This is a genomic window from Pseudomonas sp. GQ91, assembly GCF_059758795.1.
The window spans coordinates 1-228,044 of the sequence record NZ_JCAXED010000008.1 but is presented as its reverse complement, the minus strand read 5'-3'; the positions used below and the strand labels follow the sequence as shown (position 1 = coordinate 228,044).

The window sequence follows — 228,044 nt, the reverse complement described above, 5'->3', positions numbered from 1 at the left end:
TTATCGCAGGGCCGCCGGGCACGCGGAACGACACCGTACGATTGTTGACGCCCCAACTTTTGGCCAGCGGCGCGTAACTGCCAGTCTGGAACCTGCGATATGAGTTGGCATGGGGGCAAAATATCGCCAGCGAGTCAAACAAGGTCGCCATCATCCCTCCAATGGAGTGACGCAACAGCGGCGTGCCCTGTGGGTCTTCGCTCGCATACAGGTTATTGCCCTGCTCGTCGGCCAGGCTGACGTGCAGGTGCAGACCGCTACCGGCCTGATCACTGAACGGCTTGGCCATGAAGCATGCTTGCAGCCCGTGTTTGTTGGCCACTCCCTTGACCAGGCGTTTGTAACGCACGCCTTCATCAATGGCCTGGAGTGCGTCGAAACGATGTTCCAGCGTCAACTCGAGCTGGCCCGGAGCATACTCGGATATCGCCGTACGCACGGGTAATCCCTGTAGCGCGCAAGCACTGTAGAGATCATCAAGAAACGGTTGAAGCTGCTCCAGTTCGTAGACCCCATAAACCTGCGGAGCAACAGGGCGTACGCCATTGGTCTGCAACGCCGGCTGCGGTCGACCGTTGACGTCGCGCTGTTGGTCCAGCAGATAAAACTCCAACTCAACCGCCATTACCGGATGAAATCCATCAGCTTTCAGACGCTCAATGGTGTTCACCAGTACATGGCGCGGGTCGGCGGGGGCGGCGGGAATACCTTGGGTCGGGTGCATGCTGACCTGCACTTGACCGGTGGGATTAGTGCGCCAAGGTTGCAGGGTCAGGCTTCCTGGTAAGGGATAGGTCCAGCAATCAGCGTCAGCGACATCCCAGACCAAGCCTGTGTCGTCTACGTCCTCACCCTGCACGGTCAAGGCGAGAATGGAACTTGGCAGCGGCCGACCATTTTCGTAGATCGCCAGCAGCTCATTACGATGCAACAGTTTGCCCCGTGGAACGCCATTCGCATCGATAAGGAACAACTCGATGCTCAGCACTTCAGGGTGAGCGGCCAGATAATCCTCGGCCTCTTTTCTATCAGCAAATTGCATGTCAAACCTCTTAGCGCTCATTCAAGCGACTTGGCAGTATTTGAAAAAAACGGCGGCGTCACCGTCCGCTTATGAAGAGATGACCCGGGCTCCCGGCAGGGCAAGCAGCGTGGTCAGCGCGTTATCCAGCTCACCGATCAGCCTGTCGATATCCGCCTCACTTGTTTGCGGGCAGCACAGGGTCATGTTGTGAAAAGGCGTGATCAGGATGCCGCGATTAATCAGGTAGAGGTGCAGCGCCATTTGAAGGCTGTCATGAAACGCCGCCTCGGCTTCCGCACCGGTTCGGGGCGAAGTGGCGCAGAATTGAAACTCACAACGGGCGCCCAACTCGGTGACAGACCAGTTCAGTTGGTGGCGCTTGAACAACGCTCGAAATCCCTGCGCCAGTCTTGAGGCGACAGACAGCATGTGCTGGTAGGCAGAGTCGGTCATGACCTCTTCAAGACTGGCGCGCATGCAACGCATCGCCAGCGAGTTGGCGGACAGCGTTGTTCCCATTCCACTGTGTCCATGGCCGCCGCCCTCAGCGCTCTTCTGCACGTCACGCATGGCCAGGGCAACGTCTTCGGTCACGCCAAACACAGCGCAAGGCACACCCCCTGCGATGGGCTTACCCACCACAAAAAAGTCGGGTTCCAGCCCCCATTGGCGCGTGCATCCACCCAGGCCCGTGGAAATAGTGTGGGTCTCATCAATGACCAGCAGGCTGCCATATTGGCGGGTCAACTCGCGGCACTTTTGCATGAAGCCCGGATCGGGCAGGACCATGCCGATGTTCGTCATCGCCGGCTCGCACATCAGCGCACACACATCGCCCTGGGCTAACGCAGCCTCCAGTGCGGCAACATCGTTGAAGGGGATGGATCGACTGTACTGGCTCAAGTCGTAGGCCTGGCCCACAAGACCTGGACGGTGCACTGTTTTGCCGTCGAGGTAGCGCACCATCACGTCATCCACGGTGCCGTGATAACAGCCGTCGAACACCAGCAAGACATTGCGTTGGGTGATAGCGCGCGCCCAACGCAGCACATAACGATTGGCGTCAGTCGCATTGGCCGTCACCTGCCAGTAAGGCAGGTCAAATCGCTGAGCCAGCAACTCGCCGCAAACCACCGCGTCCTCGCCGGGCAGCATGGTGGTCAAGCCGTTATTCGCCTGCTCGGCTATGGCACGGGCAATAGGATCAGGTGAATGGCCGAACATCGTGCCGGTGTCGCCCAGGCAAAAGTCAATGTATTCATGATCGTCAACATCGGTGAAGCGTGCGCCTTTGGCGCGCTGCACGAAGAGCGGCGAAGGCATCGACCAGTCGCTCATCCAGTGCATGGGAACACCGTTGAACAGATTCGCCTTGGCACGCTTGGCCAGCGCCATCGACGTGGGGTTGCTTTCTATGAAACGCTCACGCTCGGAGGCGGTAAAAGCAGCAATCGCTGATTCACTAATTCCACTTTTCGACATGATCAAACACCCTGTGTTAATGACAAAAATCGGTTAAACGTCGTGGCCGCTCGGACAGGAACACGCCACCACCGTATTCACGCTGTGTGGTTTTCTGAACAGGGAATAAACCGCACCCTTTCCTGACCTCAGATTCGAGGGGCTTTGTTCTCGATCAGGCAGTTCCCGCCATCCACCACAATGACTTCACCGGTGATGTAACTGGATTCAGGCGACGCCAGAAATGCAACCGCCGCCGCCACTTCGCGAGGACTGCCTGCCCGGCCCATCGGGGTGAAGCGCCCCGCCTCGGCTTCAACGGGTGAGGTTGAACCCGTCGTGATCCAGCCAGGCGCGACGCTGTTGACGGTGACCCCTTGCCTGGCGACTTCAAGTGCAAGCCCCATGCTCATGCCCACCATCGCGGCCTTGGCGGCGCTATAAGCCGCCTCGCCCGGATTGCTGCAGCGGGTGCCGGTGGTGGAACTGATATTGACAATGCGCCCGTAATTACGCGCTCTCATACCGGGCAAGACGGCCCGAGTCAGAAGAAAAGCTGTGGTCAAGTTTCTTGCCAGTGAAAGATTCCAGTCATGCAGTTCCATCGTTGCCAATTCCGAGAACACCTCAGGGCTTCCCTGCATGGCCATACCGGCATTGTTCACCAGAATATCGACCCGTCCCCAGACGGACTCTGCCCAATGGCTCAATTCACGCACCTGACTTTCGTCAGTAAGGTCAGCTGGCCGGCCTTCCACTTCGAAGCCTTCAGCGCGCAGTTCTTTAACCCGTTCAAAAATGCGGTGACTGCTCGCCGTAATGATCAACTTCACGCCGGATGCACCCAGTCTGCGCGCGATGGCCATGCCGATCCCGGCTTCACTTCCGGCACCGCTGACCAGTGCAACGTGCCCGCCCAACTCACTATTGAACACAGTGTTCTCCCGCGTACTCGATGTGTAAAAGGCTCAAATCAGGCAGCCGTTACCAGGCCGCAATATGCGAATCCGCCCGTGGCTCAGTGCCTCCGCACAACACGCCGGTGGCCGGGTCACGCAGGATGATTTGCCCACGCCCGTAGTCGGTCAGGTCGCTGTCGGTTTGCACCTTGTGCCCGCGCCGCGCCAGCGCATTGACCAGATCGCGGGACGCACCGTGTTCGATGCCGACCTTCATGTCGCCCAGCCATTGCCAGCGTGGCGCGTCGAGGGCCGCTTGCGGATTAAGACCGAAGTCCACCAGGTTCATCACCATCTGCACATGGCCCTGGGGCTGCATGTAGCCGCCCATTACGCCGAACGGTCCAAGGGCCTCGCCGTCCTTGCTGAGGAAACCCGGAATGATGGTGTGGAAGGTTTTCTTGCCCGGTGCAAGGCAGTTGGCATGGGACTCATCAAGGCTGAATTCCTGCCCTCGGTTCTGCAGGGCGATGCCGCTGTCGGGCAGCACCACGCCGGAGCCGAAGCCGTGGTAGTTGCTCTGGATGAACGAAACCATATTGCCTTCGGCATCCGCCGTGGCCAGGTACACCGTGCCGCTGGCATGGGGGTCGCCGGGTTTGGGGAGCTGGGCCTGTTCGCCTATCTGGTCGCGGCGACGTGTGCTGTAGTCATCGCTCAGCAGGTCGGCCACCGCCACGCGCATGTGCGCCGGGTCGGTGATGTAGTGCAGGCCGTCGCTGTAGGCGAGCTTCATCGCCTCCAGTTGGCGATGCCAGGTCTGCTGGCTGTCGCGGTGATCGAAGCTGAAGCCTTCGAGGATTTTCAGCGCCATCAACGCCACCAGGCCCTGGCCGCTGGGCGGGATTTCCCAGACATCCACGCCCCGGTAGCTGATGTGGATCGGCTCGACCCATTGCGCGCGGTAATCCTTGAGGTCGCTGGCGCGCAGGTAGCCGCCACTGGCAATTGAATGCGCATCCAGGCGTTCGGCCAGGGCACCGCGATACAGGCTTTCGCAGCGGGTGGCGGCGAGTTCTTCCAGGGTGCGGGCCTGGCCCGGGTTGCGGAAAATCTCCCCGGCGCGTGGCGCGCGACCGTCAATCAGGAAGGTGTCGAACCAGGCCTGCAGCACTTCGTCGCGATGAGGGCTGAATTCGTTCAAGGATATCTGCCATTGATGGGCAACCACCGGCGACAACGGGAAACCGTCGCGCGCCAGGCTGATGGCCGGCTGCAGCAAATCGGCAAACGGCAACTTGCCGAAACGTTGCGACAACTCCGCCCAGGCCGAGGGGCAGCCGGGCACGGTGACCGGGGTCCAGCCATACAACGGCATCTGAGCATGCCCGGCCGCCTTGACCGCCTCGACACTCAAGGCGGCCGGCGCGTGGCCGTTGCCGTTCAGGCCATGCAACTGGCCCCTGCACCACACCAGGGCAAACGCGTCGCCGCCCAGGCCGCAACCGGTGGGTTCAACGACGGTGAGGGCCGCCGCCGTAGCAATCGCAGCGTCGATGGCGTTGCCACCCTTCTGCATGATTTCGATGCCCGCCTGCGCGGCCAGCGGCTGGGACGCCGCGACCATGCCGCGACGCGCAAATACGCTCTGGCGTTGCGAGGAATAGGGGTATTCGTGAGCGGAAAATTTCAACATGGCAAAGGCTCTTTAAAAAAGGTCATAACACACGACTGAGAAACGCCCGGGTACGCGGATGGCTGGGGTGGCTGAAAATCTGCTCCGGCGGGCCTTGCTCGATCAACTCGCCCTGATCGAGCACCACCACGCGGTCGGCCACTTCCCGGGCAAAGCCCATTTCATGGGTGACCACCACCATGGTCATGCCCTCCTCGGCCAGTTCCTTCATCACCTGCAGGACCTCGCCGACGGTTTCCGGGTCGAGGGCGCTGGTGGGTTCGTCGAACAGCATCGCCTGGGGCTTCATCGCCAGCGCACGGGCAATCGCCACCCGTTGCTGCTGGCCGCCGGAGAGCATCGACGGATAGTGGCCGGCCTTGTCCGCCAGGCCGACCCGCGCCAGCAAGCCGCGCGCTTGTTCCAGCGCCGCGGCACGCGGCACGCCGAGCACCTGGATCGGCGCTTCGATGATGTTCTCCAACGCGGTCATGTGCGGAAACAGATTGAAGCGCTGGAACACCATGCCGATGTCGCGGCGCTGCCGGGCGATGTTGCGCTCCGAGTCGCGCACCAGGCTGCCGTCGCTGCGTTCGCGATAACCCATGGCGCGGCCGTTGACGCGAATGCGCCCGCCCTGGATGTCTTCGAGCAGGTTGATGCAGCGGATAAAGGTGGTCTTGCCGGAGCCCGAGGCGCCGATCAGCACCACCACTTCGCCGCGCCGCACTTGCAGGGAGATACCCTTGAGGATCTGCAACTCGCCGAATGACTTCTGAACATCCAGAGCCTCAATGATCAACTCTTCACTTTGGTGCGCCATGGTTAACGTCCCCTCAGCAGTTTCAGGGTGCTGCGACCGAACATACGGCTGGCGGCCGGAGGTGGCGCGGAAGGTCGATCGGACTGGCCGAAGCGGTTTTCGAGCCAGCGTTGGAAAAAGCCCCACAGGGTGGTCAACGTCAGGAAGTAAATCGCGACGACCAAGTACAACTCGAATACGCGAAAAGTCGCCGAGGTCACCATCTGCGTGCTGAGCAACAACTCCTGCACCCCGATCACACTGACCAGCGTGGTGTTCTTGAGCATCACGTTAAACTCATTGCCCAGCGGCGGTACGATCACCCGGAACGCCTGGGGCAGCACGATACGCCGCATCAGCTTGGCAAAGCCCATGCCCAGGGAACGTCCGGCTTCGTACTGGCCCTTGTCCACCGCGCCGATGCCGGCGCGGATGATTTCGGCCATGTACGCGCCTTCATTCAGGCCCAGGGCGATGATCGCCGCCTGGATATTGCCGGGAATGATCAGCCCAAACAGCTCGATATCCTCGAAGCGAAAGATCCCGCCCGCTGCCAGTGCGGTGTACAAAAACACGATCTGCACCAGCAGCGGCGTGCCGCGCATCAGCCATACGTAAAGGCGTACCGGCAGGTGCAGCAGCGGGTTCTTCGACAGCCGCAACAGCGCCGCCGCCAGGCCCAGCGCACAGCCGAGCAGCATCGCCAGCACGCTGATCAGGCAAGTCAGCCACAGCCCGGTGAGGTAGACCCCACTGGGCTGCAGCAGGTATTGCCAGAACACATCCCAATTGAAATTCATCGTGGTAGAACCTCAGTCGAGTGTGTCGCTGCTGACATGCCATTTGTTGAGCAATTGCGCGTAGCTGCCGTCGCTGCGCATGTCGCTGATGATCTGCTGCACGGCGGCGGTCAGTTGCGGGTCATCCTTGCGCATGCCGAGGCCGGTGAGAATGCGGCTGAACGCCGGCACACCTTCCTGGAACAGATCCGGGGCCATCGCGGCGTAGTAGCCGGCGGTTTCCACGGTGGTGCCGTAGGCGTCGACCTGGCGGATGCGCAGCGCCTGGAAGGCATCGGTGTCGGTGTTGTACACCACCATTTTCATCGGCGGCTTGCCGGCTTTGGCCAACGTTTCGTTGTGGGCATCGAGCAGGGTCTTGATGGTGGAGCCGTTGAGCACCGCGACCTTGTGCGCGGACAGGTCATCCAAAGTCTTAATGCCCTTGGGGTTGCCCTTGAGTACCACCACCGCCTGGCTGGAGTACATGTAGTTGACGATGTCGATCACCTCACGGCGCTCGGGTTTGTCGAACAGTTGGTCGACGATCATGTCGCACTGCTGGGCAAGCAGCGCCGGTAGCAGGCCAGAGAACGGAATCACCCGCCACTGCACCTGCTTGTCGCCCAGGCGCTTGGCGATTTCCAGGCCCAGGTCAACGGTGAGCCCACGCGGTTTCTGGGATTCGTCGAAGGACACCAGGGGCGGTGAATCCATCCCCGAGCAGTACGTGAGTTTGTCGACGCTCTTCAGGCGCTCAGGCACCTGGACTGCGGCGCAGGCCCATTGTGTGCAGAGACCAAGAGTTACAGCCACCAGCAAGGCGCGGTGTTGTTTATGCATGACCAGACACTCCAATTCGTTGAATAACGGGGCAGAAATCAACGTCTAAACATGGGCGGGTTCGGACCCGCCTCTCTTATTTTTCCAATTGCAGAAATTGAATCAGCAGCGGTACGGTGCTTTCGATGTGTTCGCGCACCACGGCTTCGGCGCGAGCGGCGTCACCGGCGCGAATCGCGTCGAGGATCACCGCGTGTTCCTGGCGCGCGCTGAGGGGTTTTTCGCTGTGCTGCAGCCACAAGCGCATGGGCGCCTCCACCAGCGAATACAGCGCCGAAATCTGCTTCATCAAGCGTGGGCGGCCGCTGAGGCTGCACAGGTATTCGTGAAAGGCGCGGTGGCGACGGACCCACGCGGCGCTCTCGTCGCGATAGTCATCCATCTCGTCCAGCAGCCGCTCCAGAGCCGACATCTGGCGCTCACCGATGCGGCTGACCGCGACGCGCACCGCCAGGCCCTCAAGCGCGCTACGCATCTCGAACACCTCATACAGCTCATCGATATCCAGACCGCTAACGATGGCACCGCGATTGGGCCGCAGCGTCACCAGGCCCTGGGCATCCAAGCGGCGAAACGCTTCGCGCACCGGCATGCGGCTCATGCCGATCTCGCTGGCGATGTCCTCGGCGATCAGACGATCGCCTTTGCGGTAGCGGCCGCCGCAGATGGCGTCGAGCAGGAAGTTGTAGGCCTCCTCCTCTGCAGTGAGGGGCTGGCGGTCAACGTAGGCGGGGGCAAATTGCATTGGCAGCACCTATGTATTTTTGTATCCAATTATCCACGAATACAAAAAAGCATGATGCGTGCCAACAAACTCAGTGCAGGGTTAACTGTCTGATTCAGATGCAATTCTTCTTTTAGGTGCAGGAGAGATGTCGGAAGAAGGTAGAGCCACGTGCTACCAAATAGCACAACAAATCCCTATTTCCGTGCAAGAAAGTAGCGGGTGTCCGTACTTAAAAACCGTGGCTGGAGATGACTCGAGCGGAATCCAGAAACGAAAAAAGCGGCTCAAGGCCGCTATTTCCGTGGCTTCCAGGCGTTCAGTGGGCCTAAGGGAAGCAAATATGGCGCAGCGGACGGGACTCGAACCCGCGACCCCCGGCGTGACAGGCCGGTATTCTAACCGACTGAACTACCGCTGCGCGTAACACTTGAAGCGAATGGTGGGTGATGACGGGATCGAACCGCCGACCCTCTGCTTGTAAGGCAGATGCTCTCCCAGCTGAGCTAATCACCCTTCACTTTCGGTGTGGGCCGCATCATATACGAAAAAATCGCAATGTGTTGATTTAAATGCAATTTATTTTAAATAACTTTTCGAGCCTGTCCCAGCTGCTGTTGTCCGTATACAACCGACTCCGACCGTTCCCACGGCTATTCGAGATAGCCTGCGGATGAATCCAGCAGGCGCAGGCGTTGAGCATAGTGCTGCGCAGTCAGCGGAATAGGACCGGCATGGCTTTTCAGGAAGAGCAAGCGCCTCGCCTACGCCCCCCACCCCTCACGCACCGCCCGCCGAATCCCTTCCAGCAGCATTGCAAATGCCGGGTTATCGTTGTTCTCGCGCCAGATCAGATGGAGCTCGCTTTGCACCCCCTCGCCCAGGTCGATATCACGGAACACCACGTTCTTGAACACCACGCTGGTGGCGCAACGAGGGACCAGCGCCAGGCCCATGGCGACGTTGACCAAGGCGAGGATGGTCAGGGACGAGCCGAGCCACTGCACATAATCCGGGGCGACGCGGGCGGAGCGCAGCATGCCGGTCAGCAACTCATTGAACGGCGGATAGGCGGCGTGGGAGTACATCAGGAACGGCTGGCCGTCGAGGTCCTTGACCGACACTGTTGTGGCTGTCGCCAGTGGATGCGTACTCGATACAGCCAGCACAAAGGGCTCGCGCACCAGGCATTCGGTGGAGTAACCGGGTTCCTGCAACGGCGCGCGGGCAATGCCCAGGTCGATGCGGCGGGCGCGCAGGGCCTCGTGCTGCTGGTAGGTATTCATTTCCGACAGGTCGATTTGGACGTGGGGCTGGGTTAGTCGTGCCTCGGCAATGACCTTGGGCAGAAACTCGTAAACCGCGCTGCCGACGAAGCTGATGGTGACCGAGCCGATGTCGCCCTCGGCAAAACGCCGTGCGGTAACGGCGGCCTGCTGGGCGCGCTCGAGCAGGTTCTGCGCTTCGATGAAGAATGCCCGGCCGGCCGCGGTGAGGGCGACGTTGCGGGTGCTGCGGGTGAACAGCTCGACCCCCAAGTGATGCTCCAGCAACTGAATCTGCCGGCTGAGCGGCGGCTGGGTCATGTTCAGGCGTTCGGCGGCGCGGCGGAAATTCAGTTCTGTGGCGACGGTGGTGAAACAGCGCAGTTGGCTCAACTCGAACATTGATCTAATCCAGGTATCAATCGAATGCCAAGTTAGATTAGACGGGATCAATACCGGCGTCCATGATCGGGCATGTCACACGCAATCCCCAACAAAAACAACTATCGGGAGTCGCCCTTGAATACCCTGCAGAGTCCACCGGACCCGAACGTGCTTGCCCGCGCTGCCGCCAAGGTCAAGCGCCACATCCTACCGCTGTTCGTGATCATGTTCATCGTCAACTACATCGACCGGGTCAACATCGGCTTCGTACGCAGCCACATGGAAACCGACCTGGGAATCGGCGCTGCCGCCTATGGCCTGGGTGCCGGGCTGTTCTTCGTCGGTTATGCGATCTTCGAAGTCCCCTCCAATATGCTGCTGCAACGCTACGGCGCCCGCGCCTGGCTGACGCGCATCATGTTCACTTGGGGGGCCGTCGCGATGGCCATGGCCTTCGTCCAGGGAGAAACCAGCTTCTATGTGCTGCGCTTTGCCCTCGGGGCCGCTGAAGCCGGCTTCTTTCCCGGTATCATTTACTACTTCACTCAATGGCTGCCATCGACCGAACGGGGCAAGGCCATGGCGATTTTCCTCAGTGGCTCGGCCATCGCTTCGGTGATCTCCGGCCCGGTGTCCGGCGCATTGCTGCACATCGATGGCTTGAGCCTGCACGGCTGGCAGTGGATGTTCCTGATCGAGGGCTTTGCCTCCATCGCTCTCTGCGGTTTTGTCTGGTTCTGGCTGCAATCCCACCCACGGGAAGCCAAGTGGCTCAGCGAGGAAGAAAAGGCTGCGCTGATCGCTGCCATCGACCAGGAACAGCAGGCCCGGGAAGCCGCACAAACGGTCAAACCATCCATGTTCAAATTGCTTGCCGACAAACAGATCGCGCTGTTCTGCTTCATCTATTTTTCCATCGCCCTGACCATCTACGGTGTCACGTTCTGGCTGCCGAGCATGATCAAGAAAATGGGCGACCTCGGTGATTTCCAGGTCGGCCTGTTCAACTCGATCCCATGGATCATCTCCATCGTCGCCATGTACGGCTTCGCCGCCATGGCCAGTAAATGGAAATACCAGCAGGCGTGGGTCGCGGTGACGCTGGTGATCGCGTCGTTCGGTATGTTCATGTCCACCTCCGGCGGGCCGGTCTTCGCCTTCGTCGCCATCTGTTTCGCCGCAATCGGCTTCAAGGCGGCCTCGGCATTGTTCTGGCCGATCCCGCAAGGCTATCTAGATGCCCGCATCGCCGCGGCGGTGATCGCACTGATCAACTCCATCGGCAACCTCGGCGGCTTCGTGGCCCCGACCGCGTTCGGCTTCCTGGAGCAGACCACCGGGTCCATCGAGGGAGGCTTGTACGGCTTGGCCGGCACTTCGCTGGTGGCTGCCGTGGTGATCTTTTTCGCCCGAACCTCGCCGCGCGGCAACCTTCTGGACTCGTCGCCCGAAGACGCCACGACAAAGAAGCCGGTCAGTCATACAGCCTGAAATCTGATCCAACGGGAGCAGCCTCTTGAAAATCACCCGAGTCACCGTCACCCCCATCGCCTTCCGCGATCCGCCCTTGCTCAATGCCAGCGGCATTCACGAACCCTTCGCGCTGCGTTCGATCATCGAGATCGAAAGCGACAATGGCTACATCGGGCTGGGTGAAAGCTACGGCGACGCCCCGGCGCTGGCGATCCAGCAGCAGTTGCAAAGTCAACTGATCGGTCTTGATCCGTTCAATCTCAATCAACTGCGGGCCATCGTCCAGGCCACGGTGGCGGCGAACAAGCCGGTGGCCCTTGCCGGCGCGGAACTGGCCCCCGGTTCGCACGCGAGCAAAGCGCTGAGCAATGCCTATTCGGCGTTTGAAGTGGCGTTCCTCGATTTGCAGGCGCACGCCCTAAACGTACCGATGGTGGACCTGTTGGGCGGGGCAATCCGCGACGAGATTCCGTTCAGCGCCTATTTGTTCTTCAAGTACGCGCAGCACGTGGATTCACCCTACAAGCCGGACAGTTGGGGCGAGGCGCTGAACGAAGAGCAGATCGTCGCCCAAGCGCGGCGGATGATCGAGGCCTATGGCTTCAAGAGCATCAAGCTCAAGGCCGGTACGTTGCCGCCGGAGCATGAAGTGTCGTGCATCAAGGCGTTGAAAAAGGCGTTTCCCGGCTATCCGCTGCGCATTGATCCGAATGGTAACTGGTCGCTGGAAACCTCGATCCGCATGGCCGAACTGCTCGGTGATGACCTGCAGTATTACGAGGACCCGACGCCGAGCCTGGAGGGCATGGCCCAACTGCATAAGCGCACCGGCCTACCGCTGGCGACCAACATGGTGGTCACCGACTTCGAAGAGTTACGCCGCAGTGTGGCGCAGAACAGCGTGCAGATCGTCCTCGCCGACCACCACTACTGGGGCGGCCTGCGCGACACTCAGGTGCTGGCGAAAATGTGCGAGACCTTTGGCCTGGGTTTATCCATGCATTCCAATTCGCACCTGGGTATCAGCCTGATGGCCATGGCCCATGTCGCTGCCTCGGTGCCCAACCTCGATTACGCCTGCGACACCCATTACCCATGGCAGGAGCCGGACGAAGAGGTGATCAAGGGCGGCAAACTGCCGATTGTCGATGGTTGCGTGAAAATCACCCGGGCACCGGGATTGGGCCTGGAACTGGATCACGATCAACTGGGCAAGCTGCATGACCAATACCTGACGTGTGGCATTCGCCAGCGCGATGATGTGAGGCAGATGCAGCGCTACAAACCGCAGTGGAAAGCGCTCAAGCCGAGGTTTTGATGAGCCTGTAGCAACCTTTGGTCCGGGAGCGTCGTCGCGCGTGCCCGGACTTTTGAGAGGGGGATGGCAAACAGTAGCGATGCAGTCGTGGGTTTGGCACTGGCGGCAACGCCCATTTGCAGGGATCAGCAAGCGCGGCGGCAACGATTGGTGAGTGCAGTGTTCCCGCGCTCCCTGCAGACATTGGAGTCTGTACTTAAAAACCGGGGTTGGAGATGGATTCGAGCGGAATCCAGAAACGAAAAAAGCGGCTCAAGGCCGCTATTTCCGTAGCTTCCAGGCGTTCAGTGGGCCTTAGTGGAAGCAAATATGGCGCAGCGGACGGGACTCGAACCCGCGACCCCCGGCGTGACAGGCCGGTATTCTAACCGACTGAACTACCGCTGCGCGTAACACTTGAAGCGAATGGTGGGTGATGACGGGATCGAACCGCCGACCCTCTGCTTGTAAGGCAGATGCTCTCCCAGCTGAGCTAATCACCCTTCACTTTCGGTGTGGCGCGCATTCTACGGAGCGCCCCAGACTCTGGCAAGCACTTTCTTTAATATTTTTTTCCATGCCTTCCAATGGCTTACGCGGGGTTGGCCTCGGGCGCTGCGAGGAGAATAATGCCCCCCTTTGTATAGAGGAGAGACTCACCCCATGTGGTTCAAGAACCTGCTTATCTATCGCCTGACCCAAGATCTGCCTGTTGATGTCGAGGCGTTGGAAACTGCACTGGCCACCAAACTGGCGCGCCCCTGTGCAAGCCAGGAGTTGACCACTTACGGTTTCGTCGCCCCATTCGGTAAAGGCGAAGACGCTCCGCTGGTACACGTCAGCGGCGACTTCCTGCTGATCGCCGCCCGCAAGGAGGAGCGCATCCTGCCGGGTAGCGTCGTGCGTGACGCGGTAAAGGAAAAGGTCGAGGAAATCGAGGCCGAGCAAATGCGCAAGGTCTATAAAAAGGAACGCGACCAGATCAAGGATGAAATTATCCAGGCCTTCCTGCCGCGTGCGTTTATTCGTCGTTCGTCGACCTTCGCCGCCATTGCGCCAAAACAAGGCCTGATCCTGGTCAACTCGGCCAGCCCGAAGCGCGCCGAGGACTTGCTATCGACCCTGCGTGAAGTGATCGGCACGCTGCCGGTACGTCCACTGACCGTGAAAACCGCGCCGACGGCGATCATGACTGACTGGGTGACCACTCAGAAACCGGCCGACGACTTCTTTGTGCTCGACGAATGCGAACTGCGCGACACCCACGAAGACGGCGGTATTGTGCGCTGCAAGCGCCAGGACCTGACCGGCGAGGAAATCCAGCTGCACCTGACCACCGGTAAAGTCGTGACCCAGCTGTCACTGGCCTGGCAGGACAAGCTGTCGTTCATGCTCGATGACAAGATGACGGTCAAACGCCTGAAGTTCGAAGACCTGTTGCAAGACCAGGCGGAACAGGACGGCGGCGAAGAAGCCCTGGGGCAACTGGACGCCAGCTTTACCTTGATGATGCTGACGTTCGGCGACTTCTTGCCGGCATTGATCGAAGCGTTGGGCGGAGAAGAGACCCCGCAAGGCATTTAAGCCTGGTGAAGATCAAGAAGGTGGGAGCGGGCTTGCTCGCGATTGCGGACTGTCAGTGAAGCATAGGGATGCTGACCTACCGCTATCGCGAGCAAGCCCGCTCCCACATTTTTGATCCGGTTTGCAGCCCGACTACCTCTCTAATAACAAGGACCTCCCCATGCGCGCACTCGCCGCTTTAAGTCGCTTCGTCGGTAATACCTTCGCCTACTGGGTGTTGATTTTCGCGGTGGTTGCCTTCCTGCAACCCAGCTGGTTTATCGGCATGAAAGGCGCCATCGTTCCGCTGCTGGGGCTGGTGATGTTTGGCATGGGGCTGACCCTCAAGCTTGCGGATTTCGCTGAGGTTGCCCGTCATCCGTGGCGGGTGGCCCTGGGCGTGATTGCGCAATTTGTGATCATGCCCTGCGTGGCCTGGCTGTTGTGCCAGGTCTTCAACCTGCCAGCGGAAATCGCCGTCGGGGTGATTCTGGTCGGTTGCTGCCCAAGCGGTACCTCGTCCAATGTCATGACCTGGCTGGCCCGTGGCGACCTGGCGCTGGCGGTGGCGATCTCGTCCATCACCACCCTCCTCGCCCCGCTGCTGACGCCGGCATTGATCTGGTTCCTGGCCTCGGCCTGGTTGCCGGTGTCGTTCATGGAGTTGTTCTGGTCAATCCTGCAAATAGTCTTGCTGCCCATCGTGCTCGGGGTATTGGCACAACGCCTGCTGGGTGAGCGGGTGCGCCATGCGGTGGACGTGTTGCCGCTGGTCTCGGTGGTCAGCATCGTGATCATTGTCGCGGCCGTGGTCGCGGCGAGCCAGGCGAAGATTGCCGAATCGGGCCTGCTGATTATGGCGGTGGTGATGTTGCACAACAGCTTTGGCTATTTGCTCGGTTACCTGACGGCGCGCGCGTTCAGGCTACCGATGCCGCAACGCAAGTCACTGGCGCTGGAAGTGGGCATGCAGAACTCGGGGCTGGGCGCTGCCCTCGCGAGCGCGCATTTTTCGCCACTGGCGGCGGTTCCCAGTGCGCTGTTCAGCGTCTGGCACAATATTTCCGGCGCGCTGCTATCGACCTACTTCCGGCGCATGAGCGAGAAGGAAGACCGCGACCTACTGGCGCAATCACGCCCGGACTGACGACTGAAACTTGCTCGCCCGAGGGATTTTCGGCACTCTGACGCGCATCGCGGGGACGACCTCGCAGCTCGTTCGAGTGTGCTATCCGGGGACGACCCCATCTACCGATGGAGACCATCATGTCCTGGATCATTCTGTTTTTTGCCGGTCTGTTTGAAGTCGGCTGGGCTGTCGGCCTGAAATACACCGACGGCTTCAGCAAGCCCCTGCCGACGCTCCTGACGATTGCCGCGATGGCGGTCAGCCTTGGCTTGCTAGGGCTGGCGATGAAGGAGCTGCCGCTGGGCACCGCCTATGCGGTCTGGACTGGCGTCGGTGCGGTGGGCACGGTGATTGCCGGGATCATTCTGTTCGGGGAGTCCATGGCGCTGTTCCGTCTGGCCAGTGTGGCGCTGATCATCTGCGGGTTGATTGGACTGAAGATCAGCACCTAGGCTGCTTTCCCCCGCTCTGCGTGTTGTATGTGTAGGAGCGAGCTTGCTCGCGAAAAACCTGAGAGCGCCTCGGCGCTCCAGGTGTTGCGTGTCATCGTTAACGACCTTCGCGAGCAAGCTCGCTCCTACAGATCCCTCGCAGCTAGCGCAGATTGCCGCGCAACGCCCCCACCGCATCCTGCAACTGCGCAGGCGTCGCGGCCTCGAGCGCCACCGGCTCGCCCGCCACCAACGTCACTCGCGACCAGATGCGGTGAAAGAACCCCTTGTGCGGATCCCGACTGAAAAAACTCCCCCACAGCCCCTGCAACGCCATCGGAATCACCGGCACCGGCGTCTCCTCGAGGATGCGCGTCACGCCACCTCGGAACTCGTTGATCTCACCATCGGCGGTCAGTTTGCCTTCCGGGAAAATGCACACCAGTTCGCCTTCCTTCAGGTATTCGGCGATTCGGGTGAAAGCCTGTTCATAAATCTGGATATCTTCATTGCGCCCGGCAATCGGAATGGTGCCAGCGGTACGGAAGATAAAGTTGAGCACCGGTAAACGGTAGATTTTGTAGTACATCACAAAGCGAATGGGCCGACGCACCGCGCCGCCAATCAACAGTGCATCGACAAACGACACGTGGTTGCACACCAGCAACGCCGCGCCTTCGTCCGGAATGTTTTGCAGGTTGCGGTGCTGTACGCGATACATGGAATGGCTGAGCAGCCAGATCATGAAGCGCATGGTGAACTCGGGAACGATCCTGAAGATGTAGGTATTGACCGCGATATTGAGCAGCGACACCACCAGGAACAACTCGGGGATCGACAGCTTGACCATGCTCAGCAGCACAATCGTGACAATCGCCGAGACCACCATGAACAGCGCGTTGAGAATGTTATTCGCGGCAATCACCCGCGCCCGTTCGTTTTCGGCGGTGCGCGACTGGATCAAGGCATACAGCGGCACAATGTAGAAACCGCCAAACACACCCAGCCCCAGGATATCGATCAACACCCACCAGGCCTGGCCGGAACGCAAAATCGCGAGCCAGTCGTTGGCCTGAATGTTCTGCGGGAAACCGCCGGAGTGCCACCACAGCAACAGGCCGAACACGGTCAAGCCGAATGAGCCAAATGGCACCAGGCCGATTTCCACTTTACGCCCGGACAGCTTTTCGCAGAGCATCGAGCCGAGGGCGATGCCCACCGAGAACACCGTGAGGATCAAGGTGACCACGGTCTCATCGCCGTACAACCAATCCTTGGCATACGCCGGGATTTGCGTCAGGTAGATCGCACCGACAAACCAGAACCATGAGTTGCCGACAATCGAGCGCGACACCGCCGGCGTTTGCCCCAGGCCCAGGCGCAACGTGGCCCAGGATTGGCTGAAGATATTCCAGTTCAGGCGCATTTGGGGGCTGGAGGCCGCCGCGCGAGGAATGGCGCGACTGGCCAGGTACCCCAACACCGCGAGACCGATCACTGCAGTGGCCACCACCGGCGCGTAATGCGTGGAAGACATGATGATTCCGGCACCGATGGTCCCGGCCAGGATTGCCAGGAAGGTCCCCATTTCCACCAGGCCATTGCCGCCGACCAATTCATCCTCATGCAAGGCCTGCGGCATGATCGAGTACTTCACCGGGCCAAACAGCGCCGACTGGGTGCCCATGGCAAACAGCGCCAGCAGCATCAGCCCCAGATGGTTGGACATGAAACCCACGGCGCCCACGCCCATGATCACGATCTCGCCGAACTTGATCGCGCGAATCAATGCGTCCTTGTTGAACTTCTCGCCAAATTGCCCGGCCAGGGCCGAGAACAGGAAGAACGGCAGGATAAACAGCAAGGCACACAAGTTGACCCAGATCGAACGATCACCGTCGATGGTCAGCTTGTAAAGGATGGCCAGGATCAACGATTGCTTGAAGATATTGTCGTTGAACGCTCCCAGTGCCTGGGTAATGAAAAACGGCAGGAAACGCCGTTTGCGCAGCAAGGTGAATTGCGAAGGGTGGCTCATCGTCCGTGTTCCTGCGTGGCCTGAAGGTTGTTATAGATTTTCAGGCCACGACTTTACCTAATCCTGGTTACTTATTCCCTAAACCTGCAATACAGGGTGAGACAAACAGCTCACCCCTATACGCACCCTGCACCGTCCGTTTGGCAACCACCAGCCACATCAGGACCAGGGCGGCGACCAGCACGCTGCCGGCCACGCTGAAAAATGCCAGGTGCAGGGTACTTCCCAGTTTCAAGGTGGTCAGCGCATACACCCCCAACGGAAAGGTGAACCCCCACCAGCCCAGGTTGAAGGGAATGCCGGCCCGCAAGTAGCGCAGGGTGATCAGGATCGCGATCAACATCCACCACAGGCCCAGCCCCCAAAGAGTGATACCGGCGACCAGTCCCAGACCTTGGGCAATCTCACCGATGCCGACAAACCCGTTGGCGCTGAAGATCGCCGGTGCGTCATCACCCAACAGCAACATGCCAAGGGCACCCGTGCCAATCGGGCCTAAGGCCAGCCAGCTCGATGCGGCCATATTGGCGTGGGGCAGTTTATGCAGGGCCATGCGCAGCACCAGGATGGTCAGGATGCTGAACGCCACCGGCAGGGAAAACGCCCACAGCACGTAGCTGGTGACTAACATCACCAGTTGCGCAGGCGCGTCGGCCAGATGCGGCGCCAGCAATCCACCGCTGGCGGCGGCGACTTCGGCGGCCACCACCGGCAACAGCCAGACCGCGGTCATCTGGTCGATGCTGTGCTCTTGGCGGGTAAACATCAGGAACGGGATCAATACCCCGCACGCCAGCGCCATGGCCACGTCCAGCCACCACACGGCTTCGGCCAGTTGCACCACGCCATCGCCCCAGCGCGGCAGGCCGAACAGCAGCAAGCCATTGAGGATGGTCGCCAGGCCCATGGGAATAGTGCCGAAAAACATCGAAACCGTGGAGTGCCCGAAAATCTGCCGCGCCTCGTGGAAAAACATCACCCAGCGCGCGGCGTACAGCACGCTGAATAACCCAAACAGAAAGATTGTCATCCACCACAGCCCCTCGGCGATGGCGTGTACGCCCGCCAGCGTGATGGGCAGTTGCGCCAGGGCAAGTGCCAGCACGCCAGTGCCCATGGTGACGGCAAACCAATTGGGGGTGAATTGACGAATGACTTCCCTGGGGCTGACCAGGTGACTGAACGGTTTGTAGCTGCTGGTGATGCGAGTGGGGCACGTCATGGCTAACTCCTCTTCCTCGTATGGAGGTTGAGGCCATGATAGAAGCAAATAGAATATCTATATAACGGGTAATATCTCTATATATTATCTATTTTGCCAATATAAGGTTATTCACTGCCTTCCGACTCAATCACCAGAATGCGCGCGGCACCCTGCGGATGTGCAACATGCTCGGTGCCCACACTGGCATAGAAAATGTCGCCGACGTTCAGTTCAGCGATGTGCTCGACACCCTGTTCACGGTAGTGCATCTGCACTCGCCCATCGAGCACCACGAACACCTCTTGCCCGTCGTTGACGTGCCAGCGATACGGTTGGTCCGTCCAGTGCAAACGCGTGGTAATGCCGTTCATATTGGCAATATCCAGCGCTTCCCAGGCACGGCTACCGGTGAATTCCTTGCTGCGGATTATCTTCATGGGTCAATCTCGATCAGGCTCGACAAGGTGTTGGATAGTACTGATTCAGCCGCCCGGCGTCGCCCTGATCCTGGCCGCATCCTGCAAGATCAGGCCGATCAACGCAGCGAGCGCCAACACAATCAGCACCGCGCCATACCCGTCAGTGGTGGCAATCAGGCCGAAGCTACGCGTCAGGTTGCCCGCCAACAGCGTCGGCAAGCAAAACGCCAGGTAACTCAGTACATAAAACGCCGACATCAAGCCGGCGCGCTCGTGGGGCAACGCCAGCGGTACAACGCTGCGCAAGGCACCGAGAAACCCCGCGCCGAATCCGCTGCCGGCTACCAGCGTCGCGAAGAAAAACAGCAGCAAACTGCCCATATGAACGGCGCCGAGAATCAGCGCGACGCCGACGGCCAACAGGCTCGCCCCCAGGCGTAGCACCTTATCCGCCGCATGCTTGCGCAAACTGAAAATCATCAACGCGCCACTCAACGTCAGCACCGCGACCAGGCCGCCGCCAATCAGATTGGAGGTCGAACCGGTCGCCGCCCGCACCAGCGATGGCGCCAGAGACAGATAAAAGCCGCCCACGGCCCATACCGCGATATCCACCGGCAACGACAACCACAGGGCGCGGCGCGCCTGAGGCGGTACGTGCAAAGTCGGCCGTAGTGATGCCAGCGCACCGGGGACAGGACTCACACTTTCCGGCAGACGCCACACAAAAAGGCCTTGCAACGCCAGCAGCACGAGCAACGTCCAGTAGATCAACTGAGTGGGCAGCGGCGCAAACTCCACCAGCAAACTGCTGCCCATCGCGCCGCACGCCATGCCCAGCAGTGGCGTGATGCTATTGACCAGCGGCCCCTGCTGGCGGTCGATATCGAGTAGCGCGGCGCCCAGTACGGCAGTCGCCATACCCGTGGCGAAGCCTTGCAGAGTCCGGGCCGCGATCAGCCAGGCGACGCTGTCCGCGTTGATAAACAGCAGCATGGCCACCATCTCCAATACAAGTGCGACAAAGATCACCGGCTTGCGCCCCAAGTGATCCGACAACGAGCCGACCGTCAGCAACGCCGCCAGCAGGCTCAAGGCGTACACACCAAAGATCAGCGTGAGGGTGCCGGAGGAAAAGTGCAGGCCTTCTTGATAGAGGTGATACAACGGCGTCGGCGCGCTGGAGGCCGCGAGAAATGTCAGCAAGGTGATCGCCAGGAACACCAGGCCGAAACGGTGGGAGATGAGGCTGGACATGGGCATACTCCACTAAAGCTAATATTTTGCTTTTGTGGAGTGTGCTACTGATGCCAGCTTAAAGCAAATTCTTTGTGTTAAGGTCGCAACATGGCAATAAAAGAAGGCCTTCGCCCGGGGGGCCGCAGCGCCCGGGTCCAAGAATCAGTGCACACGGCGGTACGCGAGCTGCTGCAGGAGCAAGAGCGCGCCAGTATCACCGTGCCGCAAATCGCCACGCGCGCAGGGGTCACGCCGTCCACGATTTACCGGCGCTGGGGCGACCTTGCCGCCCTGCTCGCGGATGTCGCGCTGGCGCGTATGCGCCCCGACAGCGCCCCGGCCGACACCGGCAGTTTGCGAGGTGATCTGCAAGCCTGGGCCGAGCAATACCTGGACGAGATGAGTTCGGAACCAGGGCGCAACATGATGCGTGATGTGCAGTGCAGCCAGACGCCAGGCTATTGCGTGACGATCCTCGGTGGGCAGTTGCAGGCCATCCTGGATCGCTACGCCGACCGCGCCGAGCCGCTGCCCAGCGTCGATCGGCTGATCAATCTGCTGGCGGCGCCGACAGTGTTCAGGATTCTGTTTGCGAGTGCGCCGCTGCCGGTGGAAGAGTTGCACCCACTGATAGATCTGGCGCTGGCAGCTCCCGCCGCAGCCGACGAGTAGGACGCCGCTGGGGTTCGACATTGGCCACACCATTAGGAAGGCTTGTTTAAGCAAGTGAAGCACCTGATACCGCTTTTGTGGCGAGGGGGCTTGTCCCCCGCTGGGCTGCACAGCTGCCCCCAAACCTTTCACCCCAGTTTGGACTGAAGGACGGAGGAGGCTTTTTTGGGGCTGCTGCGCAGCCCAACGGGGGACAAGCCCCCTCGCCACAGACAAGCCCTCTCGCCACAGGACAAGTCCCCCTCGTCACAGGACAGGATTCAGGTACGCATCCCGCGCCCACTCACCAGTAACCGTGTGCAACCGAGGTACAACACCACAGTCGCCACAATCATAAAGGTGATCGCCACACTGATCTTGATATCCGATACCCCAAGAATCCCGTAACGGAACGCATTGACCATGTGCAATACCGGGTTGGCCAGCGAGACTGTCTGCCAGAATGGCGGCAGCAGGGAGATGGAGTAGAACACCCCGCCCAGGTAGGTCAGCGGCGTCAGCACAAAGGTCGGAATGATGGAGATGTCATCGAAGTTGCGCGCAAACACCGCGTTGATAAATCCCAGCAGCGAAAAGATCGTCGCTGTCAGTACTACCACCACAACAGTCACCCCCAGATGGTGCACCTGCAGGTGGGTGAAGAACATCGACAGGATCGTCACGATCACCCCGACCATCAGCCCGCGCAGCACACCGCCCAAGGTATAGCCGATCAGAATGGTATGGGGCGATACCGGGGACACCATCAATTCCTCGATGGAGCGCTGGAACTTGCTGCCGAAGAAACTCGACACCACGTTGCCGTAGGAGTTGGTGATCACCGACATCATGATCAACCCCGGCACGATGTATTCCATATAGGTGAAACCACCCATATCGCCGATTTGCCGGCCAATCAGGTTACCGAAAATCACGAAATACAGAACCATGGTGATCGCCGGCGGCAGCAGGGTTTGTGGCCAGATCCGGGTAAAGCGCTTCACTTCGCGGTAGACAATGGTCTGCAGCGCGACGAGGTTGGGTTGCAGTTCGGAACTCATACCGCCACCTTCGCCAGATTTTTCTCCACCAGGGACACGAACAACTCCTCCAGGCGATTGGTTTTGTTGCGCAAGCTCAGTACTTCAATGTTCTGGGTCGCCAATTGAGCGAACAGCGCGGTGATGCCGACGGCTTTATCCACCTGGACCTCCAGGGTGTGGTTATCCACCAGGCGGCTCGGGTAACCGAGCAAGTGCGGCGCCGCCGACATGTTGTGCTTGAGGTCCAGCAGGAACGTCTCGACATGCAACTGGCCGAGCAAGTTGCGCATGCTGGTATTTTCGACAATGGTGCCGTGGTCGATGATGCCGATGTTGCGGCACAACTGCTCAGCCTCTTCCAGGTAATGGGTGGTGAGGATGATGGTGATGCCTTTTTCATTCAGCTCGGTGAGGAAGGACCACATCGAGCGGCGCAGTTCGATATCCACGCCCGCGGTGGGTTCGTCGAGGATCAGCAAGCGCGGCTCATGCACCAGGGCGCGGGCAATCATCAGCCGGCGCTTCATGCCGCCGGACAGCGAGCGGGAAGGCACGTCGCGCTTGTCCCACAGGCCCAGTTGCGTGAGGTATTGCTCGGCCCGTTCCTTGGCGACTTTGGGCGGGATACCGTAATAACCCGCCTGAGTCACCACGATGTCGAAGGTCTTTTCAAACTGGTTGAAATTGAACTCCTGGGGTACCACGCCAATGCTGCGCTTGAGCGCGGCCGGGGATTTATCCAGGTCGTGGCCAAAGATATTCACGCTGCCGCTGGTCTTGTTGACCAGGGTCGAGAGAATGCCGATGGTGGTGGATTTGCCGGCACCGTTGGGGCCGAGCAAGGCGAAAAAGTCACCTTCGGCGACGTCCAGATCGATACCACTCAGGGCCTGGAAACCGTTGCCGTAGGTTTTGGTTAGCTGCCGGATGGACAGAGCGGAACTCATATCGGATTACGCACCAAGAAGAAGGGAGACAGGAAACAGATAAGGGCGCGCCGTACTAAATGCAACGGCGACGCAGGACAGGCATGGTGCTTGCCCGCGTCGCACAAGTACAGTCACCTGTATTAATAGTCAGTATTAAGTCAACGCGGTCATGACCGCTTTGCGATAGGCCGGACGTTGCTGCAAGCGCTGGTACCAAGCCTCTAGCGCGGGCATCGCAGGTCGCTCGATGGGCATCTCGAACCAGGCGTAGATAAAGCAGCCCAAGGGAATATCGCCCATGCCGATCTCGGCACCTGACAAATAGGGTTGCGTGGTCAGGGTTCGCTCAACGGTCTGCAACACGTCGATGCAAGCCTGGCGACCGGCATGGATGGTGTCCCAGTTCTGCTTCTCGGCGGGAGTACGCACCACGCCCCAGAATACGCTCTTGAAAGGTCCGGCGAAGGTCGCGGTGGTCCAATCCATCCACTTTTCAGCGTTGGCCCGCGCCTGCACATCCCTGGGATACCAGGCGGAGTCGGTAACATGCTTGGCGCAGAGGTAACGCACGATGGTATTGGATTCCCACAACACAAAGTCGCCGTCCTCAATCACCGGTACCCGGCCATTCGGGTTCAACGCACGGTAGTGTGGGGTATCGACCACACCAAAGGCTCCACCCGCATCGATCGCCTCATAGTCCAGGCCGAGTTCTTCGGCACACCACAGTGCTTTCCTGACATTTGTCGAATTTTTCCGTCCCCAGATCTTCAGCATGACCGCCTCCCAATGGATGAATGCCGAGGCAGCATACGCCGGTTCAGCCGCGGCTTAAATCGCCCTGCATGTCGCCCAGTAGTGGCGGCATCTGCTCGCCAAACAGGTGTGGGTAACATTTCTCCAGGTGGGTAAAGAAAAAATCCTCAGGCACATCGGCAAACTGCCCATGATCCACCACGTATTCCATGGCGCGCGCTCCCTGCCGGTTGAAGGGGTGAAAAACACTGTCGTTGATTCCGTCGAAATCCAGGGGCGGTACATCGAACAATTCGCACAGTTGCTGGTTGAACGCCGGGGTGGCCTTGACCCAATGCCCGTGCAAATACAGCTCGGTGTAACCGTGCATGGCGAACACGTCACTTTTGAGCAACTCGATCAAGCGCGGGGTCGACAGGTGATTTCGCACATCGGCCAGGCCGATGCGGGCCGGTATGCCGCAATGTCGCGCACAGGCCGCCAACAGGGTGGCCTTGGGCACGCAATAACTCTGACCCGCAGCCAGCGCGTAACTGCCGCTGAGGGTTTGCGGATCACGACTGAAGGTGTAAGGGTTGTAGCGCACCGCCTCACGCACGGCATAGTAGAGACTGACCGCCTGGTCACGGGGATCCAGGCTCGAACCGCGATGTTTTTCAGCGAACTCCACCACCGCAGGGTGGTCACTATCGATGAAGCGGCTGGGACTCAAGTACGCATTCATGGGAATTTTCTCCGAGGCGAACCTGAAGTCTAACCACAGGTCCGGCCCAGGGATAACGACGATTCGGCCAAATGTCGGCGCTTCACGCCTGTGTCTGAATCGTACTGCCTGGCACAACACGTAACACCCTCGACGCACGCTTTTTCGGACACCGACTAAGCTCTGAGGGTGTTTTGCCCTGGTTTCACGGAGGATTGAATATGCTGTTGTTGTGGATACTGGTGCTGGTGCTCGGAATTGCCTATCTGGCACACCGTCGCACCGCCCCCCTGCCCGCCTTGGGCGTGGTTGCCGTCTATCTGTTGGCGATGGGCGCCTTCAGTCATGCGCCAGGCTGGTTGCTGCTGATCTTCTGGGTGTTGCTCGCGGTGGTGGCCGCGCCGCTGTTGCTGCCGGACCTGCGTCGTCGCTACTTCACCGCCCCGCTGTTCAGTTGGTTTCAGAAAGTCTTGCCGCCGATGTCCGAGACCGAACGCGACGCCATTGATGCCGGTACCGTCTGGTGGGACGGCGAACTGTTCAGTGGTCGTCCCGATTGGGACAAATTGCTCGCCTATCCCAAGGCGCAACTGACAGAGGAAGAACAGGCGTTTATCGACGGCCCCACCGAAGCGCTGTGCGCCATGGTCACCGACTGGGAAATCGGCCAAGCCATGGACCTGCCGGCCGCCGCCTGGGAACACATCAAGCAACACGGTTTCTTTGCCCTGATCATTCCCAAGGAGTTCGGCGGCAAGGGCTTCTCCGCCTACGCCCACTCCCAGGTCGCGATGAAGCTGGCGACCCGCAGTGGCGACCTCGCGTCTACCGTGATGGTCCCCAACTCCCTGGGCCCGGCCGAACTGCTGCTGCATTACGGCACCGATGAACAACGTAATCACTATCTGCCGCGCCTGGCCCGTGGCGACGATATCCCGTGTTTTGCCCTGACCGGCCCGCTGGCAGGTTCCGACGCCGGCGCCATGCCCGATACCGGGGTGATCTGCAAGGGAGAATGGGAAGGCAAGGAGACTCTCGGCCTGCGCCTGAACTGGGAAAAACGCTATATCACCCTGGGGCCGGTAGCGACGTTGCTGGGCCTGGCCTTCAAGGCCTATGACCCGGATCATCTGCTGGGTGATGAAGAAGACCTGGGTATCAGCCTGGCACTGATTCCCACCGATACTCCCGGCGTGGAAATCGGCCGACGTCATCTGCCATTGGGCGCGGCGTTCATGAACGGCCCCAACTCGGGCAAGGATGTATTCATTCCGCTGGAGTTCCTGATCGGCGGCCAGGACATGCTCGGCAAGGGCTGGATGATGTTGATGAACTGCCTGTCGGTCGGCCGTTCGATTTCCCTGCCCGCGGTGGGCACCGGCGCGGCCAAGTTCACCAGCCTGGTGACTGGCCAATACGCCCAGGTACGTGAACAGTTCAACGTGCCGCTGTCGGCATTCGAAGGTATCCAGGAGGCGCTGGCGCGTATTGGCGGCAACGCCTGGCTGATGGACAGCGCACGGATACTGACCGCCAACGCAGTCGACCTGGGGGAAAAACCCTCGGTGCTGTCGGCAATTCTCAAGTACCACCTGACCGAGCGCGGCCGTGAGTGCATCAGCCACGCCATGGACGTACACGGCGGCAAGGGCATCATCATGGGCCCCAACAACTACCTGGGTCGCAGTTGGCAAGGCGCGCCGATTTTCATCACCGTGGAAGGCGCGAACATTCTGTCGCGCAACCTGATGATCTTTGGCCAGGGCGCGATTCGTTGCCATCCTTTTGTACTCAAGGAGATGGCGCTGGCGGGTCGCGAAGACCATGACCAGGCGCTCAAGGAGTTCGATGGCCTGCTGTTGCAACATATCGGTTTCGCCGTCAGCAACGCCGCCAGCACCCTGGTCTTGAACCTCGGCCTGGGCCACTTCGAAAAAGCCCCGGGCAACCGCCTGAGCCAGGGTTACTTCCGTGCCCTTAACCGTCAGGCCGCTGCATTTGCCTTGCTGGCCGACCTGAGCATGATGCTGCTGGGTGGCGAACTGAAACGTCGCGAACGCTTGTCGGCACGCCTGGGCGATGTGCTGAGCCACATGTACCTGGCCTCGGCGGCGCTCAAGCGTTACCACGATCTCGACTCCCCCGGGCATTTGGAGCCGTTGTTTGCCTGGGCCATGGAAGAAAGCCTCGGGCAGTCGGAGCGCGCACTGGACGAACTGCTCGACAACTTCCCGAATAAAATCCTCGGCTGCCTGTTGCGGGTGATCGTGTTCCCGTTCGGTCGTCGCCACAAAGGCCCTTCCGATGCGCTGGATGCCGAAGTGGCAGCGGTGATCGGCCGTGCCAAGGGCGATCCGACCCTCGAAGCGTTGTTGGCCGGTTGCTATCGTCCACAATCGGCCGAGGATCCGGTGGGCGCATTGCAGCATGCCTACGACCTGCTCGACGCCAGCCATCCGCTGCAGAAAAAACTCCACAGTGCGCTCAAAAGCGGTCAGCTCAAACCGATCGCCGGGGAAAATGCCATCGACGCCGCGTTGCAGGCAGGCGTACTGCAAGCGGCCGAGGCGCAGACGCTGCATGCTGCCGAGGCGGCGCGACGCAAGGTGATCGATGTGGATGACTTCAGCAAAGAAGAACTGGCGCAAGCGCCAGGACGGGTCCGTTAACCCGGCGGTCATATAAAAACGGGCGCGGGGGCTATATACTCCCGCGCCCGTTTTTGCTTTTGAGGACTTATCTCGTGTCCAACGTCGTTGCCGATCACCTCGTCCTGCTCGACCACCTGCGCAGCATTCTGGTTGCCGTCGGCGAAGCCGAGCAGGTTCCAGAGGAAAGCCACGCGCTGTTCCTGGAGCGCTTCGATGAGCTGCGCGCCCTGCTGCCTATCGATCCCATCGAAAGCCAGTATCTGGGCCAGGACCTGATGAGTCAGGTCATCCTGCGCTACCCGCAAATCGCTCACCTGGTGCCACGCGACCTGCTATGGTTCTTCGGCGGTGATTGCCTGCATTTTATGCCGGACGACGAACTCGACCTGTACCAGGCACTGGAAGAGCGCCGTTATGAAGCCGAGCAGAACGACGAACCGTTCGACTGGAACCAGGAAAAGCAGTTGCTGGCCATGCCCGACGACCAGTCCAAGCACTGACTTTCATGGGGGAGCTGGCTTGCCGGCTCCTGCCTGCCGGCGCAATGTCGGCTCTTTCGCCATACACGCCACCAGATAATCGATAAACACCCGCAACTTCGGCGGCAAGTACCGCGTAGGCGAATGCAGCAACCAGGCATCACCGTGGTATGACGCGATAAAGTCCCACTCCGGCAACACCTGCACCAACCTTCCCGCCTCCAGCGCATGTCGCGCCGTGAAGTACGGCAAGCTGCCAATCCCCACTCCCTGCAACACCGCCTCCAACCGAACACCGGTATGGTTGGCCGCATAGCGCCCGCGCACGCCAACCGTCACCGCCTTGGCGCCCTGACGAAATTTCCAGCGCGCATCGCCCGGTGTTTCCCCCAGGTAGATGCAGCTGTGTGCCAACAAATCATGAGGATGCGCCGGTGTACCGTGTTCATCCAGGTAGTGCGGCGTGGCGCAAAGCAGGTGTTCGATGGGCAGCAACTGACGCCCGACCAATCCCGGCGGCGGACTGTCGGTGATACGAATGCTCAGGTCGACATTGTCGTCGATCAAATCCACATGCCGATCTTCCAGGATCAGCTGTACATCCACCTTGGGATAGCGCCGCAAGAACTCCGGCATATGCGGATGCACGACAAATCGCCCGACCGCCTTCGGCACGCTGACCCGCACCAGCCCTTCGGCTTCATGGGTGTACTGGCCGCTGATTTCCATCACCGAGCGCGCCGCATCGAGCATCTCCTGACAGCGCTTGAAGACTTCTTCACCGCCTTCGCTCAGACGCAGCTTGCGGGTGGTGCGTTGCAGCAGGCGAGTGGCCAGGGTCTTTTCCAGGCGCGTGATACTGCGGCTCACGGCGGACGGCGAGACGCCCAACTGACGCGCCGCCTCGGAGAAGCTGCCGGTCTCGACCACCTTGACGAAAATCGCCATTTCGCTCAACAGCGGCAAAGGCAGATTGATGCTCATGACGCACAAGTCCATTGAATTTTCAGCGGATTATCACCTATTAACGCACTACTTATACTGCCAGACAGAACCCAGATGCGGATGTAGATGATGACCGAACGCCTGTTTTTTACCCACGACCACCTGATTGCCGACGTCGAAGTGCTGGAATGCACACCCCGAGAACAGCAGTTTGCAGTGGTTCTGCACTCAACCCCCTTCCATCCCCAGGGCGGCGGCCAGCCATTCGACACCGGTTGGCTGGGGAACAGCCGAGTGCTGAAGGTGGTACAGGAAGCGGAGCGCATTGTGCATTACGTCGACCAGCCGCTCGAACTCGGCATCACGCAAGCGCGGGTCGATGCAGAACGTCGCGTCTTGCATACACGCCTGCATTCCGCCGGGCATTTGATCGGCAACGCAGGTGAAAACCTGGGGTGGATGCCGATCAAGGCCCATCACTGGCCAGGCGAAGGCAAGGTCACGTTTATACGCGGCGAGTCGGCGCACGCCATGGATGCCGATGCATTGCAACAGCAGGTCAATCAATGGATCAACGCGGACTTGCCCCGTCATATGCTGCTGGAAGGCGACACCCGCGAAGTCGGCTTCGGTGAACTGCCGGCCTACGCCTGTGGCGGTACCCACGTGCAAACCCTGGCGCAAGTAGGCCAAGTGAAAATTCTGTCGTTGTCGGAAAAAAAGGGGGCGCTGTCGGTGCGCTACACCCTTGATTAAGCCCTCCCTCTCCTTGCCGACTGGTGATAATGTGTGGAGATATTTCTGACCTATTAATCAGAAATTTTCCACAAATCACCTGCAAAGGAATGCCAACAAGCATGGATTTTTCGCTCAAGCACCTGGCCGCCGCTACCTTGATGGTCGCCGGCCTGTCGTCGTTCGCCGCACCGGCCTTCGCCAACATTACGCCGCAACAAAGTGCGATCATTCTCAAGACCTTCGATGAAGCGTCGGACAAGGATTTCCGCACCTTTCTAGGCAGCCTGGCCAAGAGCGATGCGGCTAAGACCGCCAACCTCGGCGCGGCGATCAAGACCTTCCTCGATGACAAAACGCTTTCGGCCGAACAACAGAACGAAATCCATCGCCTGCTGGGTCTCTACGCACGCGCAAAGTATGGGGCTGCAGCCACCGAAACCTTGCGCGAACTGGTGGCAATCCCGACCTTCCAGGTTGAAGGTGTCGCCCAACACGACAATCCTGAATTCCTCAAGATCGCCGACAAGATCAAGCACCTCGCGCAGTCCTTTGACCTGAATTTTCGCAACGTCGATAACCGCGTCTATGAAATTTCCCTGGAAGGCACGGGTGATGAAGTGGTGGGCATTCACGCCCATGCCGACGTAGTTCCGGTGACGCCCGAAAACTGGGTGGTGGCGGATGGCACCAAGCTTGATCCTTTCAAAGTCACCTTGATCGGCGACCGCATGTATGGCCGCGGTACCGAGGATGACAAGAACGGCATCGTGGTGACGCTCTATGCCATGAAAGTCATCAAGGAAGAACAGCTGCCACTGGCGAGAAACTTCAAATTGCTGGTGGATACCACCGAAGAAACCACCGGCGACGCCATCCCCTATTACTTTGAACGCAACCCGACGCCAAACTACAACCTGGCGCTGGACGGCGGCTACCCAGTAGTGATCGCCGAGAAAGGCTACGGCACTGTCATGGCGACCTTCGCCAAGCGGCAGGCAGAAGGCAGCGGTGGCGAAATCATCTCGATGACCGGCGGCCTGGCGACTAACCAGATTCCGTCGGCTTCAGTGGCTACACTGCGCAGTGACAAACCGGCCGAATTGGCTGCCAGCCTGCAAAAGGCCGGCATGGCTTATGCCAAGGCGAATGGCGCCGATTTCCAGGTAGACGCCAAGGTGGTCGGCAACGCCGTCAAGCTGACAGTGACCGGTGTTTCCGCCCACTCATCCGAACCCGAGTCCGGCATCAATCCGGTGGCGAGGATGCTCGACTTCATCAATAGCCTGAATGGCAAGGTGGCGCTCAAGCACAACGAAATGACCGACGCCGCCCGCTACGCTGCCGACAACTGGGGCCTGGATTATCTCGGTGGCAAACTGGGCGTGGGCTTCTCCGATGCGTTCATGGGACCGCTGACCGCCTCTCCGACGTTTATCGGCATGAATGAAAAAGCCTTCAAGCTCGCCGTCAATCTGCGGGTACCAAAAGGTAAATCCCCGGAAGCGCTCAAGAAGGAGATTGCCGACAAGCTCACAGCCTGGAGCAACCAGACCGGTATCACGCCGACCTTCGATTACTCGATCGCTCAGCCGATGTACCGTAACCCCGAGGGTGAGTGGGTCAAGGCGCTACTGGCAGTCGCCAGCGAAAACCTCGGCATGGAACACACCTTCGGCACCTCGGCCGGCGCGACGTCGGTACATGAACTGCCCAACGGCGTGCAATTCGGCCTGGCACGGCCCGAAGCCAAATACACCGGGCACACCGACAATGAGTTCAAGACCGTCGAGCAGTTCCTGCTGGACCTGCAGATCGTGACCGAGATGATGGGCCGCATCGGGCAGTTGCCGAAGCTCTGATCAGCCATGTGGACCTGCTATGCCGGCAGGTCCATTTATCGGCGCTGTAGCGCAGACAAACAAAAACGCCGCTCATTACTGAGCGGCGTTTTTATTGAATATGGAGCGGGAAACGAGTCAAGCACTAGAGCGCTAAGCCATTGTTTCCCAAGTACCTTCTTCACTTCAGTGATTAGCGAAGGCCTGAACTATAGCCTTGTTTTCGCCCTCGGCAACAAAGTTTGTCCAAGGACGTCCATCAATGTCCAAGCACTGCCATCCAACCGCAATGGACGCAGAACACATCTCCTACCAGAGGCCGCTACCACAACACCGTTGGCGCGCACTCGTTTCCTAGCAACAGCATCGAGATCCTGTCCAGTCAAGGGGACAGCTCACATCCTGGTGCGCAGCGGCAATATGGTTCCGACGACATCGTGCCCGAGCAAGCTGGTCTGACGCATCCCGTTACACACATCTCGAAGCGTCATCCGAGCAAATCGCAGTCTCTGCACGAACACGGCCACATCGCGCAGACTCAGCCGCAGCACCTTGGCACCGGACTCGCCATCTCCTTGACGTCCCTGGAAGCCGCACTCAAGCGCACCACGTGTTCAACTGCGGCGCCTCCTTGGGCTGCTTCTTCTTGTTCAGCACATACGCCGCCTACCACTCGTCCTTCTCGAACAGTAGGTCTGCGGGCAAGTCCGGCAGTGACCTGCCCAGGCGGATCAGCCGGTTGCCCGGTGTGCAACGCACCGGGCCATTCGAGCAATTCGAGGATGCCCCGATGATGTGAGCGGCGACGCTGCACACAATTGGAGCCCATGGTTGACCTCACCACGCTCAAGGCCGAAGACCTGCAGGGTCTGAGCCCGAGCGCCGTCACCGAACTGGCCACGCGCCTGCTCGCCGAGCTCAAGGTGCGCGCCGAGCAAGGCCAGCGCGACGCGCAGGCGATCCGCTTCAAGGACGCCACGCTCGAGAAGATCACCTTCGAGCTCGCCCGACTGAAGGCCTGGAAGTTCGGCGCCCATGCCTGCGCAGTTGACCCGCCCGCTGGACAATGTTGCGCCGCGCCACTACCAGATGAATCGACAATGGCCGTGGTGGACGCCTTGGGCGGCAGCCGGAGCGATTTGCCTGGGGGCATATGGGTTCTTTGCCGTACGCCTGAACACCATAACCCAGCAAGTCATGCAATCGCTGGAAGCCATCTGGTTACGTTGACTTTCGTGCGCTGCTTCGCTGTTTTCCGTAATCCCCAAGGCGTATTAATCCGGCCAAAATCAGCCTTAGAAACAATAAAACAAAACTTCCCACAACACATACGGAAAGTGTGAAGGCGACAGCCAGATAACCCCTCTTTAAAGTTCAAGGCCTCTGAAAACCTGCCAAAGGGATTACCCGCAGGAGTTGCCATGCCTAACTTGCGCGACGTGCGCTTTACCTTCAGTTCGACTGCCGACATCAACTTCGATGTGGTCTCGTTTGAACTCACCGAAGGACTGTGCGAACTGTATCGCCTGACCGTGGACTTGGTCAGCACTTCGGCCACTGCCGACTTCGCGCAACTGCTGGACCAGCCCGCCACCTTGACCATTTGGCAAGGCGAACAACCGGTACGCCATGTGCACGGCTTAATCAGCCGCTTCGAACAGGGCAAGACCGGCTTTCGCCGCACCGCCTACCGCGCCGTGATCGAACCGCAACTGGCCCGCGCCACCCTGCAATCGGACTGGCGCATTTTCCAGCAACGCAGCGTGCCGCAGATCCTCGAACAGCTGTGCACCGAACGCCGCTGGGGCGCCTGCACCCAACACCTGACCGAAACCCACCTGCCCCGCGAATACTGCGTGCAAGCCGGCGACCTGGACTGGGATTTCTACCAGCGCATGGCCGCCGAAGAAGGCTTGCTGTCGATCTTTCAGCACAGCGAGGGCGGGCATCAGTTGATCCAGGCCGACCATATCGCCAGCTTCGGTGTGATCGAGGGCGAACCGCTGGTGTACGAGGCCAACCCCGGTGGCGATCAGGCCCAACCGGCGCTACACAGTTTCACCTACCGCGAGCAGGTGCGCAGCGCCCAACAGACCCAGCGCGACTACACCTTCACCCACCCCCGCTACAACCTGGAGCAGCACGAACAGGCGCGCCAGCTGGAACACCAAAGCCCCGACTACGAACGCTACGACTATCCTGGGCGCTACAAACATGACGACGCCGGCAAGCCCTTCACCCTGACCCGCTTGCAAGGCCTGCGCGGTGATGCACATACTGCCGAAGTTACAGGCGACGATGCGCGCCTAGTGCCGGGGCTGGCGTTCGATCTGACCGGGCATCCGCGTGACGACCTCAACATCGGCTGGCGCGCCGTCGTCATCAAACATGTCGGCCGACAACACACAGCGATGGAAGAAGAAGCCGCCGGCAGCCAAGTGGGCACCCATTACAGCTTCACCGCCACGCTGATTCCCGACAACGTCGAATGGCAGGCACCGCCGCGCCCCAAACCCTGCATCGAAGGCCCACAGATCGCCACCGTGGTCGGCCCGCCCGGCGAAGAAATCTACTGCGACGAACACGGCCGCGTGCGCCTGCAATTCCCCTGGGACCGCGAAGGCCAGGACGACGACCGCAGCTCCTGCTGGGTGCGCGTCACCCACAACTGGGCCGGTGCCGGTTGGGGCCACGTCGCCCTGCCCCGGGTTGGTCAGGAGGTACTGGTCGGCTTCGTGCAAGGCGATCCCGACCAGCCCCTGATCATTGGCCGCAGTTACCACGCCATCAACCGTTCACCGTACAAACTGCCGGACTTCAAGGCCCTCAGCCCGATCCGCAGCAAGGAGCTTCACGGCGAGCGCCACAACGAACTGCGCCTGGACGACACCACCGGGCAAATCAGCGCCGCACTGATGAGCGACCACCAAGCCAGCGCCCTAACCCTCGGCTACCTCACCCACCCACGCCCCGGCGGCGGCGTGCCCCGTGGCGAAGGCTTTGAACTGCGCACCGACGCCCACGGCGTACTGCGCGCCGGCGGAGGTTTATTGCTGACCACCCAACCACGCCCTCGCGCCGCCGAGCACCACACCGACCTGCCGGAAACCGCCGAACAACTCGACACCGCCCGCCAACACCACGCCACCTTCGCCAGCGATGCCCGCGACCACCTGGCCCAGGAAAGCGGCGACCAGGACGAAGTCGCCGACACCCTCAAGGCCCAACACAGCGCCATCCGTGGCACCGACGGCAACCCCAATGCCAACCAATACCCGGAACTGGCCGAACCGCATCTGGTGCTGCACAGCCCCGCCGGCATCGCCAGCAGCACCCCGCAATCGACCCACATCGCCAGCGGTGAACACCTCGCCCTGAGCAGCGGCGGCCACACCAGCCTGGCCATCGGCAAACGCCTGCTGGTCAGCGCCAGCCGTGGTGTGCGCACCTTTGTGCAAAGCCTGGGCTGGCGATTGGTGGCGGCCTCCGGGGATATCGATATCCGGGCGCTGAAAGACAACATCAACGTGTTGGCCAAGCTTAAGGTCACCGTGACGGCCGAGCGCATCACCTTGAGTGCCAAGGAAGAGATTGTGATTCAGGCGGCGGGGAGTAGCACTACCTACAACGCGGGTGGGATTACCCATGCCACCAGCGGGTTGTACACCGGGCATGCCGTGGATTTTATCTACGACGCAGCGAAGAGTAAGGCGGCGGCGTTCCCGGAGGAGCCCAAGGCGGGGAAAGGGAATTTGGAGTTGTTTCAGCAGTATGCAAGTCGCCATGCCTACGAAAACTCCGACTATCGCGTAGAAGACGCCATCGGCCAAGTTTTTACAGGAAAGCTCGATAGCAAAGGCTTCGCAGCAGTGGCCGGACTGGCCACAGGGCCAACCAAAGTCACGCTTGGCAAGGACCCAACCAACACGTGGTCACCCGAGAGCGAGATACAAAAACCTCAAGCACACAAGCTACAAGCGGCGGCCGCTGACCTTGCAACAAAGTCAGCCCAACAAATCGCCGAGGCCATCTTGGCGAAAACACCACCAACCAGTCCTCCTGGCGACAAGAATCTGCTCAAACGCGCTCTTCAACAGCAAGCCTCCGACTCATTCAAAGACTCGATTACGGCCGTCATGGGGAAAGTAAAATCATGAGCACACCCCCTACCCAGCGCCAACCAGAAACTGCGGTCGCGCCTTTAGATACTCTCGGCGAAGATATTGAAGCTGGAGCGAACAGCTTTGATCGATGGCTGAGGGAAATCAGTGACAATAATATTACCTTGGCACGGCTTAAGTCCGTGGCGGAATTCATCCCCATAGTGAACAACATCATGTCTGCCAGCGACGCTGCTGGCGACATCGTAACGCTCACCCAAAGCGAAACCAGATCCATACTTGACTGGGTCAGCCTCGGCGTCAATCTCATAGGCATAATCCCAGTTCCGCCAGCGATGGCGTATGCCAGAAAAAGCCTTAGACCAACACTTCACCTTGTTAAGGAGCGTGTAAAAGCTAATCCGAAAGGGGCTCTAGGGGATGCGTTGGTAACCGTTTTGGTTGGCCATCTCAACGCAACGATCCTAGGCGAATTGGAAGACTTTGTTAACGAAGCTCAATCCCAGCTATCAAAGCACCTGACAGACTGCGGCGAAACAGGAAAAGCTATCATCCTGATGATTGCGAATGCAATTGATGACATCCTTAAAGGCACCCTGAAATTTCAGCCTCCCTCACAGAACGCCTCCGACTCCTTTCTGCATAGACTTACAACCGTCGTAACAGGCCCGATCGACAAAGTTGCGCTTGAGGCGCTGAATTCGATCCACAAATTTATTCCATCACATATCAAACGACTGGCATTCAGCTATACCGCCATCCTCCGCACTCTTGCGGACGAAGTTAAAGCAAGCCTCATCGCATTGGGTGATACCAATACTGAACAGAGCATTGGCTATCTGCTGTTAATACTGTCTCAGGCTGCCAAACGTAAACGCAAACAGCTGAGCCCCTATGTACCGCCATCCGGAGTGGGACAAGCCAAGCGCGTGAGCGGACAGAATGAGTTGGGGGCGACAAATGGACAACCGCCGGCCAAGCGAGACGCGAATGCCGAAAAAAACGGAACCTGCACAGGCACCTGCAACAGCATCACCTTCGCCCGCGGAACAGAACAACTCACTCATACCGACTTTACGCTCCCGGGGCCGTTTCCCGTTACCTGGTCGCGCAACTATCGATCCAGCCTATCAGCACTGGATTGCGGACCAATCGGCGCACGCTGGATCTGCCCCTTCACCGTCCACCTTGAAGTCGTCGACGACACCGTCAATTATCACGATGCCGATGGTCGAACACATACATACCAGACACCGAAAATCGGAAAATTCCATCCCGATGCGATAGAAGAAATCATACTCGTGCGTACTGGCGAAAGAACACTGACCATAGCTCGAGGCCACAACATAGAGGAGCATTATGAGCAGGTCAGCACTACGTTTCGGCTGGTTTCAATACGCCACCGCAACGGCGCGAGCATCTCCTTGCACTATGAGCATCTGCATGAAGGTCTCCAAGTACTGTCAGACCTGTTGACTTATCAAAACGACGAGCCTCATCAGCACATCCAAACCCGTGTTGGCCCAAACGGTAAGATCGCAAGCCTGTGGCTTATGCAAGATGGAGAGCCAAGTCGTCAGCTAGCCGATTATGACTATAGCGCTGAAGGCGACCTTGTAGCGGCGAGAGACGAACACGATAGGCAATGGGACTATCAGTATCAACACCATCTGATCACCCGATACACGGATCGCACTGGCCGAGGAATGAATCTGGAGTGGCATGGCGAAGGCCCTGACGCTAAAGCTATCCACGAGTGGGCCGACGACGGCAGTTATGATGTTCGCCTGGAGTGGAACAGAAACATTCGCCTCACCTACGCCATCAATGCCCTTGGTCACGAGACCAAACACTACTATGACATCCTTGGCTACACCTATCGCATTGTCCATCCGGACGGCAACGAAGAGTGGTTCTTCCGCGATGCCGCCAAGAATATCACCCAACACATCCACACCGATGGCAGCGCCGACAACTACATCTACGATGAACGCGGCAACCTGCTCCAGCACACCCGCCCGGACGGCAGCAGCATTCATCACGCCTACGATGATCAGGATCAGCTCTTCAAGACCCGCGACGCCGAGGGCGGTCTGTGGAAGTACGACTACGATCAACGCGGCAACATCATCGAAACCATCGATCCGCTGGAAAACAAAACCCAGTACAGCTACAACAGCGACAACCTGCCCGTGGTCATCACCGATGCCAACGGTGGTGCCAAACAACTGGCCTACAACGCTGACGGCCAACTGATCCGCTACACCGACTGTTCGGGCAAGCTCAGCCAGTGGAACTACGATGCACTGGGCCAGCTCAGCTGCTTCACCGATGCCGAAGGCCACGTCACCACCTACGAGTACCACGCCGGGCAGCTGGTGCGACTTATCCACCCGGACAAAACCGAAGAACACTTCGAGCGCGACGCCGAAGGCCGTCTGCTTAGCCACACCGACGCCCTGCGCCAGCGCACCATCTGGCACTACAACGAAGCCGGGCTGATCCAACAGCGCCAGGACGCCAACGGCACAACCCTCGACTACCGCTGGGACCGCCTCGGCCAACTGATCGAACTGCGCAACGAAAACAACAGCACCGCCAGTTTCAAGTACGACCCGGCCGGGCGCCTGCTCAAGGAAACCAGCTTCGACCAACAGACCACCCACTACCTCTACGACCACGGCAGCAATCAACCGACTCGCCGCCTCAATGGCGACCGGGTCAACGAGTTTGAGTACGACCCGATGGGCCGACTTATAGCCCGTCATGCCGGGCACAAGGAAGGTCTGGAGTGGCAGACCGAAACCTTCGCCTACGACGGCAATGGCAACCTGCTGCTCGCCGAGAACGCCGCCTGCAAACTGCAATGGTTCTACGACCGTGCGGGTAACAACACCCGCGAGCATCAATACCTGCGCTACCTGCAGGAACCGCATGTGGCGGTGTGGAAGCATGAATACGATGCCCTCAACCAACGCATCGCCACCACTCGCCCGGATGGGCATCGGGTCAGCTGGTTGACCTATGGCAGCGGCCATCTGCTGGCCTTGAAGGTCGACGATACGGAACTGCTCAGCTACCAACGTGACAACCTGCACCGCGAAATCGCCCGCGACCAAGGCAACGGCCTGCAACAACGCCAGGCCTGGACACCCAACGGCCAGTTGCTGGAACAAGCATTGGGAAAACGGGGCGACTCCCAACGCCTGGTGGTGCGCAATTACCGACATGATGCCGCCGGCCAATTGACCCGCATCGACGACACCCGGCGCGGCGCCCTCAGCTACCGCTACGATCCGCTCGGTCGCCTGCTTGCCGCCCAGACCATCAATGGCGAAGAAACCTTCGCCTTTGACCCGGCCAGCAACCTGCTGGACCCGCAGGCACCGCGCCGTCCCAATCAATATGTCCCGAACAAACTGCTGGACAACCTGCTGCGTGACTACGTCGGCACGCACTACAGCTATGACGAGCGAGGCAACCTCAAGGAGCGCCTGCACAACGGCAAGAAATCTCACTTCACTTGGGATCTGCACGACCGCCTGACCGGCTACGCAGATGACAGATTGACCGCAACCTTTGCCTACGACGCTCTGGGCCGACGGCTGTTCAAGCTGTCCAAAGCCAAGTACCACGACCGCCGCGAAGCCGGGCCGATGTGGAACAAGCTAGAGCGGGCCAAGCTCGACGAACAGTATGGTTGTGGCTACACCATCTACGGTTGGGATGGTGATGTGCTGGCTTTTGAGAGCCGCAACAATGACAAGAGCGAACGCCTGACCCACTACTTTTTTGAGCCTGGCAGCTTTGTGCCGGTGGCGCAGGCGGTGGAGCAACGCAGCATCCAACTGCTGCCCGAACCGGTCTATGAGGGTGCTTACGACATCGACCGCGATCCGGTGTGGCAGCACAAACCTAAGCCGGTGAGCTTCAGCGCCGTGGCGTGGTACCAATGCGACCACCTTGGCACGCCGATGGAGCTGACCGACGAACAGGGCGATATCGCCTGGGCCGGGGTCTACAAGGCTTGGGGTCTGGCCAAGGAACAGCGTAGCGAGGCCGCCAGGCGCGCGGATGTGCGCAATCCACTGCGTTTTCAGGGGCAGTACTTTGATGTCGAAACAGGGCTGCACTACAACCGTTATCGGTACTATGATCCGCAAGTAGGGCGGTTTATCGGCAAGGATCCGATCGGGTTTGCGGGTGGACTCAATGTTTATGCCTATGCACCAAACCCGGTGACTTGGATTGACCCGATGGGGCTAGCCACACTAACGCATGCACCGGACTTTGACACCGCAAGAACACAGGCATTCAAGAACGCAGGAATGACAAATCCTGATAATGTTACATTCTCTAAATATGACCCAGTAACGGGCACTGTCGTTGAGTTCAAAGGAGAGGGGGGAGCAAAAGTTGCATATGATGCGCCTCATGCCGATATGGAACCTGCAACCGGACACGATAAATCGCATGTAGGTTGGCAAACTGCAGGAAAGCGCGGAAAGTGCGGCTGTGCTGACCGAGGCAATATTACCTATAGCGGCCCACAACATCCACATCGCCCTGACAAGAAGTAGGCTGATACATTATGAATCAAACAAACAGCTCATCTCTTAAGACCGAAATAGAAGAAGCCTTAGTATTGAATGGGCTGGTCGCCCACGAGATAGCGAATAAAGATGAAGTACTATCAGCAATAGAGTCCATCTTTGTCAAAGAGAGGCCTAGAGCTTGGTGGTCATCCTTGGCGGCAAAACCAAAAATATACACATTCACTGATAACTCAGCACACTTACATATAGAAGAAGTAGCGCCACCCACTACTGACGACGTCTGGCTAATAGCGGACGAGGACAACGAAGAAAAATTGTTATTCAGTCTCCCACTATCAAAAATCAAAAGCGTTCTGGAGGAATGCCGATTCTTCGAGTATTACATCGTGGACAAAAATCTTACCTGGCTGCTCGCAGAGAATGACCACGGCGACATTCTTGTTTCCAATAACAATTGATCGAACTCTGCCCACTATAAGAGTAAGAAGGAAAAATCATTGAAGTGTATAGTTCGCCTCGGCGACACCACCGACCACGGTGGTGTTGTCACCGAATTCATCCCCCACACCAACCTCAACGGCAAACCCATGGCCGGCAAAGGCCACATGGTGATGTGCCCCTTATGCAAAGGCCCCTTCCCGATTGCCGAAGGCAGTAGCACCTATTCCGTCAACGGCATTCCCGTGGCGTTGGATGGCATGAAGACCACCTGCGGCGCCACCCTGATCGCCAGCGGTTCCCGCGGCGCCGTTCACCGCTGACCAACCACGGATCCAGCAATGACACAGTGGCTACTCCGAACCTGCGCACGTTACCCGTGACGGACTCAAAGACCACCTAATCCCCCCTTCAACGAGAGATGGTGGGGACCAATGAAATCGTAAACGCACTTAGAGGTTATTGTTGGATTTTAGGCTGGACGGAAATCAGGTCCTGGACCTCTACGCAGGAGTAGGTATTGGAGTAGTTGTGGAAACGAGGTTGTGGTTGGATGCCAGAGGTCACGCACTGGAACGCCGACGAGCCTTTTTGCAAGATCAGAAAGTGTTCCAGACTGACGTGTCCTGGCGCCTGATAGGCCGCCTTGATCTCATAGCCGCCGCGTAGTAGCTCGATCACCCCTTTTTGTCCGCCAGGACTAATGGGCTAGTGACTACGAGACCCAGCAGGGAGGTGCTCAGGATAGTATTTTGCAATACGAGTCGTTCTTGGCATGAATCCGTCGTCCTTGTGTGAAAAATACCAAACTACCAAAACCCAACAAATCTATCACGATCCAGGCCCACTGAGTTGCAGAGCTTGGCAACCTGGTCAACGCTCCGGCAGCGCAGGTCTAGAAGAGTCCGCCCAGCCCAGGCAGCAGTCGCCTCAGAAAAGGAAGGACATAGACCGGGCGAACGCTGCAAACCATAGCCAGGCGCAACGCCGACGGCTAACCGAGACAGTTTATCGACGTGTCGGGGAGATCGTGAGGCCGACCCGCTGACCGAGATGCGCCACAAGTTGCGGAAACTGCCTGAAATGATGCGGAAACGATCAGGTTGTAGGGTACCTGCCGAAATGAACCTCAGAAACACGAAAGCCCCGCATTCGCGTAATGCTGTTCACTTAAGCGGAGCAGCATTACGGTCCACTGGAAATCGGTTTTTTGATTTTCACCGTTCTTGGCCTGGCAGGTCTGGGGCGGTGATCCAGAAACAAGCTGCCGATAAGGGTTGTGGCGAACCTTGGGTTTAGGCATCGCCACGATATCGAGGTCGGCGGCCGGGTTTACCGCCAGTCCCTTCTCAACCATGGCATAGCGGAACAACTGGTTGAGCCAGGTGCGGCATTTTTCGGGCGTGGTCATGGCCTTGCGCCGCTCAATCTTGCGCAGCACTTCCAGCACATGCTGACGCGACACCTCGACGATAGGCAGACCCCCCAACCAGGGCAGGATGTCTTTGTCGAAGTGACGATCGATCTGCGACAAGGTGCTTTGGCGTCCGACCTTCAGGCTCAAAGTCCTGAACGCGCGCCAGTCTGTGAAAACGCGACGAAAAGAGTTCTCCGTTGAGGCGCTCGCGGCCAGTCGCGCTTCTCGGCGGTTGGCGCGTGGATCGATGCCCTGGGCGACCAGCGCACGCGCTTCGTCCCGCGCCGTGCGCGCGTCTTTGAGACTGACTGCCGGATAAACACCCAGTGAAATGCGCGCTTGCTTGCCCAGCCAATAGAAGCGGAAGTGCCATTGCTTGGCACCCTTGGGGCCCACGAACAGCGCGAGCCCACCCGAGTCTTTGAGGGTGTAATTTTTACCGGAAGGTTTCGCCTGGCGAACGGCGGTATCGGTCAAGGCCATGAGTACATCTCCCGTCTCGTAGGGTCGAGGAGATATATATCGATGCCGGACCGGGGCGTTCCATCCAAAAACCGCTGCGCTCGCTGCCCGGATTCTATGTACTCAAAACTGTACTTAAAAAACGTGGCTGGAGGCGGATTTCGGTGGATCGCACTGGAACGAAAAAAGACGCCTAAGCGTCTATTTTCAATGACTTACAGACTTCCATGGAACTCTGTAGATCGATAATTGGAGCGGGAAACGAGACTCGAACTCGCGACCCCGACCTTGGCAAGGTCGTGCTCTACCAACTGAGCTATTCCCGCAAATGGCGTCCCCTAGGGGACTCGAACCCCTGTTACCGCCGTGAAAGGGCGGTGTCCTAGGCCACTAGACGAAGGGGACACGCTAACTGAAACACATGGTGTGTATTCCAGTGCCCAGACCCTAGCCCTAAGACTTGGTCCTGGTTTCACTCAGTGCCGCCCTGGAGCCACACTGCTTAAAAATTGGAGCGGGAAACGAGACTCGAACTCGCGACCCCGACCTTGGCAAGGTCGTGCTCTACCAACTGAGCTATTCCCGCAATGGCGTCCCCTAGGGGACTCGAACCCCTGTTACCGCCGTGAAAGGGCGGTGTCCTAGGCCACTAGACGAAGGGGACACACGTACAACATTCACTGCTTATCGCGTTTCGCTGTGTGCTTTACGCTGTAAGTGGCGCGCATTCTATGGATGGATTGAAAGGTCGTCAACCCCCATGGATAAATTTATTTAAATCAATGACTTCGCCCTGCTTTACCAGCACCGGCGGGGGTTTCTCGGCGTCCGCGGTTTGGCGCCTATATTCTGGCACCCCGCAAGGCGCTATAGTTCGCATCGGTAGATGATGGCAATCTGCACCCAGGTAGGCCCGCTTCCTATATAAGGAAAAGACGGATTCAACTCGTCGAACAGTTCTATCCGCCACACGCCGCAATCACTACACTTCAACGTACATCCCATAAAGAGGTCGCACCGGTGACACCAATCATGATCACCCTGCTGGTAATAGCCGGGATCGTAGTACTGATCGCCATTGGCTATATGAACCATGTGGTGGAAAACACCAAACTGGAAAAGGCCCGGGCTCAGATTGAACTCAACGACCGGTTGCGGCGCTGTGGCGAGATCACCGAAACCTTCCCGGGCCAATTGATGACTCCGGCGCTCAAGCTGCTGTTGACGCGCCTGGAACTGAACGTCAACCAGCGCCTGCTCGCCCTCAACAAATCCAGCGCTGCCCTCAAGTCACGTATCAAGGAACTTGAGGCGCTGATCGGCCAGGGTGAATCGATCCCGGTGAACAACCCGCCATCCCCGATCCAGACCGAAGCCAAGGCCAAGGACGTGCGTTTTCTGCTGGAAGCACTCCACGGCCAAGTCACCCGCGCGGCTCAGGACGGCTTTTTACCCACCAATGAAGCCAAGCATTGGATCAGGGAAATCCGCCACATCCTGGTGCTGCTGCATATCGAGTTCTTCAACCACCTCGGCCAGCACGCCTTGCAACAGGAACAGCCCGGCCAAGCGCGCCTGGCGTTCGAACGGGGTGTGCAATACCTGCGCAAACAGCCTGAACCGGCGACCTACAGCCAACAGTTACAGGCGTTGGAAAATCAGCTGGCACGCGCCAACTCCATGGTATTGACCAACAGCCAACCGGTCGCTGACGAGGTCAATGAGTTGACCGAAGGTTTGAAAGTCGTAGATGCAGACGCCGAGTGGAAGAAGAAGGCGATTTACGACTGACCCTCACCGCCAACCTCATGGGCGCAGAGGGTTTGCGCCCGTGCCATCACTCTGCATCTATCCTCCTTCGCGCAACTCGCGTACAAAAGTGGGCTTCCTTCTCTTAACGAAAGAGGCCCGCTATGCCCGTCGTCGTCGTTGATGGTCAACCGCTGCACTATCTGGATCAAGGCCACGGTCCCGTGGTTTTGCTTGGCTCAAGTTACCTGTGGGACCGCACCATGTGGGCGCCGCAGATAACCGCCCTGTCGCAAAAATACCGAGTGATCGTTCCCGAGCTATGGGGCCATGGCGAATCGGGCCCGCTACCCGCCTCCACGCAATCCGTTGACGACCTCGCACGCCAGACCCTGGCCTTGCTGGACCAGCTGGACATCGCTCAAGTCAATCTGGTGGGCTTATCGGTCGGTGGCATGTGGGGCGCACGCCTGGCGTTGCAAGCGCCCGAGCGGGTCAACAGCCTGGTGCTGATGGACACTTACTTGGGTGCGGAGCCCGAAGCGACCCGCGCGTATTACTTCTCGTTGTTCAAGATGATTGAGGACGTGGGCGCTATCCCTGAACCGCTGCTGGATGTAATCGCGCCGATCTTCTTCCGCCCCGGCATCGACCGGGAATCGGCGCTGTACCAGAATTTTCGCCAGTCACTGACGACGTACTCCAAAGACCGCCTGCTGCACAGCATCGTGCCTCTGGGCCGACTGATCTTCGGTCGCGACGATCTGCTGGAGCAACTGCCGCGCCTGAACGCCGAGACCTGCCTGGTGATGTGTGGAGAACAAGACACCCCGCGCCCACCCGCCGAGTCCAGGGAAATGGCCGAGTTGATCGGCTGCGACCTGACGTTGATCGCGGACGCCGGACATATCTCCAGCCTGGAAAACCCTGACATCGTCAACGAGGCCTTGCTCACCTTCCTCGCCAATCATGCTTGAGCACTCAGCCTTTGATCGCCGCGGCCTCACGGTGATCAAAGGCGAAAGTGCCCCACCATTCCTTTAAGCTCAGCCCCCAACTGCGCCAGCTCAATGCTCGACGCCGCGCTGCCCTGCATGCTCAACGCCGATTGATCGGCGCTGGCGCGAATGCTGGTGACGCTGCGATTGATTTCTTCGGCCACCGAACTCTGCTCCTCGGCCGCCGCCGCGATCTGCTGATTCATCTGTTGGATCAGCGATACCGCCGCGGCAATGCTGCCCAAGGCACTTTCGGTTTCCAATGCATCGCTGACCGCCAGCTTCACCAGTTCGCCACTCTGCTTGATCTCCTGCACCGACGAGTGCGCCGCGCTGCGCAAGGTACTTACCAAACGCTCGATTTCTTCGGTTGATTGCTGGGTACGTCGAGCCAGCGCCCGGACTTCATCAGCCACCACCGCGAACCCACGCCCCTGCTCGCCCGCCCGTGCCGCTTCGATAGCCGCGTTCAGCGCCAATAAATTGGTCTGTTCGGCCACACTCTTGATCACCTCCAGAACGCTCCCGATATTCTGGATTTCCGCGCTCAGGCTCTCGATGCTGGTGCTGGCGCTCGTCGCGGAACTGGCCAGCAACTCGATGCGCTGCAAGCTCTGGCGCACCACCCGCTGGCCACCGTCGACCTTGGCATCGGCAGTCTGCGCGGCCTGTGCCGCTTCTTCGGCGTTGCGAGCCACATCGTGGACCGTAGCGGTCATCTGGTTCATTGCGGTGGCGACTTGCTCGGTTTCCTCTTTCTGGCTGCTGACCTCAATATTGGTCTGCTCGGTCACACTGGATAACGCGTGGGCAGAGCTGGCCAGTTGCTCGATACCCGCCTGCAGACCGCTGACCATGCTACTCAGGCCGTTCCCCATCTGCTGCATGGCCAGCATCAATTGCCCCATCTCGTCACGTCGGGTTACCTCCATTCGACCACTGAGATCGCCGGCGGCAATTTTCTGGGCAACCCCGATCACACTGCGCAATGGCGTGACGATCAACCGGGTGATGACCCACGCGGCAATCAATCCCATCAGTAAAGCCAGGGCCGAGGAAACGATGATCAGCCAGGTACTTTCATGCAATTGCTCCTGCATCGAACGGTACTGCGCGTCGTAAGCCTGATTGACTTGCGAGACCACCTGGTCCGCGCGCTCATGCAATTGCTGGTAGACGATCTTTTCCTTAGCCAGCAAGCCGGTGTACTCATCAAGTTTCTCGCTGAACGCGGCAATGTGCCCGGCCACTTCATTCAATACGGTTTGATAGCCCGGATCCTTGACCGTGGTTTTCAGTTGTTCGGCCTGGACCAGGGCTTGTTCGGCCTGCTCGATCTTGCCTTGCCCGGCACTCTCTTCATCCTCGCCCTTGCGACTTTGATCCAGACGCACCCGCGCTTCGTTCATGGCCTGCAGCATCAGACGCGAAACCTGCCCCACCTGCCCGGCCTGCTCGATAAGCTCGGCACCTTCCCGACCCTGGCTGTCCTTGAGTTCGTAAGCACCGTCATCCGCCAGACCGGCCTGCAACACATCGAGGTTATTGGCAACGCTGGAAACCGACCAACTGGCCATTTCCAACGCCAGGTCCTTGGACTGGGTCAGCTCTACGAACTCATCGAAGGCCTGGCGATAGGCGGTCAGGGCCTGCTCCACCGCCGTCATCGCCGGCTCGTTCGCCGCAGACAGCGCTTTGAGTGCCTGCGCTTCAGCCACTAGGCCATCCACGCTTTCATTCAAGGCATCCACGGACTCGGCATCGGAGCGCAGTGCGTAGTTCTGCTCGATCAAGCGCACCTTCAACAAACCATTGTTGAGGGAAGACATACCTTTGAGGCCTTCGAATCGAGAACCGATGGTTTGCAGGGACCACACGCCAATCGCAGCCACCGCCGCGGTCAGCAGAAGAACCAGGAAGAACCCCAGCGCCAGTTTCTTCGCCATTCCAAGGTTGGAAAAACGTCGTTGCATGCCCGAAATCATTGCGCTTGAGTCCTCTTGGCAAGGCGAATACCACAGCCTCGGTATCCATGCAGGGAGATTCGCAACGACTAGCCCCGGAACACAAGATGCCAGTACGTGAATAATGGCAAAAAGCTACATTTTCGTCGTTTTCAGAATCGTGGAGGTCGATCCGGACGGGCCCATCGCCTTGAACAGTGCCTGCGCCCGCCGGTCCCCCGCATAAGCTACATTGATGCGTTGCCAATCACTGTGCTCGCCCGTCGGGCTGAACAAGGCGCCCGACGAGAGCAGGACGCCGCAGCGACGCGCCTGTGCCGGCAATTGTGATCTATCCCCCACCCCCGGCCTCGCCCAAAGAAACATGCCGCCCGCTGGCACGGCGAAAACCTCCCACTCCTCATCTTCCAGCACTTGCAGGGTCGTTGCCATTTCTGCGCTCAATCGCCGACGCAAACGCTGGACCCATTTGCGATAGGTGCCATTGGCCAAAAGCGTGGCCACTACGGCCTCGGCAAAACGCGAGGTGCCCATGCCCGTCAGCGTCTTGACCTTGACCAACTGCGCGATAATGGCTGCGCTGGCCGTGAGATAGCCGACGCGCAGCGCGCTACTCAAGGTTTTGGAAAAACTCGCGACGTAGATGACCCTTTCGTCATGGGACAAGGCCGCCAGCCGGGTACACGAGGCGTGTTGCAGGTCGCCATAGACGTCCTCTTCGATAATCAGGAAATCCCGGGTGCGCGCCAGATGCAACAGGCGCTCGGCCACCGCCAAGGAAAGACTGGTGCCGGTCGGGTTGTGGTAGAGGCTATTGATGAACAGGCACCGCGGATGATGAACCGCCAGCAACGCTTCCAGGGCCTGGAGGTCCGGGCCACTGCGCGTCCTGGGAACCTCCAGCAACTTGACGCCATGAAAGGTCAGCAGGCGATAGAGATTGCCATAGCCCGGGCTTTCAATCACGACCGTGTCGCCGGCCTTGAGCAGCGTGCGTATCAACAAGTCGTGGGCATGACTGGCGCCATGGGTCGTGAGGATACGGTCGGCGCTGGCGGCCACTTGAATCTGGGTCAGGCGCTTGAGCAACTGCTCACGCAATACCGGTAAGCCAAGGGGCGTACTGTAGTTGAATACCCCGGCGATATCGGTGCGGGTGATTTCACGAATCGCATAGCTGATGTCATCGTTCTCGCGCCATGAGTCCGGCAGCCACCCGCATCCCAGCTTCAACTCGCCCAACGGACCATCGGTAAAGGTGCCCCAGTCCTGTTCCGCCCCCTCATGCCATTGGCACTCAGTGGCCGGACTGTCGGCAGGCGGTTGTGCCGCGACGAAAAAAACCGAACCGTGCCTTGAAGCCAACAGGCCGTCGGCCACCATTCGTTCGAATGCCTCGATCACGCTGGATTGACTGAGCAGATTGTCATGAGCCAGTTGCCGGATGGAAGGCAGGCGAGTTCCAGGACTCACCCCGCTTTCCCGAATCCACTCGGCCACTGCGCTGACGATCTGCTGAACCACCGGTATCAAGGCTTGTCGATTGATCTCTAAATCCATGCGCCACCTGCTTAAACTGTTTGTCATTTAACCCAAACCAGTTAAGCACAGAAGGTCCACCACACTTCGTCCATAAGTTTATTAAAGCTTTGATTTTACTGGGTTATTTACCTATTGAAACATAATGGATCGAGGCATCTAGCCATCGCCGGAAAAGTCTCACAGCACTCCCAAGGACTTTCTGAATACACCACGGCATCAGGTCCTAAATGGCCGTCGCGCCGCCGTCCACGGCCAGTGCGTGACCTGTGGTGAATGCCGCGCCATCACTGCACAAGTAAAGGACCGCGCTGGCGATTTCCTCGACCTTGCCGATACGCCCCACCGGATGCATGGCGGCTGCAAACTCGGCTTTACGCGGGTCGGCTTCATAGGCTCGACGGAACATGTCAGTGTCAATCACCGCAGGGCACACGGCATTGACGCGGATTTTCTTTTTCGCGTACTCAATCGCCGCCGACTTGGTCAGACCAATCACTGCATGCTTGGAGGCGGCATAAATACTCATTTTTGGCGCCGCACCCAACCCAGCGACCGAGGCCGTGTTGACGATGGCGCCACCACCCTGGGCCAACAGCAACGGCAGTTGGTGTTTCATGCACAACCACACGCCCTTGACGTTGACGCCCATGATGGCGTCGAACTCGTCCAGGGTGCCCTCCGCCAGCCGGCCTTTTTCGATCTCGATGCCCGCATTGTTGAAGGCGTAGTCCAGCCGGCCATACGCAGCGATCACCTGTTGCATCAGATGCTGCACATCGGCTTCATCGGTGACATTGCAGCGCACAAAAACCGCTTCACCACCTGTTTCATGGATCAGTTCAACCGTGCCCTCGCCGCCCGCCAGATCCAGGTCGGCGACCACTACCTTCAACCCTTCGGCAGCGAATGCCAGTGCCGTAGCACGGCCAATGCCTGCGGCTGCACCCGTCACCAGGGCAACCTGACCGGAAAACGTCATGCTCATGCTTCTGTCCTTGGGTATCGATTCGTCGACCCAGCATAGCCAGTGCCCACGCCTGTACGTCAGCATTATCAGAAGGCCGGTTAAGGTTCCATGAGTTACAGTGATAAGTCCTCGGGGCGCACTATCAATCCGGCCTATCGACGAGCATTCGCAGCCATCGGGCAAGCTTGCCTCTCGTAACGGGAGGGTCTATCACTCTAGGCTCATTTATCCAGAGTCTCTGCCATGACTGCCCAGACCAATCGCCAATTTCTACTCGCCAAACGCCCGGTCGGCGCGGCCACGCGGGATACCTTCACTTATCAGGAACTCCCGTTGGGTACCCCCCAGGAGGGTCAGGTCCTGGTACGCAACGAGTACTTGTCGCTTGATCCCGCCATGCGTGGCTGGATGAACGAAGGCAAGTCCTACATTCCGCCAGTGGCTATCGGCGAAGTCATGCGGGCGCTCGGCGTCGGGCAGGTCATTGCGTCGAATAACCCAAAGTTCAGCGTGGGCGATTACGTCAACGGCGCGTTGGGTGTACAGGACTATTTCCTCGGCGAACCTCGCGGTTTCTACAAGGTCGATCCGACGCTCGCACCGCTACCGCTGTATCTGTCGGCCCTGGGCATGACCGGGATGACAGCCTATTTCGCCCTGCTCGACACCGGTGCCCCCAAAGCCGGAGAAACCGTGGTGATTTCCGGTGCGGCGGGTGCGGTGGGCAGCATCGCCGGGCAGATTGCCAAAATCAAAGGCTGTCGTGTAGTGGGCATTGCCGGTGGGGCCGAAAAATGCAAGTTCCTGGTGGATGAACTGGGTTTCGACGCGGCCATCGATTACAAGCACGAGGACGTGGCGGCAGGCCTTAAACGTGAGTGCCCGAAAGGTGTGGACGTGTATTTCGATAACGTCGGCGGCGACATTCTCGACGCCGTACTCAGCCGTCTGGCCCTGAAAGCGCGGGTGGTGATCTGCGGTGCTATCAGCCAGTACAACAACAAGGAAGCCGTGAAAGGGCCGTCCAACTATTTGTCATTGCTGGTCAACCGGGCGCGCATGGAGGGGTTCGTGGTGATGGACCACGCGGCGAACTTTGCCGCAGCCGGGCAGGAAATGGCCGGCTGGATGGCTCAGGGCAAGCTCAAGAGCAAGGAAGATATTGTCGAAGGCCTGGAGACGTTCCCGGAGACGCTGATGAAACTGTTCAACGGCGAGAACTTTGGCAAGTTGGTGTTGAAAGTCAGCTAAGCCTGTGGGGGCCGGTAAACCGGCCCCCCCAACAGATCAGGCGATCTCGGCCACGACGGCAGCCAAGGCCTTGGCTGGATCGGCCGCCTGGCTGATCGGGCGACCGATAACCAGGTAATCGGAACCCGCATCCAGCGCCTGGCGAGGCGTCAGAATTCGACGCTGATCATCCTGGGCGCTACCCGAAGGACGAATCCCCGGAGTCACCAACTGCAGCGACGGGTGGGCGGTTTTCAACGCCTGGGCTTCCAGTGCCGAACAGACCAGCCCATCCAGGCCGGCCTTCTGTGCCAAGGCTGCCAGACGCAACACTTGTTCCTGTGGTTCGATATCCAGGCCGATCCCGGCCAGGTCTTCACGTTCCATGCTGGTCAGTACGGTCACGCCGATCAGCAATGGCTTGGGGCCGCTGCGTTGTTCCAGCACTTCACGGCAGGCCGTCATCATGCGCAGGCCGCCTGAGCAATGCACATTGACCATCCACACGCCCATCTCCGCTGCGGCTTTGACCGCCATTGCCGTGGTGTTGGGGATGTCGTGGAATTTCAGGTCGAGGAACACCTCGAAGCCTTTGTCACGCAGGGTGCCGACAATTTCCGCGGCGCAACTGGTGAAGAGTTCCTTGCCGACCTTGACCCGGCAAAGCTTGGGATCCAACTGGTCAGCCAGCTTCAGCGCGGCGTCACGGGTAGGGTAATCCAGGGCGACGATGATAGGAGTCTGGCAGACGGACATTGGCATGGGCTCTCAGGCAAGTCGAAATCGGCGCGGATTGTAGCGCAAGCAGCGCCTTTGCGGGGTCCGATGATCGGTAAATCCTCCTACCCCGCCTCATCTTCCCGCCGTGCCTGCGCCTGAGCCTGGGTCTGACTGGCACTCCAATCCGTCAACAGGCTGTAAGCCACCGCCAGCAATGTCGGCCCGATAAACAGCCCGATAAAGCCAAACGCAATCAATCCGCCAAACACCCCAAGCAACACAATCACCAACGGCAAATTACCGCCACGGCTGATCAAGTACGGCTTAAGCACGTTATCCACGCCGCTGATGATGAAAGTACCCCACACCCCGAGGAACACCGCATAGGTGTAATCGCCCTTCCACGCCAACCAGGCCGTGGCCGGGATCCACACCAGCGGCGGTCCCATGGGAATCAGGCTCAGCAGGAAAGTCACAATCCCCAGCACCAGCGCCCCCGGTACGCCGGCGATCAGGAAGCCGATCAATGCCAGCAGCGCCTGGGCCGCCGCTGTACCGATCACCCCGTTGACCACCCGCTGCACGGTACCGGCGACCAGTTCGATGTAGTATCCGGCGCGGTCGCCAATCAAACGCTCCAGCAACCGGTGGACGAACATCGCCAGGCGCGGCCCGTCGCGATAGAAAAAGAACACGAACACCAGGCTCAGGGTCAGTTCCAGAATCCCGCCGCCAATCTGCGCGCTGCGGGCCAGCAACCAGTTGCCGACCTGCCCCAGATACGGCTTGAGCGTGACCATCAAGGCCGCGCCCTGCTGATCGATGCTGTCCCACATGCCCACCAGCCGCGTGCCGATAAAGGGCAAGGAACCCAGCCAGGTTGGCGCCTCCGGCAAGCCATCGACCTGGATATTCTTGATCAGCGCCACGGCGTCGCGCACATGGTCCGCGAGATTGAAACCCAGCCACACCAACGGCACCGCCACCAACAGCATCCAGCCCAACGTCAGGATTCCCGCCGCCAGGGATTCACGGCCACCCAGCGTGCGGGTCAGCAGGCGCATCAGCGGCCAACTGGCAAACGCCAGCACCGCGCCCCAGAACAGCGCCGACCAGAACGGGGCCATCACCCAGAAGCTGGCACCAAACAGCACCAGGAGCAGGATCTGCACCAGCAGGCGATCGTTGTTGAGCATGTAGTTTCTCGAAAAAAGTCGTCAGGACGTGAGTTTAGGCGAACGGCACCGTTCCGTTCGCCCTGACCGGTCAGCGGATCAATTGCAGGTGCAGGCCCTTGGTCTCGGAAGTCCCGGTTTCCAGGCGCGCCTCACGCACGCCCTTGCCCGCCAAGCCCTTTCGCCAGGCCTCGGCATTTGGCCCGCTCACACTGACTCTCAAGCTGGTGTCCAGGTTCAATCCTCGCGAAATCAAGGTCAGCCAGACAGGATCGGGCTCGCCGCTCAGTTCCGGAAAATCCAGCGTGTCGCTACTTTTTAACACACGCAGCAATGTCGCCGATGTCGGTCGCACGTCCGCCAATGGCGTGCTCGCATCCAGTTGCTCGACATGCAGATAAGCCCGGCGATTGCCGCGGGTAATCCCGTAGAGCGCCACCAGCGAGTTATCCTGCGGCGCGGCGAGGCGTGACAGGAGGAACTCCTGCTGGACATCTGCACCCACCAGCTTGGCGTTGCCCAGCACGTCATTGGCCCACAGGCTGCTTTCGCCGCAGTCACGTGCCTTGCACCAGAACAACAGTTGCGCGCCCTGCTTTTGCAGCGTTTCACGCGCGGCCTTGAAGGCGTCGCTGGAGCTGTGTTCGGCGGGCAGTTCGTAGGTAAGTCCGGTGACCGGGCCACGAGCGATGACCTGGCCGTCGTAACGCAATTTGCCGCTGATCTTGCGAATCGCCCCCATGGGGTAAATGCGTTCCTTGTTTTCGGCCGGACGATAATCGACGATTTCTGCATCGATCGGGCGCTCCACGGCCGGTAGATCCTGGCTTCCCGGCACATCGGCGGCGAACACCATGGGGCTCAGACAGCACAGCCCCAGAGTACGGATAACGTCTTTCGGCCTACTCATCGGATGGGCGCGCCTGGGCCGTTGGATGCCTTCAAGGTGTTCAGATTGCTCATGGTTGACTCCCTTTCAATCCGCCCAGCCTCGGCAGTTGACCGCGTCAAGTCAAGGCGCGGTGAAGAACCGATTGAAACAGTCTGCAACAAGAGTAGCGCCCGACTCGTCGTCAAGATGCAAATGATGGCCACCAGGAAGCCTCGTGACCGAGAAAGGTAGCTGAGAAAGCAATTCAGAATGTTTCGCCAACATCCCGTCTTCCGCGACCACCAGTTGTGCCGGGCAGGTGACCCGTCGTACGAAAGCCATGGCCTGTTCTTCTGTCAGACGTATCGGCGAAGCCAGGGTCAAGCGACTGTCGCTGCGCCAGGTATAACCGCCGGGCACCGGCATCAGGCCCCGCTGGGCCAGCAGTTCAGCGGCTTCACGACTGACCGCCACCAGCCCTTTCATCCGTGCCTCGACGGCCCTCTCAAGGGTGCCGTACACCGGTTTGCGTTTATCTTGCAGGCTCAATTGCGCCTGCAACGCCATGCCCAAGCGCTCGGCGGCGTTCTCCCCGGTGGCGGTCGGAGGGATCACGCCATCGATCAACCCCAGGTGCGTCACACGTTCAGGCAAGGCACCGGCCAACACCAGCGAGACAATCGCGCCGAGCGAATGACCAAGTAATGCAAAACGTTTCAACCCCAGCTGTTCAGCGACTTGCAGTACATCGTGGACATAATCCCACAGGGCATAACCCGCTCCAGCCGGACGATGGGCCGAGTGCCCGTGGCCGGCCATGTCCAGGGCGATAATGCGCACGCCGTGCAGTTTCGGCGCCAGCCGCGCAAAGCTGTTGGCATTGTCCAGCCAGCCATGCAGGGCGATTACCGGCAAGCCAGACTCGGGGCCGAACAGATGGGCGGCCAATTCAATGTGCGGCAGGCTGAGACGCACTTCTTCGACGGGACGGGTCATGCGCAACTACGCTCACGCGCTTCCCAGCGGCTGAACAGGCGCTTGATCAAGGTCGCGGTGTCTTGCGGACGCTCAAGGGGAAACATGTGGCCGCCGGGCATGGTCAGCATTTCGCCCATGGGCAGGCGCGCGACGCCGCTGGCGTGGTGACGCATCACCACCCGGCTCTGTCGGCCCCGCACCACCGCCAGCGGCACTTTCAATTGTCGGGCATGGCCGGGGCTGGTATGCGGTACGCCCCGATAGATGCTGATTTCGGTCGCCGGGTCAAAACGCAGGCGCAGACGGTCGCCGACCTGTTGCAAGCCGTGTTGCAGGTAGGCTTCCAGGCATTCCGGATCAAAGCCACGAAACAGCGTTTTGGCGGAAAAGTAATGGCGTGCGGCGTCCATGTCGATGAACTCTTCACGCCGCCCCAAGGTACGCCCGGCGGGCGTCAGGCGATCGATGAAGCCAAAGCGCTTGGCGGCGCGAATCACCCAGCGGTCAGCCAGCGTCAGCACCGGGGAGTCGAGCATGACGACCCCGCGATACAGCTGCGGACACCGCAAGGCCGCGTGCAAATGCAACACGCCGCCCAATGAGTGACCGACGCCCCATACCGGCGCGGGCTGCTGTTCAAGGTGGTGAATCAGTTCATCCACCAGGTTCTGCCAGTTGTCATCCACCGGAAACCGCGGATCGTGGCCATGCAGCGGCAGATGCGCCACCGCATATTCGGGGGCGAGCGCATCGAATAACTTGCCGTAGGTCGCCGAGGGAAACCCATTGGCGTGCGTGAAAAACACCTGTTGCGACATAACCTGTCCATCATCAAAGGCAGGAGTGGATTGTCCCCACGCCTGGCCGCCACAGCAATGACTGTAACTGCCAGGAATGATGACACTCACGCCACGCCTATCGTGCCGGCGGCTGTTCACCCAACGGCACCACCGCCATGGTCAGGCGCGATATGCAGCTGGCCTTGCCTTCGTCGCTGGTCAGGCGAATGTCCCAGACATGCGTCGTGCGCCCGATATGGATCGGCCTGGCCGTCGCCGCCACACGCCCCGAACGCAAGCCCCGCAAGTGGTTGGCGTTGATTTCGAGGCCCACACAATAGAATTTGCTGGCGTCGATGCACAGGTAACTGGCCATGGAACCGACGGTTTCCGCCAATACCACCGAGGCCCCACCATGTAACAAGCCGTAAGGCTGATGCGTGCGGTGGTCGATGACCATGCTGGCTGTCAGCGACTCGCCGTCAAACGCTTCAAAACGAATATCCAGCACCTCGCCAATGGTGTTTTTCTGCAGGGCATTCAATTGCTCGATATTGGGAACGGTACGCCACACGCTCATTGCAGTGTCCTTATTGATTTCATCGGGTGCTCAATCCTGCCACAGCACGGCTTCGGCGCGCTCGCTCCAGGCTTGAAAGCGGGGACCGTAGCGGGATTCGATCACATTGCGCTTGATCTTCAACGTCGGGGTCAGGAAGCCGTTTTCCACTGCCCAACTGTCCTTCACCACCACCAATTGGCGCAAGCGTTCATGTTTGTCCAACGCTTGATTGACCTCCTCCAGCAAGCGCTCCAGGCTGGCGTGCAACGCCGGACGAGCGGCACCGTCGGCTTCTCGCATCCCGACCGCGGAAAGCACACACAGAGCCATCGGGGCGCTCAAGCCGTCACCGACCACGCACACCTGCTCGATACGAGCGTGTTCCGCCAAACGGTTTTCGATGGGGGCCGGCGCGACATACTTGCCCTTGCTGGTCTTGAATATCTCCTTGAGTCGCCCGGTCAGCCGCAGACGGCCATCGGCATCCTGCTCGCCCTTGTCACCGGTACGCAGGAAGCCGTCTGCGGTAATCGTCTCAGCGGTTTTCTGCGGATCCTTGAAGTAGCCAAGCATGGTCGCACCGCTGCGCACCTGGACTTCGCCGGACGGGTCAAGGCGAACCTCGACCTGCGGACACGGCAGGCCGATCCAGCCGATGGTCTGTTGGCCAGGCCGACACACATGGGAGTAGCCGCAGTTTTCCGTCATGCCGTACACCTCCAGCACATCCAGGCCCAAGCGCAGGTACCAGCGTAATAGCGCCTCGGGTACCGGCGCCGCCCCGCAAAGGGCCACGCGCACCGCGTCCAGCCCCAACCCTGCAAGTACTTTGTGTCCGACGCGTTTGCCGATGAATGGCAGGCGCAATAAGGCGTCCAGGCGTTTTTCCGGGATTTTGCCGTAGACCCCCATCTGGAACCTAGTCCAGATCCGCGGTACGCCAAACAACGCGGTCGGCCGTGCCCGTTGCAAATCGGTGAGGAAGGTGTCGAGACTTTCGGCAAAAAACACGGTTTGCCCGGTGTAGATCGCGGCCATTTCGACAAACATTCGTTCGGCTACGTGGCACAGCGGCAAGTAGGACAGTAGCCGATCACCTTCGCCCAACCCGAACAGCTCCGTGCCACGCGTGGCGGCGAACGCCAGGGCGCCAAAGCTGTGCATCACGCCTTTGGGCAGGCCGGTGGTGCCCGAGGTGTAGATGATGGTGGCGAGGTCCGAGGCGGCAGGCGCAGGGTCGTCCTGGATCGGGGAGCAGGCTTGCACCTCGGCCCAGGTGAAGTCGAACCGCCCGTCGGGGCACAGCGGCAGGCTGACGGTCGGCAGTCCGGCTTTTACTCCAGGCGCCATGGCCGGCCAATCGTCGAGTTTGCCGACGAACACCAAAGCCGCCTCGGAATGCTCCAGCACGTGGGCCACCGACTCGGCGGTGAGATTGGGATACAGCGGCACGGAAACATGCCCGGCCATCCAGATCGCCAGGTCGGCGATGATCCAGTGGGCGCAGTTCTTCGAGATCAGGGCAATGTGCGAGCCTTGGGGCAATTCCTGCGCCCGTAACCAATGGGCAGCACAGCGGACCTGGTGACCGACGTCGCCCCAGCTCAAGGTCTGCACCAAACCGCCGGCCATCGGTTGCACCAGAAATCGCTGACGCGGGTGCCGCGCTTCACGCTCGAAGAAAACCTGCAACGGCAAACGAAAAGCGACAGACATGGGACGCGCTCCTGTGCGTGCTGAGGATGGCCAACCAAGCACTTGCTTGGGCGACTATTCCATGCACAAAGGAGCACTGCAAGCGCTGGCTGGCACTACCTTAACCAAATGTGGGGATTGCTCGCGATGACGGTGGGTCAGTCACTATTAACGTCGACTGTTACACCGTCATCGCGAGCAAGCCCGCTCCCACATTTGGCCGAGTACTCTCTTGAGGTCAGGGGTTTTTGACGCTATTGAGGCTCATCAGCCCCGCCAACGGAAAATCCCCTTCCAGCTCCGCCAGGCTGGCAGTGTGCATCGGTTGCGGCTGGCGCTGATGGCCATGCTGCAAAAAGCTGATCAAGCTACCGACCAACGGCTGGTGGCTGACCAGCAGCACATTGTCATCGGTGTCGAGCTTCTCCAGCACCCGCAACGGATTTCCGTCCGGCGTCAACCACGGCACCGTGCGAATCGCCGGCTCGAACCCCAACACCTCGCGCACCAGTTGCGCGGTCTGCTGGGCCCGTACATAAGGGCTGGCGATGATCGCACTGATAGGTTGGCCAATCAGCTCGGCGGCGCTGCGCAACACTTCAGCGCGGCCATGCTCGGTGAGATTGCGCTCGGCGTCCGTGCGGGCATGCCCCTCGGCTTCACCGTGGCGCAACACCCAGATTTTCATAGCTTCGGCTCTTCATCACGCGCCGGATGCGGCGCGGCTGGCACGCTGTGCGCAGCTTCACCTTCCGGCGCACGCGGGGTTGGCCAGTCGGCGAAAGGCCAGGGTTTCTGTTCGCTGTGGAAGCTGCCGAAGCGACCAATCTGTGCCAGGAACTGGCTGAGGCTGTCGCCAAAATTCATCAGCCCCAGATTCGGTGCCGAATAAATCAGGCGGTAAATCAGTTGCACCACCACCAATGCGCCGAGCATGAACTGCGCCACCTGCCACACCAGGGCAAACACCAGCATCCACAGGACGCGCAGGAGAATGGATTCATATTTGGGTGCTGCTTTCGGATCGTTCATCGCGCGTTCCTCAATTGAAACCACTGGTGGAGATAAAATCGACATCGGTTTTCGGCTCGGCCCGCATCAAGACCTCGATGACCTGATTCAAGGTGCGCCCTTCAAACAGAATCGCATGCAGACCGGCGACCAGCGGCATGTACACGCCCACTTCCAGGGCCTTGGCCTTGAGCACTTTCAGTGTGTTGACGCCTTCAGCCACTTCTCCCAGGCGGGTGACGGCGTCTTCCAGGCTCAGGCCCTGGCCCAGGGCAAAGCCGACCTGATAGTTGCGGCTTTTCGGCGACGAGCAGGTGACGATCAGGTCGCCCACGCCCGCCAGGCCGAGGAAGGTCATCGGGTTGGCGCCCTGGTTGACGGCGAAGCGGGTCATTTCCGCCAAGGCACGGGTGATCAACATGCTCTTGGTGTTTTCCCCCATGCCCAGCGCCACAGCCATCCCGGCGATGATCGCGTAGACGTTTTTCAGCGCACCGCCCAGCTCCACGCCAAAACGGTCGGCACTGGCGTAGACGCGAAAAGTGCGACCGTGCAGCACGGCCTGGACCTGCTCGCACAGCGCTTCGTCTTCACTGGCCACCACCGTGGCGGTCAAGGCGTGCTCGGCCACTTCCCGCGCCAGATTCGGTCCCGAGAGCACGCCGATGCGCGCCAACGGAGCGATCTCCTGGAGAATTTCGCTCATCAGTTTGAACGTCTGGGCCTCGATGCCTTTGGTCAGGCTGACCAGCAACTTGCCCGCCAGGCGCTCGGCATGGGGCGCCAGCACCGAACGCAGGGCGCTGGACGGCAAGGCGACAAAGCACAAGTCGCACGCCTCCAGGGTTGCCTGCAAATCAGTGACCGGCGAGACCGCCGCGTGAATCTTGATGCCTTTGAGGTAACGGGGGTTTTCCCGGTTGACCCGAATGGCCTCGGCCTGTTCGGGATCACGCATCCACTGACGCACCTGGTGGCCGTTTTCAGCCAGCAGATTAGCCACGGCGGTACCAAAACTTCCGCCTCCCAGGACCGCAATTGGGCGCTGTTCAGTCATATGCAATCCGTTAATCCATACCAGTGGCGATGGCGGCATTATACGGGCCGACCTGACGGCGGCCAGCCCCCGTGTGATTTCCCACGTTTTGTCGGAAAATGGCCGACCAGGCCACAGTAATTGCGCGCTTACCGACTGGCAAAAGCGCGTACCTCAGTTAACATGGGCGGCTATCCGCAATTATCAAGGCCGAACCGTGTATTGGGGCCCTCCTCCTCGCTCATCCCTGTTCCTGGCGCTGCTGGCCAGTAGCCCGTTGCTGGCCGATGATCTGTTCCTCGACAACCAGCCGCTGCCGCAAGTCCTGACGGCGACCCGGCTCAAGCAGTCGGCCGCCGCCGTGCCCGGCAGCATGACGGTGATCGACAGCGAGCTGATCAAGGCCAGCGGTGCGCGGGACATTGCCGAACTGCTGCGGCTGGTGCCGGGGATGATGGTCGGCTACACCACGGGAAACCAGGCCGCCGTCAACTATCACGGCACCAGCGCCAGCGAAGCCCGGCGCATGCAAGTGCTGATCGACGGACGCTCGGTGTACCGCGCTGGGCTGGCGACCGTGGACTGGAGCGACATTCCGGTCGCCATGGAGGATATCGAGCGCATCGAGGTGTTTCGCGGCCCCAATACCGTCAGCTACGGCGCCAATGCCCTGATGGCGGTGGTCAACATCCTCACGCGCTCGCCCGCCAACAGCCAAGGCACACGGATGAAAATCATCCGCGGCGAACGCGGAATCAACGACTGGTATGCCAGCCAGGGCCTGGGCTGGGACACCGGCAATTTGCGCCTGTCGTTTTCCGGGCAACAGGATGACGGCTTTGACAGCGATCGTTTCGGTGCCGACTACCGTGACGGCCGGCGTCTTAGCCGTTTCAGCCTGGCGGTCAGCCAGACGCTCAATCAGCAACAGAGCATCGACTGGCAACTGAGCGCCAAGGAAGGCACCAACCAGCGACCTTATACCTACAAACCGGTGTTCGACGGGATTACCGACAACGGGACTGATTCCGATGTCAGCGCCAAGGACTACGCCACCTCCCTGCGCTGGAATTTCGATTTCAATCCAGAGCACAGCCTGTATATCCAGGGCTCGGCCCAGCAATGGGATCGGCGCCAGATCTGGAAAGCCTGTGATGCCAAGGTCTCGTTCAGTCCCGAACTGACCCGACTCTGGCAGCTCAACCCTGACTATGCCGAGCGTCTGGCGCGGCATATGCAGCGCTATGAAAACGGCACCCCGCCACCGGGCTCCGCCGCCGAGCAGGCGCTGGCCCAGCAGGTCTTGCAACAATGGAACAATGGCGGCAAGGAAAGCGTCTGCGGCAACATCGACCAGAGCACCAAGGAAAGCCGCTACGACCTGGAAGTGCAGGACACCCTGAGCCTGTCCGACAGCCTGCGCCTGGTCAGCGGCATGAACTACCGCTATGACCGCGCCGATTCGGAAACCTATTTCAATGGCACCCTGGACGACACCACCTGGCGTCTGTTCGGCCATCTGGAATGGCGGGCCAGCGAACACTGGCTGTTACAGGGCGGTGCCATGTACGAACACACCCACCTGAGCGGCAACTCGCTCACGCCGAGGGTTGCGGTCAACTACCTGATCAATCCGCGTCACGGCCTGCGGGCGGTGTATTCCGAGGCCATCCGTTCGCCGGACATGTTCGAGAACAACGTCAATTGGAGCTACCGGGTTACCCAACTCAGCTCCCCGGTCTACGGGCAGACTTCCGGCCAGTATTTCGTCAAGACCCGCGGCCCGGGCAACCTCGACAGGGAGCTGATGCGCTCTCGAGAACTGGGCTATAACGGCTTTTTTGCCGATCTCGGGCTGAATCTCGACGTCAAGCTATTCTATGACGAGATCACCGGCATGATCAGCGAGCCGCTGCGCAATAACCAGTACATTGCCAGCAACAGCAACCGCTCGCGCTTCATCGGCACCGAAACCCAACTGGACTGGCACCTGAGTACGGCCGACCGGTTGCGCCTGACGTATGCCTACGTCGACGCCAGCGCCAGCAACCCGCTGGACCAGCAGCAAACGGCGCGCAACAGTGGCTCGGCGGGCTGGCTGCGGGAATGGGGCCACGGCTGGTCCAGTGCGCTGTTCTATTATGGCAACGACGCACTCAACCAATACCGTTTTGAACGGGTCGACCTGCGCATTGCCAAGCGCATCCCCGTGGGCAAGGCCAATCTGGAGTTGGCCGGCATGCTGCAGCAGCGGCTCGATCACCAGCCCACCACGTGGCCCGACAACAACTACGACCAACGCCATGTGCTCTACTTCAGTGCGGAGTTAGAGTTCTGATATGAACCCTGCTCAGTCACGGATGACCACACTCTGGTGCAGCAGGCTCTGGCGCCGCAGCCTGCTGCTCGTCTGCTTGATATTCAGCATGCCCGCCTGGAGCGCGGAAATCCTGCTGACTGCTGCCGAAGACAGCGCGGGAGTGCAAGCGTTTGCTCAAGCCCTCGCGCAACAGCGTCCCAAGGACAACGTCGTCTTCAAACCGCTCAAGGATCTGCCCGCGCCAGGCCGCTTACCGGCTGGCATTCGCCTGGTTCTACTGGATCCTCCAAGCCTCGACTGGCGTCTGCAAGACAGCCAGGGCCCAGCGACGCTGGTGCTGCGCATCAGCCGCCTGCAAGCCCATCAACGCCTGGGCGATCACTGGCCGGGCAAGATCAGCCTGTTGTGGAGCGACCCGCCACCGGATCGGCAATTGCGCCTGATCGCCAATATCCTGCCGCAGTATCGGCGCATCGGTGTGCTGTATGGCAAGGACAGCGAATTCCTGCTCCGCGAACTGCGCCAGTACGCCGCTCCCCTGGGGCTGGAAATTGTGGCGCAGTACTGGGAAGACACGAATGACAGCCGCGCGCTGCTGGCCTTGTTCAAACACAGCGATGTACTGCTCGGGGTGGACGACCCTCAACTGTACAACCCGAAAACCGTGAAAAACCTGTTATTGAGCAGCTACGCCCGCCAACTGCCACTGATCGGACCCAACGCCGGCTTCGTCCGGGCCGGGAGCCTGGCCAGTACCTACAGCGACCAGCACGACTGGCTGCAGGTCCTCGACCGTTTGCTGGATCAGCCGCCGGCCCATTGGCCACGATCACTGTACCCGGAACACTTCAAAGTCGTGGGCAACCCGCAAGTGGCGCGCTCGCTGGGAATAGAACAGGTGGATGAAAACACCGTCGCGACCCGATTGGCCGAAGGGGAGAAACGCCCATGACCTTGCGTCGCCGCTGGGACATCAATACGCGCACCCAAATCATCACCCTGGGCCCGGCACTGCTGTTGACGTTGCTGTTGATCAGTTTCTTTACCTTTGTGCGAATCCAGGACCTGCGCCAGGAACTCGATCACACCGGCCAACTGATTGCCAACCAATTGGCCCCCGCCACCGAATACGGGGTGATTTCCGGCAACAACGACGTACTCGAAAGCCTGTTGCGGGCGACCCTGGCCACACCGCATGTGCGCTTCCTGGAAATCCAGGACGCCACGGAAAATATCCTGGTGTATGTCGAGCAGCCCTCGGAAAAACAAGACCGTTCGTTATCGGTAAAGGTCTTTCAAGCGCCGATTCGCTTGCAGCATATCCAGCTGGGCAACGATTTTTTCCAGGACAGCAGCGAGCCCCCCAAGGCACCACGGCCTGATTATCTGGGTCGCGTGATCGTCGGCATGTCCAACGATGCCTTCAGCCAGCGCCAACAGGAAATCCTCTTCAAGGCCGCAGTCCTCGCGCTGTTCGCCCTGCTGTTCACCTTCATTCTGGCCCGACGCCTGGCCGCCAGTCTGTCGCAACCGATCAGCGCCATGGGCAATGCAGTCAAGGCGATCCAGCAAGGCGACTACAAGACGCAGTTGCCCATCGTGGATGATTCCGAACTGGGGGACCTGTCGCGCCACATCAATAATCTCGCTGAAGGCCTGCATCAGGCCAGTCGCGAACAACAACAGGCCATGGCCCAGTTGATCCAGACCCGTGAAGAGGCCGAGCGGGCCAACAGTGCCAAGTCCGACTTCCTGGCCATGATGAGCCACGAACTGCGTACGCCGATGAACGGCGTACTGGGCATGCTGCAACTGCTCGAAACCACGTCCATGACCGACGAGCAGACCGAGTACGCGGCACTGGCATCGGAATCCACCGAACACTTGCTCAAAGTCATCAACGACATCCTCGATTTCTCGCGTATCGAACGTTCGGCCCTGGAACTGGAGCACATCCCGTTCAACCTGCTGGAATTGATCCAGAGTTCTACCCAATCCTTCCAGCACAGCGCCATGCAGCGCGGGCTGGTGCTGGAGTCCTCGATTCCGCCGGGCATGGACGCGTTGCAGGTCCAGGGCGACCCGACGCGGATCCGCCAGATTCTGGTCAACTTGATCGGCAACGCACTGAAATTCACCGAACACGGCTCCGTCAGTGTCGAGCCCCATTGGCAAGCCCTCGACCATGAATTGCTGTGGTTCACATGCACGGTGCGTGACAGCGGGATTGGCATCTCGGCCGAGCGTCTGGAATTGATGTTCAATGCCTTCCAACAGGCCGACAGCTCGATTTCGCGGCGCTACGGTGGCACCGGCCTGGGCCTGCCCATTGCCCGCACGCTGGCGGAGCGCATGGGCGGCACCTTGCGCGCCCAGAGTGAAGAAGACCGCGGCTCGGTGTTCACCCTGGAAATCCCTCTGGCGATCCAGCAGCAACGTCTTCCGGTAATTGCCCCCGACGCCCAAGGCAAGGTTGGCGCGGGTGAGGGACGCACGGTATTGCTGGTGGAGGACAACCCGGTCAATCGCACGGTGGTCGAGGCGATGTTGCGCAGCCTGGGGTTCGAGGTGAGCATTGCGACGGATGGTGCCGAAGCCATTCGCAGTGCCGAAAGTCTGATTTTTACCGCGATCCTGATGGATTGCCGCCTGCCGTTGATTGATGGCTACGAGGCCACTCGGCAGATTCGCCGTTTGCCCGGTTGCGCCGATCTACCGATCATCGCTTTGACCGCCAACGCCCTGCAAGGTGACCGGGAAGCCTGCCTGGCCGCCGGAATGAACGATTACCTGGCCAAGCCGTTCAAACGCACTGACTTGCAGCAAATCCTGCAACGCTGGGTGCATTAGATGAGCACCACCAGCCAACTGCGACTGGCGTGAAAGACGAAAGTGCGGCAGTCTTAGGCACCCGGACGGGCCTGTAAACAGGCCAGGTTTAAATTTTCAGTGCACAAGTGTACATTCATGTCCTTGATGCTGTGACTTTCACTACAACGCAATAGTCTACGTGTAGGCTGCCGACGTGAGGCAAGCACGCTTCAGTCGGTCGGGAAGATTTGCCCTACCCTGCCGCATGGGATTATTGAGGAGCTCGCATGACCAAACAAAACGCCTTTACTCGGGAAGACCTGCTGCGCTGCAGTCGCGGTGAGCTGTTCGGCCCAGGTAACGCGCAACTGCCCGCCCCGAACATGCTGATGGTGGATCGCATCACCCATATCAGCGAAGAGGGTGGCAAGTACGGCAAAGGTGAATTGGTCGCCGAGCTGGATATCAACCCGGACCTGTGGTTCTTCGCCTGCCATTTCGAAGGTGATCCGGTCATGCCGGGCTGCCTGGGCCTTGATGCGATGTGGCAACTGGTTGGCTTCTTCCTCGGCTGGCAGGGTCTGCCGGGCCGTGGCCGTGCCCTGGGTTCGGGCGAAGTGAAGTTCTTTGGCCAGGTCTTGCCGACCGCCAAGAAAGTCACCTACAACATTCAAATCAAGCGCGTCCTCAAGGGCAAGCTGAACCTGGCCATCGCCGATGGTTCGGTGAGCGTCGACGGTCGCGAGATTTATACCGCCGAAGGCCTTCGGGTCGGCGTGTTCACTTCCACTGACAACTTTTAAGGGTTATCCGCATGCGCCGCGTCGTTATCACTGGTCTGGGCATCGTTTCGTGCCTGGGCAATGACAAAGAGACCGTCTCCGCTAACCTGCGTGCAAGTCGCCCTGGCATCCGCTTCAACCCGGAATATGCCGAAATGGGTCTGCGTAGCCAGGTTTCCGGCTCCATTGACCTGCCCCTCGAAGAAATGATCGATCGCAAGATCTATCGCTTCGTCGGCCATGCCGCGGCCTATGCCTACCTGGCCATGAAGGACGCGATCGCCGATTCCGGCCTGAGCGACGACCAGGTGTCCAACGTGCGTACCGGCCTGATCGCCGGCTCCGGCGGCGCGTCGACCTTGAACCAGATGGAAGCGCTGGACATCCTGCGTGAAAAAGGCGTCAAGCGCGTCGGTCCATACCGCGTCACGCGGACCATGGGCAGCACCGTTTCCGCGTGCCTGGCCACCCCCTTCCAGATCAAGGGCGTGAACTACTCGATCTCCTCCGCGTGCGCCACCAGTGCTCATTGCATCGGTACCGCAGTCGAGCAGATCCAGCTGGGCAAACAGGACATCGTCTTCGCCGGTGGCGGTGAAGAAGAACATTGGAGCCAGTCGTTCCTGTTCGACGCCATGGGCGCGTTGTCGACCCAATACAACGAAACCCCGGAAAAAGCCTCGCGTGCCTACGACGCCAAGCGTGACGGTTTTGTCATCGCCGGTGGTGGTGGCATGGTGGTGGTCGAGGAGCTGGAACACGCCCTCGCCCGCGGCGCGAAAATCTACGCGGAAATCGTCGGCTACGGCGCCACGTCCGACGGCTACGACATGGTTGCGCCAAGCGGCGAAGGCGCCATCCGCTGCATGCAGATGGCCATGTCCACCGTTGATACCCCGATCGACTACCTGAACACCCACGGCACCTCGACTCCGGTCGGTGACGCCAAGGAAATGGAAGGTGTGCGCGCGGTATTCGGTGACAAGCCGCCGGCCATCAGCTCCACCAAGAGCCTGTCGGGCCACTCCCTGGGCGCCGCCGGCGTTCACGAAGCGATCTACTGCCTGCTGATGATGGAAGGTAACTTCATGGCGGGTTCTGCCAACATCGACGAGCTGGATCCGGCCATTGCTGACATGCCGATCCTGACCAAGACCCGTGAAGATGCCAGCATCAATACCGTGATGAGCAACAGCTTCGGCTTCGGTGGCACCAACGCTACCCTGGTACTGAAACGCTGGCAGGGCAAGTAAGCCTCGCAGGTTGATCATGTGAAAACGCCCCGATTTCGGGGCGTTTTTTTTGCGGCCGGAAGGCTTGAGCTCTCCCGGGACGACTCAACGAACGGTAAAACTCTTCTGCGTCAGCAGTCGATCGCCCTGGAACACCATGAACCGCCACTCACCCGGCACCACTTCGTGGTGTTCCGTGAATTCATAGGCCATCACATCCTGGGGCGCACCGGGCACCAGCTTCTGGGTGACTTCAAATTTGTCGTGACGCTGGCCATCCGGGGTGCGGATCCCCGGAGTGAAATAGAGCAACGTCAGCGGTGTGTCTTCAGCGACCTTACCGAGCAATTGATAACGCAGACCGAATTTGGTGCCCAGCTTCGCAGGCACCTGCGTGGTGGGCTCGATCTGTTCATTGCTGCGACGCAGCACGCGCTCCCCCGCTTGCAGTTCGGCCTTGGGGCCTTCAAACACTCCGTATTCCACCGGGCCTTCAATACGGACTTCGGCGCTGGCCAGGCCGCTGATCATCATCAGCGCCGCCAGGGCGCTTAAACGGGTGAGGTGCATAGTGCGCTCCTTGGTTGAGATGGCGGGAGCTTATGACGCCGGTGTGACGGGACGATGACAAAACCATGCGCGCCTCGCGCGCGTTAATGGGCTTTGGGCAGAATCGCCAGGAAATTGTCCCGTGCGACCTTTTGTGCGACGTCTTCAGGCAAGGCATCAAGGAAGGGATCAAAGCTGTGCATTTTCTCTCCCAGCTTATTGAAGCGTCCGACCACATCCGAACCGATCATGAAGCGCTCAGGGAAGCGTTCTACCAGCTTTACCCACTCAGGCCGGGGTTTGCCCGCTTCATCCAGCAAATACGGCGTGAGCACGCTCCAGGACAGATCGATATATAGGTTGGGATAGGCTTCCAGCATCCGGTTCAGGGTCGGCAACAGAAACTCCAGCTGCGTCTGATGGCGATGAATCTCCATGCTCGTGCCGGCATGTGCCCAGATAAACCGGGTGTGAGGATGATTGCGCAGCGGCTCCTCGATTTCGGGCAGGTACAGCGGGTTGCGCTCGCGCTTGGAGGTGATGTTGGAATGCAGCATCACCGGCAGGTCGTTCTCGGCAGCCAAGTGATAAATCCGGGTCATGGCCTCATTGTTGGCCCGTGGGGTGTCGCCGGAGGTCAACGCGGTCAGGTCGTCGTGGCGCGTGAAGACCTCACCGATGCCCTGCCACAGGCCGGGATTGAGGTCGAGCATGCGCTTGATATGCGCGGCGGAATTCTTGTCGTTGGGGTTGAACCCCGACAGAAAGGGATGGAAGCGCTGGCGTTGCTCGGGGGCCAGTTTGTTGACCGCTGCCGCGACGATAACGTCGGTGGCGCTATACCAATAGGCGTCAGCGTCATCACCGGCGTAATAGCGCGGGCGCTTGGGTTCGTCTTCATGCCATTTTTTCGCCACCGGGACGCCGGAAATCATGACATGCACGATGCGATTGTCGGCCATGGCCTTGAGCAGCTTGTCCATGCCCGCCGTCTCCTGGAAAAAGTCGACGTAATGCAGGTGTACATCACTGTAGGCATAGTCGCGAGCCAGGGCAGCGCAACTGGTGGCGGCGAACAACAGGGCAACACTCAAACGGGTCCAGGGCACGGGAAACTCTCGATCCAAGGCGGGTAAAGGTAGACCGCGCGGCAACCCTCAGGGTTCAGCGAGGAAAAAACACGGAACACCCACGTGCCAGCATGCTCTATAACTGCATGACCTTCATCCTGTCACCTTGTGAGGTTTGCCATGCCTGTTACCGTGAATACGCTGAACGCCGAAAACTTTCGCCATAGCGTCCACGTCAATAAACACGAGTTGTTTACCGACCTGCCGAAAAGTCTCGGCGGCGACGACTCGGCGCCCTCCCCCCACGACTATTTCGATGCCGCACTTGCGTCATGCAAAGCGTTGACAGTCAGGCTCTACGCCCAGAAAAAAGACATCCCGCTCACTGGCGTAACGGTGGAAGTGACCCACGACAGCGAGGAAGAACAAAAAGGCAAGTACAGACTCAGCGTCAAACTGACGCTCAAGGGTGTGCTCACCGACGCCCAGCGCGATGAACTGCATCGGGTCGCTGACAAGTGCCCGGTCCACAAGCTGATGACCACCGCCGAAATCAGCATCGAGACCCGGCTGGCGGAAGGCGCCTTCAGCCAATAATCCCCCTGTCCCGTCGAGCGGGTTATGCTCAAGCCCTCCAGACCCGCTCAGATTGGGATGCACCATGACCACATTGACCGTGATCCACCCTCGTCCCGAAGATGTCGAGGGCCAACCGATCCTGCGTCCGCTGCCTTCAAGGGAGTGTCGCAGCGTCGGGCCCTTCGTGTTCTTCGACCACATGCTTGCAACCCGCTACGCCCCGGGCACCGGCATGAACATTCGCCAGCATCCGCATATCGGTTTGTCGACCCTGACCTACCTGTTTGAAGGCGAACTGTTGCACAAAGACAGTCTCGGCTCCGATCAACGGGTCAAGGCCGGGGATGTCAGCTGGATGACCGCCGGCAGCGCCATCGCGCACGTCGAGCGCACGCCCGAGGCCCTCAAGGCCAGCGGCTTCAGCCTGCATGGACTGCAAGTGTGGTTGGCCTCGCCCAAAACGCATGAGCAGGGACCTGGGCATTACAGCCATCATCCGGCCGCGACCTTGCCGCTGAGTGACACCTTGGGCGTCAGTATTCGTCTGATTGCCGGCACCGGTTTTTGTCTGGAATCGCCGGTGCCGGTACTGTCGCCGACGCTGTACGCCCAGGTGCGGATGCAGACGGCGACCACTCTGCTGATTCCCGATGAGCATGAGGAACGGGCGGTGTATGTGCTGGAGGGAGAGGCGCAACTGGACGACGAACCGCTGGAGGTGCATAGCCTGGTGGTATTACCCAAGGGCCAGAGCATGGCGCTATTTGCTGAAACCGACTGCCATCTGGTGATCTTCGGTGGCGCCCCTCTGGACGGACCACGGCGGATCAACTGGAATTTTGTGGCGAGCGAGCCGGCGTTGATCGAGCAGGCGCGACAACGGTGGGCGGCCGGGGATTGGCCGACGGTGCCCGGTGAAACTGAAAGAATCGAGTTGCCTGCGAGGTAACTTTCGCAAGCAAACCCGCCGACCGCATTCATCCTGTAGGAATGAGGTTGAATGTGGGAGCGGGCTTGCTCGCGAAGAGGCCAGAACAGGCACCGAAGATTTAGCCCTCGAACACTTCATCCAGCAAGTTGTGCATCGACTGGAAGGCCCGTGTAGCGGTTTTCGCGTCGTACATCATCTTGCCCGGCACATTCGCCTGCGGGTCAGTAAACGAATGCACCGCGCCGCCGTAACTCAACAGTTGCCAATCCACACCCGCCGCGTTCATCTCGTCTTCAAATGCCGGCAGCTGCTCTCTTGGCACCAACGGATCGGAGGCACCGTGCAGTACCAGGACTGAACCCTTGATACGCTTCGCGTCCGCCGGATTTGGCGTATCGAGGGTACCGTGGAACGAAATCGCGGCCTTCAACGGCGCACCGGTACGCGCCAGCTCCAGGGAGCAGCATCCACCGAAGCAAAAACCGAAGGTTGCCAGTTTCGTCTTATCGACCGCTGCCTCGGTCTGCCCTTGCAATTGCTCGAACGCCATCTGCATGCGCTTGTTCAACAATGCCCGGTCGTTCTTCAACGGCATCATCGCCGCGCCGGCTTCGTCGCCGTTAGCGGGACGAACGGCCTGCCCGTACAGGTCGGCGATCAGCACCACGTAACCTTTGGCGGCGACCGCCCTGGCAATCTCTTCGGCGCCCGCACTGACACCCATCCAGTTCGGCGCCATCAACAGGCCTGGGCGCGGCGTCGTCTGACTGGCATCAAACGCCAGGCGGCTTTCATAGGACTGGCCATCAATTTGATAGACCACGGAACGCACGGTGAGTTGGCTCATCATCTTCTCCAGTTAAGGTCACTAGAACGAAAAAACCCGCCGAAGCGGGTTTTTCTACAGCGGTGTTAAACCGACAATTCAACCAACAACTTGTTCAGTCGACGCACATAGGCGGCCGGGTCTTTCAAGCTGTCGCCGGCAGCCAGGGCTGCCTGGTCGAAGAGGATGTGCGACAGGTCGCCAAAGCGCTCTTCACTCTGCTCGCCATCGAGTTTCTCGATCAGCGGATGCGCCGGGTTGAATTCGAAGATCGGCTTGGAGTCCGGAACCTTCTGACCGCTGGCTTCGAGGATCTGGCGCATCTGCATGCCCAGGTCCTGCTCACCGATGGCCAGGATTGCCGGCGAGTCGGTCAGACGGTGGGAAACCCGCACTTCACTGACAGCATCGCCCAACGCGGTCTTGATTCGCTCAACCAGGCCTTCCTTGGACTTGGCCACTTCTTCAGCGGCTTTTTTGTCCTCTTCGGAATCCAGGTTGCCCAGGTCCAGGTCACCACGCGCCACGTCGACAAAGGTCTTGCCATCGAACTCGTTGAGGTAGCTCATCAGCCACTCGTCGATACGGTCGGTGAGCAGCAGCACTTCGATGCCTTTTTTGCGGAAGACTTCCAGGTGCGGGCTGTTTTTGACCTGCGCGTAGGTTTCGCCAGTCAGGTAGTAAATCTTGTCCTGACCTTCCTTGGCGCGAGCCAGGTATTCGGCCAGGGACACAACCTGTTCGCCTTCTTCGCCCTGGGTGGACGCGAAGCGCAGCAGGCCGGCGATTTTTTCCTTGTTGGCGAAATCTTCTGCCGGGCCTTCCTTCATGACCTGGCCAAAGTTTTTCCAGAAGCCCTTGTACTGCTCTGGTTCGTTCTTCGCCAGTTTTTCCAGCATGTCGAGGACACGCTTGGTCAGTGCCGACTTCATCGAGTCAATGATCGGATCTTTCTGCAGGATTTCACGCGACACGTTCAGCGACAGGTCGTTGGAATCCACCACGCCTTTGATAAAGCGCAGGTACAGCGGCAGGAAGGATTCTGCCTGGTCCATGACGAAGACGCGCTGCACATACAGCTTCAGGCCTTTCGGCGCTTCGCGCTGGTACAGATCGAACGGCGCACGGGCCGGTACGTACAGCAGCGAGCTGTATTCCAGCTTGCCTTCGACCTTGTTGTGACTCCAGCTCAGCGGGTTCTCGTAGTCGTGACCGATGTGCTTGTAGAACTCCTGGTATTCCTCGTCCTTGATCTCGGTACGCGGACGGGTCCACAGGGCGCTGGCGCGGTTGACCACTTCCCACTCCACGGCAGGCGCTTCTTCGCCTTCCGCCGCTGCTTGCTCTTTCGGCAGCTCGATCGGCAGAGCGATGTGGTCTGAGTACTTTTTGATGATGTTGCGCAGGCGCCAGCCATCGGCAAACTCGTCGTCAGCGGACTTCAGGTGCAGGACGATACGCGTGCCACGCTCAGCTTTCTCGACGGTGGCGACTTCAAACTCGCCCTCGCCTTTTGACGACCAATGCACGCCTTCGCTGGCGGCAAGGCCGGCGCGGCGGCTGAATACTTCAACCTGGTCGGCAACGATAAACGCGGAATAGAAGCCCACGCCGAATTGGCCAATCAAGTGCGAGTCTTTTTTCTGGTCGCCCGACAGGTTCTTCATGAAATCGGCGGTGCCGGATTTGGCGATGGTCCCCAGGTGAGTGATCACATCCTCGCGGCTCATGCCGATACCGTTGTCTTCGAGGGTGACGGTTTTCGCGTCCTTGTCGAAGCTCACGCGGATTTTCAGTTCAGCGCCACCTTCCAGCAACTCGGGCTTGGACAGTGCTTCGAAACGTAATTTATCGACAGCGTCAGAGGCGTTCGAGATCAATTCGCGAAGGAAGATTTCCTTGTTGGAATACAGCGAATGGATCATGAGGTGCAGCAATTGCTTCACCTCGGTCTGGAAGCCCAGGGTTTCCTTTTGAGTTTCCACACTCATGGTCATCAAACTCCAATATGGATGGCAATGGCCGCCCCCTTGAGGGTTGGCGACGGGTTGTCATCAAAGTTGGGGGCTAAGACCAGGATTTCAAGGGCGGCTGTACTCCGGGATTTTGAAATGAGCACGGGCGGTGGCGATAGGTTCAGCCTGGGTGCTTTGCCAGGCGGTGATCGCCACATTGGCCACCCGTCGCCCCTGACGCCACACCTGGCATTTGGCGTACGTGTCGCGCAACTGCCCGGCACGCAGGTAGTCCAGGGAAAAATCGATGATCTTCGGCAGGCTTGCCTGAGTGTCCGGCGCGCCGATGAATACCAACAGATGCAGCGCCGCCGACAGCTCCATGAAGCCTGCAATCACCCCGCCATGGATTGCCGGCAATATAGGGTTACCAATGTTGTCCTTGTTGGCTGGCATGCAGAACAACAACTCGTCGCCCTGGCGCGTGCATTCGATGCCGATCAGCCTGGCGTAGGGAATCTGATCGAGCAGTGCCTTGTAGTCACCACGTCGGTGCGCCTGCTCCATACGCGTCCTGAATTGATGAGTCATGCCCGCTCTCCCTTGACCACACTGCCCAAACCCTGTGCGCCCTTGAGCCGCTTGCCCATGCGCATAAACGTGCCCACCACATGGGCAATCGGTCGCTGTGGATCATCCTGATAGGCAACACCACGGGTAAAAATCACATCCGTGGTCACGCGATAACACTGAGCGAAACCGAACACGGCTTTGTGAGGCTCGGCCTGGTGCATGTAATCAATGCGCAAGTCCAACGTCGGACACACCTCGAACTCCGGCAGCACACACAAGGTGGCCATGCCACAGGCGGTATCCATCAACGAGGTCAGCGCTCCGCCGTGGATCACCCCGGTTTGCGGATCGCCGATAATATCCAGGCTGTATGGCAACAGCAGCGTCATGCCATCGATATTTGCGTCATGTACCTGGATACCCAGCACCTGACAATGGCGCAAGGCCGAAACGAAGCGTGCGGCACGCTCTAAAATGGGCTTGTCGGTCATTTGATAAAGACTCTTATTAGTGTTGCCTCGGTAAAAACATCATCACGAAAGAGGGTGCCATAGCGAAATGCCTTATATATCTTTAAGACCGAAGGAACTAATACGCGCACCCTATGCTCGAAAGGCCAGTAGATATCTTCAATAAGGAGAAACACCCCATGCGCAAGACTTTCGCTGTTTCCTTGATGTTGGCCGCTGCCCTTGGCCTCGCTGCCTGCGATAAAAAATCCGAGGACAAAGCTCAGGATGCCAACCAACACGCTGAACAAGCTCAAGAAAAAATGAGCGAAGCTCAGGATAAAGTGAACGACGCTGCAAAGGAAAACGCCGAAGCAGCCAAAGCCCAAGCCGAATCTGACGCAGCTGCGGCCAAAGAAGCTGCACCTGCCACACCTGCAACCGGTTCTTGAGTCTGACGACTTGAAGACCCTGGCTTGAATAGCCATTTGCAAAAAAAAGCCCGCTTATATAGCGGGCTTTTTTTGTCCGGTAGTTTTCTCAGATCAGCAAAGTACGAAAGGTCGGACTAAGCATCAGCAATAGCGAGCACAGTAACCCGACCACCCAGACCAGGCTGCGTTGCCATGCCATGTCTGCCCAATAGCACAGTAGATAAATCACTCGCGCAATAACAAAGATGATCGCCAGCCAGTCAATCAGGTACCCCTGAGTCTGGGTGGTATGGGCCATCAACACGCCCACCGCGAACAACATGAACGCTTCAAAGCTATTGTGATGGGCCGCCACAGCTCGGGCGCCAAACCCGCTCAACTTCAGTTGCTGGCTGCGCGGCTGATGATTGTCGTAACCGCCCTGCTCCTTCATGGCCTTGGCCACCGGCATACGCGCCACGAATATCAGCAGCGCGCTGATAAACACACACCAGAACGCAATAGTCACGATGTCGCCTCCTTGGTCGATTCAGGCAAGGGTGCCTCTGTAGGGGTATAGACCATCACCTCCAGAACGTCGGAATGAAATTCCCGGCGGTACAGCACCAGCACGACGCCTGCACTCATCAGCATGAACAGCCATGGGCTGATAAACCAGGCCAGCATGGTCATGCCGAAATAATAGGAACGCAGGCCAAAGTTGAACTGGTTGGCGGCCATGGAAATGACGCGCGCTGCTCGAGAGGCAAATGCCTTGCGCTCCTGCTCCGAGACAAGTCGTTCCCCGACCATCGGTGCCGAGCCCACCAGAATTGCCGCGAAGTTGTACTGACGCATGCACCAACTGAACGTGAAGAAGGCATACACGAAGACCAACGCCAGACACAGTAACTTGATCTCTGACATGCCTCGGGATGCTTGTTGCACCATTGGAATATCCGCCAGCAACGACACCGCCCGCTCAGACGCACCCAGCACGGTCAAAATACCGGCAAGAATAATCAAGGTGCTGGAGGCAAAGAACGACGCGTTGCGTTCCAGATTGCCAATCACGCTGGCATCAGCGATGCGGTTGTCGCGCAACAGCATCCGACGCATCCAGTCTTCGCGATACAGGTGCAAGACGCTGGCCAGGCATGCGGTATCCCGCGCTTTCCAGCTGGCGTAACGGGTGTACCCACCCCAGCAGATGACAAACCAGAGCGCGGCAAGCAGGTGAATCAGGTTGGCTTCGACGAACGACATGCGGTTCCCTGTAGACATGGGCGAAATGATTCTGTGCCTGTTCGACGTTAGCTCACAGAAAAAGACACTGCCCGTCGCCCATAAAAAATGCCCCGGATCGATTGATTCGGGGCATTTCAGTGTCAGCTTGTTACGGCTTAGGCAATCGCTTCACTGCGCTTGCCGAGCATCCGGTCAATCACCACCGCCACCACCAGCGTCATCACCGACGGCACCAGCCAGGCCAGGCCCTGGTCGCTCAACGGCAGCTGAGCCAGTTGCGTCGGCATCCAATGCGTCAGGCCAGCGCCTTTGAGCGCATCGATGCAGCCGAAGATAAACGACACCAGCATCACCGGGCCGACAATCCGCCCCTGCTCTTGCCAGAAGCCGCTGCAGAAGCTCAGCGCCACCAACACGATGCAAGGCGGGTAGATCGCGGTGAGTACCGGGATCGAGAACGCAATCAACTTGGTCAGGCCGAGATTCGACACCACCAGCGAGAATACTGCGAGGATCACGACCAGAGTCTTGTAGGACAGCGGTAGCACACGGCTGAAATATTCGGCGCAAGCGCAGGTCAGGCCTACCGCAGTTACCAGGCATGCCAGGGAAATCAGCACCGCCAGGAAGCCGCTGCCCAGAGAGCCGAAGGTGTGTTGAACGTAAGCGTGCAACACTGCCGCGCCGTTAGCCGCACCCGCCGCCACTTCGTGGCTGCTTGAGCCGAGGCGGAACAAGCTGATGTACACCAGCGCCAGGCCAACACCGGCAATCAGGCCGGCGATGATCGCATAGCGAGTGATCAACTGCGGCGACTCGACCCCCCGGGAACGAATGGCATTGACGATGACGATACCGAAGACCAGCGCGCCAAGGGTATCCATGGTCAGGTAACCATTGATGAACCCCTGGGAGAAAGGTGCCGCCACGTACTCGGGCGTCGCCACTCCCACGTTCCCGGCCGGCAGCGCAAAGGCCGCGATGCCGAGTACCGCCAGGGCGATGATCTTCAACGGCGCCAGGAACCGGCCCACGGTGTCCAGCAAACGCCCTGGGTACAAGGAAATGAAGAACACCAGCAGGAAGTACACCGAACTGTAGAGGAACAGCGCCAGCGGGCTTTCGCCGGTCAACGGTGCCAGGCCTACTTCAAACGAGACCGTCGCGGTACGCGGGGTGGCGAACAACGGTCCGACCGCCAGGTAGGCCGCCGCGGCCAGCAAGCCACCCGCGACCTTGCCGATCGGGCTGCTCAACGCATCCATCCCGCCACCGACCTTGGCCAGGGCGATAACGGTGACGACAGGCAAGCCGACTGCGGTGATCAGGAAGCCCAACGCCGCCATCCAGACATGAGATCCGGACTGCAAACCGACGATAGGCGGGAAGATGATATTGCCAGCACCCACGAACAGGGCAAATGTCATAAAGCCCAACGCCAGGATATCCTGGCTTTTCAACACTTTCATTTGAGGAAATACCACACTACTGAATCGGAATTTAGAGGGGGATTCCCTATGGATGAGGGAACTGCTGCCAACCCGGATGGGAGTCGGCCGTTCTAGCGCGCAGCTTCCTTTTGGGAGGCGGACGCATAAAGAGGCGGCAAGGTTACCGAATTTGCCTGACAAACGCACTGTTGCGGTGCGGACTGTCCGATAAGCGACATTTAAATGTCGTGTTTTCGTACTTAATTTGGCAACACGGACAAAAATGTGGGAGCGGGCTTGCTCGCGATAGCGCTGGATCAGTCACCTTTTCAGTGGCTGACACACCGCTATCGCGAGCAAGCCCGCTCCCACATTTTGATTCTCACCAACCTGCAGAACGCACAAAGGCCACCCGAAGGTGGCCTTTGTGTGGTGAAGCGTCAGCTAAGCGCGAAGCTTACTTGACTGCCCAACCCGTCAGCTCGGCCAGGGCCTTGCCGATGTCTGCCAGCGAACGCACGGTTTTGACACCTGCGTCTTGCAGCGCAGCGAATTTCTCGTCCGCAGTGCCCTTGCCGCCAGAGATGATTGCGCCAGCATGGCCCATGCGCTTGCCCGCAGGAGCAGTCACACCAGCGATGTAGGACACAACCGGCTTGGTCACGTGTGCCTTGATGTAGGCAGCCGCTTCTTCTTCAGCCGAACCGCCGATCTCACCGATCATCACGATCGCTTCGGTCTTCGGGTCTTCCTGGAACAGCTTCAGGATGTCGATGAAGTTGGAACCAGGAATCGGGTCACCGCCGATGCCGACGCAAGTCGACTGACCGAAACCGGCGTCAGTGGTCTGCTTCACGGCTTCGTAAGTCAGGGTGCCGGAACGCGAAACGATACCGACCTTGCCTGGCAAGTGAATGTGACCCGGCATGATGCCGATCTTGCATTCGCCTGGGGTGATCACGCCTGGGCAGTTAGGGCCGATCAGGGTAACACCCAGCTCGTCGCACTTGACCTTGGCATCCAGCATATCCAGGGTAGGAATGCCTTCAGTGATGCACACGATCAGCTTGATGCCGCCGAATGCCGCTTCCAGGATCGAGTCCTTGCAGAAAGGTGCTGGAACGTAGATCACGCTGGCGGTGGCGCCAGTTTGAGCAACAGCGTCTTTCACGGTGTTGAACACTGGCAGGCCCAGGTGCTCGGTACCGCCTTTGCCTGGCGTTACGCCTCCAACCATTTTGGTGCCGTATTCGATGGCTTGCTGGGTGTGGAAACTACCTTGCGAACCGGTAATACCCTGGCAGATAACTTTGGTGTCTTTATTGATCAGGACGCTCATTATTTGCCCTCCGCAGCTTTGACAACTTGTTGAGCAGCGTCGGTCAGGCTGGTTGCAGCGATGATGTTCAAACCGCTTTCTGCCAGTACTTTAGCGCCCAGTTCAGCGTTGTTGCCTTCAAGGCGCACAACAACCGGGATTTTCACGCCGACTTCTTTCACTGCACCGATGATGCCTTCGGCAATCATGTCGCAACGAACGATGCCGCCGAAGATGTTGACCAATACTGCGGCGACGTTGGAGTCGGACAGGATGATCTTGAACGCTTCGGTAACGCGTTCCTTGGTAGCACCGCCGCCCACGTCGAGGAAGTTGGCAGGTTTGCCGCCATGCAGGTTGACGATGTCCATGGTGCCCATGGCCAGGCCAGCACCGTTGACCATGCAGCCGATGTTACCTTCCAGAGCTACGTAGTTCAGTTCGAACTTGGCAGCGTGCGCTTCGCGCGGATCGTCCTGCGACGGATCGTGGAAAGTCTTCAGCTTAGGCTGACGGTACATGGCGTTGGCATCGATGTTGATCTTGGCGTCGAGGCAATGCAGATCGCCGTCAGCCTTGATCACCAGCGGGTTCACTTCCAGCAGGGCCAGATCGTGATCCTGGAACAGTTTGGCCAGACCGACGAAGATCTTGGCGAACTGGGCAACTTGCTTGCCTTCCAGACCCAGCTGGAAAGCCAGCTCGCGACCCTGGAATGGCTGAGCGCCAACCAGTGGATCGATAGTGGCCTTGAGAATTTTTTCCGGGGTTTCGTGAGCGATCTTCTCGATGTCCACGCCACCTTCGGTGGAAGCCATGAACACGATGCGACGGCTCGAACGGTCAACGACAGCGCCCAGGTACAACTCTTTAGCGATATCAGTGCACGATTCAACCAGGATCTTGGTGACTGGTTGGCCATTGGCATCAGTCTGGTAGGTCACCAGACGCTTGCCCAGCCACTGCTGTGCGAAGGCTTTGGCGTCTTCTTTACTGCGAACCAGCTTGACGCCGCCCGCTTTACCGCGACCACCAGCGTGGACCTGGGCTTTGACAACCCACTCGCTGCCGCCGATTTTGTCGCACGCTTCCGCTGCTGCTTCCGGGGTGTCTACTGCGTAGCCCTTGGAAACTGGCAGGCCGTATTCAGCGAACAGCTGCTTACCCTGATACTCGTGAAGATTCATGCTTTTTACCGTCTTCGTTAGGTACTGCGCATTCGGCGCTGCGCTCTTTATGAGTGCCGCGCCACCTGTGACTGCTGCTTGCCCAGCTCCACCGCCCTAAGGCCTGCAAAGCTGCGCAAGGCTGCGTCCAGCGGATATTCCGCGGTGAGTCTTGCGCGCAAGGCTCACGACGGGCAACCGCCGTGGTTTCTTATTATCTCGCTTAGCGCTTTTTCTTGTTGGCGATGTGGATGGCATGGCCATTCACTGCCAACGCGGCTTCATGCAGCGCTTCGGACAACGTCGGATGGGAGAAGACCATCATACCGATGTCCTCGGCACTGGTGCCGAATTCCATACCGATTGCGCCCTGCTGAACCAGTTCCGCCGCGCCTGGGCCAATCACATGGACGCCCAATACGCGATCCGTCTTGGCATCAGCGATGACTTTGACAAAACCACCGGTGTCGTTCGCTGCCATGGCACGGCCAGAAGCGGCAAACGGGAAGGTGCCGACGTTAACTTCAACGCCTTCAGCTTTCAACTGCTGTTCGTTCTTGCCGACCCATGCAATTTCCGGGTGGGTGTAGATAACCGAGGGGATCAGGTCGTAGTTCATCTGGGTCTTGTGACCCTTGATGCGCTCAACCACCATGATGCCTTCTTCGGACGCCTTGTGGGCCAGCATCATGCCGCGGACCACGTCACCGATGGCGTAGACGCCTGGAACGGTGGTTGCGCAGTAATCGTCAACGTGGATGAAGCCACGCTCATCGATGGTCACGCCACAGTCGGAAGCCAGCAAGTCAGTGGTCACCGGACGGCGACCAACGGCTACGATCAGCTTGTCGAAAGTGATGGTCTGTTCGCCATCCTTGTCGGTGTAGGTCACGACAACTTCTTCGCCGTTGACCTTGGAACCGGTCACACGAGCGCCCAGCTTGATATCCAGACCTTGTTTGGTCAGGGTTTTCAGCGCTTCTTTGGAGACTGCGGTGTCGGCAGCCAGCAGGAACGTGTCCAGGGCTTCCAGCACGGTCACTTCGGAACCCAGGCGGGACCAGACCGAACCCAGTTCCAGGCCGATCACGCCAGCGCCGATCACACCCAGGCGTTTTGGAACCGATTGGAATTCCAGGGCGCCGGTCGAATCAACGATCACGTTCTGATCAACTGGAGCCGGCGGGATGTCGATTGGACGGGAGCCTGGGGCGAGGATCACGTTCTCGGCTTCGATGATTTCAGTCGAACCGTCGGGCTTGGTGATTTCAACTTGCTTGCCGGCCAGCAGTTTGCCGTGACCTTGCAGGGAAGTGACGCCATTGGCCTTGAACAGGGTGGCAACGCCGGAAGTCAGGCCTTTAACGATGTTGGCCTTGCGGCCGACCATCGCTGGCACGTCCATGGTCACGCCAGCGTGGTTGATGCCGTGGATGGCAAAACCGTCCTGGGCTTCGTGGAACTTCCAGGAGCTGTCCAGCAGCGCCTTGGACGGAATGCAACCAACGTTCAGGCAAGTACCGCCGAGCGCCAGCTTGCCTTCCTTATCAGTGTATTTTTCGATGCAGGCAGTCGAGAGGCCCAGCTGTGCGGCCTTGATGGCGGCAACGTAGCCACCAGGGCCCGCACCAATCACTACAACGTCAAATTTCTGAGACATGAAAATAGATCCTCTATTTAGCGGCAAGCTTCAAGCTTCGAGCTGCAAGCCAAGCTGCTTTTCTTGCAGCTTGTAGCTTGCAACTTGAAGCTGCTTCAATCAAATATCCAGGAGCAAGCGAGCCGGGTCTTCCAGCAGATTCTTGATGGTCACCAGGAACGTCACGGCTTCTTTACCGTCGATCAGGCGGTGATCGTAGGACAGTGCCAGGTACATCATCGGACGGATCACGACTTGACCGTTGATCGCCATAGGACGCTGGATGATGTTGTGCATCCCCAGGATCGCTGCCTGTGGCGGGTTGACGATCGGCGTCGACATCATTGAACCGAAAGTACCACCGTTGGTGATGGTGAAGGTACCGCCGGTCATCTCATCGATGGTCAGCTTGCCGTCACGGGCTTTCTTGCCGAAGCCGGCGATGCCGCCTTCGATTTCAGCCAGGCTCATCAGCTCGGCGTTACGCAGAACCGGCACTACCAGGCCACGGTCGCTGGATACGGCAACGCCGATGTCCGCGTAGCCGTGGTACACGATGTCGCCACCGTCGATGGACGCGTTGACTGCCGGGAAGCGTTTCAGTGCTTCGGTGGCCGCTTTCACGAAGAACGACATGAAGCCCAGGCGCACGCCATTGTGGGACTTCTCGAACAGATCCTTGTACTTCGAACGCAGCGCCATGACTTCGGTCATGTCCACTTCGTTGAAGGTGGTCAGCATCGCCATGTTCGACTGTGCTTCAACCAGGCGCTTGGCCACGGTGGCACGCACGCGGGTCATCGGTACACGCTTCTCGGTGCGGTCGCCAGCGGCGAACACAGGAGCAGCGGCAGCCGGGGCGGCAGCCTTGGCAGGCGCGGCAGCCGGAGCGGCTTTCTTGGCCTCAACCGCGGCAACCACGTCTTCCTTGGTCACACGGCCGTCTTTGCCCGTGCCCTTGACGGACGCCAGGTTGATACCGTTCTCTTCGGCCAGCTTGCGAGCGGCCGGCGCGGCGATAGCGTCTTCGTCAGCAGCAGCCGGAGCGGCGGCTGGGGCAGAAGCAGCAGCGGGAGCGGCGGCGGCCGGAGCTGCAGCAGCGCTGCCCTCTTCGATCGAGCCCAGAACCTGGTTGGACAGAACGGTGTCGCCTTCATTGGCAACGATTGCGCCCAGCACGCCGTCGGCTTCGGCCAACACTTCGAGAACGACTTTGTCGGTCTCGATGTCGACGATCAGGTCGTCACGCTTGACGGCCTCGCCTGGTTTCTTGTGCCAGGTGGCAACGGTGCCATCGGCAACCGATTCCGGGAATGAGGGGGCTTTGATTTCGATAGCCATTATCTGTGGTCCTTAAAATTCGGTTTCAGTCAGCGCGAAGGCGTTAAACAGTGAAAGCATCTTGCAGCAGTTTTTCCTGCTGCTCGGCGTGCATCGATGCATAACCACAAGCAGGTGCGGCAGAAGCGTCACGGCCCGCGTACTCGAGTACGAGAGACTTGTTGTGACCGCCAACGATGCGACGCATGTGGTGCTGGCTGCAGTACCAGGCCCCTTGGTTCATCGGCTCTTCCTGACACCAAACGATGTGTTTGAGGTTGGAATAAGGCGCCAGGACTTCAATCAAGTCGTCCTCGGGGAATGGGTACAGCTGCTCAAGACGCACGATGGCGATGTCATCACGACCTTCGGCGCGGCGTTTTTCCAGCAGGTCGTAGTAGACCTTGCCGCTGCACAGCACCAGACGAGTGACCTTTTTCGGATCATGCGCATCGATTTCCGGAATAACGGTCTGGAACGAACCTTCGGCCAGATCTTCCAGGGTCGAGATGGCCAATTTGTGACGCAACAGCGATTTCGGCGTCAGGACCACCAATGGCTTGCGCAGGGGACGAATCACCTGACGACGCAGCAAGTGGTAGATCTGGGCCGGCGTAGTCGGCATGCACACCTGGATGTTGTGCTCGGCGCACAGCTGCAGATAACGCTCCAGACGGGCCGATGAGTGCTCCGGCCCCTGACCTTCATAACCGTGTGGCAGCAGCATGGTCAGGCCGCAGAGACGACCCCACTTGTGCTCGCCGCTGGTGATGAACTGGTCGATAACCACCTGTGCACCGTTGGCGAAGTCACCGAACTGGGCTTCCCAGATCACCAGCGCTTGAGGCGTGGTGGTGGCGTAGCCATATTCGAACGCCAGTACGGCTTCTTCGGACAGGAACGAATCGTACAGATCGAAGCGTGGCTGGCCCTTGTACAGGTTTTGCAACGGGATGTAGGTGCCCGCGTCTTTCTGGTTGTGCAATACCGCGTGACGGTGCGAGAACGTACCACGGCCAATGTCCTGGCCAGTCATGCGGATCGGGTGACCTTCGAACGCCAGGGTCGCGTATGCCATGGTTTCGGCATAACCCCAGTTGATCGGCAGGCCGCCGGCTTGCATCTTCTGTCGGTCTTCGTAGATCTTCGCGACCTGACGCTGAACCACGAAGCCTTCCGGAATTTCCAGCAGCTTGGCGGACAGTTCCTGCAAGGTCTTGAGATCGAACGTGGTGTCGTGACGCGCAGTCCAGGCGTGGCCCAGGTACGGACGCCAGTCAACGAACAGCTCTTTGTTCGGTTCCTTGACCAGGCTTTTCACCACATGCAGACCGTTATCCAGCGCGTTGCGGTATTCATCGACTTTCGCCTGAACACGCGCCTCGTCCACCACGCCGGCCTTGATCAGGCTATCGGCATACTGTTCGCGGGTGGTGCGCTGCTTGGTGATCTGCTGGTACATCAACGGCTGGGTGCCGCTAGGCTCATCCGCTTCGTTGTGACCGCGACGACGGTAGCAGACCAGGTCGATCACCACGTCACGCTTGAACTGCATGCGGTAGTCGATGGCCAACTGGGTCACGAACAGCACCGCTTCCGGATCATCACCATTCACATGGAGGATCGGCGCCTGGATCATCTTGGCGACGTCGGTGGCGTACTCGGTGGAACGCGAGTCCAACGGGTTGCTGATCGTGAAGCCCACCTGGTTGTTGATCACGATGTGGACCGTGCCGCCAGTCTTGAAGCCGCGAGTCTGCGACATCTGGAAGGTTTCCATGACCACGCCCTGACCGGCGAATGCCGCGTCACCGTGGATGGAAATCGGCAGGACCTTTTCACCGCTCGAATCATTGCGACGGTCCTGGCGAGCACGCACCGAACCCTCGACCACCGGGGAAACGATTTCCAGGTGGGATGGGTTGAATGCCATGGCCAGGTGGACTTCGCCGCCGGTGGTCATCACGTTGGACGAGAAACCCTGGTGGTATTTGACGTCACCGGAGCCCAGCTCGACCTTTTTCTTGCCTTCGAACTCGTCGAACAGCTCGCGCGGGTTCTTGCCGAAGGTGTTGACCAACACGTTCAGGCGACCACGGTGGGCCATGCCGATGACGATTTCCTTGGTGCCGTAGGAGCCGGAGCGCTGGATCAGCTCGTCGAGCATCGGAATCAGGCTTTCGCCGCCTTCCAGGCCGAAACGCTTGGTGCCCGGGTATTTGGTGCCCAGGTATTTTTCCAGGCCTTCGCCGGCAGTGACACGCTCAAGCAGATGGCTCTTGATGTCAGCCGAGTAAACCGGACGACCGCGCACGCCTTCCAGGCGCTGCTGGAACCAGTGGCGCTGCTCGGAATCAGTGATGTGCGTGAATTCAGCGCCAATGGTGCGGCAATATGTCTGCTGCAACGCTTCGTGAATTTCGCGTAGGCTCGCTTCCTCTTTGCCGATGAACAGGTCGCCGGCACGGAAGGTCGTATCAAGATCGGCATTGGTCAAGCCGTAGTGATTGATCGACAGGTCTGCAGGTGCAGGACGCTGCCACAGCCCCAGCGGGTCAAGCTGGGCTGCCTGGTGGCCACGCATACGGTAGGCCTGGATCAGTCGCAATACTTCAACTTGCTTCTTCTCGTGCTCACTGCTCACGCTGCCGGCAGATACCGGTTGGGCGCGGCGCTGGTTCTTTGCCAGCAGCACGAACTGATCGCGAATCGTAGCGTGCGATACATCGGTGGCAGCGTTGCCGTCAGTAGGCAACGTCTGAAATTTGGTGCGCCATTCTTCTGGCACAGCGTTAGGGTCGTGCAGGTAGAGCTCATAAAGCTCTTCCACATAGGCAGCGTTACCACCTGAAAGATAGCCGCTGTTCCACATGCGCTGCATCACGCTTTCTTGCATGCTTGGTCACCCTCGATTTGGGGACACCACCGGCGAAAACACCGAGTTTGCTTGCAGAAGTCCGAGTGCAGCGACCAAAACAAGCCACTTAGGATCACGCTGATAGTTCGGGTACCAACCCGAATGCCCCTGCTTGTCTCATTTCTTCAAAATAAGAGCCACGGCTTTGTAAGTCGCTGCTCAAGTTAAAACTACGGCGCCGGTTGAAGCCTGCGCCGCAGCATCTACGGGCACAACGGTCCTGCTTTTACTACAACGTCAGTTACACGCCGCTCTGCAGCAGCATGTTACGGATGTGACCAATGGCCTTAGTCGGGTTCAGGCCTTTGGGACATACGTTGACGCAGTTCATGATCCCGCGGCAGCGGAATACGCTGAACGGGTCATCGAGTGAAGCCAGACGCTCGGACGTCTTGGTGTCACGGCTGTCTGCCAGGAAGCGATAGGCTTGCAGCAGGGCAGCTGGACCCAGGAACTTGTCCGGGTTCCACCAGAAGGACGGGCACGAAGTCGAGCAGCAAGCGCACAGGATGCACTCGTACAGACCGTCGAGCTTCTCGCGCTCTTCCGGGGACTGCAGACGCTCGATGGCCGGAGCCGGCGTGTCGTTCTGCAGGAACGGCTTAACTTTCTCGTATTGCTTGTAGAAGATGCTCATATCGACGACCAGGTCACGGATAACCGGCAAACCTGGCAGAGGACGAACGATCAGCTTATTGCCTTTGACGACAGCGGACAGTGGCGTGATGCAGGCCAGGCCGTTCTTGCCGTTGATGTTCATGCCGTCGGAGCCACAGACACCCTCACGGCAGGAGCGACGATAGGAGAAACCTTCGTCCTGCTCTTTGATCAGGGCCAGCACATCCAGCACCATCAGGTCTTTACCACCGGTATCGACCGAGAATTCCTGCATGAACGGCGCAGCGTCCTGATCAGGGTTGTAGCGATAAACACTGACTTTCAACATGGCAGCCACCCTTAGTAAGTCCGAATCTTCGGTTCAAACGTCGGAACCGTCTTCGGCGAGAAGTTCACGGCACGCTTGGTTACGCGCTTGTCACCCGGGAAGTACAGGGTGTGGCACAACCAGTTTTCGTCATCGCGATCTTCAAAGTCTTCACGGGCGTGAGCACCACGGGATTCCTTACGAACCTCGGCGGCGATCGCCGTCGCTTCAGCCACTTCCAGCAGGTTTTGCAGCTCAAGGGCTTCGATACGAGCGGTGTTGAACGCCTGGCTCTTATCGTTGATCTTGACGTTGGCGATACGCTTGCGCAGGTCAGCCAGCTGGGCAATACCCTTCTGCATGTATTCGCCGGTACGGAATACACCGAAGTAGTTCTGCATGCAGCTTTGCAGCTCGCGACGCAGGGTTGCCACGTCTTCGCCATCAGTGCGCTCATTCAGGGCGTTCAGGCGTGCCAGTGCGGCTTCGATGTTGGCGTCGGTGGCGTCATCGTATTCGATGCCGTCGGTCAGCGCCTTTTCCAGGTGCAGGCCGGCAGCGCGGCCGAATACCACCAGATCGAGCAGCGAATTGCCGCCCAGGCGGTTGGCACCGTGAACCGATACGCACGCCACTTCGCCTACCGCGAACAGACCATGAATGATCTCGTCCTGGCCTTCGGCGTTCTGGGTGATCGCCTGGCCATGAATGTTGGTCGGCACGCCGCCCATCATATAGTGGCAAGTTGGAACAACCGGAACCGGAGCAACCACCGGGTCAACGTGGGCAAAGGTCTTGGACAGCTCGCAGATACCTGGCAGGCGGCTGTGCAGCACTTCTTCACCGAGGTGATCGAGTTTCAGCAGTACGTGGTCGCCATTCGGGCCACAGCCGTTGCCGGCAATGATTTCCTTGACCATCGAACGGGCCACGACGTCACGACCGGCAAGGTCTTTCGCGTTCGGAGCATAACGTTCCATGAAACGCTCGCCATGTTTGTTGATCAGGTAGCCACCTTCACCACGGCAGCCTTCGGTCACCAGTACACCAGCGCCGGCGATACCGGTCGGGTGGAACTGCCACATTTCGATGTCTTGTACCGGTACGCCAGCACGCAGTGCCATGCCGACGCCGTCGCCGGTGTTGATCAGGGCATTGGTGGTCGACGCGTAGATACGACCTGCACCGCCGGTGGCCAGAACGGTAGCCTTGGCGCGGATGTAGGTGGTTTCACCGGTTTCGATGCAGATGGCGATCACACCGACGAACTCGCCTTGCGCGTTCTTGACCAGGTCAACCGCGTAGTACTCGTTCAGGAACGTGGTGCCGGCTTTCAGGTTGCCCTGATACAGCGTGTGCAGCAGCGCATGACCGGTACGGTCGGATGCGGCGCACGTACGGGCAGCCTGGCCGCCTTTACCGTAATCCTTCGACTGGCCGCCGAATGGACGCTGGTAGATACGACCCTGTTCGGTACGGGAGAACGGCAGACCCATGTGGTCCAGCTCGAACACCGCAGCCGGGCCTTCCTGACACATGTACTCGATAGCGTCCTGGTCACCGATGTAGTCGGAGCCCTTGACGGTATCGTACATGTGCCAGCGCCAGTCATCGTTCGGATCCGCGGAAGCGATGGCACAGGTGATGCCACCCTGGGCCGATACGGTGTGGGAACGGGTCGGGAACACTTTGGTGATCACGGCCGTCTTGTGACCACCCTGGGCCAGCTGCAGCGCTGCGCGCATGCCGGCGCCGCCGCCACCAATAATGATGGCGTCAAAAGAAATCGTTGGAATGTTAGCCATGAATCAGATACCCCAGAGAATCTGCACACCCCAGACGAAGTAAGCGAACATTGCAACGCCGCATACTGCCTGGAAAAGGAAACGTATTGCAGTCGCGGACTTGCCCAGCGCCATCGGCGTCAGGTAGTCGGTCGCGATGGTCCACATGCCGACCCAGGCGTGAGCGCCCAGGGCTACAAGGGCCAGCAGACTGAAGATACGCATTCCGTTGTGGGAGAACAGACCGTGCCATTGAGCGTAATCAATGCCAGGGTTTGCAACGAGGTACCCGATCAGGAAAATGAAATAAGCCGCGAGAACGACCGCAGACACGCGTTGTGCCATCCAGTCATAGAGGCCCGAACGCGACAGATTCGTAACGCTGGTTACCATATCCAAACTCCCGCAAGAACGATTACCACCACGGAAACGGCGATAACGATTTTCGAGCCCAGCTTGCCGCCTTCCAGCGTCTCACCGATACCCATGTCCATGATCAAGTGGCGCACACCGGCCACCAAGTGATACAGCAGAGCGGACAGGAGGCCCCACGCCACGAACTTGGCCAGCGGACTGGTCATGCATGCCTTCACCTCGGCATAACCTTCCTCGGAACCCAGGGATTTGCTCAATGCGTAAAGCATGATGCCCAAGCCCAGGAAGAGGATGATGCCGGAAACACGGTGCAGGAATGACGTTACGCCGGTGATGGGGAGTTTGATGGTCCTTAGGTCTAGGTTTACAGGTCGTTGGCTATTCACGGCTTTTTTTCACACTGAAGAGCCCCTAACAATCAGGGCAAAGTTGTTGGGGAGTGCACTGGTCAGGTAACCACCACCCAGGGATGCGACCCCCATCAGAACGGGCCCAAAAGCCCCTGGCGGTCGGAGGCCGAGTATAGACAGTTAGGCTACTAATGACAACGCGCACTCCTCACCCTAATAGCTGATTGCGCTGACGACATAAAAGGCGTAAACGGCAGTCAATTTCGAGGAAAAAGTAGGGTTAAAGCCTTCTGGAGCAAGACTTTAGGCAAATTGACATCTGAATTTATCTCACTATAGTGGTGCGGGCCCTGCGTGGGGGGTCTGTCTGATGATTTGAAGCATAAATAGGAGGCCACATGGCTGACAAAAAAGCGCAGTTGATCATCGAGGGCGCAGCCCCCGTCGAGCTGCCCATTTTAACCGGCACCGTGGGTCCCGATGTTATCGACGTGCGGGGCCTGACGGCCACGGGCCGTTTTACATTTGACCCTGGCTTCATGTCGACTGCCTCTTGCGAGTCGAAGATCACCTATATTGATGGTGATAATGGCATTTTGCTGCACCGCGGCTATCCGATCGAACAGCTTGCAGAGAAATCGGATTACCTGGAAACCTGCTACCTGTTGCTAAATGGCGAATTGCCAACAACCGAGCAAAAAGCCCAGTTCGTCAGCACCGTGAAGAATCACACCATGGTGCATGAACAGTTGAAGACCTTCTTCAACGGCTTCCGTCGCGACGCCCACCCGATGGCGGTCATGTGCGGCGTAGTCGGCGCCCTGTCGGCCTTCTATCACGACTCCCTGGACATCAATAACCCGCAGCATCGCGAAATTTCCGCGATCCGCCTGGTTGCCAAGATGCCAACCCTGGCCGCAATGGTTTACAAGTACTCCATGGGTCAACCCATGATGTACCCGCGCAACGACCTGACGTACGCGGAAAACTTCCTGCACATGATGTTCAACACGCCGTGCGAGATCAAACCGATCAGCCCGGTGCTGGCCAAGGCCATGGACCGGATCTTCATCCTCCACGCCGACCACGAACAGAATGCCTCCACCTCTACCGTCCGCCTGGCAGGCTCTTCGGGTGCCAATCCGTTCGCCTGTATCGCCGCCGGTATCGCCGCACTCTGGGGCCCGGCCCACGGCGGTGCGAACGAAGCCGTCCTGACCATGCTCGATGAAATCGGCGATGTGTCCAACATCGACAAGTTCATCGCCAAGGCCAAGGACAAGAACGATCCGTTCAAGTTGATGGGCTTCGGTCACCGGGTCTACAAGAACCGCGACCCACGCGCCACCGTCATGAAGCAGACCTGCGACGAAGTGTTGAAGGAACTGGGCATCAACAACGATCCGCAACTCGAACTGGCCATGCGCCTGGAAGAGATCGCCCTGACCGACCCGTACTTCATCGAACGCTCGCTGTACCCGAACGTCGACTTCTACTCGGGGATCATCCTCAAGGCGATCGGCATTCCAACAAGCATGTTCACCGTGATCTTCGCTCTGGCGCGGACCGTAGGCTGGATTTCCCACTGGAAGGAAATGCTCTCCAGCCCGTACAAGATTGGCCGCCCGCGCCAGCTGTACACCGGCTACGAGTCGCGTGACATCACCAAGCTGGAAGACCGCAAGTAAGCATGTAACTGCTTGGCTGCACCGAATACGGCCTCCCCTGTGGAGGCCGTTTTTATTTGTGTTGTCCGCCATACCGCTTTCGCGAGCAAGCCCGCTCCCACATTTGACCGAGTACATCCTTTGGAATACGGTCGAATGTGGGAGCGGGCTTGCTCGCGAAAGCAATGGTCCGGCCACCCAAAACTCCAGGCAAAAAAATGCCCCGGCCTTTCGACCGGGGCATTTCCTGTTCAGCTACACCCTCAGTGGTTAACCGCCCCACTCGCTCCCAGGCCAGTCTGCGAACGCACAAACTGCGGGAAGTACAGCGCACGCTCTTTCTCTGCCGCCGCCGACTTGTCGGTGATGGAGAAGAACCAGATACCGACGAACGCAATGATCATCGAGAACAGCGCCGGGTACTCATACGGGAAGATGGCTGTTTCATTGTGCAGGATCGAGACCCAGATGGTCGGACCGAGGATCATCAGGCCGACGGCACTGACCAGGCCCAGCCAGCCGCCAATCATGGCGCCACGGGTGGTGAGGTTTTTCCAGTACATGGAAAGCAGCAGCACCGGGAAGTTACAGCTCGCGGCAATGGAGAACGCCAGGCCGACCATGAACGCAATGTTCTGGCTCTCGAACAGGATGCCCAAGCCAATCGCCAGCACCGCCAGGGCAATGGTGGTGATCTTCGAGACGCGAATCTCATCCTTGTCGTTGGCCTTGCCTTTCTTGATCACGCTGGCATACAGGTCATGGGACACCGCGGAAGCACCGGCCAGCGTCAGGCCGGCAACCACCGCGAGGATGGTGGCAAACGCCACAGCCGAGATGAAGCCCAGGAAGATACTGCCACCCACCGCGTCAGCCAAATGCACCGCCGCCATGTTATTGCCGCCCAACAGAGCGCCTGCCGCATCCTTGAACGCCGGGTTGGTGCTGACCAGCAGAATCGCGCCGAAGCCGATGATAAAGGTCAGGATATAGAAGTAACCAATGAAGCCAGTGGCGTACAACACGCTCTTGCGCGCTTCCTTGGCGTCACTCACGGTGAAGAAGCGCATCAGGATATGCGGCAAGCCCGCGGTGCCGAACATCAGCGCCAGCCCCAGGGAAAGCGCCGAAATCGGATCCTTCACCAGGCCACCCGGGCTCATGATCGCTTCACCCTTGGCGTGAACCTTGATCGCCTCGGAGAACAGCGTGTTGAAGTCGAAGTTGACGTGCTTCATCACCATCAGCGCCATGAAGGAAGCACCGGAGAGCAACAGCACCGCCTTGATGATCTGCACCCAAGTGGTCGCCAGCATGCCGCCGAACAGCACATACAAGCACATCAGGATACCGACCAGGATCACCGCGACATGGTAGTCAAGACCGAACAGCAGCTGGATCAGCTTGCCCGCGCCGACCATCTGCGCGATCAGGTAGAACGCCACCACCACCAGCGAACCACAGGCCGACAGGCTGCGGATCTGGGTTTGCCCGAGACGATACGAGGCCACGTCGGCAAACGTGTACTTGCCCAGGTTACGCAGGCGCTCGGCGATCAGGAACAGAATGATCGGCCAGCCCACCAGGAAGCCGATCGAGTAGATCAGGCCATCGTAGCCGGAGGTGAACACCAGCGCGGAAATCCCCAGGAAGGACGCCGCCGACATGTAGTCGCCGGCAATCGCCAGGCCGTTCTGGAAACCGGTGATCTTGCCGCCGGCCGCGTAGTAATCGGCCGCCGAGTTGTTGCGTTTGGACGCCCAGTAAGTGATGCACAAGGTGGCGCCGACGAACGCGACAAACATCACAATCGCCGAGATGTTGAGCGGTTGTTTCTGGACTTCGCCGGTCAATGCTTCCGCCGCCCAGACGGCAGGAGCAAAGAGCGAAGCGCCGATTACAGCCAATAGACGCCGGATCATTGCGCAGCCTCCTTGAGAATCGCATTGTTCAGGTCGTCGAATTCGCCATTGGCGCGTCGAACATAGATGCCGGTCAGGACAAAGGCCGAGACAATCAGCCCGATCCCGAGCGGGATGCCCCAGGTGATCGACGACTCAGGGCTGATCTTGGCCCCCAGCAAATGCGGTCCATAGGCAATCAACAAGATGAATCCGGCGTACAACCCAAGCATGATCGCCGAGAGAATCCAGGCGAACTTTTCCCTTTTTCTGACCAGCTCCTTGAAGCGCGGGCTGTTTTGAATCGAGAGGTAAATGCTGTCGTTCATTGTTTTTATCCTCGCAGCACAGCTTTTTATTATTGGAACAGTAGCCACTTTATGCGGCTTCGGCACAGGTTCCAGACGACCTTAGTCTTAGAGCGAGCTTAGCGAGGGTTCAGGAGGCGACAGAAACGATTAACGGGCGCGAGCTTTAGTGGGAGCTTTAGTGGGAGCTTTAGTGGGAGCTTTAGTGGGAGCTTTAGTGGGAGCTTTAGTGGGAGCTTTAGTGGGAGCTTTAGTGGGAGCTTTAGTGGGAGCTTTAGTGGGAGCTTTAGTGGGAGCGGGCTTGCTCGCGATGCGGGCGCCGCGGTGTATCAGAGACACCGAGGTGATGCTATCGCGAGCAAGCCCGCTCCCACACAAGCCCGTTCCCACACAAGCTCGCTCCTACAGTTACCGTGGGGTTTTATGGGGCGGTCCACTCGGCGACGCGCTCAGGGTGCTTGGCAACCCAATCCTTGGCGGCGACATCCGGCTTAGCGCCTTCCTGGATGGCCAGCATGACTTCACCGATTTCATCCTTCGAGGCCCACTGGAATTTCTTCAGGAACGCGGCCACTTCCGGCGCTTTCTTTTCCAGGCCCTTGCTGCCGATGCTGTTGACCGTCTCGGCAGCACCATAAATTCCTTTTGGATCGTCAAGGAAACGCAGTTTCCACTTGGCGAACATCCAGTGTGGCACCCAGCCGGTCACCGCAATGGAATCCTGCTTGTCTTCGGCGCGGGTCAATTCGGCGATCATCGCAGCGCCGGAACTGGCTTGCAGCTTGTAGTCCAGGCCGTACTGCTTGATGGCTTCATCGGTCTTGAGCATCACGCCCGAGCCGGCATCGATACCGACGATCTTGTTCTTGAATGTGGTGTCAGTCTTCAAGTCCTCAATGGACTTGGCCTTGACGTACTCCGGCACGATCAAACCGATCTTGGCGTCCTTGAAGTTGGGGCCGTAGTCGACCACCTTGTTCTTGTTCTTGGTCCAGTACTCACCGTGAGTCACCGGCAGCCAGGCCGAGAGCATCGCGTCGAGCTTGCCGGTGGCCACGCCTTGCCACATGATCCCGGTGGCGACCGCCTGCAGTTTCACGTCATAACCGAGCTTGGCCTTGATCACCTCGGCCGCCACATGGGTGGTGGCGACACTGTCCGACCAGCCATCCACATAGCCGATGCTCAGCGTTTTGCTGTCGGCGCTGGCCAGTGTGGAACTCATCGCAACTACCAGCGTGGCAGCTGCGCCCAAGAGTCGTCGCATCTTCATAGTGCTTCCCCGAAAGTGCTGCGCTCGACGGATGCCGAGCGACGTCAACCTGTTGTTATGTGGTGCACTTCGATAATCAACCTGCAGCCACCGGCGACCTGCTCTGACTACGACCTCAGGTAAGCAAGAAACGACATCACATAGCCAGCAACGCCATCCAGCAAAAAACGCCTGCAAAATCCGCCCGGACCTTGCATATCAACCGTACGCGATCCCCCTGAAAATACGCAAATACAGGTAAGATGCGCGGCTTCGCCCCCAGACGGCCTGACCATGCCAGCGACTGCCCGCTTCCCTGCCCTGCCTTATTTATTCGCATTGACCCTTGGCCTGTTCGCCCTCATGGGCTACTGGTACGGCCTCGGCCAGCCGGTGGCATTGCCGGATGTCGCCAGCGCCTCGCACAAGTTGCACTGCGCGTCCTACACGCCCTTCGACAAAGATCAATCGCCCTTTGACCAGCCGCTCACGTTGCGCCCCGAGCGCATGGACGCCGATCTGGCACTGCTGGCTACGCGCTTTGAGTGCATACGCACTTACTCCATGACCGGCCTTGAAGCGTTGCCCGACCTGGCGCGCAAGCACGGCCTGAAGCTGATGATGGGTGCCTGGGTCAACCGCAACCCGGTGGACACCGCCAAGGAAGTCGACTTGCTGATTGCCTCGGCCAACGCCAACGCAGATGTGGTCACCTCGGTAATCGTCGGCAACGAAACCCTGTTACGCAAGGAAGTCACCGCGACACAACTGGTGAGGCTGATTGAAAAGGTCAAGCGTCATATCCAGCAGCCCGTCACCTATGCCGACGTGTGGGAGTTCTGGTTGCAGCATCCGGAGATCGCCCCGGCCGTGGACTTCCTGACCATCCACCTGCTGCCTTATTGGGAAGATGACCCGGCGGGTATCGACCAAGCCCTGCGGCATGTCGGCGATATCCGTCAGACCTTCGGCAATCGCTTCGCGCCCAAGGATGTGATGATCGGCGAAACCGGCTGGCCCAGCGAAGGCCGCCAGCGCGAGACCGCGCTGCCGAGTCGGGTCAACGAAGCCAGGTTCATTCGTGGATTTGTTGCGATGGCCGAAGCCAATGGTTGGCAGTACAACCTTATAGAGGCCTTTGACCAGCCCTGGAAACGCGCCAGCGAAGGAGCAGTCGGCGGGTATTGGGGGCTGTTCGATGCCGATCGCCAGGACAAGGGCATCTTGGCCGGACCGGTGACCAATGTGCCGTACTGGCCTGTCTGGCTGGGCCTGGGCGGAATAATCCTGTTGGCTACGCTGGTGCTCGGCGGGCGTGTACGCAGCACCCGCGCGGCCTTGTTGTTGCCGCTGTTGGGCGCAGTAGCCGCGGGCTCGATGGGTTCCTGGGCCGAACTGACCCGCGTGACCGCGCGCTTCACCGATGAGTGGCTCTGGGCCGGCCTGCTGATGGTGCTGAACCTGCTGGTGCTGGCTCACGCCGCCCTCGCACTGAGTACCCGCCAGGGTTGGCGCGAACGCTGCTTCACCTGGCTGGAGCAGCGCGCCGGCTGGTGGGTGGCGATCGCCGGGTTTGCCGCTGCGGTGATGATGCTGGCGCTGGTGTTTGATCCGCGTTATCGCAGCTTCCCCAGCGCGGCCCTGCTGTTGCCGGCATTGGTGTACCTGCTGCGCCCGGTCAGTGGGCCACGCCGGGAGATTGCCCTGCTGACCTTCATTATCGGTGCCGGCATCGCCCCACAGTTGTACCGTGAAGGTTTGCTGAACCAACAGGCCTGGGGCTGGGCGTTGGTGAGTGTGCTGATGGTTGCGGCGTTGTGGCGCTGCCTGCGAGTGCGCAAGACCACAGGTTGACGCTCTGTCAGGCGGCCCGTTGCGCCCTGACAAGGCGCAAGCCTGCAATCACCAGCGCAAACACCGCAAAGCTGGTGTTGTACAACGCCAGCGCCGGTAATCCGAAGGCCAGCGCCAGTACCGCCAGGCCCCAACCGGCGCGCCCCGGCAACAAAAAACCCAGCACTGCGGTGATCAACGCGGCCCAGCCCATTACCTTGAAATGAATCATCAACCCCAGCTTCGCGCGTACCTGGCACTCCCAGCGGCTGGCTTCATCCGCGCAGATGCCAACCCATTGGCCGTGCTCCATAAACCCATAACGGGCGGCATAACTGGCGGCCAGCCATAAGGGCAAGGCAACGAGCAGCACAATCAACGGCAAACGGCGGGACATAGGGTGCTCCGATAGGCAAAAACGGCGCTCAGCTTAATCGTCCGGTTGCCGTTGGCAAGGTTTGTGCGCAGATAAGTGTTCAGTAACGCGCTCCAACGTGTATCGTCTAGCTACTATTACCCCGATTCCTACGTTTTTATCCGAATTTTCGTGCCGAAGGCTGGCACTTCGGCTGCAACGCGGTGGTCATAGCCTGCGAACTTCATTCAGCACGTTTCCTCTTTAGGGATTTAGTCATGCTCCGTTTCTTGCGCTGTGTTGCCCTCCTGGGCGGCCTTTTTCTGAGTGCGTCAGCACTGGCGGTCGACGTCGACCCGGCCAGCTATGGCTATCCTTTGACCAATCCGTTCGAAGCGACCATCGCCACCACGCCACCGGACCTGCGGCCGGACTTGCCGTCCGTCGACGACATCAACCAGTCCGACTACGACCTGACCATGCGTCCGGAGCGCGCATTCAGCCTGCCCGACAACTTTTGGTCAGTGAAAAAGCTGACCTACCGCATCGCCAAGCAGGACCGGGCAGCGCCGCTGATTTTCCTGATCGCCGGCACTGGCGCGCGCTTTGACAGCAGCATCAACGAATACCTGAAAAAGCTGTATTACAAGGCTGGCTACCATGTCGTTCAGCTGTCGTCGCCCACCAGCTTCGACTTCATCAGTGCCGCCTCGCGTTTCGCCACCCCCGGCATCACCCAGGAAGACGCCGAAGACATGTACCGCGTGATGCAGGCTGTGCGTGCGCAAAATCCCACGCTGCCGGTCACCGACTTCTACCTCACCGGTTATAGCCTGGGGGCGCTGGACGCGGCCTTCGTCAGCAAGCTGGACGAAACCCGACGCAGCTTCAACTTCAAGAAAGTGTTGCTGCTCAACCCGCCGGTCAATCTCTACACCTCGATCACCAACCTCGACAAGCTGGTGCAGACCGAGGTCAAGGGCATCAACAACAGCACCACGTTCTACGAGCTGGTACTGAACAAGCTGACCCGCTACTTCCAGGAAAAAGGTCACATCGACCTCAATGACGCGCTGCTCTACGACTTCCAGAACTCCAAGGAGCACCTGAGCAACGAGCAAATGGCGATGCTGATCGGCACCTCGTTCCGCTTTTCGGCAGCCGACATTGCCTTCACCTCGGACCTGATCAACCGCCGCGGCCTGATCATCCCGCCGAAATACCCGATCACCGAAGGCACCAGCCTCACGCCGTTCCTCAAGCGTGCGCTGCAATGCGACTTCGACTGCTACCTCACCGAACAAGTGATCCCGATGTGGCGCGCCCGCACCGACGGCGGCAGCCTGTTGCAACTGATCGACCAGGTCAGCCTGTACGCCCTCAAGGATTACCTCCACGACAGCCCGAAAATTGCCGTCATGCACAACGCCGACGATGTGATCCTCGGCCCCGGCGACCTGGGCTTCCTGCGTAAAACCTTCGGCGATCGCTTGACCGTCTACCCGTTTGGCGGCCACTGCGGCAACCTTAATTACCGCGTCAACGCCGACGCCATGCTGGAGTTCTTCCGTGGCTAAATTCTTCCTGCTTCTCGCTGCCTTGATGTGCGCAGGCGTGGCTAATGCCGACAACAGCAAAGCCCATACGCCGACCGTGGTCGACGAAGATGGCTTCAAGGAGCCCCTGAGCAAACTCAAGTTCAACCCTGGCCTGGATCAGCGCGAGTTCGAGCGATCGAGCCTCAACGCCCTCAACGTCTATGACCCGCTGGAGTCGTGGAACCGTCGGGTGTACCACTTCAACTACCGGTTCGACGAATGGGTGTTCTTGCCGGTGGTCGACGGTTATCGCTACGTCACGCCAAGTTTCCTGCGCACCGGGGTCAGCAACTTCTTCAACAACCTGGGTGATGTGCCCAACCTGTTGAACAGCCTGCTGCAACTCAAGGGGCATCGAGCCCTCGAAACCACCGGCCGCCTGCTGGTAAACACCACCCTTGGGGTCGCGGGCCTGTGGGACCCGGCCACGGCGATGGGCCTGCCACGCCAGAGCGAAGACTTCGGCCAGACCTTGGGCTTCTACGGTGTGCCCGGCGGGGCCTACCTGGTGCTGCCGATCCTTGGCCCATCGAACCTGCGGGATACCGGTGGCCTGCTCGTCGACTACAGCGCCGAATCGCAGATCAACTTCCTCAACGTGTCCGAGGTCAGCTCCAACCACCCGGAAGTCTGGGGCCTGCGCGCGGTGGACAAGCGTTACCAGACCAGCTTCCGCTACGGCCAGTTGAACTCGCCGTTCGAGTACGAGAAAGTGCGCTACGTGTACAGCGAATCGCGCAAACTGCAGATAGCCGAGTAATCCCGGAACACAAAAAAGGCCATTCGATTGAATGGCCTTTTTTTCATCGCGACAGACCTCAGGTCTTGAGGGTTTTCCAGGTTTTACCGAGCACACTGACCACCGCCAAGACCAACGCCCCGGCGATAATTCCGGCCACCGCATTCAACAATGTCGGCATCAGCCAGCTGATTCCACCGATGCTCTGGCTAACTGTCTCGATCCAGTGATGCACCACCGGGATACCATGGGTGAGAATTCCGCCGCCGACCATGAACATCGCCGCGGTGCCAATCACTGACAGGCTTTTCATCATGTACGGCGCGGTCCGCAGAATCCCGCCACCGATGCTGCGCGCTATCTGACCCGGCTTTTGCGTGAGCCACAGGCCCAGGTCATCCAGCTTGACGATACCCGCCACCAGGCCATACACACCCACCGTCATGACAATCGCAATACCCGACAGCACGATCACCTGTTGCATCAACGGCGCATCGGCCACCGTGCCCAGGGTGATGGCGATGATTTCTGCCGAAAGGATGAAGTCAGTACGGATGGCGCCCTTGATCTTGCCCTTCTCGAACGCCACCAAGTCCGTCGCGGGATCAGCCACCGCCTCGACCAGTTGGGCATGTTCGGCCTGTTTTTCAGCCTTGCTGTGCAGGAATTTGTGGGCGAGTTTTTCAAATCCCTCGAAACACAGATAAGCACCACCCAGCATCAGCAGTGGCGTCACTGCCCACGGCGCAAAGGCGCTGATCAACAGCGCGGCCGGCACCAGGATCAGCTTATTGATGAACGAGCCCTTGGCCACCGCCCATACCACGGGAATTTCCCGTTCGGCACGTACCCCCGAAACTTGCTGGGCGTTGAGCGCCAAATCGTCGCCGAGCACGCCGGCGGTTTTCTTGGCGGCCACTTTTGTCATCAACGCCACGTCGTCGAGCACGGCGGCGATGTCATCGATCAATAACAACAAGCTGCTTCCTGCCATGAATCAGGTGTCCTTCAGAAGAAATATGCGCGAGCATAGCGCGGCGCGGCGTGTCGCGGGCACATTCTTGAGGCTCGCGGATGGCCGGTGCTACCATGCGCAACCGCCTGTCTCGGCAAGGAACCCTCTGGTCCATGAGCACCATTCGCGAGCGCAACAAAGAACTGATCCTGCGGGCTGCCAGCGAGGAGTTTGCCGACAAGGGCTTCGCCGCGACCAAAACCAGCGACATCGCCGCCAAGGCCGGGCTGCCCAAGCCCAACGTTTATTACTACTTCAAGTCCAAGGAAAACCTCTACCGCGAGGTGCTCGAAAGCATCATCGAGCCGATCCTGGCCGCTTCCACGCCGTTCAACCCGGATGGCGACCCCAAGGAAGTGTTGAGCGGCTACATCCGCTCGAAAATCTGCATCTCCCGCGACCTGCCCTTTGCCTCGAAAGTGTTCGCCAGCGAAATCATGCACGGCGCGCCACATCTGAGCGCCGAGCAGGTCGGGCAACTTAACGCGCAGGCCAAGCACAACATAGATTGCATCCAGAGCTGGGTGGATCGCGGGCTGATTGCCGCGATTGACCCCAACCACCTGATGTTCAGCATCTGGGCCGCGACCCAGACTTATGCCGATTTCGATTGGCAGATCTCGGCGGTGACCGGCAAAGCCAAACTGGATGAGGCGGATTACGAAGCGGCGGCACAAACGATTATCCGGTTGGTGCTCAAGGGGTGTGAGCCCGACTGAGAGAGTGTGGTGCCTGGGCGCTATCGCACAGGGGTTCAGCGCCCGACACACTTCGTATGAACGCCGCACAATCAATGTGGGAGCGGGCTTGCTCGCGATAGCGCCCTCCCAGACACATCCTGCCAAAAGCCTGCCGATCAACCTCAGACACCCAGATCTAGCCTCTCAAGACATCATCTGAAGAGAGGCCATGGAATGCCTGATTTCCCTGCTTCACATCGCCTGCGCATCGGGCGGTTCAGCGAGCCGAGCCGCACCTACCTGATCACCACCAACATCCATGAACGTGTGCCGATATTCAGTGACTTTCGGTTGGGTCGCCTGGTGGTTTGGCAATTCAGACTCGCCCAGCATCAGGGGTTGGTGAACTCTTTGGCGTGGGTGGTAATGCCCGACCATTTCCACTGGTTGATCGAACTGCAAAAAGGTTCGCTGGGGGACCTGATGTGCCAGGTGAAATCCAAAAGCACCCGTAGCGTAAACGGCGCTACCGGGCGCAAGGGTCGATTGTGGCAAACCAGCTTTCATGATCGGGTACTGCGCAAGGAAGATGACCTGGTGAAAATGGCCAGGTATGTAGTGGCCAATCCCCTGCGTGCCGGGCTGGTGGAGCGAATTGGCGACTATCCGTTGTGGGATGCGGTTTGGGTATAATCGTGAACCGAGTTGGCCCTATCGCGAGCAAGCCCGCTCCCACATTTTGATCTGTGGACACAGTCAAAGTGTGGGAGCGGGCTTGCTCGCGAAGAGCCCCCGAACAGTCACTGCAAAATCAAGCAGGCACTCCTGCATCCGCCAGCAATCCCAGGCTTTCGATCGCACTGATCGCGCACTGCTCATCAATATCCGATGTATCGCCGCTGATCCCGATCGCCCCCATCACGCGTCCGGCCTGATCCCGAATCAGCACGCCACCCGGCGCCGGCACCACGCTGCCCTGCCCCAGGCTGTTCAACGCCGCAATAAATGCCGGCCGCTGCTGCGCATCCAACGCCAATAGGCGTGAGCCCTTGCCCAGGGCAATCGCACCCCACGCCTTGCCGATGGCGATTTGCGGGCGCAGCAGGCTGGCACCGTCTTCACGTTGCAAGGTAATCAAGTGTCCACCGCTGTCGAGTACCGCAATGGTCAGTGGCGCGGTCGAGAGGGTGCGACCCGCAGCGAGGGCTTGGTTGGCCAAGTTGACTGCGACGTTCAAGGTTATAGCGCTCATTGGGTGCCGTCCTTATTTTGTTATTGGAAAACCGAACACAACAAATAGAACACAATAGATTTATTTTTTGTATACAATATTTCGAAACATACGCACCACACGTCGAAATCCACGCGCTTGAAAGCCTTCCGACGAACGTAATGACCCGGGTACGAAATGGATTGACCTGTGCCGCTCGCCGTGAATACACTTTGAAGCAACACCACTTGTATACAATTACAAAACGCAAGAGGCACCAAAACCATGAGCAAAATGAGAGCAATCGAAGCCGCCGTCCTGGTGATGCGCCGTGAAGGGGTCGATACCGCCTTTGGCATTCCGGGCGCTGCGATCAACCCGTTGTACTCGGCCTTGAACAAGGTCGGCGGCATCGATCACGTCCTCGCTCGCCACGTGGAAGGCGCTTCGCATATGGCCGAGGGCTACACCCGCACCAAGGCCGGCAATATCGGCGTGTGCATCGGTACTTCGGGCCCGGCGGGTACCGACATGGTCACCGGCCTGTACAGCGCTTCGGCGGATTCGATTCCGATCCTGTGCATCACCGGGCAAGCGCCGCGGGCACGTATGCACAAGGAAGATTTCCAGGCAGTCGACATCACCAGCATCGTCAAGCCGGTGACCAAATGGGCGACCACCGTGCTGGAACCCGGCCAGGTGCCGTATGCGTTCCAGAAAGCCTTTTATGAAATGCGCTCCGGCCGTCCGGGCCCGGTGCTGATCGACTTGCCCTTCGATGTGCAAATGGCCGAGATCGAGTTCGATATCGACGCCTATCAGCCGCTGCCCCTGGCCAAGCCGCTGGCGACCCGTGTCCAGGTCGAGAAAGCCCTCGCCATGCTGGATCAAGCCGAGCGCCCGCTGCTGGTCAGCGGTGGCGGCGTGATCAATGCCGATGCCAGCGAACTGTTGGTGGAATTCGCCGAACTGACGGGTATCCCGGTGATCCCGACGCTGATGGGCTGGGGCACCATCGCCGACGATCATCCGCTGATGGTGGGCATGGTCGGTCTGCAAACCTCGCACCGCTATGGCAATGCCACGATGCTCAAGTCGGACGTGGTGCTGGGCATCGGCAACCGCTGGGCCAACCGCCACACAGGATCGGTCGAGGTTTACACCGAAGGTCGAAAATTCATCCACGTGGACATTGAACCTACGCAAATCGGCCGCGTATTCACCCCCGACCTGGGTATCGTTTCCGACGCAGGTGCGGCACTGACGATGTTTATCGAAGTCGCCCGTGAGTGGAAAGCCGCCGGCAAGCTCAAGGACCGCGGCGCCTGGCTCAACGACTGCCAGCAGCGCAAAGCCACCCTGCACCGCAAGACCCACTTCGACAACGTGCCGGTCAAGCCGCAACGGGTGTACGAAGAGATGAACCAGGTGTTCGGCAAAGACACCTGCTACGTCAGCACCATCGGCCTGTCACAGATCGCCGGCGCACAGTTCCTGCACGTCTACAAACCTCGGCACTGGATCAACTGCGGCCAGGCCGGCCCATTGGGTTGGACCATCCCGGCAGCGTTGGGCGTAGTCAAGGCTGATCCAAGCCGCAAAGTGGTGGCATTGTCCGGTGACTACGACTTCCAGTTCATGATCGAAGAACTGGCAGTGGGTGCGCAGTTCAAGCTGCCGTATATCCACGTGGTGGTGAACAACTCCTACCTGGGACTGATCCGTCAGGCGCAGCGCGGGTTTGAAATGGACTACTGTGTACAACTGTCCTTCGATAACCTCAATGCGCCTGAACTCAACGGTTATGGCGTCGACCACGTAGCGGTCGCCGAAGGCCTGGGCTGCAAGGCCTTGCGTGTATTTGAACCGGGCCAGATCCAGCCGGCATTGCGCCGCGCCCAGGAAATGCTCGAAGAGTTCAAGGTACCGGTGATCGTTGAGATTATTCTGGAACGGGTGACCAACATTTCCATGGGCACCGAAATCAACGCCGTCAACGAATTCGAAGACCTGGCGCTGGTGGGCAACGACGCCCCTACCGCGATTTCACTGCTCGATTGATGATGCTGGATTAAAGAGTGTGTGTTCCCGTGGTTGTGCACGGGAACGCTGACGTTTTTGAGGAGGCTCCCATGCCGCGTTTTGCCGCCAACCTGTCCATGCTGTTCACCGAACAGGATTTCCTTGCTCGCTTCAAAGCTGCAGCCGACGCCGGTTTCAGCGGCGTGGAATACCTGTTCCCGTATGAGTTCAGCTCTGCCGAAATCAAGGCACAACTGGACGCCCATGGCCTGACTCAAGTGCTGTTCAACCTGCCAGCCGGCGATTGGGCCAAGGGTGAACGAGGCTTGGCCTGCCACCCGGATCGTGTCGAGGAGTTCCGCGCCGGGGTCAGCCTGGCGATCGCCTATGCCCAAGTGCTGGGCAATACTCAAATCAACTGCCTGGCGGGAATCCGTCCACAGGGCGTCGATGAGGCGGTCGTGGAGAAGACTTTCGTCGACAACCTCAAATATGCCGCCGACAAACTGCAAGCGGTGGGCATCAAGCTGGTAATGGAAGCCATCAACACGCGCGACATCCCGGGCTTCTACCTCAACAACACCGCCCAGGCCCTGGCGATTCGCGAGCAAGTGGGCAGCGCCAACCTGTTCCTGCAATACGACATCTATCACATGCAAATCATGGAAGGCGATCTGGCCCGGACCATGGCCACGCACCTGCCGCAGATCAACCATATCCAATTGGCGGACAACCCAGGGCGTAACGAGCCAGGAACAGGCGAGATCAACTACCGCTTCCTGTTCGAACACCTGGACCGCATGGGTTATCAGGGGTGGGTTGGCTGTGAGTACAAGCCGCTGACCACCACTGAAGCCGGCCTTGGTTGGCTCAAGACCCACAACGCGATCTAAGCCACACCATAAAAACCTGTGGGAGCTGGCTTGCCTGCGATGCGGACACCACGATGCATCAGGCATACCCAGGTGATGCTATCGCAGGCAAGCCAGCTCCCACAGGGGGCAGCGCCAGACCTGCACAACTAATAAAAAGAGGATTTCTCCATGGCTAAAATCGGATTTATCGGCACCGGCATCATGGGTCAACCCATGGCCGCCAACCTGCAGAAAGCAGGCCACCAACTGTTTCTTTCCGAACATCACATCCAGGCCCCGGAAGCGCTGATCGCCGCCGGTGCCGTGGCGCTGGCCACCCCGCAGCAAGTGGCTCAGGAAGCCGAGTTCATCATCGTCATGGTGCCTGACACCCCGCAGGTCGAGGACGTGCTGTTCCGCGAAGACGGCGTCGCCGCCGGTCTGTCACCGAACAAAGTGGTGATCGACATGAGTTCGATCTCGCCGACCGCCACCAAGACCTTCGCGACAAAAATCAACCAGACCGGCGCACAGTACCTCGATGCCCCGGTGTCCGGTGGTGAAGTCGGCGCCAAGGCCGGGACCCTGAGCATCATGGTCGGCGGCGAGCCGGGCACCTTCGAGCGCGCCTTGCCGCTGTTCCAGAGCATGGGCAAGAACATCACCCTGGTGGGTGGCAACGGCGACGGCCAGACTGCCAAGGTGGCGAACCAGATCATTGTCGCCCTGAACATCCAGGCCGTGGCCGAAGCGCTGCTGTTCGCCTCGAAAAACGGTGCGGATCCAGCCAAGGTGCGTGAAGCGCTGATGGGCGGGTTTGCCTCGTCGAAGATTCTGGAGGTGCATGGTGAACGAATGATCAAGGGCACCTTTGATCCCGGTTTCCGCATCAACCTGCACCAGAAGGACCTGAACCTGGCCCTGGCCGGCGCCAAGGAACTGGGGATCAACCTGCCCAACACGGCCGGCACCCAGCAAGTCTTCAGTACCTGCAATGCGCTCGGTGGCGGCAACTGGGACCACTCGGCGCTGATCAAGGGGCTGGAGCATATGGCGAACTTCTCGATTCGCGATCAGTAAGTACACCTGCGATCCACCTTTGGAACGCGATCCAAATGTGCGAGCGGGCTTGCTCGCGATGGTTTTGCATTCAACATCCATGTTGACCGCTACACCGCTATCGCGAGCAAGCCCGCTCCCACCTTTGGATTCGGTTCCAAGGCTCACAATAACAAGAGTTCTCCGGGAGCCCACTTATGTCGGTCGATCCGCAACACCTGCTCCGTGAGCTGTTTGCCACAGCCATCGACGCCGCCCATCCGCGGCAAGTCCTTGAGCCCTATCTGCCCGCCGACCGTAGTGGTCGCGTGATCGTGATTGGCGCGGGCAAAGCCGCGGCGGCCATGGCGCTGGTGGTGGAAAACTGCTGGCAAGGCGAAGTCTCAGGCCTGGTCGTCACCCGGTATGGCCACGGCGCACCGTGCAAAAAAATCGAAGTGGTGGAAGCCGCGCACCCGGTACCGGATGCTGCGGGCCAGGCCGTGGCCAAGCGCGTACTGCAACTGATCAGCAACCTGAGTGAAGACGATCGCGTGATCTTCCTCTTGTCCGGCGGCGGTTCGGCCCTGCTGGCGCTGCCTGCCGCGGGCATCACCCTGGCTGACAAACAGAGTATCAACAAAGCCCTGCTCAAATCCGGCGCGACCATTGGCGAGATGAACTGCGTGCGCAAGCACCTCTCGGCCATCAAGGGCGGCCGACTGGCCAAGGCCAGTTGGCCGGCAACGGTCTACACCTATGCCATTTCCGATGTACCGGGCGACCAGGCCAGCGTGATTGCCTCCGGCCCGACCGTCGGCGATCCGAGCACCTCGCAACAGGCGCTGGCAATCCTCAAGCGTTACCAGATCGAAGTCCCGGCCACTGTGCGCGACTGGTTGCAGAGCCCGGAATCCGAGACCGTCAAACCCGGCGATGCGTGCCTGGCACGCAGCCATTTCCAGTTGATCGCACGCCCGCAGCAATCCCTCGAGGCCGTGGCGGTCAAAGTCCGCCAGGCCGGCTTCAGTCCGCTGATCCTCGGTGACCTGGAAGGCGAAGCGCGGGACGTGGCCAAGGTCCACGCCGGCATCGCCCGGCAAATCGTGCAACACGGTCAGCCACTCGCGGCGCCCTGCGTGATCCTGTCCGGCGGTGAAACCACCGTCACCGTGCGCGGCAATGGCCGTGGCGGGCGTAATGCCGAATTCCTCCTGAGCCTGACCGACAGTCTCAAAGGCCTGCCCGGCGTCTACGCCCTGGCCGGTGACACCGACGGCATCGACGGCTCCGAAGACAACGCCGGCGCAATCATGACGCCCGCCAGCTACGCCCGCGCCGAAGCCTTGGGCCTGTCGGCCAGCGATGAGTTGGACAACAACAATGGCTACGGCTACTTCGCGGCCCTCGACGGGTTGATCATCACCGAGCCGACCCGCACCAACGTCAACGACTTCCGCGCCATCCTGGTGCTCGAGAGCAATGAACATGACGCCTGACAAGAAAGTCAAAATCCTCGCCACCCTGGGGCCTGCCACCGACGACATTGATGACATCCGCGACCTGGTCGAGGCGGGGGTCAACATTTTTCGCCTGAACTTCAGCCACGGCGAGCACGCCGATCATGCCCAGCGTTATGCGTGGATTCGCCAGGTAGAACGGCAACTGAACTATCCCCTGGGCATCCTCATGGATTTGCAGGGGCCGAAGCTGCGGGTCGGACGCTTTGCCGAGGGCAAGGTGCAACTGGTGCGTGGCCAGGCCTTGCGGCTGGACCTGGATACGACGCCCGGTGATCAGCGGCGGGTCAACCTGCCCCATCCGGAAATCATCGCGGCCCTTGAACCGGGTATGGACCTGCTGCTGGACGACGGCAAGCTGCGCCTGCGAGTCACCCACAAATACAACGACGCCATCGACACCACCGTACTCAATGGTGGAGAACTGTCCGACCGTAAAGGCGTAAACGTCCCACAGGCTTTATTGGAGTTGAGCCCCTTGACCGCCAAGGATCGGCGCGACCTGAGCTTCGGTCTGGAGTTGGGTGTGGATTGGGTCGCGCTGTCCTTTGTGCAGCGTCCGGAAGACATTCGCGAAGCCCGCGATCTGATCGGCGACAAGGCCTTCCTGATGGCCAAGATCGAGAAACCCTCGGCCGTGCAACGTTTGCAGGAAATTGCCGAGTTGAGTGATGCGATCATGGTCGCCCGAGGTGACCTGGGTGTGGAGGTCCCGGCCGAAAGCGTGCCGCAGATCCAAAAAGACATCATCACCACCTGCCGCCAATTGGGTAAACCGGTAGTCGTCGCCACGCAGATGCTCGAATCCATGCGGTTCTCGCCGGCACCGACTCGCGCCGAAGTCACCGACGTGGCCAACGCCGTGGCCGAAGGCGCCGACGCGGTGATGCTCTCGGCGGAAACCGCTTCGGGTGAATACCCGCTGGAGGCCGTGCAGATGATGAGCAAAATCATCCGCCAGGTAGAGAACGGTCCGGATTACGCGACCCAACTCGATGTCAGCCGACCCAAGGCCGATGCCACGGTGTCCGACGCCATCAGCTGCGCGATCCGTCGGATCAGCAGCATTCTGCCGGTGGCAGTGCTGGTCAACTACAGCGAGTCCGGCACCTCCACGCTGCGCGCCGCGCGGGAGCGCCCGGCGGTGCCGATCCTCAACCTGACACCGAACCTCTGCACCGCCCGCCGCTTGAGCGTGGCCTGGGGCGTGCATTCGGTGGTCAATGACCGCTTGCGACAAGTCGATGAGGTGTGTTCCACGGCACTGGAAATTGCCCAGGCCCAAGGGATGGCAGAGCGCGGCGACACGCTGCTGATCACCGCGGGCGTGCCATTCGGCCAGCCAGGTTCGACCAACTCGTTGCGTATCGAAACGTTGATTTAGCGCCTGCCAGGGCCTCATCGCGAGCAAGCCCGCTCCCATATTTGACCCTGTTCGCGGATCAATAGGTGGGAGCGGGCTTGCTCGCGATGGGGGCAACTCGGTCCTACTGACTCCCCCACCATGCCCAATCCATCCTGCCCCGACTGGGCCGAAGCCCTGCTCAACGGTTTCAGCCAGATCTTCCTGCAACGTCACCCTGTGTGTGGCTTGCTTTGTCTGCTGGCGATATTGCTCTGCGCTCCGCCGTTGCTCGGCGGTGCGCTCCTGGGCGGGATCGCCGGCTTGCTCACGGCCCAGCGCCGGGACTATCCCAAGGCCGAGCGCCAAGCCGGACTCTATAGCTATAACGGCGTACTGCTCGGCTTGTTGATCAGCCAACACTGCGCCTGGTCGGCGCTGTTACCGCCGTTGATCCTGGCGTGCGGCGGGTTGAGCGCGATTCTCACGCGGCAATGGCTCAAACGTGCGAATAATCCGCATAACCTGCCCGCCTACACCGCGCCCTTTGTCGGCTTGGGTTGGCTGTTGCTCGGTGCCAGCCCGGCGTCGGCGCCAGCGGCGATAACCGTCGATGCCTGGTCATTGCTTGGCGCCCCGTTGACCGGTCTCGGCCAGATCATTCTGCTGGATCAGCCGCTGGCCGGCCTGCTGATCGCCCTGGGTCTGCTGCTGGCCAACCGTCGCGCGGCGCTCTGGGCGCTGATCGGCGCCAGCTTCGGTGTGCTGTTTGCCTTGCAGTCGGACCCCCCCGCCGCCCTGCTTGGCCTGCACAGCTATAATCCGGCGCTCGCGGCAGTGGCGCTCAGCCAATCGCGGCGGCAACCCTGGCTGCCGCTCTGCGGCATCTTCCTGGCAATCCTGCTGACGCCAGGCTTCGCCGCCTTGCACCTGGCAGCCCTCACCGCGCCGTTTATCCTCGCCTGTTGGCTGGTGCGCGCGACAGTGCGCATGATGCCCAGCGCCAACATGGACAGCCCGTTCGAATCCCCCTAGGCTTGCCCGATACTTGATTCAGGCGAACTCCATGCACAGCAACAACGACTGGCGCCAGCGGCTCTACGTAATAATTTTCCAGACCGACACGGTGGCCGGACGCCGATTCGACAGCACCCTGCTGCTGATCATCCTCTCCAGCCTGGTGGTGGTGATCCTCGACAGCATCGACGCGGTCCACCAGAACTACGCCAACGTGCTGGCCTACATCGAATGGGGCTTCACCCTCATCTTCGTCATCGAGTACGGGCTGCGGCTGTACTGCTCGCCCAAGCCACTGCGCTATGCCTTCAGTTTTTACGGGCTGGTGGACTTGCTGGCCATCGTCCCCGGCATCCTCGCGCTGTATTACAGCGACGCCCAATACCTGTTGATCGTGCGCATCATCCGCATGCTGCGGATCTTCCGTGTACTCAAGCTCAGCCCTTACCTCAAGCAGGCCAACTACCTGATGTCGGCGCTGCGGGGCAGCAAGCAGAAGATTGTGGTGTTCCTGGTCAGCGTCTGCACCCTGGTGACGGTATTCGGCACCTTGATGTACGTGATCGAAGGGCCGGAACATGGGTTCACCAGTATTCCCAAGGGTATCTACTGGGCCATTGTCACCCTGACCACCGTGGGCTTTGGCGACATCGTGCCGAAAACCGCGCTGGGCCAGGTTATCTCGTCGCTGGTGATGATTACGGGTTACTCGATCATCGCCGTGCCCACCGGGATTTTTACCGCTGAACTGGCCAACGCCATGCGCGGCGACCAACTGCTGCATGACTGCCCGGTGTGCAAAAAAACCAGCCACGAACCCAACGCCGCCTTTTGCTCACGCTGCGGGAATGGGCTGTACAAGAAAGTGGAATAAGCAAAGTTCTTTTTAATCTTTAAGCGTCTATGACGCTGCGGCTATAGTCCGAGGCTATAAGCCAGCACTGAATTGGCAACCTTTACCAACAGCAAGGAATGAGCAGTGAAAAAATTCGTTAGCGCCTCTCTCCTGGCCGCCGCCCTGACACTGTCTGGCGCTGCCCAGGCCGCATCGACCACCTTGCTCAACGTCTCCTACGACGTCATGCGCGACTTCTACAAGGACTACAACGCCGCCTTCCAGACACACTGGCAGGCCGAACACCCGGACGACAAGCTCACCTTGCAAATGTCCTTCGGCGGTTCGAGCAAACAGGCGCGCTCGGTGATCGACGGTCTGCGGGCTGACGTAATCACCATGAACATGGCCACCGACATCAATGCCCTCGCGGACAACGGCAACCTGGTGCCGGACAACTGGGTCACTCGCCTGCCGGACAACAGCGCGCCGTTCACCTCCGCCACCGTGTTTATCGTGCGCAAAGGCAACCCCAAGGCGCTGAAAGACTGGCCGGACCTGCTCAAAGAGGGCGTACAAGTCATCGTGCCCAACCCGAAGACCTCGGGTAACGGGCGCTACACCTACCTGTCGGCCTGGGGTTATGTGTTGAAAAACGGCGGGGACGAGAACAAGGCCAAGGCATTTGTCGGCAAGCTGTTCAAGCAAGCGCCCGTGCTGGATACCGGCGGCCGCGCCGCTACCACCACGTTCATGACCAACCGGATCGGCGACGTGCTGGTGACCTTTGAAAACGAAGCGGAAATGATTGCCCGTGAGTTCGGGCGGGATCAGTTCGAAGTGGTCTACCCAAGCGTTTCCGCCGAAGCCGAGCCACCGGTGTCGGTGGTCGACAAGGTGGTCGAGAGAAAAGGCACCCGCAGCGCCGCCGAAGACTACCTGAAATACTTGTGGTCGCCGCAAGGCCAGGAAATCGCCGCCAACAACTACCTGCGCCCACGTGACCCGGCGGTGCTGGCCAAGTACACCGACCGCTTCCCGAAAGTCGATTTCCTGTCGGTGGAAAAGACCTTTGGTGACTGGCGCACCGTGCAGAAAACCCACTTCAACGATGGTGGGGTGTTTGACCAGATCTACAACGGACAGTAAAACCCTTGAGCATTGACCGTTCCCGCGCGGGCGGGAACGGTTCCTCCATGACTCAGCCATCAATCCCGGACATGAGTGAAATCAGCACAAGCGGTCTATCCCCGGCCTCGCCGAGCCTTTAACCTTTCACGCCATCCTCCCGCGTTAAAGAGCGAACCATGACTGCGATTTCCAACGCCTCCCATCCCGGCACCATGACTCGAGGCATGGTGCTGCTGTTTGCATTCTGTTGCGGCGCGATCGTCGCCAACCTCTACTACGCGCAACCGATCATCGAAATGATCGCCCCGGACATCGGCCTGACACCGGCCATGGCCAGCCTGATCGTGTCCCTGACCCAGATCGGTTATGCCTTGGGCCTGTTCTTCCTGGTACCGCTGGGCGATTTGCTGGAAAACCGCAAACTGATGATCACCACCACGGTGGTGTCCATCGCCAGCCTGTTGGGCGCCGCCCTCATTGAACAACCGAACCTGTTCCTGCTGGTGTCATTGCTGATCGGCTTCAGTTCGGTGTCGGTGCAAATCCTGATTCCGCTGGCCGCGCACCTGGCTCCGGCTGAGTCCCGGGGTCGGGTGGTAGGCAGCATCATGGGTGGCCTGTTGCTGGGCATTCTGTTGGCGCGGCCGATATCGAGCGTGGTCGCCGATCACTTCGGCTGGCGGGCGATGTTCATCGCGGCGGCAGCGCTGATGGCGGTGATCAGCGTCGTACTGTTATTGACGATTCCCAGGCGCCAGCCGGACCATCGCGCCAGCTACGGACAGTTGTTGCACTCGCTGGGCACCTTGCTGCGCCAGCAACCGCTATTGCGCCAACGCGCGTTTTACCAGGGTTGCCTGTTCGCCGCCTTCAGCCTGTTCTGGAGCGCCGCGCCGCTGGAACTGGTGCGCAACCATGGCCTGAGCCAGAGCCAGATCGCAATCTTCGCCCTGGTCGGCGCGATTGGTGCCATAGCCGCGCCGATTGCCGGGCGCCTGGCCGATGCGGGTCATACCCACCGGGCTTCGTTGCTGGCCATCGTGTTTGCCGCATTGAGCTTTCTGCCGGCGTTCGTCCACCCGATCTACAGCGTGATCGGCCTGGCAGTGACTGGCGTGGTCCTGGACTTCTGTGTGCAGATGAACATGGTCCTCGGCCAACGCGCTATCTATGCCCTCGACGCCAATAGCCGCAGCCGCTTGAACGCGCTGTACATGACCAGCATCTTTATCGGCGGCGCGTTCGGCTCGGCAATTGCCAGTAGCGTGTATGAATACGGCGGCTGGCTGGCGGTGGTCCTGGTCGGCAGCGCCTTCCCGCTGGTAGCGTTGTTGCGCTTCCTGTGGGTGTCGAAGGGCACCACGGCGGTGAATGCCTGAGGCTACGCCAGCAGGGTCAGGCACATGCGGATTGCCCATCGTCGAGGCCAGCGAGCAAGCGTTCGACGGTGTGCTCCAGCGGGCCGGAATTATCCAGCAGGCGCACACCCGAGGTTGCCATCAGGCTTTCACTGAACTGCGCATTGCGCGCCAGGCGCGCCTCGATTTCGCTCGGCGACTCCCGCCCCCGCGCCAACAAGCGTTGGCGCAATACGCCAGCGTCCACCGTCAGCAACACCACCAGCAACGTCGGGTAACGCAGGCGGGCTTGCGCCAGGTGGCCTCGGGAACCGTTGAGCAACACATCCTCCCCCGCCGCCAGCCAATCGTCGATCTCCCGCGGAATGCCATAGGACAAGCCATTGGCCTGCCAACAAAGGGCAAAGGCACCTTCGGCCTGCAGCAGGGCGAACTGCCGCGGGCTCACGCCTTGAGCCGCCTCGCCCACTGCTTCCGCAGAACGCGTGATCACCCGCTGCACAATGCGACAGCCGCGCGCGGCCAGACGCGAGCGGGCGGCATCCAGCAGGCTGTCCTTGCCCGAACCCGAGGGTCCGATGAGATAGATCAACCTGCCGGCCATCAAAATACCCTTTGGTGTGTCGCCCGACCCGCGGGATTACGGATCTGTGGCAAGAAGGCCTGCCCTAATGTCGTTCAGTTAAGGCTGAAACTCGTGGCGAGGGGGCTTGCCGGAACGCCGTATCGCCCCCGTTGGGCTGCGCAGCAGCCCCAATAAAGAGGAATGCGGCGTATCTGGCTGATTTAGGGCTGCTGCGCAGCCCAACGGGGGACGAGCCCCCTCGCCACAGGATGGTGTTCGGCACGCGACTTTCGCATTAAGGCTTGCCCTAATGCCAGAGAAGCTTAACTGACGGGCATCAAGCTCGAAAGTCGCCTATCTTCACTGCGCGTACTGCTTGCTCAACCCCGGTGGCACACCCTGCACATTGGTTTCTTCCCACGGGCCATTCGGGCTGATGGAGCGGCTCCAGCCATTGCTCCAGCGGTAATAGGTACGCTGGCGATAGAAGGTATGCGGCTGCTCGTCCAGTACATACACGCCCATTTTGCCGTCCCAGTGACTCGCTGCGCCCGGCGGTGGGGCGAAGGTCGCCGAGGTCCGGGGTATCGCTCGGGGCGCGGGAATGACCGGGCTGGAAGGTTTGGTTGCCGGCTGGGTGCCAGGTTGGGTTGAAGGGCCAGACGACGGAATGGTCGGGCCGGTCTGCGCCGGTGGCCGATGAACCGCACAGGCACTCAACCCCAGAACCAGGCTAAGCAAGGTGATACGAGCGATGGCGGTCATGGGCGTTTCCTCGAAATTACTTGTCCGGACTGTCGATGATCAATTGCTGCGTCGCGGTGGTGCTGCTCGCCAGGGGTTGGCTGCGACCGATCCACTCGCCGGCAGTCGGTTGACCGGTCCGGGAGATGCGCGCAACGAGTTGGACTTCGGGAAAGTTGGACAGTTTCAACTGCGGCATCATCGCGTCAGCATCCCCCAGTTCGACACTGATCGGCAGGTCAGCCACGCTCACGCGCTTGGCGGCCAACGGCGCCGGCGGGCCGCTGACCGCACGCACGAAGATGAATACGCTGTCGGTCGGCCGAGCCTTGGCTTTTACCTCAGCCGACACCTCGACGCGGACTTTGAGCAGCGCGGCAGCCTGGGTCGGCGCGACGGCACCCCCGCCCTCTTTCAGCTTCTCGGCCGCCCGGTCAATCCCGCCCTGCAGCGCCGCGCGGGATTTATCCTGCTCCGGCAACTGGGCCAACAGGCGATTCCAGTAATCAATGGCCTGCTGGTAACGCTGGCCTTCAAAGGCGGCGATACCCAGCAAACCAAGGCTGGTGACTTCCTTGGGATCAAGCTTCAGCGCTTCATCGGTCAAGGCCTGGATTTTCGGCGACCATTGTTTGTTATCCGCGAAGTACTGCGCCTGCGCCCACTGCCCGAGCAACTCCGGCTGACGACCGGCCAGGGCCACGCTGCGCTCGAAGACTTTCGCCGCGTCCGCCGACCGATCCTGAGCCATGTAGGCCCGCCCGAGGAAATACAGGCCTTCGGCCGAATCCGGTTGCGCGGCCGCCGCACGTTCCAGGCGCTGGGTCATGTCTTCCATGGACACCGGAGGCTGGGAAAATTCGCGAGTCAGTTCGACCTTGTCGCTGGCGCCGAAGTGCAAGTACAAACCAAGGCCCAGGACCGGCACCAGGAACGCCGCGAGCAATGGCAAGGGTTTGCCCAGTCGCGACTCGCGGGGTTTTTCCACGCCTTCGGTGTCGGCCAACAACTCTCGAGCGGCCTCGGCGCGGCCAGCATCCAATTGCGCGGCGTCAAGCACACCTTCGCTTTGCTGGGTTTGCAGTTCGGCCACGCGCTCCTGATACAGCGCGACGTTCAGAGCGGTGCGATCCTCCTCACGCTGGGCACGGCGCACGCGCAATACCGGGATCAACAGGAAACTCAAGGCAACCAGGAGCAGCAGGCCTGCTGCGAGCCAGAAATCAATCATCGGTTTTTTTGTCCAGCAGTTGGTCGAGGCGTTGACGCTCGGAAGCGGATAGCGTGTCCGAACCATCGGTCGGGGCGACGCGGCGACGGCGGACGATCACCGCCATGACCACCAGCCCACCGAGCAACAGGCCGGCGGGGCCAAACCAGAGCAGCGCGGTCTTGGCAGTGAGGGCCGGTTTGTAGCGGACAAAATCACCGTAGCGATCGACCATGAAGTCGATGATCTGCTGATTGTCCTTGCCCTCCCCCAACATGCGGAAGATCTCTTTGCGCAGGTCGGCGGCGATGGGCGCGTTGGAGTCGGCGATATCCTGGTTCTGACACTTGGGACAGCGCAGTTCCTTGGTCAATTCGCGAAAACGCTCGCGCTCACCGTCATTCGCAAACTCATAGGTGTCGATCGCGGCGTGGGCCACGCCCATCAATCCCAGCGTCAGTACAGCAGCGGTCAACCAACGCTTCATGGTTTGGCCTCATCCACCAGCGCCTGGTATTTGGCGGCCAATTGCTCACGCCAGACCACTTCGTCGATCACACCGACGAACTTGTCGCGAATCACGCCCTGGGCATCGATGAAGAAGGTTTCCGGGGCGCCATAGACGCCGAGGTTCAGGCCAAGATTGCCGTCTTCATCGCGGATATCCAACTGATAAGGGTTGTGGAACTCCGCCAGCCACTTCAAGGCCGCCGCATTGTCGTCCTTGTAGTTGACCCCGTAGATCACCACGCCTTTTTCGGCCAGCTTGTTCAATACCGGATGCTCGACGCGGCAGGAAATGCACCAGGTCGCCCAGACGTTGACCAGCGCCGGCTTGCCCTGCAGGTCGGCCTGGGTCAAGGTCTTGTCGCCCTGCACGGTAGGCAGGGAAAAGGCCGGGAATGGCTTGCCGATCATCGCCGACGGTAACTCCGCCGGGTCCAGGTACAGGCCGCGATACAAGAACACCGCCACCAGCAGGAACAGCGCCAGCGGCACAACCATCAACCAACGCTTCATACCGCTGCTCCTTGCAGGCCGAGGGCTTCACGCACCCGGTTCTTGACCTTGACCCGATAACGCCGGTCCATCGCCGCCAGTAAACCGCCGAAACCTGTCAGCAGGCCGCCGAACCAGATCCAGCGCACGAACGGCTTGACGTGGACCCGTACCGCCCAGGCGCCGTCGCCCAATGGCTCGCCGAGGGCGACGTAGAGGTCACGGGTGAAGCCGGCGTCGATCCCGGCCTCGGTCATCATCGAGTTCTGCACGGTGTACAGGCGCTTTTCCGGGTGCAGCACGGCAATTTCCTTGCCCTTGCGCACCACGCGCACGGTGCCTTTGTCCGAGGTGAAGTTGGGCCCTTCGAAATGCTTCGCGCCCTCAAAGACAAACTGGTAACCGGCCAGGTCCATGGACTCGCCAGGCGCCAGGCGCAGATCGCGTTCGGCGCTGTTCTGGCTGGACAACACCACACCCAGCGCGCAAACCGCGATACCGATATGCGCAATCTGCATGCCCCAATAGCTGCGAGTCAGGCTCGGCAGGCCCTTGATCAAGCCTTTATGGCGGGTCTTGTCGAGGATGTCTCGCACCCCGGCCAGCAACACCCAGGCCGCCAGCATGAACGTGGCAAGCACCGCCCAATTGAAGTCACCGTAGGCGATTCCGGCGACCACCGCCAATGCAGCGCTGCCCAGCAGCACCGGGATCAACATGCCCACCAGCCATTTGACCGGCGTGTCTTTCCAGCGCACCAGCACGCCAATGGCCATCACCCCCATCAGCAGGCCCATCAACGGGATAAACAACGCATTGAAATAGGGCGGACCGACGGAGAGCTTGGCGCCGGTCAGCGCATCCAGCATCAACGGATACAAGGTGCCCAGCAGGATCATCGAGGCAGCCACCACCAGCACCAGATTGTTGCCCAGCAGCAAGGTTTCCCGTGACCACAGGTTGAAGCCGACGTGACTCTTGACCACCGGCGCGCGCAAGGCGAACAGCGTCAGGGAACCGCCCACGACCAGCAGCAGGAAGATCAGGATGAACACTCCACGCTCGGGGTCGGAGGCAAAAGCGTGAACCGAGGTCAGCACGCCCGAACGGACCAGGAACGTACCCAGCAGACTCAGCGAAAATGCGGCGATGGCCAGCAACACGGTCCAGCTCTTGAACACGCCGCGTTTTTCGGTAACCGCTAACGAGTGAATCAGCGCGGTGCCCACCAGCCACGGCATGAACGAGGCGTTCTCCACCGGGTCCCAGAACCACCAGCCACCCCAGCCAAGTTCGTAGTAGGCCCACCACGAACCCAAGGTGATGCCGATGCCGAGGAAGGCCCAGGCAACGATGGTCCACGGCCGCGACCAGCGCGCCCAGGCCGCATCGAGGCGCCCGCCCAACAGTGCGGCGATGGCGAAGGCAAAGGCCACCGAGAAACCGACGTAGCCCATGTACAACATCGGCGGGTGGACGATCAGGCCGATGTCCTGCAGCAACGGGTTGAGGTCGCGACCGTCGGCCGGGATTTGCGGCAGGATCCGCTCGAACGGGTTGGAGGTCATGATCAGAAACAGCAGGAAGCCAATGCTGATCATGCCCATCACTGCCAGCACCCGGGCCAGCATCACTTGCGGCAACTGCCGGGAAAACACCGAGACCGCGAACGTCCAGCCGCCGAGAATCAAGGCCCACAGCAACAGGGAGCCTTCGTGGGCACCCCACACCGCGCTGAACTTGTAGTACCAGGGCAAGGCGCTGTTGGAGTTGCTTGCGACGTAGGCGACGGAAAAATCGTCAGTCATGAAAGCGTAGGTCAGGCAGCCAAATGCGAACCCGAGAAACGCGAACTGGCCCCAGGCGGCCGGCTGGGCCAGGCTCATCCACAGGCGATCACCGCGCCAGGCGCCCAGCAGCGGAACAATCGCCTGAACGACAGCGAAGCACAGGGCGAGGATCATCGCCAACTGGCCCAGTTCGGGGATAAACAGTGCAGAGCTCATCAGTCAGCCCTCCTTGGCAGGTGTGGGAGCCGACTGACCACTTTCGTTCAGGGCTTTGGTCACTTCCGGCGGCATGTACTTCTCGTCGTGCTTGGCCAGCACTTCATCGGCGACCACCACGCCATCAGCGTTGAGCTTGCCGAGGGCGACGATGCCTTGGCCTTCACGGAACAGGTCCGGGAGGATGCCGCGGTAGGTGATGGTTACGGATTTCTTGAAGTCGGTGACCACGAACGTGACGTCCAGGGAGTCGCCGGAACGTTTCAGGGAACCGGCCTCGACCATGCCGCCTGCGCGAATGCGCGTGTCCAGCGGCGCTTCGCCGTTGGCAATCTGGGTCGGGGTGTAAAACAGGTTGATGTTCTGCTGCAAGGCACTCAAGGCCAGGCCCACGGCGAGGCCGACACCGAGCAGAATGGCGAGGATGATCAACAGACGTTTTCGACGCAGCGGATTCACTTATCGGTCTCCCGGCGCAGACGACGCGCCTCTTGTTGCAGGTAACGCTTGCGGGCCAGGATCGGCGCGGCGACGTTGAGGGCCAGCACCGCCAGGCAAATGCCATAGGCCGTCCAGACGTACAGGCCGTGATGGCCCATGGCGAGAAAATCACTCAAAGAGGCGAAACTCATCCTCGGGCTCCCAGGCTGTTTTGCACTTCGACCTTGACCCAACTGGCGCGGGCTTCACGCTTGAGCACTTCGAGGCGCATGCGCATCAGCAACACGGCACCGAAGAAGCAGTAGAACCCCAGGACCATCAGCAACAGCGGCGCCCACATTTCCACGGGCATCGCCGGTTTTTCAGTCAGGGTAAAGGTCGCGCCCTGATGCAGGGTGTTCCACCACTCCACCGAGTACTTGATGATCGGGATGTTGATCACGCCGACAATCGCCAGTACCGCACAGGCCTTGGCGGCACTCTCACGATTGCTGATGGCGTTGCCCAGGGCAATCAGACCGAAGTACAGGAACAGCAGAATCAGCATCGACGTCAGTCGCGCATCCCAGACCCACCACGAGCCCCAGGTCGGCTTGCCCCAGATCGCCCCGGTGATCAGCGCCACGGCGGTCATCCAGGCACCGATGGGCGCTGCACATTGCAGGGCAACGTCGGCCAGTTTCATCTTCCAGACCAGGCCGACGATGCCGCACACCGCCAGCATCACGTAGATGGACTGGGCCAGCAACGCACTGGGCACGTGGATATAGATGATGCGAAAGCTGTTGCCTTGCTGATAGTCAGGCGGCGCGAAGGCCAGGCCCCAGACCAGGCCGATGCCGATCAGCAACACAGCGGCGATACTGAGCCATGGCAGGAGTTTGCCACTGATGCCATAGAACCACTTGGGCGATCCGAGCTTGTGAAACCAGGTCCAGTTCATTGCTGTTTCCATCACGGTTGCTTTTCGTCGTTGCGAAAAGTCTGGGGTCTTTCTTATTTAGACGAGCAGGTCGCGACCTGTCCTCATTATTCGCCGACGCTGATCTTCAGGCCGGCGGCTATCGCAAAAGGTGTCAGGGTTACCGCCAGGGCGGTCAGGCTGCCCAGCCACAGCAGGTAACCGGTCGCCGGCATGCCCATCAACGCGGCTTGCAAGGCACCGCTGCCGAGAATCAGCACCGGGATATACAACGGCAAAATCAGCAAGGCCAGCAGCAGTCCACCCCGTTTCAGCCCGACCGTCAGTGCGGCGCCAACCGCGCCCAGCAGGCTCAGCACCGGGGTGCCGAGCAGTAATGAAGCCAGCAGCACCGGCAAGCATGCCGTGGGCAGCCCCAGCATCATCGCCAGCAGCGGCGCGAGCAACACCAGCGCCAGCCCGGAAAACGCCCAGTGTGCCAGTACCTTGGCCAGGACCAGAAGAGGCAAGGGGTGCGACGAAAGGACCCACTGTTCCAGGGAACCATCCTCGAAATCACTGCGAAACAGCCCGTCCAGCGAGAGCAGGACGGACAAAAGCGCCGCCACCCACACCAGTCCCGGAGACAAGGTTTGCAACAGTTTTGTCTCGGGTCCGACCGCCAGCGGGAACAGCGCGATGACGATGGCAAAGAACACCAGCGGGTTGGCCAACTCAGCCGGACGGCGACACAGCAACCGCGCTTCACGGGCCACCAACAGGGCAAAGACACTCATACCGACCACCGCCCCAGGTCCAGCTCACGGTAACCCTGCGGTCTCCGGGCCAGCGTATGGTGAGTGGTCAGGAGCACCATGCCACCTTGCTCACAGTGTGTGGCCAAGTGCTCTTCAAGTTGCGCCACGCCCTGTTTATCGAGGGCGGTAAAGGGTTCGTCGAGAATCCACAGCGGCGGGCCCTGCAGATACAAGCGGGCCAGGGCCACCCGCCGCTGCTGGCCGGCAGACAGGGTGTGACACGGCACGTCTTCAAACCCCTTCAGGCCCACGGCGGCCAACGCTCGCCAAATCGACTCGCGGCTCGTCGGATGATGCAGGGCGCTGAGCCAACCGAGGTTTTCTTCAGGCGTCAGCACATCCTTGATCCCGGCGGCATGACCGATCCACAGCAGATTACGCGCCAGCTCAGTGCGTTGTTCGGTCAACGGCTTGCCGTTGAGCCGCACCTGCCCCGCCGTCGGCTGCATCAGGCCCGCCAACAGGCGCAACAGGCTGGTCTTGCCGCTGCCGTTAGGTCCGCTGACCTGCACCATGTCGCCGCCCGCCAGACGCAGTTCGAGGTGATCGAACAACATCCGCAGGTCTCGCTCACAGGTGAGCGCAACGGCTTCTAAAAGTGGACTGGTCAAGAGATCACGGGCCTTTACAGTTCAAGTCGGCAGTGGAACGGCCGTTAAAGAGATGCACAATAAACCCATTGGCGGCCTGTTTTAGAGAGCTGGATCAATCAGGTGTGATGTTTTTGACCCGCTCTTTGAAGACGGGCGGCATTATACATGCGATGCCCTACTCTAAAGAGGGCAATTTCCTTGAGATGGCGACCACGATGACCGGTGACATCAACCTTCCACCCCTTCCTCCGGCCACGCCCACCGGACCTCGACCCGCGCCTGCGGTGGGTGAACTGTTGAAACTGCTGGAGCCCCAGGCCGGATTGATCGATGCTGGAAAAACCGTGAATGCCGAGGTGCTGGCTCTCAAGCAAGGCGGTGAAGCCTTCCAGTTGCTGCTCAAGCTGACGCTGGAAGGTGGCCGACAAACCCTGGTACAGGCCGCCAGCAGCCAGCCGCTGCCGCTGGGCAGCAACGTGGCGGTGAGCCAGACCGCATCGGGTGACTTGGCCATCACGCTGCAACAAGCGCTTAGCGCCAACGTCGCTGCCCTCACCCGGATTGATACCACTCAATTGCCGCTCGGCACGTTGCTGCAAGCCAAGGTTCTGACGTCCCAGGCACTGCCCCAGGGCGCCGGGCAGCCGGCGCTCTATCGTTCGCTGGTCTCGGTACTCAATAACGCGCTGATCGGTACCACCCTGACGCTCGAAAGTCCGCAGCCGTTGCGCGTCGGCAGCTTGCTCAGCGCGGTAGTCCAGGGTGCCCAGAGCCTGAACTTCGTACCGCTGAGCGGGCGCCAGGAACAACTGGCGATCAGTCAGCAACTCGCCACCCAGCAAAGCCGCCAGGGTTCTCTGGAGGGGCTGCTCAACGCGTTGCAAAACATGCCCCGCAGCGCCGACACGCCGGTGCAACTGCGGGTGGCCGTAGAGCGCCTGCTGGCCGGTTTGCCCGACCTCGCTCAAGCCAGCAACCCCAAGGCATTGGCGCAATCGCTGCACAACAGCGGCATCTTTCTTGAAGCCAAATTACTGGCTGGGCAAAACCCGCAAGTACCGCCCCTCGACATGAAGGGCAGCCTGCTACGCCTGGTGGCCGAACTCACGCCGGCCCTGCCCGCCCACACCAACCTGAATGCCATCCTCGCCGCCAACACCCTCGCGCAAATGCTGCCCAGCTTCGTGCGCAGCCCGTTGGGGACCCTGGGTCAGATCGGCGCTCGCACCGCGGCCAGCAGCTTCCCGCTACCGGAACGGCTGATGCAGCGCCTGGAAGGTGAAAGCAGCCTGGAAAACCTGCTGCGCCTGGCCGCCGGGGCCATCTCGCGCCTGCAAAGCCATCAACTCTCGAGCCTGGAACAAACCGGCACCACGGCCGATGGCAAACTGTTGACCACCTGGCAACTGGAGATCCCTATGCGCACGATGCAGGACATCGTGCCTTTGCAGGTCAAGTTCCAGCGTGAAGAGCCGACGCCGGACCAGGATGAACCTGAACGCAAGATCGAACGCGACGCGAAAAAGATGCTCTGGCGCGTCGAGCTGGCTTTTGACATGGAGCCCCTGGGGCCATTGCAAGTCCAGGCGCAATTGAGCCAAGGCAAACTCTCCAGCCAGTTATGGGCGATCCGCCCCTACACCGCCAGCCTGATCGAAAGTCACTTGGGCAGTCTGCGTGAGCGCCTGGTGTCTTCGGGGCTGAACGTCGGCGATCTCGACTGCCACCTCGGCACCCCGCCCCGCGGGCCAAAAACTGGGCTTGAACAACGCTGGGTGGATGAAACCGCATGAAGAACCCCAACCCGCCGCGCCAGGCCATCGCCCTCAAGTACGATGGCAAACTCGCCCCCACCTTGAGCGCCAAAGGCGACGACGCCTTGGCCGAGGCGATCCTCAAATTGGCGCGGGAAAATGAAGTACCGATTTATGAAAATGCCGAGCTGGTCAAATTGCTGGCGAGAATGGAGCTGGGTGACAGCATTCCCGAGGAGCTGTACCGCACCATTGCCGAGATCATTGCGTTTGCCTGGACATTGAAAGGCAAGTTCCCGGCGGGCTACGACCCGGATGCGGAGCCGGTTGAGCGAGATGTGACGGCCCAGGGAGAAGACTACTAGCCCTCTCGCCCCAGCGAGATATCCAGGCTTAGCCCTTGTGCAACTTGCTCATCAACTGCGCCTCAGCCTGGGTCAGGCCACAGGACTGGGTCAGTTCATCCACCGTGGCGCCCATGCCCACTAACTTCGCCGCCTGGGCGAAAGACAGGCTTGAAGGATCACGCTGCTCAAGCGCCGACAACTTGTCCGGCAGGGGCGCGAGGATTGCACGCAACTCGTGCACGTCATCGCCTACCCGAACCGCGCTCTGCTGGTAGTTATCCACCCGCCGCGCCAGCTCCTTGATGCGCTGATCACGCACCGCGTCGCGCTCGGCCTGCTGCATCGCCAATTCGCGCTGCTGGCGCATATAGCGCAGCAGGAAACCGAGAGTCCCGGCCCACAACAGGGCCAGGACGATCACCACTACCTCGAGGATCAATCAGATGTTCTCCAGATCCGACCACTCTTCTTCGCTCATCATCTTGTCCAGCTCAACCAGAATCAGCAGCTCGCCGTTCTTGTTGCACACGCCCTGGATGAACTTGGCCGATTCTTCGTTGCCGACATTCGGCGCGGTCTCGACTTCAGACTGACGCAGATAAACCACTTCGGCCACGCTGTCGACCATGATCCCGACCACTTGCTTGTCGGCTTCGATGATGACGATACGGGTATTGTCGTTGACGTCGGCGGAGGCCAGGCCGAAGCGCTGGCGCGTGTCGATCACGGTGACGACATTACCGCGCAGGTTGATGATGCCCAGCACGTAGCTGGGTGCGCCCGGTACCGGGGCGATTTCGGTGTAGCGCAGCACTTCTTGCACGCGCATCACGTTGATGCCGTAAGACTCGTTGTCCAGCTTGAAGGTAACCCATTGCAGGATCGGATCATCCAAACCCTGTGCGGACGCTGACTTGTTCATACCCCTGACCCCTTCAAATACCGTTGATGACGGCGTGTTCTTTTTAGGCAGCACAACCGTGCTGCGTCTCTTATCAAGTACGTTTGTTGCCTTGCATATCTTTCACCGCACCGCTGGCGATCAGTTCCGCCAGTTCCGCGACATCCAGCAGTGCGCACATGTGCTCAATCACCGTGCCCGCCAGCCAGGGCCGCTGCCCCCTCTGGCTGCGCCATTTGATTTCATTGGGGTCCAGGCGCAACGAGCGGCTGACTTGATGCACCGCCAACCCCCACTCGTAACCCTGAACCGAAATCACATACTGCAGGCCCTGGCGAAAATCATCGCGGTAGCGGTCGGGCATGACCCAGCGCGCCGTGTCCAGCACCTTGAGGTTGCCCGCCTGGCTCGGCAGGATTCCGAGAAACCAGTCCGGCTGGCCAAACAGCGGCGTCAACTCCTGGCCTTCCAGCGAGTAAATCGATCCGAGGCACACCAGCGGCACTGCCAGGGTCAGCCCGGCCACGTCGAACAGCAGGCATTCGAACGGTTCGGCGGCCCATGCCGGTCGCCCTTCGGTTTCCCCGGGCGGCGGTGGAATGCTTGGCGCCAGATGCACCTCCGCCACCGGCGGCACCAGTACCAGAGGCACTGCCGCTACCGGAACCGGCTCAACCCAGGCATCGCGGGCCTGCTCCTCCAGTACCGCCAATTGAAACTCATCCAGGCTGGCCTCAGGCTCGACGCTGGGCGCAACCATCACCTCATCCAGGACCAGAATCGGTTCGGGCAGCTCGTCCTCGGTCGCCTCCTGCAGCAACGCATCCAGGTAAGACTGCAACGCCAGTTGCGGTGGGCTTTTGGTATCCACAGGACGATTCATCTGTATGCCCACGCGCAAGTCCTGTTACCCCTGTCTTGAGAGGTTATCGGCTCGATGGCCCACTGACTTGAATAAACTCTCATCTCACGCCACCTGCGCTACAAGCTGCTGGGCCAGCAGATGCTTGAGCAATGCCCGATAAGCCAGTACGCCGCGGCTTTTGCCATCGAATTGCGACGGCGTCAGACCGGCGCGGCTGGCATCGCGCAAGCGTGTGTCGACCGGGATGTAGCCTTGCCAGATAGTGTCCGGATAGGCGTCACGCAAAACGCGCAACGTGCCAAGCGAGGCTTGGGTACGGCGATCGAATAAGGTCGGGACAATGCTGAACGGCAGCGCCTGCTTGCGCGAACGGTTGATCATGGCGAGGGTGCTGACCATGCGTTCCAGGCCTTTGACCGCCAGGTGCTCGGTCTGTACCGGGATCACCAGTTGCTGGCTGGCCGCCAAAGCGTTGACCATCAGCACACCAAGCAACGGCGGACTGTCGATGATCGCGTAGTCGAAGTCCTGCCACAGCTGCGCCAGGGTCTTGGCGATCACCAGGCCCAGGCCGCTTTGCCCTGGCGATTGTCGCTCGAGGGTGGCCAAGGCCGTGCTGGAGGGCAGTAACGAAATGCTCTCATTGCTGGTGGACAGCAGCAGTTGCCCCGGCAACCCGTCAGGCACGTTGCCCTTGTGCAGGAACAGGTCGTAGCAACTGTGTTCCAGCGCATCCGGGTCGTAACCGAAATAGCTGGTCATCGAGCCGTGGGGATCGAGGTCGACAATGACCACACGCTTGCCCGCCTCGGCCAGCAAGCCGGCTAAGGCGATGGAAGTGGTGGTCTTGCCGACCCCACCCTTTTGATTGGCAACTGCCCAGACTCTCATTCGGATTGTTCCTCCCGGTGGGCACTGGCTCGACCGAGAAATAGCACGAGGTTATAGAGCCGGTGACGGAGAATTGACGGCGTTCGCACGAACCGGCGGCTTTACGGGCGTCGGTGCAGTTTGTGTGCCAGCCCGCTTCAATGCTGCATCCGGTCGCGCATTGGCGGCCCCGGTGGCGGTCAGGCTGCGGCGCACATCCAGGTTGCGCGAGACCACCAGCACTACCCGGCGATTACGCGCCCGGCCTTCGGCCGTCGCATTATTGGCCACGGGCTGGAATTCGCCGTACCCCACGGACGCCAGGCGCTCGGGGTTGACGCCCTGCATCGCCAACATGCGCACGATGCTCGCCGAGCGCGCCGACGACAACTCCCAGTTGGTGGGGTACAGCGCTGTGTGGATCGGTAGATTATCGGTAAAGCCCTCGACGTGAATCGGGTTGTCGAAGGGTTTCAAGATCGCAGCGACCTTATCGATGATGCTGAATGCCATGTCGCTGGGGAGCGCATCGGCGCTGGCAAACAGCAGGCTGGAGTTGAGTTCGATCTCCACCCACAGCTCATTGCCACGAATCGTCATCTGGTTGGAACTGATCAAGTCGCCAAACGCCGCGCTGATGTCGTCGGCGATACTCTTGAGCGGATCGCTGCCGCCACTGATGCCGGCGTCGGTCTCATCGCTGTCCTTGACCAACGGTTTGGCCGGCGTCACGCTCTTGGGGCGTTCATCGCCAATCGGAATCGGCTTGAGGGCGCGGTCGGAGTCGTTAAACACACCCACCAGCGCCTCGGAAATGACCTTGTACTTGCCTTCGTTGATCGAAGAAATGGAGTACATCACCACGAAAAAAGCGAACAGCAAAGTGATGAAGTCGGCGTAGGACACCAGCCAGCGTTCATGGTTGACGTGCTCTTCAGGTTCGCGGCGACGACGGCTCACAGGCAATACCCCCCATCAATCCATGAAGCCCTGGAGCTTCAATTCGATGGAGCGCGGGTTCTCGCCCTCGGCAATCGACAGAATGCCTTCCAGCAGCATTTCACGATAACGCGACTGGCGTTGGGCAATGGACTTGAGCTTGCTGGCGATCGGCAGCAGCAACAGGTTGGCACTGGCCACGCCATAGATGGTGGCGACGAACGCCACGGCAATGCCGCTGCCCAGTTGCGAAGGATCGGCCAGGTTGCCCATCACGTGGATCAAGCCCATGACCGCACCGATGATGCCGATGGTCGGCGCATAGCCGCCCATGCTTTCAAAGACTTTGGCGGCGTTGATATCGCGACTTTCCTGGGTGTAGAAATCCACCTCCAGGATGCTGCGGATGGCTTCCGGCTCGGCGCCGTCAACCAGCAACTGCAGACCTTTGCGCGCATAGCTGTCGGGCTCCGCATCGGCCACGCCTTCGAGGCCGAGCAGGCCTTCCTTGCGCGCTGTGAGGCTCCAGTTGACCACGCGGTCGACGCCACCGGCCAAATCCACGCGGGGCGGAAAAATGATCCACACCAGAATCTGCATCGCGCGCTTGAACGAACTCAAGGGCGCCTGCAACAGCGCCGCGCCCACCGTACCGCCAATCACGATCAACGCCGCCGGACCGTTGGCCAGGGCACCGAGATGCCCTCCTTCGAGGTAGTTGCCGCCGATAATGGCGACAAACGCCAAGGTGATGCCAATCAGGCTCAACACATCCATCAGAGACAAGCCTCCACCAAGTGCTTGCCAATGTCATCCAGGCTGTAGACGGCATCGGCCAGGTCGGCCTTGACGATGGCCATCGGCATGCCGTAGATCACGCAGCTGGCTTCGTCCTGCGCCCAGATCGCGCTGCCGCCCTGCTTGAGCAGGCGCGCACCTTCACGGCCGTCGGCGCCCATGCCGGTGAGCACCACCGCCAGAACTTTGTCACCGTAGGACTTGGCCGCAGAGCCGAAGGTGATATCCACACAAGGCTTGTAGTTCAGGCGCTCGTCACCCGGCAGGATTTTCACCGCACCGCGGCCGTCGACCATCATCTGCTTGCCGCCTGGTGCCAGCAACGCCAGGCCCGGGCGCAGAATGTCACCGTCTTCGGCTTCCTTGACGCTGATGCGACACAGTTTGTCCAGGCGTTCGGCAAAGGCCTTGGTAAACGCAGCGGGCATATGCTGGATCAACACGATCGGCGCCGGGAAGTTGGCCGGCAGCTGGGTTAACACGCGCTGCAAGGCCACAGGGCCACCCGTCGAGGTGCCGATGGCGACCAGCTTGTAGGCTTTGCGCTTGGGCGAAGCCGCACTCGACACGGGCGTGCGTGCCGGCGCCACGGCTGGACGCGGAGCTGGCGCCGAGACAGGCGCCGGGCGTCCGAAAGTACTGGGCGCCGATGGCGTGGTCACGGGTGCCGGTGTCGGTGCTGGCGCGGCGGCCCTGAAACTGCCGCGATTACTGCGCGAGATGCTATGCACCTTCTCGCAGAGCATCTGCTTGACCTTTTCCGGGTTGCGCGAAATGTCTTCGAAATTCTTCGGCAGGAAGTCCACGGCGCCGGCGTCCAGCGCATCGAGGGTGACTCGGGCGCCTTCGTGCGTCAGCGACGAGAACATCAATACCGGGGTTGGACAGCGTTGCATGATGTGCCGAACGGCGGTGATGCCATCCATCATCGGCATCTCGTAGTCCATGGTGATCACGTCCGGCTTCAGCGCCAGCGCCTGATCAATCGCCTCTTTGCCATTGGTGGCCGTACCGACCACCTGGATGTTGGAATCCGCCGAAAGAATTTCCGAGACGCGGCGGCGGAAGAAGCCCGAATCGTCCACCACCAGAACCTTGACTACCATAACCACTCCGTTAGGCAGGGCGAGGGACTGCCGCCCTGCCCCACCAGAATCAAATACGCCGCGCGGCGTAACGCTTGAGCATGCTCGGAACGTCGAGAATCAGCGCGATTCGACCGTCACCGGTAATGGTCGCACCCGACATGCCCGGGGTTCCCTGCAGCATCTTGCCCAAAGGCTTGATCACGACTTCTTCCTGGCCCACCAGTTGATCGACCACAAAGCCGATGCGCTGGGTGCCCACGGAGAGGATCACCACATGGCCTTCACGCTGCTCCTCATGCTTGGCCGAAGCCACCAGCCAGCGCTTGAGGTAGAACAGTGGCAGCGCCTTGTCGCGCACGATGACCACTTCCTGGCCGTCCACCACGTTGGTGCGCGACAGGTCGAGGTGGAAAATCTCGTTGACGTTGACCAGCGGGAAGGCAAACGCCTGATTACCCAGCATTACCATCAGGGTCGGCATGATCGCCAGGGTCAACGGCACCTTGATGACGATCTTCGAGCCCAGGCCCTTGGTCGAGTAGATGTTGATCGAACCGTTAAGCTGGCTGATCTTGGTCTTCACCACGTCCATGCCGACGCCACGTCCAGACACGTCGGAAATCTCGGTCTTGGTCGAGAAGCCCGGCGCAAAGATCAGGTTGTAGCATTCGGTGTCGGTCAGGCGATCGGCGGCATCCTTGTCCATCACGCCGCGCGTGACCGCGATCCCGCGCAGGATATTTGGGTCCATGCCTTTGCCGTCGTCGGTGATGGACAGCAGGATATGGTCGCCTTCCTGTTCGGCCGCCAGGATCACCTTGCCGCCCCGGGACTTGCCCGCGGCCTCACGTTCTTCCGGGGTTTCCACGCCGTGGTCGACGGCGTTGCGCACCAAGTGGACCAGCGGGTCCGCCAGGGCCTCGACCAGGTTTTTATCGAGGTCGGTCTCTTCGCCGACCAACTCCAGGTTGATCTCTTTCTTCAACTGCCGAGCCAGGTCGCGAACCAGGCGCGGGAAGCGGCCGAAGACTTTCTTGATCGGCTGCATCCGCGTTTTCATCACCGCGGTTTGCAGGTCGGCGGTGACCACGTCAAGGTTCGACACCGCCTTGGACATGGCTTCGTCGCCGCTGTTGAGGCCCAGGCGTACCAGGCGGTTACGCACCAGCACCAGTTCGCCAACCATGTTCATGATGTCGTCCAACCGGGCGGTATCAACGCGTACGGTGGTTTCGGCTTCAGTGGCGGGGGCTTTGTCGCCGGCTGGCGCGGGTGCACGGGCCGGAGCGGGAGCAGGAGCCGGGGCCGATTTTGCGGGCGCGGGCGCCGCAGCCTTGGCGGCAGCGGGTGCTGGCGCGGCGACGGCGGCGGTGGCCTTGGCGGCAGCCGGTGCCGAAGCAGCAGCGGCCGGTGGCACTTCGGAAAACTTGCCCTTGCCGTGCAACTCGTCCAGCAGGGATTCGAATTCGTGATCGCTGATCAGGCCATCAGCGGCCGGTGCGGCAGCAGGCGTCGGTGCAGCAGGTGCAGCGGCCGCGGCGACCGCCGGCAAGGCGTCAGCCGCGAATGAGCCTTTGCCATGCAACTGATCGAGCAGCGCCTCGAATTCATCGTCGGTGATGTCGGTGCTGACGGGGGCTGCGGGCTCGACCGGTGCAGGTGGGGCCGCCACCGTTTCAGGGGCAAACTGGCCTTTACCGTGCAACTGATCGAGCAACGACTCGAACTCGGCGTCGGTGATGTCTTCCGTGCTGGGGGGCGCTGCGGGTGCGGCGGCCTGTGGAGCTTCGGCCTCGGCCTTGACGGTATTGAGGGAGTCCAGCAGTTGCTCGAACTCACTGTCAGTGACATCCACTTCGGGTTCGGCAACCGGCTCCGGCGCCGCCTCGACCACCGGCGCCGCAGTCAGGTCGGCGGGTTCCGCCAGGCGCGCCAGAGCGGCCAGCAGTTCCGGCGTCGCGGCAGTGATCGGTGCGCGTTCACGCACTTCATTGAACATGCCGTTGACCGCATCCAGGGCTTCGAGGATCACGTCCATCAATTCCGAGTCGACGTGTCGCTCACCCTTGCGCAGGATGTCGAACACGTTCTCGGCGATGTGGCAGCATTCCACCAGCTCATGCAGCTGGAGGAAGCCGGCGCCCCCTTTTACAGTGTGAAAACCGCGAAAAATTGCATTGAGCAGGTTCGCATCTTCTGGCCGGCTTTCCAGCTCGACCAGTTGTTCGGACAGTTGCTCTAAAATTTCGCCGGCCTCTACAAGGAAATCCTGAAGGATCTCTTCATCGGCGCCGAAGCTCATGGGTGTGCTCCTTAGAAGCCTAAACTGGATAACAGGTCATCTACATCATCCTGACCTGACACAACGTCTTCACGTTTATCGGCATGAATCTGCGGACCTTCACCCTTGGCGAGATGTTTTTTTGGATCTTTTTCCGAGAGGATCGCTTCACGGTCATGTTCGATGCCGGCAAAACGGTCAACCTGACCGGCCATCAACACCAATTTGAGCAAGTTACTTTCCACTTCTGTGACCAATTGGGTCACGCGCTTGATCACCTGGCCGGTGAGGTCCTGGTAATCCTGGGCCAGCAAAATATCGTTGAGGTTGCCGGAGACCGTACGGTTCTCCTGCTCGCTGCGCGACAGAAAGCCGTCGACCCGACGGGCGAGTTCACGAAACTCCTCGGCCCCCACTTCCCGACGCATGAAGCGCCCCCAGTCAGCGCTCAGCGCCTGGGCCTCGCTGGCCATGCCGTTGACCAGGGGCGTGGCGCTTTCCACCAGGTCCATGGTGCGGTTGGCCGCCGCCTCGGTCAGCCTGACCACATAGGACAGGCGCTCGGTGGCATCGGTGATCTGCGAAATCTCTTCGGCCTGGGGCATGCGCGGGTCAATCTGGAAGTTGACGATTGCACTGTGCAGCTCACGGGTGAGCTTGCCCACTTCCTGATACAGGCCGCGGTCGCGGGTCTGATTGAGCTCATGGATCAACTGCACCGCGTCGCCGAACTTGCCTTTTTCCAGGCATTCGACCAACTGGTGAGCGTGTTTTTTCAGGGTCGATTCAAAATCGTCCTGCGATAGTTCGTTATGCTCCATAGCTCCCCCGTGGCGGCATCAACCGTGGATACGTTCGAAGATCTTTTCGATCTTCTCTTTCAAGGCCAATGCTGTGAATGGCTTGACCACGTAACCATTGACCCCGGCCTGGGCGGCTTCGATGATCTGTTCGCGCTTGGCTTCGGCGGTCACCATCAACACCGGGAGGCCACGCAGTTTTTCATCCGCGCGCACATGGCGCAGCAACTCGATACCGGTCATGCCTGGCATGTTCCAGTCGGTTACCAGAAAGTCGATACTGCCGCTGTTGAGAATCGGAATCGCCGTAAGACCGTCGTCCGCCTCGACCGTGTTAGTGAACCCAAGGTCACGCAACAGGTTTTTTATGATCCGCCGCATCGTTGAGAAGTCATCAACGATGAGGATTTTCATGTTCTTGTCCAATTCGACCTCCAAGCAGTCTTAAACGCGTCCAGCACCTGGCCGCGCCATATCATTCAACAGGCATTACACAAAAAGGACTGCAGGGGTCGCACCACGGGCCGCTCCCGCCCAGGCCAAGCGCCCGGACGGTAACGTTCACAGTGTCCCCACACTGCCTGTCAGCGCGCGCGCCACTCTCCCAAACGCCCCCGCAAACGGGCCGCGCATTGGCTGTGCAATTGGCTGACCCGCGATTCGCTGACACCCAGGACCTCACCGATTTCCTTGAGGTTCAGCTCTTCGTCGTAGTACAGCGCCAACACCAGCCGCTCACGCTCCGGCAGATTGGCGATTGCATCCGCCAACGCACTCTGGAAACGCTCATCTTCCAGATCGCGCGACGGTTCGAGATGACCACTCGCGCCGTCCTCGTGCAGCCCTTCATGCTCGCCATCCTGTAACAGGTCGTCGAAACTGAACAAGCGGCTGCCCAAGGTATCGTTCAAAATCCCGTAGTAATCGTCGAGACTCAATTGGAGTTCGGCCGCAACTTCATGATCTTTAGCGTCACGACCGGTTTTTGCTTCAATTGAGCGAATTGCGTCACTCACCATCCGAGTATTGCGGTGTACCGAACGCGGCGCCCAATCCCCCTTACGCACTTCATCGAGCATTGCGCCACGGATGCGAATCCCCGCATACGTCTCGAAACTCGCGCCTTTGCTCGCGTCGTACTTGGTCGACACCTCGAGCAGGCCGATCATGCCCGCCTGGATCAGGTCTTCGACCTGGACGCTGGCGGGCAGGCGTGCCAGCAGGTGATAGGCAATGCGCTTGACCAGAGGCGCATAGCGCTCGATCAACTCGCCCTGACTGTCACGTGCCGAATTCTTGTAAAGGTTGTAGCCGCTTGATGTCATAGCACCGGTCCTGCGCTCGTCTGATGCACCAATCGCTCGACGAAAAACTCCAGATGCCCCCGAGGATTGGCGGGCAGTGGCCAGGTATCGACCTTCTGGGCGATAGCCTTGAACGCCAACGCGCATTTGGAACGAGGGAACGCTTCATAGACTGCACGCTGCTTTTGCACAGCCTTGCGCACACACTCGTCATAGGGCACTGCGCCGACGTATTGTAAGGCGACATCGAGGAAACGATCCGTGACCTTGGTCAACTTGGCGAACAGGTTGCGCCCTTCTTGCGGGCTCTGGGCCATGTTCGCCAAGACCCGGAAACGGTTCATGCCGTAGTCACGGTTGAGCAGCTTGATCAGTGCATAAGCGTCGGTGATCGAGGTCGGCTCGTCGCACACCACCAGCAACACTTCCTGGGCTGCACGCACGAAGCTGACCACCGACTCGCCGATCCCGGCGGCGGTGTCGATCACCAGTACGTCGAGATTGTCGCCGATATCACTGAAGGCCTGGATCAGGCCGGCATGCTGCGCCGGACTCAGATGAACCATGCTCTGGGTGCCCGAGGCGGCCGGTACGATGCGAATCCCGCCAGGCCCCTGCAACAGCACATCGCGCAGCTCACAGCGGCCCTCAATGACATCAGCCAGGGTATGTTTGGGCGTCAGTCCCAGCAGAACGTCGACGTTCGCCAGCCCCAGGTCGGCATCCAGCAGCATGACGCGGCGGCCAAGCTCTGCCAGGGCCAGGGACAAATTCACTGACACGTTAGTCTTGCCGACGCCACCTTTGCCGCCGGTCACCGCGATCACCTGTACGGGATGCATGCTGCCCATGTGCTTTCTTTACCTTGTCTTGCTTAGACGCAGGCTACATAAGGTGGTCGCGCTAACCGCTTGCTGACCATCGATGTAGGTACATTTCACTATGTTCATATAGCCCTCAGCCGACCCGTTTGGCCGGACTGTGGTAGAGGTCAGCGAACATGTCGGCCATCGCTTCCTCGCTCGGTTCTTCCTGCATTTGCACGCTGACGGCCCGGCTGACCAACTGATGGCGGCGCGGCAGATGCAAATCATCTGGAATCCGCGGCCCGTCGGTCAGGTAGGCGACCGGCAATGCATGACTGATGGCCAGGCTCAACACTTCGCCAAGACTAGCTGTTTCATCGAGTTTAGTCAGAATGCAGCCCGCCAGCCCACAACGTTTGTAGCTGTGGTAGGCAGCAGTCAGAACCTGTTTTTGGCTGGTGGTTGCAAGGACCAGGTAATTTCTTGACTTGATTCCGCGCCCGGCCAGGCTTTCCAGCTGCATGCGCAAGGCCGGATCGCTGGCTTGCAGGCCGGCCGTATCGATCAACACGACGCGCTTGCGCAGCAGCGGATCAAGTGCGTTGGCCAGCGATTGGCCCGGATCGACATGGGTCACGGGCACATTGAGGATGCGTCCCAGGGTCTTGAGCTGCTCCTGGGCGCCAATCCGATAGCTGTCCATGCTCACCAGCGCGATGTTGTGCGCGCCGTACTTGAGCACATAACGCGCTGCCAGTTTGGCCAGCGTGGTGGTCTTGCCCATGCCGGCAGGACCCACCATGGCAATCACGCCACCCTCTTCCAGGGGTTCGATTTCCGGAGTGACGATCATCCGCGCCAGATGCGCCAGGAGCATGCGCCAGGCCTGGCGAGGCTCTTCAATGCCGGTGGTGAGTTCCAGCAGGTCGCGGGACAACGGGCCGGACAGGCCAATGCGTTGCAGGCGACGCCAGAGGTTGGCTTGTTGCGGCTTGCTGCCCTGCAACTGGTTCCAGGCCAGGGAGCCCAACTGGACTTCCAGCAGCTCGCGCAGGCCATTGAGCTCAAAGCGCATCGAGTCGAAAACCCGCTGGTCGACCGCGGCTGCCGGCGCTGGCGCCGCAGGACGTGGCGGCTCGACAAAAGTCGGTTCCACCAACGGCTCGGCCGCGGTCAGTGGCAAACCGGCGAACAATTGGCGATTGGTGGTCGCATCGCTGTCGCCGCGCATGCTCAACTCGGCCTGGGCCGAGACAATACGCGAGGCCGTCTTGCGCAGCTCGTCTTCCAGCTCCATGTTCGGCACACGCGGCGTCAGCGCCGAGGGTGTGTAATCCAGGGCAGCCGTCAGCTCGACACCGCCGGCAATACGCCGGTTACCGATAATCGCAGCATCGGCGCCCAGCTCATCACGAACCAGTTTCATGGCCTGACGCATATCGGCGGCGAAAAAACGCTTCACTTGCATAACCCACTACCTCAGCCGTTGGGCCCTACTGTCGCGACGATAGTCACTTGCTTATTGTCAGGAATTTCCTGGTAAGCCAAAACGTGCAAATTCGGTACTGCCAGACGTCCAAACCGCGACAACATCGCCCGAACCGGGCCGGCCACCAGCAAAATCACCGGTTGGCCCTGCATTTCCTGGCGCTGCGCGGCGTCAATTAACGAACGCTGCAGTTTTTCAGCCATGCTTGGCTCCAGCAGAACGCCCTCTTCCTGGCCTTGTCCTGCCTTCTGAATACTATTGAGCAATATTTGTTCCAACCTTGGTTCCAAGGTGATCACAGGCAGCTCGGAGTCAAGCCCTACAATGCTTTGGACGATGGCACGCGACAATCCGACGCGCACCGCGGCCACCAGAGCGGCGGTATCTTGACTCTTGGCGGCGTTGTTGGCGATAGCTTCGGCAATGCTGCGAATGTCCCTTACCGGCACCTGCTCGGCCAGCAACGCTTGCAGCACTTTGAGCAACTGCGACAACGACAACACGCCCGGCACCAGCTCTTCGGCGAGTTTTGGCGAAGCCTTGGCCAGCAATTGCATGAGTTGCTGGACTTCTTCGTGACCAATCAGCTCGTGGGAGTGTTTGTAGAGAATCTGGTTGAGGTGAGTCGCGACCACCGTACTGGCGTCCACCACGGTGTAACCCAACGACTGCGCCTGGCTGCGCTGGCTGACTTCGATCCACACCGCCTCCAGGCCAAAAGCCGGATCTTTGGCGGTAATGCCACTGAGGCTGCCAAACACCTGGCCGGGGTTGATCGCCAGCTCGCGGTCCGGATAGATCTCCGCTTCCGCCAGGGTCACGCCCATCAAGGTCAGGCGGTACGCGCTGGGAGCCAGGTCAAGGTTGTCGCGAATGTGTACGGTGGGCATCAGAAAGCCCAGGTCCTGGGACAGCTTCTTGCGCACACCCTTGATCCGCGCCAGCAATTGGCCGCCCTGGTTACGGTCTACCAGGGGAATCAGGCGATAGCCCACTTCCAGGCCGATCATGTCGATCGGAGTGACATCATCCCAGCCAAGCTCCTTGGTTTCCTGGGCACGGGCCGGCGACGGCAGCAATTCCTGCTGGCGCTCCACTTCCTGCAAGGCCTGGACCTTGACCGCGTTCTGCTTTTTCCAGAACAGATACGCACCGCCCGCCGCCAACGCCGCCATGGTCAGGAACGACACGTGGGGCATGCCCGGCACAATGCCCATGATCGCCATGATGCCGGCGGCCACGGCCAGGGCCTTGGGCGAGGAAAACATCTGACGGTTGATCTGCTTGCCCATGTCCTCGGAGCCGGACGCACGGGTCACCATGATCGCCGCGGCGGTGGACAACAGCAGTGATGGCAATTGCGCCACCAAACCGTCACCGATGGTCAGCAAGGCGTACACCTTGCCCGCGTCGCCGAAAGTCATGCCGTGCTGGAAGATACCGACCGCAATACCGCCAATCAGGTTGATAAACAGAATCAGCAGGCCGGCAATCGCATCGCCGCGCACGAATTTGCTGGCACCGTCCATGGAACCGTAGAACTCGGCCTCCTGGGCCACTTCGGTCCGACGTGCCTTGGCTTGGTTCTGGTCGATCAGCCCGGCGTTGAGGTCGGCGTCGATCGCCATTTGCTTGCCGGGCATCGCGTCAAGGGTGAAACGCGCGCTCACCTCGGAAATACGCCCGGCGCCCTTGGTGACCACCACGAAGTTGATGATCATCAGGATCGCGAACACCACGACACCAACCACGTAGTTACCGCCGATCACCACCTCGCCAAACGCCTGGATCACCTTACCCGCCGCGGCGTGACCGTCCTGGCCGTTGAGCATCACCACCCGCGTGGACGCCACGTTAAGGGCCAGGCGCAACAGCGTGGCAACCAGCAAGATGGTCGGGAACACCGCAAAATCCAGAGGCCGCAGGGCGTAGACACACACCAGCAGCACCACGATGGACAGGGCAATGTTGAAGGTAAAAAACACGTCCAGCAGAAACGGCGGAATCGGCAACATCATCATTGCCAGCATGACCAACAGCAACAGCGGCACGCCCAGATTGCCTCGCGAGAGGTCAGCCACGGAGCCACGGGCAGTGCTGAGCATTTGAGAACGATCCACCGGTATTCCTCGTTTCCTTGAAGCAAACTTTTGACGCCGTATGGCGACCTGGAGGCGCTATTGCAAGAAGCCGTCCAACTTTGCTTGGGGATTTCGGAAACGTTGTGCGGGGCCGGGAAAGGGCCTTGGCAGGGTGCCCTCCGGCCTATGACCAATGTGCAGATGGCGCATTCAGCGTCAGGCAATCAATCAAATTTTCACAGTTGATGGATGATCGGATGCTGGTGAATGTGGAATAGCCGATGGGATCCCATCACAAGCCAGGCATCCGAAGATCGCTCGCTCCAATGCGCCGAATCAATCACGGGACAGGCCGAACCTGATCTGCCTGGGGGCCTTTGGCCCCTTGGACAACCACATACTGCACCCTTTGATTCTCATCAAGTGATTTGAAACCTTCGACTTGAATACTCGAGAAGTGAACAAACACATCAGCGCCTCCGTCGTCTGGCGTAATGAACCCAATGCCTTTTTCCGCGTGGAACCACTTGACCGTACCCGTTTCCATTGTCGCTCTCCTTCACCTGAAGACCTGCTCAGGCTTCATTGATCGATTTGACGCCTGACGCATAAATGCCATCAGGTCGATGGATCATTTGAAATCGCACTTCCAGGTCGACTGAAAGCCGGATCCCCTGCGAGCCGTGGAGATCGACCCGCACCTCCTTTGCCTCTTCATCCAGCGCAATCAAGCCAACGCCGGTGGTCTGGTCATACGATTTGACCCGGCCTCTGAACAGCATACTGAGCCCCCTCCTTGCTTCGCGCTGCGCAGCGCGTGAGGTAATAGAACCGCGAGAACGTGTGGCTGGCTACTGTCAAAGTTGACAGGTAGCGCGGACTTCAAGAGCCAAGGCAGACAGGCAAAGCTGTCACTTTCTATGGGTAGGCGGCGTTGCGAGGGCGAGACCTTGGTAAAAAGCGGGCTTTCTGTGGCGAGGGGGCTTGTCCCCCGTTGGGCTGCGCAGCAGCCCCAAAAAAGCCTCCGCGGTCCTTCAGTCCAAACTGGGGGTAACAGGTTTGGGGGCTGCTGCGCAGCCCAACGGGGGACAAGCCCCCTCGCCACAACAAGCCCCCCCCTCGCCACAACACGCCCCCTCGCCACAGGTCAGTCGTCGCGGCGCAGGTCGGGCGGGATGGGCAGGTCTTTGAGCGGGTCGGGGCGTTTGCCTTTGCCGGCGCGGTATTGGCGGATCTGATAGACGTAGGCCAGGACCTGGGCCACGGCCAGGTAAAGTCCGGCGGGAATCTCCTGGTCGAGCTCGGTGGAGTAGAAGATCGAGCGCGCCAGCGCCGGCGATTCCAGTAGCAGGATGTCGTGGGCCTGGGCGATTTCGCGGATTTTCAATGCCGTAAAGTCGCTGCCCTTGGCCAGCAGCATCGGTGCCCCGCCCTTCTCCGGATCGTACTTGAGCGCCACCGCATAGTGGGTCGGGTTGGTGATGATCACGTCGGCGTCCGGGACCGAAGCCATCATCTTGCGTTGGGACATTTCGCGCTGCAATTGACGAATGCGCTGTTTGACCTCGGGCCGACCTTCCTGGTCCTTGTGTTCGTCACGCACTTCCTGCTTGGTCATCAGCAGTTTCTTGTGGCTTTCCCAGAGCTGAATCGGGGCATCCACCGCCGCGATCAGGATCAGCCCGCAAGCCATCCACAACGCGCTCCACCCCACCAATTGCACACTGTGGATGATCGCCGACTCCAGAGGCTCGTGGGCGATGCGCTGCAAATCGTCAATGTCGGCGCGCAACACCGCCAATGCCACGAACAAAATGATGAAGAACTTTGCCAGAGCTTTAAGCAGCTCCACCAAGGCCTTGGTGGAAAACATCCGCTTGATCCCTGCCCCAGGGTTCATTCGGCTGAATTTAGGCGCCATGCTACCGGCGGCGAACAACCAGCCGCCAAGGGAGATCGGTCCGATCAACGCGGCCAGAAGCAAGGTGATCAGTACCGGTTGCGAGGCCAGGATGGCGATTTTTCCTGAATGCAGCAGGTAAATCCCCATGGCGCGCGGATCCAGCAACACTTCCCGTGGCAGGGAGAAGTTATGCTTCATCAGCTCCATCAGGTCATGCGCCAGGCCGCCGCCATAAATCAGCAGGCCACCGGCGCCGGCCAGCATCACAGCCAGGGTGTTGAGTTCTTTGGATCGGGCAATCTCGCCCTTTTCCCTGGAGTCCTTTTTACGTTTCTCCGTGGGGTCTTCTGTTTTGTCCTGACCACTCTCGCTCTCGGCCATGGCTCAGCGCGCCCGTGCCAGATCACGTAAAAACTGCAAGGCATCACTGGCCAGCGGTTGATACTGATTGAGAATGTCGGCCAGGCCGATCCAGAAAATCCCCATGCCCAATACCAGGGTCAAGGGGAAACCAATGGCGAAGATGTTCAGTTGCGGAGCCGCGCGGGTCATCACGCCAAAGGCAATGTTGACCACCAGCAACGCGGTAATCGCCGGCAGTACCAGCAACAATGAGGCTCCCAGCACCCATGAAAGCCGGCCGACCAGTTCCCAGAACTGATTGACCACCAACCCCTCGCCCACCGGCAAGGTGGTGAAGCTCTCGATGAGCACTTCAAACGCCACCAAATGGCCGTTCATTGCCAAAAACAACAGCGTCACCAACATGGTCAGGAACTGCCCGATCACCGCCACCGACACGCCGTTGGTGGGGTCGACCATGGAGGCAAAGCCCATGCCCATCTGGATCGAGACGATTTGCCCGGCGATCACAAACGCCTGGAAAAACAGGGTCAGCGAGAACCCCATCAAGGCGCCGATGAGGATTTGCTCGGCGATCAGCAGCAGCGCACTGAGGTCCAGCGCGTTGACCGCCGGCATCGCTGGCAAGGCCGGCACAATGACCACGGTAATCGCCACCGCGAAATACAGACGAACCCGCTGCGGCACCAGTGTTGTACCGAATACCGGCATGGTCATCAGCAGCGCGGCCACGCGAAACAGCGGCAGGATGAACGAAGCCACCCACGTGCTGATCTGGGTGTCGGTCAACGCCAGCAAGGGCTGCATCAGGTCAGCCGATCAACTGCGGAATACTGCCGTACAACTGCAGGATGTATTCCATGAAGCTTTGCACCAGCCAGGGACCCGCGACAATCAGGGTGACCAGCATCACCAGCAAACGCGGGAGAAAGCTCAGGGTCTGTTCGTTGATCTGGGTCGCGGCCTGGAACATTGCCACCACCAAGCCCACCAGCAGGCTGGGCACCACCAGCACAGCCACCATCACCGTGGTCAGCCACAGGGCTTCGCGAAACAGGTCGACTGCGACTTCTGGCGTCATACGTTAAACCCCACCGAAACTGCCCGCGAGCGTGCCGATAATCAGCGCCCAACCATCCACCAGTACAAACAGCATGATCTTGAACGGCAGAGAGATGATCAGCGGCGACAGCATCATCATCCCCATCGCCATCAGCACACTGGCCACCACCAGGTCGATGATCAGGAACGGAATGAAGATCATGAAGCCGATCTGGAACGCCGTCTTCAATTCAGAGGTGACGAACGCAGGGACCAGGATAGTCAGTGGCGCTTGATCCGGCGAGGCGATATCGGTGCGCTTGGACAGCCGCACAAACAGTTCAAGATCGCTGGAACGGGTCTGCGACAGCATGAAGTCCTTGATCGGCCCTTGCGCCCTGTCCACCGCATCCTGAGCCGAAAGCGTCTCCGCCAGGTAGGGTTGCAGCGCTTGCTGATTCACCTTGTCGAACACCGGGGCCATGATGAACAGCGTCAGGAACAGCGCCATGCCGGTGAGGATCTGGTTCGACGGCGTCTGCTGCAGGCCCAGGGCCTGACGCAGGATCGAGAAGACAATGATGATGCGAGTGAAACTGGTCATCAGCATGACGAACGCCGGGATAAAACTCAGCGCGGTCATGATCAGCAGGATCTGCAGGCTGACCGAATATTCCTGCGCCCCGTCGGCATTGGTGCCCAGGGTAATGGCGGGGACCGACAGCGGATCGGCGCCCAAGGCCAGTGGCGTGACCAGCAACAGCATGAGCGCCAATAAAACGCGCATTACTTCTTATCCTTCTGGTCCTTGCCCATCAACTCCATCAGACGCTGGGCGAACTCTGGCGTAGGGGTTTGAGTCTGGGTGACTTCCACAGGCTGCTTGAGCACGTGCAACGGGGTGATGCGACCGGGAGTGAGGCCGAGCAGGATCTGTTCTTCACCCACTTGCACCAGCACCAGCCGATCACGCGGCCCGAGGGCGCGCGAACCGATCAGCTCGATGACCTGGGCATTGCCCGGACCGATGCGTTGCATCCGCCGCAGTAGCCAGGCCAGGGCAAAAATCAGCCCCACCACCAGCAGCAAGCCCAGGACCAATTGGGTCAACTGCCCGGCCATGCCACTGCTGGCCGCCGGTGCGGCGGCGGCAGGCGCCAGCGTTTCAGCCGCCAGCGCGCCCAATGGCAACGCCGCCAACACTCCCACCACCTGGCGCCACATATCAGCGCAGCTTCTTGATGCGTTCGCTGGGGCTGATCACGTCAGTCAGGCGAATACCGAACTTTTCGTTGACCACCACCACTTCGCCATGGGCGATCAGCGTTCCGTTGACCAGCACATCCAGCGGCTCGCCGGCCAGGCGATCGAGTTCGATGACCGAGCCCTGGTTGAGCTGCAACAGGTTGCGGATATTGATCTCGGTACTGCCCACTTCCATGGAAATCGACACCGGGATGTCGAGGATCACGTCCAGGTTCGGCCCGTCCAGCGACACCGGTTCGTTGTTCTTCGGCACGCTGCCGAACTCTTCCATCGGCAGGCGCTTGCCCGCTGGCGCAGTAGCGGCGTCAGCCGCGAGCAAGGCGTCGATATCGTCCTGGCTGGCATCGCCGGTTTCTTCCAGGGCAGCCGCCCATTCGTCAGCCAGAGCCTGGTCTTCGGCGGAAGTGTTTTCGTGTTCGGTAGCCATTACATGTCCTCGGCGAAGCAAACAATCATGAATTAGGGGATCAGCGACGGTTGATCGGTTCGATCACTTGCAACGCCAGGTTGCCTTTGTGGGAACCGAGCTTGACCTTGAACGACGGCACGCCGCTGGCGCGCATGATCAACTCTTCTGGCAGCTCGATGGGAATCACGTCTCCCGGCTGCATGTGCAAGATGTCACGCAGGCGCAATTGGCGGCGCGCCACGGTGGCGTTCAATGGCACATCAACGTCCAGCAAATCTTCGCGCAGGGCCTTGACCCAGCGCTCGTCCTGGTCGTCCAGGTCGGACTGGAAGCCGGCGTCGAGCATCTCCCGCACGGGCTCGATCATCGAGTACGGCATGGTCACATGCAGGTCGCCGCCACCGCCATCGAGTTCGATGTGGAACGTGGAGACAACAATGGCTTCACTGGGGCCGACGATGTTGGCCATGGCGGGGTTCACTTCCGAGTTGATGTACTCGAAATTGACTTCCATGATCGCCTGCCAGGCTTCCTTCAAGTCGATAAAAGCCTGTTCCAGCACCATACGCACCACTCGCAGCTCGGTGGGCGTGAACTCACGGCCTTCGATCTTGGCGTGTCGACCGTCACCGCCGAAGAAGTTGTCCACCAGCTTGAACACCAGCTTGGCATCGAGGATGAACAATGCGGTGCCACGCAACGGCTTGATTTTCACCAGGTTGAGACTGGTAGGCACGTACAGCGAGTGCACGTACTCACCGAATTTCATCACCTGCACGCCGCCCACCGCCACATCCGCCGAGCGGCGCAGCATGTTGAACATACTGATGCGGGTGTAACGGGCGAAACGCTCGTTGATCATCTCCAGGGTCGGCATGCGTCCACGGACGATGCGATCCTGGCTGGTCAGGTCATAACTTTTGACGGTGCCGGGCTCGGCATTCATTTCGGTCTGTACCAGACCGTCGTCGACGCCATGCAACAGCGCATCGATTTCATCCTGGGACAGCAGGTCTTGCACGGCCATGTCGTGATCCTACTGCAATACGAAATTAGTGAAGAGCAATTGCTCGATCACGACTTTGCCGACTTCCTTCTGGGCCACTTCCTGCACACTGGCAGTGGCTTTCTGGCGCAGCATTTCCTGGCCCACCGGAGTAGCCAGGCTGTCGAAGCTTTGCGCGGAGAACAACATCACCAGGTTGTTGCGGATCACCGGCATATGCACCTTGAGGGCGTCCAGGTCCGCCTGGTTACGCGCCATCAGGGTAATGCTCACCTGCAAGTAGCGCTGACGTCCGTTCTGGTTGAAGTTGGCGACAAAGGCCGGGAGCAGTTGCTCGAAGATTGCCGGTTGCTTGACGTCACTGGCTGCTTGCGGCGCGGCCTCTGGCGTGCTCTGGGCACCGTGCATGAAGTACCAGGTGGCGCCTACCGACACGCCGATAGCCAGCAACAAGGCCAGGACAATCAGCAGGATAAGCTTGAGCTTGCCTTTGCCTGCGGGTGCTGTTGCTGTTGCTGCGTCGTCACTCTTCGCCATGCCAATAATCCGTCACTATTCGGGGTTTCATAGATCCACGGGAAGGCACGAGCAAGTGTTATGCCAGAGTTGTCTGGAGAAATAGGTTTGCACCCAGGGTGAGGGCGGCCCTCACTGTCAGGCGTAGTAGTCCACGGCGCTGGATCCAATCACACTGCTGACAATCGGCGCAACGGTTTCCGGCGCATCGCCTGCAATGCCTGCGTCCACGCCGTCAGCGCGCCCACCGCCGGCGCCCACGCCACGGGCCTGATGCTGTTGTTGCTCCTGGCCCTGGCCCTGCCAGCCACGGGACTGATCGGAGACGTTGACGTCCACCTGGCCCATGCCCTGCTGGGCGAACATTTCCCGCAAGCGACCCGACTGGCTTTCCAGTGCTTCACGCACCACGGCATGGCCGCTCATGAAGCTCACTTGGGCCTGCTGGTCCGCGGTCATGTTCACGCGAATATCCAGACGCCCCAATTCGGCCGGCTGCAGCTGAATCTCGGCGGACTTCAAATTGGCGCTGGAGAGGTACATGACCCGATTCACCACTTCCTCGGTCCAGCCGCTCTGATGCATGGCCAATGGCTGCTGGTTGATGGGCAAGGCATTGGCAGTCTTGGGTGTCGCGGCCTGGGTCAGCGCCGCCAGGCGATTGGCGAAATCGTCGACGCGAGTATCGCTGCTGGCGTTTTTCAGATCCTTGAGACCGTCATCGATCAGGCCGCTGAAGGCATTGTCGCCACCTTGATCAGTGCTGTCCTTGGCGGCCTGCTGGTCAACCATGGCCGCGAGACCGTTGGTGAAACTCTGCGCAGCCGTGGGTTCAGCCTGCGTCGGCAACGGCGCCGGGGCGTTTTTTTGCGCAGCCTGGCTGGCGGCGGACACATGCCCGCCCTGCTCCATGGCCAGGCGCACCGCCGGCAATGCATCCAGCGGATCGGCTTCGGGATCGAATGGCTTGACCTCCTCGGCGACAACCGGCGCTGCAGTGACTGCGACAGGCTTGGCCACTTCCTCCACGGCCTGGGCAGGCGTGACCGCGGCGACCAAGGCAGGATCAACCGCCGGATCGGCCGGCGATTGCTGCACCAACGTCGTATCGCTGGCGCTGTCATCCTCTTTGCTTGAGACCGCATCGTTCTTGTCCGCCGGCTTGGCAGGCAAGGTCTTGCCGCTATCGGCAACCGCGGGGGTGGCAGCGGCAGGCTTGTCGCTGTCCACATCCTTCCTGGCGCTGGGGTCGGCCAATTTGTCGCGGCTCGGCTTGGGCGTCATGTCGGTGGATTTGGCGGGCGCGACCTGCGCTTCCTTGGCGAATACCTGGGCGAAGCCTGGCGCTTTAGTCCGCGTGTTCACGGCCATTGCCGGAGCAGTGGCGGACGAAGCCTGAGGCTTGGCCGCGGGGGCAGCCTGAAGGAGCGAGTTTGGGGCGAGAGGCATAAGTCAGGTCTCCGCTGCGCAGGGTCGAGGACGCAGTGGGAAGAGATAGAGCAAGAGTCGGGCCAGCTTTCCAAACAGACCGATCAAATCGAAAACCGTTGCCGCTCCGATTCATACAGCGGTTTCACCAAGGCAAACTCATGATCAATCTGATCCACCAGTTCCCCAAGATCCGCGACCGCGGGTTTCGCCGACTCGGCCTCCAGGCGTTGACACAACTGTGCCAGGTGCACCGCACCGAGGTTGCCACTGCTGCCTTTGAAGCTATGGGCAATGCGGCCCAGGGCCTTGGCATCATCACGCGCCTTGCGCAGGGCTTCGACACGCTTTTGCGAATCATCCAGGAAGGTATCGAGCAACTTGGAGTACTCGTCTTCCATCACTTCCTGCAAACCCGATAACACCTCAGGGTCCAGATGAACTTCAGTCACTTGCTCTCTCCTTGATCAAGAATCGACGGATTATGCCTGAACCACCCAGGAAAACTCCACGCAGACACTGCGTCCACCGTCCGACCAGCGTACATCGCCGGCCAATTGCCGGACCAGGTTCAAGCCGCGCCCAGACAGACGGTCGACCTCCAAGGGCTGCGCCAGGACCTGTGCCACATCAAAGCCCTGGCCGCTGTTTTCGATTCGCAGGGTCAGGCAACCGCCGGCCACGGTCGGCACTACATCCATATGCACGCGGATATAACCACGCTTCAATTGCATCAAGCGCTCATTGCGCTGGCGGTAATAACTGGCAAACCCCTGGGCATCGCGCTTCAGTCGCGAGTCCAAACCCAGCACACCATGTTCCAGGGCATTGCTGTACAGCTCGGCCATCACGGTGTACAGCGCCCCGCTCTGCCCGCGCAGACCGTGGATCTCCAGCAACAATTGCAGCATATGCGGCAATGGGTTGTGGCGCTTGAGCGTCTCGGCACGGAACTCGAAGCTGACCGACCAATCCAGTGGGCACGACTGGCCGCTGTCGGTATACAAGATGCCGGGTGAGCACGCGGGCGGGTCAGGCCGCAGGCTGATTTCGACCATGCTCACATCGTCACGCACTTCGCCGCGGAACCCGGCGAGCGCATGCTCTATTTCTTCAAACAAGCGCTCAGGCTCGCGATTGGCGGCGAATACCTGCCGCAGCCGCTCGACACCGAACAACCGATCATCACTGTCCGCCGTATCCAGCACGCCATCGGACAGCAGGAACACGCGGTCGCCCACGCCCATCGGCCAGACTTCGGTACGTTCATCGAACGCCTCGGCCGGCAGCACTCCCAAGGGCAAATGCCGTGACACCAACGGCGTGTACTTGCCCGTGGCCACTTCCTGTATGTAGCCATCCGGCATGCCGCCATTCCACACTTCGACCACGCGGCGCTGGGTACTCAGGCACAGCAATGTGGCGCAACAGAACATATCCACCGGCAGGATGCGTTTGAGCTTGGCGTTCATTTCCCGCAGGGTTTGCGCCAGGCCATATCCCTTGGCAGTCATGCCATAGAACACTTCGGCCAGCGGCATGGCGCCCACCGCCGCCGGCAACCCATGCCCGGTGAAATCCCCCAGCAGCAGGTGCATGTCTCCCGACGGGGTGTAAGCGGCCAGCAGCAGGTCGCCATTGAACAAGGCGTAGGGCGATTGCAGATAGCGAATGTTGCGCGCGTCGTTGAGACAACCGGAATGGGCGACCTTGTCGAACACCGCCTTGGCCACCCGCTGCTCATGGAGCAGGTATTCATGGTGCCGGGCGATCAGATCGCGCTGCTGCAAGACCGTGGCGTGCAAACGCCGCAAGCGGTCCATGGCGTTGATCTTCGCGGCCAGGATCACTTGGTTGTAGGGCTTGGCCAGGAAATCGTCGCCACCCGCGTCCAGGCAGCGGGCCAGCGCTTCACTCTCGCGCAGCGAGGTGAGGAAGATGATCGGCACCAGCGCCTCCCCCGCCAGGTGTTTGATCTGCCGGGCAGCCTCGAAGCCGTCCATCACGGGCATCAGGGCGTCCATCAACACCAACTGCGGGCGTTCGCGCACGAACATCGCCACCGCCTCCTGGCCGTTTGCCGCAGTCAGCACGCGATGGCCCTGGCGATGAACGATGGTTGACAGCAAAAGACGGTCGGCGGCACTGTCTTCGGCGATCAGCACAGTCAACGCATCGGCGGCCATGTGCAGGGCGCTCAAGGAATGTCGAACAGTTTGTCGAAATTGGAGATGGCGAGGATCTTGCGTACGTCGGCGCTGCAGTTGACCACGCGGATATCAGCGGCATCGCCTCCGGCGTAGTCGCGCAGCAACAACAGCATGCCGAGGGCGGAGCTGTCGAGGTAGGTGGCCTCTTTCAAGTCCACCACGTAGGTGTCGGGAACCTGGTAAAACCGCTCATAGGCTTCGCGAAACAGCTGGTGACTGCCGAAATCAAAGCGGCCCTTCACGGCGATCGTCAACTTTTTCCCATCCAGGGATACTTCCGATTCGACTGACATACGACTGCTTCCTTGTCGGGGGTATGTGCAAAAAGGTTTAGCAGGTGATCGGGATGTGGGCAAATGATACGCACACCCTAGCCCTCTTCCCAAAGAGGCGAGGGGACTGACCGAAGTGTGCTGAGAAAATTTGCGACTTGGAAAACCGTTGCGATTGCGCATTCAACGTCGATCTTTCACGTCGAAAAATATCTGAAATATCCCCTCGCCCCTTTGGGCATGGGTATCTACACAATTTTGCCTCAACACTAAAATCAAAGCAGATAGGGCTGTTGTGGCGAGCGGGCTTGTCCCGCGTTGGGCTGCGAGCAGCCCCATTAAGCCGAATGCGATGTATCAGGTACTCCGTAGCGGCTGATTTTGGGGCTGCTTCGCAGCCCAACGCGGGACAGGCCCGCTCGCCACAAGGAAATTCGTCAGTTTCTGAAAGTTGTGTAGATACCCATGCCCAAAGGGACGAGGGGTGGCTCGCAAAATCTCCTACCTGGCCCCAGCCCAACCGCCCCGAATCAGTCCGAATCCTGACGTGGCAATCGCTGGGACAACTCGTCCAGCAGCTTTTGCTCACGCTTGTCTTCCAGCGCCCGCGCCTCGTCACGGTATCGCTGCACCAACTTGCGCAAGCCTTCGACCCGTGCGTAAGCCTGTTGCCAGCCTTCGCGAGCCTTGTCGAGATTATTCTGGTGCCAGGCCAGACTCTGGCGCTGCTGACCCACGGCGGTTTCCAGTTGATTGAGGAAGTGCTGGTAATTCATCAGCCACTGCCCGGAAACGCCCTGGCTGCCGCGCGCAATCCACTGTTGCTGGTATTCGCCGCGAAAGCGCTCCAGGTCCCCCAGCTTGCTTTCGGCCAAGCGCACTTGACCCTGAAAGTGCCCGAGACGCTGGGCGGCGGTGCGTTCGGCGCTTTCGGCCATTTCCACCACGGGCGCCAGGCGGGCGGCGCGACTGGTTGCCATGTCGGGTTAACCGCCAGGCGCGGGCGCGAACACCGACGCCAGGTGTCCTTCGCTTTCGGCCAGGCTGATGTTGTCGTTCAGGCCCTGGCGCAGGTACGTCACCAGTTGCGGTTGCAAGGCAATCGCCAGGTCGGTCTCGCGATCGCCACCGGCTACATAAGCGCCAACGCTGATCAGGTCACGGCTCTGCTGATAACGCGACCACAACTGTTTGAACTGCTGGGCGCGAGTCATGTGCTCGGGGCTGACCACCGACGGCATGACCCGGCTGATGGACGCTTCGATGTCGATAGCCGGGTAATGCCCTTCCTCGGCCAGACGCCGCGACAGCACGATGTGCCCGTCGAGTACGCCTCGGGCCGAGTCGGCAATCGGGTCCTGCTGGTCATCGCCTTCGGACAATACGGTGTAGAACGCCGTGATCGAGCCGCCACCGGCTTCGGCATTACCGGCGCGTTCCACCAGTTTCGGCAGTTTGGCGAACACCGAGGGCGGATACCCCTTGGTCGCGGGCGGTTCGCCGATGGCCAGGGCAATTTCCCGCTGGGCCTGGGCGAAACGTGTGAGGGAGTCCATCAACAACAGGACATTCTTGCCCTTGTCGCGAAAATACTCGGCGATCCGCGTGCAATACATCGCCGCGCGCAGACGCATCAGCGGCGCATCGTCCGCTGGGGATGCGACCACCACGGAACGCTTGAGGCCTTCTTCGCCGAGGATGTGTTCGATGAACTCCTTGACCTCGCGGCCGCGCTCCCCGATCAACCCGACCACAATGATGTCGGCCTCGGTAAAACGCGTCATCATGCCCAGCAGCACACTCTTGCCCACGCCGGTACCGGCGAACAGGCCCAGGCGCTGGCCGCGTCCGACCGTCAATAAACCGTTGATACAACGAATGCCCACGTCCAGCGGCTGGCTGATCGGGTTGCGTTTGAGCGGGTTGATGGTCGGGCCGTCCATCGGCACCCAGTCTTCGGCTTTCATCCCGCCCTTACCGTCGAGCGCGCGGCCGGCGCCATCCAGTACGCGGCCGAGCATGCTCATGCCCATGGGCAAGCGGCCGGTGTCGGCCAGCGGTACGACACGCGCGCCGGGGGCGATGCCGGCAAGGCTGCCGACGGGCATCAGGAAAATCTTGCTGCCGGAGAAGCCCATGACTTCCGCTTCGACCTGCACCGGGTGATAGCTGTCATCGTTGATCACCAGGCAGCGGCTGCCCATGGCGGCGCGCAGGCCTTCGGCTTCGAGGGTCAGGCCGACCATGCGCAGCAGCCGGCCTTCAAGAATCGGCTGGCCGGGCAACTCGGTGGCTTCGATGTAACCGCCCAGGCGCTTGGCGAAGCTGGTGCGATCAAGGCGCATCAGGCGCGTCCAGGTCAACGCTGACATCCGGCGCCGCCGGGTGCAGCACCTGCTCGTGCAACTGGTCGAAGAGCTTGGCCATGATCTGCGTGATACGGGTCTCGACCGTGGCATCGATACGGCTGTGCTCGGTCTCGACCCGACAACCGCCGGGCTGCAATGCCGCGTCCTCGACGATGCGCCAGGTTTCCTCATGGCGTTCGCGCAAGGCCTTGACCTGCTCGAAATCCTGCGGATTGATGTACAAGCGCACATTGCCAACGCCCAAGGGCAGCAATTTCAGGGCTTCGCGCATTACACTTTCGATGTGGGTCGAATCCAGCACCAATTCACGCTGGATCACTTGGCGGGTGATGTGTTCCACCAGGCCAACCATGGCTTTTTCCAACTGCGCGTCCTGTTCGGCAATCGGTGCGAACAGGTGGCCCATCAGCCGCTCCAGGCTGTTCAGGCGGATATTCAGGGCGGCCTCGGCCTCCTGGCGAACCTTGAGGGTGGTGCTGTGGAAGCCCTCCTTTTCACCGATGGCAAACCCCTCGTTGTAAGCTTCCTGACGGATGCTTTCCAGCTCTTCCAGGGTCAGCGGCTGGACTTCATCCAGCGGTATTTCTTCCATTTCGACGGGAGGTTCTTCTACAGGTTCCGGCTCGGGTTCGGGCTGGTACGGGTCGAAGCTGGGCAGCGACCAGACGTCGAACCCGCCGACGTCCCGGGCGCGAATCAGATCGCTGGGCGTCTCATCATTGGTCGACATGCGCTGCGCCTTAGATCATTTCTTCGCCGCCCTTCCCGCCGAGAACGATTTCTCCGGCTTCGGCCATACGGCGGGCAATGGTGAGGATTTCCTTCTGTGCGGTTTCCACGTCGCTGACGCGCACCGGTCCCTTGGCTTCCAGGTCGTCGCGCAACAGTTCCGAGGCACGCTTGGACATGTTCTTGAAGATCTTCTCCTTGACGCCCTCATCCGAGCCCTTGAGGGCAAGCACCAGCACGTCGGAGGAGACCTCACGCAGCAACGCCTGGATCCCACGGTCGTCGACATCGGACAGGTTGTTGAAGACGAACATAAGGTCTTCGATCTGCACCGACAGCGTGTCGTCGATCTCGCGGATCGAGTCCATCAACTGTCCTTCCACCGAGCTGTCGAGGAAGTTCATGATATCCGCTGCGCGCTTGATGCCACCCAGGGTGGTGCGCGCGGCGTTGGAGTTGCCGGAGAACTGCCTCTCCAGAATGGTGTTCAATTCTTTCAGCGCCGCTGGCTGTACGGTGTTCAGCGACGAGACGCGCAGGATGATGTCCAGGCGCACCTTGTGGTCGAAATGACCGAGCACTTCGCCCGCCTGGTCGGGGTCCAGGTACGCCACGACAATCGCCTGGATCTGCGGGTGCTCGTAACGAATCACGTCCGCCACTGCCCGCGGTTCCATCCACTTCAAGCTGTCGAGGCCGCTGGTGTTGCCGCCCAGCAGGATGCGGTCGATCAGGCCATTGGCCTTGTCTTCGCCCAGGGCCGAGGTCAGCATTTTGCGGATGTAACTGTCGGAACCGACGCCCAGGCTGGTCTGGTCGCCGACAATCTCGACGAACTCACTCATCACCTGTTCGACTTGCTCACGGTGCACATTGCGCATTTGCGCCATGGCCACACCGACCCGCTGCACTTCCTTGGGGCCCATATGGCGCAACACTTGGGCCGCGTCGGTCTCCCCCAGGGACAGCAGCAGGACAGCCGCCTTGTCGACCCGGGACAGCTTGGCAACAGAGGCTCGATTATCACTCATCTGCGTTGATCCACTCTTTCACGACCTGGGCCACACGACCCGGATCTTCTGCCACCAGACTTTTGATTGCGTTCAACTGTGCGTCATAGCCTTCGCTCGGGCTTGGCAGCAGAATGCTCTGCGGCCCGCCGAGGCTGACGCGGTCGTTGGCCAGTTCACCATCCAGGCCGCCCATGCCACCCAACTCGACATCGCTGCCACCGAACGGCGCCAACTGTTTCTTGCCGTTACCGGTAATGTTGTTGAGCACTGGACGCAGCACACCGAACACCAGCACCAGGATGAACAACACACCCAGCACTTGTTTGACCACGTCCCAGAACCAGGGTTGCGAGTAGAACGGGATTTCGGCAATCACCTCGCCGCGCTCCTGAGAGAACGGCATATTGATCACGCTCACGCTGTCGCCACGGCTGGCGTCGAAGCCCACGGCGTCCTGGACCAGGCGGGTAAAGCGCGCCAATTCGTCGGCGCTCCAGGGCGCACGGGTGGTTTCGCCGTTGGCCGCATCGACCTTGACCTGATCATCCACCACCACCGACACCGACAAGCGGTTCAAGCGGCCCTGTTGCTGCTTGGTGTGACTGATGGATCGGTCCAGCTCGAAGTTTTTGGTGGACTGCTGACGCTTGTCCGCAGGGTACGGCGCAAGCATCGGCTGGCCGGTGGCCGGGTCCATGATTTGCTGGCCGTTGGCGTCCAGCAGGGGTTGGCCGGGCGGGATCGCAGCGACGGCGGCGGCGGCGCCACCAGCGACTTGCGGGGCCGTCGCCGGCGTCGGAGGCTGGTTGCTCAGGGCACCCGGCACACCTTGTGGGCCGTTGGAGGCGGTGCGTTGCTCGCTGGTCGATTGCTCACTGCGCAGGGCCGGCTGGTCCGGGTTGAACTGCTCGGACGTGGATTCGACGGCACTGAAGTCCACATCGGCAGACACTTCGGCCTTGTAGCGGTCATTGCCCAGCACCGGTTGCAGGATGTTATGCACCCGTTGGGTCAGCATGCTTTCCATGCGCCGGCTGTAGTCGAACTGTTTGCCAGCCATGGTCAGCGCCGAATTTTCCGCCTGATCGGAGAGCAGGTTGCCCTTTTGATCGACGACGGTGATTTGCGACTTGCTCAATTCCGGAACGCTGGTGGCCACAAGATTGACGATCGCCAGTACCTGGCCCGGCTCCAGCGAACGACCGGAAAACAGTTCGACCAATACCGAAGCGCTAGGCTTGCGCTCATCGCGCACAAACACCGAACTTTTCGGAATTGCCAGGTGCACGCGCGCACCTTTGACATTGTTCAGGCTGGCGATGGTACGCGCCAGTTCACCTTCCAGGCCGCGACGATAGCGGGTGGCTTCCATGAACTGACTGGTCCCCAGGCCCTGGTCCTTGTCGAGGATCTCAAAACCGATATTGCCGTCGGTAGGCGCAACGCCGGCCGCGGCCAGCTTCAAGCGGGCACGGGCGACGTCGTCAGCCTTGACCAGCAAGGCGCCGGAGTTCGGTTCAACGGTGTAGGCGATATCGGCGGTGGCCAGGGTTTCCATGACCTGCTTGGCGTCCATACCGGCCAGGCTGCCATAGAGCGGCCGGTAATCAGGTTGCTGCGACCACAGCACCACGGCAAAACCAATCGCCACGCTGGCAGCCAGGCCGACCATCAGGCCCACCTGACGCAACATGGTCATTTCCGAAAGGTTTTCCAGGAACGACAGGCCAAACAGCGGCGGTTTGCCGTCTGTCTTGGCGGGTGCGTTATCCACGACTGCTTCTGCCATGACTTAAATCTCGCCCTTAAACCGGCATCTGCATGATGTCTTGATAGGCCTGAACCAGCTTGTTACGCACCTGGGTCAAGGCCTGGAAGGAAACGCTGGCCTTCTGCGAGGCAATCATCACGTCGGTGAGATCCACGCCGCTCTTGCCAATTTCAAAGGCCGTGGACAGCTGGCTGGACGCCTGCTGGGTAGCGCTGACTTTGTTGATGGCTTGACCGAGCATGTCGGAAAAGCTGCTTTGGCTCAGTTCCGGCGCCTGGACGACGGATTTTGGCTGAGCCATCGCGTCCATTTGCATGGATCGCATATCCAACATCAACCGATTGAACTCAACACCTTGGCTCATGAACTTCTCTCTCCGACGACCCGCAAATTTTTGACACTACGCTGCGGTTAGTAGGGACGGTAGCAACAAGGGTGCCAGCTCCATGGCTACTTGTAAGAAAAACCGACAAAGCTTGTCAGCATATGTGTATGTCAGCTCGCGAAAAGATAGGCTTCCACGTCCATCCCGGCATCGCGCATTTGCGCCAGCTTGTAGCGCAGCGTGCGCGGACTGATGCCCAGACGCTCCGCAGCTTCTTTGCGACGGCCCCGCTCGGCACGCAGGGTGTCGATGATCATCTGGAATTCGCGGCGGCGCAGGTCGTCACCCAGCCCTCCGGCCGCCTCGGCGGGCGCACTTTCGGCGACCACCGTCGGCGTCGCCAGACTCGGCATCGGCACACTGCCGGCGCCCATCGCCAGGCAGAAATCCTGGGGCTGGATCAAGCCACCCTGCTGCAAAATCAACGCCCGCTGAATCGCATTGTCCAGCTCCCGCACATTACCCGGCCATGGGTAATTGATCAGGCACGCCTGGGCTTCGGCCGACAACCGCGCCTGGGCATGCTTCATTTTATTGACGTGCTTGTTCAGCAAGCGCTCGGCCAGCGGGACGATATCGGCCGGGCGCTCACGCAGCGGGCGCCAGGCCAGCGGGAACACCGAAAGACGGTAGAACAAGTCTTCACGAAAGCGCCCCGCCGCCACGTCGCCCGCCAGATCGCGGTTGGTGGTGGCAACCACACGGATGTCCAGCTGGATCGGCTTGCGCGCACCGACCCGCTCCACCTCGCGCTCTTGCAGCACCCGCAGCAACTTGGCTTGCAGGCCGAGAGGCATTTCAGAGATTTCATCGAGCAGGATGGTGCCGCCATCGGCCTGCTCGAACTTGCCCGCCTGGGCCGCGATGGCGCCGGTAAACGAGCCTTTTTCATGACCAAACAAAGTGGCTTCGAGCATATTGTCAGGGATCGCCGCGCAGTTGATGGCGATGAACGGCTGGTTGGCACGCTGGGACTGCTGGTGAATGTAACGCGCCAACACTTCCTTGCCGGTACCCGACTCACCGGAGATCAGCACCGTGGAATCGCTGCGCGCGACCCGCGCCGCCAACTCCAGCAGTTGCGCACTGGCCGGTTCGACGGCAATCGGCCCCTCGCCGTCCGCCAACGCCACGACACCGAGGGCATGGCGCGCAACCAGTTCGATCAGCGCCTTGGGCTCGAACGGCTTGACCAGATAGTCCGCCGCGCCCTGGCGCATGGCGTCGACCGCCCGCTCCACGGCGCCATGCGCCGTCATCAGCAACACCGGCAGTTGCGGCTGTCGCGCACGCAAAAGGCCCAGTAACTGGTGCCCGTCCATGCCGGGCATATTGACGTCACTGACCACCAGACTGAAAGATTCCTGCGCCACCGCCTGCAAAGCTTCCTCGGCCGAGCCGACCGCCCGATAGTCATGACCCGCCAGCAACAGCGTGTCAGCCAATGCTTCACGCAGGGCACGATCGTCTTCAACCAATAAAACCTTGATAGCCATTTACCTTTACTCCGCGCTTGCCGCGCCAGAAAACAACGGCAGCGTCATCAATGCACAGGTGCCACGCCCTAATCGGGAAGACAAGCGCAATTCTCCCTGATGCGCGCGGGCGACCGCCTTGACCACCGTCAGTCCGAGGCCGGTGCCGTTGGTCTTGGTGGTAAAGAAAGGCTCGCCCAGGCGTTGCAGCACCACCGGATCAATCCCGCTGCCGTAGTCGCTGACGCACAGGCGCAGGGTGTCGGCGCGGCGGTACAGGTGGACCTTGAGGCGCGCGCCGCGACCGCTGGCCTGGGTGGCGTTTTCAATCAAGTTGAGCAGTGCGCCCACCAGCGTGTCGCGGTTGCACAGCAATTCGCCCTGATGGCTATCGCACTGCCAACGAACTGACGCCTCTTGAATATGCGGGGCCGCGGCCGCTTGCAGGGCTTGCATCAACGCCGCGGGCGTGACCCGGTCAGTCAGCGGCAATTCGCCACGGGCAAACACCAGCATGTCACGCACCTGATGCTCCAGCTCATGCAGGCGCTCCTTGAGCCGCCCGGCAAAACGCTGGTGAGTCGCCGTCGGCAACTGCTCGTCAGTCAAATGACTGGCATAGATCAGCGCCGCCGAAAGCGGCGTGCGAATCTGATGCGCCAGAGAAGCGACCATCCGCCCAAGGGACGACAGGCGCTCATGACGCGCCAGCTGATCTTGCAAGTGACGGGTTTCAGTCAGGTCGTTGAGCAACACCAATTGACCGGGCTCCGCGTCGAGCGAGCGGGTAGCAATGGACAGGCGACGACCATCCTTGAGGGAGATTTCGTGTCCATCATCTTCACGGGGCGCAAAACAACGGGTGATTACCTGGCGCCACAACTCACCTTCCAGCGGCAAACCCAGTAGATCGCACGCGGCGGGGTTGGCTTCGCGCACGCGGCCCTGGTCGTCGATGACAATCACGCCACCTGGCAACAGATCGAGGAGGTTTTGCAGGCGGTTGGCCAGGCGCTCTTTCTCGGCCAACTCTTGCATGCGCTGGGCACTGACCACCGCCAACTCGCCCTTGAGCTCCGAGACCCGGGCTTCCAGCAGGCTGTAAGAGTCAGTCAACTGGCTGGACATCTGGCTGAACAGCGAAAACGCCTGTTCAAGCCCTTGCCGGCTCATCTGCTCTACGGACGGGACGAGCCCCTGAGTGTCAGGGACGGAAGATAGTTGGGCGGCGTGGGGCATTGTGCTCTCTCGCTTGGCTGACCGTCAGTTAAACGGAACGTTGCGAGTGCTGTAGCAATACCCGTGCCTAAAAAAAAACGATGATTAATGAATGACTTGAAAAACAGGCGTCAATCATCCGCCTGTTCATCACCTTCACGACGGCTCATGCCGTACTTGCGCATCTTCTCGACCAGGGTGGTACGACGGATACGCAAACGCTCGGCGGCACGGGCGACGATACCGCCGGCGTCATCCAGAGCCTGCTGGATCAACCCTTGTTCCAGACTGCCGAGGTAGTCCTTCAAGTCCAGGCCTTCGGGGGGCAACAGGGCGCTGGCGCTGAAGTCCGGAGCATGCCCGTTGATGGCTACCCGCTCTTCCAGGTCGCTACGCAGGCTGTCTACCAATTGCTCGTCTTCGTCATCGACATAGCGGAATTTCTTCGGCAGTTCGACCACGCCAATCACCCCGTACGGATGCATGATCGCCATGCGCTCCACCAGGTTGGCCAGCTCGCGGACGTTGCCCGGCCAGCCGTGACGGCACAGGGACATGATCGCCGCCGAGTTGAAACGGATCGAGCCGCGCTTTTCGTGCTCCATGCGCGAGATCAGTTCGTTCATCAACAGCGGGATGTCTTCCACGCGCTCACGCAGCGGCGCCATCTCGATCGGGAACACATTGAGGCGGTAGTAGAGGTCTTCGCGGAAGCTGCCGACCTCGATCATGCTTTCGAGGTTCTTGTGGGTCGCGGCAATGATGCGCACGTCGGCGCTCTGGGTCTTGTTGCTGCCCACCCGTTCGAACGTCCGTTCCTGCAGCACGCGCAGCAACTTGACTTGCATCGGCAACGGCATGTCGCCAATTTCGTCGAGGAACAGCGTGCCGCCATTGGCCAGTTCAAAACGCCCGGCACGGCTGGTGATCGCCCCGGTAAAGGCGCCCTTCTCGTGGCCGAACAGTTCGCTTTCCAGCAGCTCCGCGGGAATCGCCCCACAGTTGACCGGCACAAATGGCCCGTCGCGGCGCTTGGAGTGGTAATGCAGGTTGCGCGCGACCACCTCCTTGCCGGTGCCGGATTCGCCAAGGATCAGTACGCTGGCATCGGTGTCGGCCACTTGCTGCATCATCTGGCGCACATGCTGGATGGCGCGGCTGGTGCCGACCAGGCTGCGGAACAGATTGGGTTCGCGGTGACGGCCGCGCTCGCGGGCCTGGTCGTACATCTCGCGGTAGACCTGGGCACGGTGCAGGGAATCGAGCAATTTGCTGTAGCTGGGAGGCATTTCCAAGGTGGAAAGCACGCGGCGGCGCTGGTCTTCCGGAAGCTCCACGGAAGAAATATCACCCATTAGCAACACCGGAAGGAACTCATCCCAGGTTGAGAGTGTCTTTAGGAGGCCAAGAACCGCGCCAGGAGCGTTTACCGTCCCGATCAGCACACAAATGACTTCGCGGCTCGACGACAACGAGCTGACAGCCTGCTGCCAATCGTGGCTGCCGCAGGGCAAATTTTCTTCACCAAGAAAATTCAAAATCACCGCCAGGTCGCGGCGACGGACGCTATCGTCATCAATTAGCAGAATTTTGGTTTCACGCCACATGCAATAGCAACTTCCCTAGTAAAACTCAAATGCCCTCGAGTCGGGGCAATCTAGATAGCGGTAGGCGTTTTCTGCGCTACGGCTATCTGACGTCTGAAAATAACACTAGTTAAGTCAAAAAAAACTGCACGGTCAAATTTATGACGCGCTTTGTTCGGATTAACTGAGCCAGATCAGCCGAACAGATGGTAAACCTTTGACGCATTTTTAGCTTGGTTGATCTGCGACATCTCTTCAAAAATCGCCTGGCGCTCGCCGGTCGTCACTTCCAGTAACTGTTGATAAACCATCAGCAGGCTCTCCAGCTTTTCCCGCAGCACGCTTTCGTCGACCGGCACTTCGCTCAGCACCTCGTCGATCGCCTCGCGGCAGCCCAGGTCCAGCGCGCCGATGGCATCCCAGTCACGCTCCGCCAACGCGCCGATCAAGGCATCGCGGGTGTCGTCAATCCGTTGCAGTGCATGGCTCATGACGTGTTCCTCAAGGCCGGCGGCCTTATTGTGGCGCGATGGCATCCCAGCCGGTTTTGACCGTGATCAGCAAACGGGCGACTTCATCGATCATGTCGGCATCGTTCACGCGATTGGCTTCGACCAAGCGGTTACCCATGTAATCGTACAACGCATCCAGTTGCTGCACGGCGGCCGGATCTTCGGCTTTCTCCGGCTCCAGGCCATCGCGCAGACCGGAAATAATCTCAATCGCCTTGCCCAGCATCAGCCCCTTCTGGGCGATGTCACCACGGCTCAATGCGCCCTTGGCCTGAGCCATGCGATCAAGCCCGCCTTCCATCAGCATCTGCACCAGACGGTGCGGGCTGGCTTCAGAGACCTGAGCGTGGGAATTGACCTTCTGGTATTGGCGAAGGGCTCTCATAGGGTTCATGTTGCTACCTCGTTACAGGCCACAGTCGAATGAATTTGCTTAACCAGTTTTTCGACTGTGCCGAGAAAAACTTTAATCGGGAACTGTGCGTCCAGGCCCTTTTACCGGCTCCGGACGCCCGCCGGTCAGTTCGACTTCGGATTGTTCAGTGAGTTGAGGGTGGTCATGATGCTGGAGCTGCTGGCGTTGATCTGCGCGATCATCGTATCCATCGCCGTGTACTTGGCGGACAAGGATTTCTGCAGGGCGTCCATACGCCGGTCCAGGTCTGCCTGTTCGGTGGTCAGGTCGGTCAGCTTGGTGTTGAGGTCCGTCGCGCGGGTCGCCAGGGTCCCCGTGGAACCTACATAGCTGGAGGTCGCTTTGTTCATGCGAGAGATCAAACCGCTGTCACCGGTGAACAGCTTGGCGATGTCACCCGCGCCTTTGACCACGGCCTTGTCCCACGTCTTGTCGTCCAGGCTCAACAGCCCGGTTTTCTGGTCGGTGGTAATGCCCGCCTGGGCCAGGCTGCTGATGGTCCCGGCACCCGAACCGTTGACCAATTCACTGCGCAGGCTGGCAACCAATTGACGCATCGACGAATCACCGGTCAAGGCGCCCGCCGTGGTCGTCGAAGCATCGCCGGTGGCGGTGACTTTGGTCTGGGTGTTGATCGCAGTCATCAGCGCGTTGTAGGCGGTGACGAACGACTGCACCGAGGTCTTCAAGGTCTCGGTGTTGCTGGCAACGGTGATAGTGACGGGCTTGGCGGGATCTTCAGCAGCCACCAGATCCAGCGTCACACCACTGATCGCGGACGTCACCTTGTTACTGGTGGACTCCATCGGGATGCCGTCGATGGTGTATTTGGCGTTCGCCGCCGGCGCACCCGCGTCATAACCGACGGCCAGGTCCGAATCACCGCTGAGGGTGATATCGGTGCCTTCACCGCTGGTGGTCGACGTGAGCACCAGGCGCGCACCGTTGGCATCGCTCAACACGTTGGCGCTGATGCCTTGGGAAGACAGCTGGGTATTGATCGACTCACGCACCTGCTGCAGGGTCGCGCCACCGGGAATCACCACGTCGTAGCTCTTGCCCGACTGGTTGATCGTCAGTGTCTGGTCTTCATCACTGGTATTGGCCTTGCCCGACGCGCCGTCTTCGATCACCTTGCTGGTGACTTTCGATGCGGTGGCGAGGTTCTGGACCACAACGGTGTATTTACCGGCGGACGCGCCATCACCCAGGGTGACCTTGACGTTTTTTTCTTCGGAGGTACTGGCCGCCAGTCCGTTGAACGCGGAGACATTGTTCAACTTGGTGATTGCCGACTGGTAGGCTTCCAACGCCGTCTTCACAGTGCCGACAGCCGACAACTTGACGGTTGTCTGTTTTTGCTGATCGGTGATCTGTGCCTGTTTGGGCGCCTTTTCGGCCCCCACCAGCGCCTTGACGATGGCTTGGGTGTCGTAGCCCGAACCTGGGCCGGAAATCGTTGAACTAGCCATTTGCTATTCTCCTTGTTCTGCGGCTGCCGCTTTATTGGCGCAACGCGCCCAAGCAGCAATCAGAAACATGTTTCGTGCCAACTCAAGCCCGGGTATCAAACAACAGGCTGCTGGCATCGCTCAGATTCTGCGCCAACTTCAACGCGGTCTCCGATGGTATCTGTCGAATCACTTCGCCACTGTCGGTGGCGATCACCTTGACGACCACTTTGCCGGTGGTGTCATCGATGGAAAAGTCCAGGTTACGTTGAGTAGCCTGGACGTATTCACGAATATCGGTTACAGCTTTTTCCAGCGCTACCCGCTGCGGCTCCTCGTCAGAGGTCGACTCGGTATTGGCCGCGGGCGGGGTCTGGCCCTGGGCCGTGGTTGCATTACTAGTCTGGATTACGCCAGCCGGGTAAGACGCGTTCAGCTTGATGCTCATGTCCATGTCATCACCTCAAAACTGAAAAAACGGAAGGGCACGTATACGCACCCTTCCGTTGACTGACCGCTACCGATATTACTGAAGCAGCTTCAGTACAGCGGATGGCAGCTGGTTGGCCTGGGACAGGATCGCGGTGGAAGCCTGTTGCAGGGTTTGTTGCTTGGTCAGTTCAGCGGCTTCAGAAGCGAAGTCAGCGTCTTCTACGCGGCCCTTGGCGGCCGAGGAGTTCTGCGAAATGCTCTGCAGGTTGGCCACGGTGCTGGCGAAACGGTTTTGCACCGCACCCAGCTGCGAACGCTGGCTGTCGATCTGCTGCATGGCGTCGTCCAGAGCCTGGATGGCCTGCTGCGAAGAAGCGGCAGTCAGGATGCTCAGGTCGGAAACGCTGGTTTCCATGGTGACCGCAGTTTTGGTGCCGTTACCAGCAACAGTGGTCAGACCCAGGGCAGCCAGACCCGTACCGGCGCTACCGTCCTTGATGGTGATGTCTTTGTCAGCGAACAGGTTCAGGGTGCCGTCAGCGTTTTTGCTGGCTTGAACACCGGTGCTGGCGCTGTTGATCGAAGCGACGATCGCGTCAGCGGTGTCACCCTTCTTGAACTTGACTTCAACGCCGTTTACGTCGATCGAGGTGTCAGCGGTCAGCTTGGCTTGAGTGGTGCCAGCCGAGAGGCCCAACTGCGACAGCGAACCGCTGGCGGTGTTGGACAGCTTGATATCAACACCGTCGCCCGAAGTTACTTTGACACGGCCATCAACGAAAGTCGCCGAAGCACCTGCAGCCGCGCCGCCAGCAGCGTTTTCAAGCTGGGTCAGGACGGATGCCATGGTGTCATCAGCAGCCCAAGTTACGGCAGTGCCGTTAACCGAGATGGCGCCGTCAGACTTGAGGTTGCTGTTAGAAGCAGTGGTTCCCACCGCCATACCGAGCTTGGCCAAACCGTCTGTTGCGCCACCGGCAGCCGAAGCACCCAGAACGATGTCGTTTTTCGAGGTCAGGGTCACGACACCAGCAGCATCGGCAGTAGCAGTAACGCCGGTAGTCGCTGTTTGAGCGTTGATGGCGCTCAGTGCAGCGGTAGCGGTAGCAACACCACCAGCAGAGACACCCAGATTAATTTCAGTACCGTTGATGGTGAACGCGTCGGTAGCAACAGTAGCAGTTGCTGCACCAGTACCCGTCAACTGGGCGCTATTGCCCAATACCGAACCAGTAGCGGTAGCCGCCAGGCCAGTCATTGCAGTACCGTCTACAGCGGCTTCCTTGAAGTTGCCTTTCAGAGCGGTAGAGCTGATGTCGGTCATGCCGAACGAGATAGTCTCGTTGGCGTTGGCGCCGATCTGGAACGCTACGTTGTTGAACGAGCCGTCGAGCAGGTTACGACCACCGAAGGTGGTGGTGCTGGCGATACGGTTCAGCTCGCCGACTTTAGCGGTGAATTCTTGCTGCAGGGAAACACGGTCAGCGTCGCTTTTATCACCGTTGGCCGCTTGCAGGGCGAGTTCACGCAGACGCTGCAGGGTGTTGGTGGATTCTTGCATCGCGCCTTCAGCGGTCTGGGCAATCGAAACACCGTTGTTGGCGTTGGCGATGGCTACGTTCAGGCCTTTGACCTGGTTGTTCAGACGGTTGGCGATCTGCATGCCGGCGGCGTCGTCTTTGGCGCTGTTGATTTTCAGGCCGGAAGACAAGCGGTTCATCGACTGGCTCAAAGCTTCGGAAGCTTTGTTCAGGTTCTTCTGGACGCCCAGGGAAGTGATGTTGGTGTTTACGGACATTGCCATGACGAAATCCTCGTGAGTTGGATACTGCGGCTTCCGGCCCTGGCAACCGCCGGGTGTGGCCTAGAGAACCTTCGTAATAGTTATCGTCGTGAATGCAGGTTGCTTGAGGGTTTTTTTGATTTTTTTTACTAGCCCTGTGCCACCCCTTGTATTTCAAGGCCTTAGCGCCCCCAAAAATCCCAAGCGGGAGCGGGCTTGCTCGCGATTGCGCAGGGTCAGTCACCGCATCTGTCACTGATCCACCACCATCGCGAGCAAGCCCACTCCCACACACACAAAAACGCCGATGATCTTTCGATCATCGGCGTTTTTCATCCAGCCTATCAAAGCATCACGGCCGATAGATGATCGCCGAGCCCCAGGACAGGCCCACACCAAAACCGCTGATCGCGACGCGTTTCCAGGTGGCGTCCATCACGTGCTTCTCCAGCAACAGTGGAATGCTCGACGACACGGTATTACCGGTCTCGACCATGTCCTTGATGAACTTGTCCACCGGTGCATCTTCAAAGCGACGGGCCACGGCGTCGACAATCGCCGCGCTGCCCTGGTGGATGCAGAATGCATCGATATCGTCCGCCTTGAGGTCAGACTCGTCGAGCAATTGGTGCAAATGCGCCGGCACTTTGATCAGGGCGAAGTTGAAGACCTGGCGCCCGTTCATGAAGAACACGCCGTCGCTGACCTTCAAGTGCGGCGCCCCGGAGCCGTCGGTGCCGAACTTGGCCTTGCCCAGCACCCATGGCGCATCTTCGCCCATCCAGGTGGCGGTGGCGGCATCGCCGAACAGCATGGTGGTGTTGCGGTCTTCCGGATCGACAATTTTCGAGTACGGGTCAGCGGTGATCAACAGGCCATTTTTCAGGCCCGCGGCTTCCATGAAGCCTTTCATCGCATAAATGCCGTAGACGTAACCGGAGCAGCCCAGGGAAATATCGAAGGCGGCAACGTGGGTTGGCAGGCCCAGTTTGTCCTGGACGATGGCGGCGGTATGCGGCAAACCCTCTTCATCGCCGTTCTGGGTCACGACGATCAGCGCATCAATGGCGTCGCGCTGCAGGTCCGGGTTATTCGCAAACAAGGCGTTGACTGCTTCGACACACAGATCGGAAGTTTCCTGCGCGGCATCCTTGCGCGGCAGAAAAGCCGAACCGATCTTGCCAATGATGAATTCTTCATCCTTAGCGAATTTTGCACCCTGGGCGTAGTTATCAAGCCCGTCTGCCGGCACATAGCTGGCGATGCTTTTTATGCCAATCATTGTGGCTTCCCAATACTAAATAGCTGGAGAACACCCCTGAATGCAATCAGGCGTGCTGACAATAAAGGGGATAACCCCGCAGAAAAACCGCCGAAAGCGCCACCCGGCACCCATGAAACGGGCTCGGCAGCCACCTGTCCTTTTTACACGATACAGTGAAGATGCCCTTTATGACTCACAGGTCACTGATTTTTTGTGCGCATTGTACAAAAGCACGCAGAACTTCGCGGCCGCAAACGACAACGGCCCAGCCTGTTGCCAGGCTGGGCCGTCGGGTCACGCCGCGGATTACATGCGGCTGAACAGGCTCAGTTGCGAGATTTTCACGAACGCCAGCTGCGAGGCCTCGAGCATCGCCTTCTGGAACGCCAGATCAATGGATGCGGTGGCCACATCGGTGTCGCCAATCGCCGAAACCGTGGATTTGTTGGCCAGCACCATGCTGGTGTTTTCCGTCTCCTGGATCTGCAACGAGTTCAGCCGCGCGCCAATCGAGCCACGCACGCTGTCCACCTGGGCATAGGACGCCTGCAGGTTGGTGATGGTCGCGTTGACCACATCGCTCAGTTTGCCCTGGGCGATCGGATCACCATCGGAGGGCGTCTCCAGCGCCTGGCGCAGCTGACTGAGGGTATCCAGGGCGTTCTGCGACTTGTGGGTGCTGGAGCCGACCGAAAATTGATCCCCGGCCCCCGGCGCGCCCGCCACATTGAAGGTCACCCCTGCCGCGGTGATGGTGTCCGGCGTCGCCGGCACCGGTGGCGGCCCCGGCAACGCCGGTGTGCCAGGCGTCACCGAACCCGAAGACACCGGCTTGCTGTCGGCGTTGATCGGCTGGGCGTACACCTCATAATCGGTGGCCGAGGTGAACTTGATCACCGCGCCCTTGTTCGGGAATGTGCTGGAGTAGTCCGCCTGACTGGTCACGTTGCCCGCCGACAACTGCGCCGTGGAGGCGTTGCTCGGGGTACGCGATACGCTGAAGCTGTCCGGTTTGGTTTCCAGGGTATACACCCGATCCTGGTAAACCGCATCGGTGTCGGGACCGGGCTTGACGTCGGTGAAGTTCTGGTCGATATCAAAGGTCACACCCCGCAGACTGATGGAAGCGCTACCTTCCTTGGTCGCGTCAAACATGCCATTGCCGGCCGTCTCCGAGGTGATGTCGTTGCCCGCCGAATCCGTCACGGTGTACTGGGTGCTGCTGAGAAAGGTCAGCTTATAGGGCTGGCCCTCGGTAAAACTCTTGTCATAGGCCGACGGCGATTCAATCGTGCCCGCCGAGACCCAGATCTTGCCATCGTTGACCTCTGGAGTCGCCTGGGTACGACCGGCGTTAGGCGTACCTTCCAGAATGCTCTTACCCGTGTCGTTAACCACCATCGACAAGGTGTCCGAGACCTTCAGGCTCAGCGGGGTTTCATCGCCCTGATAGCTGTAGGTGCCATCGCTGTTGCGCGCATAAGGCGGCGTGTCGCTCTTGCCGCCGGAAAACAGATAGTGACCGGACGAGTCCTTGCTGTTGAGCAGGCTCAGTACCTGTTTCTCGATTTCACCGATCTCGGCGGCCACGGCCTTGCGGTCGTCGTCGCTGATACCGCCGCCGCCCTTGCCCGCGACCTTGATCGCCAGCTCGCCGGCACGCTGCAAGGCAGTATTGATACTTTCCAGCACACTTTCCTCGCTGTTGAGCGAGTTTTTCATGCTGCTGATGTTGCCCGCGTACTGACCCAGCATGTCTTGCTGCTGTTGCAACAGCAGCAAACGCGCGGCGCCAACCGGATCGTCCGCCGCCGTCTGGATGCGCACGCCGGAGTCGATCTGCTGCTGAGTCTTGGTGACATTGGAAAAGTTGTTCGAATAACGCGAAGCACTGGTATCGAAATACTGTTCGGTCGAGATACGCATCGCCTGAAACTCCCTTAAAGACTGTTGATCAGCGTGCTGAAGGTTTCTTGCGCAGCCTTGATAATCTGCGACGACGCGGTGTAGTACTGCTGGAACCGGATCATGTCACCCGCCTCTTCGTCCAGGTTGACCTGGGACACGGAGCTGCGGCTGGACTTGGCGGAAGCGAGCATGGCATCCGTGGCGGAGTTGTCGACATTCGCCTGGCTGGCCTTGCCGCCCACGGAGGACACCAACTGGCTGTAGGCGGTGGTCATGCTGACGCCGGCATTGCCGTCGGTCGCGCCCACGGTCTTTTTGGTTTGCAGCTCAAGCAGGCTCAGGGCGTTACGGTTATCCAGAGTGCCGCCGGCGTTGAACGAGACGCTGAAGTTGTCACCCTCTTTCGGCTCGCCACGAATCACCGTGTCAACGCCAAAAGTCCTGGGGTTGCCGGCACCGTCATTGATCACATTACCGGCCGCATCCAGCATCGGCACGTTGATGGTCAACTTATTGTCCTGGCCCGGAATAATGGTGCCGTTACCAATCGGGTTGCCCTTGGCGTCGTTGATCACGTAGCTCTGAGTGCCATCGGCGGCGGGCTTGGCGAACACCATCTTCACCGGCATGGAATCTTTGATGGCGGCTTCGAGCTGGGCCGTGTCGGCACCGCCATGGATATCCAGGGGCACCGACAACGTCGGTGCGCCAAATACGCCGGTGCCGCTGTTGTTCTTGTTGCCCTCGGCGAGCAACGGGCCGGAGAACGCCAACTTGTTCGGGTCGGTCATCACCACCTTGAGGTTCGTTGCGCCATTGGCGGTCGGGCTGACCTTGAACGTGTCGCCCTGGGCCATGCCGCCCTGGCCGTCGAGCGCCAGGGTAAAACCATCGATGACCGGCGCCGGCTGGGTCATGTCGAAAGCGCCCATGGACTTGCCGTCCGAACGGATCACCGTGTAATTGTTGGCGTCGGTGAAGGTCACTTTATAGTCAAAGGTCGTCAGCTTACTGGCGTCTTTGATACTGACGTTCAGGTTGCCCGCACTGCTGTTGTTTGGACCGCCGACACTGCGCTGGCCGATGGCCGTGGCGCTGTTGATATCATTGAACAGCGCGCCACCAAACTGACCGTTGGCATCCAGGCCCTGACCCAATTGAGTGTTGATGCTCTCGGCAACCACCAGCGCCGTACGCCCCAGATCGTTGATGGCGGGCATCAACACATCACTGCGGTAGCGCAACAGGCCGCCGATGGAGCCGCCACTGATGACCGAACTTACGTCCATCTGTTGCGAGCCGCTGGCCAGCATGATCGTGTACTGGCTCTTGTCGTTTCGACTCGGTACCGCCGATAGCGGGTTGGAAATACCGTCCGACACCAGCGACTGCCCGGTACCGAGGCTGACCTCGAAGTGGCCGTTGGTTTCGGTGACCTTCACACCCACCAATTCGTTGAGCGCGCGTACTGCTTCGTTCCGCGAGTCCAGCAGGTTCGCTGGCTCTGCATTGCCCGTACCGCGCGCCTGGCTGATCTGCTGGTTAAGGGCGGCGATGGACGCGGTCAACTGATTGACCTGGCCGGTGATGGTTTCCAACTGACCGTTGATGCCTTCCTTCTGCTTGTTCAGCTCAGCGCCGATCGAGTTGAATCGATTGGCCAGGGTCTGGCCGATAGTCAACACCAGCTGGCGCGCCGAATTGTCGCTGGGGTTGGCGGACGACGTCTGCAACGCCGCAAAGAAACTGTTCAGCGCCGCGCTGACGCCGGTGCTCTGGTCGGACAGCAACTTGTCCACCGACCCGATCTGGTCCAGATAAGCCTTGGCATCGCTGTTGAGCGACGTCGTGGTCTGCAACTGGGTGTCCAGGTACTGGTTGTAGACCCGGCGCACATCCGCCAGGGTCGTGCCGGTACCGACAAACACCCCGTCGAACCCGGTCATGCCGTTGGCTGTCTGGGTGGTCTGCTGACGCGAGTATCCCGCAGTCTTGGCGTTGGCAATGTTGTTACTCAAGGTCGCTAGCGCCCCTTGAGAGGCATTGAGCCCCGACATCCCGATATTGAGCAAACCCATGGTTCAGACCTTATAGAAGAGTGGGCGCCTGCGCGGCAGCGTAATTCTGGTAGCTGTTCATCGTCTTGGCGATTTGCGAAATCTTGCTGGCATAGTTCGGATCAGTGGCGTAGCCGGCTTTCTGCAACTCGCGTACAAATCGCTCCGGGTTATCGGCCGACTTCAGAACTTCTTTATATCTTTCATTGCTTTGCAGCAGCGTCACGAGGTCGTGGAAACTGTCCTGATAGGAATCGTAGGAACGGAACTGCGCCGTTTCCTTGACCATCGCGCCGTTGCGAAACTCGCTGGTGATTGCCCGGGCTTGAGGGCCCTGCCAACTCTGCCCGGCCTTGATCCCGAACAGGTTATGGCTGCTGGTGCCGTCCTGCTGGCGCATCACCGATTTGCCCCAGCCGGTTTCCAAGGCGGCCTGGGCCACCAGATAACGCGGGTCGATGCCAATGCGCTCGGCAGCCTGCTTGGCCATCGGTAGCATGGTGGAGACAAACTGGTCTTGCGAACTGAAGGTTTTCTTCGCCGGCGCCAGCGGCGGCTGGGCCACGGCACGGCCGTGAATCTGCATGTTCGAGTCGCGCACCGCAAAGGTACGCGCGGCGCCGTTGATCACGCCATCTTCAAGGGCACTGTTGCGCAGCGGCGCGGCCTTGGCGTTGCTCGCGGCTTCAACGCCCGGCACGATCCCGGCCAGCAGGCGATCCGTCAACTTGCTCGGCAAGGAAATCCGCCGCTGATTCATCAGCGCCATGTCGTTGTGTACCACGCCGTCATCCACTCGCGGCGCCACCGCCACGCGCGATGCCCACAATGGGCGCTGACCGTTGGAGCGACCCAGCGGGCCATCCGCCAAGGTGCCAGCGGCAATCGGGGTCGGCACGTCGACTTTCTTCGGCGCTTGCTCCGCCCCCTGCAAGGTCGAGGCCTGCCCTTCCATTGGCTTGTTCTTTTGCATCTGGCGCATCAGCACGTCCGCCAGACCGATGCCGCCGCCCTCCCGGGACAACGACACCGCCAGTTGCTGGTCGTACATCTCCTGATACTGCTTGGCCGCCGGCGTGTTCAGCGGGTTGTCCTGGCCCAGCGCATCGGTGGCCGAGCGCATGGACTTGAGCATCTCGTTGAGAAACAGCGACTCGAACTCCTGCGCCACCTTGCGCATGTTGCCTTCGCTGTTTTTGTCGCCATATTTGAGCTGGTTCAGCCGATTGAGGTCGGAGTAAGAACCCGAGTCCGCCGTACTGCTGATACCGCTCTTGCGCATGTCCATGACCACGACCTCAAATCACAATCAGGTCGGCTTGCAAGGCGCCGGCCTGTTTCAGGGCTTCGAGGATTGCCATCAAGTCGCCGGGCGCCGCGCCCACCTGGTTCACCGCACGGACGATTTCATCCAGGGTGGTGCCCGGGCCGAACTTGAACATCGGCTTGGCTTCTTGCTGGGCATTCACCCGTGAGCGCGGAACCACAGCCGTTTCGCCGTTGGAAAACGGCCCAGGCTGACTGACAATCGGGTCTTCGGTAATGGTCACGGTCAGACTGCCGTGGGTCACGGCTGCTGGCGACACCTTGACGTTCTGACCGATCACGATGGTGCCGGTGCGGGAATTGATGATGACCTTGGCCACCGCCTGCCCCGGATCGACTTCGAGGTTTTCCAGGATCGACAGGTAATCCACGCGCTGACTCGGGTCCAGCGGCGCCGTCACTCGCACCGAACCGCCATCGATGGCCTGAGCCACACCAGGGCCAAGCAGATCGTTGATCTTGTCCACCACACGCTTGGCGGTGGTGAAGTCCGAACGGTTGAGGTTCAGGGTCAGGCTGTTGCCCTGATTGAAACCGCTGGGCACGGTACGTTCTACCGTGGCGCCACCAGGAATCCGCCCGGCGGACGGTACGTTGACGGTGATCTTCGAGCCGTCACGGCCCTCGGCATCGAAGCCGCCCACCACCAGGTTGCCCTGGGCAATGGCGTAGACATTGCCGTCGATCCCCTTGAGCGGGGTCATCAGCAAGGTGCCGCCGCGCAGGCTTTTCGAGTTACCGATGGACGACACGGTGATGTCCACCACCTGCCCCGGCTTGGCAAACGCTGGCAAATCGGCACTGATGGACACCGCCGCGACGTTTTTCAACTGCACGTTGCCCGAGCCGGCCGGCACCTTGATCCCGAACTGCGAGAGCATGTTGTTGAAGGTCTGCAGGGTGAACGGCGTCTGGGTGGTCTGGTCGCCCGTGCCGCTAAGCCCCACCACCAGCCCGTAGCCGATCAGTTGGTTGCTGCGCACCCCGGAAATGCTCGCGATGTCCTTCAGGCGTTCGGCCTGGGCGGCGACGCTCAGGGAAAGCAACAACACCGCCGCCATCAGCTGTTTGAATGTCAAAGTGATCACCTAGAAAGGGAACAGCGGGCTAAGGAAGAAACGGTCAAACCAGCCCGGCTGACTGGCGTCGGCAAACGAACCCGTCCCCGAATAGGTGATGCGTGCATCGGCAATTCGCGTGGAAGGCACGGTGTTGTCAGTGGCAATGTCATCCGCACGCACCATGCCGGCAATGCGCACCAGTTCGTCACCGGTGTTGAGCGTCATCCACTTCTCGCCGCGGATGGCAATGATGCCGTTGGGCAATACATCAGCCACGGTTACCGTGATCGAACCCACCAGGCTGTTGCCCTGCCCCGCCTTGCTGCTGCCGTTGGTGGCGCGATCGCCGCTGTAGCCGACGTCCAGGCTCAAGTCACCACCGCCCAACGGGTTATTGGTGTTCAAGCCGCCGCCGAACAGCGAGGTCAGGCCAATCCCGGTCTTGCTGTTCTTGGCCACCTGGGAGTTGGCGTTCTTGCTCGCCGTGGTGCGCTCATTGAGGGTGATGGTGATGATGTCACCGACCCGGAACGCCTTGCGGTCGCTGTACAGGTTCTGTTCGAAACCGGCCTGATAGATCGAGCCGTTGTTGGCGGCGGCAGGCAGCGGCGTGCGTGGCAACACCGGCGCGTAGTACGGGTCATTGGGTTTTGGCGTCGGGGCAACGCAGCCCGCGAGCACGGCAATCCCACTCAATGCCAGAACAGAAACAAAGCGACTCATGACCCTTACCTCACGGTGTTGCAGACGCCCCAAACGACGCGTCATGGACTTGATTACAGATTCTGCGTTACGAACGAAAGCATCTGGTCGGCGGTGGAAATCACCTTGGAGTTCATTTCGTAGGCGCGTTGCGTGGTGATCATGTTGACCATCTCTTCAACGGTGCTGACGTTGGAGGTTTCCAGGGTGCTTTGCAGGGTGGTACCAAAACCGTTGAGGCCCGGGGTGCCGACTTGCGGCGCGCCACTGGCGGCGGTTTCCAGGAACAGGTTGTTACCGGTGGCTTGCAGGCCGGCCGGGTTGATGAAATCGGCGGTCTGTAGGTTGCCGATCACTTGCGACGCCGGGTTACCGGCGATAGTGACCGACACGGTGCCATCAGCGCCGACGGTAAAGGTCTGTGCGTCGTTGGGCACGACAATCGCCGGCTCCAGGGCAAAACCGTTGGCGGTCACCACCTGGCCATTGGCGTCCAGGTGGAAGGTGCCGTCGCGGGTGTAGGACGTAGTCCCATCCGGTTGCAGAATCTGGAAGAAACCGCGGCCGTTGATCGCCATGTCCAGCGGCTGGCCGGTCTGCTGCAGGTTGCCGGCGCTGAAGTTTTTCTGGGTGCCGACAATCGACACACCGGTACCGACTTGCAGGCCCGACGGCAATTCGCTGTCCTGGGTCGACTGGGCACCAGGCTGGCGCTTGATCTGATAGAGCAAGTCCTGGAACTCGGCGCGATCACGCTTGAAGCCCGTGGTCGACACGTTCGCCAGGTTGTTGGAAATAACGGTCAGGTTGGTGTCCTGGGCGGACAAGCCGGTTTTGGCAACCCATAGAGCCGGAAGCATGCTGTTCTCCTTCGTGCGCCTGTTTGTTGGCGCCGCGTTGCGCTATTTATTTAAAAGCCGGTAGTGAAGCGGCTATCAGCTCATCTGCATGACACGGGTCATGGCCTGATCGTCTTCTTTGGCGCTGTTCATCATTTTGATGTGCAGCTCGAATTGCTTGGACAGGGCCAGCACCGCCGTCATTTCTTCGACGGCGTTGACGTTGCTCGACTGCAGAAACCCCGAGACCACCTTGACGCTGGCATCGACCGGTGCCGGCTGGCCGTCCTTGGTATGGATCGCGCCGTCCAGCCCCTTGGTCATGTTGGCGAGGTCCGGCTTGACCAGCTTGATGCGGTCCACCTCAGCCATCACCCGCGGGCCTTCGCCCATGGCGCGGATGCTGATGGTGCCGTCTTCGCCGACTTCGACTTTCTGCTCGGGCGGCACCGCGATCGGCCCGCCGTTGCCCATGATCGGCATGCCGTTGCCGGCCCGCAGAACGCCCAGCGCGTCGATGTTCATGCTGGCGGTGCGCACGTAGGCTTCGCCGCCATCCGGGGTTTGCACCGCGATCCAACCATCACCGCCGACGGCGACGTCAAGGTCGCGACCGGTCTCGACCATGGAACCAGGAGAAAAATCGGTGCCCGGCCGTTCGGTCAAGGCAAACGCCCGCGCCGGAAAGCTGTCACCAAACACCGGCATCGAGCGGGCCTGCTCCAGGTCTCGCTGAAAGCCGTTGGTGGAAATGTTCGCCAGATTGTTGGCATGAGCCTTTTGCGCCAGTGCGTTCTGGCTGGCGCCGGTCATTGCCACATAAAGGTACTTGTCCACGCTCATTCCTCTTTCTGACGGACGTTTGCCGCCCACCGTTGCACTGAAGACTCTTTAGCAATTTACGCACCAACTTCCTGAAATCTTCGCAAAGGCAGGCGGAGCAAGGGGTTGCGGGGTGGACTGGGTGGATGGGGGGTTGAGGGGAGTCGGAAAAACGGCGGGGTTGTGCCGCTCACCGGCAACGGAGTTCTAATGTGTGCGGGCTTGCTCGCGATAGCGCGGTGTCAGGTAAGCATTTATCAACTGATACAGCGCTATCGCGAGCAAGCCCGCTCCCACATTTTTAATCCAGTTGTGCCGGGGATTATTTGTCGGCCTTGAGCACTTCATAATCGCGCAATTTATTGGCGATGGTGGTGTGGGACACGCCCAAACGCTTACCCAGCAACCGACTGCTGGGATGTTCGGCATACAGGTTTTCCAGCACCGCCTTTTCAAAGCGCCCGACAATCTCTTCCAGGCTGCCCTCAAGAGAGAAATCGCCAAGCGGCTGACGCACGCCGTAATCCGGCAAGCGAATATGCTCGGCCTTGACCGTCCCTCCGTCACACAGGGAAACCGCCTGAAACAACACGTTCTCCAGTTGCCGTACATTGCCCGGCCAATGATAATGACTGAGCCGCTCCATGGCCGCTGGCGCCAGCTTCGGCAACGGGCAGCCAATCAACCGGCTGGCCTGATCGAGAAAGTGTTCAACCAACGGTGGCAAGCCATCCAGGCATTCACGCAGCGGCGGGATATGCAGCGACAGCACGTTTAACCGATGATACAAATCCTGCCGAAACTCGCCACGGGCACACAGTTCCGACAAATCCACCTGGGTCGCGCAGATCACCCGTACATCCAGGTAAACCTCTTCATCACTGCCTACTCGGCGAAAGCAACCGTCCTGCAAAAAACGCAGTAACTTCGCCTGCAACCGCGCACTCATTTCCCCGACCCCGTCGAGAAACAGCGTGCCGCCGGCGGTCAACTCCAGCAGGCCCAGCTTGCCCTCGGCCCTGGCCCCTTCAAAGGCACCAGGCCCGTAGCCGAACAACTCGGTTTCAGCCATGGACTCCGGCAAGCCCGCGCAATTGAGCGCCATCAATGGCGATTGCCCGCGCGGGCTGGCGAGATGACAGGCACGGGCCAGCAGTTCCTTGCCGGTGCCGGTTTCGCCTTCTATTAATAGCGGCGCATCCAGCGGTGCCATGCGCCGGGCTTCCCGGACCACGGCGGCCATGACTTTGGAGCTTTGGAAAATACTGTCGAAGCCGCGCAACTCTTGTTTGCGCACATTGTAGATGCGCTCTCCGACCCGGTCGGCGCGGTGCAGGGTCAGCACGGCGCCCGCCATGGCTTCGCTGTCATCGTGTTCCGCAGACTGCAGCGGTGCGATGTCGGCAAGGAATACGTCGCCCTTGACCTTGACCCGCAAGCCATTGATCCGCGATTTACTGGCACGCACCAGCTCCGGCAAGTCGAAGTCTTCGGCGTAGCGCGACAAGGGAATCCCGGGGACTTCATCCACCCGCACCCCGAGCAATTGAGCCGCCGCGCGGTTGGCCGCGACAATCGAGCCGCCCATGTCGATGGACAACACCGGGAACTCCAACGCCCCCAACAAGGCGTTGAGTTCCATATGCCTACGCTCGCTCGGCATCAACCCTACGCGCTTGACCCCAAATACCCCGGCAATCGCCTCGAACTGCGGGCGCAGTGCCTGGAATTGCATGTTCACCAGATTCGGGCAGTACAGGTAAATGGCGTTGCCATGCTCGCCACCGACTTCGCCTTTGGCGACGTTGACGCCGTACTCGACCAGCAGATTGAGGATGTCCCGCAGGATGCCAATACGGTTCTGGCAATGCACTTTGATACGCATGAAAAGGCCCAATGGGTTAGAGAAGGGCTGATCGGACTGCGTCTTTTTGCCGCTGGACGCAGATAGTCGTCAAGATTATGTGACAGCCATCGACCTTTTTAAACCTGGAAATCGCAATCCCCAGCACTCGACGCACAAGACGTAACGAATAGTTTACAAACCATGCAGACTTTTCCTACTTACCTGGACAACAGGCGGCTGGAATCCAGCTGCGGGAGAGGTATCAATAGGCACATAGCAGGACATAACAAGAACGAATGCCTAGCAGGAGAGCCGTATGAAGCAGACGCAGTACGTGGCCCGCGAGCCCGACGCGCAAGGTTTTATCCACTACCCGCCTGAAGAACACGCGGTGTGGAATACCCTGATCACTCGTCAACTGAAAGTGATCGAAGGTCGCGCCTGCCAGGAATACCTGGATGGCATCGACAAGCTCGCCCTGCCCCACGACCGTATCCCGCAACTGGCGGATATCAATAAAGTGCTGGCCGAAACCACTGGCTGGCAAGTTGCCCGGGTACCCGCGCTGATTCCCTTTCAGACCTTCTTTGAATTGCTCGCCAATAAGCAGTTTCCGGTGGCGACCTTTATTCGTACCCGCGAAGAGCTGGATTACCTGCAAGAGCCGGACATTTTCCACGAGATATTCGGCCATTGCCCACTGCTGACCAACCCTTGGTTTGCCGAATTCACCCACACCTACGGCAAGCTTGGCCTCGCAGCCACCAAAGAGCAGCGCGTGTACCTTGCCCGCCTGTACTGGATGACCATCGAGTTCGGGCTGGTGGACACGCCAGAAGGCCGACGCATCTACGGGGGTGGCATTCTGTCTTCGCCCAAAGAGACCGTGTACTGCCTGTCGGACCAGCCCAAGCATCAAGCCTTCGATCCGCTGGAAGCCATGCGCACACCTTATCGCATCGACATCCTGCAACCGTTGTACTTTGTCCTGCCCAATCTCAAGCGCCTGTTCGAAGTGGCGCAGGAAGACATCATGGGCATGGTCGAGCGCGGCATGCAGTTGGGTCTGCATGCGCCGCTGTTCCCACCCAAACCCAAGGCGGCCTGAACCCCTGCCTTTATCGCCAGGTGAGCCTATGCCCTGGCCGCGCGTTGCTTTAGGGTGACGCCACTGACGACTGACTTCCACCCACTCGATTTCAGGAACACGCTCATGACCACCTTGAACCAAGCCCATTGCGAAGCCTGCCGCGCCGACGCTCCACAGGTCAGCGACGAAGAACTGCCGGTACTGCTCAAGCAGATCCCCGACTGGAACATCGAAGTGCGTGATGGCGTGATGCAGCTGGAAAAGGTCTTTCTGTTCAAGAACTTCAAGTTTGCCCTGGCCTTCACCAACGCCATGGGCGAAATCTCCGAGGCCGAAGGTCACCACCCTGGCCTGCTCACCGAGTGGGGCAAAGTCACCGTGACCTGGTGGAGCCATTCGATCAAGGGCCTGCACCGCAACGACTTCATCATGGCCGCGCGCACGGACGAAGTGGCCAAGACTGCCGAGGGCCGCAAGTGATGCAATTCGCCGCCATTGGCCGCGTCCCCGGCGACCCGATCCTCGGGCTGATGGAGTCTTATGCCAAAGACCCGAACCCGCAAAAGTTCGACCTCGGGGTGGGCGTCTACAAAGACGCCCAGGGCCTGACACCGATTCTGCAAGCGGTGAAACGTGCCGAGCAACGGCTGGTCGAGCAGCAGACCACCAAAACCTACATCGGCGGGCATGGCAACGCCGCCTTTGGCACGTTGATCAGCGAATTGGTGCTGGGCGCCGAGTCGCCACTGCTCAAGGCGCGTCGTGCCGGCGCGACCCAAACCCCGGGCGGGACGGGCGCCCTGCGCCTGAGTGCCGACTTCATCGCCCACAACCTGCCGGGTCGCGGCGTATGGCTGAGTAATCCGACATGGCCGATCCACGAAACCATTTTTGCCAAGGCCGGGCTCAAGGTCAGCCACTACCCTTACGTCGACAGTGACAATCGCCTGGACGTAGCGGCGATGCTCGCGACCCTGGCCAACGTGCCCAAGGGTGACGTGGTGCTGCTGCACGCCTGCTGCCACAACCCCAGCGGCTTCGATCTGTCCCGGGATGACTGGCGCCAGGTGCTGGAGATCGTCCGCGAGCGCCAACTGCTGCCGCTGATCGACTTCGCCTACCAGGGCTTTGGCGATGGCCTGGAGCAAGACGCCTGGGCGGTCCGGCTGTTTGCCAATGCATTGCCCGAAGTGCTGATCACCAGCTCTTGCTCGAAGAACTTCGGCTTGTACAGCGATCGCGTGGGCGCGCTGATCGTCTGCGCCGACGCGGCTGAAAAGCTGCTGGATGTGCGCAGCCAACTGGCCTTTATCGCACGCAACCTGTGGTCGACGCCGCCGGATCACGGGGCTGCGGTCGTCGCGACGATTCTCGGTGACGCCGCGCTGAAACAGCTCTGGAGCACGGAAGTCGAAGCCATGCGCTCGCGGATCGCGCAGTTGCGCTCGGGGCTGGTAGAAGCCTTGGCGCCCCATGGTTTGTCAGAGCGATTCGCGCATATTGGCGTGCAACGCGGGATGTTTTCCTACACCGGCTTGAGCGCCGGGCAGGTGCAACAACTGCGGGAAAAACACAGCGTGTACATGGTCAACTCCGGGCGCGCGAACGTCGCCGGGATTGATGAGACACGCCTAGGGTTGCTTGCCGAGGCCATTGCAGACGTCTGTAAAGACTGAGGCAAAACGCGATGCAAATGTGGGCGCGGGCTTGCTCGCGATAGCGGAGTGTCAGTCACCGAATACATGGGCTGACCTACCGCTATCGCGAGCAAGCCCGCTCCCACTTTCTTGACCGCGGTGATCGTTAGCCCACCACCATCTCAGCCTTGAGCTGCGCGTCCCTGGCCTGCTCGTCGGACAATCGATACAACTCGATATGCCCGTCCCAGTGTTCGATCAACGCCGTACACGACTCCACCCAATCGCCACAGTTGAGATAGTCCACCTCGCCCACCTTGCGAATTTCCGCGTGGTGGATATGCCCGCACACCACGCCATGCAGTTCGCGCCGGGTCACCTCATGGGCGATGGCCTCTTCGAAGTCACTGATAAAACTCACCGCGGTTTTCACCTTGTGCTTGAGGTAGGCCGACAGCGACCAGTAGCCATAACCGTAGCGGGCCCGCCAATGGTTCAGCCAACGGTTGAGGGTCAGGGTAAATTCGTAGGCTGAATCGCCGAGAAACGCCAGCCAGCGGTGATAACGGGTGATGACATCGAACTGGTCGCCGTGGATGACCAGCAAGTGGCGCCCGTCGGCCGTCACGTGGACCGCTTCATCCACCAGCTGGATATTGCCCAGAATCAGCTTCGAATAACGCCGCAGAAACTCGTCGTGGTTGCCGGTGACGTAGATCACCTCGGTGCCGCGCTTGCTCATGGTCAGCAAGCGCCGGATCACGTTGGTGTGGGCCTGCGGCCAATACATGCCGCCGCGCATTTTCCAGCCATCGATGATATCGCCCACCAGATACACCCGATCGGCGTGGTAGCCCTTGAGAAACCGCGACAGGTGTTCCGCCTGACAATCCCGGGTGCCCAAGTGCACGTCGGAGATCCACAGGGTACGGACCCGTTGCTTGCGGCTGGGTTTGGCGAGCTCGGCGCTGGTCATGGGCATACCTCAACGGTGTTTTCGCGAGCTTGCTCCCTGGCGATTAATAGCCCATGACAGTGTTGCGTCAATCTGATGACAGCGCTTGCCGGGGCGCAAGCGGTGTAAACTGCCGGCCTGCCCGGGAGATTGCAATGAGACCGACCCTGACGCTGCGTCACTACACCCACGACCTGATTACCCATAGTCACGACCACGCGCAACTGGTGTTCGGCCTGGCCGGTCGCCTGGACTTCGAGGTGGAAGGTGTTGGCGGCGAAATACGCCCGCATGGGGTCATGGTCCTGCCCTTCTCCACGCATCACGCCTGCGGCAGTCCCCACGGCAGTCATTGCCTGGTGCTGGATGTGCCTGATGAGCAGTGGGTGGTGCAATCGCTGGGAGAACACGCCGATGCCAGCCGCCGCTTGCTGGATCAACCCGCACGTGTGCTGCTGGACGCCCGGCAAGGCCAGTTGGTCAACTGGTTGGCGGGCAGCCCGCTGCAAGACCCGCTGATCGCCCAGCAAGGTGCGGTCCTGTTGCTGGCCTCCCTCAACGGCCCGGCAGCCGCTCGGCACGCAAGCCGACGCCTGCCCTTTGCTGCGTTCAACGCGCATATCGATCAACAGGCCGCTTACCCGTTGCAAGTCGCGGACCTGGCCCGGCTCGCCGATCTATCGGTCGCCCGACTGCATGCACGGTTTCTCGCCGAATGCGGACAAACACCGATGGAGTACATCCGCGCCCGCCGCCTGCAGATGGCACGTGGATTGTTGCGCGACACGCACCTGCCCATCGGTGAGATTGCCGGTCGGGTCGGCTACGGATCGCAAAGCGCCTTTGCCGCCGCGGTGCTGCGCGAGTTCGGCAGCGCCCCGGGGGCCTTGCGACGGCTCGACCAAGCACGCTAGTCCTGCGACAAAACCCGCGACTTCCACGACAGACATCGCGCGACTCACAGCTCTACACTGGGCGCCAGCCTGCTTATTGCTTAAGGATCGTCATGACTCCCCGCACCGCCCTCGGCGCCCTGCACATTGGTGCATTGATGTTTGGCCTCACCGGTGTCTTCGGCAAACTCGCCGCCGCATCGCCGAACATGATCGTGTTTGGCCGGGCTGCGTTCGCCGTGATCGCACTGGCGGTGTTCGCAAGATTTGCCAGCAACACGCCGTGGCAAAAACTGTACCGCGCCGATTGGCAACGCCTGCTCCTGAGCGGCCTGCTGCTGGCCGGACACTGGGTGAGTTTTTTTATTGCGGTAAAGGTGGCCGGCGTGGCGATAGCGACCTTGGGTTTCACCACCTTCCCGGCGTTCACGGTGATCCTCGAAGGGCTGATCTTCCGCGAACGGATTCGCACCAATGAAATCGTGCTGGTGATCTTGGTGAGTGTCGGCCTGGTGCTGGTCACGCCGGATTTCGACCTTGCCAGCCAGGCCACCAGCGGCTTGATCTGGGCGGTCGGCTCCGGCCTGCTGTTTTCGCTGCTGTCGCTCAACAATCGCGCCAGCGGACGCATCCCGCCAGTGCAAGCCGCGCTCTGCCAGAACCTGGTGGTCGCGCTGTGCTTGCTGCCAGTGGCGGCGCCCGGCCTGGCCGACGTGCGCGCACTGGATTGGTTGTGGATCGGCCTGCTCGGCGTGTTCTGTACCGGCCTGGCCCACAGCCTGTTTGTCGCCAGCCTCGCCGTGCTCAAGGCGCGCACGGCCGCGGTGGTGTTTGCCATGGAGCCGGTCTACGGCATCACCGTGGCCTGGTTGTTGTTCGACGAAAACCCGACCCTGCGCATGCTGCTCGGCGGCACGCTGATTATCGTCGCGATCGTGATCTCAGGCCTCATGGGAAGCCCCGGCAAGGCCAAACAACCGGCGGCGGTGGCCTGATGTGTACGCCGGCCGTGCGCAGCGGCCGGCAATGACGGTCATTGCGTGCGATCGTTGTGCCCCAGGTCGCGCTGCGGGTCGATCTGGTCGCGCACCCGCTGCTTCAGCACCTTGGCCTCCGGAAAGCCACCATCGACCTTGCGCTCCCAAATCTGCACAGCGTCGCAGGTGATACGAAACACGCCACCGGTGGCGGGTTCCAGCGCCACTTTGCCGAGGTCGTCGGCAAACGTGCTCAACAATTCCTGAGCCAGCCACGCCGCGCGCAGCAACCACTGACATTGCGTGCAATAAGTGATGACGATCTCGGGCTTGGACGCAGACATGAAATGACAGACTCCGGACATAACAGGACGGGTTGCTCGGATGGCTATAATAGCGACCTTTATCGTCCAGTCCCGAGATTGATGATGCGCCGCCTGCTGTCCTGCCTGTTGCTGTGCCTGTTCCCCGTCCTTGTGCAAGCCGTCGATACACCCCGTCCAAAGGTCGGCCTGGTGCTCTCCGGTGGCGCTGCCCGTGGCCTGGCGCACATTGGTGTGCTCAAGGCCCTGGAAGAGCAAGGCATTCATATCGATGCCATCGCCGGCACCAGCATGGGCGCGGTCATTGGCGGGCTGTACGCGTCGGGCTACAAGATCGACGAGCTGGAAAAACTGGCGCTGAACATCGACTGGCAACTGGCGTTGTCCGACGCCCCACCCCGGGAAGACGTGCCGTTCCGGCGCAAACAGGATGACCGGGACTTTCTGATCAAGCAGAAGCTCAGTTTTCGCGACGATGGCAGCCTCGGCCTGCCCCTGGGAGTGATCCAGGGCCAGAACCTGGCGCTGTTGCTGGAAAGCATGTTCGCTCACAGCAGCGACACCCGGGACTTCGACAAGCTGCCCATTCCATTCCGGGCCGTGGCCACCGATATCACCAGCGGCGAAAAAGTCGTGTTTCGCAAGGGCCACCTGCCTCAGGTGATTCGCGCCAGCATGTCGATCCCGGCTGTCTTCGCGCCAGTGGAACTGGACGGTCGCCTGCTGGTGGATGGCGGCATGACCGACAACATCCCGTTGGATGTGGCACGGGAAATGGGGGTCGATGTGGCTATCGTGGTGGACATCGGTACGCCGTTACGCAGTCGCAAGCAGTTGGCGACGGTGGTGGACGTGCTCAACCAGTCCATCACCCTGATGACCCGCAGCAATTCTGAAGAGCAACTCAAGGCGCTGCGTCCGGACGATGTACTGATCCAACCACCGCTGGCGGCGTTTGGCGTGACGGATTTTGGTCGGGCCGAAGAGATGATCGACGCGGGTTACCGCGCCACTCGCACCCTGGATGCGCGCCTGGCCCGCCTGCGCCCCGTCGATTCGGTCGACGCCGAACTGAACGCCGCACGCACACCGGGCCAGCGCAATCCAAAGATCACCGCGATCAAGGTGGAAAACGACTCGAAAGTCGGAGACGAGGTGATCCGTTACTACATCCGTCAGCCCATCGACGAGCCACTGGATCTGGGCCGACTGCAATCTGACATGGGAACCCTGTACGGCCTGGACTACTTCGAGCAGGTGCAATACCGCGTGGTGAAAAAGGGGCAGGACAACACCCTGGTAATCAGCGCCCGTGGCAAACGCAGTGGCACCGATTATTTGCGACTGGGCCTCAACCTGTCCGATGACATGCGTGGCGACAGCGCCTTCAACCTTGGCGCCAGCTACCGCGTCAACGGTATCAATCGCCTCGGCGCCGAGTGGCTGACCCGCGTGCAGATCGGCGACCGCCAGGAGCTTTACAGCGAGTTCTACCAGCCTATGGATACCGGCTCACGCTACTTCATCGCGCCTTACATCAGTGCCCAGGCCCAGAACGTCGAACTGATCCTGGATAACGATCCCATCTCGGAATATCGCCTGGAACGTTATGGCTTCGGCTTGAACGTTGGCCGACAGATCGGCAACAGTGGCGAGATCCGTTTCGGTGTCGGCGAAGCCTGGGGCAACGCCGATGTACGCATCGGCGACCGGGACCTGCCAAGCGTCAGCTTCAACGAAGGCTTCTACGAGTTGAAGTACTCCTTCGATACACTGGATAACGTCTACTTCCCGCACACCGGCGAGGAAATCGGCCTGGCTTTCCGTGAATTCGAGCCGGGGCTGGGTTCCGACCAACGCTATCGCCAGTGGGAATTCAAGTTGGACAAGGCCATGAGCCACGGTCCGGACACGCTGGTGCTGGGCGCTCGCTACGGGCGCACGCTGGATGATTCGGACGTGGTGATTTCGAGCTTCCTGCTGGGCGGCGCCCGACAGTTGTCGGGCTTTCGCCAGGACGCGATTTCAGGGCAGAACGTCAGCCTGATGCGCGCGGTCTACTATCGTCGCCTGACCCCACGCTCGTACTTGCCGCTGGACTTCCCTTTATACCTGGGCGCCTCGCTGGAACGGGGACGGGCCTGGAACAACGATAACGAGTTCGACAGCGGCTATATCAACGCCGCGAGTATTTTCCTCGGCTTCGATACACCGCTGGGACCGCTGAATTTCAGCTATGGGTTCAACGACGCCAATCAGAAAGCGGTGTACCTGAACCTCGGGCAGACCTTCTGACGTCAGCAAAGTAACCGTTCCCACAGGCGGGAACGGTCAAGGCACGGCTCAGGACTTTTCCAGGTTCGCCAGGATGTGTCCATGCACCCGCATGCACACCGCCAATTCCTCTTCGTCAACACCCACAAAGAGTTCACGGCGCAAGGCCGTGGCAATGGTTTCGATCTGCTCGATCAGCGGGCGTGCCGGGTCGCACAGCACAATGCGTTTGGCGCGACGATCTTCGACCACCGCCTGGCGCTGCACCAGCCCCTGGCTTTCCAGACTGTCGAGCAATCGGGCCAGGGTCGGCCCTTCAACCCCCACACTTTGCGCCAATTCGCGTTGCGTGGGCGCGTCTTCAAAGCGAGCCAGGTGCAGCAGCACCAGCCAGCGTGCCTGGGACAAACCGAGACCCGCCAGACGACGATCCAGTTCGGCACGCCAGCCTCGAGACATTTGCGCCAATTGCATGCCAAAACGGTGTTGATCGGTTAACGACATAAAAAACTCATGGATTAGACTGAAAATAAAGTTTGGCTAATTATTAGCCAGCTAAGCATGACCCATGTCAGTAGGCAAGACTTGCCACGGACTGATTCGTTACATTGTCGTAATTGCCACATTAAACTTCGAATTCCGACTGCAAAGCGGCTCTGACACAGTACAAAACACCCTCCGGCACTCTGCCAGTGAACAGCGGAGCGATGTCGGAAACCGCTGGCAATTCGCCTTCTCCGTCAAGAAACGCATCCTGGATCTCGCCGAGCAAATCTTCTGGTAAATCAATGGCTTGATCCAGGGACAATTGCTGTTGGCCAATGGACTCGGCCAGCAAGGTGTAGACGTTCTTTTCCGAGCATTGCAGTTGCCCGGCAATCTGGATCGGGGTCATTCCGGCGCGCGCCAGGCTGATCAATTCGTGGCGGATATCGGCAATTTCCTTCGGCGCTTCGGTCTGCCCGCCAAGAACTTCGAGGAACGCCTGGCCATAACGCTCCAGCTTACGGGCACCCACGCCGCTGACCCGACCCATCTCGGCCATGCTGGTCGGCTGCTCGCGGAGCATTTCCAGCAAGGTGGAGTCAGGGAAGATGACATAGGGCGGCACGCTGTGTTCCTGTGCCAGTTTGCGGCGCAACGCCCGCAATGCTTCCCACTGCTCGCGCTCTTCGCTTCGCACCAGTTGGCTGGCCTGGCTGGTGCTGGTCTTCGGCGTGGTCTGCGGTTTCAGGTCGCGGCGCAGTTCAAGGCTGACTTCGCCCTTGAGCAGCGGCCGGCAGCTGTCGTTCAAGCGCAGCCCGCCGTAGCCTTCCAGGTCGATGTCGACCAGGCCGCGGGCGACCATCTGCCGGAACAACGAACGCCACTCGCCTTCGGCACGCGCCTTGCCCACCCCGTAGACGGACAGGTGTTGATGGCCGAAACTGCGGACCTTCTCGTTATCCTTGCCCAACAGCACGTCCACCAGATGCCCGACACCATATCGCTGGCCGGTACGGTAGATCGCCGACAGGCCTTGTCGCGCGGGCTCGGTGGCATCCCAGGTCTGCACGCCATCGACGCAGTTGTCGCAATGGCCGCACGGCTGGGGCATGTCTTCGTCGAAATAGGCGAGCAACGTCTGACGCCGGCAGCGGGTCTCTTCGCACAACGACAGCATCGCATCGAGCTTGTGCTGCTCCAGGCGCTTGTGCCGCTCATCGCCTTCGGAGTTCTGCAGCATCTGCTTGAGCATCACCACATCCTGCAGGCCGTAGACCATCCAGGCATCCGCCGGCAGGCCGTCGCGCCCGGCACGCCCGGTTTCCTGGTAGTACGCCTCGAGGGACTTGGGCAGATCCATGTGCGCGACGAAACGCACGTTGGATTTGTCGATGCCCATGCCGAACGCAATGGTCGCCACCATGATCAGGCCTTCTTCGTTCAAGAAGCGCTTCTGATGATAGGCCCGCAGTTCGTTGGGCAGGCCGGCGTGATAAGGCAGCGCCGGGTAACCCTGTTCGCAAAGGAACGCCGCGACTTCATCGACCTTCTTGCGCGACAGGCAATAGACGATGCCGGCATCGCTGCGCCGCTCCGAGAGGAAGGCCAGCAATTGTTTGCGTGGCTGCTCCTTGGGCACGATGCGATAGAAAATATTCGGCCGGTCAAAACTCGACAGAAAACGCTCGGCATTCTGCAAGTGCAGGCGCTCGACGATTTCCTCACGGGTGCGCTTATCGGCGGTGGCCGTCAGGGCAATGCGCGGCACGTCGGGAAACAGTTCCGCCAATTGCCCCAATTGCAGGTATTCACGCCGGAAATCATGGCCCCACTGGGATACACAGTGGGCTTCGTCGATGGCGAACAGGGCAATTTCCAGGCTCTGCAGAAACGCCAGCATGCGCGGCTGCACCAGGCGTTCGGGCGCCAGATAAAGCATCTTCACTTCACCGCGGCGGATACGGGCCGCGAGGTCGCGCTGTTGTTCGGCGCTCAGGGTGGAATTCAAGGAGGCGGCGGCAACACCCAGCTCTTCAAGGGTGGCGACCTGATCATCCATCAGCGCGATCAGTGGCGAGACCACCACCGCCAGACCTTCTCGCAGCAGTGCTGGCACTTGGAAACACAACGACTTGCCGCCACCGGTAGGCATCAGCACCAGCGCATCACCACCGCTGGCCACGCGCTCAATGATTGCACCCTGGCGGCCACGAAAACTGTCGTAGCCGAAGATGTCCTTGAGGACGCGCTGAGCCTGTTCAAGCATGAAAAACTCCAAATTCCACCGAAATCCCTCTGTACAGGCTGGCTGAAAAAGCGCGATCGCACGGGAATAATCCGTAAGCGAAGTTTTCCCGCGAACGGCGCCGGGCCTGCAAGGGCATCACAAAACGCGGCAGTATACCCGAGCCCCACCCGGCAAAGGGCGCCACTGACGAATAGCGCGGCGACGGATAACCTTGCAAATATGCCGTGCGGCTGGCCTGCGCGCTCAAGAAGGCCTAGAATTCAGCATCGTTTATTCCCAAGGTAGTCCTTCAATGTCCTTCGCTGAGCAACTAACCCGCCTGCAAGCCTTCCTCGATGCCGATGAGCTGCACGACGAGGCGCTGGACTACGTGGCCGCCCACGGCTATCTGACCGCTCTTTCGATCTGCTCCGAGTCGGTACCCGAGCGCGAGTGGATCGACGCGCTGTTCGCCGAGGAGCCGCACTACGCAGACGCCGCGCAGCGCGAGGAAATCGAATCCACCCTGCTCGCCCTCAAGGCCCACATCGCCCGCCAACTGGCGTCCGACGAGGAATTCGAGCTGCCTTGCGAACTGGACCTCGGCGAAGAGCCGGACGACTCCGACCTGCGCGGCTGGTGCATCGGCTTCATGGAAGGGGTGTTCCTGCGCGAAGCGGCCTGGTTCGAGACCGCCGAGGAAGAAGTCAGCGAAATGTTGCTGCCGATCATGGTCGGTTCCGGCTTGTTCGACGATCAGCCGGAGTTCGCCGACATCGCGGCCGACGCCAACCTGATGGACGACATGATCGTGCAGATCCCGGAAGCACTGACTGCGCTGTACCTGTTGTGCAATGCACCTGACGAGAAACCGGCGATCCTCAAGCCTCGCCACCACTAAGTCCCTCGCCCGTGACACCCATGGGCAAGCACTCGCCGATTGTACGATACGCGCTGCTAGCCATTGGCTGGCTGAGCGTCGTACTCGGGGTGATCGGGATATTCCTGCCCGTATTGCCCACCACCCCTTTCCTCTTGCTGGCGGCAGCCTGCTTTGCCCGCAGCTCTCCACGCTTTTACGACTGGCTGGTGCAACACCCGCGCCTGGGTCCGTGGATTCGCGACTACCTGGATGGCAATGGCATCCCCTTGAAGGGCAAGGCGTATGCGATCGGTCTGATGTGGCTGAGCATTGGTGTGTCCTGCTACCTGGTCCCGCTGCCCTGGGCCCGTGCGTTCATGCTGATCAGTGCGGTGCTGGTGACGATCTATATTCTGCGCCAGAAGACCCTGCCCCGCCGCTGAATGCCAGCGCCAGGCCCACACGACTTTCGTCGACACAGACTAACTTCAAACATCATGCGAGACTGTCGTCCCGGGCCTGGAATGCCTGGGTGTTCTTCTGTCCGGAGTTCCCATGACGTTGTCCAGCGGGCTGATCGCCGCCGTTGCCCTGGCCTATATGGCCATTATGTTTGCCATCGCGTTTTACGGTGACCGTCGCCTCAAGCCGCTGACGCCCCGGCTGCGTGCGTGGGTCTACAGCCTGTCACTGGCGGTCTACTGCACCAGTTGGACCTTCTTCGGTGCCGTCGGCCAGGCCGCCGAACAGTTGTGGGCATTTTTACCAATCTACCTGGGACCCGTTCTGCTGTTGCTGCTGGCGCCCTGGGTCTTGCAAAAGATGGTGCTGATCAGCAAGCAGGAAAACATCACCTCCATCGCCGACTTTATCGCGGCCCGCTATGGCAAATCCCAGACCCTGGCCGTGGTGGTGGCATTGATCTGCCTGGTGGGTGTGCTGCCCTATATCGCCCTGCAACTCAAAGGCATCGTGCTGGGGGTCAACCTGCTGATCGGCGCCGGGGCCGATGCCACCGGTACGCGCGCCCAGGACACCGCGTTGATTGTGTCCCTGGTGCTGGCGCTGTTCACCATTGTTTTCGGTACCCGTAACCTGGATGCCACCGAACACCACCGCGGCATGGTGCTGGCGATTGCCTTCGAGTCCCTGGTCAAGCTGTTTGCGTTCCTCGCCGTCGGGGCCTTTGTGACGTATGGCCTGTACGACGGTTTTGACGATCTGTTCAATCAGGCGAAGCTCGCACCCCGGCTGGAAGCGTATTGGAAAGAGACCATCAACTGGCCGTCGATGGTGGTCCAGACCGGCGTCGCGATGATGGCGATTATCTGCCTGCCCCGGCAATTCCACGTCACCGTGGTGGAAAACATCGACCCCCAGGACCTGCGCCTGGCGAAGTGGGTGTTCCCGGCCTACCTGGTGTTGGCGGCGCTGTTCGTGGTGCCGATTGCCCTGGGTGGAAAAATGCTGTTGCCGGATTCGGTGCTGCCGGACTCCTATGTGATCAGCCTGCCCCTGGCCGAAGCGCACCCGGCCTTGGCATTGCTGGCGTTCATTGGCGGTGCCTCGGCGGCGACCGGGATGGTGATCGTCGCCAGTGTCGCACTGTCGACCATGGTCTCCAACGACATGTTGCTGCCCTGGCTGCTACGCCGCACCAACGCCGAGCGGCCGTTCGAAGTGTTTCGCCACTGGATGCTTTCGGTGCGCCGGGTCAGCATTGTGATTATTTTGCTGCTGGCCTACGTCAGCTATCGCTTGCTTGGCTCCACCGCGAGCCTGGCGACCATCGGTCAGATCGCCTTTGCCGCCGTCACACAACTGGCCCCGGCGATGCTCGGGGCGCTGTACTGGAAACAGGCCAACCGCCGGGGCGTGTTCGCCGGCCTGGCCGCCGGGACCTTCCTGTGGTTCTACACCCTGGTGCTGCCGATTGCCGCCCATAGCCTGGGTTTGTCACTCAACCTGTTCCCGGGCCTGGCGTGGCTGCACGGCAATCCGCTGGGACTGCCGATCACCCCGCTGACACAAGGTGTGGTGTTGTCGCTGGCGGGTAACTTCACGCTGTTTGCCTGGGTCTCGGTGCTGTCGCGCACCCGCGTGTCCGAGCACTGGCAGGCCGGACGGTTTATCGGCCAGGAAATCAGCCAGCGGGCCAGCGCACGCTCGATGCTGTCGGTGCAGATTAATGATTTGCTCAGCCTGGCCGCACGTTTTGTCGGTGAAGAGCGGGCTCAACAGAGTTTTATTCGCTTTGCCTATCGTCAGGGCAAGAGCTTCAATCCCAACCAGAACGCCGACAACGATTGGATCGCCCATACCGAACGGCTGCTGGCCGGTGTACTCGGCGCGTCGTCGACACGAGCGGTAGTGAAAGCGGCCATTGAAGGCCGGGAAATGCAGTTGGAGGATGTAGTCAGGATCGCCGACGAGGCATCCGAAGTCTTGCAGTTCAATCGCGCGCTGCTGCAAGGCGCGATTGAGAACATCACCCAAGGCATCAGCGTGGTCGACCAGTCCCTCAAGCTGGTGGCCTGGAACCGTCGCTACCTGGAGTTGTTCAACTATCCGGACGGGCTGATCAGCGTGGGCCGGCCGATTGCCGATATCATTCGCTACAACGCCGAGCGCGGGCTGTGCGGGCCGGGAGAAGCCGAGGTGCACGTGGCCCGGCGCCTGCACTGGATGCGCCAGGGTCGCGCGCACACCTCTGAACGACTGTTCCCCAACGGCCGAGTGATCGAACTGATCGGCAACCCGATGCCCGGCGGCGGCTTCGTCATGAGTTTCACCGACATCACCGCGTTCCGCGAGGCTGAGCAGGCCTTGACCGAGGCCAACGAGGGCCTGGAGCAACGCGTCGTCGAGCGCACCCAGGAACTGTCGCAGCTCAATGTCGCCCTCACCGATGCCAAAGGCGTCGCCGAGTCGGCCAACCAGTCGAAAACCCGCTTCCTCGCAGCCGTCAGCCACGACTTGATGCAACCTCTCAACGCCGCACGCCTGTTCTCCGCCGCACTTTCCCATCAGAACGAAGGGATGTCGGGAGACGCTCGGCAATTGGTGCAACATCTGGACAGCTCGCTGCGTTCGGCCGAAGACCTGATCAGCGACTTGCTGGACATCTCGCGCCTGGAAAACGGCAAGATCACGCCACACCGCCAACCGTTTGCCCTCAACGAGTTGTTCGATGCGCTGGGGGCCGAGTTCAAGGTCCTGGCTCAGGAGCAAGGCTTGCGCTTCCGCTTGCGCGGCAGCCATTTGCGGGTCGACAGCGACATCAAGTTGCTGCGACGCATCTTGCAGAACTTCCTGACTAACGCTTTCCGCTATGCCCACGGCCCCGTGCTGTTGGGCGTCCGGCGTCGCGCTGGCGAACTGCGCCTGGAAGTCTGGGACCGCGGCCCCGGCATTCCGCTGGACAAACAGAAAGTGATCTTTGAAGAATTCAAGCGCCTGGACAGCCACCAGACTCGCGCGGAAAAGGGGCTGGGCCTGGGACTGGCCATTGCCGACGGACTGTGCCGGGTCTTGGGTCATCGTTTGCGGGTGCACTCATGGCCGGGCAAGGGCAGCGTGTTCAGCGTCACCGTTCCCCTGTCCAAGACTCCGGCCAACGCTCCCGTTCAGTCCGTGCCGGAGAAAGGCCAACCTCTCGGCGGTGCTCAAGTGCTCTGCGTGGACAATGAAGACAGCATCCTGATTGGCATGCGCAGCCTGCTGAGCCGCTGGGGTTGCCAGGTCTGGACTGCCCGTGACCAGGCGCAATGCGCCGCCTTGCTGGCCGAAGGAATGCGTCCGCAATTGGCACTGGTGGATTACCACCTTGACCATGGCGAGACCGGTACCGAATTGATGGCCTGGCTGCGCGCGCAACTGGCGGAGCCGATTCCCGGCGTGGTGATCAGCGCGGACGGACGTCCGGAGATGGTGGCGCAAGTGCATGCGGCGGGATTGGATTACCTGGCCAAACCGGTAAAACCGGCTGCGCTCAGGGCGCTACTGAGCCGCCACCTGCCTTTGTAGCCCGGCGCCTTGAACCCTGCCCAGCGAAAATTGCGCCGCCTGTAGATACCGTCTTGAATCTTGCCGAGCATGCGCAAATCTCGAGGCACACGTTACCCCGTAGCTGCTACGGGGGGGATTTCAGGCTTGTTCGAGATGGCTGATCGATGCCCGGTGGGCTATTCAGGTAACTGCGCCACGCCGTCTTCGTCGGTCATGGCCCTTTCCAGCAGATCCGCCGGCAAACTTTTACTGGCGCGGGCCCCGAGCAACTTCAACTGCTCGGTACGGCTGATCAGATTACCGCGTCCCTCCGTCAGTTTGTTACGCGCCGCGCTGTAAGCCTTATCCAACTGCTGAAGACGATTACCCACCTCATCCAGATCCTGGATAAACAACACGAACTTGTCGTACAGCCAGCCGGCGCGCTCGGCAATTTCCCGCGCGTTCTGGCTCTGTCGCTCCTGCTTCCACAGGCTGTCGATCACCCGCAGGGTCGCCAGCAAGGTCGTCGGGCTGACGATCACGATATTGCGGTCGAACGCTTCCTGAAACAGATTCGGCTCGGCTTGCAACGCGGCCGAGAACGCCGCTTCTATCGGCACGAACAGCAGCACGAAATCCAGGCTGTGCAAGCCTTCCAGGCGTTTATAGTCCTTGCCGGCCAAGCCTTTGACGTGATTACGCAAAGACAAGACATGTTGTTTAAGGGCCGCCTGTCCCATCACCTCATCATCGGCGGCCACGTACTGCTGATAGGCCGTGAGGCTGACCTTGGAATCCACCACCACCTGCTTATCGCCTGGCAACAGGATCAGCACGTCCGGCTGGAAACGCTCGCCATCCGGCCCCTTGAGACTGACTTGGGTCTGGTATTCGCGACCCTTTTCCAGGCCCGCGTGTTCAAGCACGCGCTCCAGAATCAGTTCACCCCAGTTGCCCTGGGTTTTCTGCCCCTTGAGGGCACGTGTCAGGTTGGTGGCTTCGTCCGACAAGCGCAGATTCAGTTGCTGTAGCCGCTCAAGCTCCTTGGCCAGGGAAAATCGCTCGCGTGCTTCGTTTTGGTAGCTTTCTTCCACACGTTTTTCAAACGACTGGATGCGCTCCTTCAGCGGATCAAGCAATTGCCCGAGGCGCTGCTGGCTGGTTTCGGCAAACCGTTGCTCGCGCTCATCGAAGATTTTTCCGGCCAGCTCGGCGAACTGCGCACGCAGCTCATCCCGCGAGCTGTGCAGGTCGTTGAGGCGTTGCTGGTGGCCTTCCTGTTGCTCGCGCAGCTCCGCACGCAGGGACGCCGACAAGGCATCCAGCCGACGCAGCTCGGTTTCCTTGGCGGAACGCTCGATGTTCCAGGCATGGGCGGCATCCCGCGCGTTGTCGCGGTCAATCTGAAGCAGCTCGACTTCCCGGCGCAGCGCCGCCAGATCTGCCTGTTTGGCAGCGTTGGCCTGGCTCAGGTCGCTGATTTCGTCACGACTGGCGTCCAGTTGCGCCGTCAGCCCTTCCTGGGCCATCTGCGCCATGGCCAAGCGCTCTTCAAGCAACTCCCAGCCGGCCTTGCGTGCATTCAGACGCTGTTGGACCTGCCAGTACAGCACCAGCAAAGGCAACGCAGCGGCGCCGAGACCCAGCGCCACACTGGTCCAGTCAAAAGCCATGGCCACTCCTGCCAATACCGTAAAAGACCAAGGTTAACCAAGCAGGCGCGTTGTGGACAGCTCAGTCTTCGATCTGCCCGAGCTCGCGCTGCGCAAGGCGGTCGCCGGCACGGGCGGCCTGGCGCAGCAGGTCGTGCCCAATGCGCCGATCCCGCGCATTGCCACATTCGCGACACATCAGTTGCCCTAGGCGGCTTTGTGCCGCTACCACGCCTTCACGCGCCGGCTGCTTGAGCAACCGTCCGGCAAGATGCTTGATAGTGGGGTTGTCACCAATGCGCGGGTTGTCCAGCAACCAAATAGCGACCTTCAAAGAGAAGCGCTTTGGAGCGGTAACACTGGCGGGGCTATCGGTAACGGAAGGTGACACTGAGCGAAACTTCATAAAACACTGTCGGGCAGAACGGAAGGCGCGCCACTCTACTCCTTTTTTCGCATGGGTAAAGCTGAAAAAAGTCTGCACGCCCGTTCTAGAGCAAGCGCTCGGGACAATCCACAGAAGCTGTGGATAACTCAGTGGACAACCTCCCTTTAAATCCCGCAAAGCCCCATGAAACGGGGGGCGCGCTCAAACTGTCGATTTTTTCACCAATAAAAAAAAGCCAGATTTTTCATTGACTTATATTTTTGATCCAGACTATCGAAGCCATTCACTGAGCAGCCAAAGCCCGGTGACAGCCTGCGCCACCAATGTGCACAACCGCTGCCTTTAGCCTCAGATTGCCGGCCATTAGCCAGTACTCGCCGCTGAACTGTCGACCAGCAATCCTACTTTTCAAACGCTCTTCAGCTCGCCACACTGTCCGCCCTACAGTCGAGGGGAACGCGTTGCATGAAAGGAATGCTGCTATTTGCATTATTGCTGCTCCTCGTCTGTACGATGTCCATCGGTATCAACACCGCCCTACCGTCTCCCGATGGCGCATTGTTTGCCATCGCCATCCTTTTGTCGGCCGCCTTCACCGCAGTCAGCCTGTGTATCGAGCTGGGAGAAGGACGGATCAACGATATGGGCGATCTGATGAAGATCATCGAAACCGGCCAATCCCTGCGCCTGACCCTGGCAGCCTATGCACTGGGTTGCTCGCTGGCCGCCGCCATCACTGTTCTGGTTTATCGCAGCCTTTCGGGAGGCTGATCAAGTTTTTTGCTAACACACTTGCTTTAGCCGCTTCAACCCATTACTATCCGCGGCGTTAGTACCAAGCTGAAAGTCAATTCTGGTCGAACAAATCCCCGCGACGTAGCTTCCCTAAAGAGAAGTTCTGTCCATATCGATGGGATCGACCACCTCGATGGTTTCCAGGTATCACTTGCGACGACACTGCCTTTGAATGATGCAAAGGGTGTCGCGAAGTCTCAATACGCTGACCGAACCAACCTGCAAATTGATCAGGATCTTCACCCCGGGCCCAGAACCTTTGCCCTTGTTGTGTTGCCTGCCCTCCTAAGTACCTACCTGCCAGCCCAAGCGCGCCAAACTTAATCAGCGCTTCAAACTGGCTGCTTTGTTCCAGTCGGGTTCTTCGCTTGATCAATGGTGATCAGCGTCACTGGAACGTTTTAACGTTGCACGGTTCTTATCCGTGTCATTTGTAGGAACACCAATAATATGTCCACTCAAATCCACACACAGGATGCCATTCGCACCCTAACCAACGCTTTTGCCCCAATGAACTGCCTGATCATGGCCGCTCGCAAAGGCTGCTTCAGCTTCACCCTGGTTAACGAACACGGCATCGCTCGTCACAGCGAACGCCTGTACCCCGATCAATACTCCAGCGCAGAACCGCTGCAGGCCGTGATCGAGCGTACCCGCCAGGCCCTTGTCGCCTGATCGTTTACCCCGGCTGAAACCCCGAAACCCTGCCCCAAAAGCAGGGTTTTTTATTGCCTGTCATACGGCATGTGGGCAACTTTTCTAAGGCCAAACAGATATAACGCTTATAACCCCAGGATGAAAATATTTTAAAAACAGTCCTTTACATCATGAATCTGACACTACACTTCAACTCAAGCGGATGCTTCCGCTTCCGACGGGCCTGAGATCCGATCCACCGCTGCCAAGCCCCCTACTTCTCAGGTCTCGTCGCCTACTTCAACGCTTCGAGGGCCTTATGGGTATCGCTGCCAGCGAATTGTGCCGCTATGTGATCCGCCCCACCCTGGTTTACCTGGGGCGCCACAGCCAGACTGCTGAATTCCTGTTGCTGGGCATTGCGGCCAGCCAGTCGGAGTTGGGGTCGGCGCTGCATGACCGTCGCGGCCATGGGCTGTATCGCATCACCGAACTTCGCCACCGCGCCTTGTGGGACGACTACCTGGCCCTCGACCCTGAACGCGCCAGCCTGGTACGTGGCCTTGCCAGCCAACATGCGTTTTTCAGCGGCCCTCAACTCGAACTGACCGTCAACTTGCGTTACTCCACCGCTATCGCCTGGCTATTGGTGGAACAACAACGCGCCGAATTGCCACGACCTGACGATTTACTGGGCATGGCCCGTATCTGGAAAGAAATATTTCACCCTCAAGGACGCCTGCGGGATTTCACTCAAGCCTGGCATTCGTGTGTTTCCCCCCTGAATCAGGTCGCTTGCTGACCGGGCAATTTGCAAGATTCGTCAAAAATCGGCAAATCTGGTCTGATTGTCCTACAAAACCGCTCTATCTCCTACATTACAGCCTATAGCGCTAATTTAATTTTATTGTTACTTTCCGCTGCGGTGATCACCTTGGAGTTCTAATAATGAAAAAAGTAATGCTCAAGTCCACGCTTAGCCTCGCCGTTGCCATGGCATCTTCCCAACTGTTCGCGAGTGGTTTTGCCCTCAACGAGCAAGACGTTGCCGGGATGGGGACTGGTTTTGCCGGGCGCTCTTCCTCTGCCGAAAACGCCAGCACTGTTTATGGCAACCCTGCCGGCATGGCTCGCCTTGAAGGCCAGCAAATCACCGGCGGTTTTGCAGTCATTGACGCATCGACCGATATAAAGGATGCAAGAGGCAACGCCAGCGGCACCAATAAAGGTGACATGGTGCCCTTCACTGCCGTTCCTTTCGGCTTCTACACCAATAAGCTCAATGATCAATGGGCTGTCGGTTTCGGTGTATACGCACCGTTCGGCTTGATCACGGACTACGAAAGCAACTTCCAGGGCCGTGCATTCGGCAGCAAGAGTGAAGTGCAGGTCATCAGCTTCCAGCCGACGGTCAGCTATGCGTTCAATGACCGGGTTTCCATCGGCTTTGGTCCAACCATCAACCGTATCGCCGGGACCCTGGAGTCGGAACCCTCGCTCGGCGCACTGATCCCGGGTACCGGCGATAACAGGATCAAGGTCAAGGGTGACGACACGGCGCTGGGCTTCAACGCCGGTATCCTGGTACAAGCCACCGACACCACCCGCGTGGGCCTGACCTATCACTCGAAAGTGAAGTACAAGCTCAAAGGCCACACTGAAGTCACGCCAGGTGCCGGGGTTCCGCCTTCCTTGCTCGCCAACGGACGTTATGATGCTTCGTTGAACGTGGATACGCCTGAGTCCTGGGACCTCTCGGTGACCCAAGACATGAATGACGCCTGGAAGGTCTACGCCGGCGCGACCTGGACGCGCTGGAGTCGCTTGAAAGACATCACCGTCAACAACGAAGGCGTCACGACGGCTGGTGGCGTTCTCGCACCTGGCATCGTCGGCAGCATCAAGGAAGAGCAGAACTGGCATGACACCTGGGCTTATGCCCTGGGTACTTCGTACCGCATCACCAAGCAAGTGGTGCTGCGTACCGGCCTGACCTTCGACCAGTCGCCCACCAACAACACTGATCGTTCGCCACGCATCCCTACGGGTGACCGCACGATCTTCAGTCTGGGCCTGGGCTACGACGTCATGCCGAACATGACTGTCGACCTGGCGTACTCTTACCTCAAAGAGGAACCCGTCAAGGTGGCTCATACCAACGCACTGGGCCAGGGCTACAGCGCCAAGTACAAAAACAGCGCCAACGGTTTCGGCCTGGGCGTGACGTACAAGTTCTAATTTACCTGTACAAAAAAGCCCCGCTCTCCTGCATGGGAGGCGGGGCTTTTTAATGGCTGACGATCAGGGCTTGGAAGCCAGCGCCTGTTCCACGGCCTTGATCAGGTCCGGATCATCCGGCTTGGTCAGGCTGGAAAAGTTGGCTATCACCTTGCCCTGGCGATCCACCACATATTTGTAGAAGTTCCACTTCGGCGCGCTGCTCTGCTGCGCCAGGACCTGGAACAGATGCACCGCCTCTTTCCCTCTGACCTTCTGTGGCTCGGTCATGGTGAAGGTCACGCCGTAATTGACGTAGCAGACCTTGGCGGTCTCCTCCCCAGTCTTGGCTTCCTGTTTGAAGTCGTCGGACGGCACGCCAATCACCTCCAGCCCAGCGCCTTTGTAGCGCTGGTACAACGCCTCCAACCCTTTGAACTGCGGAGCGAACCCGCAGAAGCTGGCGGTGTTGACGATCACCAGCGGCTTGCCGGCGAAACGCTGGCACAGGTCGATGGATTCCTTGGCGCGCAATTTTGGCAATTGGCCTTCCAGCAACGCTGGGCAATCGGCGCCCAGGGCAACTCCGCCAAACGCCATCATCAGGGCAGGTACTGCAAACCAGCGCGTGAGCATGTCGGTTGTCCTCGAAGAGCTTCAGAAGAACTTAACAGATCGACATCCCCAATTGCATCAACGCCAGGCCGCTGCGCTGCCAACCCCACCAGGCAATCAGCAACAACGCTGCCAGCCCTGCCCCACCCAACCAGTATCCCGCGCAATTCATACTGCCTCCATTTGTGCCTGCAACCTCGCCACCGGCCGCTCACGCACGGGCCAGTTGAGCGCTGCCGCGAGCACGCTCAAGACAACCGCTACCTGCCAGATCAAATCGTAGTTGCCTGTTCGATCATAGACCACGCCACCCAACCAACCACCGAGGAACGAGCCCACTTGATGGAACAGGAACACAATCCCTCCCAACATCGAGAGGTTTCTCACACCGAATAAAGTCGCGACCGTGCCGTTGGTCAGAGGCACCGTCGACAACCATAAAAAGCCCATGGCCATGCCGAACAGATACGCGCTCATCTGCGTCACCGGCGCCCAGAGAAACAACACGATCACCACTGCCCGCAACAGGTACAACGCGGTGAGCAAGCGAGGTTTGGACATCCGCCCACCGAGCCAACCGGCGGTGTAGGTGCCGAAGATATTGAACAGGCCGATCAACGCCAGCACGGTGGTACCGACGGTCGCCGGCAAATGCTGATCCACCAGGTACGCCGGCAGGTGCACACCGATAAATACCACCTGAAAACCGCAGACGAAGAAACCGAAGGCCAGCAACCAGAAACCCGAGTGGGAACAGGCCTCCCGCAGGGCTTCGAGCAGCGTCTGCTGGCCGGCCAGCACCGGCAGCGGGCGATCCTTGATCAGCGTCACCAACGGTACGATCAACGCCACCAGCAGGCCCAGCACCAGTAACGCGGCGGACCAGCCAAGCCAGCCAATCAGGCCCAGCGTGCCTGGCAACATGGCGAACTGACCAAAAGACCCGGCGGCACTGGCGATGCCCATGGCCATACTGCGTTTTTCCGGCGCCACGGCACGCCCCACGACACCGAGAATCACCGAAAACGAAGTACCCGACAAACCAATGCCGATCAACAAACCGGCGCTCAGTGACAGGCTCATGGCCGAATCGGAGAGCCCCATGCACACCAGGCCCAAGGCATACAGCACGCCGCCGACCATCACCGTCCGGGCCGCGCCGAAACGGTCGGCCAGCGCGCCGGTAAACGGCTGGGCCAGGCCCCAAATCAGGTTTTGCAGGGCGATAGCAAAGGCAAACGTTTCACGCCCCCAACCGAACTCGGTGCTCATGGGTGACAGAAACAGGCCGAAACCATGCCGCACGCCAAGGGAAAGGGCCAGGATCAGCGCACTGCCGACAAGAATCCAACCGCTGGTACGCCACATCGAGGTCATTTTTATTCTCCGCTTGCGGGTATATACCCGCTTATAGTCGAACACTCTCGCTTTTAAGCGAGCTCGTCCAGCAAGGCCAACAGGGTTTCGCGCTTTTCCACACCCAGTTTATCGATCAGCTTCTGCTGCGCCGCTTCCCAGGCCGGCAGCGCCGCTGCCAGCCGCTCCTTGCCCGCGTCAGTCAGCAACACCAGGCGATTACGCAGATCATCACCTTCGACCAATCGCACCAAGCCTTCGCCCTCCAGCACCCGAAGATTACGTCCCAGGGTGCTGCGATCCAGGCCCATGGCCTCCGCCAGGCTCGAAATGCTGGGTTGATCGAGGCGCTGCAAGTTACACAGCAAAGAATACTGGGCGACGTTGATCCCGAAGCCATCGAGGGCGCCGTCATAATGCCTGCTGACGCCACGGGCAGCGCGACGCAGGTTGGTACACAAGCAGTGGGAGGCAAGCATAGTGCGTGTATATACCCGCGATAAGCAAAATGCAAGAAACGGTTACAGGGCCAGGCCAATCAATACCGCTACTTCCAGCAACTCAAGCAGTGCCCCAGCGGTATCGCCAGTCGTTCCGCCCAGCCGATTGACCATCAATTGGCGCAGACCGACAAAACACAGAGCCGCCAGCAACACCGCGATGCCACCGTTGAAGCCGCCGATCAACACACACGCCAGACCACTGAGGATCAGCACTTGCTGGCCGACCACGCGTGGCAGATGCTCCGCCAGCGCCTGACCCAGGCCACCGACACGTACGTAACGGGTGGTCAGAAACAATGCCAGCAACGAACTGCGACCAATCAGCGGCGCGAGGATCAGCGCGGTGCCATTGTGTTGCTCGATCAAGGCCACCAGCGCGGTGAACTTGAGCAGCAACACCAGCCCCAGCGTCACCACCGCAATCGGGCCGCTGCGCGGGTCTTTCATAATCGTCAGGGTACGCTCACGGTCGCCAAAACCTCCGAGCCAGGCGTCAGCGCTGTCGGCCAAACCATCCAAATGCAGGCCGCCACTGAGCAATACCCACGCCGTCAGCACCAAGGCCGCATGGAGCAGAAGCGGCGTGCCCATCAACGCGCTGTTCAGAGCCCATAACAGTAACCCGAACAGCAGTCCCACCAGCGGATAAAACAGCAGTGAACGTCCCAGTTCACGGGGCTGCGGCATGCCCGGCAAACGAATCGGCAGACTGCTGAGAAACTGCAAGGCAATCCAGAATGGCAGCATGCTCAGGTCATCTCGCTCAAGGTGCCATCGGCGGCGACCCGCAGGCTGAACAGGCCTGCATGACCGACTTCGACATTCAACAACTGCTCTCGGGGCAAACCACGCGCCTGCGCCAACAACAGGCGCATCACGCCACCGTGACTGATCACTAACAGGCGTTGGCCCGCATACAGTTGGTGCAACCGCAAGACCGCCGCATTTACGCGTTGGGAGAACGCCTCGACAGGCTCGCCATCAGGCGGCGTAAAGCTGTAGGGATCGGCCCAGAACAACCCCAATGCCGCGGCATCGGTTTCCATCAGCTTTGCCGCGCTCTGCCCTTCCCAGGCACCAAAATGCAGTTCCTGCAATGACTTTTCGAGGCTCACCGGCAGGTTCAGGCGCGCCCCCAGCTCATCGGCAAACCGCGCGCAACGCTGCAGCGGCGAGCTGATCAGTCGATCCCATGGACCTCGCGCGTGGACTGCACTGCGCATCTGTTCCCAGCCCTTTGGGGTCAGGGCGTCGTCCAGACTGCCACGCAAACCGCCACCCAGTTCGGTTTCACCATGGCGCAGCAGATCCAGCTGCAACGTCATGCCGGACGGTCCGCCACGGCGGCTTCAGCGAACGTCGCCATATTCCCGTGCAGCGCGCAGGCCAGGCGCAACAACGGCACCGCCAGCGCCGCACCACTGCCCTCGCCCAGACGCAGGCCCAGCGCCAGCAACGGTTCGGCCTTGAGGCCTTGCAGCACGTGATGATGGCCGGGTTCGGCGCCACGGTGGCCAAACAGCAGCCATTCGCGGCAAGACGGGTTCAGACGTGTCGCCACGAGCGCCGCCACACTGCAGATAAACCCGTCGACCAGCACCACAACGCCTTCCTGGGCGCAGGCCAGATAAGCCCCGACCAACGCCGCGATTTCAAGGCCGCCCAGGTTGAACAACGTTTGCAACACATCCCCGCGTTGCGGCGCATGCAGCGCCAATGCCCGCTCGATCACCGCGACTTTATGGCTGACGCCTTGGGCATTCAGGCCCGTCCCCGGTCCGGTCAGATCGCTCACCGGACACTCCAGCAATGCGCAGGCCAGCGCACTCGCTGCCGTGGTATTGCCGATGCCCATCTCGCCGCCGATAAACAACTGCGCGCCCGCTTCAAGCGCGCGACGCACACTGTCGCGGCCTGCTTCCAGGGCCAGGCGGCCCTGGACCGGGTTCATCGCCGGGCCCTGGACGAAATTGGCCGTGCCGGCGGCGATATTCAGGTGACGCACACCCGGCAGGTTCAATGAGGGTGTCACCGTGCCGAGGTCCACCACCTCCAGTTGCGCGCCCAACTGACGCGCCAACACACTGATCGCCGCGCCCCCCGTGACGAAGTTATGCAGCATTTGCCCGGTGACTTCCTGGGGATACGCCGAAACCCCTTCCGCCACCACGCCATGGTCGCCGGCGAAAACCGCAACCCACACGTGATCGACGCAAGGCTTTTCCCGCCCTTGCAATCCCGCCAGTCGCACCGCCAACGCTTCCAGTTGCCCGAGGGAGCCGGCGGGCTTGGTCAATTGTTGCTGGCGGGCCAGCGCGTGTTCCTGAGCTTGAACGTCAATCGTCTTACAGGGTTCGAGCCACCAGAGTTGCGTCATAACGCGGTACCTTTCAAAGTCAGGGGCAAGCCGGCGACCGTCAGCACCACACGCTGACAACGCTCGGCCAAAGCTTGATGCAACCAACCGGCCTCATCGACATAGCGGCGAGTCAATTCGCCCAACGGCACGACCCCCAGGCCCGTCTCGTTGCTGACAAAAATGATTTCACCCGGCAGACAATCCAGGCTGTCCAACAATTGCTCGCGCTCCAGGGCCAGACGCCGCGGGTCGTCGAGCAGCAGCAGGTTGGTGAGCCACAGCGTCAGGCAGTCCACGAGCAGGCAGCGCTCGGCAGCGGCGTTTTCCCGCAGCACGCGGGCCAGCTCGACCGGCTCTTCGATCAGCCCCCACTCGGCGGGGCGACGCGCCTGGTGCTGGGCCACTCGCTGGTGCATCTCGCCGTCCAGCGCCTGGCTGGTGGCGATATAGGTGACCGGAAAAGCGCTGTCGCTGGCAAGCTTTTCGGCCAGGCGACTTTTGCCGGAGCGGGCGCCGCCGAGGATCAGTTGCAACATGGTTAAACCCTCAAAATGACCTGGTTCACGGCCTCAGATTCCACACAGGTGGCGCAGCAGTCCGGTATCCAGATGCTGTTCCACCAGGTCCGCCAGGCGCTCGATATCCCGCTCACGCAGACCGTGATAATCCACGTCCCGCACCTCCTGCAATCCCGCCCAGCGCAACAACGCGCTGCAGGCCGCGGGCGTCTCGAACAGGCCATGTAGATAAGTGCCAAGGATTTGCCCATCGTCACTGCAAGCGCCGTCACGGCGACCGTCGTCCAGTTGCACCGCCGGCTGTTGCAGGGCGCTGCCACGGGATACACCCGCGTGAATTTCATAGCCGCTGACCGGGGCGTTCTCGAGCATCAGCCGGCCCTGTACATTGCGCAATTGCTTCTCTTCTTCCAGGGTGGTCTCGAACGCCAGCAGGCCGAGCCCGGCACTGCTGCCTGCCGGGCCTTCCAGACCCAGCGGGTCATGCACTTGCTCACCGAGCATCTGCAATCCGCCACAAATCCCCAGCACTTTGCCGCCGTAGCGCAGATGCCGGGCAATCGCACGCTCCCAGCCATTGGCACGCAGATACGCCAGGTCGCTGCGCACACTTTTGGAGCCGGGCAGGATTATCAGGTCCGCTGCAGGAATGGCTTGTCCGGGCCTGACGAACTGTAAATCCACCTGAGGATGCAGGCGCAACGGATCGAAGTCGGTGTGATTACTGATTCTCGGGAGCACCGGCACCACTACCTTGAGCGCTTGCGCAGCCTTATCGATCTGGCGCTGGTCAATGCCGTCTTCGGCCTCCAGGTGCAGGTCCATCACATACGGCAACACGCCCACCACCGGCTTGCCGGTGCGCGCCTGCAGCCAGTCGAGGCCCGGCTGCAACAGCGCAATATCGCCACGAAAGCGGTTGATGATGAACCCCTTGACCCGCGCCTGTTCCGACGGCGACAGCAATTCCAGGGTGCCCACCAGGTGCGCGAAGACCCCACCGCGATTGATATCGGCAATCAGCAGCACCGGACAATCCACCGCCTCGGCGAAACCCATGTTGGCAATATCGTTGGCCCGCAGGTTGATCTCGGCGGGCGAGCCCGCACCTTCCACCATCACCACCGGATAGGCCGCGCTCAACCGTGCGTGCGAGGCCAGCACCGCCTGCATCGCGATGGATTTGTAGTCGTGGTACGCCACCGCGTTCATGCTGGTGACCGCTCGCCCATGGATGATGACCTGGGAGCCGGTGTCGCTGTTGGGCTTGAGCAGCACCGGATTCATATCGGTATGCGGCGCCAGCCTGGCAGCCTGGGCCTGGACCGCCTGGGCCCGGCCGATCTCGCCGCCTTCAGCCGTCACGGCACTGTTGAGCGCCATGTTCTGCGGCTTGAATGGCACCACCGGCACGCCCTGGCGCACCAGCCAACGGCACAACGCGGTGACCAGGGTGCTTTTGCCCGCATCGGAAGTGGTGCCTTGCACCATCAGGGTGCTCATGAGGCGTCCTGCCAGGCGTCGAGGGCCTGTTCCAGGCGTAGCCAATCGGCATCGGTCCCCGGCAAGCCGAAGCGCAGGCTACTGTCGTGGACAAACAGGCGCAGCAGAATGCCGCGCTGGGCCATGAACTCATGCAATTGTTCGGCGCGATGGGTGATCAGCCACTGAAACAGCGCGCAGCCGCCTTGCGGCCGCAGTGCGTACTTTTCCAGCAATACCGACAACCGCTGGCTCGCCTCCTCGCAGCGCCGGCGCTGGCGTGCATGGCCGGCCGTATCTTTCAGGCAGACCTGGCCCACTTCCCGCGTCGGCCCGCTGACCGCCCAAGGCCCGACCTGTTCGGCGAGCAACTTGAGCAACTTGCGTTCCGCCAGCACAAACCCCAGGCGAACCCCAGCCAACCCGAAAAACTTGCCGAACGAGCGCAGCACAATCAAGCCGACCTGATTAGCCTGGTTCGCCACGCTCAACGCCGGCGTGTTATCCATGAACGCTTCATCCACCACCAGCCAGCCACCGCGCTGAGCCAGTCGCGCGTGCCAGTCCAGCAGACGCTGGGGGGCAAGGCTGAGGCCTGTAGGGTTGTTCGGATTGACCACCACCAGTACGTCGAGGCTGTCGAGGAAAAAGTCCACTTCCTGTTCCAGTACTTCCCGCACGATATATCCAGCGCGGCGCCAGGCTTCGGCATGCTCCGCATAGCACGGCGACAAGACGCCGACCTTGCCCGCACGACGCAGGCGCGGCAACAACTGGATCGCCGCCTGGGACCCCGCGACCGGCAGCACCTGGGTGACCCCGTAATAATCGCAGGCGGCCTGCTCCAAGCCGTCATCGGACTCCGGCAGACGCGCCCATGCCCGCTGCGCTATCGGCGGGATCGGCCACGGCCAGGGCGCCAGGCCGCTGGACAGGTCCAGCCAGTCTTGCTGTGCGATCCCGTACTGCATCGCGGCCTTGCGCAGCCGACCACCGTGTTCAAGCATAAAATTGCGCCCCTGCACACAGAACCAGTAACCACAGCCATACGCCGCGCTGCACCAGTTGCCAGCCTCGGTCGATGGAATCCGCATCGGCCGGTGGTCCTTCGCCCAAGGTTGGTCGTTGGTGCAATTGGCCATGATACGTCGCCGCCCCGCCCAACTCGACGCCCAGGGCCCCGGCACCAGCGGCCATCACCGGGCCGGCGTTGGGGCTGTCCCAGGCGGAGCCTTGCGTGCGCCAGCACTTGAGCGCCAGGCGGGTTTTGCCCAGTAGCGCGTAGGTCAGCGCCACAAGCCGAGCAGGAATATAGTTGAGCACGTCGTCGATTTTTGCCGCGGCCCAGCCAAAGCGCTCAAAGCGCTCATTGCGGTAGCCCCACATCGCATCCAGCGTATTGCTCAAGCGGTAGAGCACCACGCCCGGGACACCGGCGATGGCAAACCAGAACAACGCGGCAAACACTGCATCGCTGCCGTTTTCCAAGACTGACTCAGTGGCCGCGCGAGCGACTTCGGTGCTGTCCAGTTCGCCGGTTTCGCGACTGACCAGATAACTGACGTGTTTGCGCGCTTGCTCCAGGTCATCACTGCGCAGCGCCTGGGCCACTGGCGTAACGTGTTCACCCAGGCTGCGCATGCCCAAGGCGCAGTAGAGCGCGAGAATCTCGATGATCCAGCCCACCACAGGCGCCCAGGACAAGGCCGTGGCCAGCACGGTCAGCGGCACCACCGTGATAAACCAGGCGGTGACGCCATGACTGCGCCAGCCACGCCCCGCGGAGTTGAAACGCTGCTCGACACGTCCGGCAAAATTGCCGAACGCCACCAGCGGATGCCAGCGCCTGGGTTCGCCCAGCAGCGCATCCAGCGCCACTGCAGCGACACTCAGCAAGGCCACACTCATTGACTCACTCCCCAATAATTCTCATACAGCATGTCACTCAACGGACGTGGCTCGGTCCAACCTTCAAGTTGCAACATTGGTGCCGGGTAAAACCCCGTCACCGGGCCCAGGCACAACACCGCCAGCGGCTTGGCACCGGACGGTAAGCCCAGCAGGTCGGCCAGGGCCTGGGGTTCGAACAGCGACACCCAACCCATGCCCAGTCCTTCGGCGCGAGACGCCAGCCACAGATTCTGGATCGCGCAGGACAGCGAGGCCATGTCCATTTCCGGCAGGGTGCGGCGCCCGAAAATATGTCGTTCGCGATCATCCATCAACGCGGCCACGAGCACCTCGGCGCAATCGTTGATGCCCTCGACCTTGAGCTTCATGAACTGCGCGGAACGCTCGCCAAGGGCCTCAGCCGTGCGGACCCGCTCTTCTTCCACCAGTTGCTGGATCCGGCCTCGCAGAGTGCGGTCGCTGATACGGATAAAGCGCCAGGGCTGCATCAGCCCGACACTGGGGGCCTGATGGGCCGCCTGCAGGAGACGCTGCAACAGTTCAGGCGCCACGCTGCCACCGCTGAAGTGGCGCATGTCGCGGCGCTCGGCGATGGCGCGATAGACAGCTTCGCGATCGGCCGGGGGGAAGGCATTGTCGGTCATGGTCTCAGATAACCCCACGCGCAGGCGCGAACAGCGCCGCAACCGCCTGCGGGTTAGACGGGAAATAAAAGTGCACGTACGAGGCCGTCATTCGCCCATCGCGATACACCGCCTCGGCGCCGCGCCCGCCATTGGGGCTCAAGCCTCGTGCGATCGGCTGCCATTCAGTGCTGGTCAGTGAGTGATGATAGGTGTGACCGCGCAGCACGCCTTCCGGCAACTCGACCGTTTGCAGGGCCAGCGCAGCCAGACGCTTTTGCATCACCGCGTCGCCCGGCAGCAGGCCCAGCAGTTCAGCGCGCAGGCCGTCGACATCGGTAAGCGAATAGAGCAAATAGAGCATGCCGCCACACTCGGCCAGCAGCGGTTTGCCAGCGGCGTGATGGGCGCGGATGGCCGCGAGCATCGAGGTGTTTTCCGCCAGCGCCTGGTGATGCAATTCCGGATAGCCACCGGGCAGGTAAAGGCTGTCGGCTTCAGGCAGGTCATGGTCATGGAGGGGCGAGAAGAAACACAGCTCGGCACCCATGGCGCGCAGCAAATCGAGATTCGCGCCGTAGGTAAAGGCAAACGCCTCGTCACGCGCCACGCCAATCCGCACCCCGGCCAGCAACGGCTCGACCGTGATCACTGCGGGCGCGTCGAACCTCACCGGTGGCGGCAGCGCCACCTCGCAACTGCTGCCCAAGGCGGCGGCGGCCGCATCCAGGCGCAGGTCCAAGTCATTCAATTCGCTGGCTTGCACCAGGCCCAGATGGCGACTGGGCAGTTCGATGCCCGTCTCGCGGGACAACGCGCCGTACCAGCGCAAGCCTTCTGTCAGGCTGCCTTCCAGCAGTTGCGCATGGCGCAAGGTGCCCACGCGATTGGCCAGCACACCGGCAAACGGCAGGTCCGGCTGATAACGCGCGAGCCCCAACGCCAGGGCGCCAAAAGTTTGCGCCATGGCGGTGCCATCGATGACTGCCAGCACCGGCACGCCAAAATGCCGCGCGAGGTCGGCGCTGGACGGCGTACCGTCAAACAGGCCCATGACACCCTCAATCAGGATCAAGTCAGCCTCAGCCGCCGCTTCCCACAGCAAACGTCGACTTTCCTGCTCGCCCACCATCCACATGTCCAATTGATAGACCGGCGCGCCACTGGCGCGCTCATGAATCATCGGGTCGAGAAAGTCCGGACCGCATTTGAACACCCGTACGTTGCGCCCCAGATTGCGGTGCAAACGGGCCAGAGCGGCAGTGACGGTGGTCTTGCCCTGGCCGGATGCCGGCGCGGCGATCAGGACGGCCGGGCAATGTCGCGGCTGATTCAAAGTTCGATGCCCTTCTGTGCCTTGATCCCGGCCTGGAACGCATGTTTGAGCATGCCCATTTCAGTCACGGTGTCGGCCATTTCAATCAGCTCCGGCTTGGCACCACGCCCGGTGACCAGCACATGCTGCATCGGCGGACGGGCTTGCAGGTCACTGAGGACCTGATCCAGATCGAGATAGCCGTGCTTGAGGGCAATATTCAGCTCATCCAGGACCACCAGGCCAATGCCGGGATCCTGCAACATTTCCCGCGAGACCTGCCAGGCCGCTTCGGCGGCGGCGATATCACGCTGGCGATCCTGGGTTTCCCAGGTAAAGCCCTCGCCCATCACATGGAAACGCACTTGCTCGGGGAAGCGGCGGAAGAACAATTCTTCACCGGTGCTGTTGCGCCCCTTGATGAACTGCACCACACCGCACTGCATGCCGTGGCCCATGGCTCGAGCCAGCATGCCGAAGGCCGAACTGCTCTTGCCTTTGCCATTGCCGGTCAGCACCAGCAGCAACCCGCATTCATTTGGCGAATTGGCGATACGCTCGTCGATAAGCGCTTTTTTGCGCAGCATGCGCGCCAGATGGCGTTCGTCACGCTCAGGGGATTCAGACATGGCAGCTCTCCGTTGGGGCTGGACAAAAACGGCAGGCAGGAAAAGACACAGGTAAAGCCAAGCATCGCCCACCGTGATGCTGTTGGATGGATCAGGCCGGTCTCCGGACTCATGAGTGGCGCGCTCCCTGGGGAGAACAGACCGACAGTGCGCCTTCCCATATCGAAGCGATACAGTGGCAAAAGCAGCGTCTTGACTCATTTACCGTTGCGGGGGCAGCGCCGGGATTGTGGCTGCACTGTGTACAAGTGCGCTCACTCACCGGCTTCCCTGTTTCACTCTGTCGACTTGATCGTCACAGAGCACCTGAAACAAGCGGCGAAGGTTAGTGGGTTGGGGGTGGAGCGTCAATTAAAGCCGGCCATGCACTTGAACCATCTCGCCGGCCCGCGCCTCTATGACTACAAGTACTGAGGAGAAAAACATGCATAAGACTCGACTCGCCCTACTGGTCATGGCCGCAGGCGCCCTTGCCGCGTGCGGTGAAAGTTCGACCCTGCAAGTGTCCGATGGCACCGGGCCTTCGCCCAAACTGCCGGAGCCGAACAAGACGCTGATCCCGACCGTGAACATCGCCCCGGCCGTGGGCTGGCCCGACGGCGTCAAGCCGACAGCCGCGCCCGGCACCCAGGTGGCGGCGTTTGCCGAAGGCCTGGATCACCCGCGCTGGCTATACGTGCTGCCCAATGGCGACGTGCTCGTAGCGGAAACCAACGCACCACCCAAGCCGGATGATGCCCAAGGCATTCGCGGCTGGGTCATGGAAAAAGTCATGGGTCGTGCCGGTGCCGGTGTACCCAGCCCGAACCGCATCACCTTGCTGCGTGATGCCGATCATGACGGCGTGGCGGAAACCCGTACGGTGTTCCTGGAAAACCTCAACTCCCCGTTCGGCATGACCCTGGTGGGTAACGATCTGTATGTCGCCGATTCGGACAAGCTGCTGCGATTCCCCTACCAGACCGGCGAAACCTCGATCACCGCGCCGGAAACCAAAGTCATCGATCTGCCGGGCGGCCCTCTGAATCATCACTGGACCAAAAACGTGATCGCCAGCAAGGACGGCAGCAAGCTGTACGTCAGCGTCGGCTCCAACAGCAACGTCGGGGAAAACGGCATGGACGCCGAACAGGGACGTGCGGCGATTTGGGAAGTGGATCGAGCCAGCGGCAAGCAGCGGATTTTCGCATCCGGCCTGCGTAACCCCAACGGCATGGCCTGGGAACCCCAAAGCGGCAAGCTGTGGACCGCGGTCAACGAGCGCGACGAAATCGGCAGCGACCTCGTGCCGGACTACATCACGTCAGTCAAGGATGGCGGCTTTTATGGCTGGCCGTTCAGCTACTACGGCCAGCACGTGGATGTGCGCGTGAAACCGCAGGATCTGAATCTGGTGGCCAAAGCCATCGTGCCGGATTATGCCGTCGGGCCGCATACGGCCTCGCTGGGCCTGACCTTCGCCGAAGGCACGACGCTGCCGGCGCAGTTCAGCAACGGCGCGTTTATCGGCCAGCACGGTTCATGGAACCGCAAGCCCCACAGTGGCTATAAGGTGATTTTCGTACCGTTTGAAGGGGGCATGCCGAAAGGCCAACCGGTGGATGTGTTGACCGGCTTCCTCAATAGCGACGAGAAAGCCATGGGGCGGCCGGTAGGCGTTGTGATCGATCGGCAAGGGGCCTTGCTGGTAGCAGACGACGTGGGAAATAAGGTGTGGCGGATTTCAGCTACGCAGTAGGAGAGAGGCAGCGGCAAGCTGCAAGCTGCAAGCTGCAAGCTGCAAGCGGGGCGATGAGACCTCTTGTAGCTTATAGCTTGAAACTTGCCGCTACCCTCAAGGATTCCTCGCCAGGTGCTCGGCCGGCAGGACGCGCTTGGCACCCAAGTATGCTTTCTGCCAATACGCCTTGGACAGCGTGTCGAGTTTGACCGTGCCCCCCGTTTGCGGGGCGTGGACAAAACGACCTTCGCCGACATAGATCCCCGCGTGGCTGACCTGCGATCCCCCGCTGGTAGCGAAGAACAGCAAGTCGCCGGTTTGCAGGGCCTCTTCACTCACGTTTTTGGCACGCATCACGATCAGTTCGCGGGTGGTGCGCGGCAGGGAAATGCCAGCGGCGTCGCGGTAGACAAACCCAATCAGGCCACTGCAATCAAAACCCGAGTCGGGAGTATTACCGCCCCAGCGATAAGGCGTTCCCACCAAACCCAAGGCGCGAAACAGCACGTCCTCGGCAACTGGCGAGAAATTCTGGGTGGAGTAGTTGAACACCGGCTTGGGCTTGACAGTCACAGGCGCGGGTTGCGGGCGACTTGCGCAGGCGCTGAGCAACGCGGCGCAAACGAGAAGAATTAGGCGGGCCGAGTTCGACATGGGCTGAACAATCCTGATCTGGATGCGGCTTTCGCTGCCGAAGGCTGAAACCAGGCCGCGCAAGCAAGCTCGCGCGGGTTGGTTCGCAACAATATCTCAGGATTCTAGCGCTTACACGTCAAACTTCAAGTATCACTTTAACTTTACTTGCGGGCGGTAACGGTAGCAGGGGCCATCGCCAGGGCGCGCTTGGCCTCGATGAAGGTCTTGCTCCAGTAGCTGGAGCCCAGTTTATCGACCCGCACACCACCGCTGCGGCGGCTGCTGGAGTGGATGAACTGATCATCGCCCAAGTAGATACCCGCATGGCTGACACGACCACGACCATTGGTACTGAAGAAAAGCAGATCACCCGGCTTGAGGTTGTTTCGCGCGACCAACGGCGCATCCAGGTTGATCATTTCACGCGTGGAGCGCGGCAGGTTCATGCCGGCCTCTTCACGAAACAGGTAACCAATGAAGCCGCTGCAATCAAAACCAGCTTCAGTGCTACCGCCGAAACGGTAACGGGTTCCGATCAGGGACATGCCGCGCTCAAGAATGCTATCCGCCAGGAGCGGAAGCTGATAAGGCTTGCTGTCGGAGAATTCGGCGAGTTCTTTCTCGGTTGCCAGTTCTTCTTCATAAACAGTAGAAGACTGCGCTGCGACGAACTTTGCCTGATGCTGTTGTTGCGGTTTTTGCTGCTCAGCCACTTGTAGAGGGTGGGTGGCGCAACCGAACAACAGGCTGACGAGTGCGAGAGGCACGAGGGGTGCGAAGCGCTTTAGCATGGGCACGACCGTGGCTGGTATGTAAAGAAGACGAGACTATGCCTTCTATCACATCGATTTGCAAATTCAATCGTGAACAATGTGACTTCTTGTTTGCCGCCTGACATCTAAGCCCTTGAGCCCCATTTAGACGCCTTTGCGTGGCCGGTCCGGTCCAGCGCAGGATTATTGGCGCCAGTCATTCGCGGAAAGCCTTGATTTCAAAGGGCCATCACCAACCCAGGGTTTCCTTGAGAAAGGGAATCGTCAGCTTGCGCTGGGCTTGCAACGAGGCTTGATCGAGCTGTTCGAGCAAATCGAACAAAGCACTCATGCTGCGGGTTCCGCGGGTGAGGATGAAGTGACCGACTTCATCGGTGAGGTGCAGACCGCGGCGCGAGGCACGCAATTGCAAGGCGCGCAGCTTGTCTTCATCGGACAATGGTCGCATCTGGAAAATCAGCGCCAGGGTCAGCCGCGACTTGAGATCCGCCAGTTTGACCGGCAACTCGCGAGGCGAGGTGGAAGCGGCAATCAACAACCGTCGACCGCTGTCGCGCAGACGATTGAACAGGTGGAACAGCGCTTCTTCCCAATCCGCGCGCCCTGCGACCGCTTGCAGGTCATCCAGGCAAACCAGTTCGTATTGTTCAAGGTGATCGAGGATTTCGATGCCGCGATCCAGCAACTCTGCCAGCGGCAGGTATACCGCCGACTCCCCCAACTGCTCAAAGCGAAGGCAAGCAGCCTGCAACAAGTGAGTACGCCCCACGCCGTCCTTGCCCCAGAGGTAAATCAGGCTTTCGGTCCAGCCGGCGTCGGCTTCGCAAAGCCGCTCGACATAGCCGAGTGCAGCGGCATTGGCGCCTGGGTAATAGTTGATAAAGGTAGCGTCGTCACGCAGACGCACACCTAGGGGCAACTGAATCGGTTTCATGCTGACTGAACAGTTCGAATCGAACCGTTAGTGGCCTCTGTGAAAAGTTTGCAAAGTTTATACCCGTGGTGCCGGGCGCACAATGCAACAGACCACAAGCAAAATCAAAGGTTTGCGTTAACTCGTTGGAATTTTTGGGGTTTGTTTGACGCGACGGCCAACTCCCCGACACGCATTGACAACAAACCCGGCTTCGAACCGGGCTTGTCATTGACCTTATAACTCGGGTTCATCGACACCCAGATAGGCATCCGAATCCTTGTACAGCTCATGCAGATGGCGAACCAGCACCATGATCACCGCCGCTATCGGCAGCGCCAACAGGATCCCGGTAAAACCGAACAACTCGCCGCCCGCCAGGATCGCAAAGATCACCGCCACCGGATGCAGACCGATCCGATCGCCCACCAGCAACGGCGTCAGCACCATGCCTTCGAGTGCCTGCCCGACCATGAACACCGCGACAATCCCCAGCATCGGATACAAGTCGCCGCCAAACTGGAACAGCCCCGCCACCAGCGCCGCACCGATGCCGATCACAAACCCCATGTACGGCACAATCGCCGCCAGGCCGGCGATCACACCGATCAACAGGCCCAACTCCAGGCCGATGAGCATTAATCCCGCCGCATAGATAAATCCCAAGGCCAACATGACCAGCAACTGACCACGGACGAACGCGCCAAGCACTTCATGACATTCACCCGCCAGGGACATGATGCGCTGCTCGCGATCGCGCGGCAGCAAGCTGCGGATCTTCGCCATCATGACGTCCCAATCACGCAGCAGGTAAAAAGCCACCACCGGAATCAGCACCAGGTTGGTCAACCATCCAATCAGCGCCAGGCTGGAGGCCGTTGCCTGACTGAGAATGATGCCGACGATATCGGTGGTCTGGCCCATGTGTTCACTGATACCGGCCTTGATTTTGTCGAACCTCCAGAAACCGTCGGCCAGGCCAAGCTTGGATTGCACATAAGGCAGCGCCGTGTGCTGCAGCCAATCGAGTATCTGTGGAACCAGTTCGTAGAGGCGAATCAGTTGCTTGGCCAGCATCGGTATCAGCACCAGCAATAACGCCATGACGATCAGGGTAAAAAGCGTAAACACCGCCACCACACCCCAAGTCCGCGACAGCCCGGCTCTTTCCAGGCGATCCACCACTGGATCGAACAGATAGGCAAGCAGCAAGGCCACCAGGAACGGCGTCAGAATCGAATGCAGCAGGAATACAAAAACGCACAGCAGGACGATCCCGCCAAGCCACACCCAACGACGCGTATCCGCCATAAACCGCTCCATCTCGTTTGCTTCTATAGAGGGAAGAATAGTTACCAGCGAAACCGCAACTGCGGCGTCGGCTCGACCACCGGGATCGGCGCTGGCTGGGAACCCTCGACGGCCGGCGGCTGGGCAGGTTGTGGTGCCGGCTCTTCACCAGCCGGTATTTCCTGCAACTTCGCCAGGCTGAGCTGGGTGCGCAATTGATCGGCGCTGCCGTTCACCCGATAGACAATCCGGCTGCCATCGACCCGCAGCAACTGCGCTCCGAAAGGCTCCAACAGATGTCCCAGCGCTGCATAACGCTCCAGGTTCATGCCCTGCACCTCCAGCAATTGCTCACTGGAAACCCCCGGCTTGACCGCATAGCGGGGGGCCAGACGCTCGCTGACTGCCAGCAGGACAGCATCCGCCAGGGCCGCGGTATCCGCTCCCTGCACACTGCCCTGTTCGGTTTCGTCCCCCACCCACAAGCGCCACTTGGCTTGCCATTGATCCGCGCCTTCACGGGCGTGCACCGCCAACAAGGCGTCCGCACCGTAGCGCTCGGACGCCGCCCGCAATGGCGCCGGATCGGCGCTTTCGAGATTCGGCGCAGTGGCGACAATCTGCTCATCGAGATCGCCCAACGGCAGGCGCAGCGGCAAACCGCGATGCTGGGCGGCACGACGCAACGGCTGCGCGGCAGCCTGACCATCCCCGATCAGGCTGCTGCCTTCGGTCGAGTCGCTCAGCCACCACCCGAGAATCAGCGGTCGATTGCTGCCCCACAGCGCCAGGCCCGCGCCGCGAAGCGCCCGATCAGTGCTGGCGGGGTCGAAATCGACCTGCAGGCTTTCCGGAGGGCCGGCGTCATAGCCGAACTGGCTGATGATTTGTTGCGGATCCTTGCGTATCGCGGCCAGGTCAGGGCCTTGCGCGGCCTTGGCATCGCCGGTCAGGCGAATCACCAGGGTTTCCAGGGCGCGCTGAATGGCCTGGTCCCGCTCCTCCGGGGCCTGGCTGCTGACGGGCTCCAGCACTTGATAAAGTCCATTGAGGGTTTCGGCATGACTCGCCAGGCTGACCAATGACAAACAGCCTACAAAAATGTATCGACTCAGACCCATGAAGAAAGATTCCCGAACGACAAAAAGCGGCTGAAACGCACCGCGTTAACAGGGTTTAGCAAGGCTGTGACCACAACCACCGATAAAATATTCACAACGCCTTGGCAAGTTTTCGTACTGTCATAACGCTAGCAGTTTAAAGGCTATACCTTTAATACGGGCCATTGTGGCGTCGATTAAGGTTTTTTTACCACCATATGCCTCTGCCCGTCGGCCCGAGGATGGCCGCTGTCCCTCAAGCCTGATAAAATCGCGCGCCTTCACAGACCGTCATCGGCTGGGCGTTTTCACGAAAGCCCCCGCCAGCTCGGTCGTTACCCCTGAATCCCCCCCTAAAGGCCTGGATCATGAGCAAGCAACCTTCCCTGAGCTACAAGGACGCCGGTGTAGACATCGACGCCGGTGAAGCATTGGTCGAACGCATCAAGAGCGTCGCCAAGCGCACTGCGCGCCCCGAAGTCATGGGCGGCCTGGGCGGTTTCGGCGCCCTCTGTGAGATCCCGGCCGGTTACAAGCAGCCTGTCCTGGTTTCCGGCACCGACGGTGTGGGCACCAAGCTGCGCCTGGCACTGAACCTGAACAAGCACGACAGCATCGGCATCGATCTGGTGGCCATGTGCGTCAACGATCTGGTGGTCTGCGGTGCCGAGCCGTTGTTCTTCCTGGACTACTATGCCACCGGCAAGCTCAACGTCGAGACCGCGACCCAGGTCGTGACCGGCATCGGCGCGGGCTGTGAACTCTCCGGTTGCTCGCTGGTTGGCGGTGAAACCGCTGAAATGCCAGGCATGTACGAAGGCGAAGACTACGACCTGGCCGGCTTTTGCGTCGGCGTCGTGGAAAAAGCCGAAATCATCGACGGCTCCAAGGTTACCGCTGGCGACGCCCTGCTCGCCCTGCCATCGTCCGGGCCGCACTCCAACGGTTACTCGCTGATCCGCAAGATCATCGAAGTGTCCGGCGCCGATATCGAGAACATCCAGCTCGACGGCAAACCATTGACCGATTTGCTGATGGCCCCGACCCGCATCTACGTCAAGCCGTTGCTCAAGCTGATCAAAGACACGGGCGCGGTCAAGGCGATGGCTCACATCACCGGTGGCGGCCTGCTGGACAACATCCCGCGCGTACTGCCAAAAGGCGCCCAGGCGATCGTCGACGTCGCCAGCTGGCAGCGTCCTGCCGTATTCGACTGGCTGCAAGAACAAGGCAACGTCAACGAAACCGAAATGCACCGCGTGCTGAACTGCGGCGTGGGCATGGTGATCTGCGTCGCTCAAGAGCACGTTGAAACTGCGCTGAACGTGCTGCGTGAAGCCGGCGAGCAACCATGGGTGATCGGCCAGATCGCTACCGCCGCCGAGGGCGCGGCCCAGGTTGAACTGAAGAACCTCAAGGCACACTGATGTCCCCGACCTGTGATGTCGTGGTGCTGCTCTCCGGCACCGGCAGCAACTTGCAGGCCCTGATCGACAGCACGCGCACCGGCGACAGCCCGGTGCGTATCGCTGCGGTGATTTCCAACCGCAGCGATGCCTACGGCCTGCAACGCGCCAAAGACGCGGGTATCGATACCCGTACGCTGGATCACAAGGGGTTCGACGGTCGCGAGGCTTTTGATGCGGCCTTGATCGAACTGATCGATGCGTTCGATCCCAAACTCGTGGTACTGGCTGGTTTCATGCGCATTCTCAGCGCTGATTTCGTGCGTCATTACCAGGGACGCCTGCTGAATATCCACCCTTCCCTGTTGCCCAAATACAAAGGGTTACATACTCATCAGCGCGCCCTTGAGGCCGGTGATACGGAGCATGGCTGCAGCGTACACTTCGTCACCGAGGAACTCGATGGCGGGCCTCTGGTCGTACAGGCAGTGATTCCGGTAGAGTCTGCGGACTCTGCACACACCCTTGCCCAACGGGTTCACACCCAGGAACACAGGATTTACCCGCTGGCTGTTCGCTGGTTCGCCGAGGGACGGTTGATTCTTGGCGACCAAGGTGCATTATTGGACGGTCAGTTACTTGCGGCCAGCGGCCACTTGATTCGAACCTAGGAGATTTTATGCGTCGCGCCCTGCTCTTCGCTTTTGCTCTGTTTGCCTTGCCAGCCGTGCAAGCAGCAGACCTTCAGCCCTTCTCCGCCAGCTACACTGCCGACTGGAAACAGCTGCCCATGAGCGGCACCGCTTCGCGCAGCCTGGAAAAAACCGCCAGCGGTGCCTGGAAGCTCAGCTTCAAGGCGTCGATGATGATTGCCAGCCTGACCGAAGAAAGCACGTTGACCCTGGACAAAGACACCTTTCTGCCACAGTCCTACCACTTTGAACGTGGCGGCCTCGGCAAAGCCAAGAAAGCCGACCTGGATTTCGACTGGACCACCAAAATGGTCACCGGCACTGATCGTGGCGATGCAGTGAAGATCCCGCTGAACCGTGGCATGGTCGACAAGTCCACTTACCAGTTGGCGTTGCAACACGATGTAGCCGCTGGCAAGAAGACCATGAGCTACCAGGTGGTCGATGACGGCGAAGTCGATACCTACGACTTCCGCGTGCTGGGCGCGGAGAAAGTCGATACCAAGGCTGGCCAGATCGATGCGATCAAGGTTGAGCGGGTACGTGACCCGACTCAAAGCAAGCGCACCACGGTGATGTGGTTTGCCAAGGACTGGGACCACCTGCTGGTTCGCCTGCAACAGGTCGAGACCGACGGCAAGGAATACAACATCATGCTGTTGGAAGGCACGGTCGACGGCAAGCCCGTGAAGGGCAGCTGATCGTAGAACGTTTGAAAGAGCCTCGCTGAATGCGGGGCTTTTTTTCGCCCGAAGGTTCATCACGCTCACACTGCCAACATGAAACTTTTGTCATGAAACTCAGCAACCTGCGACGCAATGTCGCAATTTACGGGGCCTGTAGAACTGTTGGCGATTCTGTAAAGGTCTGTTGCAAATCCTGGTTATTTACTCAGCAAACCCACAAACCCTATAACAAAGGCCTGCGACGCCTTGCCGCAGATCAACCAGAGATTGGAGCAAGCAGATGACTGTAAAAGTAACTGAACGCGACGATGCACATATGTCCCACGAAGCGCTGGGCCATGGGATTCACATCTGGGATGTACACCAACAAGACCTGCTGGTCGGCATGTTTCATAACGAGAGCGACGCTCAGAATTATAAGAACGAGCTGGAAACGCTTGAGATGAAACGCCAGGCACAAAGCTCCTGAACACACCCTTGTGGCGAGGGGGCTTGTCTGTGGTGAGGGGCTTGTCCTGTGGCGAGGGGTGCTTGTCCTGTGGCGAGGGGGCTTGTCCCCCGTTGGGGCGCGAAGCGGCCCTGAAAGGAGTCACTGAGTTCTTTCTGGAACAATGCGGTGTATAGCGATTGGGGCTGCTGCGCAGCCCAACGGGGGACAAGCCCCCTCGCCACAGGACAAGCACCCCTCGCCACAGGACAAGCCCCCCTCGCTACAGGACAAGCGCCCTCGCCACAAAAGGCTTACCACATCAGATCGTCAGGGATCTGGTAAGCGGCGTACGGGTCGTCTTCATCCGGCACCTGGGCTTCGCTAAGAATATTGAGTTGCACAATACGCTCCGGCGCCCGCTCCTGGATTTTCAATGCAGCTTCACGGGGAATGACTTCATAGCTGCCGCCGTGATGGACGATGGCCAGCGAGCCATTGCTCAGCTTGTTGCGCATCAGCGTGTTGACCGACAAGCGCTTGACCTTTTTGTCGTCGACGAAGTTGTAGTAATCCTCGGTGGTCAGCTTGGGTAACCGCGAACTTTCGATCAATTGCTTGACCTGCGCCGCACGAGCCTTGGCCTCGGCCTTTTCCTGCTGCTGGCGGTTGAGTTCCTGATCACGCTTGATCTTCTCGGCCTGCGCTTCCTGGGCCAGACGCTGCTGGGTGTCATCTGCCTGCGCTTGGCCTTTGTGGACCAGGCGTTGCTGCTTCTGCTTTTCTTTGCCGACCTGCTTGGCCTGCTTCTGATTGACCAGGCCTGCTTTGAGCAACTGGTCGCGAAGGGAAATGCTCATGTGCTTACTCACTTAGGCAACTGCTCAACCGCAGTTGGACAGGTTCTTTTCCTGACGTTTGGCTTCACCCCACAGGGCGTCCAACTCTTCGAGGGTGCAATCTTCCATGGGACGGCGGGTCTCGCGCAATGCCTGTTCGATAAATCGAAAGCGTCTTTCGAATTTGGCATTGGCGCCACGCAACGCGGCTTCCGGGTCGACCTTGAGGTGACGGGCCAGGTTGACCGCTGCAAACAACAGGTCACCGACTTCATCGGCAATCGCCGCAGCGTCGTTGTCCGCCATGGCTTCGAGCACTTCATCCAGCTCTTCGCGCACGTTATCCACCACCGGCAAAGCCGACGGCCAGTCGAAGCCGACCTGCCCCGCACGCTTTTGCAACTTGGCGGCGCGGGATAACGCCGGTAAAGCACTGGGTACGTCATCGAGCAGGGACAATTGCTGCGGGGCGTCGGATTTTTCCGCACGCTCCTCGGCCTTGATCTGCTCCCAACGCTCCTTGACTTGCTCCTCACTCAACTGCGGGATGTCCAGCGGCGCGTACAGATCGCCAGTGGGGAACACATGGGGATGTCGGCGAATCAGCTTGCGGGTAATGCTGTCAATCACCCCGGCAAACTCGAAGCGCCCTTCTTCCCGCGCCAACTGGCTGTAATAGACCACCTGAAACAACAGGTCGCCCAACTCACCTTGCAGGTGGTCAAAATCCCCTCGCTCAATGGCATCGGCGACTTCGTAGGCTTCTTCCAGGGTGTGCGGGACGATGCTCGCATAGGTTTGCTTGATGTCCCACGGGCAACCGTATTGCGGGTCGCGCAGGCAGCTCATCAGGTGCAGCAGGTCTTCAAGTGAATACATCTGTCTCTGTCCGCTCAAGTGGGAACGCTGAAAGCCCGATGTGGGAGCGGGCTTGTTCGCGAAAACGGTGTGTCAGCCATTGATACTTGACTGATAGTCCGCTTTCGCGAGCAAGCCCGCTCCCACATGTTCAGACCGCGTTCATCCAGTGGCTCATGGCGTGCGGTTACGCCGCGTCTCAATGATGTTCGGCAACTGCGAAATCCGCCCCAGCAACCGACCCAGCGCGTCCAACCCGGGAATCTCGATGGTCAGGGACATCAACGCCGTGTTGTCCTCCTTGTTCGAGCGGGTGTTGACCGCCAGCACGTTGATCCGCTCGTTAAGCAGCACTTGCGACACGTCGCGCAGCAGGCCCGAACGGTCGTAGGCACGGATGATGATGTCCACCGGGTAGGTCAACACCGGCACCGGCCCCCAACTGACCTGGATGATCCGCTCTGGCTCACGCCCGCCCAATTGCAACACCGAGGCACAATCCTGGCGGTGAATGCTCACCCCGCGACCTTGAGTGATGTAGCCGACAATCGCGTCTCCCGGCAATGGCTGGCAGCAGCCGGCCATTTGTGTCATCAGGTTGCCGACACCCTGGATCTGAATATCGCCGCGCTTGCCCGGCTTGTAGCCGGTGGCCTTGCGTGGAATCAGCTCCAGTTGTTCGGAACCACGCTCCGGCTCCACCAGTTGCTGGGCCAGGTTGACCAGTTGCGCCAGGCGCAGGTCGCCAGCCCCAAGGGCGGCGAACATGTCTTCGGCGATCTTCATGTTGGCCTTTTCGGCCAGCTTGTCGAAGTCCACCTGAGGCAGCCCCAGACGTCCCAGCTCGCGCTCGAGCAAGGTCTTGCCGGCGGCGACGTTCTGATCGCGGGCCTGCAACTTGAACCAATGGACGATCTTGGCCCGCGCGCGCGATGTGGTGACGTAACCCAGGTTCGGGTTCAACCAGTCGCGACTCGGCGTGCCGTGCTTGCTGGTGATGATCTCGACCTGCTCACCCGTCTGCAGGCTGTAGTTGAGCGGCACGATCCGCCCGTTGATCTTGGCGCCACGGCAGTTGTGGCCGATCTCGGTGTGGACGCGATAGGCAAAGTCCAGCGGCGTGGCGCCTTTGGGCAAATCGATCGCATGGCCGTCGGGGGTGAAGATGTAGACCCGGTCGGGTTCGATATCCACCCGCAACTGTTCGGCCAGACCGCCGATATCGCCCAGTTCCTCATGCCACTCCAGCACTTGGCGCAACCAGGAGATTTTCTCTTCGTACTGGTTGGAACCCGCCTTGACGTCGGTGCCTTTGTAGCGCCAATGCGCGCAGACGCCCAGCTCAGCCTCTTCGTGCATGGCGTGAGTACGGATCTGTACTTCCAGTACCTTGCCCTCGGGGCCGATCACCGCGGTATGCAGCGAGCGGTAGCCGTTTTCCTTGGGGTTGGCGATGTAGTCGTCGAACTCCTTGGGAATATGCCGCCACAACGTGTGAACGATACCCAGGGCGGTGTAGCAATCGCGCATTTCCGGCACCAGCACCCGAACCGCGCGCACATCGTAGATCTGGCTGAACGCCAGGCCCTTGCGTTGCATTTTGCGCCAGATGGAATAGATGTGCTTGGCCCGCCCGCTGATGTCGGCCTCGACACCGGTGGCCTGCAACTCCGAGCGCAACTGGCTCATTACATCGCTGATAAAGCGCTCACGGTCCAGCCGCCGCTCATGCAGCAGGGTGGCAATCTGTTTGTACTGGTCGGGTTCCAGGTAACGGAAGGACAAGTCCTCCAGCTCCCACTTGATATGACCGATACCCAGGCGGTGCGCCAGGGGCGCGTAGATATCGAACACTTCGCGGGCAACCCGGTTGCGCTTTTCGTCATCGGCGGTTTTCACTGCACGAATCGCGCAGGTGCGCTCGGCCAACTTGATCAGCGCGACGCGCACGTCGTCGACCATCGCCACCAGCATCTTGCGCAGGTTTTCCACCTGGCCCTGGGTGCCCAGCACCATCGTTTGGCGCGGACTGAGGCTGGCGCTGATCGCGGCCATGCGCAGCACGCCATCGATCAGCTTGGCCACCACGGCGCCGAAACGCTGGCTGACCAGCGGCAACGCAATATGTCCCTCGCGCACGCCGCGATAGAGCACCGCGGCGATCAGCGAATCCTGATCGAGCTTGAGGTCGGCGAGAATCTCGGCGATCTCGAGCCCGGTACGAAAACTGGATGTACCCTCGGCCCACAGATTCTTGGCCGCATTGTCTTGCTGTTCAGACTCACGAGCGAACTCGCAAGCTGCCTTCAAGGCTTCACGGTCCAGTGCCGGATCGACACTGACGGCATGATCCAGCCATGCCTCGAGATTGATACTGCCGTCAGTGTTGATCGGCTGGTGTGCTCTCACCTGTACCATCTTGCTTACCTTCCCTACGACGCGCCTGCAGCGCGTCAAAATCTGACCTTTGTACACAGGTCACAGGCCCTGGAAACGCAGGCCAGTCGGACTAAACGAGCGTCCTAGCTCGCTTCAAATAACGCCATCGCCTCGACATGGGCCGTTTGCGGAAACATATCGAGGATCCCGGCACGCTTTAGCCGGTAGCCTTGCTTGACCAACTCGACTGTGTCCCGCGCCAGCGTGGCTGGATTGCAGGACACATACACCAGGCGATCGGCTCCCAGAGTGGCGAGCTTGCGCACAACCTCCAGGGCACCATCGCGCGGTGGGTCCAAGAGTACCGCAGAAAAGCCCGCTTTGGCCCATTCCGCATCAGTCAAAGTCTGAGACAAGTCAGCCTGGAAAAACTGCACATTGGGCAAATTGTTACTGAGCGCATTCTGCGCCGCACGCGCCACCATCGCCTGCACACCTTCTACCGCAACGACTTCGCGTACCTGGCGGGCCAGCGGCAAGGCAAAGTTGCCCAGGCCACAAAACAGGTCCAGCACCCGCTCATCGGATTTCGGCGCCAACCACTCGAGCGCCTGGGCGACCATCGTTTCGTTGACGCCGGCATTGACCTGTACAAAGTCCCCGGGCCGATACGCCAGCTCCAGATCCCACTGTTCCAGGCGATAACCCAAGGCCTGATCCGGTGCGAAGGGTTGCGGCTCGCCTTCGCCATGCAGCCACAGTTGCGCATCATGGAACCTGCAGAATTCCTCCAGGATCACCAGGTCCGCGTCAGACAGCGGCGCCATGTGCCGCAGTAGCAAAGCCATCGACGACCCGCTGAACAATTCCACATGACCCAGCGCCTGAGGTTTGCCGAGGCGCCGCAGCATGTTCGGCAGACGTTGCATGATCGGTTGCAAGGCCTGTACCAGCACCGGGCAATCGTCGATGGCGACGATGTCCTGACTGGCGACGGCCCGGAAACCGACTTCAAGGTGCTTGGCCTTGGCGTCCCAACGCACAGCGACCCGGGCCCGGCGGCGATAGCCGAATTCCGGCCCGCTCAACGGCGCGGCCCACTCCTGGGGTTCGATACCGGCGACTCGGGACAGCTGCTCGGCCAACATGCGCTGTTTCAGGGCGAGCTGTTCGTTGTGGGGCAAGTGTTGCAGGCTGCAACCGCCACAGCGCCCCGCGTGCGCGCAAGGTGCCGGGCGCCGCAGTGCGCTGGCCTTGAACACCCGCTCGGTGCGTGCCTCGACGACTTTGCCATGGGCACCCAGCACGCGTGCCTCGACGTCTTCACCGGCCAGCGCGCCCACGACGAACCAGGTACGGCCTTCGAAGAACACAATGCCGCGCCCGTCGTTGGCCAGGCGCTCGATGCTCAGGCGCTGTTTTTTGCCCACGGGAATTTGTGGCGCCCGGCTACCGCCCGTGGGTTGGAAGCGCAGGCCTCTCTCTTGCTTGGCCATCAGTTAGGCGCGTCGAAAATGCCGGTCGACAGGTAACGGTCGCCTCGGTCACAGATGATCGCCACGATCACCGCGTTTTCAACTTCCCGGGACAGGCGCAACATCCCGGCCACGGCGCCACCGGAGGACACACCGCAGAAAATGCCTTCTTCACGGGCCAGGCGACGCGTGGTGTCCTCGGCTTCCCGCTGGGCCATATCAATAATGCGGTCCACGCGGGTCGCGTTATAGATTTTCGGCAGATACTCTTCGGGCCAACGGCGGATCCCGGGAATCGACGCGCCTTCCATAGGCTGCAAGCCAACGATCTGGATCGCCGGATTCTGCTCCTTGAGGTAGCGGGAGTTGCCCATGATGGTGCCGGTGGTGCCCATGGAGCTGACGAAGTGGGTAATCGTGCCCTGGGTCTGGCGCCAGATCTCAGGACCGGTGCCGGTGTAGTGCGCCTCGGGATTGTCACCGTTGGCAAACTGATCCAGCACTTGCCCACGGCCCTCGGCGGCCATGCGCTCGGCGAGGTCGCGCGCGCCTTCCATGCCGTCTTCCTGGGAGACCAGGACCAATTCAGCGCCATAGGCGGTCATTGCCGCCTTGCGCTCGGCGCTGCCGTTGTCGGGCATGATCAGGATCATCTTGTAACCCTTGATCGCCGCGGCCATCGCCAGGGCAATCCCGGTATTACCCGAGGTGGCCTCGATCAAGGTATCGCCGGGCTTGATCTGTCCACGCAACTCGGCGCGGGTAATCATCGACAGCGCCGGACGATCCTTGACCGAACCCGCTGGGTTGTTGCCCTCAAGCTTGAGCAGCAAAGTATTGCTGGTGTCACCCGCCATGCGTTGCAAGCGGACCAGCGGTGTGTTGCCGACGCAATCGGCGATAGTTGGGTACTGCAAGGTCATGGCGTATTCGCAATCCAGACTGCGGGGGCGCCCATCATACCGGCAAACGCCAGCGCGCCATATCACGCAAAGTGCGGTCTTTATGCGGTATGGCTATATGCAGTATGGCCATTAAGGTAGCGAACGTGCCTGCGGACATATCCTCTTGCGAGGAACCAACGCCTACAGAGGCTCCACTCAACGATGGGCATGCAATGGACCACGAGTGATAACCCCAGATCCTACCTGTTCAATCCCGGGACACGGTAATCCGCGTATGCACGCCCTTCACTCAGCAAGGACATTTTCTGTTTTAAAAGGAAATCCTGTGTATAGCCTCAATACCTCGTCCGACCTCAGCCCTTGCACGACCACGTCTTTCTTCCGACAGCCCGTCGAATCCACGCTCGGCACAGAGAGTTGCCTGACCCGCCTGGCCCCGTTGGAAGTAAGACAGATGCTGCAGGCCAGAGCGCACAGCGAACTGCTGAAGGAGCGTACCGGACACCGGTTGATGCTCGTGGCCCACCGCGGCACCGGCCCCACCAGCGTGTTCGGTTCAACCTTTCCTGACAGGTTCCAGCCGGAAAACAGCCTGCAAGCCATCAAGGCAGCCATCCTCCAGGGTGCCGATGCGATCGAGATTGATATTTTCAGATCCAGGGACGGCAAAGTCATGGTCACCCATGACGATGAAATCTGGCGCAATGCGTACAACGCTGACCGCAGCGGGTCCAGGCTGCCGGCGAACGAAACCAGGGCGACCTACCTGGTCGGACAGAAGACTGCCGATGAGCTCAGACAAATCCCGATTGGACCCCATGGCGAAACAACACCGATGTTGTCCGAAGTGATCGCGCTGGTGAACGACGCCAATCAGACACTGACGCGCTATGGCAAACAGCCGGTCATCCTCAACATAGAGCTCAAAGACGCCACCGCCGTGACCTCAATGCTCGACCTGGTTGCCGAAGGCAAGGGACAGACGGATAAGCTCACCCCTGAAAACATCATTTTCTGCTCCTTCAAACATAAGGCGCTCAAGGAGCTGAAAGCCGAAGCCGAACGACGAGGCCTGAGCGGGATAAACATTGCTCCGGGTATCAAGACCGCCGACCTGTTCGGCAAGCAGAACATGAAAGAGGACTTCTCTCTGAAAGATCCAAACGCCACCTATCAAAACAACGCGATGGAAAATTTGCGAGCGCTCGTGGAAGGGAACGGGTTTCAAGGTTATGACGGCATTCTGTGGGATTTACGCACGCCCATCGTCGACCTCGCGGCATCAGGAAACAAGGCGATTCATGCCTCCACCTCGGACTTCAGGCAGTACAGTGACAATCGGGATTTTTCCCTGGTGCTGCTTGAGTTGAGCAAGCGCGTCGAGACTTTTTTCAAATGCGATAACGTTGACGACGCAAGAAAGGTATTGCTCGAATCCAGCATTCTATTGAAGGGGGTTGGCCTCCAGATGATGCACAAGACACTCCCGGACGGCAGTGACAGCTTTTACCTTTACCGTCCAGGCGATCAGCAAGACAACAGTGAAATCCTCAAAACCGGTGCTCGAAAAGCTATTGCCTATTCGCGCTTGGTTTCTGCGTAACGACCACGATTTTCCAGGCAAATAACCGAGGATGGCGAGTCGATCGTGCTGGCGCTTAGACGATCGACCCACTGGCGGGCCTCACGCATGATTTTTCTGAAAAGTCTCTTCCCCCATCGCCGCAATCTGCCCCTCGATCAGCGCTTCGAACGGCCGCAGCAACGGCTCGAATGAGGCCGGCGCCTCCAGCACCTGCAGCGCTTGCACAATCGCCTCCACCGTCGACAATGCTCCCGGCCCTGGCGCCTTGCGCAGTCGATAGCGGGATACGGCGCCCGTGGCCAGGGTCACTCTGGGCAACGCCGCGAGCAAGGGATTGAGGTGGAGCTGTTTACGCGCCTTACGCCAAGTGCCGTCCGGGACCACCAACAGCAGCGGCGCATCGGATGCCGTGTAAGCCTGTAGCGGCTGCGCCTCGTCGGCGGGAAACAGCAAGCGGGCCTGATACCCCGGCGGATGCAACAGCGCCTGCAAATCCTCGAACACCTCACCCACCACCAACTGTGCGTTCACCAACCCCAAGGCGGCGAGGCGCGCAGTGTTGAGCGCATGCCTGACCTCACTCGGATGCTGCAGCAACAGGACGCGGGTACGACTGTCGAGGCTCGGGATCAGCGAGCACAGACAGCGAGTGGCCGGCCGCAGGCAGCGCGGGCATTGGGGTCTGGACATAGGGTTCTCGAATCGGGTCGGGGTTGAGCGGGGCGTGAAGCAATCGCGGAAGCAGCCCGCTGACACAGCCGATTCGGCAATGATGCAGAGACGAGATATCCGCTGACCGCGCTCAAACACCGATGTTTGAGCGCTTTCCGGGACTTACCTGCGACGCGGACGGCGCTGCTCGTCATCGGTGCGGATGGGCACCGGTTGCAGCGGAGGCTCGATCAAGCCAAGTGCGACGCCGAGGTCATGCAGCCAGTTTTGCAGTTTCTCTTTCATGGTTGCCCCCTTTGAGGGTAGTGCTGAGCGACTGGAGTTCTGTGGCCGCTTCCTACAGATAATAGTACTAAGTCTCTCGTAATGCTTGCTTGAAACCACAACGAACTATTACTGAATTGATACAACGCCTGACGAACCGATCAAGCACTCACCCGCATATCCTGTACAGGCTGTATCTCGCGCTTTTGCTGCAGGTCAATCCACGCATTGAGATTAGCCCCAAGCATGCCCTTGCGCCACATCAGCCAGGTGGTGGCGTGGGCGAACGGTTCGGCCAAGGGATGCACCGAAACGCTGTCTTTGCCCGGCAGGCTGTCGAGCATCGATTCGGACATCAGCGCCACGCCGGAGCCGGCAATGACACACGCCAACATGCCTTGGTAGGACTCAATCTCGATGGCGCGCCCCATGGCGACACGGTCGTGTGAAAACCAGGCTTCCAGGCGCGCCCGATAGGAGCAACTGCGTCGGAAGGTGAACACCGAGCGCCCGGCCACATCCTGCGGCCCCCGGACCGGCGGATGGTCGGCCTCGCAAATCAACAGCAGGCGCTCTTCGCATAACGGCACACCGTCCAGCGTCGCCAGCGACAGCGGACCGTCAACCAAGGCAGCATCCAAACGCCCGGTGATCAGCCCTTCGAGCAATTCGCCACTGGGGGCCGACTGCACTTGCAGGTTCACCATCGGATAGGCCTTGTGATAGCACGCCAGCAACTTCGGCAAGTGGATCGCCGCCGTGCTGTACATGCTGCCCAGCACAAAATCCCCGGCCGGTTGCCCGCCCTGAACGGCGCCATGCGCCTCCTCATGCAGGGCGAGCAGGCGCGTACTGTAGTCGAGCAACACCTTGCCGGCCGGAGACAGTTGCAGGCGCTGGCGTTCGCGCACAAACAACTCGACGCCCAATTGCGCCTCCATTTGCTTGAGCCGGGTCGACAGGTTCGACGGTACCCGGTGCAGACGCTCCGCAGCGCGGGTGATGGAACCTTCCTCGGCAATCGCCTGGAAAATGCGCAGTTGGCTGAACTCCATGATCTTCTCCTAACATGAACAACTTCCTCAGCATTATTCAATTTTACTGAAAGCTAATCCACCTTAGCCTGAGAACCATCACTTCTCGCAGGAATTCGCTCATGTCTCCCGGTATTCGCTTACTCGCCTGTTTTATCGCGCTGATGATGGCCATGGGCATCGGCCGCTTCGCCCTCACCCCACAGATGCCCCATTTGATCGGTGAAGGGCAGATCGACTTGACCGATGCTGGGCTGATCGCGGCGGCCAATTACCTGGGGTATTTCGTCGGTGCGGTGGATTCGATGTTCGCCCGCGGCCATCAGCATGTGCGCGGGCGAATGCTCGGCGGCTTGTGGCTGTGCGTGTTGCTGACCTTGGCGTCGTTCTGGGCCGAAGGATTCTGGGCACATCTGCTATTGCGCTTTGGTACAGGCGTGGCCAGTGCCTGGGCGCTGGTGATGATCACCGGTGTGAGCCAACCGCTGGCCATAGCCGCGGGACGACCACGATGGGGTGCATTGGTATTTGCCGGGCCTGGATTGGGGATTCTTCTGACAGGATTATTGGCATTGGGCTCCAACCTGCTGGGACAAAACTCCGCCACCCTGTGGTTGGTATACGGCCTGGTGGCGCTGCTGATGTTGCTGGCGATTTTGCCGTTCCTGCCACGTCCTACGGTGAGCACCGTACCATCGGCCACGGCAGACAGGCGTGCCAATGGCAGCATCGCGCACCTGGGCTGGATTTATGTGCTCTATGGTTTGGGTTACATCATTCCGGCGACCTTTCTCTCGCAAATGGCCAGCGCCCAGTTCAAGGGCGCCTGGCAAGCGGATCTGTTCTGGCCATGCTTCGGCCTGGCTGCGGCGCTCGGCGTGTGGCTGGTCAGCCTGCGCAAACCAGATCCCGACACAACAGGTTATTGGCTGATGGCAACCTTGTGGGTGCAAGCAGCCGGCGTTTTCGCCTGCTTGCTGGGCAATGCCACGGGATTGGCGTTGGGTGTCTTGCTGTGCGGGTTGCCGTTCCTGGCGTGCATGCAACTGGTCATGCAGCGTTTGCGCGAAGTTGCGCCCCACGGCACGCAACGCAGCACCGGCCTGCTGACCGCCTGTTTTGCCGTGGGCCAACTGAGCGGGCCGTTGCTGGCGTCGTTGAGCAGCCACCTCAGCGGCGGCTTGCAACCCGCATTGCTATTCGCCGCCAGCGGCCTGTTGCTGGCCGGCAGCCTGTTGCTACGCCCCCAGCGCGCGGTAACTGCGGGCAAAAACTGCGTCAGCCAGTAACGCGGCACATCTTCCACTCCCCAGCAGGGCAGACAACAGTCCGGAAGCCCCCGCCGTGGCGCGTATAATGTTCAGTCCAAGAGTGTCTGGCCCCCCATTCCGTGGCGAGGGGGCTTGTCT

Annotated in this window: 212 protein-coding genes, 8 tRNA genes, 4 pseudogenes and 1 riboswitch (1 of these 225 running past the window's edge); of the genes and pseudogenes, 63 read left to right on the top strand and 161 right to left on the bottom strand. The window is 60.1% G+C overall.

The features are described from left to right. The 11 genes from AC6CIA_RS14455 to AC6CIA_RS14405 all read right to left on the bottom strand — a co-directional run. Positions 1-1,042, bottom strand: the 5' portion of a protein-coding gene (locus AC6CIA_RS14455; RefSeq protein ID WP_498312892.1) for a glutamine synthetase family protein. The gene continues 326 nt to the left of window position 1, outside the view; 1,042 of the gene's 1,368 nt are visible here — the first part of the coding sequence; it begins with the start codon at positions 1,040-1,042; the stop codon falls past the left edge of the window. Between the two features lie 69 nt (positions 1,043-1,111). Beyond that, on the bottom strand, positions 1,112-2,506 hold the full coding sequence (locus tag AC6CIA_RS14450; RefSeq protein WP_498312995.1) for an aspartate aminotransferase family protein: 1,395 nt from the start codon (positions 2,504-2,506) through the stop codon (positions 1,112-1,114). 128 nt (positions 2,507-2,634) lie between these two features. Next, the gene (locus AC6CIA_RS14445) at positions 2,635-3,405 is read right to left on the bottom strand and encodes an SDR family NAD(P)-dependent oxidoreductase (RefSeq protein WP_498312993.1); all 771 of its coding nucleotides are present in this window, start codon (positions 3,403-3,405) and stop codon (positions 2,635-2,637) included. A 64-nt stretch (positions 3,406-3,469) separates the two neighbouring features. Next, on the bottom strand, positions 3,470-5,080 hold the full coding sequence (locus tag AC6CIA_RS14440; protein WP_498312890.1) for a gamma-glutamyltransferase family protein: 1,611 nt from the start codon (positions 5,078-5,080) through the stop codon (positions 3,470-3,472). A 22-nt stretch (positions 5,081-5,102) separates the two neighbouring features. Then, a complete protein-coding gene (locus AC6CIA_RS14435; protein WP_339530536.1) occupies positions 5,103-5,882 on the bottom strand; it encodes an amino acid ABC transporter ATP-binding protein in 780 nt (259 codons plus the stop codon). A 2-nt stretch (positions 5,883-5,884) separates the two neighbouring features. Further along, positions 5,885-6,661, bottom strand: coding sequence for an amino acid ABC transporter permease (locus tag AC6CIA_RS14430; RefSeq protein ID WP_339530538.1), 777 nt, complete (start codon positions 6,659-6,661; stop codon positions 5,885-5,887). 12 nt (positions 6,662-6,673) lie between these two features. Then, positions 6,674-7,483 carry an ABC transporter substrate-binding protein gene (locus tag AC6CIA_RS14425; RefSeq protein WP_498312888.1) on the bottom strand — a complete coding sequence of 270 codons (810 nt, stop codon included), beginning with the start codon at positions 7,481-7,483 and terminating at the stop codon, positions 6,674-6,676. A 76-nt stretch (positions 7,484-7,559) separates the two neighbouring features. Further along, positions 7,560-8,228, bottom strand: coding sequence for a GntR family transcriptional regulator (locus tag AC6CIA_RS14420; RefSeq protein WP_498312886.1), 669 nt, complete (start codon positions 8,226-8,228; stop codon positions 7,560-7,562). 323 nt (positions 8,229-8,551) lie between these two features. Beyond that, positions 8,552-8,628 (bottom strand) — tRNA-Asp (locus AC6CIA_RS14415). Between the two features lie 19 nt (positions 8,629-8,647). Continuing rightward, positions 8,648-8,723: transfer RNA gene (locus AC6CIA_RS14410), tRNA-Val, on the bottom strand. Positions 8,724-8,971: 248 nt separating this feature from the next. Continuing rightward, positions 8,972-9,874, bottom strand: coding sequence for a LysR family transcriptional regulator (locus AC6CIA_RS14405; protein ID WP_498312884.1), 903 nt, complete (start codon positions 9,872-9,874; stop codon positions 8,972-8,974). 117 nt (positions 9,875-9,991) lie between these two features. On the opposite strand from AC6CIA_RS14405, the pseudogene AC6CIA_RS14400 reads away from it, so the two are divergent. Beyond that, positions 9,992-11,376 (top strand): annotated as a pseudogene (locus AC6CIA_RS14400) (MFS transporter). Further along, a complete protein-coding gene (locus tag AC6CIA_RS14395) occupies positions 11,373-12,647 on the top strand; it encodes a glucarate dehydratase family protein (RefSeq protein ID WP_339530575.1) in 1,275 nt (424 codons plus the stop codon). The pseudogene AC6CIA_RS14400 and the gene AC6CIA_RS14395 overlap by 4 nt, the downstream one beginning before the upstream one ends. A gap of 310 nt (positions 12,648-12,957) precedes the next feature. Here the strand turns inward: AC6CIA_RS14395 and AC6CIA_RS14390 are convergent. Together AC6CIA_RS14390 and AC6CIA_RS14385 are read right to left on the bottom strand one after the other, a co-directional pair. Further along, positions 12,958-13,034, bottom strand: a tRNA-Asp gene (locus AC6CIA_RS14390). A 19-nt stretch (positions 13,035-13,053) separates the two neighbouring features. Continuing rightward, positions 13,054-13,129, bottom strand: a tRNA-Val gene (locus AC6CIA_RS14385). 160 nt (positions 13,130-13,289) lie between these two features. Between AC6CIA_RS14385 and rdgC the strand changes: the two genes are divergently transcribed. The 3 genes from rdgC (at position 13,290) to sugE (ending at position 15,770) form a co-directional block, all read left to right on the top strand. After that, a complete protein-coding gene (gene rdgC, locus AC6CIA_RS14380; protein ID WP_498312882.1) occupies positions 13,290-14,210 on the top strand; it encodes a recombination-associated protein RdgC in 921 nt (306 codons plus the stop codon). Positions 14,211-14,370: 160 nt separating this feature from the next. After that, entirely contained in the window at positions 14,371-15,336 is a 966-nt protein-coding gene (locus AC6CIA_RS14375) for a bile acid:sodium symporter family protein (protein ID WP_498312880.1), read from the top strand. 119 nt (positions 15,337-15,455) lie between these two features. Then, complete coding sequence (gene sugE, locus AC6CIA_RS14370) at positions 15,456-15,770, top strand: quaternary ammonium compound efflux SMR transporter SugE (protein ID WP_498312878.1); 315 nt, start codon at positions 15,456-15,458, stop codon at positions 15,768-15,770. A 142-nt stretch (positions 15,771-15,912) separates the two neighbouring features. Here sugE and AC6CIA_RS14365 read toward each other — a convergent pair whose 3' ends face one another. The 4 genes from AC6CIA_RS14365 to AC6CIA_RS14350 form a co-directional block, all read right to left on the bottom strand. Then, positions 15,913-17,787: an MFS transporter gene (locus AC6CIA_RS14365; protein ID WP_498312876.1), complete on the bottom strand. Its 1,875-nt coding sequence runs from the start codon at positions 17,785-17,787 to the stop codon at positions 15,913-15,915. A 67-nt stretch (positions 17,788-17,854) separates the two neighbouring features. Beyond that, positions 17,855-19,009 (bottom strand): TDT family transporter, encoded by a 1,155-nt coding sequence (locus AC6CIA_RS14360; protein ID WP_498312874.1) that lies wholly within the window; start codon positions 19,007-19,009, stop codon positions 17,855-17,857. 107 nt (positions 19,010-19,116) lie between these two features. Continuing rightward, positions 19,117-19,428 (bottom strand): cupin domain-containing protein, encoded by a 312-nt coding sequence (locus tag AC6CIA_RS14355; RefSeq protein ID WP_339530585.1) that lies wholly within the window; start codon positions 19,426-19,428, stop codon positions 19,117-19,119. Between the two features lie 45 nt (positions 19,429-19,473). Further along, complete coding sequence (locus AC6CIA_RS14350) at positions 19,474-20,667, bottom strand: MFS transporter (protein ID WP_498312872.1); 1,194 nt, start codon at positions 20,665-20,667, stop codon at positions 19,474-19,476. Between the two features lie 90 nt (positions 20,668-20,757). Here AC6CIA_RS14350 and AC6CIA_RS14345 point away from each other — a divergent pair, with 90 nt between their 5' ends. Beyond that, positions 20,758-21,321: a TetR/AcrR family transcriptional regulator gene (locus tag AC6CIA_RS14345; protein WP_498312870.1), complete on the top strand. Its 564-nt coding sequence runs from the start codon at positions 20,758-20,760 to the stop codon at positions 21,319-21,321. A 260-nt stretch (positions 21,322-21,581) separates the two neighbouring features. Here the strand turns inward: AC6CIA_RS14345 and AC6CIA_RS14340 are convergent, their stop codons facing one another. From AC6CIA_RS14340 to AC6CIA_RS14325, 4 genes are all read right to left on the bottom strand, one after another. Further along, positions 21,582-22,361, bottom strand: coding sequence for an ABC transporter permease (locus tag AC6CIA_RS14340; RefSeq protein WP_498312868.1), 780 nt, complete (start codon positions 22,359-22,361; stop codon positions 21,582-21,584). Further along, positions 22,358-23,290, bottom strand: coding sequence for an ABC transporter ATP-binding protein (locus AC6CIA_RS14335; protein WP_498312866.1), 933 nt, complete (start codon positions 23,288-23,290; stop codon positions 22,358-22,360). The genes AC6CIA_RS14340 and AC6CIA_RS14335 overlap by 4 nt, the downstream gene beginning before the upstream one ends. A gap of 135 nt (positions 23,291-23,425) precedes the next feature. After that, positions 23,426-24,049 (bottom strand): glutathione S-transferase family protein, encoded by a 624-nt coding sequence (locus AC6CIA_RS14330; RefSeq protein WP_498312864.1) that lies wholly within the window; start codon positions 24,047-24,049, stop codon positions 23,426-23,428. A 43-nt stretch (positions 24,050-24,092) separates the two neighbouring features. Continuing rightward, positions 24,093-24,752 (bottom strand): transglutaminase-like domain-containing protein, encoded by a 660-nt coding sequence (locus AC6CIA_RS14325; protein WP_498312862.1) that lies wholly within the window; start codon positions 24,750-24,752, stop codon positions 24,093-24,095. Between the two features lie 200 nt (positions 24,753-24,952). Here AC6CIA_RS14325 and AC6CIA_RS14320 point away from each other — a divergent pair, with 200 nt between their 5' ends. Next, positions 24,953-27,400 (top strand): acyl-CoA dehydrogenase, encoded by a 2,448-nt coding sequence (locus AC6CIA_RS14320; RefSeq protein ID WP_498312860.1) that lies wholly within the window; start codon positions 24,953-24,955, stop codon positions 27,398-27,400. A 74-nt stretch (positions 27,401-27,474) separates the two neighbouring features. Next, the gene (locus AC6CIA_RS14315) at positions 27,475-27,882 is read left to right on the top strand and encodes a PA2817 family protein (protein WP_084381107.1); all 408 of its coding nucleotides are present in this window, start codon (positions 27,475-27,477) and stop codon (positions 27,880-27,882) included. Positions 27,883-27,885: 3 nt separating this feature from the next. Here the strand turns inward: AC6CIA_RS14315 and AC6CIA_RS14310 are convergent, their stop codons facing one another. Next, complete coding sequence (locus AC6CIA_RS14310; protein ID WP_498312857.1) at positions 27,886-28,845, bottom strand: LysR family transcriptional regulator; 960 nt, start codon at positions 28,843-28,845, stop codon at positions 27,886-27,888. 90 nt (positions 28,846-28,935) lie between these two features. On the opposite strand from AC6CIA_RS14310, the gene AC6CIA_RS14305 reads away from it, so the two are divergent. Further along, positions 28,936-29,562 (top strand): alanyl-tRNA editing protein, encoded by a 627-nt coding sequence (locus AC6CIA_RS14305; protein ID WP_498312991.1) that lies wholly within the window; start codon positions 28,936-28,938, stop codon positions 29,560-29,562. A gap of 101 nt (positions 29,563-29,663) precedes the next feature. After that, entirely contained in the window at positions 29,664-31,403 is a 1,740-nt protein-coding gene (locus AC6CIA_RS14300; protein ID WP_498312855.1) for a dipeptidase, read from the top strand. A gap of 374 nt (positions 31,404-31,777) precedes the next feature. Here the strand turns inward: AC6CIA_RS14300 and AC6CIA_RS14295 are convergent. Beyond that, positions 31,778-31,969 (bottom strand): annotated as a pseudogene (locus AC6CIA_RS14295) (IS4 family transposase); the annotation flags it as partial. A gap of 240 nt (positions 31,970-32,209) precedes the next feature. Between AC6CIA_RS14295 and AC6CIA_RS14290 the strand changes: the two are divergent. The 5 genes from AC6CIA_RS14290 to AC6CIA_RS14270 all read left to right on the top strand — a co-directional run bounded on the left by AC6CIA_RS14290 (position 32,210) and on the right by AC6CIA_RS14270 (position 40,820). After that, on the top strand, positions 32,210-32,725 hold the full coding sequence (locus AC6CIA_RS14290) for a hypothetical protein (protein WP_498312854.1): 516 nt from the start codon (positions 32,210-32,212) through the stop codon (positions 32,723-32,725). Between the two features lie 78 nt (positions 32,726-32,803). Then, a complete protein-coding gene (locus tag AC6CIA_RS14285; protein WP_498312852.1) occupies positions 32,804-35,539 on the top strand; it encodes a type VI secretion system Vgr family protein in 2,736 nt (911 codons plus the stop codon). After that, a complete protein-coding gene (locus AC6CIA_RS14280; protein WP_498312851.1) occupies positions 35,536-40,083 on the top strand; it encodes a polymorphic toxin type 47 domain-containing protein in 4,548 nt (1,515 codons plus the stop codon). Before AC6CIA_RS14285 ends, AC6CIA_RS14280 begins: the two co-directional genes overlap by 4 nt. Positions 40,084-40,094: 11 nt before the next feature. Next, positions 40,095-40,517, top strand: coding sequence for a DUF6756 family protein (locus tag AC6CIA_RS14275; protein ID WP_498312849.1), 423 nt, complete (start codon positions 40,095-40,097; stop codon positions 40,515-40,517). A 39-nt stretch (positions 40,518-40,556) separates the two neighbouring features. After that, on the top strand, positions 40,557-40,820 hold the full coding sequence (locus AC6CIA_RS14270) for a PAAR domain-containing protein (protein WP_339528759.1): 264 nt from the start codon (positions 40,557-40,559) through the stop codon (positions 40,818-40,820). 136 nt (positions 40,821-40,956) lie between these two features. Here AC6CIA_RS14270 and AC6CIA_RS14265 read toward each other — a convergent pair whose 3' ends face one another. From AC6CIA_RS14265 to AC6CIA_RS14240, 6 genes and pseudogenes are all read right to left on the bottom strand, one after another. Then, complete coding sequence (locus AC6CIA_RS14265; RefSeq protein ID WP_498312846.1) at positions 40,957-41,178, bottom strand: hypothetical protein; 222 nt, start codon at positions 41,176-41,178, stop codon at positions 40,957-40,959. Positions 41,179-41,824: 646 nt separating this feature from the next. After that, positions 41,825-42,397: pseudogene (locus AC6CIA_RS14260) on the bottom strand (tyrosine-type recombinase/integrase); the annotation flags it as partial. A 229-nt stretch (positions 42,398-42,626) separates the two neighbouring features. Then, positions 42,627-42,702, bottom strand: a tRNA-Gly gene (locus AC6CIA_RS14255). A gap of 3 nt (positions 42,703-42,705) precedes the next feature. Next, positions 42,706-42,781, bottom strand: a tRNA-Glu gene (locus AC6CIA_RS14250). A gap of 105 nt (positions 42,782-42,886) precedes the next feature. Next, positions 42,887-42,962, bottom strand: a tRNA-Gly gene (locus AC6CIA_RS14245). A 2-nt stretch (positions 42,963-42,964) separates the two neighbouring features. After that, positions 42,965-43,040 (bottom strand) — tRNA-Glu (locus tag AC6CIA_RS14240). A gap of 368 nt (positions 43,041-43,408) precedes the next feature. On the opposite strand from AC6CIA_RS14240, the gene AC6CIA_RS14235 reads away from it, so the two are divergent. Together AC6CIA_RS14235 and AC6CIA_RS14230 are read left to right on the top strand one after the other, a co-directional pair. Then, positions 43,409-44,167 carry a hypothetical protein gene (locus tag AC6CIA_RS14235; RefSeq protein WP_498312844.1) on the top strand — a complete coding sequence of 253 codons (759 nt, stop codon included), beginning with the start codon at positions 43,409-43,411 and terminating at the stop codon, positions 44,165-44,167. A gap of 122 nt (positions 44,168-44,289) precedes the next feature. After that, the gene (locus tag AC6CIA_RS14230) at positions 44,290-45,102 is read left to right on the top strand and encodes an alpha/beta fold hydrolase (protein WP_498312842.1); all 813 of its coding nucleotides are present in this window, start codon (positions 44,290-44,292) and stop codon (positions 45,100-45,102) included. 35 nt (positions 45,103-45,137) lie between these two features. Here AC6CIA_RS14230 and AC6CIA_RS14225 read toward each other — a convergent pair whose 3' ends face one another. The 4 genes and pseudogenes from AC6CIA_RS14225 to AC6CIA_RS14210 form a co-directional block, all read right to left on the bottom strand. Continuing rightward, positions 45,138-45,842 carry a methyl-accepting chemotaxis protein gene (locus AC6CIA_RS14225; protein WP_498312989.1) on the bottom strand — a complete coding sequence of 235 codons (705 nt, stop codon included), beginning with the start codon at positions 45,840-45,842 and terminating at the stop codon, positions 45,138-45,140. A 204-nt stretch (positions 45,843-46,046) separates the two neighbouring features. Beyond that, positions 46,047-46,160: pseudogene (locus AC6CIA_RS14220) on the bottom strand (HAMP domain-containing protein); the annotation flags it as partial. Positions 46,161-47,222: 1,062 nt separating this feature from the next. Then, positions 47,223-48,647, bottom strand: a complete 1,425-nt coding sequence (locus AC6CIA_RS14215; protein ID WP_339528755.1) for an aminotransferase-like domain-containing protein — start codon at positions 48,645-48,647, stop codon at positions 47,223-47,225. A gap of 205 nt (positions 48,648-48,852) precedes the next feature. Continuing rightward, complete coding sequence (locus AC6CIA_RS14210) at positions 48,853-49,614, bottom strand: SDR family oxidoreductase (protein WP_498312840.1); 762 nt, start codon at positions 49,612-49,614, stop codon at positions 48,853-48,855. Positions 49,615-49,839: 225 nt separating this feature from the next. Here AC6CIA_RS14210 and AC6CIA_RS14205 point away from each other — a divergent pair, with 225 nt between their 5' ends. Next, a complete protein-coding gene (locus AC6CIA_RS14205) occupies positions 49,840-50,847 on the top strand; it encodes an NADP-dependent oxidoreductase (protein ID WP_498312838.1) in 1,008 nt (335 codons plus the stop codon). A gap of 36 nt (positions 50,848-50,883) precedes the next feature. Here AC6CIA_RS14205 and pyrF read toward each other — a convergent pair whose 3' ends face one another. The 10 genes from pyrF to AC6CIA_RS14155 all read right to left on the bottom strand — a co-directional run bounded on the left by pyrF (position 50,884) and on the right by AC6CIA_RS14155 (position 59,674). Next, the gene (pyrF, locus tag AC6CIA_RS14200; protein ID WP_498312987.1) at positions 50,884-51,582 is read right to left on the bottom strand and encodes an orotidine-5'-phosphate decarboxylase; all 699 of its coding nucleotides are present in this window, start codon (positions 51,580-51,582) and stop codon (positions 50,884-50,886) included. Positions 51,583-51,668: 86 nt separating this feature from the next. Further along, entirely contained in the window at positions 51,669-52,742 is a 1,074-nt protein-coding gene (locus AC6CIA_RS14195) for an AI-2E family transporter (RefSeq protein WP_498312837.1), read from the bottom strand. A 70-nt stretch (positions 52,743-52,812) separates the two neighbouring features. Further along, positions 52,813-53,631, bottom strand: a complete 819-nt coding sequence (locus tag AC6CIA_RS14190; protein WP_498312835.1) for a DUF4892 domain-containing protein — start codon at positions 53,629-53,631, stop codon at positions 52,813-52,815. Between the two features lie 102 nt (positions 53,632-53,733). Next, entirely contained in the window at positions 53,734-54,588 is an 855-nt protein-coding gene (locus AC6CIA_RS14185) for an alpha/beta hydrolase (RefSeq protein WP_498312833.1), read from the bottom strand. Beyond that, positions 54,585-55,388 (bottom strand): alpha/beta fold hydrolase, encoded by an 804-nt coding sequence (locus AC6CIA_RS14180; RefSeq protein ID WP_498312831.1) that lies wholly within the window; start codon positions 55,386-55,388, stop codon positions 54,585-54,587. Before AC6CIA_RS14180 ends, AC6CIA_RS14185 begins: the two co-directional genes overlap by 4 nt. A gap of 97 nt (positions 55,389-55,485) precedes the next feature. After that, the gene (locus AC6CIA_RS14175) at positions 55,486-55,929 is read right to left on the bottom strand and encodes a hotdog fold thioesterase (RefSeq protein WP_339528748.1); all 444 of its coding nucleotides are present in this window, start codon (positions 55,927-55,929) and stop codon (positions 55,486-55,488) included. A 30-nt stretch (positions 55,930-55,959) separates the two neighbouring features. After that, the gene (locus AC6CIA_RS14170) at positions 55,960-57,627 is read right to left on the bottom strand and encodes an AMP-binding protein (RefSeq protein WP_498312829.1); all 1,668 of its coding nucleotides are present in this window, start codon (positions 57,625-57,627) and stop codon (positions 55,960-55,962) included. 217 nt (positions 57,628-57,844) lie between these two features. After that, complete coding sequence (sixA, locus tag AC6CIA_RS14165) at positions 57,845-58,294, bottom strand: phosphohistidine phosphatase SixA (protein WP_498312827.1); 450 nt, start codon at positions 58,292-58,294, stop codon at positions 57,845-57,847. Then, positions 58,291-58,638, bottom strand: a complete 348-nt coding sequence (locus tag AC6CIA_RS14160; RefSeq protein ID WP_498312825.1) for a DUF4389 domain-containing protein — start codon at positions 58,636-58,638, stop codon at positions 58,291-58,293. Before AC6CIA_RS14160 ends, sixA begins: the two co-directional genes overlap by 4 nt. A gap of 10 nt (positions 58,639-58,648) precedes the next feature. Continuing rightward, the gene (locus tag AC6CIA_RS14155; RefSeq protein WP_498312824.1) at positions 58,649-59,674 is read right to left on the bottom strand and encodes an NAD(P)H-dependent glycerol-3-phosphate dehydrogenase; all 1,026 of its coding nucleotides are present in this window, start codon (positions 59,672-59,674) and stop codon (positions 58,649-58,651) included. 196 nt (positions 59,675-59,870) lie between these two features. Here AC6CIA_RS14155 and AC6CIA_RS14150 point away from each other — a divergent pair, with 196 nt between their 5' ends. The 5 genes from AC6CIA_RS14150 to fabB all read left to right on the top strand — a co-directional run bounded on the left by AC6CIA_RS14150 (position 59,871) and on the right by fabB (position 66,819). Further along, on the top strand, positions 59,871-61,991 hold the full coding sequence (locus AC6CIA_RS14150) for a TonB-dependent receptor plug domain-containing protein (RefSeq protein WP_498312822.1): 2,121 nt from the start codon (positions 59,871-59,873) through the stop codon (positions 61,989-61,991). Between the two features lie 22 nt (positions 61,992-62,013). Beyond that, the gene (locus AC6CIA_RS14145) at positions 62,014-62,925 is read left to right on the top strand and encodes an ABC transporter substrate-binding protein (protein ID WP_498312985.1); all 912 of its coding nucleotides are present in this window, start codon (positions 62,014-62,016) and stop codon (positions 62,923-62,925) included. Then, positions 62,922-64,823: an ATP-binding protein gene (locus tag AC6CIA_RS14140; protein ID WP_498312820.1), complete on the top strand. Its 1,902-nt coding sequence runs from the start codon at positions 62,922-62,924 to the stop codon at positions 64,821-64,823. The genes AC6CIA_RS14145 and AC6CIA_RS14140 overlap by 4 nt, the downstream gene beginning before the upstream one ends. Positions 64,824-65,071: 248 nt before the next feature. Next, on the top strand, positions 65,072-65,587 hold the full coding sequence (fabA, locus tag AC6CIA_RS14135) for a 3-hydroxyacyl-[acyl-carrier-protein] dehydratase FabA (protein WP_003172830.1): 516 nt from the start codon (positions 65,072-65,074) through the stop codon (positions 65,585-65,587). 11 nt (positions 65,588-65,598) lie between these two features. Then, complete coding sequence (fabB, locus tag AC6CIA_RS14130; RefSeq protein ID WP_339528740.1) at positions 65,599-66,819, top strand: beta-ketoacyl-ACP synthase I; 1,221 nt, start codon at positions 65,599-65,601, stop codon at positions 66,817-66,819. A gap of 84 nt (positions 66,820-66,903) precedes the next feature. Here the strand turns inward: fabB and AC6CIA_RS14125 are convergent, their stop codons facing one another. Both AC6CIA_RS14125 and AC6CIA_RS14120 read right to left on the bottom strand, forming a co-directional pair. Further along, positions 66,904-67,368, bottom strand: coding sequence for a DUF3859 domain-containing protein (locus AC6CIA_RS14125; RefSeq protein ID WP_339528739.1), 465 nt, complete (start codon positions 67,366-67,368; stop codon positions 66,904-66,906). 83 nt (positions 67,369-67,451) lie between these two features. Then, complete coding sequence (locus AC6CIA_RS14120) at positions 67,452-68,474, bottom strand: amidohydrolase family protein (RefSeq protein WP_498312983.1); 1,023 nt, start codon at positions 68,472-68,474, stop codon at positions 67,452-67,454. 123 nt (positions 68,475-68,597) lie between these two features. On the opposite strand from AC6CIA_RS14120, the gene AC6CIA_RS14115 reads away from it, so the two are divergent. Both AC6CIA_RS14115 and AC6CIA_RS14110 read left to right on the top strand, forming a co-directional pair. Further along, positions 68,598-69,014 carry an OsmC family protein gene (locus AC6CIA_RS14115; protein ID WP_084381131.1) on the top strand — a complete coding sequence of 139 codons (417 nt, stop codon included), beginning with the start codon at positions 68,598-68,600 and terminating at the stop codon, positions 69,012-69,014. Between the two features lie 64 nt (positions 69,015-69,078). After that, positions 69,079-69,945, top strand: a complete 867-nt coding sequence (locus tag AC6CIA_RS14110; RefSeq protein ID WP_498312817.1) for a pirin family protein — start codon at positions 69,079-69,081, stop codon at positions 69,943-69,945. A gap of 100 nt (positions 69,946-70,045) precedes the next feature. Here AC6CIA_RS14110 and AC6CIA_RS14105 read toward each other — a convergent pair whose 3' ends face one another. The 4 genes from AC6CIA_RS14105 to AC6CIA_RS14090 form a co-directional block, all read right to left on the bottom strand. Further along, positions 70,046-70,774, bottom strand: coding sequence for a dienelactone hydrolase family protein (locus AC6CIA_RS14105; RefSeq protein ID WP_498312815.1), 729 nt, complete (start codon positions 70,772-70,774; stop codon positions 70,046-70,048). Between the two features lie 65 nt (positions 70,775-70,839). Continuing rightward, the gene (htpG, locus tag AC6CIA_RS14100; protein ID WP_339528734.1) at positions 70,840-72,744 is read right to left on the bottom strand and encodes a molecular chaperone HtpG; all 1,905 of its coding nucleotides are present in this window, start codon (positions 72,742-72,744) and stop codon (positions 70,840-70,842) included. Between the two features lie 90 nt (positions 72,745-72,834). Then, positions 72,835-73,299 (bottom strand): PaaI family thioesterase, encoded by a 465-nt coding sequence (locus AC6CIA_RS14095; protein WP_498312813.1) that lies wholly within the window; start codon positions 73,297-73,299, stop codon positions 72,835-72,837. Beyond that, positions 73,296-73,772 (bottom strand): PaaI family thioesterase, encoded by a 477-nt coding sequence (locus AC6CIA_RS14090; RefSeq protein ID WP_498312811.1) that lies wholly within the window; start codon positions 73,770-73,772, stop codon positions 73,296-73,298. The genes AC6CIA_RS14095 and AC6CIA_RS14090 overlap by 4 nt, the downstream gene beginning before the upstream one ends. 158 nt (positions 73,773-73,930) lie before the next feature. On the opposite strand from AC6CIA_RS14090, the gene AC6CIA_RS14085 reads away from it, so the two are divergent. After that, complete coding sequence (locus AC6CIA_RS14085) at positions 73,931-74,182, top strand: hypothetical protein (RefSeq protein WP_029292691.1); 252 nt, start codon at positions 73,931-73,933, stop codon at positions 74,180-74,182. Positions 74,183-74,270: 88 nt separating this feature from the next. On the opposite strand, the gene AC6CIA_RS14080 is transcribed toward AC6CIA_RS14085, so the two are convergent. From AC6CIA_RS14080 to sdhC, 12 genes are all read right to left on the bottom strand, one after another. Next, complete coding sequence (locus AC6CIA_RS14080; protein ID WP_498312809.1) at positions 74,271-74,672, bottom strand: MAPEG family protein; 402 nt, start codon at positions 74,670-74,672, stop codon at positions 74,271-74,273. Further along, the gene (locus tag AC6CIA_RS14075; RefSeq protein ID WP_498312807.1) at positions 74,669-75,409 is read right to left on the bottom strand and encodes a DUF599 domain-containing protein; all 741 of its coding nucleotides are present in this window, start codon (positions 75,407-75,409) and stop codon (positions 74,669-74,671) included. The genes AC6CIA_RS14080 and AC6CIA_RS14075 overlap by 4 nt, the downstream gene beginning before the upstream one ends. A 137-nt stretch (positions 75,410-75,546) precedes the next feature. Continuing rightward, a complete protein-coding gene (brnQ, locus tag AC6CIA_RS14070) occupies positions 75,547-76,860 on the bottom strand; it encodes a branched-chain amino acid transport system II carrier protein (RefSeq protein WP_498312806.1) in 1,314 nt (437 codons plus the stop codon). A 418-nt stretch (positions 76,861-77,278) separates the two neighbouring features. Continuing rightward, positions 77,279-78,160: a succinate--CoA ligase subunit alpha gene (gene sucD, locus AC6CIA_RS14065; protein WP_084381139.1), complete on the bottom strand. Its 882-nt coding sequence runs from the start codon at positions 78,158-78,160 to the stop codon at positions 77,279-77,281. After that, entirely contained in the window at positions 78,160-79,326 is a 1,167-nt protein-coding gene (gene sucC, locus AC6CIA_RS14060) for an ADP-forming succinate--CoA ligase subunit beta (RefSeq protein ID WP_003190011.1), read from the bottom strand. Before sucC ends, sucD begins: the two co-directional genes overlap by 1 nt. Positions 79,327-79,528: 202 nt before the next feature. Continuing rightward, positions 79,529-80,965, bottom strand: a complete 1,437-nt coding sequence (gene lpdA, locus AC6CIA_RS14055) for a dihydrolipoyl dehydrogenase (protein ID WP_084381140.1) — start codon at positions 80,963-80,965, stop codon at positions 79,529-79,531. Between the two features lie 99 nt (positions 80,966-81,064). Further along, positions 81,065-82,285 carry a 2-oxoglutarate dehydrogenase complex dihydrolipoyllysine-residue succinyltransferase gene (odhB, locus tag AC6CIA_RS14050; RefSeq protein ID WP_498312803.1) on the bottom strand — a complete coding sequence of 407 codons (1,221 nt, stop codon included), beginning with the start codon at positions 82,283-82,285 and terminating at the stop codon, positions 81,065-81,067. 43 nt (positions 82,286-82,328) lie between these two features. Next, positions 82,329-85,160, bottom strand: coding sequence for a 2-oxoglutarate dehydrogenase E1 component (locus AC6CIA_RS14045; RefSeq protein ID WP_498312801.1), 2,832 nt, complete (start codon positions 85,158-85,160; stop codon positions 82,329-82,331). A gap of 262 nt (positions 85,161-85,422) precedes the next feature. After that, on the bottom strand, positions 85,423-86,127 hold the full coding sequence (locus AC6CIA_RS14040; protein ID WP_034118919.1) for a succinate dehydrogenase iron-sulfur subunit: 705 nt from the start codon (positions 86,125-86,127) through the stop codon (positions 85,423-85,425). Between the two features lie 11 nt (positions 86,128-86,138). Beyond that, entirely contained in the window at positions 86,139-87,911 is a 1,773-nt protein-coding gene (gene sdhA, locus AC6CIA_RS14035; protein ID WP_016979563.1) for a succinate dehydrogenase flavoprotein subunit, read from the bottom strand. Between the two features lie 3 nt (positions 87,912-87,914). After that, positions 87,915-88,283: a succinate dehydrogenase, hydrophobic membrane anchor protein gene (gene sdhD / locus AC6CIA_RS14030; RefSeq protein ID WP_498312799.1), complete on the bottom strand. Its 369-nt coding sequence runs from the start codon at positions 88,281-88,283 to the stop codon at positions 87,915-87,917. Beyond that, complete coding sequence (gene sdhC / locus AC6CIA_RS14025; protein WP_084381145.1) at positions 88,277-88,651, bottom strand: succinate dehydrogenase, cytochrome b556 subunit; 375 nt, start codon at positions 88,649-88,651, stop codon at positions 88,277-88,279. The genes sdhD and sdhC overlap by 7 nt, the downstream gene beginning before the upstream one ends. Positions 88,652-89,013: 362 nt before the next feature. On the opposite strand from sdhC, the gene gltA reads away from it, so the two are divergent. Further along, complete coding sequence (gltA, locus tag AC6CIA_RS14020) at positions 89,014-90,303, top strand: citrate synthase (RefSeq protein WP_084381146.1); 1,290 nt, start codon at positions 89,014-89,016, stop codon at positions 90,301-90,303. A gap of 242 nt (positions 90,304-90,545) precedes the next feature. On the opposite strand, the gene AC6CIA_RS14015 is transcribed toward gltA, so the two are convergent. The 3 genes from AC6CIA_RS14015 to AC6CIA_RS14005 form a co-directional block, all read right to left on the bottom strand. Further along, positions 90,546-92,204 carry a cation acetate symporter gene (locus AC6CIA_RS14015; protein ID WP_498312797.1) on the bottom strand — a complete coding sequence of 553 codons (1,659 nt, stop codon included), beginning with the start codon at positions 92,202-92,204 and terminating at the stop codon, positions 90,546-90,548. After that, positions 92,201-92,512, bottom strand: a complete 312-nt coding sequence (locus AC6CIA_RS14010; RefSeq protein WP_498312795.1) for a DUF485 domain-containing protein — start codon at positions 92,510-92,512, stop codon at positions 92,201-92,203. Before AC6CIA_RS14010 ends, AC6CIA_RS14015 begins: the two co-directional genes overlap by 4 nt. A gap of 400 nt (positions 92,513-92,912) precedes the next feature. Next, complete coding sequence (locus tag AC6CIA_RS14005) at positions 92,913-93,764, bottom strand: glycine betaine ABC transporter substrate-binding protein (RefSeq protein WP_498312793.1); 852 nt, start codon at positions 93,762-93,764, stop codon at positions 92,913-92,915. A gap of 273 nt (positions 93,765-94,037) precedes the next feature. Here AC6CIA_RS14005 and AC6CIA_RS14000 point away from each other — a divergent pair, with 273 nt between their 5' ends. Next, on the top strand, positions 94,038-95,597 hold the full coding sequence (locus AC6CIA_RS14000) for a glycoside hydrolase family 17 protein (RefSeq protein ID WP_498312791.1): 1,560 nt from the start codon (positions 94,038-94,040) through the stop codon (positions 95,595-95,597). Positions 95,598-95,604: 7 nt separating this feature from the next. On the opposite strand, the gene AC6CIA_RS13995 is transcribed toward AC6CIA_RS14000, so the two are convergent. Next, the gene (locus AC6CIA_RS13995) at positions 95,605-95,973 is read right to left on the bottom strand and encodes a hypothetical protein (protein ID WP_498312790.1); all 369 of its coding nucleotides are present in this window, start codon (positions 95,971-95,973) and stop codon (positions 95,605-95,607) included. A gap of 236 nt (positions 95,974-96,209) precedes the next feature. Here AC6CIA_RS13995 and AC6CIA_RS13990 point away from each other — a divergent pair, with 236 nt between their 5' ends. Both AC6CIA_RS13990 and AC6CIA_RS13985 read left to right on the top strand, forming a co-directional pair. Continuing rightward, the gene (locus AC6CIA_RS13990) at positions 96,210-97,508 is read left to right on the top strand and encodes a serine/threonine protein kinase (protein WP_498312788.1); all 1,299 of its coding nucleotides are present in this window, start codon (positions 96,210-96,212) and stop codon (positions 97,506-97,508) included. Then, the gene (locus AC6CIA_RS13985; protein WP_339528717.1) at positions 97,501-98,289 is read left to right on the top strand and encodes an MlaA family lipoprotein; all 789 of its coding nucleotides are present in this window, start codon (positions 97,501-97,503) and stop codon (positions 98,287-98,289) included. The genes AC6CIA_RS13990 and AC6CIA_RS13985 overlap by 8 nt, the downstream gene beginning before the upstream one ends. A gap of 58 nt (positions 98,290-98,347) precedes the next feature. On the opposite strand, the gene AC6CIA_RS13980 is transcribed toward AC6CIA_RS13985, so the two are convergent. Further along, complete coding sequence (locus AC6CIA_RS13980; protein ID WP_498312786.1) at positions 98,348-99,262, bottom strand: DUF808 domain-containing protein; 915 nt, start codon at positions 99,260-99,262, stop codon at positions 98,348-98,350. 134 nt (positions 99,263-99,396) lie between these two features. Here AC6CIA_RS13980 and AC6CIA_RS13975 point away from each other — a divergent pair, with 134 nt between their 5' ends. Then, on the top strand, positions 99,397-100,002 hold the full coding sequence (locus AC6CIA_RS13975; RefSeq protein WP_498312785.1) for a TetR/AcrR family transcriptional regulator: 606 nt from the start codon (positions 99,397-99,399) through the stop codon (positions 100,000-100,002). Between the two features lie 195 nt (positions 100,003-100,197). Then, positions 100,198-100,656, top strand: coding sequence for an REP-associated tyrosine transposase (locus AC6CIA_RS13970; protein WP_498312784.1), 459 nt, complete (start codon positions 100,198-100,200; stop codon positions 100,654-100,656). 118 nt (positions 100,657-100,774) lie between these two features. Here the strand turns inward: AC6CIA_RS13970 and AC6CIA_RS13965 are convergent, their stop codons facing one another. Next, on the bottom strand, positions 100,775-101,215 hold the full coding sequence (locus AC6CIA_RS13965) for a GlcG/HbpS family heme-binding protein (protein ID WP_498312782.1): 441 nt from the start codon (positions 101,213-101,215) through the stop codon (positions 100,775-100,777). Between the two features lie 243 nt (positions 101,216-101,458). Here AC6CIA_RS13965 and gcl point away from each other — a divergent pair, with 243 nt between their 5' ends. From gcl to AC6CIA_RS13920, 9 genes are all read left to right on the top strand, one after another. Beyond that, complete coding sequence (gene gcl, locus AC6CIA_RS13960) at positions 101,459-103,234, top strand: glyoxylate carboligase (protein ID WP_498312780.1); 1,776 nt, start codon at positions 101,459-101,461, stop codon at positions 103,232-103,234. A 71-nt stretch (positions 103,235-103,305) separates the two neighbouring features. After that, positions 103,306-104,088, top strand: a complete 783-nt coding sequence (gene hyi / locus AC6CIA_RS13955; protein ID WP_498312778.1) for a hydroxypyruvate isomerase — start codon at positions 103,306-103,308, stop codon at positions 104,086-104,088. Between the two features lie 150 nt (positions 104,089-104,238). Next, on the top strand, positions 104,239-105,129 hold the full coding sequence (locus AC6CIA_RS13950; RefSeq protein WP_498312776.1) for a 2-hydroxy-3-oxopropionate reductase: 891 nt from the start codon (positions 104,239-104,241) through the stop codon (positions 105,127-105,129). Positions 105,130-105,305: 176 nt separating this feature from the next. Then, the gene (locus tag AC6CIA_RS13945; protein WP_498312774.1) at positions 105,306-106,586 is read left to right on the top strand and encodes a glycerate kinase type-2 family protein; all 1,281 of its coding nucleotides are present in this window, start codon (positions 105,306-105,308) and stop codon (positions 106,584-106,586) included. Then, positions 106,576-107,991 (top strand): pyruvate kinase, encoded by a 1,416-nt coding sequence (gene pyk, locus AC6CIA_RS13940; RefSeq protein WP_498312981.1) that lies wholly within the window; start codon positions 106,576-106,578, stop codon positions 107,989-107,991. Before AC6CIA_RS13945 ends, pyk begins: the two co-directional genes overlap by 11 nt. A 120-nt stretch (positions 107,992-108,111) precedes the next feature. Then, positions 108,112-108,984, top strand: a complete 873-nt coding sequence (locus AC6CIA_RS13935; protein WP_498312772.1) for an urea transporter — start codon at positions 108,112-108,114, stop codon at positions 108,982-108,984. 31 nt (positions 108,985-109,015) lie between these two features. Then, a complete protein-coding gene (locus tag AC6CIA_RS13930) occupies positions 109,016-109,840 on the top strand; it encodes an ion transporter (protein WP_498312770.1) in 825 nt (274 codons plus the stop codon). Between the two features lie 105 nt (positions 109,841-109,945). Continuing rightward, the gene (locus AC6CIA_RS13925) at positions 109,946-110,950 is read left to right on the top strand and encodes a sulfate ABC transporter substrate-binding protein (protein ID WP_498312768.1); all 1,005 of its coding nucleotides are present in this window, start codon (positions 109,946-109,948) and stop codon (positions 110,948-110,950) included. 158 nt (positions 110,951-111,108) lie between these two features. After that, a complete protein-coding gene (locus AC6CIA_RS13920) occupies positions 111,109-112,311 on the top strand; it encodes an MFS transporter (RefSeq protein WP_498312766.1) in 1,203 nt (400 codons plus the stop codon). 16 nt (positions 112,312-112,327) lie between these two features. On the opposite strand, the gene phnN is transcribed toward AC6CIA_RS13920, so the two are convergent. The 11 genes from phnN to ccmA all read right to left on the bottom strand — a co-directional run bounded on the left by phnN (position 112,328) and on the right by ccmA (position 120,531). Further along, positions 112,328-112,894 (bottom strand): phosphonate metabolism protein/1,5-bisphosphokinase (PRPP-forming) PhnN, encoded by a 567-nt coding sequence (gene phnN, locus AC6CIA_RS13915; RefSeq protein ID WP_498312765.1) that lies wholly within the window; start codon positions 112,892-112,894, stop codon positions 112,328-112,330. 321 nt (positions 112,895-113,215) lie between these two features. Next, complete coding sequence (locus AC6CIA_RS13910; protein ID WP_498312763.1) at positions 113,216-113,620, bottom strand: hypothetical protein; 405 nt, start codon at positions 113,618-113,620, stop codon at positions 113,216-113,218. Positions 113,621-113,636: 16 nt separating this feature from the next. After that, on the bottom strand, positions 113,637-114,830 hold the full coding sequence (gene ccmI / locus AC6CIA_RS13905; protein WP_498312761.1) for a c-type cytochrome biogenesis protein CcmI: 1,194 nt from the start codon (positions 114,828-114,830) through the stop codon (positions 113,637-113,639). Continuing rightward, positions 114,823-115,296 (bottom strand): cytochrome c-type biogenesis protein, encoded by a 474-nt coding sequence (locus tag AC6CIA_RS13900; protein ID WP_498312759.1) that lies wholly within the window; start codon positions 115,294-115,296, stop codon positions 114,823-114,825. Before AC6CIA_RS13900 ends, ccmI begins: the two co-directional genes overlap by 8 nt. Then, on the bottom strand, positions 115,293-115,829 hold the full coding sequence (locus AC6CIA_RS13895; protein WP_498312757.1) for a DsbE family thiol:disulfide interchange protein: 537 nt from the start codon (positions 115,827-115,829) through the stop codon (positions 115,293-115,295). The genes AC6CIA_RS13900 and AC6CIA_RS13895 overlap by 4 nt, the downstream gene beginning before the upstream one ends. After that, on the bottom strand, positions 115,826-117,814 hold the full coding sequence (locus AC6CIA_RS13890) for a heme lyase CcmF/NrfE family subunit (protein ID WP_498312755.1): 1,989 nt from the start codon (positions 117,812-117,814) through the stop codon (positions 115,826-115,828). The genes AC6CIA_RS13895 and AC6CIA_RS13890 overlap by 4 nt, the downstream gene beginning before the upstream one ends. 3 nt (positions 117,815-117,817) lie before the next feature. Then, positions 117,818-118,273, bottom strand: a complete 456-nt coding sequence (gene ccmE / locus AC6CIA_RS13885; RefSeq protein WP_498312753.1) for a cytochrome c maturation protein CcmE — start codon at positions 118,271-118,273, stop codon at positions 117,818-117,820. After that, the gene (gene ccmD, locus AC6CIA_RS13880; RefSeq protein ID WP_339528696.1) at positions 118,270-118,446 is read right to left on the bottom strand and encodes a heme exporter protein CcmD; all 177 of its coding nucleotides are present in this window, start codon (positions 118,444-118,446) and stop codon (positions 118,270-118,272) included. The genes ccmE and ccmD overlap by 4 nt, the downstream gene beginning before the upstream one ends. Next, complete coding sequence (locus AC6CIA_RS13875) at positions 118,443-119,198, bottom strand: heme ABC transporter permease (RefSeq protein ID WP_498312751.1); 756 nt, start codon at positions 119,196-119,198, stop codon at positions 118,443-118,445. The genes ccmD and AC6CIA_RS13875 overlap by 4 nt, the downstream gene beginning before the upstream one ends. An 86-nt stretch (positions 119,199-119,284) precedes the next feature. Then, positions 119,285-119,953 (bottom strand): heme exporter protein CcmB, encoded by a 669-nt coding sequence (ccmB, locus tag AC6CIA_RS13870; RefSeq protein ID WP_498312749.1) that lies wholly within the window; start codon positions 119,951-119,953, stop codon positions 119,285-119,287. Then, positions 119,950-120,531, bottom strand: coding sequence for a cytochrome c biogenesis heme-transporting ATPase CcmA (gene ccmA / locus AC6CIA_RS13865; RefSeq protein ID WP_498312748.1), 582 nt, complete (start codon positions 120,529-120,531; stop codon positions 119,950-119,952). Before ccmA ends, ccmB begins: the two co-directional genes overlap by 4 nt. A 251-nt stretch (positions 120,532-120,782) precedes the next feature. On the opposite strand from ccmA, the gene fliK reads away from it, so the two are divergent. Next, positions 120,783-122,360: a flagellar hook-length control protein FliK gene (gene fliK, locus AC6CIA_RS13860; protein ID WP_498312746.1), complete on the top strand. Its 1,578-nt coding sequence runs from the start codon at positions 120,783-120,785 to the stop codon at positions 122,358-122,360. Beyond that, complete coding sequence (locus AC6CIA_RS13855) at positions 122,357-122,686, top strand: EscU/YscU/HrcU family type III secretion system export apparatus switch protein (protein WP_339528692.1); 330 nt, start codon at positions 122,357-122,359, stop codon at positions 122,684-122,686. Before fliK ends, AC6CIA_RS13855 begins: the two co-directional genes overlap by 4 nt. Positions 122,687-122,714: 28 nt before the next feature. Here the strand turns inward: AC6CIA_RS13855 and AC6CIA_RS13850 are convergent, their stop codons facing one another. The 51 genes from AC6CIA_RS13850 to AC6CIA_RS13600 all read right to left on the bottom strand — a co-directional run bounded on the left by AC6CIA_RS13850 (position 122,715) and on the right by AC6CIA_RS13600 (position 174,307). Then, positions 122,715-123,107: a DUF2802 domain-containing protein gene (locus AC6CIA_RS13850; RefSeq protein WP_339528691.1), complete on the bottom strand. Its 393-nt coding sequence runs from the start codon at positions 123,105-123,107 to the stop codon at positions 122,715-122,717. Beyond that, positions 123,108-123,590, bottom strand: coding sequence for a chemotaxis protein CheW (locus AC6CIA_RS13845; RefSeq protein WP_339528690.1), 483 nt, complete (start codon positions 123,588-123,590; stop codon positions 123,108-123,110). It lies immediately after the preceding gene. A 73-nt stretch (positions 123,591-123,663) separates the two neighbouring features. Beyond that, entirely contained in the window at positions 123,664-124,452 is a 789-nt protein-coding gene (locus AC6CIA_RS13840; protein WP_498312743.1) for a CheW domain-containing protein, read from the bottom strand. Between the two features lie 84 nt (positions 124,453-124,536). Next, positions 124,537-125,325 carry a ParA family protein gene (locus AC6CIA_RS13835; RefSeq protein ID WP_339528688.1) on the bottom strand — a complete coding sequence of 263 codons (789 nt, stop codon included), beginning with the start codon at positions 125,323-125,325 and terminating at the stop codon, positions 124,537-124,539. A 51-nt stretch (positions 125,326-125,376) separates the two neighbouring features. Beyond that, positions 125,377-126,264 (bottom strand): flagellar motor protein MotD, encoded by an 888-nt coding sequence (gene motD, locus AC6CIA_RS13830; protein ID WP_498312741.1) that lies wholly within the window; start codon positions 126,262-126,264, stop codon positions 125,377-125,379. Positions 126,265-126,279: 15 nt separating this feature from the next. Further along, positions 126,280-127,020, bottom strand: coding sequence for a flagellar motor protein (locus AC6CIA_RS13825; RefSeq protein ID WP_339528686.1), 741 nt, complete (start codon positions 127,018-127,020; stop codon positions 126,280-126,282). Continuing rightward, positions 127,020-128,147, bottom strand: coding sequence for a protein-glutamate methylesterase/protein-glutamine glutaminase (locus AC6CIA_RS13820; RefSeq protein WP_498312739.1), 1,128 nt, complete (start codon positions 128,145-128,147; stop codon positions 127,020-127,022). Before AC6CIA_RS13820 ends, AC6CIA_RS13825 begins: the two co-directional genes overlap by 1 nt. A gap of 49 nt (positions 128,148-128,196) precedes the next feature. Further along, positions 128,197-130,431 (bottom strand): chemotaxis protein CheA, encoded by a 2,235-nt coding sequence (locus AC6CIA_RS13815; protein WP_498312737.1) that lies wholly within the window; start codon positions 130,429-130,431, stop codon positions 128,197-128,199. Positions 130,432-130,442: 11 nt separating this feature from the next. Beyond that, positions 130,443-131,231 (bottom strand): protein phosphatase CheZ, encoded by a 789-nt coding sequence (locus tag AC6CIA_RS13810; protein ID WP_498312735.1) that lies wholly within the window; start codon positions 131,229-131,231, stop codon positions 130,443-130,445. An 18-nt stretch (positions 131,232-131,249) separates the two neighbouring features. Then, positions 131,250-131,624 carry a chemotaxis response regulator CheY gene (locus AC6CIA_RS13805; RefSeq protein ID WP_339528682.1) on the bottom strand — a complete coding sequence of 125 codons (375 nt, stop codon included), beginning with the start codon at positions 131,622-131,624 and terminating at the stop codon, positions 131,250-131,252. A 170-nt stretch (positions 131,625-131,794) separates the two neighbouring features. Next, positions 131,795-132,535: an RNA polymerase sigma factor FliA gene (fliA, locus tag AC6CIA_RS13800; RefSeq protein WP_339528681.1), complete on the bottom strand. Its 741-nt coding sequence runs from the start codon at positions 132,533-132,535 to the stop codon at positions 131,795-131,797. Further along, positions 132,532-133,365, bottom strand: coding sequence for a flagellar synthesis regulator FleN (gene fleN, locus AC6CIA_RS13795; RefSeq protein WP_003192912.1), 834 nt, complete (start codon positions 133,363-133,365; stop codon positions 132,532-132,534). The genes fliA and fleN overlap by 4 nt, the downstream gene beginning before the upstream one ends. Positions 133,366-133,471: 106 nt before the next feature. Next, positions 133,472-134,788 (bottom strand): flagellar biosynthesis GTPase FlhF, encoded by a 1,317-nt coding sequence (gene flhF, locus AC6CIA_RS13790; RefSeq protein WP_339528680.1) that lies wholly within the window; start codon positions 134,786-134,788, stop codon positions 133,472-133,474. 11 nt (positions 134,789-134,799) lie between these two features. Further along, a complete protein-coding gene (gene flhA, locus AC6CIA_RS13785; RefSeq protein ID WP_498312980.1) occupies positions 134,800-136,914 on the bottom strand; it encodes a flagellar biosynthesis protein FlhA in 2,115 nt (704 codons plus the stop codon). 316 nt (positions 136,915-137,230) lie between these two features. Then, positions 137,231-137,437, bottom strand: a complete 207-nt coding sequence (locus tag AC6CIA_RS13780) for a cold-shock protein (RefSeq protein WP_498312733.1) — start codon at positions 137,435-137,437, stop codon at positions 137,231-137,233. 28 nt (positions 137,438-137,465) lie between these two features. Beyond that, positions 137,466-137,672 (bottom strand): cold-shock protein, encoded by a 207-nt coding sequence (locus AC6CIA_RS13775; protein WP_498312731.1) that lies wholly within the window; start codon positions 137,670-137,672, stop codon positions 137,466-137,468. A 365-nt stretch (positions 137,673-138,037) separates the two neighbouring features. Next, positions 138,038-139,174: a flagellar biosynthesis protein FlhB gene (gene flhB / locus AC6CIA_RS13770; RefSeq protein ID WP_498312729.1), complete on the bottom strand. Its 1,137-nt coding sequence runs from the start codon at positions 139,172-139,174 to the stop codon at positions 138,038-138,040. Between the two features lie 3 nt (positions 139,175-139,177). Then, positions 139,178-139,963 (bottom strand): flagellar biosynthetic protein FliR, encoded by a 786-nt coding sequence (gene fliR / locus AC6CIA_RS13765; RefSeq protein ID WP_498312727.1) that lies wholly within the window; start codon positions 139,961-139,963, stop codon positions 139,178-139,180. A 4-nt stretch (positions 139,964-139,967) separates the two neighbouring features. After that, positions 139,968-140,237 (bottom strand): flagellar biosynthesis protein FliQ, encoded by a 270-nt coding sequence (gene fliQ, locus AC6CIA_RS13760; RefSeq protein WP_498312725.1) that lies wholly within the window; start codon positions 140,235-140,237, stop codon positions 139,968-139,970. Positions 140,238-140,240: 3 nt separating this feature from the next. Continuing rightward, entirely contained in the window at positions 140,241-140,984 is a 744-nt protein-coding gene (gene fliP, locus AC6CIA_RS13755; protein WP_084380750.1) for a flagellar type III secretion system pore protein FliP, read from the bottom strand. Beyond that, positions 140,984-141,421 (bottom strand): flagellar biosynthetic protein FliO, encoded by a 438-nt coding sequence (fliO, locus tag AC6CIA_RS13750; protein WP_498312723.1) that lies wholly within the window; start codon positions 141,419-141,421, stop codon positions 140,984-140,986. Before fliO ends, fliP begins: the two co-directional genes overlap by 1 nt. Position 141,422: 1 nt before the next feature. Then, positions 141,423-141,890 (bottom strand): flagellar motor switch protein FliN, encoded by a 468-nt coding sequence (gene fliN / locus AC6CIA_RS13745; protein ID WP_339528673.1) that lies wholly within the window; start codon positions 141,888-141,890, stop codon positions 141,423-141,425. Between the two features lie 40 nt (positions 141,891-141,930). Beyond that, positions 141,931-142,899 (bottom strand): flagellar motor switch protein FliM, encoded by a 969-nt coding sequence (gene fliM / locus AC6CIA_RS13740; protein ID WP_498312721.1) that lies wholly within the window; start codon positions 142,897-142,899, stop codon positions 141,931-141,933. 9 nt (positions 142,900-142,908) lie between these two features. Continuing rightward, entirely contained in the window at positions 142,909-143,415 is a 507-nt protein-coding gene (fliL, locus tag AC6CIA_RS13735; protein ID WP_339528671.1) for a flagellar basal body-associated protein FliL, read from the bottom strand. A 117-nt stretch (positions 143,416-143,532) separates the two neighbouring features. Next, positions 143,533-144,843 carry a flagellar hook-length control protein FliK gene (locus AC6CIA_RS13730; RefSeq protein WP_498312719.1) on the bottom strand — a complete coding sequence of 437 codons (1,311 nt, stop codon included), beginning with the start codon at positions 144,841-144,843 and terminating at the stop codon, positions 143,533-143,535. 83 nt (positions 144,844-144,926) lie between these two features. Continuing rightward, the gene (locus AC6CIA_RS13725) at positions 144,927-145,274 is read right to left on the bottom strand and encodes an Hpt domain-containing protein (RefSeq protein ID WP_084380738.1); all 348 of its coding nucleotides are present in this window, start codon (positions 145,272-145,274) and stop codon (positions 144,927-144,929) included. A 30-nt stretch (positions 145,275-145,304) separates the two neighbouring features. Then, positions 145,305-147,008 carry a SpoIIE family protein phosphatase gene (locus AC6CIA_RS13720; RefSeq protein WP_498312978.1) on the bottom strand — a complete coding sequence of 568 codons (1,704 nt, stop codon included), beginning with the start codon at positions 147,006-147,008 and terminating at the stop codon, positions 145,305-145,307. Between the two features lie 11 nt (positions 147,009-147,019). After that, positions 147,020-147,325 (bottom strand): STAS domain-containing protein, encoded by a 306-nt coding sequence (locus AC6CIA_RS13715; protein WP_339528668.1) that lies wholly within the window; start codon positions 147,323-147,325, stop codon positions 147,020-147,022. 509 nt (positions 147,326-147,834) lie between these two features. Further along, positions 147,835-148,284 carry a flagellar export protein FliJ gene (gene fliJ / locus AC6CIA_RS13710; protein ID WP_339528667.1) on the bottom strand — a complete coding sequence of 150 codons (450 nt, stop codon included), beginning with the start codon at positions 148,282-148,284 and terminating at the stop codon, positions 147,835-147,837. Between the two features lie 6 nt (positions 148,285-148,290). After that, positions 148,291-149,649, bottom strand: coding sequence for a flagellar protein export ATPase FliI (gene fliI / locus AC6CIA_RS13705; RefSeq protein ID WP_498312976.1), 1,359 nt, complete (start codon positions 149,647-149,649; stop codon positions 148,291-148,293). Beyond that, the gene (gene fliH / locus AC6CIA_RS13700) at positions 149,639-150,403 is read right to left on the bottom strand and encodes a flagellar assembly protein FliH (protein ID WP_498312717.1); all 765 of its coding nucleotides are present in this window, start codon (positions 150,401-150,403) and stop codon (positions 149,639-149,641) included. The genes fliI and fliH overlap by 11 nt, the downstream gene beginning before the upstream one ends. A gap of 10 nt (positions 150,404-150,413) precedes the next feature. Next, positions 150,414-151,433 (bottom strand): flagellar motor switch protein FliG, encoded by a 1,020-nt coding sequence (gene fliG, locus AC6CIA_RS13695; RefSeq protein ID WP_339528665.1) that lies wholly within the window; start codon positions 151,431-151,433, stop codon positions 150,414-150,416. Continuing rightward, positions 151,426-153,204, bottom strand: a complete 1,779-nt coding sequence (gene fliF / locus AC6CIA_RS13690) for a flagellar basal-body MS-ring/collar protein FliF (protein WP_498312715.1) — start codon at positions 153,202-153,204, stop codon at positions 151,426-151,428. The genes fliG and fliF overlap by 8 nt, the downstream gene beginning before the upstream one ends. Before the next feature lie 16 nt (positions 153,205-153,220). Continuing rightward, positions 153,221-153,550 carry a flagellar hook-basal body complex protein FliE gene (gene fliE, locus AC6CIA_RS13685; RefSeq protein ID WP_339528663.1) on the bottom strand — a complete coding sequence of 110 codons (330 nt, stop codon included), beginning with the start codon at positions 153,548-153,550 and terminating at the stop codon, positions 153,221-153,223. 131 nt (positions 153,551-153,681) lie between these two features. After that, entirely contained in the window at positions 153,682-155,067 is a 1,386-nt protein-coding gene (locus AC6CIA_RS13680; RefSeq protein ID WP_498312713.1) for a sigma-54-dependent transcriptional regulator, read from the bottom strand. Between the two features lie 6 nt (positions 155,068-155,073). Further along, positions 155,074-156,285 (bottom strand): sensor histidine kinase, encoded by a 1,212-nt coding sequence (locus AC6CIA_RS13675; protein ID WP_498312711.1) that lies wholly within the window; start codon positions 156,283-156,285, stop codon positions 155,074-155,076. 110 nt (positions 156,286-156,395) lie between these two features. Then, complete coding sequence (locus tag AC6CIA_RS13670; protein WP_339528660.1) at positions 156,396-157,871, bottom strand: sigma-54 dependent transcriptional regulator; 1,476 nt, start codon at positions 157,869-157,871, stop codon at positions 156,396-156,398. A gap of 173 nt (positions 157,872-158,044) precedes the next feature. Then, positions 158,045-158,341, bottom strand: a complete 297-nt coding sequence (fliT, locus tag AC6CIA_RS13665; protein WP_498312709.1) for a flagellar protein FliT — start codon at positions 158,339-158,341, stop codon at positions 158,045-158,047. Positions 158,342-158,366: 25 nt separating this feature from the next. Next, a complete protein-coding gene (gene fliS, locus AC6CIA_RS13660) occupies positions 158,367-158,756 on the bottom strand; it encodes a flagellar export chaperone FliS (RefSeq protein ID WP_084380713.1) in 390 nt (129 codons plus the stop codon). Between the two features lie 125 nt (positions 158,757-158,881). Then, positions 158,882-160,249: a flagellar filament capping protein FliD gene (gene fliD / locus AC6CIA_RS13655; protein ID WP_498312707.1), complete on the bottom strand. Its 1,368-nt coding sequence runs from the start codon at positions 160,247-160,249 to the stop codon at positions 158,882-158,884. 82 nt (positions 160,250-160,331) lie between these two features. Continuing rightward, entirely contained in the window at positions 160,332-160,682 is a 351-nt protein-coding gene (locus AC6CIA_RS13650) for a flagellar protein FlaG (protein WP_498312705.1), read from the bottom strand. A gap of 72 nt (positions 160,683-160,754) precedes the next feature. Then, entirely contained in the window at positions 160,755-162,464 is a 1,710-nt protein-coding gene (locus AC6CIA_RS13645) for a flagellin N-terminal helical domain-containing protein (RefSeq protein ID WP_498312703.1), read from the bottom strand. Positions 162,465-162,795: 331 nt separating this feature from the next. Then, the gene (locus tag AC6CIA_RS13640; protein WP_339528651.1) at positions 162,796-163,725 is read right to left on the bottom strand and encodes a ketoacyl-ACP synthase III; all 930 of its coding nucleotides are present in this window, start codon (positions 163,723-163,725) and stop codon (positions 162,796-162,798) included. 288 nt (positions 163,726-164,013) lie between these two features. Next, complete coding sequence (locus AC6CIA_RS13635) at positions 164,014-165,633, bottom strand: flagellar hook-associated protein 3 (protein ID WP_498312701.1); 1,620 nt, start codon at positions 165,631-165,633, stop codon at positions 164,014-164,016. A 14-nt stretch (positions 165,634-165,647) separates the two neighbouring features. After that, on the bottom strand, positions 165,648-167,693 hold the full coding sequence (gene flgK, locus AC6CIA_RS13630) for a flagellar hook-associated protein FlgK (protein WP_339528649.1): 2,046 nt from the start codon (positions 167,691-167,693) through the stop codon (positions 165,648-165,650). Positions 167,694-167,703: 10 nt separating this feature from the next. Further along, entirely contained in the window at positions 167,704-168,960 is a 1,257-nt protein-coding gene (gene flgJ / locus AC6CIA_RS13625) for a flagellar assembly peptidoglycan hydrolase FlgJ (protein ID WP_498312699.1), read from the bottom strand. A 10-nt stretch (positions 168,961-168,970) separates the two neighbouring features. Further along, positions 168,971-170,059 (bottom strand): flagellar basal body P-ring protein FlgI, encoded by a 1,089-nt coding sequence (locus tag AC6CIA_RS13620; RefSeq protein ID WP_339528782.1) that lies wholly within the window; start codon positions 170,057-170,059, stop codon positions 168,971-168,973. A gap of 27 nt (positions 170,060-170,086) precedes the next feature. Further along, on the bottom strand, positions 170,087-170,782 hold the full coding sequence (gene flgH, locus AC6CIA_RS13615) for a flagellar basal body L-ring protein FlgH (protein WP_084380697.1): 696 nt from the start codon (positions 170,780-170,782) through the stop codon (positions 170,087-170,089). Positions 170,783-170,835: 53 nt separating this feature from the next. Then, the gene (gene flgG / locus AC6CIA_RS13610; protein ID WP_339528647.1) at positions 170,836-171,621 is read right to left on the bottom strand and encodes a flagellar basal-body rod protein FlgG; all 786 of its coding nucleotides are present in this window, start codon (positions 171,619-171,621) and stop codon (positions 170,836-170,838) included. A gap of 75 nt (positions 171,622-171,696) precedes the next feature. After that, positions 171,697-172,437: a flagellar basal body rod protein FlgF gene (locus tag AC6CIA_RS13605; RefSeq protein ID WP_498312697.1), complete on the bottom strand. Its 741-nt coding sequence runs from the start codon at positions 172,435-172,437 to the stop codon at positions 171,697-171,699. Between the two features lie 307 nt (positions 172,438-172,744). Then, on the bottom strand, positions 172,745-174,307 hold the full coding sequence (locus AC6CIA_RS13600; protein ID WP_498312695.1) for a sigma-54-dependent transcriptional regulator: 1,563 nt from the start codon (positions 174,305-174,307) through the stop codon (positions 172,745-172,747). Positions 174,308-174,584: 277 nt separating this feature from the next. Between AC6CIA_RS13600 and phhA the strand changes: the two genes are divergently transcribed. From phhA to AC6CIA_RS13585, 3 genes are all read left to right on the top strand, one after another. After that, positions 174,585-175,376, top strand: a complete 792-nt coding sequence (gene phhA, locus AC6CIA_RS13595) for a phenylalanine 4-monooxygenase (protein ID WP_498312693.1) — start codon at positions 174,585-174,587, stop codon at positions 175,374-175,376. Positions 175,377-175,481: 105 nt separating this feature from the next. Then, positions 175,482-175,838, top strand: a complete 357-nt coding sequence (locus AC6CIA_RS13590) for a 4a-hydroxytetrahydrobiopterin dehydratase (protein WP_005790113.1) — start codon at positions 175,482-175,484, stop codon at positions 175,836-175,838. Next, positions 175,838-177,034 (top strand): amino acid aminotransferase, encoded by a 1,197-nt coding sequence (locus AC6CIA_RS13585; RefSeq protein ID WP_498312691.1) that lies wholly within the window; start codon positions 175,838-175,840, stop codon positions 177,032-177,034. Before AC6CIA_RS13590 ends, AC6CIA_RS13585 begins: the two co-directional genes overlap by 1 nt. A gap of 127 nt (positions 177,035-177,161) precedes the next feature. Here AC6CIA_RS13585 and AC6CIA_RS13580 read toward each other — a convergent pair whose 3' ends face one another. Beyond that, positions 177,162-177,971: a UDP-2,3-diacylglucosamine diphosphatase gene (locus AC6CIA_RS13580; protein WP_084379375.1), complete on the bottom strand. Its 810-nt coding sequence runs from the start codon at positions 177,969-177,971 to the stop codon at positions 177,162-177,164. Positions 177,972-178,105: 134 nt separating this feature from the next. Here AC6CIA_RS13580 and AC6CIA_RS13575 point away from each other — a divergent pair, with 134 nt between their 5' ends. Together AC6CIA_RS13575 and AC6CIA_RS13570 are read left to right on the top strand one after the other, a co-directional pair. Beyond that, complete coding sequence (locus AC6CIA_RS13575) at positions 178,106-178,864, top strand: helix-turn-helix transcriptional regulator (protein ID WP_498312689.1); 759 nt, start codon at positions 178,106-178,108, stop codon at positions 178,862-178,864. Positions 178,865-178,956: 92 nt separating this feature from the next. Next, a complete protein-coding gene (locus tag AC6CIA_RS13570; protein WP_498312687.1) occupies positions 178,957-179,838 on the top strand; it encodes a DMT family transporter in 882 nt (293 codons plus the stop codon). Between the two features lie 38 nt (positions 179,839-179,876). Here the strand turns inward: AC6CIA_RS13570 and AC6CIA_RS13565 are convergent, their stop codons facing one another. Continuing rightward, entirely contained in the window at positions 179,877-180,164 is a 288-nt protein-coding gene (locus AC6CIA_RS13565; protein WP_084379379.1) for an Rdx family protein, read from the bottom strand. 84 nt (positions 180,165-180,248) lie between these two features. Here AC6CIA_RS13565 and AC6CIA_RS13560 point away from each other — a divergent pair, with 84 nt between their 5' ends. Next, positions 180,249-182,438: a patatin-like phospholipase family protein gene (locus AC6CIA_RS13560; RefSeq protein ID WP_498312974.1), complete on the top strand. Its 2,190-nt coding sequence runs from the start codon at positions 180,249-180,251 to the stop codon at positions 182,436-182,438. A gap of 48 nt (positions 182,439-182,486) precedes the next feature. On the opposite strand, the gene AC6CIA_RS13555 is transcribed toward AC6CIA_RS13560, so the two are convergent. Together AC6CIA_RS13555 and recQ are read right to left on the bottom strand one after the other, a co-directional pair. Next, the gene (locus tag AC6CIA_RS13555) at positions 182,487-182,921 is read right to left on the bottom strand and encodes a MarR family transcriptional regulator (RefSeq protein WP_498312685.1); all 435 of its coding nucleotides are present in this window, start codon (positions 182,919-182,921) and stop codon (positions 182,487-182,489) included. A gap of 121 nt (positions 182,922-183,042) precedes the next feature. Beyond that, positions 183,043-185,169: a DNA helicase RecQ gene (gene recQ, locus AC6CIA_RS13550; protein WP_498312683.1), complete on the bottom strand. Its 2,127-nt coding sequence runs from the start codon at positions 185,167-185,169 to the stop codon at positions 183,043-183,045. Positions 185,170-185,443: 274 nt separating this feature from the next. Between recQ and AC6CIA_RS13545 the strand changes: the two genes are divergently transcribed. The 3 genes from AC6CIA_RS13545 (at position 185,444) to AC6CIA_RS13535 (ending at position 190,018) form a co-directional block, all read left to right on the top strand. Then, positions 185,444-186,031, top strand: coding sequence for a UPF0149 family protein (locus tag AC6CIA_RS13545; protein WP_339528637.1), 588 nt, complete (start codon positions 185,444-185,446; stop codon positions 186,029-186,031). Positions 186,032-186,051: 20 nt separating this feature from the next. After that, positions 186,052-186,435 carry a YbaN family protein gene (locus AC6CIA_RS13540; RefSeq protein ID WP_498312681.1) on the top strand — a complete coding sequence of 128 codons (384 nt, stop codon included), beginning with the start codon at positions 186,052-186,054 and terminating at the stop codon, positions 186,433-186,435. Positions 186,436-186,547: 112 nt separating this feature from the next. After that, a complete protein-coding gene (locus AC6CIA_RS13535; protein ID WP_498312679.1) occupies positions 186,548-190,018 on the top strand; it encodes a hybrid sensor histidine kinase/response regulator in 3,471 nt (1,156 codons plus the stop codon). 158 nt (positions 190,019-190,176) lie between these two features. Here the strand turns inward: AC6CIA_RS13535 and AC6CIA_RS13530 are convergent, their stop codons facing one another. Next, a complete protein-coding gene (locus AC6CIA_RS13530; protein WP_498312972.1) occupies positions 190,177-191,541 on the bottom strand; it encodes a DNA recombination protein RmuC in 1,365 nt (454 codons plus the stop codon). Positions 191,542-191,716: 175 nt separating this feature from the next. Further along, positions 191,717-192,040 carry a sel1 repeat family protein gene (locus AC6CIA_RS13525; RefSeq protein ID WP_498312677.1) on the bottom strand — a complete coding sequence of 108 codons (324 nt, stop codon included), beginning with the start codon at positions 192,038-192,040 and terminating at the stop codon, positions 191,717-191,719. Positions 192,041-192,487: 447 nt separating this feature from the next. Between AC6CIA_RS13525 and AC6CIA_RS13520 the strand changes: the two genes are divergently transcribed. The 4 genes from AC6CIA_RS13520 to AC6CIA_RS13505 all read left to right on the top strand — a co-directional run bounded on the left by AC6CIA_RS13520 (position 192,488) and on the right by AC6CIA_RS13505 (position 195,691). After that, positions 192,488-192,793: a hypothetical protein gene (locus AC6CIA_RS13520; protein WP_498312675.1), complete on the top strand. Its 306-nt coding sequence runs from the start codon at positions 192,488-192,490 to the stop codon at positions 192,791-192,793. Positions 192,794-193,267: 474 nt separating this feature from the next. Then, complete coding sequence (locus tag AC6CIA_RS13515) at positions 193,268-193,492, top strand: hypothetical protein (RefSeq protein WP_007898912.1); 225 nt, start codon at positions 193,268-193,270, stop codon at positions 193,490-193,492. Between the two features lie 280 nt (positions 193,493-193,772). Then, positions 193,773-194,255 carry a hypothetical protein gene (locus AC6CIA_RS13510; RefSeq protein WP_498312673.1) on the top strand — a complete coding sequence of 161 codons (483 nt, stop codon included), beginning with the start codon at positions 193,773-193,775 and terminating at the stop codon, positions 194,253-194,255. Positions 194,256-194,401: 146 nt separating this feature from the next. Next, a complete protein-coding gene (locus AC6CIA_RS13505; protein WP_339528631.1) occupies positions 194,402-195,691 on the top strand; it encodes an OmpP1/FadL family transporter in 1,290 nt (429 codons plus the stop codon). A gap of 63 nt (positions 195,692-195,754) precedes the next feature. On the opposite strand, the gene AC6CIA_RS13500 is transcribed toward AC6CIA_RS13505, so the two are convergent. The 13 genes from AC6CIA_RS13500 to cobO form a co-directional block, all read right to left on the bottom strand. Beyond that, positions 195,755-196,306 carry a glutathione peroxidase gene (locus AC6CIA_RS13500; protein ID WP_498312671.1) on the bottom strand — a complete coding sequence of 184 codons (552 nt, stop codon included), beginning with the start codon at positions 196,304-196,306 and terminating at the stop codon, positions 195,755-195,757. Positions 196,307-196,453: 147 nt separating this feature from the next. Next, on the bottom strand, positions 196,454-197,653 hold the full coding sequence (locus tag AC6CIA_RS13495; RefSeq protein ID WP_498312970.1) for an MFS transporter: 1,200 nt from the start codon (positions 197,651-197,653) through the stop codon (positions 196,454-196,456). A 62-nt stretch (positions 197,654-197,715) separates the two neighbouring features. After that, positions 197,716-198,120: a MarR family winged helix-turn-helix transcriptional regulator gene (locus tag AC6CIA_RS13490; RefSeq protein WP_339528629.1), complete on the bottom strand. Its 405-nt coding sequence runs from the start codon at positions 198,118-198,120 to the stop codon at positions 197,716-197,718. Between the two features lie 42 nt (positions 198,121-198,162). Further along, positions 198,163-198,891 carry an adenosylcobinamide-GDP ribazoletransferase gene (locus AC6CIA_RS13485; protein ID WP_498312669.1) on the bottom strand — a complete coding sequence of 243 codons (729 nt, stop codon included), beginning with the start codon at positions 198,889-198,891 and terminating at the stop codon, positions 198,163-198,165. Positions 198,892-198,893: 2 nt separating this feature from the next. Then, on the bottom strand, positions 198,894-199,469 hold the full coding sequence (gene cobC, locus AC6CIA_RS13480) for an alpha-ribazole phosphatase family protein (RefSeq protein ID WP_498312667.1): 576 nt from the start codon (positions 199,467-199,469) through the stop codon (positions 198,894-198,896). Then, a complete protein-coding gene (gene cobT, locus AC6CIA_RS13475) occupies positions 199,466-200,521 on the bottom strand; it encodes a nicotinate-nucleotide--dimethylbenzimidazole phosphoribosyltransferase (RefSeq protein ID WP_498312665.1) in 1,056 nt (351 codons plus the stop codon). The genes cobC and cobT overlap by 4 nt, the downstream gene beginning before the upstream one ends. Further along, a complete protein-coding gene (gene cobU, locus AC6CIA_RS13470; RefSeq protein ID WP_498312663.1) occupies positions 200,518-201,039 on the bottom strand; it encodes a bifunctional adenosylcobinamide kinase/adenosylcobinamide-phosphate guanylyltransferase in 522 nt (173 codons plus the stop codon). The genes cobT and cobU overlap by 4 nt, the downstream gene beginning before the upstream one ends. A 33-nt stretch (positions 201,040-201,072) precedes the next feature. Next, a complete protein-coding gene (locus AC6CIA_RS13465) occupies positions 201,073-202,524 on the bottom strand; it encodes a cobyric acid synthase (protein WP_498312661.1) in 1,452 nt (483 codons plus the stop codon). Beyond that, entirely contained in the window at positions 202,521-203,510 is a 990-nt protein-coding gene (cobD, locus tag AC6CIA_RS13460) for a threonine-phosphate decarboxylase CobD (protein ID WP_498312968.1), read from the bottom strand. The genes AC6CIA_RS13465 and cobD overlap by 4 nt, the downstream gene beginning before the upstream one ends. Further along, on the bottom strand, positions 203,503-204,411 hold the full coding sequence (cbiB, locus tag AC6CIA_RS13455; RefSeq protein ID WP_498312659.1) for an adenosylcobinamide-phosphate synthase CbiB: 909 nt from the start codon (positions 204,409-204,411) through the stop codon (positions 203,503-203,505). Before cbiB ends, cobD begins: the two co-directional genes overlap by 8 nt. Next, a complete protein-coding gene (gene bluB, locus AC6CIA_RS13450; RefSeq protein WP_498312657.1) occupies positions 204,408-205,058 on the bottom strand; it encodes a 5,6-dimethylbenzimidazole synthase in 651 nt (216 codons plus the stop codon). Before bluB ends, cbiB begins: the two co-directional genes overlap by 4 nt. 4 nt (positions 205,059-205,062) lie before the next feature. Further along, the gene (locus tag AC6CIA_RS13445; RefSeq protein ID WP_498312655.1) at positions 205,063-206,373 is read right to left on the bottom strand and encodes a cobyrinic acid a,c-diamide synthase CobB; all 1,311 of its coding nucleotides are present in this window, start codon (positions 206,371-206,373) and stop codon (positions 205,063-205,065) included. Continuing rightward, a complete protein-coding gene (gene cobO / locus AC6CIA_RS13440) occupies positions 206,370-206,981 on the bottom strand; it encodes a cob(I)yrinic acid a,c-diamide adenosyltransferase (RefSeq protein ID WP_498312653.1) in 612 nt (203 codons plus the stop codon). Before cobO ends, AC6CIA_RS13445 begins: the two co-directional genes overlap by 4 nt. A gap of 77 nt (positions 206,982-207,058) precedes the next feature. Continuing rightward, positions 207,059-207,306, bottom strand: a riboswitch (cobalamin riboswitch). Positions 207,307-207,405: 99 nt separating this feature from the next. Here cobO and AC6CIA_RS13435 point away from each other — a divergent pair. Beyond that, positions 207,406-208,719 carry a PQQ-dependent sugar dehydrogenase gene (locus tag AC6CIA_RS13435; RefSeq protein ID WP_498312651.1) on the top strand — a complete coding sequence of 438 codons (1,314 nt, stop codon included), beginning with the start codon at positions 207,406-207,408 and terminating at the stop codon, positions 208,717-208,719. Between the two features lie 96 nt (positions 208,720-208,815). Here the strand turns inward: AC6CIA_RS13435 and AC6CIA_RS13430 are convergent, their stop codons facing one another. The 5 genes from AC6CIA_RS13430 to AC6CIA_RS13410 form a co-directional block, all read right to left on the bottom strand. Further along, positions 208,816-209,355 carry a C40 family peptidase gene (locus AC6CIA_RS13430; RefSeq protein WP_498312649.1) on the bottom strand — a complete coding sequence of 180 codons (540 nt, stop codon included), beginning with the start codon at positions 209,353-209,355 and terminating at the stop codon, positions 208,816-208,818. Between the two features lie 143 nt (positions 209,356-209,498). Next, complete coding sequence (locus AC6CIA_RS13425) at positions 209,499-210,128, bottom strand: C40 family peptidase (protein ID WP_498312647.1); 630 nt, start codon at positions 210,126-210,128, stop codon at positions 209,499-209,501. A gap of 211 nt (positions 210,129-210,339) precedes the next feature. Next, a complete protein-coding gene (hda, locus tag AC6CIA_RS13420) occupies positions 210,340-211,044 on the bottom strand; it encodes a DnaA regulatory inactivator Hda (protein WP_084379406.1) in 705 nt (234 codons plus the stop codon). 216 nt (positions 211,045-211,260) lie between these two features. Next, positions 211,261-212,334 (bottom strand): AI-2E family transporter, encoded by a 1,074-nt coding sequence (locus AC6CIA_RS13415; protein WP_498312644.1) that lies wholly within the window; start codon positions 212,332-212,334, stop codon positions 211,261-211,263. A 41-nt stretch (positions 212,335-212,375) separates the two neighbouring features. Then, positions 212,376-213,434, bottom strand: coding sequence for a DUF2066 domain-containing protein (locus AC6CIA_RS13410; protein WP_498312642.1), 1,059 nt, complete (start codon positions 213,432-213,434; stop codon positions 212,376-212,378). Positions 213,435-213,781: 347 nt separating this feature from the next. On the opposite strand from AC6CIA_RS13410, the gene purM reads away from it, so the two are divergent. The 4 genes from purM to AC6CIA_RS13390 all read left to right on the top strand — a co-directional run bounded on the left by purM (position 213,782) and on the right by AC6CIA_RS13390 (position 216,666). Further along, positions 213,782-214,840 (top strand): phosphoribosylformylglycinamidine cyclo-ligase, encoded by a 1,059-nt coding sequence (gene purM / locus AC6CIA_RS13405; protein ID WP_498312640.1) that lies wholly within the window; start codon positions 213,782-213,784, stop codon positions 214,838-214,840. Beyond that, a complete protein-coding gene (purN, locus tag AC6CIA_RS13400) occupies positions 214,840-215,490 on the top strand; it encodes a phosphoribosylglycinamide formyltransferase (RefSeq protein WP_498312638.1) in 651 nt (216 codons plus the stop codon). Before purM ends, purN begins: the two co-directional genes overlap by 1 nt. 8 nt (positions 215,491-215,498) lie before the next feature. Continuing rightward, positions 215,499-216,212 (top strand): DUF3108 domain-containing protein, encoded by a 714-nt coding sequence (locus AC6CIA_RS13395; RefSeq protein ID WP_084379411.1) that lies wholly within the window; start codon positions 215,499-215,501, stop codon positions 216,210-216,212. A gap of 265 nt (positions 216,213-216,477) precedes the next feature. After that, positions 216,478-216,666 carry a hypothetical protein gene (locus AC6CIA_RS13390; protein ID WP_339528608.1) on the top strand — a complete coding sequence of 63 codons (189 nt, stop codon included), beginning with the start codon at positions 216,478-216,480 and terminating at the stop codon, positions 216,664-216,666. 272 nt (positions 216,667-216,938) lie between these two features. On the opposite strand, the gene AC6CIA_RS13385 is transcribed toward AC6CIA_RS13390, so the two are convergent. The 5 genes from AC6CIA_RS13385 to cysM form a co-directional block, all read right to left on the bottom strand. Next, positions 216,939-217,484 carry a DUF2058 domain-containing protein gene (locus AC6CIA_RS13385; protein WP_498312636.1) on the bottom strand — a complete coding sequence of 182 codons (546 nt, stop codon included), beginning with the start codon at positions 217,482-217,484 and terminating at the stop codon, positions 216,939-216,941. 24 nt (positions 217,485-217,508) lie between these two features. Then, entirely contained in the window at positions 217,509-218,342 is an 834-nt protein-coding gene (mazG, locus tag AC6CIA_RS13380) for a nucleoside triphosphate pyrophosphohydrolase (protein WP_498312634.1), read from the bottom strand. Between the two features lie 153 nt (positions 218,343-218,495). Beyond that, positions 218,496-220,739, bottom strand: coding sequence for a GTP diphosphokinase (gene relA / locus AC6CIA_RS13375; RefSeq protein ID WP_498312632.1), 2,244 nt, complete (start codon positions 220,737-220,739; stop codon positions 218,496-218,498). Between the two features lie 104 nt (positions 220,740-220,843). Further along, a complete protein-coding gene (gene rlmD / locus AC6CIA_RS13370; protein WP_498312630.1) occupies positions 220,844-222,196 on the bottom strand; it encodes a 23S rRNA (uracil(1939)-C(5))-methyltransferase RlmD in 1,353 nt (450 codons plus the stop codon). Next, positions 222,196-223,098 carry a cysteine synthase CysM gene (cysM, locus tag AC6CIA_RS13365; protein ID WP_498312628.1) on the bottom strand — a complete coding sequence of 301 codons (903 nt, stop codon included), beginning with the start codon at positions 223,096-223,098 and terminating at the stop codon, positions 222,196-222,198. Before cysM ends, rlmD begins: the two co-directional genes overlap by 1 nt. A 256-nt stretch (positions 223,099-223,354) precedes the next feature. On the opposite strand from cysM, the gene AC6CIA_RS13360 reads away from it, so the two are divergent. After that, on the top strand, positions 223,355-224,683 hold the full coding sequence (locus tag AC6CIA_RS13360; protein WP_498312626.1) for a glycerophosphodiester phosphodiesterase: 1,329 nt from the start codon (positions 223,355-223,357) through the stop codon (positions 224,681-224,683). Between the two features lie 81 nt (positions 224,684-224,764). On the opposite strand, the gene AC6CIA_RS13355 is transcribed toward AC6CIA_RS13360, so the two are convergent. The 3 genes from AC6CIA_RS13355 to ptrR form a co-directional block, all read right to left on the bottom strand. After that, a complete protein-coding gene (locus AC6CIA_RS13355) occupies positions 224,765-225,355 on the bottom strand; it encodes a tRNA-uridine aminocarboxypropyltransferase (RefSeq protein WP_498312624.1) in 591 nt (196 codons plus the stop codon). A gap of 144 nt (positions 225,356-225,499) precedes the next feature. Further along, on the bottom strand, positions 225,500-225,622 hold the full coding sequence (locus tag AC6CIA_RS13350; protein WP_003210728.1) for a PA1414 family protein: 123 nt from the start codon (positions 225,620-225,622) through the stop codon (positions 225,500-225,502). 140 nt (positions 225,623-225,762) lie between these two features. Beyond that, entirely contained in the window at positions 225,763-226,656 is an 894-nt protein-coding gene (gene ptrR, locus AC6CIA_RS13345; protein WP_498312622.1) for a putrescine utilization regulator PtrR, read from the bottom strand. Positions 226,657-226,757: 101 nt separating this feature from the next. Between ptrR and AC6CIA_RS13340 the strand changes: the two genes are divergently transcribed. After that, positions 226,758-227,924, top strand: coding sequence for a YbfB/YjiJ family MFS transporter (locus tag AC6CIA_RS13340; RefSeq protein ID WP_498312620.1), 1,167 nt, complete (start codon positions 226,758-226,760; stop codon positions 227,922-227,924). The last annotated feature ends 120 nt before the right edge of the window (positions 227,925-228,044 follow it).

Bases quoted from the DNA above. Each gene is read 5' to 3' on its own strand.
- AC6CIA_RS14450 (WP_498312995.1), bottom strand. From the start codon at position 2,506: ATGTCGAAAAGTGGAATTAGTGAATCAGCGATTGCTGCTTTTACCGCC.
- AC6CIA_RS14440 (WP_498312890.1), bottom strand. From the start codon at position 5,080: ATGTTGAAATTTTCCGCTCACGAATACCCCTATTCCTCGCAACGCCAG.
- AC6CIA_RS14435 (WP_339530536.1), bottom strand. From the start codon at position 5,882: ATGGCGCACCAAAGTGAAGAGTTGATCATTGAGGCTCTGGATGTTCAG.
- AC6CIA_RS14430 (WP_339530538.1), bottom strand. From the start codon at position 6,661: ATGAATTTCAATTGGGATGTGTTCTGGCAATACCTGCTGCAGCCCAGT.
- AC6CIA_RS14425 (WP_498312888.1), bottom strand. From the start codon at position 7,483: ATGCATAAACAACACCGCGCCTTGCTGGTGGCTGTAACTCTTGGTCTC.
- AC6CIA_RS14420 (WP_498312886.1), bottom strand. From the start codon at position 8,228: ATGCAATTTGCCCCCGCCTACGTTGACCGCCAGCCCCTCACTGCAGAG.
- AC6CIA_RS14405 (WP_498312884.1), bottom strand. From the start codon at position 9,874: ATGTTCGAGTTGAGCCAACTGCGCTGTTTCACCACCGTCGCCACAGAA.
- rdgC (WP_498312882.1), top strand. From the start codon at position 13,290: ATGTGGTTCAAGAACCTGCTTATCTATCGCCTGACCCAAGATCTGCCT.
- AC6CIA_RS14375 (WP_498312880.1), top strand. From the start codon at position 14,371: ATGCGCGCACTCGCCGCTTTAAGTCGCTTCGTCGGTAATACCTTCGCC.
- sugE (WP_498312878.1), top strand. From the start codon at position 15,456: ATGTCCTGGATCATTCTGTTTTTTGCCGGTCTGTTTGAAGTCGGCTGG.
- AC6CIA_RS14365 (WP_498312876.1), bottom strand. From the start codon at position 17,787: ATGAGCCACCCTTCGCAATTCACCTTGCTGCGCAAACGGCGTTTCCTG.
- AC6CIA_RS14360 (WP_498312874.1), bottom strand. From the start codon at position 19,009: ATGACGTGCCCCACTCGCATCACCAGCAGCTACAAACCGTTCAGTCAC.
- AC6CIA_RS14355 (WP_339530585.1), bottom strand. From the start codon at position 19,428: ATGAAGATAATCCGCAGCAAGGAATTCACCGGTAGCCGTGCCTGGGAA.
- AC6CIA_RS14350 (WP_498312872.1), bottom strand. From the start codon at position 20,667: ATGTCCAGCCTCATCTCCCACCGTTTCGGCCTGGTGTTCCTGGCGATC.
- AC6CIA_RS14345 (WP_498312870.1), top strand. From the start codon at position 20,758: ATGGCAATAAAAGAAGGCCTTCGCCCGGGGGGCCGCAGCGCCCGGGTC.
- AC6CIA_RS14340 (WP_498312868.1), bottom strand. From the start codon at position 22,361: ATGAGTTCCGAACTGCAACCCAACCTCGTCGCGCTGCAGACCATTGTC.
- AC6CIA_RS14335 (WP_498312866.1), bottom strand. From the start codon at position 23,290: ATGAGTTCCGCTCTGTCCATCCGGCAGCTAACCAAAACCTACGGCAAC.
- AC6CIA_RS14330 (WP_498312864.1), bottom strand. From the start codon at position 24,049: ATGCTGAAGATCTGGGGACGGAAAAATTCGACAAATGTCAGGAAAGCA.
- AC6CIA_RS14325 (WP_498312862.1), bottom strand. From the start codon at position 24,752: ATGAATGCGTACTTGAGTCCCAGCCGCTTCATCGATAGTGACCACCCT.
- AC6CIA_RS14320 (WP_498312860.1), top strand. From the start codon at position 24,953: ATGCTGTTGTTGTGGATACTGGTGCTGGTGCTCGGAATTGCCTATCTG.
- AC6CIA_RS14310 (WP_498312857.1), bottom strand. From the start codon at position 28,845: ATGAGCATCAATCTGCCTTTGCCGCTGTTGAGCGAAATGGCGATTTTC.
- AC6CIA_RS14305 (WP_498312991.1), top strand. From the start codon at position 28,936: ATGACCGAACGCCTGTTTTTTACCCACGACCACCTGATTGCCGACGTC.
- AC6CIA_RS14300 (WP_498312855.1), top strand. From the start codon at position 29,664: ATGGATTTTTCGCTCAAGCACCTGGCCGCCGCTACCTTGATGGTCGCC.
- AC6CIA_RS14290 (WP_498312854.1), top strand. From the start codon at position 32,210: ATGGTTGACCTCACCACGCTCAAGGCCGAAGACCTGCAGGGTCTGAGC.
- AC6CIA_RS14285 (WP_498312852.1), top strand. From the start codon at position 32,804: ATGCCTAACTTGCGCGACGTGCGCTTTACCTTCAGTTCGACTGCCGAC.
- AC6CIA_RS14280 (WP_498312851.1), top strand. From the start codon at position 35,536: ATGAGCACACCCCCTACCCAGCGCCAACCAGAAACTGCGGTCGCGCCT.
- AC6CIA_RS14275 (WP_498312849.1), top strand. From the start codon at position 40,095: ATGAATCAAACAAACAGCTCATCTCTTAAGACCGAAATAGAAGAAGCC.
- AC6CIA_RS14235 (WP_498312844.1), top strand. From the start codon at position 43,409: ATGATCACCCTGCTGGTAATAGCCGGGATCGTAGTACTGATCGCCATT.
- AC6CIA_RS14230 (WP_498312842.1), top strand. From the start codon at position 44,290: ATGCCCGTCGTCGTCGTTGATGGTCAACCGCTGCACTATCTGGATCAA.
- AC6CIA_RS14225 (WP_498312989.1), bottom strand. From the start codon at position 45,842: ATGACCGCTACGGTCCACGATGTGGCTCGCAACGCCGAAGAAGCGGCA.
- AC6CIA_RS14215 (WP_339528755.1), bottom strand. From the start codon at position 48,647: ATGGATTTAGAGATCAATCGACAAGCCTTGATACCGGTGGTTCAGCAG.
- AC6CIA_RS14210 (WP_498312840.1), bottom strand. From the start codon at position 49,614: ATGAGCATGACGTTTTCCGGTCAGGTTGCCCTGGTGACGGGTGCAGCC.
- AC6CIA_RS14205 (WP_498312838.1), top strand. From the start codon at position 49,840: ATGACTGCCCAGACCAATCGCCAATTTCTACTCGCCAAACGCCCGGTC.
- pyrF (WP_498312987.1), bottom strand. From the start codon at position 51,582: ATGTCCGTCTGCCAGACTCCTATCATCGTCGCCCTGGATTACCCTACC.
- AC6CIA_RS14195 (WP_498312837.1), bottom strand. From the start codon at position 52,742: ATGCTCAACAACGATCGCCTGCTGGTGCAGATCCTGCTCCTGGTGCTG.
- AC6CIA_RS14190 (WP_498312835.1), bottom strand. From the start codon at position 53,631: ATGAGTAGGCCGAAAGACGTTATCCGTACTCTGGGGCTGTGCTGTCTG.
- AC6CIA_RS14185 (WP_498312833.1), bottom strand. From the start codon at position 54,588: ATGACCCGTCCCGTCGAAGAAGTGCGTCTCAGCCTGCCGCACATTGAA.
- AC6CIA_RS14180 (WP_498312831.1), bottom strand. From the start codon at position 55,388: ATGTCGCAACAGGTGTTTTTCACGCACGCCAATGGGTTTCCCTCGGCG.
- AC6CIA_RS14175 (WP_339528748.1), bottom strand. From the start codon at position 55,929: ATGAGCGTGTGGCGTACCGTTCCCAATATCGAGCAATTGAATGCCCTG.
- AC6CIA_RS14170 (WP_498312829.1), bottom strand. From the start codon at position 57,627: ATGTCTGTCGCTTTTCGTTTGCCGTTGCAGGTTTTCTTCGAGCGTGAA.
- sixA (WP_498312827.1), bottom strand. From the start codon at position 58,294: ATGAAAATCTGGGTGTTGCGCCACGGTGAAGCCGAGGGGCATGCCCGC.
- AC6CIA_RS14160 (WP_498312825.1), bottom strand. From the start codon at position 58,638: ATGAACGATCCGAAAGCAGCACCCAAATATGAATCCATTCTCCTGCGC.
- AC6CIA_RS14155 (WP_498312824.1), bottom strand. From the start codon at position 59,674: ATGACTGAACAGCGCCCAATTGCGGTCCTGGGAGGCGGAAGTTTTGGT.
- AC6CIA_RS14145 (WP_498312985.1), top strand. From the start codon at position 62,014: ATGACCACACTCTGGTGCAGCAGGCTCTGGCGCCGCAGCCTGCTGCTC.
- AC6CIA_RS14140 (WP_498312820.1), top strand. From the start codon at position 62,922: ATGACCTTGCGTCGCCGCTGGGACATCAATACGCGCACCCAAATCATC.
- fabA (WP_003172830.1), top strand. From the start codon at position 65,072: ATGACCAAACAAAACGCCTTTACTCGGGAAGACCTGCTGCGCTGCAGT.
- fabB (WP_339528740.1), top strand. From the start codon at position 65,599: ATGCGCCGCGTCGTTATCACTGGTCTGGGCATCGTTTCGTGCCTGGGC.
- AC6CIA_RS14125 (WP_339528739.1), bottom strand. From the start codon at position 67,368: ATGCACCTCACCCGTTTAAGCGCCCTGGCGGCGCTGATGATGATCAGC.
- AC6CIA_RS14115 (WP_084381131.1), top strand. From the start codon at position 68,598: ATGCCTGTTACCGTGAATACGCTGAACGCCGAAAACTTTCGCCATAGC.
- AC6CIA_RS14110 (WP_498312817.1), top strand. From the start codon at position 69,079: ATGACCACATTGACCGTGATCCACCCTCGTCCCGAAGATGTCGAGGGC.
- AC6CIA_RS14105 (WP_498312815.1), bottom strand. From the start codon at position 70,774: ATGAGCCAACTCACCGTGCGTTCCGTGGTCTATCAAATTGATGGCCAG.
- htpG (WP_339528734.1), bottom strand. From the start codon at position 72,744: ATGAGTGTGGAAACTCAAAAGGAAACCCTGGGCTTCCAGACCGAGGTG.
- AC6CIA_RS14095 (WP_498312813.1), bottom strand. From the start codon at position 73,299: ATGACTCATCAATTCAGGACGCGTATGGAGCAGGCGCACCGACGTGGT.
- AC6CIA_RS14090 (WP_498312811.1), bottom strand. From the start codon at position 73,772: ATGACCGACAAGCCCATTTTAGAGCGTGCCGCACGCTTCGTTTCGGCC.
- AC6CIA_RS14085 (WP_029292691.1), top strand. From the start codon at position 73,931: ATGCGCAAGACTTTCGCTGTTTCCTTGATGTTGGCCGCTGCCCTTGGC.
- AC6CIA_RS14075 (WP_498312807.1), bottom strand. From the start codon at position 75,409: ATGTCGTTCGTCGAAGCCAACCTGATTCACCTGCTTGCCGCGCTCTGG.
- brnQ (WP_498312806.1), bottom strand. From the start codon at position 76,860: ATGAAAGTGTTGAAAAGCCAGGATATCCTGGCGTTGGGCTTTATGACA.
- sucD (WP_084381139.1), bottom strand. From the start codon at position 78,160: ATGAGCGTCCTGATCAATAAAGACACCAAAGTTATCTGCCAGGGTATT.
- sucC (WP_003190011.1), bottom strand. From the start codon at position 79,326: ATGAATCTTCACGAGTATCAGGGTAAGCAGCTGTTCGCTGAATACGGC.
- lpdA (WP_084381140.1), bottom strand. From the start codon at position 80,965: ATGTCTCAGAAATTTGACGTTGTAGTGATTGGTGCGGGCCCTGGTGGC.
- odhB (WP_498312803.1), bottom strand. From the start codon at position 82,285: ATGGCTATCGAAATCAAAGCCCCCTCATTCCCGGAATCGGTTGCCGAT.
- AC6CIA_RS14045 (WP_498312801.1), bottom strand. From the start codon at position 85,160: ATGCAAGAAAGCGTGATGCAGCGCATGTGGAACAGCGGCTATCTTTCA.
- AC6CIA_RS14040 (WP_034118919.1), bottom strand. From the start codon at position 86,127: ATGTTGAAAGTCAGTGTTTATCGCTACAACCCTGATCAGGACGCTGCG.
- sdhA (WP_016979563.1), bottom strand. From the start codon at position 87,911: ATGGCTAACATTCCAACGATTTCTTTTGACGCCATCATTATTGGTGGC.
- sdhD (WP_498312799.1), bottom strand. From the start codon at position 88,283: ATGGTAACCAGCGTTACGAATCTGTCGCGTTCGGGCCTCTATGACTGG.
- gltA (WP_084381146.1), top strand. From the start codon at position 89,014: ATGGCTGACAAAAAAGCGCAGTTGATCATCGAGGGCGCAGCCCCCGTC.
- AC6CIA_RS14015 (WP_498312797.1), bottom strand. From the start codon at position 92,204: ATGATCCGGCGTCTATTGGCTGTAATCGGCGCTTCGCTCTTTGCTCCT.
- AC6CIA_RS14010 (WP_498312795.1), bottom strand. From the start codon at position 92,512: ATGAACGACAGCATTTACCTCTCGATTCAAAACAGCCCGCGCTTCAAG.
- AC6CIA_RS14005 (WP_498312793.1), bottom strand. From the start codon at position 93,764: ATGAAGATGCGACGACTCTTGGGCGCAGCTGCCACGCTGGTAGTTGCG.
- AC6CIA_RS14000 (WP_498312791.1), top strand. From the start codon at position 94,038: ATGCCAGCGACTGCCCGCTTCCCTGCCCTGCCTTATTTATTCGCATTG.
- AC6CIA_RS13995 (WP_498312790.1), bottom strand. From the start codon at position 95,973: ATGTCCCGCCGTTTGCCGTTGATTGTGCTGCTCGTTGCCTTGCCCTTA.
- AC6CIA_RS13990 (WP_498312788.1), top strand. From the start codon at position 96,210: ATGCTCCGTTTCTTGCGCTGTGTTGCCCTCCTGGGCGGCCTTTTTCTG.
- AC6CIA_RS13980 (WP_498312786.1), bottom strand. From the start codon at position 99,262: ATGGCAGGAAGCAGCTTGTTGTTATTGATCGATGACATCGCCGCCGTG.
- AC6CIA_RS13975 (WP_498312785.1), top strand. From the start codon at position 99,397: ATGAGCACCATTCGCGAGCGCAACAAAGAACTGATCCTGCGGGCTGCC.
- AC6CIA_RS13970 (WP_498312784.1), top strand. From the start codon at position 100,198: ATGCCTGATTTCCCTGCTTCACATCGCCTGCGCATCGGGCGGTTCAGC.
- AC6CIA_RS13965 (WP_498312782.1), bottom strand. From the start codon at position 101,215: ATGAGCGCTATAACCTTGAACGTCGCAGTCAACTTGGCCAACCAAGCC.
- gcl (WP_498312780.1), top strand. From the start codon at position 101,459: ATGAGCAAAATGAGAGCAATCGAAGCCGCCGTCCTGGTGATGCGCCGT.
- hyi (WP_498312778.1), top strand. From the start codon at position 103,306: ATGCCGCGTTTTGCCGCCAACCTGTCCATGCTGTTCACCGAACAGGAT.
- AC6CIA_RS13950 (WP_498312776.1), top strand. From the start codon at position 104,239: ATGGCTAAAATCGGATTTATCGGCACCGGCATCATGGGTCAACCCATG.
- AC6CIA_RS13945 (WP_498312774.1), top strand. From the start codon at position 105,306: ATGTCGGTCGATCCGCAACACCTGCTCCGTGAGCTGTTTGCCACAGCC.
- pyk (WP_498312981.1), top strand. From the start codon at position 106,576: ATGACGCCTGACAAGAAAGTCAAAATCCTCGCCACCCTGGGGCCTGCC.
- AC6CIA_RS13935 (WP_498312772.1), top strand. From the start codon at position 108,112: ATGCCCAATCCATCCTGCCCCGACTGGGCCGAAGCCCTGCTCAACGGT.
- AC6CIA_RS13930 (WP_498312770.1), top strand. From the start codon at position 109,016: ATGCACAGCAACAACGACTGGCGCCAGCGGCTCTACGTAATAATTTTC.
- AC6CIA_RS13920 (WP_498312766.1), top strand. From the start codon at position 111,109: ATGACTGCGATTTCCAACGCCTCCCATCCCGGCACCATGACTCGAGGC.
- phnN (WP_498312765.1), bottom strand. From the start codon at position 112,894: ATGGCCGGCAGGTTGATCTATCTCATCGGACCCTCGGGTTCGGGCAAG.
- AC6CIA_RS13910 (WP_498312763.1), bottom strand. From the start codon at position 113,620: ATGACCGCCATCGCTCGTATCACCTTGCTTAGCCTGGTTCTGGGGTTG.
- ccmI (WP_498312761.1), bottom strand. From the start codon at position 114,830: ATGATTGATTTCTGGCTCGCAGCAGGCCTGCTGCTCCTGGTTGCCTTG.
- AC6CIA_RS13900 (WP_498312759.1), bottom strand. From the start codon at position 115,296: ATGAAGCGTTGGTTGACCGCTGCTGTACTGACGCTGGGATTGATGGGC.
- AC6CIA_RS13895 (WP_498312757.1), bottom strand. From the start codon at position 115,829: ATGAAGCGTTGGTTGATGGTTGTGCCGCTGGCGCTGTTCCTGCTGGTG.
- AC6CIA_RS13890 (WP_498312755.1), bottom strand. From the start codon at position 117,814: ATGAGCTCTGCACTGTTTATCCCCGAACTGGGCCAGTTGGCGATGATC.
- ccmD (WP_339528696.1), bottom strand. From the start codon at position 118,446: ATGAGTTTCGCCTCTTTGAGTGATTTTCTCGCCATGGGCCATCACGGC.
- AC6CIA_RS13875 (WP_498312751.1), bottom strand. From the start codon at position 119,198: ATGAACTGGACCTGGTTTCACAAGCTCGGATCGCCCAAGTGGTTCTAT.
- ccmB (WP_498312749.1), bottom strand. From the start codon at position 119,953: ATGAGTGTCTTTGCCCTGTTGGTGGCCCGTGAAGCGCGGTTGCTGTGT.
- ccmA (WP_498312748.1), bottom strand. From the start codon at position 120,531: ATGTTGTTCGATCACCTCGAACTGCGTCTGGCGGGCGGCGACATGGTG.
- fliK (WP_498312746.1), top strand. From the start codon at position 120,783: ATGACCGGTGACATCAACCTTCCACCCCTTCCTCCGGCCACGCCCACC.
- AC6CIA_RS13855 (WP_339528692.1), top strand. From the start codon at position 122,357: ATGAAGAACCCCAACCCGCCGCGCCAGGCCATCGCCCTCAAGTACGAT.
- AC6CIA_RS13845 (WP_339528690.1), bottom strand. From the start codon at position 123,590: ATGAACAAGTCAGCGTCCGCACAGGGTTTGGATGATCCGATCCTGCAA.
- AC6CIA_RS13840 (WP_498312743.1), bottom strand. From the start codon at position 124,452: ATGAATCGTCCTGTGGATACCAAAAGCCCACCGCAACTGGCGTTGCAG.
- AC6CIA_RS13835 (WP_339528688.1), bottom strand. From the start codon at position 125,325: ATGAGAGTCTGGGCAGTTGCCAATCAAAAGGGTGGGGTCGGCAAGACC.
- AC6CIA_RS13825 (WP_339528686.1), bottom strand. From the start codon at position 127,020: ATGGATGTGTTGAGCCTGATTGGCATCACCTTGGCGTTTGTCGCCATT.
- AC6CIA_RS13820 (WP_498312739.1), bottom strand. From the start codon at position 128,147: ATGGTAGTCAAGGTTCTGGTGGTGGACGATTCGGGCTTCTTCCGCCGC.
- AC6CIA_RS13815 (WP_498312737.1), bottom strand. From the start codon at position 130,431: ATGAGCTTCGGCGCCGATGAAGAGATCCTTCAGGATTTCCTTGTAGAG.
- AC6CIA_RS13810 (WP_498312735.1), bottom strand. From the start codon at position 131,231: ATGGAGCATAACGAACTATCGCAGGACGATTTTGAATCGACCCTGAAA.
- AC6CIA_RS13805 (WP_339528682.1), bottom strand. From the start codon at position 131,624: ATGAAAATCCTCATCGTTGATGACTTCTCAACGATGCGGCGGATCATA.
- fliA (WP_339528681.1), bottom strand. From the start codon at position 132,535: ATGACATCAAGCGGCTACAACCTTTACAAGAATTCGGCACGTGACAGT.
- fleN (WP_003192912.1), bottom strand. From the start codon at position 133,365: ATGGGCAGCATGCATCCCGTACAGGTGATCGCGGTGACCGGCGGCAAA.
- flhF (WP_339528680.1), bottom strand. From the start codon at position 134,788: ATGCAAGTGAAGCGTTTTTTCGCCGCCGATATGCGTCAGGCCATGAAA.
- flhA (WP_498312980.1), bottom strand. From the start codon at position 136,914: ATGCTCAGCACTGCCCGTGGCTCCGTGGCTGACCTCTCGCGAGGCAAT.
- AC6CIA_RS13780 (WP_498312733.1), bottom strand. From the start codon at position 137,437: ATGGAAACGGGTACGGTCAAGTGGTTCCACGCGGAAAAAGGCATTGGG.
- AC6CIA_RS13775 (WP_498312731.1), bottom strand. From the start codon at position 137,672: ATGCTGTTCAGAGGCCGGGTCAAATCGTATGACCAGACCACCGGCGTT.
- flhB (WP_498312729.1), bottom strand. From the start codon at position 139,174: ATGGCCGAGAGCGAGAGTGGTCAGGACAAAACAGAAGACCCCACGGAG.
- fliR (WP_498312727.1), bottom strand. From the start codon at position 139,963: ATGCAGCCCTTGCTGGCGTTGACCGACACCCAGATCAGCACGTGGGTG.
- fliQ (WP_498312725.1), bottom strand. From the start codon at position 140,237: ATGACGCCAGAAGTCGCAGTCGACCTGTTTCGCGAAGCCCTGTGGCTG.
- fliP (WP_084380750.1), bottom strand. From the start codon at position 140,984: ATGCGCGTTTTATTGGCGCTCATGCTGTTGCTGGTCACGCCACTGGCC.
- fliO (WP_498312723.1), bottom strand. From the start codon at position 141,421: ATGTGGCGCCAGGTGGTGGGAGTGTTGGCGGCGTTGCCATTGGGCGCG.
- fliN (WP_339528673.1), bottom strand. From the start codon at position 141,890: ATGGCTACCGAACACGAAAACACTTCCGCCGAAGACCAGGCTCTGGCT.
- fliM (WP_498312721.1), bottom strand. From the start codon at position 142,899: ATGGCCGTGCAAGACCTGCTGTCCCAGGATGAAATCGATGCGCTGTTG.
- fliL (WP_339528671.1), bottom strand. From the start codon at position 143,415: ATGGCGAAGAGTGACGACGCAGCAACAGCAACAGCACCCGCAGGCAAA.
- AC6CIA_RS13730 (WP_498312719.1), bottom strand. From the start codon at position 144,843: ATGCCTCTCGCCCCAAACTCGCTCCTTCAGGCTGCCCCCGCGGCCAAG.
- AC6CIA_RS13720 (WP_498312978.1), bottom strand. From the start codon at position 147,008: ATGGCCGCCGATGCGTTGACTGTGCTGATCGCCGAAGACAGTGCCGCC.
- AC6CIA_RS13715 (WP_339528668.1), bottom strand. From the start codon at position 147,325: ATGTCAGTCGAATCGGAAGTATCCCTGGATGGGAAAAAGTTGACGATC.
- fliJ (WP_339528667.1), bottom strand. From the start codon at position 148,284: ATGGCAACCAGTCGCGCCGCCCGCCTGGCGCCCGTGGTGGAAATGGCC.
- fliI (WP_498312976.1), bottom strand. From the start codon at position 149,649: ATGCGCCTTGATCGCACCAGCTTCGCCAAGCGCCTGGGCGGTTACATC.
- fliH (WP_498312717.1), bottom strand. From the start codon at position 150,403: ATGTCGACCAATGATGAGACGCCCAGCGATCTGATTCGCGCCCGGGAC.
- fliG (WP_339528665.1), bottom strand. From the start codon at position 151,433: ATGAGTGATAATCGAGCCTCTGTTGCCAAGCTGTCCCGGGTCGACAAG.
- fliF (WP_498312715.1), bottom strand. From the start codon at position 153,204: ATGGCAGAAGCAGTCGTGGATAACGCACCCGCCAAGACAGACGGCAAA.
- fliE (WP_339528663.1), bottom strand. From the start codon at position 153,550: ATGAGCCAAGGTGTTGAGTTCAATCGGTTGATGTTGGATATGCGATCC.
- AC6CIA_RS13680 (WP_498312713.1), bottom strand. From the start codon at position 155,067: ATGGCTATCAAGGTTTTATTGGTTGAAGACGATCGTGCCCTGCGTGAA.
- AC6CIA_RS13675 (WP_498312711.1), bottom strand. From the start codon at position 156,285: ATGCCCCACGCCGCCCAACTATCTTCCGTCCCTGACACTCAGGGGCTC.
- AC6CIA_RS13670 (WP_339528660.1), bottom strand. From the start codon at position 157,871: ATGTGGCGTGAAACCAAAATTCTGCTAATTGATGACGATAGCGTCCGT.
- fliT (WP_498312709.1), bottom strand. From the start codon at position 158,341: ATGAGCCATGCACTGCAACGGATTGACGACACCCGCGATGCCTTGATC.
- fliS (WP_084380713.1), bottom strand. From the start codon at position 158,756: ATGAACCCTATGAGAGCCCTTCGCCAATACCAGAAGGTCAATTCCCAC.
- fliD (WP_498312707.1), bottom strand. From the start codon at position 160,249: ATGGCTAGTTCAACGATTTCCGGCCCAGGTTCGGGCTACGACACCCAA.
- AC6CIA_RS13650 (WP_498312705.1), bottom strand. From the start codon at position 160,682: ATGGACATGAGCATCAAGCTGAACGCGTCTTACCCGGCTGGCGTAATC.
- AC6CIA_RS13645 (WP_498312703.1), bottom strand. From the start codon at position 162,464: ATGGCAATGTCCGTAAACACCAACATCACTTCCCTGGGCGTCCAGAAG.
- AC6CIA_RS13640 (WP_339528651.1), bottom strand. From the start codon at position 163,725: ATGATTGGCATAAAAAGCATCGCCAGCTATGTGCCGGCAGACGGGCTT.
- AC6CIA_RS13635 (WP_498312701.1), bottom strand. From the start codon at position 165,633: ATGCGTATCTCGACCGAACAGTATTTCGATACCAGTGCTTCGCGTTAT.
- flgK (WP_339528649.1), bottom strand. From the start codon at position 167,693: ATGGGTTTGCTCAATATCGGGATGTCGGGGCTCAATGCCTCTCAAGGG.
- flgJ (WP_498312699.1), bottom strand. From the start codon at position 168,960: ATGGACATGCGCAAGAGCGGTATCAGCAGTACGGCGGACTCGGGTTCT.
- AC6CIA_RS13620 (WP_339528782.1), bottom strand. From the start codon at position 170,059: ATGGCGGCGGTGTTGTTGCTTTCCCTGAGCGTCGCCGCCCAGGCCGAA.
- flgH (WP_084380697.1), bottom strand. From the start codon at position 170,782: ATGAGTCGCTTTGTTTCTGTTCTGGCATTGAGTGGGATTGCCGTGCTC.
- flgG (WP_339528647.1), bottom strand. From the start codon at position 171,621: ATGCTTCCGGCTCTATGGGTTGCCAAAACCGGCTTGTCCGCCCAGGAC.
- AC6CIA_RS13600 (WP_498312695.1), bottom strand. From the start codon at position 174,307: ATGCGTATCAAAGTGCATTGCCAGAACCGTATTGGCATCCTGCGGGAC.
- phhA (WP_498312693.1), top strand. From the start codon at position 174,585: ATGAAGCAGACGCAGTACGTGGCCCGCGAGCCCGACGCGCAAGGTTTT.
- AC6CIA_RS13590 (WP_005790113.1), top strand. From the start codon at position 175,482: ATGACCACCTTGAACCAAGCCCATTGCGAAGCCTGCCGCGCCGACGCT.
- AC6CIA_RS13585 (WP_498312691.1), top strand. From the start codon at position 175,838: ATGCAATTCGCCGCCATTGGCCGCGTCCCCGGCGACCCGATCCTCGGG.
- AC6CIA_RS13580 (WP_084379375.1), bottom strand. From the start codon at position 177,971: ATGACCAGCGCCGAGCTCGCCAAACCCAGCCGCAAGCAACGGGTCCGT.
- AC6CIA_RS13575 (WP_498312689.1), top strand. From the start codon at position 178,106: ATGAGACCGACCCTGACGCTGCGTCACTACACCCACGACCTGATTACC.
- AC6CIA_RS13570 (WP_498312687.1), top strand. From the start codon at position 178,957: ATGACTCCCCGCACCGCCCTCGGCGCCCTGCACATTGGTGCATTGATG.
- AC6CIA_RS13565 (WP_084379379.1), bottom strand. From the start codon at position 180,164: ATGTCTGCGTCCAAGCCCGAGATCGTCATCACTTATTGCACGCAATGT.
- AC6CIA_RS13560 (WP_498312974.1), top strand. From the start codon at position 180,249: ATGCGCCGCCTGCTGTCCTGCCTGTTGCTGTGCCTGTTCCCCGTCCTT.
- AC6CIA_RS13555 (WP_498312685.1), bottom strand. From the start codon at position 182,921: ATGTCGTTAACCGATCAACACCGTTTTGGCATGCAATTGGCGCAAATG.
- recQ (WP_498312683.1), bottom strand. From the start codon at position 185,169: ATGCTTGAACAGGCTCAGCGCGTCCTCAAGGACATCTTCGGCTACGAC.
- AC6CIA_RS13545 (WP_339528637.1), top strand. From the start codon at position 185,444: ATGTCCTTCGCTGAGCAACTAACCCGCCTGCAAGCCTTCCTCGATGCC.
- AC6CIA_RS13540 (WP_498312681.1), top strand. From the start codon at position 186,052: ATGGGCAAGCACTCGCCGATTGTACGATACGCGCTGCTAGCCATTGGC.
- AC6CIA_RS13535 (WP_498312679.1), top strand. From the start codon at position 186,548: ATGACGTTGTCCAGCGGGCTGATCGCCGCCGTTGCCCTGGCCTATATG.
- AC6CIA_RS13525 (WP_498312677.1), bottom strand. From the start codon at position 192,040: ATGAAGTTTCGCTCAGTGTCACCTTCCGTTACCGATAGCCCCGCCAGT.
- AC6CIA_RS13520 (WP_498312675.1), top strand. From the start codon at position 192,488: ATGAAAGGAATGCTGCTATTTGCATTATTGCTGCTCCTCGTCTGTACG.
- AC6CIA_RS13515 (WP_007898912.1), top strand. From the start codon at position 193,268: ATGTCCACTCAAATCCACACACAGGATGCCATTCGCACCCTAACCAAC.
- AC6CIA_RS13510 (WP_498312673.1), top strand. From the start codon at position 193,773: ATGGGTATCGCTGCCAGCGAATTGTGCCGCTATGTGATCCGCCCCACC.
- AC6CIA_RS13505 (WP_339528631.1), top strand. From the start codon at position 194,402: ATGAAAAAAGTAATGCTCAAGTCCACGCTTAGCCTCGCCGTTGCCATG.
- AC6CIA_RS13500 (WP_498312671.1), bottom strand. From the start codon at position 196,306: ATGCTCACGCGCTGGTTTGCAGTACCTGCCCTGATGATGGCGTTTGGC.
- AC6CIA_RS13495 (WP_498312970.1), bottom strand. From the start codon at position 197,653: ATGTGGCGTACCAGCGGTTGGATTCTTGTCGGCAGTGCGCTGATCCTG.
- AC6CIA_RS13490 (WP_339528629.1), bottom strand. From the start codon at position 198,120: ATGCTTGCCTCCCACTGCTTGTGTACCAACCTGCGTCGCGCTGCCCGT.
- AC6CIA_RS13485 (WP_498312669.1), bottom strand. From the start codon at position 198,891: ATGCTGCCATTCTGGATTGCCTTGCAGTTTCTCAGCAGTCTGCCGATT.
- cobC (WP_498312667.1), bottom strand. From the start codon at position 199,469: ATGACGTTGCAGCTGGATCTGCTGCGCCATGGTGAAACCGAACTGGGT.
- cobT (WP_498312665.1), bottom strand. From the start codon at position 200,521: ATGACGCAACTCTGGTGGCTCGAACCCTGTAAGACGATTGACGTTCAA.
- cobU (WP_498312663.1), bottom strand. From the start codon at position 201,039: ATGTTGCAACTGATCCTCGGCGGCGCCCGCTCCGGCAAAAGTCGCCTG.
- AC6CIA_RS13465 (WP_498312661.1), bottom strand. From the start codon at position 202,524: ATGAGCACCCTGATGGTGCAAGGCACCACTTCCGATGCGGGCAAAAGC.
- cobD (WP_498312968.1), bottom strand. From the start codon at position 203,510: ATGCTTGAACACGGTGGTCGGCTGCGCAAGGCCGCGATGCAGTACGGG.
- cbiB (WP_498312659.1), bottom strand. From the start codon at position 204,411: ATGAGTGTGGCCTTGCTGAGTGTCGCTGCAGTGGCGCTGGATGCGCTG.
- bluB (WP_498312657.1), bottom strand. From the start codon at position 205,058: ATGACCGACAATGCCTTCCCCCCGGCCGATCGCGAAGCTGTCTATCGC.
- cobO (WP_498312653.1), bottom strand. From the start codon at position 206,981: ATGTCTGAATCCCCTGAGCGTGACGAACGCCATCTGGCGCGCATGCTG.
- AC6CIA_RS13435 (WP_498312651.1), top strand. From the start codon at position 207,406: ATGCATAAGACTCGACTCGCCCTACTGGTCATGGCCGCAGGCGCCCTT.
- AC6CIA_RS13430 (WP_498312649.1), bottom strand. From the start codon at position 209,355: ATGTCGAACTCGGCCCGCCTAATTCTTCTCGTTTGCGCCGCGTTGCTC.
- AC6CIA_RS13425 (WP_498312647.1), bottom strand. From the start codon at position 210,128: ATGCTAAAGCGCTTCGCACCCCTCGTGCCTCTCGCACTCGTCAGCCTG.
- hda (WP_084379406.1), bottom strand. From the start codon at position 211,044: ATGAAACCGATTCAGTTGCCCCTAGGTGTGCGTCTGCGTGACGACGCT.
- AC6CIA_RS13415 (WP_498312644.1), bottom strand. From the start codon at position 212,334: ATGGCGGATACGCGTCGTTGGGTGTGGCTTGGCGGGATCGTCCTGCTG.
- AC6CIA_RS13410 (WP_498312642.1), bottom strand. From the start codon at position 213,434: ATGGGTCTGAGTCGATACATTTTTGTAGGCTGTTTGTCATTGGTCAGC.
- purM (WP_498312640.1), top strand. From the start codon at position 213,782: ATGAGCAAGCAACCTTCCCTGAGCTACAAGGACGCCGGTGTAGACATC.
- purN (WP_498312638.1), top strand. From the start codon at position 214,840: ATGTCCCCGACCTGTGATGTCGTGGTGCTGCTCTCCGGCACCGGCAGC.
- AC6CIA_RS13395 (WP_084379411.1), top strand. From the start codon at position 215,499: ATGCGTCGCGCCCTGCTCTTCGCTTTTGCTCTGTTTGCCTTGCCAGCC.
- AC6CIA_RS13390 (WP_339528608.1), top strand. From the start codon at position 216,478: ATGACTGTAAAAGTAACTGAACGCGACGATGCACATATGTCCCACGAA.
- AC6CIA_RS13385 (WP_498312636.1), bottom strand. From the start codon at position 217,484: ATGAGCATTTCCCTTCGCGACCAGTTGCTCAAAGCAGGCCTGGTCAAT.
- mazG (WP_498312634.1), bottom strand. From the start codon at position 218,342: ATGTATTCACTTGAAGACCTGCTGCACCTGATGAGCTGCCTGCGCGAC.
- relA (WP_498312632.1), bottom strand. From the start codon at position 220,739: ATGGTACAGGTGAGAGCACACCAGCCGATCAACACTGACGGCAGTATC.
- rlmD (WP_498312630.1), bottom strand. From the start codon at position 222,196: ATGGCCAAGCAAGAGAGAGGCCTGCGCTTCCAACCCACGGGCGGTAGC.
- cysM (WP_498312628.1), bottom strand. From the start codon at position 223,098: ATGACCTTGCAGTACCCAACTATCGCCGATTGCGTCGGCAACACACCG.
- AC6CIA_RS13360 (WP_498312626.1), top strand. From the start codon at position 223,355: ATGCACGCCCTTCACTCAGCAAGGACATTTTCTGTTTTAAAAGGAAAT.
- AC6CIA_RS13355 (WP_498312624.1), bottom strand. From the start codon at position 225,355: ATGTCCAGACCCCAATGCCCGCGCTGCCTGCGGCCGGCCACTCGCTGT.
- AC6CIA_RS13350 (WP_003210728.1), bottom strand. From the start codon at position 225,622: ATGAAAGAGAAACTGCAAAACTGGCTGCATGACCTCGGCGTCGCACTT.
- ptrR (WP_498312622.1), bottom strand. From the start codon at position 226,656: ATGGAGTTCAGCCAACTGCGCATTTTCCAGGCGATTGCCGAGGAAGGT.
- AC6CIA_RS13340 (WP_498312620.1), top strand. From the start codon at position 226,758: ATGTCTCCCGGTATTCGCTTACTCGCCTGTTTTATCGCGCTGATGATG.